Source organism: Spiroplasma apis B31, from assembly GCF_000500935.1.
In the GTDB taxonomy this organism is placed as follows: domain Bacteria; phylum Bacillota_I; class Bacilli_A; order Mycoplasmatales; family Mycoplasmataceae; genus Spiroplasma_A; species Spiroplasma_A apis.
On sequence record NC_022998.1, the window covers coordinates 173,015 to 403,700 of the forward strand.

Annotated in this window: 215 protein-coding genes, 2 tRNA genes, 1 other RNA gene, 2 pseudogenes and 3 riboswitches (2 of these 223 cut by a window edge); of the genes and pseudogenes, 186 read left to right on the forward strand and 34 right to left on the reverse strand. The window is 28.6% G+C overall.

The window, feature by feature from the left end; all coding sequences use genetic code 4:
• On the reverse strand, positions 1-900 hold the 5' portion of the coding sequence (locus tag SAPIS_RS00770; protein ID WP_023788921.1) for a PTS mannitol transporter subunit IICB. The gene continues 636 nt to the left of window position 1, outside the view; the window shows 900 of its 1,536 coding nt (coding positions 1-900); its start codon is at positions 898-900; the stop codon falls past the left edge of the window.
• A gap of 175 nt (positions 901-1,075) precedes the next feature.
• Entirely contained in the window at positions 1,076-2,434 is a 1,359-nt protein-coding gene (locus SAPIS_RS00775) for an FAD-dependent oxidoreductase (protein WP_023788922.1), read from the reverse strand.
• Positions 2,435-2,606: 172 nt separating this feature from the next.
• On the opposite strand from SAPIS_RS00775, the gene SAPIS_RS00780 reads away from it, so the two are divergent.
• The 5 genes from SAPIS_RS00780 to gpmI all read left to right on the forward strand — a co-directional run bounded on the left by SAPIS_RS00780 (position 2,607) and on the right by gpmI (position 7,343).
• Complete coding sequence (locus tag SAPIS_RS00780; protein ID WP_023788923.1) at positions 2,607-3,332, forward strand: hypothetical protein; 726 nt, start codon at positions 2,607-2,609, stop codon at positions 3,330-3,332.
• Positions 3,333-3,342: 10 nt separating this feature from the next.
• On the forward strand, positions 3,343-4,071 hold the full coding sequence (gene nagB / locus SAPIS_RS00785) for a glucosamine-6-phosphate deaminase (protein ID WP_023788924.1): 729 nt from the start codon (positions 3,343-3,345) through the stop codon (positions 4,069-4,071).
• A 120-nt stretch (positions 4,072-4,191) separates the two neighbouring features.
• Positions 4,192-4,932, forward strand: a complete 741-nt coding sequence (tpiA, locus tag SAPIS_RS00790; RefSeq protein WP_023788925.1) for a triose-phosphate isomerase — start codon at positions 4,192-4,194, stop codon at positions 4,930-4,932.
• Positions 4,933-4,935: 3 nt separating this feature from the next.
• Positions 4,936-5,754 carry an HAD-IIB family hydrolase gene (locus SAPIS_RS00795; RefSeq protein ID WP_023788926.1) on the forward strand — a complete coding sequence of 273 codons (819 nt, stop codon included), beginning with the start codon at positions 4,936-4,938 and terminating at the stop codon, positions 5,752-5,754.
• 2 nt (positions 5,755-5,756) lie between these two features.
• Positions 5,757-7,343 (forward strand): 2,3-bisphosphoglycerate-independent phosphoglycerate mutase, encoded by a 1,587-nt coding sequence (gpmI, locus tag SAPIS_RS00800; RefSeq protein WP_023788927.1) that lies wholly within the window; start codon positions 5,757-5,759, stop codon positions 7,341-7,343.
• Positions 7,344-7,547: 204 nt separating this feature from the next.
• On the opposite strand, the gene SAPIS_RS05155 is transcribed toward gpmI, so the two are convergent.
• Positions 7,548-8,534 (reverse strand): NAD(P)/FAD-dependent oxidoreductase, encoded by a 987-nt coding sequence (locus SAPIS_RS05155; RefSeq protein WP_023788928.1) that lies wholly within the window; start codon positions 8,532-8,534, stop codon positions 7,548-7,550.
• A gap of 65 nt (positions 8,535-8,599) precedes the next feature.
• Here SAPIS_RS05155 and tsaE point away from each other — a divergent pair, with 65 nt between their 5' ends.
• From tsaE to SAPIS_RS00905, 20 genes are all read left to right on the forward strand, one after another.
• Positions 8,600-9,004 (forward strand): tRNA (adenosine(37)-N6)-threonylcarbamoyltransferase complex ATPase subunit type 1 TsaE, encoded by a 405-nt coding sequence (gene tsaE, locus SAPIS_RS00810; RefSeq protein ID WP_023788929.1) that lies wholly within the window; start codon positions 8,600-8,602, stop codon positions 9,002-9,004.
• Positions 9,005-9,015: 11 nt separating this feature from the next.
• Positions 9,016-9,582 carry a tRNA (adenosine(37)-N6)-threonylcarbamoyltransferase complex dimerization subunit type 1 TsaB gene (tsaB, locus tag SAPIS_RS00815; protein WP_023788930.1) on the forward strand — a complete coding sequence of 189 codons (567 nt, stop codon included), beginning with the start codon at positions 9,016-9,018 and terminating at the stop codon, positions 9,580-9,582.
• Positions 9,583-9,638: 56 nt separating this feature from the next.
• Positions 9,639-11,180 (forward strand): glutamine-hydrolyzing GMP synthase, encoded by a 1,542-nt coding sequence (gene guaA / locus SAPIS_RS00820; RefSeq protein ID WP_023788931.1) that lies wholly within the window; start codon positions 9,639-9,641, stop codon positions 11,178-11,180.
• 9 nt (positions 11,181-11,189) lie between these two features.
• Positions 11,190-12,659 (forward strand): IMP dehydrogenase, encoded by a 1,470-nt coding sequence (guaB, locus tag SAPIS_RS00825; protein ID WP_023788932.1) that lies wholly within the window; start codon positions 11,190-11,192, stop codon positions 12,657-12,659.
• Positions 12,660-12,820: 161 nt separating this feature from the next.
• Positions 12,821-12,914, forward strand: a riboswitch (SAM riboswitch).
• 43 nt (positions 12,915-12,957) lie between these two features.
• Positions 12,958-14,106: a methionine adenosyltransferase gene (gene metK / locus SAPIS_RS00830; protein ID WP_200859584.1), complete on the forward strand. Its 1,149-nt coding sequence runs from the start codon at positions 12,958-12,960 to the stop codon at positions 14,104-14,106.
• Positions 14,107-14,766 (forward strand): copper homeostasis protein CutC, encoded by a 660-nt coding sequence (locus SAPIS_RS00835; RefSeq protein ID WP_023788934.1) that lies wholly within the window; start codon positions 14,107-14,109, stop codon positions 14,764-14,766.
• Complete coding sequence (gene trmFO / locus SAPIS_RS00840) at positions 14,766-16,079, forward strand: methylenetetrahydrofolate--tRNA-(uracil(54)-C(5))-methyltransferase (FADH(2)-oxidizing) TrmFO (protein WP_023788935.1); 1,314 nt, start codon at positions 14,766-14,768, stop codon at positions 16,077-16,079. The genes SAPIS_RS00835 and trmFO (SAPIS_RS00840) overlap by 1 nt, the downstream gene beginning before the upstream one ends.
• 358 nt (positions 16,080-16,437) lie before the next feature.
• A tRNA-Ser gene (locus SAPIS_RS00845) sits at positions 16,438-16,528 on the forward strand.
• Positions 16,529-16,662: 134 nt separating this feature from the next.
• Entirely contained in the window at positions 16,663-17,301 is a 639-nt protein-coding gene (locus SAPIS_RS00850; RefSeq protein ID WP_023788936.1) for a hypothetical protein, read from the forward strand.
• Position 17,302: 1 nt separating this feature from the next.
• A complete protein-coding gene (gene proS / locus SAPIS_RS00855) occupies positions 17,303-18,727 on the forward strand; it encodes a proline--tRNA ligase (protein WP_023788937.1) in 1,425 nt (474 codons plus the stop codon).
• 147 nt (positions 18,728-18,874) lie between these two features.
• Positions 18,875-19,582, forward strand: coding sequence for a glycerophosphodiester phosphodiesterase (locus tag SAPIS_RS00860; protein ID WP_023788938.1), 708 nt, complete (start codon positions 18,875-18,877; stop codon positions 19,580-19,582).
• A gap of 25 nt (positions 19,583-19,607) precedes the next feature.
• The gene (locus tag SAPIS_RS00865) at positions 19,608-21,014 is read left to right on the forward strand and encodes an MFS transporter (RefSeq protein ID WP_023788939.1); all 1,407 of its coding nucleotides are present in this window, start codon (positions 19,608-19,610) and stop codon (positions 21,012-21,014) included.
• A 440-nt stretch (positions 21,015-21,454) separates the two neighbouring features.
• Entirely contained in the window at positions 21,455-21,988 is a 534-nt protein-coding gene (locus tag SAPIS_RS00870; protein ID WP_023788940.1) for a DUF402 domain-containing protein, read from the forward strand.
• A gap of 1,031 nt (positions 21,989-23,019) precedes the next feature.
• Complete coding sequence (locus SAPIS_RS00875) at positions 23,020-23,427, forward strand: hypothetical protein (RefSeq protein ID WP_023788941.1); 408 nt, start codon at positions 23,020-23,022, stop codon at positions 23,425-23,427.
• A 720-nt stretch (positions 23,428-24,147) separates the two neighbouring features.
• Positions 24,148-24,885: a hypothetical protein gene (locus SAPIS_RS00880; RefSeq protein WP_023788942.1), complete on the forward strand. Its 738-nt coding sequence runs from the start codon at positions 24,148-24,150 to the stop codon at positions 24,883-24,885.
• Between the two features lie 30 nt (positions 24,886-24,915).
• The gene (locus tag SAPIS_RS00885) at positions 24,916-25,269 is read left to right on the forward strand and encodes a hypothetical protein (protein ID WP_023788943.1); all 354 of its coding nucleotides are present in this window, start codon (positions 24,916-24,918) and stop codon (positions 25,267-25,269) included.
• A gap of 497 nt (positions 25,270-25,766) precedes the next feature.
• The gene (locus tag SAPIS_RS00890) at positions 25,767-26,420 is read left to right on the forward strand and encodes a hypothetical protein (RefSeq protein WP_023788944.1); all 654 of its coding nucleotides are present in this window, start codon (positions 25,767-25,769) and stop codon (positions 26,418-26,420) included.
• 93 nt (positions 26,421-26,513) lie between these two features.
• Complete coding sequence (locus tag SAPIS_RS00895; protein ID WP_023788945.1) at positions 26,514-28,166, forward strand: ABC transporter permease; 1,653 nt, start codon at positions 26,514-26,516, stop codon at positions 28,164-28,166.
• 159 nt (positions 28,167-28,325) lie between these two features.
• Positions 28,326-29,792, forward strand: a complete 1,467-nt coding sequence (locus SAPIS_RS00900; protein WP_144083779.1) for a hypothetical protein — start codon at positions 28,326-28,328, stop codon at positions 29,790-29,792.
• A 14-nt stretch (positions 29,793-29,806) separates the two neighbouring features.
• Complete coding sequence (locus tag SAPIS_RS00905) at positions 29,807-30,544, forward strand: ABC transporter ATP-binding protein (RefSeq protein WP_023788947.1); 738 nt, start codon at positions 29,807-29,809, stop codon at positions 30,542-30,544.
• 505 nt (positions 30,545-31,049) lie between these two features.
• Here the strand turns inward: SAPIS_RS00905 and SAPIS_RS00910 are convergent.
• Positions 31,050-31,928 (reverse strand): ROK family protein, encoded by an 879-nt coding sequence (locus SAPIS_RS00910; RefSeq protein WP_023788948.1) that lies wholly within the window; start codon positions 31,926-31,928, stop codon positions 31,050-31,052.
• 147 nt (positions 31,929-32,075) lie between these two features.
• Here SAPIS_RS00910 and lepA point away from each other — a divergent pair, with 147 nt between their 5' ends.
• From lepA to SAPIS_RS00985, 15 genes are all read left to right on the forward strand, one after another.
• Positions 32,076-33,878, forward strand: a complete 1,803-nt coding sequence (gene lepA, locus SAPIS_RS00915) for a translation elongation factor 4 (RefSeq protein ID WP_023788949.1) — start codon at positions 32,076-32,078, stop codon at positions 33,876-33,878.
• 134 nt (positions 33,879-34,012) lie between these two features.
• On the forward strand, positions 34,013-34,849 hold the full coding sequence (locus SAPIS_RS00920) for a hypothetical protein (protein WP_023788950.1): 837 nt from the start codon (positions 34,013-34,015) through the stop codon (positions 34,847-34,849).
• Between the two features lie 67 nt (positions 34,850-34,916).
• Positions 34,917-35,855, forward strand: coding sequence for a hypothetical protein (locus SAPIS_RS00925; protein ID WP_023788951.1), 939 nt, complete (start codon positions 34,917-34,919; stop codon positions 35,853-35,855).
• The gene (locus SAPIS_RS00930) at positions 35,824-36,495 is read left to right on the forward strand and encodes a M48 family metallopeptidase (RefSeq protein WP_023788952.1); all 672 of its coding nucleotides are present in this window, start codon (positions 35,824-35,826) and stop codon (positions 36,493-36,495) included. Before SAPIS_RS00925 ends, SAPIS_RS00930 begins: the two co-directional genes overlap by 32 nt.
• A 34-nt stretch (positions 36,496-36,529) precedes the next feature.
• Positions 36,530-37,498 carry a DnaJ domain-containing protein gene (locus tag SAPIS_RS05500; RefSeq protein WP_023788953.1) on the forward strand — a complete coding sequence of 323 codons (969 nt, stop codon included), beginning with the start codon at positions 36,530-36,532 and terminating at the stop codon, positions 37,496-37,498.
• A gap of 355 nt (positions 37,499-37,853) precedes the next feature.
• Complete coding sequence (locus SAPIS_RS00940; protein WP_023788954.1) at positions 37,854-38,666, forward strand: hypothetical protein; 813 nt, start codon at positions 37,854-37,856, stop codon at positions 38,664-38,666.
• 17 nt (positions 38,667-38,683) lie between these two features.
• Positions 38,684-39,133: a hypothetical protein gene (locus SAPIS_RS00945; RefSeq protein WP_023788955.1), complete on the forward strand. Its 450-nt coding sequence runs from the start codon at positions 38,684-38,686 to the stop codon at positions 39,131-39,133.
• Positions 39,134-39,223: 90 nt separating this feature from the next.
• Complete coding sequence (typA, locus tag SAPIS_RS00950; protein WP_041612568.1) at positions 39,224-41,050, forward strand: translational GTPase TypA; 1,827 nt, start codon at positions 39,224-39,226, stop codon at positions 41,048-41,050.
• Positions 41,051-41,163: 113 nt separating this feature from the next.
• Positions 41,164-42,516 (forward strand): phosphopyruvate hydratase, encoded by a 1,353-nt coding sequence (gene eno, locus SAPIS_RS00955; RefSeq protein WP_023788957.1) that lies wholly within the window; start codon positions 41,164-41,166, stop codon positions 42,514-42,516.
• Between the two features lie 175 nt (positions 42,517-42,691).
• Positions 42,692-43,615: a phosphatase PAP2 family protein gene (locus SAPIS_RS00960; protein WP_041612569.1), complete on the forward strand. Its 924-nt coding sequence runs from the start codon at positions 42,692-42,694 to the stop codon at positions 43,613-43,615.
• The gene (gene ruvX, locus SAPIS_RS00965; RefSeq protein WP_023788959.1) at positions 43,608-44,030 is read left to right on the forward strand and encodes a Holliday junction resolvase RuvX; all 423 of its coding nucleotides are present in this window, start codon (positions 43,608-43,610) and stop codon (positions 44,028-44,030) included. Before SAPIS_RS00960 ends, ruvX begins: the two co-directional genes overlap by 8 nt.
• 29 nt (positions 44,031-44,059) lie before the next feature.
• Entirely contained in the window at positions 44,060-44,626 is a 567-nt protein-coding gene (gene hpt, locus SAPIS_RS00970; protein ID WP_023788960.1) for a hypoxanthine phosphoribosyltransferase, read from the forward strand.
• A gap of 84 nt (positions 44,627-44,710) precedes the next feature.
• Positions 44,711-45,682, forward strand: coding sequence for a 6-phosphofructokinase (gene pfkA / locus SAPIS_RS00975; RefSeq protein WP_023788961.1), 972 nt, complete (start codon positions 44,711-44,713; stop codon positions 45,680-45,682).
• Positions 45,683-45,703: 21 nt separating this feature from the next.
• Positions 45,704-47,161 carry a pyruvate kinase gene (gene pyk, locus SAPIS_RS00980; protein WP_023788962.1) on the forward strand — a complete coding sequence of 486 codons (1,458 nt, stop codon included), beginning with the start codon at positions 45,704-45,706 and terminating at the stop codon, positions 47,159-47,161.
• Positions 47,162-47,270: 109 nt separating this feature from the next.
• Positions 47,271-48,287, forward strand: a complete 1,017-nt coding sequence (locus SAPIS_RS00985) for an alpha/beta hydrolase (RefSeq protein WP_023788963.1) — start codon at positions 47,271-47,273, stop codon at positions 48,285-48,287.
• Positions 48,288-48,339: 52 nt separating this feature from the next.
• On the opposite strand, the gene SAPIS_RS00990 is transcribed toward SAPIS_RS00985, so the two are convergent.
• Positions 48,340-49,188: a class II fructose-bisphosphate aldolase gene (locus tag SAPIS_RS00990; protein WP_023788964.1), complete on the reverse strand. Its 849-nt coding sequence runs from the start codon at positions 49,186-49,188 to the stop codon at positions 48,340-48,342.
• Between the two features lie 130 nt (positions 49,189-49,318).
• Between SAPIS_RS00990 and SAPIS_RS00995 the strand changes: the two genes are divergently transcribed.
• The 12 genes from SAPIS_RS00995 to SAPIS_RS01045 all read left to right on the forward strand — a co-directional run bounded on the left by SAPIS_RS00995 (position 49,319) and on the right by SAPIS_RS01045 (position 62,821).
• On the forward strand, positions 49,319-50,059 hold the full coding sequence (locus tag SAPIS_RS00995; RefSeq protein WP_023788965.1) for a DeoR/GlpR family DNA-binding transcription regulator: 741 nt from the start codon (positions 49,319-49,321) through the stop codon (positions 50,057-50,059).
• Between the two features lie 167 nt (positions 50,060-50,226).
• Positions 50,227-51,165, forward strand: coding sequence for a PfkB family carbohydrate kinase (locus SAPIS_RS01000; RefSeq protein ID WP_023788966.1), 939 nt, complete (start codon positions 50,227-50,229; stop codon positions 51,163-51,165).
• Positions 51,166-51,252: 87 nt separating this feature from the next.
• A complete protein-coding gene (locus tag SAPIS_RS01005) occupies positions 51,253-52,029 on the forward strand; it encodes a DeoR/GlpR family DNA-binding transcription regulator (RefSeq protein WP_023788967.1) in 777 nt (258 codons plus the stop codon).
• Positions 52,022-53,137 (forward strand): SIS domain-containing protein, encoded by a 1,116-nt coding sequence (locus SAPIS_RS01010; protein WP_023788968.1) that lies wholly within the window; start codon positions 52,022-52,024, stop codon positions 53,135-53,137. The genes SAPIS_RS01005 and SAPIS_RS01010 overlap by 8 nt, the downstream gene beginning before the upstream one ends.
• Positions 53,138-53,383, forward strand: a complete 246-nt coding sequence (locus SAPIS_RS01015) for a hypothetical protein (protein ID WP_023788969.1) — start codon at positions 53,138-53,140, stop codon at positions 53,381-53,383.
• Between the two features lie 124 nt (positions 53,384-53,507).
• On the forward strand, positions 53,508-55,445 hold the full coding sequence (locus SAPIS_RS01020; RefSeq protein WP_023788970.1) for a PTS transporter subunit EIIC: 1,938 nt from the start codon (positions 53,508-53,510) through the stop codon (positions 55,443-55,445).
• A gap of 126 nt (positions 55,446-55,571) precedes the next feature.
• Positions 55,572-57,008, forward strand: coding sequence for a pyruvate kinase (gene pyk, locus SAPIS_RS01025; protein ID WP_023788971.1), 1,437 nt, complete (start codon positions 55,572-55,574; stop codon positions 57,006-57,008).
• Between the two features lie 158 nt (positions 57,009-57,166).
• Entirely contained in the window at positions 57,167-57,904 is a 738-nt protein-coding gene (locus tag SAPIS_RS01030; RefSeq protein WP_023788972.1) for an MIP/aquaporin family protein, read from the forward strand.
• A 25-nt stretch (positions 57,905-57,929) separates the two neighbouring features.
• Positions 57,930-59,084 carry a type 2 glycerol-3-phosphate oxidase gene (glpO, locus tag SAPIS_RS01035; protein ID WP_023788973.1) on the forward strand — a complete coding sequence of 385 codons (1,155 nt, stop codon included), beginning with the start codon at positions 57,930-57,932 and terminating at the stop codon, positions 59,082-59,084.
• A 30-nt stretch (positions 59,085-59,114) separates the two neighbouring features.
• Complete coding sequence (gene glpK / locus SAPIS_RS01040) at positions 59,115-60,620, forward strand: glycerol kinase GlpK (protein ID WP_023788974.1); 1,506 nt, start codon at positions 59,115-59,117, stop codon at positions 60,618-60,620.
• 162 nt (positions 60,621-60,782) lie between these two features.
• The gene (locus tag SAPIS_RS05395; RefSeq protein ID WP_023788975.1) at positions 60,783-60,959 is read left to right on the forward strand and encodes a hypothetical protein; all 177 of its coding nucleotides are present in this window, start codon (positions 60,783-60,785) and stop codon (positions 60,957-60,959) included.
• 1,313 nt (positions 60,960-62,272) lie between these two features.
• Complete coding sequence (locus tag SAPIS_RS01045; protein ID WP_023788976.1) at positions 62,273-62,821, forward strand: nucleoside 2-deoxyribosyltransferase; 549 nt, start codon at positions 62,273-62,275, stop codon at positions 62,819-62,821.
• 41 nt (positions 62,822-62,862) lie between these two features.
• On the opposite strand, the gene SAPIS_RS01050 is transcribed toward SAPIS_RS01045, so the two are convergent.
• From SAPIS_RS01050 to SAPIS_RS01065, 4 genes are read right to left on the reverse strand one after another with little or no spacing between them, the layout of a single operon-like run.
• Positions 62,863-63,795 carry a DHH family phosphoesterase gene (locus tag SAPIS_RS01050; protein WP_023788977.1) on the reverse strand — a complete coding sequence of 311 codons (933 nt, stop codon included), beginning with the start codon at positions 63,793-63,795 and terminating at the stop codon, positions 62,863-62,865.
• Between the two features lie 17 nt (positions 63,796-63,812).
• Entirely contained in the window at positions 63,813-66,407 is a 2,595-nt protein-coding gene (locus SAPIS_RS01055; RefSeq protein ID WP_023788978.1) for a PhnE/PtxC family ABC transporter permease, read from the reverse strand.
• A 2-nt stretch (positions 66,408-66,409) separates the two neighbouring features.
• On the reverse strand, positions 66,410-67,171 hold the full coding sequence (gene phnC, locus SAPIS_RS01060) for a phosphonate ABC transporter ATP-binding protein (protein ID WP_023788979.1): 762 nt from the start codon (positions 67,169-67,171) through the stop codon (positions 66,410-66,412).
• A 60-nt stretch (positions 67,172-67,231) separates the two neighbouring features.
• Positions 67,232-68,458 (reverse strand): PhnD/SsuA/transferrin family substrate-binding protein, encoded by a 1,227-nt coding sequence (locus tag SAPIS_RS01065; RefSeq protein ID WP_023788980.1) that lies wholly within the window; start codon positions 68,456-68,458, stop codon positions 67,232-67,234.
• A gap of 84 nt (positions 68,459-68,542) precedes the next feature.
• Positions 68,543-68,637, reverse strand: a riboswitch (purine riboswitch).
• Positions 68,638-68,849: 212 nt separating this feature from the next.
• On the opposite strand from SAPIS_RS01065, the gene thrS reads away from it, so the two are divergent.
• From thrS to SAPIS_RS01110, 9 genes are all read left to right on the forward strand, one after another.
• Entirely contained in the window at positions 68,850-70,799 is a 1,950-nt protein-coding gene (thrS, locus tag SAPIS_RS01070) for a threonine--tRNA ligase (protein WP_023788981.1), read from the forward strand.
• Positions 70,792-71,841 (forward strand): formate/nitrite transporter family protein, encoded by a 1,050-nt coding sequence (locus SAPIS_RS01075; RefSeq protein WP_084203605.1) that lies wholly within the window; start codon positions 70,792-70,794, stop codon positions 71,839-71,841. The genes thrS and SAPIS_RS01075 overlap by 8 nt, the downstream gene beginning before the upstream one ends.
• A 365-nt stretch (positions 71,842-72,206) precedes the next feature.
• On the forward strand, positions 72,207-73,778 hold the full coding sequence (locus tag SAPIS_RS01080; RefSeq protein ID WP_023788983.1) for an arginine:ornithine antiporter: 1,572 nt from the start codon (positions 72,207-72,209) through the stop codon (positions 73,776-73,778).
• A gap of 194 nt (positions 73,779-73,972) precedes the next feature.
• Positions 73,973-74,866: a hypothetical protein gene (locus SAPIS_RS01085; protein ID WP_023788984.1), complete on the forward strand. Its 894-nt coding sequence runs from the start codon at positions 73,973-73,975 to the stop codon at positions 74,864-74,866.
• Between the two features lie 24 nt (positions 74,867-74,890).
• The gene (locus SAPIS_RS01090) at positions 74,891-77,080 is read left to right on the forward strand and encodes a PTS transporter subunit EIIC (protein ID WP_023788985.1); all 2,190 of its coding nucleotides are present in this window, start codon (positions 74,891-74,893) and stop codon (positions 77,078-77,080) included.
• 37 nt (positions 77,081-77,117) lie between these two features.
• Positions 77,118-77,402, forward strand: a complete 285-nt coding sequence (locus SAPIS_RS01095; protein WP_268744271.1) for a PTS sugar transporter subunit IIB — start codon at positions 77,118-77,120, stop codon at positions 77,400-77,402.
• Positions 77,403-77,467: 65 nt separating this feature from the next.
• Complete coding sequence (locus tag SAPIS_RS01100; protein WP_023788987.1) at positions 77,468-78,574, forward strand: DUF871 domain-containing protein; 1,107 nt, start codon at positions 77,468-77,470, stop codon at positions 78,572-78,574.
• Entirely contained in the window at positions 78,574-78,843 is a 270-nt protein-coding gene (locus SAPIS_RS01105; protein ID WP_023788988.1) for a hypothetical protein, read from the forward strand. The genes SAPIS_RS01100 and SAPIS_RS01105 overlap by 1 nt, the downstream gene beginning before the upstream one ends.
• A gap of 104 nt (positions 78,844-78,947) precedes the next feature.
• On the forward strand, positions 78,948-80,750 hold the full coding sequence (locus tag SAPIS_RS01110; RefSeq protein ID WP_023788989.1) for a PTS transporter subunit EIIC: 1,803 nt from the start codon (positions 78,948-78,950) through the stop codon (positions 80,748-80,750).
• A 38-nt stretch (positions 80,751-80,788) separates the two neighbouring features.
• On the opposite strand, the gene SAPIS_RS05160 is transcribed toward SAPIS_RS01110, so the two are convergent.
• The 14 genes from SAPIS_RS05160 to SAPIS_RS01180 all read right to left on the reverse strand — a co-directional run bounded on the left by SAPIS_RS05160 (position 80,789) and on the right by SAPIS_RS01180 (position 95,468).
• On the reverse strand, positions 80,789-81,910 hold the full coding sequence (locus SAPIS_RS05160) for an IS3 family transposase (RefSeq protein ID WP_023788990.1): 1,122 nt from the start codon (positions 81,908-81,910) through the stop codon (positions 80,789-80,791).
• Positions 81,911-81,955: 45 nt separating this feature from the next.
• Positions 81,956-83,626, reverse strand: a complete 1,671-nt coding sequence (locus SAPIS_RS01120) for a hypothetical protein (RefSeq protein WP_023788991.1) — start codon at positions 83,624-83,626, stop codon at positions 81,956-81,958.
• A gap of 318 nt (positions 83,627-83,944) precedes the next feature.
• Complete coding sequence (locus SAPIS_RS01125; RefSeq protein WP_023788992.1) at positions 83,945-84,298, reverse strand: hypothetical protein; 354 nt, start codon at positions 84,296-84,298, stop codon at positions 83,945-83,947.
• Between the two features lie 19 nt (positions 84,299-84,317).
• Positions 84,318-86,324: a hypothetical protein gene (locus tag SAPIS_RS01130; protein WP_023788993.1), complete on the reverse strand. Its 2,007-nt coding sequence runs from the start codon at positions 86,322-86,324 to the stop codon at positions 84,318-84,320.
• Positions 86,317-87,669: a hypothetical protein gene (locus tag SAPIS_RS01135; RefSeq protein ID WP_023788994.1), complete on the reverse strand. Its 1,353-nt coding sequence runs from the start codon at positions 87,667-87,669 to the stop codon at positions 86,317-86,319. Before SAPIS_RS01135 ends, SAPIS_RS01130 begins: the two co-directional genes overlap by 8 nt.
• Before the next feature lie 118 nt (positions 87,670-87,787).
• Positions 87,788-88,219 carry a hypothetical protein gene (locus tag SAPIS_RS01140; protein WP_023788995.1) on the reverse strand — a complete coding sequence of 144 codons (432 nt, stop codon included), beginning with the start codon at positions 88,217-88,219 and terminating at the stop codon, positions 87,788-87,790.
• A gap of 27 nt (positions 88,220-88,246) precedes the next feature.
• Positions 88,247-88,780: a hypothetical protein gene (locus tag SAPIS_RS01145; protein ID WP_023788996.1), complete on the reverse strand. Its 534-nt coding sequence runs from the start codon at positions 88,778-88,780 to the stop codon at positions 88,247-88,249.
• The gene (locus SAPIS_RS01150) at positions 88,773-90,434 is read right to left on the reverse strand and encodes a hypothetical protein (protein ID WP_023788997.1); all 1,662 of its coding nucleotides are present in this window, start codon (positions 90,432-90,434) and stop codon (positions 88,773-88,775) included. The genes SAPIS_RS01145 and SAPIS_RS01150 overlap by 8 nt, the downstream gene beginning before the upstream one ends.
• Positions 90,427-92,064, reverse strand: coding sequence for a hypothetical protein (locus SAPIS_RS01155; RefSeq protein WP_023788998.1), 1,638 nt, complete (start codon positions 92,062-92,064; stop codon positions 90,427-90,429). Before SAPIS_RS01155 ends, SAPIS_RS01150 begins: the two co-directional genes overlap by 8 nt.
• Entirely contained in the window at positions 92,064-93,095 is a 1,032-nt protein-coding gene (locus SAPIS_RS01160) for a hypothetical protein (protein WP_023788999.1), read from the reverse strand. The genes SAPIS_RS01155 and SAPIS_RS01160 overlap by 1 nt, the downstream gene beginning before the upstream one ends.
• 1 nt (position 93,096) lies before the next feature.
• Complete coding sequence (locus SAPIS_RS01165) at positions 93,097-93,420, reverse strand: hypothetical protein (RefSeq protein WP_023789000.1); 324 nt, start codon at positions 93,418-93,420, stop codon at positions 93,097-93,099.
• Positions 93,421-93,490: 70 nt separating this feature from the next.
• On the reverse strand, positions 93,491-93,811 hold the full coding sequence (locus tag SAPIS_RS01170; RefSeq protein ID WP_166484594.1) for a hypothetical protein: 321 nt from the start codon (positions 93,809-93,811) through the stop codon (positions 93,491-93,493).
• Positions 93,801-94,289 carry a hypothetical protein gene (locus SAPIS_RS01175; protein WP_023789002.1) on the reverse strand — a complete coding sequence of 163 codons (489 nt, stop codon included), beginning with the start codon at positions 94,287-94,289 and terminating at the stop codon, positions 93,801-93,803. The genes SAPIS_RS01170 and SAPIS_RS01175 overlap by 11 nt, the downstream gene beginning before the upstream one ends.
• A gap of 384 nt (positions 94,290-94,673) precedes the next feature.
• Entirely contained in the window at positions 94,674-95,468 is a 795-nt protein-coding gene (locus tag SAPIS_RS01180; protein WP_023789003.1) for a hypothetical protein, read from the reverse strand.
• Between the two features lie 227 nt (positions 95,469-95,695).
• On the opposite strand from SAPIS_RS01180, the gene SAPIS_RS01185 reads away from it, so the two are divergent.
• From SAPIS_RS01185 to SAPIS_RS01245, 13 genes are all read left to right on the forward strand, one after another.
• Positions 95,696-95,905, forward strand: coding sequence for a hypothetical protein (locus tag SAPIS_RS01185; RefSeq protein WP_023789004.1), 210 nt, complete (start codon positions 95,696-95,698; stop codon positions 95,903-95,905).
• Positions 95,906-95,907: 2 nt separating this feature from the next.
• On the forward strand, positions 95,908-96,582 hold the full coding sequence (locus tag SAPIS_RS01190) for a phage minor capsid protein (protein ID WP_023789005.1): 675 nt from the start codon (positions 95,908-95,910) through the stop codon (positions 96,580-96,582).
• Positions 96,583-96,712: 130 nt separating this feature from the next.
• The gene (locus tag SAPIS_RS01195) at positions 96,713-97,891 is read left to right on the forward strand and encodes an arginine deiminase (protein ID WP_023789006.1); all 1,179 of its coding nucleotides are present in this window, start codon (positions 96,713-96,715) and stop codon (positions 97,889-97,891) included.
• A gap of 10 nt (positions 97,892-97,901) precedes the next feature.
• A complete protein-coding gene (gene argF, locus SAPIS_RS01200) occupies positions 97,902-98,897 on the forward strand; it encodes an ornithine carbamoyltransferase (protein WP_041612670.1) in 996 nt (331 codons plus the stop codon).
• A gap of 44 nt (positions 98,898-98,941) precedes the next feature.
• A complete protein-coding gene (locus tag SAPIS_RS01205) occupies positions 98,942-100,435 on the forward strand; it encodes a YfcC family protein (protein ID WP_023789008.1) in 1,494 nt (497 codons plus the stop codon).
• A 10-nt stretch (positions 100,436-100,445) separates the two neighbouring features.
• Positions 100,446-101,375 (forward strand): carbamate kinase, encoded by a 930-nt coding sequence (arcC, locus tag SAPIS_RS01210; protein WP_023789009.1) that lies wholly within the window; start codon positions 100,446-100,448, stop codon positions 101,373-101,375.
• A gap of 160 nt (positions 101,376-101,535) precedes the next feature.
• Positions 101,536-103,197, forward strand: a complete 1,662-nt coding sequence (argS, locus tag SAPIS_RS01215) for an arginine--tRNA ligase (RefSeq protein ID WP_023789010.1) — start codon at positions 101,536-101,538, stop codon at positions 103,195-103,197.
• 416 nt (positions 103,198-103,613) lie between these two features.
• On the forward strand, positions 103,614-104,144 hold the full coding sequence (infC, locus tag SAPIS_RS01220) for a translation initiation factor IF-3 (RefSeq protein ID WP_023789011.1): 531 nt from the start codon (positions 103,614-103,616) through the stop codon (positions 104,142-104,144).
• A gap of 19 nt (positions 104,145-104,163) precedes the next feature.
• Complete coding sequence (gene rpmI, locus SAPIS_RS01225; RefSeq protein WP_023789012.1) at positions 104,164-104,358, forward strand: 50S ribosomal protein L35; 195 nt, start codon at positions 104,164-104,166, stop codon at positions 104,356-104,358.
• A 17-nt stretch (positions 104,359-104,375) separates the two neighbouring features.
• On the forward strand, positions 104,376-104,741 hold the full coding sequence (rplT, locus tag SAPIS_RS01230) for a 50S ribosomal protein L20 (protein ID WP_023789013.1): 366 nt from the start codon (positions 104,376-104,378) through the stop codon (positions 104,739-104,741).
• A gap of 54 nt (positions 104,742-104,795) precedes the next feature.
• Positions 104,796-105,140, forward strand: a complete 345-nt coding sequence (locus SAPIS_RS01235; RefSeq protein WP_023789014.1) for a hypothetical protein — start codon at positions 104,796-104,798, stop codon at positions 105,138-105,140.
• Positions 105,141-105,187: 47 nt separating this feature from the next.
• A complete protein-coding gene (locus SAPIS_RS01240; RefSeq protein ID WP_023789015.1) occupies positions 105,188-105,442 on the forward strand; it encodes a hypothetical protein in 255 nt (84 codons plus the stop codon).
• A gap of 385 nt (positions 105,443-105,827) precedes the next feature.
• The gene (locus SAPIS_RS01245; protein WP_023789016.1) at positions 105,828-108,686 is read left to right on the forward strand and encodes a UvrD-helicase domain-containing protein; all 2,859 of its coding nucleotides are present in this window, start codon (positions 105,828-105,830) and stop codon (positions 108,684-108,686) included.
• Positions 108,687-108,790: 104 nt separating this feature from the next.
• Here SAPIS_RS01245 and trpS read toward each other — a convergent pair whose 3' ends face one another.
• Positions 108,791-109,804: a tryptophan--tRNA ligase gene (gene trpS, locus SAPIS_RS01250; protein ID WP_023789017.1), complete on the reverse strand. Its 1,014-nt coding sequence runs from the start codon at positions 109,802-109,804 to the stop codon at positions 108,791-108,793.
• A 92-nt stretch (positions 109,805-109,896) separates the two neighbouring features.
• Here trpS and SAPIS_RS01255 point away from each other — a divergent pair, with 92 nt between their 5' ends.
• Together SAPIS_RS01255 and SAPIS_RS01260 are read left to right on the forward strand one after the other, a co-directional pair.
• Positions 109,897-110,700 carry an NAD(+)/NADH kinase gene (locus SAPIS_RS01255; protein WP_023789018.1) on the forward strand — a complete coding sequence of 268 codons (804 nt, stop codon included), beginning with the start codon at positions 109,897-109,899 and terminating at the stop codon, positions 110,698-110,700.
• Positions 110,700-111,062: a hypothetical protein gene (locus SAPIS_RS01260; RefSeq protein WP_023789019.1), complete on the forward strand. Its 363-nt coding sequence runs from the start codon at positions 110,700-110,702 to the stop codon at positions 111,060-111,062. The genes SAPIS_RS01255 and SAPIS_RS01260 overlap by 1 nt, the downstream gene beginning before the upstream one ends.
• A 43-nt stretch (positions 111,063-111,105) precedes the next feature.
• Here the strand turns inward: SAPIS_RS01260 and SAPIS_RS01265 are convergent, their stop codons facing one another.
• Positions 111,106-111,405, reverse strand: coding sequence for a rhodanese-like domain-containing protein (locus SAPIS_RS01265; RefSeq protein WP_023789020.1), 300 nt, complete (start codon positions 111,403-111,405; stop codon positions 111,106-111,108).
• Between the two features lie 269 nt (positions 111,406-111,674).
• Between SAPIS_RS01265 and SAPIS_RS01270 the strand changes: the two genes are divergently transcribed.
• From SAPIS_RS01270 to SAPIS_RS01360, 19 genes and pseudogenes are all read left to right on the forward strand, one after another.
• Complete coding sequence (locus tag SAPIS_RS01270; RefSeq protein WP_023789021.1) at positions 111,675-111,953, forward strand: hypothetical protein; 279 nt, start codon at positions 111,675-111,677, stop codon at positions 111,951-111,953.
• Between the two features lie 49 nt (positions 111,954-112,002).
• Positions 112,003-112,755 (forward strand): hypothetical protein, encoded by a 753-nt coding sequence (locus tag SAPIS_RS01275; protein WP_023789022.1) that lies wholly within the window; start codon positions 112,003-112,005, stop codon positions 112,753-112,755.
• Positions 112,756-113,266: 511 nt separating this feature from the next.
• Positions 113,267-115,042, forward strand: coding sequence for a ribonuclease J (locus SAPIS_RS01280; protein WP_023789023.1), 1,776 nt, complete (start codon positions 113,267-113,269; stop codon positions 115,040-115,042).
• A gap of 88 nt (positions 115,043-115,130) precedes the next feature.
• The gene (locus SAPIS_RS01285; RefSeq protein WP_023789024.1) at positions 115,131-115,625 is read left to right on the forward strand and encodes a hypothetical protein; all 495 of its coding nucleotides are present in this window, start codon (positions 115,131-115,133) and stop codon (positions 115,623-115,625) included.
• Positions 115,626-115,794: 169 nt separating this feature from the next.
• Positions 115,795-118,752 carry a DNA translocase FtsK gene (locus SAPIS_RS01290; RefSeq protein ID WP_023789025.1) on the forward strand — a complete coding sequence of 986 codons (2,958 nt, stop codon included), beginning with the start codon at positions 115,795-115,797 and terminating at the stop codon, positions 118,750-118,752.
• Between the two features lie 63 nt (positions 118,753-118,815).
• Positions 118,816-120,594, forward strand: coding sequence for an excinuclease ABC subunit UvrC (uvrC, locus tag SAPIS_RS01295; RefSeq protein WP_023789026.1), 1,779 nt, complete (start codon positions 118,816-118,818; stop codon positions 120,592-120,594).
• Positions 120,584-122,059 carry an MATE family efflux transporter gene (locus SAPIS_RS01300; protein WP_023789027.1) on the forward strand — a complete coding sequence of 492 codons (1,476 nt, stop codon included), beginning with the start codon at positions 120,584-120,586 and terminating at the stop codon, positions 122,057-122,059. The genes uvrC and SAPIS_RS01300 overlap by 11 nt, the downstream gene beginning before the upstream one ends.
• Before the next feature lie 37 nt (positions 122,060-122,096).
• Positions 122,097-122,570 (forward strand): transcription elongation factor GreA, encoded by a 474-nt coding sequence (gene greA / locus SAPIS_RS01305; protein ID WP_023789028.1) that lies wholly within the window; start codon positions 122,097-122,099, stop codon positions 122,568-122,570.
• Between the two features lie 36 nt (positions 122,571-122,606).
• Positions 122,607-123,500, forward strand: coding sequence for a 16S rRNA (cytidine(1402)-2'-O)-methyltransferase (gene rsmI, locus SAPIS_RS01310; protein ID WP_023789029.1), 894 nt, complete (start codon positions 122,607-122,609; stop codon positions 123,498-123,500).
• Positions 123,501-123,543: 43 nt separating this feature from the next.
• Positions 123,544-123,831: a hypothetical protein gene (locus tag SAPIS_RS01315; RefSeq protein WP_023789030.1), complete on the forward strand. Its 288-nt coding sequence runs from the start codon at positions 123,544-123,546 to the stop codon at positions 123,829-123,831.
• A 69-nt stretch (positions 123,832-123,900) separates the two neighbouring features.
• A complete protein-coding gene (locus SAPIS_RS01320) occupies positions 123,901-124,173 on the forward strand; it encodes a metal-sensitive transcriptional regulator (RefSeq protein ID WP_023789031.1) in 273 nt (90 codons plus the stop codon).
• Between the two features lie 9 nt (positions 124,174-124,182).
• Entirely contained in the window at positions 124,183-124,383 is a 201-nt protein-coding gene (locus tag SAPIS_RS01325; protein WP_023789032.1) for a heavy-metal-associated domain-containing protein, read from the forward strand.
• A gap of 3 nt (positions 124,384-124,386) precedes the next feature.
• Positions 124,387-126,549 carry a heavy metal translocating P-type ATPase gene (locus tag SAPIS_RS01330; protein ID WP_023789033.1) on the forward strand — a complete coding sequence of 721 codons (2,163 nt, stop codon included), beginning with the start codon at positions 124,387-124,389 and terminating at the stop codon, positions 126,547-126,549.
• Between the two features lie 148 nt (positions 126,550-126,697).
• Positions 126,698-126,994: pseudogene (gene rplU, locus SAPIS_RS05535) on the forward strand (50S ribosomal protein L21); the annotation flags it as partial.
• 259 nt (positions 126,995-127,253) lie between these two features.
• Complete coding sequence (locus tag SAPIS_RS01340) at positions 127,254-127,565, forward strand: ribosomal-processing cysteine protease Prp (RefSeq protein ID WP_023789035.1); 312 nt, start codon at positions 127,254-127,256, stop codon at positions 127,563-127,565.
• 1 nt (position 127,566) lies between these two features.
• Positions 127,567-127,857, forward strand: a complete 291-nt coding sequence (gene rpmA / locus SAPIS_RS01345; protein WP_023789036.1) for a 50S ribosomal protein L27 — start codon at positions 127,567-127,569, stop codon at positions 127,855-127,857.
• A gap of 699 nt (positions 127,858-128,556) precedes the next feature.
• Positions 128,557-128,721, forward strand: a pseudogene (locus SAPIS_RS05590) (DnaJ domain-containing protein); the annotation flags it as partial.
• A 50-nt stretch (positions 128,722-128,771) separates the two neighbouring features.
• Positions 128,772-130,121, forward strand: coding sequence for a Sapep family Mn(2+)-dependent dipeptidase (locus SAPIS_RS01355; protein WP_023789038.1), 1,350 nt, complete (start codon positions 128,772-128,774; stop codon positions 130,119-130,121).
• A gap of 56 nt (positions 130,122-130,177) precedes the next feature.
• Positions 130,178-130,699, forward strand: coding sequence for a ferritin-like domain-containing protein (locus tag SAPIS_RS01360; protein WP_023789039.1), 522 nt, complete (start codon positions 130,178-130,180; stop codon positions 130,697-130,699).
• Between the two features lie 76 nt (positions 130,700-130,775).
• On the opposite strand, the gene SAPIS_RS01365 is transcribed toward SAPIS_RS01360, so the two are convergent.
• Entirely contained in the window at positions 130,776-132,170 is a 1,395-nt protein-coding gene (locus SAPIS_RS01365) for a uracil-xanthine permease family protein (protein ID WP_023789040.1), read from the reverse strand.
• A gap of 375 nt (positions 132,171-132,545) precedes the next feature.
• Between SAPIS_RS01365 and SAPIS_RS01370 the strand changes: the two genes are divergently transcribed.
• The 15 genes from SAPIS_RS01370 (at position 132,546) to SAPIS_RS01445 (ending at position 150,710) form a co-directional block, all read left to right on the forward strand.
• Entirely contained in the window at positions 132,546-133,253 is a 708-nt protein-coding gene (locus tag SAPIS_RS01370; protein WP_023789041.1) for a hypothetical protein, read from the forward strand.
• Positions 133,254-133,401: 148 nt separating this feature from the next.
• The gene (locus SAPIS_RS01375) at positions 133,402-137,508 is read left to right on the forward strand and encodes an ABC transporter permease (protein WP_023789042.1); all 4,107 of its coding nucleotides are present in this window, start codon (positions 133,402-133,404) and stop codon (positions 137,506-137,508) included.
• 13 nt (positions 137,509-137,521) lie between these two features.
• Complete coding sequence (locus SAPIS_RS01380; RefSeq protein WP_023789043.1) at positions 137,522-138,493, forward strand: hypothetical protein; 972 nt, start codon at positions 137,522-137,524, stop codon at positions 138,491-138,493.
• Between the two features lie 45 nt (positions 138,494-138,538).
• On the forward strand, positions 138,539-139,246 hold the full coding sequence (locus SAPIS_RS01385) for a hypothetical protein (protein WP_023789044.1): 708 nt from the start codon (positions 138,539-138,541) through the stop codon (positions 139,244-139,246).
• A gap of 43 nt (positions 139,247-139,289) precedes the next feature.
• Entirely contained in the window at positions 139,290-140,471 is a 1,182-nt protein-coding gene (locus SAPIS_RS01390; protein ID WP_023789045.1) for a lipoprotein, read from the forward strand.
• 813 nt (positions 140,472-141,284) lie between these two features.
• Positions 141,285-141,746, forward strand: coding sequence for a hypothetical protein (locus SAPIS_RS01400; RefSeq protein WP_023789047.1), 462 nt, complete (start codon positions 141,285-141,287; stop codon positions 141,744-141,746).
• A 362-nt stretch (positions 141,747-142,108) separates the two neighbouring features.
• The gene (locus SAPIS_RS01405) at positions 142,109-144,868 is read left to right on the forward strand and encodes a cation-translocating P-type ATPase (protein WP_023789048.1); all 2,760 of its coding nucleotides are present in this window, start codon (positions 142,109-142,111) and stop codon (positions 144,866-144,868) included.
• A gap of 199 nt (positions 144,869-145,067) precedes the next feature.
• On the forward strand, positions 145,068-145,913 hold the full coding sequence (rpsB, locus tag SAPIS_RS01410) for a 30S ribosomal protein S2 (protein WP_051372148.1): 846 nt from the start codon (positions 145,068-145,070) through the stop codon (positions 145,911-145,913).
• A 10-nt stretch (positions 145,914-145,923) separates the two neighbouring features.
• Complete coding sequence (tsf, locus tag SAPIS_RS01415; RefSeq protein ID WP_023789050.1) at positions 145,924-146,796, forward strand: translation elongation factor Ts; 873 nt, start codon at positions 145,924-145,926, stop codon at positions 146,794-146,796.
• 5 nt (positions 146,797-146,801) lie between these two features.
• Positions 146,802-147,569, forward strand: a complete 768-nt coding sequence (locus SAPIS_RS01420; RefSeq protein WP_023789051.1) for a hypothetical protein — start codon at positions 146,802-146,804, stop codon at positions 147,567-147,569.
• A 51-nt stretch (positions 147,570-147,620) separates the two neighbouring features.
• Positions 147,621-147,717: riboswitch (TPP riboswitch) on the forward strand.
• Between the two features lie 23 nt (positions 147,718-147,740).
• Positions 147,741-148,709, forward strand: coding sequence for an energy-coupled thiamine transporter ThiT (locus SAPIS_RS01425; RefSeq protein WP_023789052.1), 969 nt, complete (start codon positions 147,741-147,743; stop codon positions 148,707-148,709).
• A 118-nt stretch (positions 148,710-148,827) separates the two neighbouring features.
• A complete protein-coding gene (gene pyrH / locus SAPIS_RS01430; protein ID WP_023789053.1) occupies positions 148,828-149,541 on the forward strand; it encodes a UMP kinase in 714 nt (237 codons plus the stop codon).
• A gap of 12 nt (positions 149,542-149,553) precedes the next feature.
• Positions 149,554-150,102: a ribosome recycling factor gene (frr, locus tag SAPIS_RS01435; protein WP_023789054.1), complete on the forward strand. Its 549-nt coding sequence runs from the start codon at positions 149,554-149,556 to the stop codon at positions 150,100-150,102.
• A 61-nt stretch (positions 150,103-150,163) separates the two neighbouring features.
• Positions 150,164-150,430 carry a hypothetical protein gene (locus tag SAPIS_RS01440; RefSeq protein WP_023789055.1) on the forward strand — a complete coding sequence of 89 codons (267 nt, stop codon included), beginning with the start codon at positions 150,164-150,166 and terminating at the stop codon, positions 150,428-150,430.
• A 4-nt stretch (positions 150,431-150,434) separates the two neighbouring features.
• Positions 150,435-150,710 carry a hypothetical protein gene (locus SAPIS_RS01445; protein ID WP_023789056.1) on the forward strand — a complete coding sequence of 92 codons (276 nt, stop codon included), beginning with the start codon at positions 150,435-150,437 and terminating at the stop codon, positions 150,708-150,710.
• Here the strand turns inward: SAPIS_RS01445 and SAPIS_RS05170 are convergent.
• Complete coding sequence (locus SAPIS_RS05170; protein ID WP_023789057.1) at positions 150,707-151,195, reverse strand: methylated-DNA--[protein]-cysteine S-methyltransferase; 489 nt, start codon at positions 151,193-151,195, stop codon at positions 150,707-150,709. The two genes, SAPIS_RS01445 and SAPIS_RS05170, sit on opposite strands and share 4 nt — an antisense overlap.
• A gap of 121 nt (positions 151,196-151,316) precedes the next feature.
• Here SAPIS_RS05170 and SAPIS_RS01455 point away from each other — a divergent pair, with 121 nt between their 5' ends.
• Positions 151,317-153,101 (forward strand): 6TM ABC transporter family protein, encoded by a 1,785-nt coding sequence (locus SAPIS_RS01455; RefSeq protein WP_023789058.1) that lies wholly within the window; start codon positions 151,317-151,319, stop codon positions 153,099-153,101.
• Positions 153,102-153,170: 69 nt separating this feature from the next.
• Positions 153,171-153,446: a hypothetical protein gene (locus SAPIS_RS01460; RefSeq protein WP_023789059.1), complete on the forward strand. Its 276-nt coding sequence runs from the start codon at positions 153,171-153,173 to the stop codon at positions 153,444-153,446.
• 12 nt (positions 153,447-153,458) lie between these two features.
• On the opposite strand, the gene SAPIS_RS01465 is transcribed toward SAPIS_RS01460, so the two are convergent.
• Positions 153,459-153,923: a hypothetical protein gene (locus tag SAPIS_RS01465; RefSeq protein ID WP_023789060.1), complete on the reverse strand. Its 465-nt coding sequence runs from the start codon at positions 153,921-153,923 to the stop codon at positions 153,459-153,461.
• Between the two features lie 220 nt (positions 153,924-154,143).
• Here SAPIS_RS01465 and SAPIS_RS01470 point away from each other — a divergent pair, with 220 nt between their 5' ends.
• Both SAPIS_RS01470 and SAPIS_RS01475 read left to right on the forward strand, forming a co-directional pair.
• The gene (locus tag SAPIS_RS01470; RefSeq protein ID WP_023789061.1) at positions 154,144-155,643 is read left to right on the forward strand and encodes an MFS cation transporter; all 1,500 of its coding nucleotides are present in this window, start codon (positions 154,144-154,146) and stop codon (positions 155,641-155,643) included.
• 8 nt (positions 155,644-155,651) lie between these two features.
• Positions 155,652-156,500 carry an aldose epimerase family protein gene (locus SAPIS_RS01475; RefSeq protein WP_023789062.1) on the forward strand — a complete coding sequence of 283 codons (849 nt, stop codon included), beginning with the start codon at positions 155,652-155,654 and terminating at the stop codon, positions 156,498-156,500.
• Here SAPIS_RS01475 and ispG read toward each other — a convergent pair.
• Positions 156,497-157,585 (reverse strand): flavodoxin-dependent (E)-4-hydroxy-3-methylbut-2-enyl-diphosphate synthase, encoded by a 1,089-nt coding sequence (gene ispG, locus SAPIS_RS01480; RefSeq protein ID WP_023789063.1) that lies wholly within the window; start codon positions 157,583-157,585, stop codon positions 156,497-156,499. The two genes, SAPIS_RS01475 and ispG, sit on opposite strands and share 4 nt — an antisense overlap.
• Before the next feature lie 188 nt (positions 157,586-157,773).
• Here ispG and SAPIS_RS01485 point away from each other — a divergent pair, with 188 nt between their 5' ends.
• The 12 genes from SAPIS_RS01485 (at position 157,774) to SAPIS_RS01540 (ending at position 168,769) form a co-directional block, all read left to right on the forward strand.
• Complete coding sequence (locus SAPIS_RS01485; RefSeq protein ID WP_023789064.1) at positions 157,774-158,634, forward strand: hypothetical protein; 861 nt, start codon at positions 157,774-157,776, stop codon at positions 158,632-158,634.
• 2 nt (positions 158,635-158,636) lie between these two features.
• Positions 158,637-159,389, forward strand: a complete 753-nt coding sequence (locus SAPIS_RS01490; protein WP_023789065.1) for a segregation/condensation protein A — start codon at positions 158,637-158,639, stop codon at positions 159,387-159,389.
• A gap of 5 nt (positions 159,390-159,394) precedes the next feature.
• The gene (scpB, locus tag SAPIS_RS01495) at positions 159,395-159,952 is read left to right on the forward strand and encodes an SMC-Scp complex subunit ScpB (RefSeq protein WP_023789066.1); all 558 of its coding nucleotides are present in this window, start codon (positions 159,395-159,397) and stop codon (positions 159,950-159,952) included.
• A gap of 4 nt (positions 159,953-159,956) precedes the next feature.
• Entirely contained in the window at positions 159,957-160,706 is a 750-nt protein-coding gene (locus tag SAPIS_RS01500) for a pseudouridine synthase (protein WP_023789067.1), read from the forward strand.
• 3 nt (positions 160,707-160,709) lie between these two features.
• Complete coding sequence (locus tag SAPIS_RS01505; RefSeq protein ID WP_023789068.1) at positions 160,710-161,327, forward strand: deoxynucleoside kinase; 618 nt, start codon at positions 160,710-160,712, stop codon at positions 161,325-161,327.
• A 30-nt stretch (positions 161,328-161,357) separates the two neighbouring features.
• Entirely contained in the window at positions 161,358-162,074 is a 717-nt protein-coding gene (locus SAPIS_RS01510; protein WP_023789069.1) for a YebC/PmpR family DNA-binding transcriptional regulator, read from the forward strand.
• A 138-nt stretch (positions 162,075-162,212) separates the two neighbouring features.
• Positions 162,213-163,853: a hypothetical protein gene (locus tag SAPIS_RS01515; protein WP_023789070.1), complete on the forward strand. Its 1,641-nt coding sequence runs from the start codon at positions 162,213-162,215 to the stop codon at positions 163,851-163,853.
• Between the two features lie 189 nt (positions 163,854-164,042).
• Complete coding sequence (locus SAPIS_RS01520; RefSeq protein WP_023789071.1) at positions 164,043-165,062, forward strand: fructose-bisphosphatase class II family protein; 1,020 nt, start codon at positions 164,043-164,045, stop codon at positions 165,060-165,062.
• 20 nt (positions 165,063-165,082) lie between these two features.
• Positions 165,083-165,874, forward strand: a complete 792-nt coding sequence (locus SAPIS_RS01525) for a hypothetical protein (protein ID WP_023789072.1) — start codon at positions 165,083-165,085, stop codon at positions 165,872-165,874.
• Between the two features lie 126 nt (positions 165,875-166,000).
• Positions 166,001-166,429 carry a hypothetical protein gene (locus SAPIS_RS01530; RefSeq protein ID WP_023789073.1) on the forward strand — a complete coding sequence of 143 codons (429 nt, stop codon included), beginning with the start codon at positions 166,001-166,003 and terminating at the stop codon, positions 166,427-166,429.
• 196 nt (positions 166,430-166,625) lie between these two features.
• Positions 166,626-167,066, forward strand: a complete 441-nt coding sequence (locus tag SAPIS_RS01535; RefSeq protein ID WP_023789074.1) for a hypothetical protein — start codon at positions 166,626-166,628, stop codon at positions 167,064-167,066.
• A 326-nt stretch (positions 167,067-167,392) separates the two neighbouring features.
• Positions 167,393-168,769 (forward strand): BMP family ABC transporter substrate-binding protein, encoded by a 1,377-nt coding sequence (locus SAPIS_RS01540; RefSeq protein WP_023789075.1) that lies wholly within the window; start codon positions 167,393-167,395, stop codon positions 168,767-168,769.
• 82 nt (positions 168,770-168,851) lie between these two features.
• Here SAPIS_RS01540 and SAPIS_RS01545 read toward each other — a convergent pair whose 3' ends face one another.
• Positions 168,852-169,415, reverse strand: coding sequence for an inorganic diphosphatase (locus SAPIS_RS01545; protein ID WP_023789076.1), 564 nt, complete (start codon positions 169,413-169,415; stop codon positions 168,852-168,854).
• A gap of 78 nt (positions 169,416-169,493) precedes the next feature.
• Here SAPIS_RS01545 and SAPIS_RS01550 point away from each other — a divergent pair, with 78 nt between their 5' ends.
• The 3 genes from SAPIS_RS01550 to mreB (SAPIS_RS01560) all read left to right on the forward strand — a co-directional run bounded on the left by SAPIS_RS01550 (position 169,494) and on the right by mreB (SAPIS_RS01560) (position 172,663).
• Positions 169,494-170,156 carry a hypothetical protein gene (locus SAPIS_RS01550; protein ID WP_023789077.1) on the forward strand — a complete coding sequence of 221 codons (663 nt, stop codon included), beginning with the start codon at positions 169,494-169,496 and terminating at the stop codon, positions 170,154-170,156.
• Between the two features lie 83 nt (positions 170,157-170,239).
• The gene (gene mreB / locus SAPIS_RS01555; protein WP_023789078.1) at positions 170,240-171,265 is read left to right on the forward strand and encodes a rod shape-determining protein; all 1,026 of its coding nucleotides are present in this window, start codon (positions 170,240-170,242) and stop codon (positions 171,263-171,265) included.
• A gap of 372 nt (positions 171,266-171,637) precedes the next feature.
• Complete coding sequence (gene mreB, locus SAPIS_RS01560) at positions 171,638-172,663, forward strand: rod shape-determining protein (RefSeq protein WP_023789079.1); 1,026 nt, start codon at positions 171,638-171,640, stop codon at positions 172,661-172,663.
• Positions 172,664-172,691: 28 nt separating this feature from the next.
• Here the strand turns inward: mreB (SAPIS_RS01560) and SAPIS_RS05275 are convergent, their stop codons facing one another.
• Positions 172,692-172,868 (reverse strand): ferredoxin, encoded by a 177-nt coding sequence (locus SAPIS_RS05275; RefSeq protein ID WP_023789080.1) that lies wholly within the window; start codon positions 172,866-172,868, stop codon positions 172,692-172,694.
• A 97-nt stretch (positions 172,869-172,965) separates the two neighbouring features.
• On the opposite strand from SAPIS_RS05275, the gene SAPIS_RS01565 reads away from it, so the two are divergent.
• From SAPIS_RS01565 to SAPIS_RS01590, 6 genes are all read left to right on the forward strand, one after another.
• Positions 172,966-173,640: a hypothetical protein gene (locus SAPIS_RS01565; RefSeq protein ID WP_144083783.1), complete on the forward strand. Its 675-nt coding sequence runs from the start codon at positions 172,966-172,968 to the stop codon at positions 173,638-173,640.
• A 12-nt stretch (positions 173,641-173,652) separates the two neighbouring features.
• On the forward strand, positions 173,653-174,330 hold the full coding sequence (gene cmk, locus SAPIS_RS01570) for a (d)CMP kinase (RefSeq protein ID WP_023789082.1): 678 nt from the start codon (positions 173,653-173,655) through the stop codon (positions 174,328-174,330).
• A gap of 2 nt (positions 174,331-174,332) precedes the next feature.
• A complete protein-coding gene (gene der / locus SAPIS_RS01575) occupies positions 174,333-175,646 on the forward strand; it encodes a ribosome biogenesis GTPase Der (RefSeq protein ID WP_023789083.1) in 1,314 nt (437 codons plus the stop codon).
• A gap of 2 nt (positions 175,647-175,648) precedes the next feature.
• The gene (locus SAPIS_RS01580) at positions 175,649-176,653 is read left to right on the forward strand and encodes an NAD(P)H-dependent glycerol-3-phosphate dehydrogenase (protein ID WP_023789084.1); all 1,005 of its coding nucleotides are present in this window, start codon (positions 175,649-175,651) and stop codon (positions 176,651-176,653) included.
• Positions 176,654-176,677: 24 nt separating this feature from the next.
• Entirely contained in the window at positions 176,678-176,953 is a 276-nt protein-coding gene (locus tag SAPIS_RS01585; protein WP_023789085.1) for an HU family DNA-binding protein, read from the forward strand.
• A 67-nt stretch (positions 176,954-177,020) separates the two neighbouring features.
• Positions 177,021-177,572, forward strand: coding sequence for a DnaD family protein (locus SAPIS_RS01590; protein ID WP_023789086.1), 552 nt, complete (start codon positions 177,021-177,023; stop codon positions 177,570-177,572).
• On the opposite strand, the gene SAPIS_RS01595 is transcribed toward SAPIS_RS01590, so the two are convergent.
• Positions 177,547-178,035 carry a Holliday junction resolvase RecU gene (locus tag SAPIS_RS01595; RefSeq protein ID WP_023789087.1) on the reverse strand — a complete coding sequence of 163 codons (489 nt, stop codon included), beginning with the start codon at positions 178,033-178,035 and terminating at the stop codon, positions 177,547-177,549. The genes SAPIS_RS01590 and SAPIS_RS01595 overlap by 26 nt on opposite strands.
• An 84-nt stretch (positions 178,036-178,119) precedes the next feature.
• The gene (locus SAPIS_RS01600; RefSeq protein WP_023789088.1) at positions 178,120-178,446 is read right to left on the reverse strand and encodes a hypothetical protein; all 327 of its coding nucleotides are present in this window, start codon (positions 178,444-178,446) and stop codon (positions 178,120-178,122) included.
• Between the two features lie 115 nt (positions 178,447-178,561).
• Between SAPIS_RS01600 and SAPIS_RS01605 the strand changes: the two genes are divergently transcribed.
• The 11 genes from SAPIS_RS01605 to SAPIS_RS01655 all read left to right on the forward strand — a co-directional run bounded on the left by SAPIS_RS01605 (position 178,562) and on the right by SAPIS_RS01655 (position 189,125).
• Complete coding sequence (locus tag SAPIS_RS01605) at positions 178,562-178,894, forward strand: DivIVA domain-containing protein (protein WP_023789089.1); 333 nt, start codon at positions 178,562-178,564, stop codon at positions 178,892-178,894.
• Between the two features lie 22 nt (positions 178,895-178,916).
• Positions 178,917-179,262, forward strand: an RNA gene (rnpB, locus tag SAPIS_RS01610) — RNase P RNA component class B.
• A gap of 36 nt (positions 179,263-179,298) precedes the next feature.
• Positions 179,299-179,766, forward strand: coding sequence for a CinA family protein (locus SAPIS_RS01615; RefSeq protein WP_023789090.1), 468 nt, complete (start codon positions 179,299-179,301; stop codon positions 179,764-179,766).
• 90 nt (positions 179,767-179,856) lie between these two features.
• A complete protein-coding gene (recA, locus tag SAPIS_RS01620; RefSeq protein WP_051372149.1) occupies positions 179,857-180,846 on the forward strand; it encodes a recombinase RecA in 990 nt (329 codons plus the stop codon).
• A gap of 162 nt (positions 180,847-181,008) precedes the next feature.
• Positions 181,009-181,362: a helix-turn-helix domain-containing protein gene (locus tag SAPIS_RS01625; protein WP_023789092.1), complete on the forward strand. Its 354-nt coding sequence runs from the start codon at positions 181,009-181,011 to the stop codon at positions 181,360-181,362.
• Positions 181,290-182,327 (forward strand): IS3 family transposase, encoded by a 1,038-nt coding sequence (locus SAPIS_RS01630; protein ID WP_084203609.1) that lies wholly within the window; start codon positions 181,290-181,292, stop codon positions 182,325-182,327. Before SAPIS_RS01625 ends, SAPIS_RS01630 begins: the two co-directional genes overlap by 73 nt.
• A 1,144-nt stretch (positions 182,328-183,471) precedes the next feature.
• A complete protein-coding gene (locus SAPIS_RS01635; RefSeq protein WP_023789094.1) occupies positions 183,472-184,248 on the forward strand; it encodes a hypothetical protein in 777 nt (258 codons plus the stop codon).
• Between the two features lie 218 nt (positions 184,249-184,466).
• Positions 184,467-185,996 (forward strand): ribonuclease Y, encoded by a 1,530-nt coding sequence (gene rny / locus SAPIS_RS01640; protein ID WP_023789095.1) that lies wholly within the window; start codon positions 184,467-184,469, stop codon positions 185,994-185,996.
• Positions 185,997-186,096: 100 nt separating this feature from the next.
• The gene (gene ffh / locus SAPIS_RS01645) at positions 186,097-187,446 is read left to right on the forward strand and encodes a signal recognition particle protein (protein WP_023789096.1); all 1,350 of its coding nucleotides are present in this window, start codon (positions 186,097-186,099) and stop codon (positions 187,444-187,446) included.
• A 32-nt stretch (positions 187,447-187,478) separates the two neighbouring features.
• Positions 187,479-188,198 (forward strand): SDR family oxidoreductase, encoded by a 720-nt coding sequence (locus SAPIS_RS01650; protein ID WP_023789097.1) that lies wholly within the window; start codon positions 187,479-187,481, stop codon positions 188,196-188,198.
• Positions 188,199-188,324: 126 nt separating this feature from the next.
• Complete coding sequence (locus SAPIS_RS01655; protein WP_023789098.1) at positions 188,325-189,125, forward strand: lipoprotein; 801 nt, start codon at positions 188,325-188,327, stop codon at positions 189,123-189,125.
• A 111-nt stretch (positions 189,126-189,236) separates the two neighbouring features.
• On the opposite strand, the gene SAPIS_RS01660 is transcribed toward SAPIS_RS01655, so the two are convergent.
• Complete coding sequence (locus tag SAPIS_RS01660) at positions 189,237-190,145, reverse strand: hypothetical protein (RefSeq protein WP_023789099.1); 909 nt, start codon at positions 190,143-190,145, stop codon at positions 189,237-189,239.
• A 114-nt stretch (positions 190,146-190,259) separates the two neighbouring features.
• On the opposite strand from SAPIS_RS01660, the gene SAPIS_RS01665 reads away from it, so the two are divergent.
• The 40 genes from SAPIS_RS01665 to efp form a co-directional block, all read left to right on the forward strand.
• Positions 190,260-190,727: a 23S rRNA (pseudouridine(1915)-N(3))-methyltransferase RlmH gene (locus tag SAPIS_RS01665; protein ID WP_023789100.1), complete on the forward strand. Its 468-nt coding sequence runs from the start codon at positions 190,260-190,262 to the stop codon at positions 190,725-190,727.
• Positions 190,728-190,812: 85 nt separating this feature from the next.
• Positions 190,813-191,769 carry a ribosome biogenesis GTPase YlqF gene (gene ylqF / locus SAPIS_RS01670; protein WP_023789101.1) on the forward strand — a complete coding sequence of 319 codons (957 nt, stop codon included), beginning with the start codon at positions 190,813-190,815 and terminating at the stop codon, positions 191,767-191,769.
• Positions 191,763-192,404, forward strand: coding sequence for a ribonuclease HII (locus SAPIS_RS01675; RefSeq protein ID WP_023789102.1), 642 nt, complete (start codon positions 191,763-191,765; stop codon positions 192,402-192,404). Before ylqF ends, SAPIS_RS01675 begins: the two co-directional genes overlap by 7 nt.
• On the forward strand, positions 192,385-194,064 hold the full coding sequence (locus SAPIS_RS01680) for a phospho-sugar mutase (RefSeq protein WP_023789103.1): 1,680 nt from the start codon (positions 192,385-192,387) through the stop codon (positions 194,062-194,064). The genes SAPIS_RS01675 and SAPIS_RS01680 overlap by 20 nt, the downstream gene beginning before the upstream one ends.
• A gap of 86 nt (positions 194,065-194,150) precedes the next feature.
• Positions 194,151-195,482: a CoA-disulfide reductase gene (locus SAPIS_RS01685; protein ID WP_041612679.1), complete on the forward strand. Its 1,332-nt coding sequence runs from the start codon at positions 194,151-194,153 to the stop codon at positions 195,480-195,482.
• A gap of 19 nt (positions 195,483-195,501) precedes the next feature.
• A complete protein-coding gene (locus SAPIS_RS01690) occupies positions 195,502-197,217 on the forward strand; it encodes a dicarboxylate/amino acid:cation symporter (RefSeq protein ID WP_023789105.1) in 1,716 nt (571 codons plus the stop codon).
• A 143-nt stretch (positions 197,218-197,360) separates the two neighbouring features.
• Positions 197,361-197,666, forward strand: a complete 306-nt coding sequence (locus SAPIS_RS01695) for a single-stranded DNA-binding protein (protein WP_023789106.1) — start codon at positions 197,361-197,363, stop codon at positions 197,664-197,666.
• On the forward strand, positions 197,667-198,419 hold the full coding sequence (locus SAPIS_RS01700) for a DNA-processing protein DprA (RefSeq protein WP_023789107.1): 753 nt from the start codon (positions 197,667-197,669) through the stop codon (positions 198,417-198,419).
• Positions 198,420-198,652: 233 nt separating this feature from the next.
• Entirely contained in the window at positions 198,653-200,671 is a 2,019-nt protein-coding gene (locus SAPIS_RS01705; RefSeq protein WP_023789108.1) for an ABC transporter ATP-binding protein, read from the forward strand.
• Between the two features lie 39 nt (positions 200,672-200,710).
• The gene (gene trmFO, locus SAPIS_RS01710) at positions 200,711-202,036 is read left to right on the forward strand and encodes a methylenetetrahydrofolate--tRNA-(uracil(54)-C(5))-methyltransferase (FADH(2)-oxidizing) TrmFO (protein WP_023789109.1); all 1,326 of its coding nucleotides are present in this window, start codon (positions 200,711-200,713) and stop codon (positions 202,034-202,036) included.
• 97 nt (positions 202,037-202,133) lie between these two features.
• On the forward strand, positions 202,134-203,729 hold the full coding sequence (locus tag SAPIS_RS01715) for a hypothetical protein (protein WP_023789110.1): 1,596 nt from the start codon (positions 202,134-202,136) through the stop codon (positions 203,727-203,729).
• A gap of 52 nt (positions 203,730-203,781) precedes the next feature.
• A tRNA-Arg gene (locus tag SAPIS_RS01720) sits at positions 203,782-203,858 on the forward strand.
• A 130-nt stretch (positions 203,859-203,988) separates the two neighbouring features.
• Complete coding sequence (gene rpsP / locus SAPIS_RS01725; protein ID WP_023789111.1) at positions 203,989-204,333, forward strand: 30S ribosomal protein S16; 345 nt, start codon at positions 203,989-203,991, stop codon at positions 204,331-204,333.
• A complete protein-coding gene (locus tag SAPIS_RS01730; RefSeq protein WP_023789112.1) occupies positions 204,333-204,581 on the forward strand; it encodes a hypothetical protein in 249 nt (82 codons plus the stop codon). Before rpsP ends, SAPIS_RS01730 begins: the two co-directional genes overlap by 1 nt.
• Positions 204,574-205,080, forward strand: a complete 507-nt coding sequence (gene rimM / locus SAPIS_RS01735) for a ribosome maturation factor RimM (RefSeq protein WP_023789113.1) — start codon at positions 204,574-204,576, stop codon at positions 205,078-205,080. Before SAPIS_RS01730 ends, rimM begins: the two co-directional genes overlap by 8 nt.
• Positions 205,081-205,812 carry a tRNA (guanosine(37)-N1)-methyltransferase TrmD gene (gene trmD / locus SAPIS_RS01740; protein WP_023789114.1) on the forward strand — a complete coding sequence of 244 codons (732 nt, stop codon included), beginning with the start codon at positions 205,081-205,083 and terminating at the stop codon, positions 205,810-205,812.
• An 8-nt stretch (positions 205,813-205,820) separates the two neighbouring features.
• Positions 205,821-206,222, forward strand: a complete 402-nt coding sequence (gene rplS, locus SAPIS_RS01745) for a 50S ribosomal protein L19 (protein WP_051372151.1) — start codon at positions 205,821-205,823, stop codon at positions 206,220-206,222.
• Positions 206,223-206,324: 102 nt separating this feature from the next.
• Complete coding sequence (locus tag SAPIS_RS01750; RefSeq protein WP_023789116.1) at positions 206,325-207,074, forward strand: DUF3196 family protein; 750 nt, start codon at positions 206,325-206,327, stop codon at positions 207,072-207,074.
• Between the two features lie 9 nt (positions 207,075-207,083).
• Entirely contained in the window at positions 207,084-207,431 is a 348-nt protein-coding gene (locus SAPIS_RS01755) for a hypothetical protein (protein WP_023789117.1), read from the forward strand.
• Between the two features lie 3 nt (positions 207,432-207,434).
• Entirely contained in the window at positions 207,435-208,727 is a 1,293-nt protein-coding gene (obgE, locus tag SAPIS_RS01760; protein ID WP_023789118.1) for a GTPase ObgE, read from the forward strand.
• A 3-nt stretch (positions 208,728-208,730) separates the two neighbouring features.
• Entirely contained in the window at positions 208,731-209,465 is a 735-nt protein-coding gene (nadE, locus tag SAPIS_RS01765) for an NAD(+) synthase (RefSeq protein ID WP_023789119.1), read from the forward strand.
• 85 nt (positions 209,466-209,550) lie between these two features.
• Positions 209,551-210,042 (forward strand): hypothetical protein, encoded by a 492-nt coding sequence (locus SAPIS_RS01770; protein WP_023789120.1) that lies wholly within the window; start codon positions 209,551-209,553, stop codon positions 210,040-210,042.
• A 164-nt stretch (positions 210,043-210,206) separates the two neighbouring features.
• Positions 210,207-210,470, forward strand: coding sequence for a TIGR04561 family membrane protein (locus SAPIS_RS01775; RefSeq protein ID WP_023789121.1), 264 nt, complete (start codon positions 210,207-210,209; stop codon positions 210,468-210,470).
• A 30-nt stretch (positions 210,471-210,500) separates the two neighbouring features.
• On the forward strand, positions 210,501-212,093 hold the full coding sequence (locus SAPIS_RS01780; protein WP_023789122.1) for an MSC_0882 family membrane protein: 1,593 nt from the start codon (positions 210,501-210,503) through the stop codon (positions 212,091-212,093).
• Positions 212,078-213,184, forward strand: a complete 1,107-nt coding sequence (gene hemW / locus SAPIS_RS01785; protein ID WP_023789123.1) for a radical SAM family heme chaperone HemW — start codon at positions 212,078-212,080, stop codon at positions 213,182-213,184. The genes SAPIS_RS01780 and hemW overlap by 16 nt, the downstream gene beginning before the upstream one ends.
• Positions 213,184-213,687 carry an isochorismatase family protein gene (locus SAPIS_RS01790; RefSeq protein WP_023789124.1) on the forward strand — a complete coding sequence of 168 codons (504 nt, stop codon included), beginning with the start codon at positions 213,184-213,186 and terminating at the stop codon, positions 213,685-213,687. Before hemW ends, SAPIS_RS01790 begins: the two co-directional genes overlap by 1 nt.
• A 53-nt stretch (positions 213,688-213,740) precedes the next feature.
• Complete coding sequence (locus SAPIS_RS01795) at positions 213,741-214,505, forward strand: hypothetical protein (protein WP_023789125.1); 765 nt, start codon at positions 213,741-213,743, stop codon at positions 214,503-214,505.
• A gap of 97 nt (positions 214,506-214,602) precedes the next feature.
• Entirely contained in the window at positions 214,603-215,415 is an 813-nt protein-coding gene (locus tag SAPIS_RS01800; protein WP_023789126.1) for a MurR/RpiR family transcriptional regulator, read from the forward strand.
• A gap of 126 nt (positions 215,416-215,541) precedes the next feature.
• Entirely contained in the window at positions 215,542-216,900 is a 1,359-nt protein-coding gene (locus SAPIS_RS01805) for a M17 family metallopeptidase (protein WP_023789127.1), read from the forward strand.
• 224 nt (positions 216,901-217,124) lie between these two features.
• On the forward strand, positions 217,125-219,272 hold the full coding sequence (locus SAPIS_RS01810; RefSeq protein WP_023789128.1) for an ATP-dependent Clp protease ATP-binding subunit: 2,148 nt from the start codon (positions 217,125-217,127) through the stop codon (positions 219,270-219,272).
• 58 nt (positions 219,273-219,330) lie between these two features.
• Entirely contained in the window at positions 219,331-220,350 is a 1,020-nt protein-coding gene (gene hrcA / locus SAPIS_RS01815) for a heat-inducible transcriptional repressor HrcA (RefSeq protein WP_023789129.1), read from the forward strand.
• A gap of 4 nt (positions 220,351-220,354) precedes the next feature.
• Positions 220,355-220,930: a nucleotide exchange factor GrpE gene (locus SAPIS_RS01820; RefSeq protein WP_023789130.1), complete on the forward strand. Its 576-nt coding sequence runs from the start codon at positions 220,355-220,357 to the stop codon at positions 220,928-220,930.
• A 17-nt stretch (positions 220,931-220,947) separates the two neighbouring features.
• Positions 220,948-222,726 carry a molecular chaperone DnaK gene (gene dnaK, locus SAPIS_RS01825; RefSeq protein ID WP_023789131.1) on the forward strand — a complete coding sequence of 593 codons (1,779 nt, stop codon included), beginning with the start codon at positions 220,948-220,950 and terminating at the stop codon, positions 222,724-222,726.
• 56 nt (positions 222,727-222,782) lie between these two features.
• Positions 222,783-223,922, forward strand: a complete 1,140-nt coding sequence (locus SAPIS_RS01830; RefSeq protein WP_023789132.1) for a DnaJ C-terminal domain-containing protein — start codon at positions 222,783-222,785, stop codon at positions 223,920-223,922.
• Between the two features lie 194 nt (positions 223,923-224,116).
• Positions 224,117-225,526, forward strand: coding sequence for a hypothetical protein (locus tag SAPIS_RS01835; protein WP_023789133.1), 1,410 nt, complete (start codon positions 224,117-224,119; stop codon positions 225,524-225,526).
• A 1-nt stretch (position 225,527) separates the two neighbouring features.
• The gene (mnmA, locus tag SAPIS_RS01840) at positions 225,528-226,649 is read left to right on the forward strand and encodes a tRNA 2-thiouridine(34) synthase MnmA (RefSeq protein ID WP_023789134.1); all 1,122 of its coding nucleotides are present in this window, start codon (positions 225,528-225,530) and stop codon (positions 226,647-226,649) included.
• 58 nt (positions 226,650-226,707) lie between these two features.
• Positions 226,708-227,349, forward strand: a complete 642-nt coding sequence (locus tag SAPIS_RS01845; protein ID WP_023789135.1) for a hypothetical protein — start codon at positions 226,708-226,710, stop codon at positions 227,347-227,349.
• A 61-nt stretch (positions 227,350-227,410) separates the two neighbouring features.
• Positions 227,411-229,501 (forward strand): DUF2779 domain-containing protein, encoded by a 2,091-nt coding sequence (locus SAPIS_RS01850; protein WP_023789136.1) that lies wholly within the window; start codon positions 227,411-227,413, stop codon positions 229,499-229,501.
• The gene (fmt, locus tag SAPIS_RS01855) at positions 229,494-230,447 is read left to right on the forward strand and encodes a methionyl-tRNA formyltransferase (RefSeq protein WP_023789137.1); all 954 of its coding nucleotides are present in this window, start codon (positions 229,494-229,496) and stop codon (positions 230,445-230,447) included. The genes SAPIS_RS01850 and fmt overlap by 8 nt, the downstream gene beginning before the upstream one ends.
• 62 nt (positions 230,448-230,509) lie before the next feature.
• Positions 230,510-230,686, forward strand: the 5' portion of a protein-coding gene (gene efp, locus SAPIS_RS01860; RefSeq protein ID WP_023789138.1) for an elongation factor P. It continues 381 nt past the right edge of the window; 177 of the gene's 558 nt are visible here — the first part of the coding sequence; the start codon lies at positions 230,510-230,512; its stop codon lies beyond the right edge, outside the window.

Sequence of the window (230,686 nt, forward strand, 5' to 3'; positions counted from 1 at the left end):
TAGGATGAATGGGAAGTATACTTCATGCACACCACCAAAGAAATGTATTACTGAAGCTCCGGCTGCATTTCCTCTTTGTTTTTTATCAAATATAATTATTGTTAATAAGGCTCCTAGACCTGGTCCTGGATTAGCCTCCAATAAGTACAATATTGATTTTCCGTATTGTCTATATAAGTCTTGTGAAAGCGCTGTGAATACCCCATGGTTAATTGCATTGTTTAGGAAAAATATTTTAGCTGGCTCTACAATCAAAGCACTTAGAAAAATTAATTTGTTATTTATCAATAGTCTTACTAGTTCTCCAAGCGCTCATGTGATTGAATTAAATACATAAGGCATCCCATAAAAGGCTCCTATACCTAACCCGAATGCTAAAAATCCCATTACAAAGTTATTTACAAGCATTTCGAAACCTTGTTTAACTTTTCCATCTAGCAGTTTGTCTATTCCCAGAAGGATACCGGCTGAAGCAGGTCCAACAATCATTGCTGATAGGAATTGTGGTGAAGATGTTGAGTTTTCTGCAAAACCTGGATTATATTCATTCCCAAGCACTACAGCGAAAACAACAAATGCTGCTATAAAACCACCACGATCTTTGTGAACTATTCTACCCGCATTGAATCCAATTAAGACTGGTATCAAATACTTTATTACGTTGCCAACAATATATTCTTCTATTATTGCAACTGGTGTCCATCCTTTTTCTATGAAAAAGGCAGTTAATAATCCTCATGCTATCATCAACCCAATTATTGGCATGATCATCGAGCTGAGTCATCCACCAAACTTTTGTACTCTTCGCATTGCGATTCTTTTGTTAAAGTTATTCTTTAAAAAAAGCGAGAACTTATTATTGGTTTCTTTCTTATTTAAATCTTTTATAATTTCGTCCATTATATCGACTCCTTTCAAGCATATTGTCTATTTTTTTGTCGTACTATAAAAGTGTCATGTTCATTTTTTTTGTCAAAATAAAGGACAAAAAATACTTTTGTTATTTATATAGATTTATAACTAAATCGATACAAAAAAACTCCTTGAAAGGAGTTTTTAAATGACTTGATTGAACTTATTTCTTAAAATAGTTTAAGCCTAGTACTTCTAACCCTGCAAGAGTTACAAAGTTGTAAGGTTTATTGAAGTGAGGTAAGAAGAATATATCAACAAGTGGTAATTCATCAATAGTTAATCCTTTTTGTATTGCTAAAGCAAACATATACATTACCTCAGTGTGATTATTTTGCGATGCAACTTGAGCACCAACGATTTTTCTTGATTTTTTATCTCAAACTATTTTAATTATTACTTCTTTATATGAAGACATGAACTCTGGTCTATCTGAGTCTTTGAAAAGTTTTTCTTCAACATCAAATCCAAGTTTATTAGCTGCGTTTATTGATAGACCAACAGCAGCCATTTTTCATCCAAATACTTCGATACCATTAGCGCCTGTGAAACCTAGACCTGTTAATGAATCACCATTAACTATATTTACTGCTGCCATAATGCCAGTTCTAACAGCTGTTGTAGCTAATGCTATTTGACTATTCTTATTCATAGAAATATTATATACTTGCGCACAATCACCAACAGCATAAATGTCTTTTACAGAAGTTTGCATAAACTCGTTTGTAATAATTGCTCCTTTTGCATCAAGCTCTAGAGTGTTTTTTAATAGATCTGTTTGTGGTTTAACACCAACTGAAAATACAACATAATCAACTTCTATTTCACCTTTATCAGTGATCACTTTATTCACTTTACCATTTGTACCGACAAACTTTACAACCTTTTGATTTAGTGCTAAATTTACACCTTGATTTCTCATTTCACTTTCGATATTTTCAGTAAATTCGCTGTCATAATATACAGGCATAATTCTGTTTTCGATATCCACTAAACTTACTTCTTTACCAGCTGCCACAAAAGCATCCACCAACTCAACACCTATGTATCCAGCACCAATAACTGCAACCTTTTTAATCTTTGGATCATTATTTGCAGCTTTTATTGCTTGCGCATGATGGTAGTTTTTGCAAATTTGTACACCTTCCAAAGTTATCCCTTCTATTGGTGGGAAAACTGGTCAAGTTCCAGTTGCTATTACTAATTTGTCATAATTATCATCAAATTCTTCACCTGTTTTAAGATTTCTAACTCTAACTACTTTTTTATTTGTATCTAGAGAAACTCATTCATGTTCCATCTTAATGTTAATATTTTCTTCTTTTAATATCTCTGGTGATGCGTAAAATAATCCCGCGGGATCTTTGACCTCACCTTTAACTCACAAAGCAATACCACATCCTAAGAAAGATATGTTATCATTTCTGTCATAAGTTGTTATTTCCATATTTTTGTCTAATCTTCGTAATGTTCTTACTGCAGTGGTACCTGCATGATTTGTTCCAATAACGATAGTTTTCATTTATATTCCTCCAATTTACAAGGTTATAATAATACAAATATAGAAGTTTAATGAAAAAAGTTTATTTATGAATTCTTTTTTCATTAAAGAGACTATTTTTAAAAATATTTCCATTAAAAAATTCTTTAAGATTTTTTTTATTGTAAAATAGTTTTATAAGAGGAGTGTAATTATGTTTTTGCGAGCAAACATGGATGTAGATTATTTTTTTAAGCGAGTTAAATGAATAAAGTATTTAGACGAGGATAATATTTCAAGAAAATCAAAATTTTATGTTAAAAGAATTTCAAAAAAAATTAATGATAAAACTACATTTGCTCAATTCAAGTACTGAGTTTTGTGGAGGTGAGTTAATAAGAATTTCGAATTATCTGAGCATTTCGTAAATCAAGTCAAGAGAAATATCAAAAAACTAGATCTTACATTAAGTTCAAAAGAAGAACGATTTTTAGATGACTTAGATGAGCTAATCTTTAACTCATGAAGACCATTAAAATTAGTGCCTGTGAAGTTTGAATTAGAAAAAAAAGAAAAAATCAATCTACTTCAAACTAGTGTTAATGTGCACCACCTCTTTGAAGAAACTTCGGAAAAAAAACTGAAGATGATTGGCAAGTTTGATGTATATTTCTCAAATAAAAAAGTTTATTTGACATCTAATAAACAAGTTTCTGTGTTTGATATTTCATACAAAGATATCGTTGATGTTATACCTAAAAGTTATGGAACTATAATAAAAACTAAGGAGAAAAGCTATTTATTTAGAGGTAAAAATAGATTATTAACATACGTGCTATTACAAAGAATGATTCCAGATTTAGGTCTTAATATTCAAAAAATACAAAATCTATATGAGTATTTTGATTATTGGAATTCATTTCTTGCACGAATAAATTAAAGGAGAACTTATGAAACAATTAATATTAAAAACAACCGAGGAGATCGGTAAAACAGCTGGAGATATTATCATTACAAAAATTACAAAGAAACCAGATGCAATACTTGGGTTAGCTACAGGAAGTTCACCTTTGTCTACATACAAGTATCTAGTTGAAAGAACTAAAAAGAACAATATAGATTGGTCAAATATTACAACTTTTAACCTAGATGAATATAAAGGATTAAGCTCAGATCACGAACAATCATATAGATACTTCATGAATGAGAACTTATTCAAACACGTAAATATAAAAATGGAACAAACACATGTTCCGTCTGGATTAATAAATTCTAATTCAGAAGCAGCAACTTATGACCAAGAAATACAAGAAGCAGGCGGAATAGATTTACAAATTTTAGGATTAGGAATAAATGGGCATATCGGTTTTAATGAACCTGGTACAAGTTTTGATTCAATAACCTCAGTAGTTGATTTGCAAAAATCAACTATAGAAGCTAACTCAAGATTCTTTGAAAATATTGAGGAAGTTCCAACTCAAGCAATATCAATGGGTCTAAAGACTATCATGAAAGCTAAGGAAATTTTGTTAATTGCTACAGGTTCAAGTAAAGCAAATGCAGTAAAACATCTAGTTGAAGGACCTGTTACCACTGAATGACCTTGTTCAATTTTACAACAACATCCCAATGTAACCTTGTTATTGGATGAGGATTCTGCCAGTTTATTAAGTAAGTAATAATTTTCAACATTTTTAATAATTTTAAAATAATGTCTGTGGACATTATTTTTTATAGTTTTTATTATTTTTTATAATCGCAAAATGTTAAAATTTAAATTAGATAGTAGGAGTAAATATATGAGAAAACAAATTATTATAGGTAACTGAAAAATGTTTAAGACTAATTCAGAAGCGGTAAAATTTATACAAAATATAGAATCAAAATTAACAATTAAAGAAAACTTAATAGCAGGGATTGCTGCACCAGCAATAATGCTAGCGGATATTAAAAAAAGCTCAAAAAACTTAGTTATAGCAGCACAAAATTGCTATTTCGAAAAAGAAGGTGCATTTACTGGAGAAATATCAATTCCAATGTTGAAAGATATAAACGTGGACTACGTTGTTATCGGTCACTCAGAAAGAAGAGACATATTTGGAGAAACAGATGAGCTTATTAATTCAAAAGTAAAAGCCTTGTTAGATTCAAATTTGACTCCAATATTATGTTGTGGTGAAAGTCTTGAAACTTACGAAAGTGGTAAAACTATTGAGTGGGTTAAATCACAAATTGAAAAAAACTTGAAAGACGTTACAGCTGAGCAAGCTAAAAAAGTTGTAATTGCTTATGAACCAATTTGAGCAATTGGTACAGGAAAAGTTGCAACACCAGAAATTGCTCAAAACGTATGTAAAGAAATAAGACAAATTATAAAAAATATTTATAATGAAGAGGTTGCGAATGAAGTTCTAATTCAATACGGTGGAAGTGTAAAACCAGAAAATATTAAGGAAATATTAGCCCAAGAAGATATTGACGGTGCACTTGTTGGTGGTGCTTCACTTGTTGAAGACTCTTATCTAGGACTTTTGAAATAGTTTATGGGTAAATTTAAGTTAGTAGCTCTCGATATGGATGGAACAACATATGCAAACCTAGGCAATTACATTGAACCAAATGTTGATGTTATAAATAATGTTATTAGAAAAGGTGTTAAAGTAGTTTTTGTAACTGGTAGACCTGTATTAGCAAAAGTAAACAAATTTGAAATTTACGATTTTGATAAACAAGAAGCGCTTGTTGCTGGGTTTAATGGTGCTTTGATATACGATTTAAAAAATGACAAGGTAATTGATGCAAACCCAATACCTAAGGATATTGTAAAAAAAGCTTTTGATTTAATATCAAGCGGAAAGTTTGCTGATCAAGAAATATGAGCTTATTCAACAGATATGTCTAAGTGTTTTGTTTCTAAACCAATAGAGCTGTCAAAAGGATTGTTTTTTGAAACAAACTTTTTTGAAGGAAATCTCATGGTTTTTAACGAAGATATAGCTACTAATTGCTACAAATTACTTATATTCAATGTTGTACCTAGCTTTGTCGAGGAACTAAGAAACCTTGGTTTAGAAGTAGCTTGACATCCAGAATCACTTGGTGGTGAAGTTACTCTTAAGGGTATTAATAAAAAATATGCGGTGGAGTTTTTAAAAAATTACTATGCGATTGAGATTGACGAAATTTTAGCAATGGGTGACGGTGCTAATGACATACCAATGCTTGAGTACGCGGGTCTATCTATAGCTCCAGCCAATGCTAACGATGAAGTAAAAAAACATGCTAAGGTTGTTTCTAAATTTACACATTTAGAAGGTTCAGTAGCAAAAGAATTAAAAAATTATGTTTTAGGAGACAATTAATTATGAAAACAAAAAATCCTGTTATTCTTGCAATCCTAGATGGATGAGGATTAGCCGAACAAAATAAAGGTAATGCTGTTTACGAAGCAAATATGGAATTCGTAGAATCTTTAAAAAAAGAATATCCTTGAGTATCAGCTCACGCAAGTGGCGAATGAGTGGGTCTACCAGAAGGTCAAATGGGAAACTCTGAAGTTGGACACATACACTTAGGTGCAGGGAGAATTAAATATGAATCACTTTCTCTTATCAATAAGGCTATAAAAAATAATGAGTTTGAAAATAATGAGGAAATTGTAAAAGCAATAGAAAACTGTAAAAAATATAATAGCGCATTACATATTATGGGTTTATTCTCTGATGGTGGTGTTCACTCTCATATGTTACATATGTTTGCAACATTTGAAGCTGCTGCTAAGGCTGGACTTAAAGAAATATACGTTCATTTATTCACAGATGGTAGAGATACCAAACCCACAGTAGCAATTAATTATCTTAAAGATTTATTTACTTTATTTGATAAATATAAAGTTGGACAGGTCGGTTCAATATCAGGAAGATTTTATTCTATGGATAGGGATAAAAGAATGGAAAGAACCGCCGAAGCATATAGTGCTATGGTAAATAGAACTTCAAAAAATAGTTTCACAAACCCGGTAAAATATATCGAAGAACAATATTCACTTGGGAAAGATGATGAAGCAATTCTACCAGCTTATAATACTGACGCACCAAACGGTTTTATAAAAGAAAATGACTCTGTTATTTTCACAAACTTTAGACCAGATAGAGCTATTCAATTAGCAAGTGCATTTACAAATAAAAATTATGATTCTTGAAAAGATGAGAACTTTTCTAATCTTGCATTTTTAGGTGATAAAATCCATTTCGTATGTATGATGGAATATTCTGCATCAGTATTGAGCAATAATATTGCTTTTAAATCAATCGAAGTTATTAATGGCCTTGGTGAATGACTAAGTAAAAAAGGTTATCGCCAATTAAGAATAGCAGAGACTGAAAAAATCGCACACGTTACATTCTTTTTTGACGGTGGAAAAGACTACTTTAAAAATGGATTAGCTAACCAAGATGAAATCACGCTTCAAGGAGCATCAATAGATTTAATACCATCTCCAAAAGTAGCAACTTATGACCTTAAACCAGAAATGTCGGCTGTAGAAATCACTGATAAATTAATTGAAGAAATTAACAAAGATGAGTTCGATTTGATCGTTCTTAACTATGCAAACTGTGATATGGTAGGACACACTGGCGATTTAGAAGCAGCTATTAAGGGTGTTAAAACCTTGGATGAACAATTGAAAAGAGTTTATGAGGCTGCAAAATCACACAATTCCACTATGATAATAACAGCTGATCACGGAAATGCTGAGGTTATGATTGATGCAGAAGGTGGTCCTAATAAGAAACATACAAGCCAACCGGTACCAATCATCATTACTAATAAATCTTATAAATTGAGACAACAAGATCCTGCAATTGCTGATGTTGCTCCAACAATATTGGAAATTTTAGGAGAAGAAGTTCCAAAAGAAATGACTCAAAAAAGTCTTATTGTTAAATAAAAAAAACGCCATTTAAAGTGCGTTTTTTCTTTTTTGTAAAGAAACAGTAATCACCTATTTCACAAGATAAAGCCTGTTTAAAATTTCTTTGTTAGTTGTATCATTTCTCTTAAAACATTATTTACTCTCGTAAACAATTTCATAAAAAGGAATATGTATTTTAGTCTCTCAATTTAACATGTAATCATGAAATTTCAAAATAACCTATCAACCGTTATTAAGAATTTTTCTTTGATGTACCGTCTTTTCAATATTAAAAACAGAGTGCATTGCTTCATAAAAACCACTTAAAAGGTTTCTAATCTTTGTTTCATATCAACAACAATCCCCAGCAGCATAAATTCCCTTAACTGAGGTTTCCATATTATAATTTACTAAAAATTTATTTACTCTATTTATCTCGATTTCTAAATTTTTATGTATGTCTTTTTGAATAGATTGACCGAATTGAACTATTATATAGTCAAAATCTAAATGTAATGAATTTTGATCATCAACTCTTTTAACTTCTATTGATAATGCTTTGTTATTTTCTTCTTTTGTTATATTCACAAATTCATAAGACTTCAATATTTTAACGCCTGATGAGATTGCCTTTTCTAAATTACCTGGCTTCGCTCTAAATTCATCTCTTCTATGTATTATTGTAACTGAAGAAGCTATTTCTACAAGTTCGTTAGCTCAGTCCACAGCTGAGTCTCCACCACCAAAAACAATAATATTTTTATCTTTTAATAGTCTTAAGTCGTTAACATTATAAAAGATATTTTCATATTCTTTTTCACATAACGGGATTGGTTTGAATGTACCAATACCATCAGATATTAATATTCTTTTATATACTTCTTTAGACTTATCGTCAAATTCCACTTCAAACCAGTTTTCGTAAAGTTGAATTTCTTCTAAAGGTTGTATTGCTTTGATTTGCTTAACACTTTTATTAAATAATAGATCGATTTTAGAGATGTCTTTATTTACTGCATCGAACATACTATGCATAGCATCTTTTCCAATTATCTTAGGAATTGCTGGGAAATTATAGATGTATTTTTCAGGATACATTGACATTACTTGCCCACCATAAGTAGATTTGGCTTCTACGATAGTACCGGTTAGACCTAAGTCTACTGCCATTTTCCAAGCATAAAGGCCCGTTGGTCCACAACCAATTATTAAAATATCTTTAACCATAATATTGCCACTCCTACAAAAAAAATTATATCATATATATGAGATAGGAAGTTGAGATTAGATATATGAAGGTTAGCTCACTATCAGAATTACAAAAGGTTTTTGATGCATTAGACTTAAGAGAACCAAAAAACACTTGCATATTATTGAATGGACCAATGGGTGCAGGTAAAACAACATTTACGAAATTACTTTTAAAAGAAATGGGTGTTACTGATGTAGTAACCTCACCAACTTATGTGATAATGAATCAATTTATAGGTCGTAATAATTTACACATAAATCATGTTGATGCTTATAGAATGAGCAAAGGTGAGGAAATAGATATGTACACCGACTATTTTTATGACTCACTAAATGTTATTGAGTGAAGTGAAAATATGAATTATGACTTCAAAAAAAACTTCAAGATTATAATAATAAACATTAGTATCATTGATGAGACAACAAGAGAATTCATCATAGAATAAGAGAGATTTAAATGAATTTATTTATGGATACAAGTAACAATACTTTGATACTTATTTTAGAACAAGAAAATAAGATTGTCGATTCCTTATATCTACAAAACCAAAATAAAATAAGTGATATAGCTTTAGAGGAGTTACAAAAAATTTTACAAAAAAATGGACTAAACCTTAAAGATATAACCAATATATATTTAACTAAAGGTCCTGGTAGTTACACTGGAGTTAGGGTTGCAGTTACAATTGCAAAAACTTTAAAAACAATAAACAACTCTTTTAAGGTATATCTGATATCATCACTTTTTTTTCAAGCTGGTTTGGATTCAGTGGTTAGCATTTTAGATGCTAAAGGAGGAAAAGTTTATATCGGAATTTATGATAATGGAATTTGCATAATCCAAGACCAATTAATACCTTTAGAGATTCTAGAAGATTTTATAGAGAATTTTCAAAAGTTTGTTATTAAAAAAGATTATCTAGATTTGGATTATGTATCTAGTTATTTAAAACTAAAGCATTTGTTTGAGGAAGCTACTGATGTGGAACAGATAGAACCTTTATATATTAAATCTTTTATTTAACTTGTTTTTTCGTATAATGTTGAGTGCTATAATAATTAAATACAAGGAGAGATAAAATGAGCAAAACACAAATATTAATTCTAGATTACGGAAGCCAATATACGCAGTTATTAGCAAGGAGAGTTCGAGAATTAAATGTTTTTACAGAAGTTGTTGATTTTGATATCACCGCTGAACAATTGAAACAATATAGCAATCTTAAAGGTATTATTCTTTCAGGTGGTCCTTCAAGCGTTTATGCTCAGGATGCTTATACAATAGATAAAAATATTTTTGGTCTCAATTTACCGATTTTAGGAGTTTGTTATGGTATGCAACTAATAACAGAACTTTTTGAAGGTAAAGTCGAGTTAGCTGACTCACAGGAGTTTGGAAAAGCAGATTTAATTATTGACCAAACAGAAAACCCATTATTTAAAGACATAGATAAACAAACACAAGTGTGGATGAGTCACGCCGACCACTTAACAGTAATGCCAAAGGATTTCATACAATTAGCTCATACAAACTCAAGTGTAGCAGCAATAGGGAACCTAAAAAATAAGATTTTTGGAATTCAGTTTCATGCTGAGGTAACACATTCAACACAAGGTACACAGATAATCAAAAACTTCTTATATGATATTTGCAACTGTAACAAAGATTGGTCGATGAGCAGATACATAGACCAACAAGTTGATGAAATTAAAAAAATAGTAAAAGATGATCGTGTAATTTTAGGGCTTAGTGGTGGAGTGGATTCAAGTGTAGCTGCTGCTTTAATTTCAAAAGCGATTGGTAAACAGTTAACTTGTATCTTTGTTGATACTGGTTTATTAAGAAAAGACGAAGCCAAAAAAGTTATGGATACTTATACCAGTCAATTTGACATGGAAATAAAACTAGTGGATGCAAGTGAGAAGTTTTATGATGCTTTAAGAGGAATAAGTGACCCTGAAGAGAAACGAAAAATAATAGGACACACATTCGTTGAGGTATTTAATGAGGAAGCGAGTTTATTTAAAAACGCAAAATATTTAGCGCAAGGTACAATCTACCCTGATGTTATAGAATCTTCATTAAAATCTCATAGTTCTAAAACCATTAAATCACATCATAATGTTGGAGGACTTCCAGATGATCTCAAGTTTACCTTATTAGAACCGCTTAGAACTTTATTTAAAGATGAAGTTAGAAAGGTTGGAATAGAACTTGGTTTAGATCCTTTGATTGTCAACCGTCACCCATTCCCAGGACCTGGTCTTGGAGTTAGAATTATTGGCGAGGTTTCTAAGGAAAAAGCGAATATATTAAGAGAAGTTGATGATATATTTATACAAAATCTTATCGATGCTGGACTTTATAATAAAGTTAGTCAAGCATTTGCAACAATCCTTCCGGTTAAAACTGTTGGGGTTATGGGAGATAATAGAACATATGATTGAGTCGTAGCGTTAAGAAGCGTTAACACTGTAGATTTTATGACAGCTACATCAACCCACCTACCTTGAGAGTTTTTAGATAAGGTTGTTAATGAAATTATCAATAAAGTCGATGGTGTTAATAGGGTGGTTTACGATATAACTTCTAAGCCCCCAGGAACTATTGAATGGGAATAAGGAGATAAAATGGCAAATAACGATCTAAATGGAAAAATAATAGGAGATGCAGTTACCTTCGATGATGTACTCATAGTTCCTAATTACTCTGAAAGTTTACCTTCAGAAGTTAATTTAAAAACCAAGTTAACAAAAAATATTGAGTTGAACATACCTCTACTAAGTGCCGCTATGGATACAGTTACTGAGTCTGCAATGGCGATAGAGTTGGCTAGAGCGGGTGGCATAGGTATTATTCACAAAAACTTATCAATCGACGCACAAGCACTTGAAGTGCAAAAAGTTAAAAGAAATGAATCTGGTTTTATAACTGATCCAATTACTGTTTCAAAAGATACCAAAGTAAAAGAAGCTAATGAAATAATGGCCACATATAAAATATCAGGTCTACCAGTTGTTGATGATGAAAATAATTTAATAGGGATTGTAACTAATAGAGATTTAAAATATTTTGAAGACTTTGACTCTAGTGTTGATGTTGTAATGACCAAAAACAATATAATTACCGGGACAAGGAGTACTACTTTAGAGCAAGCTAAACATATTATGTTAAAACATAAAATTGAAAAACTTCCAATAGTAGATGATAACAATAAATTAGCAGGGTTAATCACTACCAAAGATATTGACAAAGCAATAGATAATCCTAGTGCTTGTAAAGATAAACAAGGTAGATTGAGAGTTGGTGCTGCAGTTGGTGTCAGTGAAGATGTTATGGAACGTGTAAAGGCTTTGGTTAAAGCTGAAACTGATGTATTGGTTGTTGATTCTGCTCATGGACACAGCAAAGGCATTTTAGAAGTTGTTAAAAAAATAAAAGAGATATATCCAAAGATAGATGTTATTGCAGGTAATATTTGTACCGCAGATGCAGCAAAGGCTTTATTTGAAGCGGGCGCAGATTGTGTAAAGGTTGGGGTAGGACCTGGTAGCATATGTACAACTAGGGTAGTTGCTGGAATTGGAGTACCTCAAATCACCGCTATTAACGATGTTTACCAATGAGCACACAAAAATAACTTACCTATAATCGCTGATGGAGGTATTAAATATTCTGGAGATATCACTAAAGCAATAGCGGCTGGTGCAAATGCTGTAATGTTAGGAAGTGTTTTTGCCGGTACTGTAGAATCTCCTGGTGAAGAAATAATAGTTAATGGAAAAAAATATAAAACTTATGTTGGCATGGGTTCAATGATAGCAATGAAACGTGGAAGTAGTGACCGCTACTTTCAAAAAGGTTCAAAAAAATTAGTTCCAGAAGGAATAGAAGCACGTGTTCCCTTTAAAGGTAAAACAAAAGACGTTATATTCCAACTTATGGGTGGTTTAAAAAGTGGTATGGGATACACAGGTAGCCCAAATATAGAACATCTAAGAGATGAAACAAAGTTTGTTAGAATATCAAATGCTAGTTTGAAAGAATCTCATCCTCACGATGTTGAGTTGACAAAAGAAGCACCAAACTACAATAACTAAATATAGAAATAGTTTAACTCCTAATTTAAGCTCGGATTGATTTGTCTGAGTTTTTCTTTTTTTATGTTTCATAATACTTACATATTTTTTAAGAAATTTTCGTACTATCTTTGAAGAAAAAATTTTATATCAACTCAAAATTTGATATTATTATTCTATAAGTCTTATTAAGAACTACTGAGAGAAAAAACTCGACGAAGTAGTAGCAACCTTTTAAGTTAGGTGCTTAAATTCAGGGGAAACCAACGATGAGAAGAAGATAACTTTAAATGTGTCCCTTCTTAGTGGGACTTTTTTAATGAGGAGAGATTATATGAAAAAATATTTTACAAGTGAATCTGTATCTGAAGGTCACCCAGATAAGTTATGTGATCAAATATCGGATGCAATCCTAGATGCTTGTTTAGAACAAGACAAAGAATCTAGAGTTGCATGTGAAACTCTAGCAACTGCGAACTTTATTATTGTTACTGGAGAGATTACAACTAAAGCAGTTGTAAATTACGAAGAAGAGGTTCGAAAGATATTAAGACGTATTAATTATAAAAGTGCAACAACTGGAATTGATGCAGAAAAATGTGAAGTTGTTATAAAGCTAAAGGAGCAATCGCCAGATATAGCTCAAGGAGTGGATGGTGATGAACAAGGTGCTGGCGATCAAGGAATTATGTTTGGTTATGCAATTAAGGAAACCGAAACTTTTATGCCTTACTCAATTCAACTAGCTCATGATTTAGTTCACATGGCTTCAAAGTTAAGAAAAGCGGGCATATTCAAATATGCACAGCCAGATATGAAATCACAAGTTACTATGGACTATACAAACCCAAATAATCCATCTATTTCAACTATTTTAATGTCAGTTCAACATGATGAAGATTATAACAAAGAGGAGTTTGAAACATTCATTAAAGAAAACATTATGAATGTGATAGCTAAGCGACATGGATTGAATACAGATTTTACAGTTTTGATAAATCCAACTGGTAAATTTGTTATTGGTGGACCTTTGGGAGATGTTGGTTTGACAGGTAGAAAAATTATTGTCGACACATACGGAGGTTTTGCTAGACACGGTGGTGGGGCTTTCTCTGGAAAGGATCCTTCAAAAGTAGATAGAAGTGCAGCTTACATGTGTAGGTACGCAGCTAAAAACTTAGTTGCTGCTGGGTTAGCTAATCAAGTTGAAATACAAGTTAGTTATGCAATTGGTAAACCAAACCCGATTTCAATCCACATAGAAGCTTTCGGAACTAATAATGTTTCAATGCCAGTGTTGTATAAAGCTTTGTTGGAAAATTTTGACTTTAAAGTAAAACACATAATAGACCACTTAGATTTAAAAAAACCTATTTATTTTAGAACATCTAAGTATGGGCATTTTGGGAAAAAAGAATTCTCTTGAGAAAAACTGGATAAAGTTAGAGAGCTTGAGGCATATTTATAAATGTTTCTAGAAGTTATTGCTCAAAACTTAGAAGATGTTATTTTAATCAATAAAACTAAAGCAAGTAGAATTGAACTTTGTGCAAATTTAGAACAAGATGGGTTCACTCCTTCGTACGAAATAATTAAAGAGGTTTGTGATTATTCTAAACTACCTGTTAATGTAATTGTGAGACATAAAAATAATAACTTTGTTTCTGAAAAAGAAGAAGTGTCCTTGATACTAAAAGATATTGAATATATTAAAAGTACTAAAGCTAACGGTATAGTAATCGGGTTGCTTAATGAAAACCTTTCTGTAGATGTAGAATTTCTCAAGAAGGTGATAGAAATAAAAGAACATTTGACAATAACTTTTCATAAAGCCTTCGATCATGTGAAAGACTTTTTAAAAGAATATAAAATTCTAAATGACCTAGGCATAGATTTCGTTTTGACTTCTGGTGGTCCAACACTAAATATAAACATCATAAAAGAAATGAAAAAATTGAATTTAAAAACTAAAATTTTAATTGGTGGAGGTGTAACTTTGAATAATGTTAAAGATTTAAAAAAAATCTCGAAATATATCCATATAGGTACTGCGGCAAGAGTAAACAATAGTTTTAATAATGATATTAGTATAGAAAATATTAACTCTATAACAGGTGTTGTTCAATAATGGGAGTCATTATTGTAGGAGCTGGACTTGCGGGGTGTGAAGCAGCATTACAACTAGCTAATAGAGGAATTAAAGTTAAACTTTATGAAAAGAAAAAAACAAAGAAAAATGAAATACAAAAAAGTGATTTTTTTGCAGAGTTAGTTTGTTCAAATACATTTAGAAGTATGTCAACTCAAAACGCGGTTGGGATTTTAAAAAAAGAGTTAGAATTATTTAACTCCTTTATTTTAGATTGTGCATACAAAACTGCAATACCTTCTGACGATGCTTTGGCAGTTGATAGAGAAGCATTCTCTTTATTAGTTGAAAAACTAATCAGAGAAAATGAAAATATTGATATCATAGAAGAAGAGTTTAAAGAGTTTGATGAAAAAATCATTACTCTAGTAACTTGCGGTCCTTTGATAACTCCTGAGTTTCAAAATAAGATAAATGAGTTAATTGGTAATCAAAAACTATTCTACTTAGATGCTTCTTCACCAATCATAGAAAAAAACTCTATCGATTTTTCAAAAGTTTATTACAAATCAAGACATGGTGATGATAAAAGTTATATTTGTATACCATTAGATGAGAAAGAGTTTGAAGCATTCCATTCAAAGTTAGTTGATGCAGATGTAGTAAAACTAAAAGACTTTGAAAAAGAGATCTATTTTACTGGTTGTCAACCAATTGAACAATTAGCAAAAGTATCAAAAAAAAATTTATTGAATGGTCCGATGTCGCCAAATAATTTAGAAAATAATAAAGGTGTTAAACCATACGCAGTAGTTCAATTAAGAAAAGATGATGCAATGGATAATCTTTATAATATGGTTGGATTTCAAACTAACATAACATGATCAGAACAACAAAGAATATTCTCATCTTTACCGGGATTAGAAAATGCTTCTTTCAAAAGATTCGGAGTCATGCATAAAAATAATTATATTAATTCACCAAAAATTTTAAATAAAAAACTACAAGTTATGAGAAGAAAAAATATATTCTTTGCAGGTCAAATAACAGGTGTTGAAGGTTATATAGAATCCTTTTCATCTGCAATTGTAGCATCGTTGGGCATTATTAGTACGATTAAAAAAACTAAGTTTTTAGAAATACCGAGCGAAACTATTTTAGGTTCATTAATAAATTATATTACTAACCCAAAGATAAAAAAGTTAAAACCAATGAAAGCAAATTTAGGAATAATAAAACAAGATTTCGGTATCTTCCCTACTAAAGAAGAAAAAATTAACTTTATTTATGACAGAAGTATAAAAGTCTTAAAACAATATTTAAAACAAGTTGAAGTAAATTTAAAAGTATAAGGTTATTTCTTTTGTTCTTAGCGAAACTTACATAAAATTCGAACACTATTTAATTTATATATAAACTATATTGTAAGTCGAAGAGATAAAATATTTGATTATTATCTAAACTATAAAATGTGCAATAAGAGTTTTGTAAACTTTTCACCCGATTATCTTAAGTCTCAATTTTGCAAAAAAATTAAACTTTCATTTTTTTTAAAATATGACTTATCTAAAAACACAAACCACCCTGTTATGACGATCGTTTTACAACTTATAAGTTAACGAAATTATTGTTATTAATGTGGCAATAAAAAATGAGCATTTTTCATAATTTTATAGCAATATAAAAAAATTTGTTATAATCTTTTTGTATGGATTGATACTCAAGTTGGTGAAGAGGGCACCCTGCTAAGGTGTTAGGTCGGGCAACCGGCGCGAGAGTTCGAGTCTCTCTCAATCCGCCATTTAGAAAATACAATTCTCCGTAGTTGCTAATTCGCAAAACGGAGTTTTTTTATGAAAACAATTAAGAAATATATATATTTTATTTAAACTATTTTTTATAAAGTAAAATATTTATAGTTAAAGGGGTAATAGTATGGCTAAAAAAGAACTTAAAGAGAATAAAAAGAAAAACACAAAAAAGAAAACTAAAGACGAGAAAGGCCCGATTATCGACTTAAAAGAAGGAGCACCTAAAAAAGGTTTATTTAAAAAAATTGTTGCTGGGAAAAATGAACAAAAAAAAGTATTACAAATAATAAAAAATAAAAAAATTGCAAATTTATACTTTTATACTGATGTTAATAATATACTTCTAATCCTAGAAAATGGAATTAGACTTGTTAAAGACCAACAACTTAAATCTAATGAGGAGTATGTTGTTTGAACTTATCTTGAAAATAATAATTCTGTAGGTATGGAGTTTGATTCTTCATCAAGAGCTCATTTTTGAAAATGGGCTAGTGAAGCAAACGTAGATGTTGAAAAAATATCTGTAGTAGGTATAAACCCACAAACCCTAGCTAAATTAACAAAAAAAGATTGAGCATATGATCAAGTAGCAAACATAGTGTACGTTTATGAAAAAATACCTGTGGAAGCAATTGATTTTATAATGATTAAAGATAAGGCTAATCTAAAGCGTATTCAAACATATGTCCAAGCTAATGAAATTGAAATTGATGTTTACTTTGGTGAAACAGGAAACATAGAAAAAAAGAATGAGGCAAGTTAAAATGACCCAAAAAATTGAAAAAATAACCCCAAGAGATGAAAACTTCTCCCAATGATATACTGATGTAGTAAGAAATGCTGGTTTGATAGACTATGGACCAGTTAAAGGAACCATGATATTCAAACCTTATGGTTACGCAATTTGAGAAAACATACAAAATATATTAGATAAAGAATTTAAAAAAGTAGGAGTAAATAATGTTTACTTCCCATTATTGATACCAGCTAGTTTATTTAACAAAGAAAAAGACCACATTGATGGTTTTGCTCCTGAGGTTGCTACCGTAACTAAAGTAGGGGACAAACAATTAGCAGAAGATTTATATATCAGACCAACAAGTGAAGTTTTAATGGCAGAACATTTTGCTAAAGAAGTAAAATCTTATCGTGATCTTCCATTGATTTATAATCAATGAGTAAATGTTATGCGCTGAGAAAAAACTACAAGACCTTTTCTAAGAACTAGTGAGTTTTTATGACAAGAAGGACATACTGTTCACTCAAGTAGTGATGAAGCAAGAGATTTCACATTAAAGATTCTTGATATATATAAAAAGTTTGCGACAGAGGTTTTGTTATTGCCAGTTATAAGTGGTAGAAAAACAGAGAAAGAAAAGTTCGCGGGTGCTAAAGAAACGTATACTATTGAATCTCTTATGCACGATGGGCAATCACTTCAGGCTGGTACTAGTCATTTTTTTGCAGATAACTTTGCAAAAGCATTTGACATTAAATTCCAAAACAAAAATCAAGAAGAAGAGTTTGCATATTCATCAAGTTGAGGAGTTTCAACAAGACTTATAGGTGCAATAATAATGACACACTCAGATGACTATGGTCTTGTTATTCCGTCAAAAATATCTCCTGTACAAGTACAAATAATAAATATAAATAACTCTGAGGAAGTTGAATCTAGATCAAACGCTATATTTGAAGAGTTATCACAAAGCTATCGTGTTTATATTGACAGGTCAGAAAAAAGTTTTGGTTACAAAATCTCTGAGGCAGAAATTAGGGGTGTGCCAATAAGAATTGAAGTTGGTCCAAGAGATTTAGCAAATGGAGTAGTGACAGTTTCAAGAAGAGATATTAAATCAAAAGTGAGTATTAAGTTTGATGACATCAAAAGTTATATTGATGAACAAATTGTGGAGTTTGACAGAAACATTTATCAAATAGCTTTAGATAATAGAATCAATAGAACATCAAAAGCAGATTCTATTACAGAGTATCAAGATATTTTAAATACAAAACAAGGTTTTGTGTTAGTTCCGTTTTGCGGTGATATCACTTGTGAAAATGATATTAAAGAAAAAACACAAACCAACTCAAGATGTATACCCGATGATGTTGAACAAGTTAAATCAAATTGCTTTAACTGTAAAAAGGAATCAAATTATATGGTTTATTTTGCGAGGTCATATTAAAAATAACTACTAAGGTTTAAAAAATTTGAAAAAAGTTTTTTTAAAAGCCTTAGTTTTTTTTTATTTTTTGGTATGAATAGAAAGGTTAGGAGTTTTATATTAAAAGTAATAACAAAAAAAGAAAAGCGAAAGAAATGAGGTAGAAAAATGTTAGTTGCACATAGAGGTTTTAGATCAATAAATGGTGAGAATCGAATGGTTGATTTCGAAAACGCATTGAAGTATTGCAAGGCTGTTGAGTTCGATATTCGCATCACAAAAGATAAAAAAATAATAATATTTCATGATCACAATTTTTCAAGAATAGGAGATTGTAAAGAAAGGGTAAAGTCGTTAACCTATGAAGAAATAAAAAATATAGACTTTTTTAAAAATAATAAAGAATTTTTACCACCATTATTTATAGAAGATTTTGTTGATAAATTAGCTTTCAAGTATTCAATGATTAATGTTGAAATAAAACCTGATAGGTATAGCATTCAAGACTTTCACATAATAAATGAAGCTCTTTTGATTTTGAGAAAAAAAACACAAGCAGAAATTATCGTATCGTCTTTTGGAGTTTCTTGTTTGGAGTTTATAAATAAACTTCCAGTCGAATTTAAAAAAGCTTATTTAGCGGTAGGCTTAGGAAATATTGATTACTCCCTTTTAAAAAATTTTGATTATCTTAATTTGTGTATAACAACATTAAAACAAAAGAAAAATATCTCAATCATAAAACAAATTAATATGCCATTGAATATATGAACTTTTAAAAATAATGAGGAAGTTAAGCTGATGATTAGTTATTATGGTTTAGATCTTATTCATAGTTTTATTAGCGATGTATCAGACTTAGATGTTGATATTTAATTTTACTTAAAAGGAGGGAGTATTTATGAAAAACAAAGTAATTAATAATACAAATAAAATTAGTAGAAAAACAGTTGGTATAATATCCATTCTAGCCCTTGCGGATGTTTTGGTTATGGCTGCACCTTTCTATTTGAAAAACGTTATGTCCTCTGTGTTGATCGCACAGTCCTTAGGGATTCAAGCTTCGGAGTTTTCACAGGCAACATCGATTTATGGTTACGTATCATTACTTAGTTATTTTGTAGGTGGTTATTTCGCGGATAAAATAAGTTTGAAAAAGTTAACCTTAATAGGTCTTTTCACGAGTGGACTTGTTGGTATTTGATACGGATTTATACCCTTTATAAGTTCTGGAAAACTAGTACAGGTATATGTTATTTTCTCCTTATGAAGTTTTATAACTTGTTTTATATTTTGAAGTGCTTTATGAAAGTTGTTATCTGAACAAGGAACACCAGAACAAAATGGAAAGCTTAATGGTGTACATGGTAGCTTAAACGGTTTAATTGGTTGTTTTGTTATTGGTTTAGCATATCTATTATTTTGACTATTTAGCTCAGTTTGAAAAGATAGCTTAGGAAGTTGAGCATTCTCGGGTTTAGTATTTGTACTTTGTGTTTTAATATTTATGAATTGTATATTATTGTACTTTTTTGTGCCTGAAATAAAAAAGGATAAGATTGCTCAAAGTAACCAATTTGATATAAAAAGTTTTTCGAGTGTTTTGAAAAATTACAAAATTTGACTAGTGACACTTCTTATTATGGGTGTCTATATGTATCAATCTGGTTTAAGTGTGTTTGTAACCTTCATTCAAGATGCACTAGGTGTGACAGCGATAATAGTAATAATTCTTGGGGTTTGTAGAACCTACTTGTTTAGATTTCTTTTCTCAACATCCGCTGGTAAAATTGCTGACAAAAGTCAAAAATACATTCTATTTATCATCATAGGATTAATAATTGCATCGATATTATGTATTACAGCAACATTACTTCCCGGTTTTACATCAGAGTCCTTTAATAATATGTCTAAAGGAATCAAAATTGCTATACAAGTAATTGTAAGTGGTCTTTATTTAATGCTTGGGATAACTTGTTGAGCATTAGTAACAAATAGATGAGCTACAATTTATGAGATAAACATAGATCATAAACATTACGCTCTTTCTGTTGGATTTATATCATTTATAGCTTTCTCACCTGATGCTTGGTTTTGACAACTAGACTCAATTATGCTTAAAAATTTAGGGACTGAGGCTGGTTACTCAACTAATAAACTAGCTAATCAGGCAAGTCTATTAATAATCACAATTATTGGTTTGATTGCCACATTAGCTGGTGTCTTACTTCTAATATGTTTGAAAAAAGAGAGAAAAAAAATCAATGATACTCAAAGACAACAATCAAATGTCAAATTAGATTTATAGAAATCCTATAAATTTGATTTCGATAATAAAAAACAGATTTTTAAAATCTGTTTTTTTATATTTAAATATAAGGTTTTATGAACACAAAACCTTTTAAATTTAATTTTGTGAATCTTATATCAGAGTATTGAAAGCATCTTACATAATATAATATATATAATCAATCTAGCCACTTCGATTCATAATTTTAGGAAATATTTATTAGATGCCTTATTTTTTATAATATTTCTACAGACTTTATAAAACAAACAAACGTAAGTCTTTAATGAATTTTCTAAAAACTAAAAAGCTAAGTATAAAATATTTAAAGTAAAAATCCGCACTTTTGTTTATTATGTAAAAATAGAATAATGTTATATAATAATTTTGTGCCTAATTTAAAGTATTGTATTTTTAAATAAATAATTATAAAGAATAAGAATGAAAGGGGGGTTTTACCTATGAATAAAGTAAAACCAGGACAATCAGTTCTTGTTCATGCATATAAGCATAATGGAAGTTTATATAGATGTTGGGAGAGTGTAAAAGTTCTCGAAGCCAATGATGACCGTATTATTTTAATTAACGAAGAAGTTTTAATTACTGAGTTAAGTGGTAGGAAATGAAAAACAAACGAACCAGCAATTTGAGTTTTCTATAAAAAAAATTGGTACAATGTAATATGTATGTTTAAAGAGCGCGGAATTAATTACTACTGTAATTTAGCATCACCGTATATTATCGAAGAAAATACAATTAAGTACATTGATTATGACTTAGATATAAAAGTTTTTAATGATGGAAGTTTTAAAATTTTAGATTTAAAGGAATTCAATAGAAATCGTTTAGCATTTAACTATTCACGTTCTATTATAGAAGTGGTTTGAGAAACAGTTGATGTTCTTAAGAAAAAAATCAAAGCTAAAAAAGATGAATTTGATCACGATTATGTCAAAGGATTGTGATCAGAGTACGAAAATAAATGAAAAAAATAAAAACCGATTTTTATTAAAAACTGTATCAAAAATAAAAGCGAAAGATGCACTCTTCATATGATATTCGTATGAAGTTTTTTTTATTCATTTAATATAATTTTTTTGATAATGTCTAAAGCGTATTTAATCAAAAAAACAAGCTATGAAAATTGATAGATATCAATAAATAGTTTTATCTAAAGGTGTTTTGCTATAATTCATATTAGTTAGACGACTTAAAACTTTTAGTAATTTTTTATCATTTAGGAGCTAAGTTTGATGATTTCATTGTAACGGGATCGCATTAATGAATAACTTAGCCTTTATGTTTATTAGTAAGTCAGTTTTCAAAAAACCCAGTTAATGGTGATTATTTAATTTCTTTCAACTGAAAGAGTATTTTTCTTTTGAGTATGATTATAACGAAAATATAAGGTCAACGCATTGGACTTATCAAAACTTTATATAATCTAGTTACCAACCTTTTATTTGATAATTTTCTAAACTGATTTTTTTAGTTATTCTAAACTCTTATATTACTAATTAGTGTATTGCAAATAAAAAGTCTTATTGTTTTATAAAAACATATTCTATACTTTAAAGGGTCACCCCAAACTACACAAAAATTATGTATATAATTTTTATAAGAGGGTTCTTTTTTTATGGCTAAAACAAAACTATTTACTGCAGATGAAAAAATGAAAATAGTAAATGAATTTTTATCATCTGATATAAGTGCAAAAAAATAGCAGAAAAATATAATATTAAACAACCATGTACTATTTATCAATGACAGAATAGGTATATAACTAGTGGGATCTCTGGTTTATTTGTCAAAAAAGAGGCAGAAAATCCAGTATTGATAAACAAAAAAACTTCGAAAACATAAAACAAGAGTTAAATTTTTTAAGAAAAGAGATGCAAAATAAAAATAAGGTAAATAGAGAGTTAATTAATAAGGTCAAAATTATGGAAAAGTTCACAGCATCTCTGGTAAAGGATTTAAAAAACAAAAAATAAACATTGAATTTTATAAAATAATAAGTAAATACTTGCAAAAAAATATAAAACTTTCATGATTATTAAATATATTAAACATTAACTTTAAAACTTATAAAAGTTGAGTTAATAATGGTTCAAAAGATTATAAAACAAAAAGAAATACTTCTTATGATTTATTCATAAAACTAGTATTTAATGATTGTGACTTAAAATATGGTACACACCGTAAATGAGGGCATAAAAAAATAGCTTTAAAATTCGGTATTGGTAGAAAAACAGTTTTAAGTTCAATGAAAAGTCAAGGACTTTTTCCTGATAATTGTGAAAAAAGTAGAAAGTGAAAATCTTATGTTAGTGACAAAAAAGAACCTGTAAATACTGCTCCAAATTTATTGAAAAATCCAATTACTGGTAAAGTAGATTTTTTTGCTTCAAGACCATTGGAAAAATATGTTTAGATATACCAGAATTTAAGTTTAGTAACTCTAAATTATATATGTTTGCATATATTGATGTTTATTCTAGATTACCTTTAAAAACTTATTTTCAAGTAATCAAACTACAAAAGAATTAATAAAATCACTATATATATATTAAAAGATAACTACAATATAAATAATTCAATTATCCATACAGATAGAGGAGCCCAGTTTAGAAGTATTAATATGATGAATTTTTGTAAAGCAAATAAAATAAAACAAAGTATGACGGATGGTTATGCTTTATGACAAAACGCAATAGTAGAAACATTCTTTAATAGTTACAAACAATAGAATAGTAAATAAATTAAAAATTACTCCTATAGAAATGTACAAGAGTAATTTGTTAAAATAATTGTAGTTTGGGGTGACCCTTTACTTGACAGAATATGCTTTTTTATCTAATGATTTTTTAATAATAGCTATTGATATTTTGATACTTCGATATGTAAAAAACATTGGAGCAATCCTAATGTCGTCATAGAAGTCATTCTTTGTTTTTTTAAAAAATTAAATTTTTGTATCATTATATATCAGAAGTAAACTTTCTTATATTTTTTAAATTATTTTTTATAATTTAAAAAATATATATATAACTATTTAGAGATTAGTTTTTTTGTTTTTTTTGATAAAATGCTAATAAGTTTTTAAAAAACAAAAGAGGAGTAAATATGTTTTCAAAAAAAATAACAAATTTAAGTGATTTGGAACAATCTTACTATTATTATCATCTGTAATTTTTTTATTTTTGCAACTAAAAATAAAATTGAATTTACCAAAAAAGTAGAATCAAATATATCAATTAAATCTAAATTGAGTGACGAGTCACAAAAATTAGATTATCTTTTTCAAAAGAATTCTAGTTCTAGATCATTAAACGTTTTTAATTCAGATGTTGCTTACAGTTATATTGTTTATGATAAAGAAAGCCGTCGTTTATTTTTTGATATTAATTCGTTAATAAAAGAAGGAGCAACAAGTGAATTTATTGATATATTCACATCGGAATCATTTTTAAAAGAATTAAATTATTCATTCAAGCAAGGAATTTTTACAGTTAATTCCGATGGAACTGTTCATAATGAATTACAAGAATATGTTTATACTCAAAATAATGCATTGTTATCCAGAAGTGTATCAAATTACAGTTGAGGTAGTATTGAGTACAGATGATATTGGTTTATTAAATATAATTTAACTTTAACTTCAGAAAGTCTAAATAAGGTTACAATATCACTAGTGTCTGCAACAAGCCTTGCTGGTGTTGTGTCATGAGTTTTAAGTGGTGTACCATATGCTGGTATAATTTTAAAAATTGTTTTAATAGTTATTTCTTACATAATTGGAAATGTAGCTACAGCTTTAGCTATTGATAAAGGTAGAGGTGTTAAATTTACTGTAATAGGAATATTTGTAGTAAATAAAGAAGCTTTATAATTACATACTAAATAATGGAAAGGAATTTTTATGAAAAATTCAAAAAGAAAGCCATCAGCTAAATTTTATTTATCTTCAATTTTATTTTTAGATATTTTCGGGTTTGGAATATTTATAGCTGGAATTTTTCAAATTATCAACGAAAATACAATTTATGGACAAAAATTGAATGTTGGACTCATATTTTTAGACTCTTTTGTGCCTTTTATTTCAACTTATGTCTTAAGTGTATACATAAGAATAAAATATAAATCCTATTTTATAAGTAGTACAGATAAATCGGAAAGAAAAAAATACATGATTTTTTCTTTTATTTTTATAATAAATTTTTTTGCAATAATTTATTTTTACATTAAAAATAAAAACAAACACGAAGTTAAATAGTGTTAGTTATCTAACATTTATAATGAATAAACAACTTTTAAAAACGTTTTTAGGAGAAAAAATGTGAAAAAAATTATTAAGTGTATTAGGAGCAGTAGGATTATTGCCTTAAACTAGGAGTGTTATTGCATGTAATACAAAAAGTGAAGATAACAATGAAAAATCTGAAACATATGACGATTTACTTAAAAAATACAAATTATTAGACTGATGAAAATATTTTGTTAAGTATAGATTATAAAAATATTCTGTCAAATATATAGTAGGATTATACTCACTTTGCTTTTAAATGTGTTTTTTATTATAAATCAAAAACAAATCTTAGAAGTTTTAATGACACAAAATATTTTATTATTTACTTTTGTTTATAGTTAACCATAAACAACTTTTATTTTAATAAAGACTTTTTATGAAGTATAGGAATATAATTAAAATATCATTATGTTTCAAAATGTTACTATATTTTTTTATATGTGTGTTGTTCTAGAGGAAAAGTTATGATTAAAAAAAGTTTATTATATTTTATAAGTTTATTTCCCTTGTTTGTAAATAATAATCTTAACAGTTTTGAAAGATATATTTGTTTAACTAATAAAGATTCCAACGAATTTTTATCATCTTATGAACAAGAAGAATTACATTTGAGTTATGCTGTCCCGATTGCTGAAGGCGATTATTCTAGAAATGGAAAAATAGCAGAGCATGATTTAACAACAAGGTCAAAGTATGCATATGCTAATAACTACTCAAGTAATAGGGAATTAATTGAAAATTTTAGACAAATTAGAATAAAATTTGATGTTAGAGTCGGAATAAATGAAAATTCGGGATCAGATTACAATTACTACGATTCATATTTATGGCTAATTGTAGACCTAAGTTCCGCAATCAATGGAGACACAAACAAACTTTCTGAATCGGGGAAGAAAACAAATAGAGAAATGTTGGTCCCTGGCTGGAAAAACAAGGAAGCTGGTTACTATACAGGTGATGATTATTATGTAACTTATGTTTTTGAGCATACAACAGGAAATTATGATAAATGAGTTTTTCTGAACACCTGCGTAGTTTTAGGAAAGTCCTTAAATTTTGAAATTAGATATAACGGTGCTTATAGATTCAGAAGTGCTAGTTTTTCTAAAAATATATAAATATATATGTAGACCCTATTATGGCATTTTTGTCTAAATAAACACAATTAAAATTTATGAATGAAATTTTAGTATTGGTACGAAAGGTTTTTTATGAATAAAATAAATTTTTATATTTTTAAAGTTAACTTCAAAAACATCATTTTCAATAAAGTGTTTATAACAATGTTTTTCATTTTTATTTCATTATCGATGGTTATGGAACTAATATCATTTGCCAATTATTTTGACCTTAGTAATAAATATATAACAGATGTTGACCATTTATTTAATTCTGTATTCTTTTTCAAAAAGATATTTGACGTAGTATTTTTATCTGTAATTTTTATTTATATAACGTCATTACTTTTTTCGAGAGATATAAAAGAAGGAAAAACCGACTTGGAGATGAAGGGTGGAATCGGGGTTTTTCAAACTTTCATTCAAAGATGTACAATAATTTTATTTTGTATTGTTATTGTTGTTGTATCTAATTTTATCTTGCAAAGTATCTTGACATTCACAATAAGTAATTTATTTATTGAGTCAAAACTAAAACTAATAAGTTTTCTAGGTTATCAGTTTTTGATTGTATTTTTAATCTCAACTTTCACATTCTTGACATTAATGATTATGGATAATAAGTTTGCACTTTGTTTGATGGGAATAATAGCATGTGTAGTTTCAGTATCACATGTTATAGGAAGTACTGTTTATACAAAAAATAGCGAGCTGTATAACTATGAAACAAATTATTTTACTCTTTATAAACGTAATGATTTTTATAAAAAAATTACACAAGATGAAAACTTTAAAGACATTTTCACTAGGTTTGAAGAAGTTTATGATTACACTAAACAAGATGAAAAAATTAAGCAATATCAGTTTGGTAATTATGAATATATTTTAAATAATGAGCGCAAATTATCAGAAAGACTTTTTGGAAAAAACTATATAGATTTCATTGATTATCTTAATCAAGTATTTTCTGAACATTATAAAGAGTTCAGAAACTATGATGATAGAGGTTTTAAAATTGATGATACCTATGTTTATAATTATAGAAGGGGTTATAACCCACTTTATATAAGAACTAGAAATCCATTATATGTAATACTAAATAAAATAATTAAATTATCTAGTGATGTTAAATATCTGAACTTTTTAAATATTCTAAAAGATTACTCGAATGATTATTTAGCTTTTATGGACTTTTATAGTAGTAATGGGTCATATGACTCTCGTAGCGACTTCGACCATTTCATAAAAACAAGATATTTCGAAAGTACATTGAAAAGCTATAAGACTCCTGATCAATTGGATCTTTATTATTTTATTTCATCTATTTTTTTCACCATAACAAATAGTAATATCAATTTTCGAAAAAACTTTGAAGAAGGTAAAATAGAAGAATTGACACCTCCAAAAGAGTCATTAGAACTATTGAAAAAGGTTGCTAAATACAACCCTTTCAATCAGTTATCACAATTACAGTTTGGTAATTATTACAGTCAAAATTATAAATACTACTATGATACATTTTCGTTTTCATCAAAACAAAAAAACTTTGAAAGTCCTATTATGCCATTGCAATATAAATATTTGAAGAAATCATCAAATACAGAGGGTCCCTATAAAATAGGAGAACTTGAGGAAGTTACAGTCGAACCAATAAACTATACATACCTATATTTTATGTATCTATTGATTCTTACAATCGTTTGAACTTTAACATACTTTAGATATAAAAGAATATTTAAAAATTAATTTAAAAAAAGGATTTAACTTATGAAAAAAAGAACTCACAAGATTGATATCAATTTATACTTGCTCAAATTTTTGTTTAAGAGAGTAGTTAAAAAATATTTATTCATGACTTTATTCTTTATGATAATTTTACTTTCATTGATTTTTGAGATAATCATTATGAAATATATCTCAAGTGAAAAATATTTTGATTATAACCCTGTCAGCATGTTTTTTAAGTTGCTATTATATAAAACAATTTTATGTTCAGTTTTTGTGATTCTGTTTTCATTTATGATAACTCAACATTTTTTATTTGACGATAGGCAAAAATCAATTTTAAGTTTAGAGATAAAATCTGGTGTTGGTTTGAATAATAGTTTGTTATTGAGGTGTATTGTAATTTTTTCTTTTATATTTTTTTTAATAATTAGTATGTTGGTCGTTGACTCTATATCATTGATATGAATACCTCACAATCTTAGATATATTCAAAAAGCAATATTAACAAAGTATAGTTTTTACATATTATTAGCAATAATGACAGTTGCTGTTACTTTCTTTTTGTTAAACTTTGTAAATGAGTATTTAGTTTATATTTTAGTCGGTGTACTTTCTTTTTTCACACCTTTGTCATCTTTCTTTAATTCTTTAATTTTAGATTCTAACTCTAATTTACAAAATATACAATCTAACTCAACTTCATTAAATAATAATTCATTAATATATAAAAAACTATATAAATTAGCTAACAACTTGAATGAAGATGAAAACTTTAATAAGCTTTTCTCAATAGATTTTGATATAAAAAATTTAAAAAACTTTTCTATCTTGCAAGGCAATCTTTTAAATGATGATTTTATGAATCTAGTTGAAAAAAAAGCGCCGGAGTTTAAAGAGTTTTTATCCTACGCACATGAATATTATTTGACAAAAGAACAGCACTTAATTAAAAATATAGATTTTAGTAACTTTATATTTAATAAAAATGATAATATTATTAATTATGATTTTTCTTATTTTTTTAACATACTAAATAGTTTTGAAAACAACATTGACAATATTAAATACAAAAAATTCATAAACTATTTTATACCGTTTTCAAAAGAGTTTTTAGTGTTAAATTCATTCTCTAAAGATATTTTTGTAGATTCAAGTGGAACAGCTAAACTTACACCCTATATTTGAAAAAGTGATATCAACAAATACGCGAACCTTGATGAGATCTCGTTATATTATTTTATATCAATGACTTTTAATTTACTTTATAATTACTCTAACAATGAAATTATAGAAACGATGTTACCTCAAAATCAAAAAGGTTTAGTTAACCAAATTAAAACTCATTTATATTTAAATCCAATGCTTTTGTATAATAACATAACATACGGTGGAATGTATAATTTAGAAAATGAGCAAATTTCAATTATCAATAATAACACTAATGAATTCTTAATATTAAGAAATTATTATGAGTTCAATCTCAAAACAAATTATGAAAACAAAACAAATTATAATATACTAAATCACAATATCAAGAACATCACAATATTTAGTTATGAAGGATTTTATTTATTTATTGTTTTAATAGCCACAGCAATTTTATATTTAAATTATTTTAGACTTAAAAGAATATTAATCGAGTAAAGGGAGAAACAGTTATGATTGAAATAAAAAACTTAAGTAAAAAATACAAATTCAATAAAAAATCAGCCTTAGAGAATATCAGCTTTAAAATCAATGAGAAAGAAGTTTGCTTATTTTGCGGACCTAACGGAGCGGGTAAAACAACCACTATAAAAGCGCTTTTTCAAGAGTTAAATTATAAAGAGGGTGAAATTAAATACAATAATGAGATAATGTCTAACAAAGACTTGAGAGATTTTGCGTTTTTCCCAGATAGCAATAATATCCCGTTATCATTAACGGTTAGACAATATATCGAGTATATTGGTAATATACATAGGATAAATAAAAGTAAGTTAGAAGAAAAATTGTCTTTCTTAGTAGATTTTTTTGGATTAGAAGAACACATCAATAAAAAGTTGAAACAACTAAGTGGTGGATGAAAAAAAAGAGCTATCTTTGCCGGTACATTGGTCAATGAACCAAAATACATCTTTATGGATGAACCAACTGCTAATTTAGATATTGGCTCAAAAGAATATTTTGTTAGAATTGTGGAGGAACTAAATAAAAAAGGAGTAACGTTTTTTATTACCACACATCAAATCGAGGATTTCTCAGAGATAACTGATCACTTGATTTTAATTAACAATGGAAAAATATTATATGATGAGTTTTTAGATTCTAATAAGGCTGACGCTAAAAAAATTTATTTAAAATATATCAAAGATGAGTCTAAGGATGTAAAGAATATTGATAATCTATATAAATAAAATGTTCTTTCTATTTCATGAATAATCTGATTTAATGAAGAACAAGTGGGTTAGTTATAATAAATAACCTAACTAAAATTTGAGATACAGATAGTAATATAGAATCTCTATGGTCAATTTAAAATCTTTGAGGCATGACTTGAAATTACTCTATTGCATTACAAGCGTTAGTTAAATATTTATTCAATTTGAAGTTTTCTAAATGTTTTTCTAAACTCGTATTCTTTGTTTTTAAATATTAGATCATAAATACTCTTTATTTTTGTTCTATCTTCTCATATAAAGTATTGTCCATTTTTTTAAGAATATAAGACATATGGTTCCACGCTTCTAGTTAAGGTTTTTTATTCATTTCCATTTTTTTTGCGTTTATGTATGACGAGATTTTTAAACACATCATGTCTTTATCTTGTTATTCATACTATATAAAAAAACACCTTACTATAAATCCGAATAAAAAATATCTTTTTTTAGTTGATTTATTTCAGATGTTTATATAGGGTTCTTATTGTGAAACACATCCTAAGAGAGTTGCGTTTGTTAAATCTTTTGAGAATTCGAACTTAGTTTGGTAATTGATGTCATATGTTACTCGTAATGTTCGTTTAAATATATTTTCAAAAAATCTTTTATTATTTTCTGCAACACTACCGCCCACAACAATCAACTCAGGATTGAAAAAATAGATAGCAGTTGCAAATAATTGTACTAATTTATTTTCTATTTCTTTAAAAAAATCATTAACAATTGGATTGCTATTTTGATCTAAAAGCTCAAAAGCTTGTTTTGCTGATGAGACATTAACTCCTCTTAAACTTAGCTGCTTAACTATATTATTTCCGCTTGCAAAATACTCAATACCAACTCTATCTGTGTCTTCTTTTGAATTATTAAGGTCAGGTATTGCGTTTGCAATCTCACAAGCCATTGATTTGTATCCGTTAAATATTGCACCCTTGTATATGAATCCAGATCCGATACCGGTAGAAATTGTGAAATATAGAAGGCTTTCGTTGTTTTTGTTACCTCTAACTACTCATTGACCTAATGCTGCAATATTTGCATCATTATTTATTGATATTTTGTTAATGTCTAAATTCAATTTTTTTGCAAGAGTAACTTTAATGTTTTTTCCATTTCAATCGGGAAGGTTTGGTGAATTTAAAATCAAACCAGTTTGTATATCTAATGGTCCCGGAGAACAAATTCCTACAAATGATATATCTTCCTCAATTTTTCAAGAAGTAATTACTTCGTAAATTTCTTGAATTGATTGGTTAAAATCATTTGGTTTTGTTTCAAATGTTTGTACAGACTCGATAACATTATTTTGAATCAACCCAACTCTTATGGTAGTACCACCAATATCTATTGCTATTTTCATATGTGACTCCTTTTAAAAAAATTTTACCAAAAATTGATAGGTGTTTAGGGTATTAAATCAAAAAAATATATTATCAAAATATCTACAAATAACAAGATATTTCTAGTAAAATGGATTAGTGTTATAAAACATTGGGGGGCAATAATAGTGGATAAAACAAAAATAAGAAACTTTAGTATAATTGCTCATATCGATCATGGTAAATCAACTTTGGCAGATAGGATTCTAGAATTAACTGGAGCTGTAGACAAACGTGATATGCAAGCGCAATTACTTGATTCCATGGATATAGAGCGTGAAAGAGGAATCACTATAAAATTGAATTCAATTCAGTTGAGGTATAAGGCAAAAGATGGTAACGAGTATATATTCCATTTAATTGATACTCCTGGACATGTTGATTTTACATACGAAGTATCTAGAAGTTTGGCTGCATGTGAAGGAGCCTTATTGGTTGTTGATGCTAGTCAAGGTATTGAAGCCCAAACACTTGCTAATGTTTATTTAGCTATAGATAATAATCTAGAAATAATACCAATTATAAATAAAGTTGATTTACCAGCTGCAGAACCAGATAGGGTAAAAGAAGAGATTGAATCAGTTATTGGTATAGATTGTTCTAATGCTCCAATGATAAGTGCAAAAACAGGACTAAATGTTAGCGATGTTTTAGAAGCTATAGTAAACTTTATTCCGTTTCCACTAGATGCAGATGACAAAAAACCTTTGAAAGCTCTAATATTTGATTCTTATTATGATAAGTACCGTGGAGTTATGGCTTCTATAAGAATAGTTGAAGGAACAGTTAAAGTAGGACAAGAAATTAAAATGATGCAAAGTGGTGCTGTATATGAAGTAACTGAGCTAGGTGTTAAAACTCCTTTTGAAATTAAAAAAACAAGTCTTGAAGCTGGTGAAGTTGGTTGATTAGCGGCTTCTATCAAGACTGTTAGAGATGTTCATGTTGGTGATACGATCACCACCAAAGAAAATGGCGCAACAGAACCATTGCCAGGCTATAAAAAAATGAACCCAATGGTTTATTGCGGTATTTACCCAATTGATACAGCGAAATATAAAGATTTAAAAGATGCTCTTGAGAAAATTTCTTTAAGTGACGCTAGCCTTGTTTATGAAGCGGAAAGTTCACAATCACTTGGCTTTGGATTTAGATGTGGATTTTTGGGATTGCTTCATATGGATGTAATTCAAGAAAGGCTCGAGAGAGAATATGATTTAACATTGATTGCAACTGCGCCATCAGTCGTTTACAAGATTACTCAAACTGACGGAAACATTATTGAGATCGATAATCCCGCACACTTACCAGATCCCCAAAAAATTAGCACTATAGAAGAACCTTATGTAAAAGTGTCAATAATGACACCAGACCAATATTTAGGTGATTTGATGGGATTATGTCAAGATAAAAGGGGTATATATGTAGATATAGATTACATTGATGACAACCGAAGAACCTTATTCTATGAAATGCCATTAAATGAAATTGTATTTGATTTTTTCAATAAGTTAAAGTCAATTTCAAAAGGATATGCATCCTTTGACTATGAACTAATCGGTTATAAAGTCTCTAAACTTGTTAAAATGGACATTCTTCTGAATAGTGAAGTCGTAGATGCATTATCTACTATTGTCCACAAGGATTTCGCTTATCACAGAGGAAAAGTTCTTACTGAAAAACTTAAAGAAATAATACCACGTCAAAATTTTGAAGTTCCAGTACAAGCGGCAATTGGAAGTAAAATTATTGCTCGTGAAACCATTAAGGCAATGAGAAAAAATGTCCTAGCAAAATGTTATGGAGGGGATATATCACGTAAGAAAAAATTATTAGAAAAACAAAAAGAAGGTAAGAAGAGAATGAAAGCAATTGGTTCAGTAGAAGTTCCTCAAGAAGCTTTTATTGCGGTTTTGAAACTCGATGACTAATATCAATGATAGATATACTTATAATTGAAAGTAACAACCTTATAATTTAAACTTCTAATTAGGTAGAATTTTATTGCTATTGCTTATTCCTTAACTAAAATATATAATTAAATCAACAAGAAAGGGTATAAAGAATGAAGAAGTTTAGTTTAGTAAAAATTGTTATAACTTTATTGTCAACAGTTTTTTGTGTAATATTATTGCCCTTTTTTAGCATAAATAGTTCTCTTCAATTAGTAGTTAATAACTCAAGTATCTCAAAGTTGACTTATTTTATATTAGCATTTGGCTCATTAAATTTTATATTGTCACTTTTAATTATTTTATTACAAAAGAAAAACACAATTATATTAAAATGATTTGGTTTTCTTAATTTATTAGCTTTAATATTAGCTTTGGCTTTTCAATTGACATTTGCACCTACATTTTTTTCTATGGTCTCAATAATTTTAATTGCTGTTGACTTTGTTGTTCTTACAAGCTCTATTTATTTAAATTTTGATAACAATGTTGTTAGTCAAAAAGTTAGCAATGAACAGTTTTTACAACAAGAAACTACCCAACCTAACCCTAACCAAGGTAATTTAAGAGTTCAAAATCAAAACGACGAGGATTTAAAAACAAAAATAAACAACTTGAAGTCTAGTTTGATAAAAAGTTATGACGAAGCTATTGAAGAAATTGAAAAAACTGGTTCATTAAATGGTATGGACCTTGGGGATGTTGAGATTAATAATCAAAATGAAGTTCCCAAAATAGAGCCTTTTGTCCTAACAGAAAGCCAAGAAGTAGAAGTCAAAAAAGACACAATCTCTAAAAGGGAAGTTTACGAAGATGACGTCATTTGAGACAGTTTTAAAAATGACGATTATGAAAGTATTAGTTCAACTTCTTTAGCTAGAAAAGATCCTTTATCAGATGGATACAAGTTTATTTCTAGAAGAGTTCGTGAAGAAAGCGACAAGCATTAAAAGAATTTGGCAAACAACCCAAATTCTTTTTTTAAAGTTGTAGAAAAAATAGATGGGAGTAATGATTATGGAAAATGCACTAAATCTGAACTTAAAAAATTCAAAGCAAGTAAAAAAAGAAAAAAAACTTGCCAAGAAAAATGAAAAAAAGGCAATTAGATATAAACCTACAAAAAGTATCACAATAACTTTTATTTATTTATTCAGGCTTTGTATGATCGCTTATTGAATTATTGTTCCAATCTTTTTCGCACTTATCTTCTATTATGACCCCGGTGTTAAACCACTATTTAAGTATGTAGTTATGGTATTATTTGCGAAAATATCTATCGTAGATGGAGAATATATAATTACAAATGATGTAGAGAAACTTGCCTCTTTGTTAATATGAATTATCACTCCGTCGATATGATTTGTTAGTTTTCTCTTAATTTATTTATTTGTTTATAAACCATTTTTCAAGAAAAAAACCTATGGTAAGAGAGCGTATTTAGCTTTTAGATTCTTTTTTTGGTCAATTTTATTAACTGCATCGATATACATAATTTGATTCTCTATCGATTTTTTACCTCACAAACCTTCCGAGGGTATTGGTAATGGTTTTATAAATCCGAGCGATAAATATTGAAGTGCCGCAAAAGAGAATTTCTCACCATGAAATGGATGGATGATATTTTTCCAATGTATACAAGCTATATTACTATTTTTTGGAATATATACAGCTATAGAAGCAGATCTGATTAGAAGAAGAAAACTAGATTTTAATGAATTATTCAAGTCTGATATTAATGATAGAAGTATTGTTAATCAAGTTTTAGAAGGTAGACTTGAGTTTGGGCAATATGATTCTGCTTCTTTGAAAAAAGATTTGAAAGAACTAAAAACCAAAATGAAAGAAGAAGAGGTTGAGCGAAAAATCAAACAATATGAAAAGGAAGATGCTTTAAAGGCAACTTATAAGCTTAATAAAAAGAATGGCAAAGCTAAAAAAAATACTAAGTTATAAAGGTGAAAAAATAGCATATTATTTGGTTTTGCGTCAACAAAAATACATTAGACTTAAAATAGAAAATGAACAAATAATAATTTCTGCCCCATTAGGTGCTCATGATTGAGAAATTGAACATTTAATATATAAAAATATCTCAAAAATCATGAAGATTATTGAGTTAAACAAAAATCATAGAAACATACAAATAGAACACCCAAGTTTTGTCAAAATATTAGGAGAAAGAAAAGAAGTAACCTTTGTGAATGATAAAAAACTTCTTGATAACAACTCATTTATGTTATATGAAACGAGTGAAGAAACCATTAAAAAGATGTATAAAAAGTTAGCTATACAGAAATATAATTATTTTTTGAGCAGACTTCATCATTGAAAAACCATAATGGGCTTAGAGTTTGAAAACTTTACCTTGAAAGAGATGAAAGGTAAGTGAGGAATTTGTTATCCTTCGCAATCTAAAATAGTTTTAAACATAAGATTGATTCACTATCCACAAATTGCGATTGATTATGTTGTAATACATGAGTTAAGTCACTTGGTACATAAGAATCACTCAAAAGACTTTTGATATTTAATTGAAAAATATCTACCAAATTATAAAAGTGTTAGTGAACTATTAAAAGTGAATGTTTTATAAAGTATAATTTAATAAAGATGGGAGATATATTTCGATGGTATGGAAGAAAAATTTCAAAAAAATAAAGAAAGAAAAGCCCAAAAAAAAGTTTGTTTATGAATTCTCGGAAGGAGAATCTAGTTTTATTGAATGAAACAGATCATTGGAAGAGGTAAATCACTGAAATGTTGAAAATCTTGTTGGTTTAATTGAGAATTATAATTTAGAGCTAAAAAATGTTCTTAGTTCTCAAACAATACCAACAGTTAAGGAAAATGGTTTCAAATGAGATTTCAAGAAATACTCAATTTCAGAAAGCTTTTTTTCATATCCAGCAACCAGTCTCTTTAAAAACGTTTTCGACTTTCTAAAACAAAAAGTTGGAGTATTTGGAGCTACTCTTGGTATAACATCTCTTTCAAAATTTAATTACTATGTTACTCTTAGATTTTGGAAGGTTTTTAATTATACATTCACCAATAATGATTTGAACGATAATAACATACTTAGGGTATTTGATGTAATGCAAAGAACCACACTTGATGCTTATGAAGGGATAATTGAAAAAATCTTAATACTTTTAGAAGGTATTGAAGTCTCTCCATATAGGCATCACTTATTGATAGAGGAAGTTTTGGAATTAGGTCAAGATTTCACATATCATTGAAGCAGAATGTTGGATCAGGTGATTGATTTGACTTTAGAAACATTTGTTTTTCAAAAAGAATACGGCAAGACGAGTTCATCTACTTATACTTACGAAGAACCAGAAGAAGAAAATTTTGAAGACTTTTTTGAAAAAACAAAAACAATGGTTTTCAATGACGAAGTTAATGATGCTTTTGCTTACTTTGATTTATCGAAAATGGACCCGCCAAACGAGTTTAAAAGAGTTTATAGAAAACTTGCAAAAAAATACCATCCAGATGTTAATCCTGACCCAAGCGCAGCTAATGAAATGAAAAAAATTAATATGTTCAAAACTATAATTGAGCAGTACTACGAAAAGTACGATATTTTTTAATGTAATTAGAAATTTAATTAAATGTATTATGGATGATAATTCAATTAATAAAAAAATATATCTAAATTTTCATTTTGATAAACTCCGCAAGAAAATTTTTTTTAACTTTATAAATACAATTTAAAACTAATAAATTGTTGGTCAAAAAATATATAATAGAGTGAGTAATTTATTATTGGTTATAAAATAGGTACTATGTTTATCAAAGCAACTATAAAAAGTTTACTAAGTAAATTTTCATAATAGTTTATTTAAAATGACCTTGCTGATAATATGATATTCAACTTATGAACCATATTAACAGTGTATATAAGTTATTGTGTTTACATAATTACTTATTGAAAGGATTAAAGTTATGAGTTATAGAGAGTGGGAATATTATAGTTTCATTCCTTATGAAACTATAAATAAAGAAGTTTTTATATTATTGTCTCTCTTCGGAGAAGATAATAAGTTTTTACAAGCCATACAAAAAAATTGATTCAAATATAAAGATGTGGCAATGTTTAGAAATTATATAGAAACAGCATTTGAACAAATAGAGGTAGAAAATAAAGCTGAAGTTGACCGTGATAGTCTTAGTTGTCTCTTGAGAATGATGTCGATATGCGATACGTTTACAGATTATGAATATATTTATGGCATAACAAGAGATTATTATATAGAAACTAAAAAAAATCAACAAAAAGAGTTGCGTCTCTATGATTACTCATTCAAACAATATTTTGATTTATTAATTAAAGGCTTCAAAGAAGAGTTAAAAGATATCAAAGTTCCATCTCGTTATGTAACAAAAACAGGCGAAATTTCTAGAACTATGGAAGGTATAAAAGGTATAAAAGATTTTAAAAAAGTTATTAAAGAAAATTACAAAATAAATGACTTAATAAGTGACTTACTTGATGACCTTGAGGATGATAGTGACGGTAACTCAGAGTTTGAAAGTGACCACGAAGTTGTCTTATATAATTTTGCAATATATTACTCAACTAAATTCTACTTTGGTTTACTTTTAAGAGAAAAAATAATTTTAGTTGAAGAAAAAAATACAAATTGTATAATCGAAGAATACAAACCACTTATCGAAGAAGATGATATGAGGCTAACCGAAACACAAATGTTGACGGATCAATCATTGGAAATATTTTATAAAACGTTGAAAAACTAAACACTAGGAGTCTTGATATGAGAAAACATCTGAAATTTCCGTTTTGTTGCAAAGAAGACTCAATTTTCTTTTCTACACTGTTTGAAAACTATATAAGCCAAAGGGAAGATAATAATGGATTTTCAATAATCAATGAAGATTATAAATTATACAGTATATTAAGTGATAGTGATCTAGAATTGCTTTTTGCAAGACAAGAAGAAAAAATATCTAAACTAAAAGCCAACATCTTAGAAGAAGTTGAAAAAAAGTTTAGAAATGTAGCAGGCTTACTATTTATTTATTACATAAAGTTACTTTTCAATAAGTTACCTTCAAAGCTAGATAAATCAGCTTTTTTAAACTTTATCGAAGGTCAAAGTATTTATTTACACACAAGTTTAATTTCAAGCGAAGCCGAAAGACTTATTGAGTTTATAAAAATATTAATTAAGGATATCAGTGTTTATGAAGCGGCAAATATATAGAATTTATTTGTAAAATAATCTAGTTTTGTATATATTAGTTGCACATAATTTGATATGATTTTTTTGTTATACGATTTTTAGGAGAACCAGATTATGAATAAAAAAATTATAAACATTGCTGTTATTGCCCATGTAGACGCAGGTAAATCAACCTTGGTTGATGCTTTCTTAAGTCAATCAGGAGTATTTAGAGCAAATGAAGAAGTTAAAGAGCAAGTTATGGACAGTAATGATCAAGAAAGAGAACGAGGAATTACTATTTATTCTAAAAACTGTGCTATTGAATATAATGAATACAAAATTAATATTGTGGATACACCAGGTCATGCCGATTTTTCTAGTGAAGTTGAAAGAATTATGAAAACTGTTGATACAGTAATTTTGTTAGTAGACTCAGCAGAAGGTCCAATGCCACAAACAAGATTTGTTTTATCAAAAGCATTAGAACTTGGTTTAAGACCAATTTTATTAATTAATAAGATAGATAAAAAAGACCAAAGAGCTATGGAAGTTGTTGATGAAGTTCTAGAGTTGTTTATGGAACTAAATGCAAATGATGAGCAAATTGAATTCCCAACTTTATTTGGAGTTGCTAGAGAAGGAAAAGTACAATATTCATTGGATGAACCTAGTGAAGATTTATCTCCATTGTTTGAAACTATTATCAAACAAGTAGGTAATTATCCCTTAGAACTTAGTCAAGAACCAGTGCAATTGCAAATTTCTTCTCTTGCTTATGACTCATTTATTGGGAGATTGGGAATTGGAAGACTTTTCAAAGGAGTACTTAAAGAAGGACAACAAGTATCAATATCAAAAAACGATGGATCAGTTATAAAAGGTAAACTATCAGGTTTATTTATATATCAAGGAATGAAAAGAGTCGCTGTTAAAGAAGCGCAAGCTGGAGAAATAGTTGTTGTTTCGGGTATAAGTGATTTGACCATTGGTGATACTATCTGTGACCCTAATAACATTGTTCCTCTTCCACCAATCATCATTGAAGAACCTACAATGAGTATGAATTTCTTAGTAAATACTTCACCTTTTGCTGGACGAGTTGGTAAATATGTTACAACTAGAAACATAAAAGAAAGATTAGATAAAGAACTTGAAGTCAACGTTGGTTTAAGGGTTGAACCACTAAGTGATTCATCTGCTGATGGGTTTAAAGTTTTGGGTAGAGGTGAACTTCACCTATCAGTCTTAATCGAAACTATGAGAAGAGAAGGTTTTGAACTAGGTATCTCAAGACCTGAAGTTGTTTTTAGAAAAGACGAAAATGGAAACAAACTTGAACCTATGGAAAAGGTAATAATTGATGTACCAACTGAATACGCTGGAACAGTAATAAATAAATTGAATATCAGAAAAGGTTTAATGTTAGACATGGACAGTGATGGAGTTAGAGATAAAGTAACTTATATAGTTCCAACAAGGGGTCTAATAGGTTTTAAATCTGAATTTACAAATGACACTAGAGGAGAAGGTGTTATGGTTAAATCTTTAATGGGGTATGAACCATATAAAGGAAAAATCGAGGGAAGAGTTAATGGTACATTAGTTTCAATGGCCAATGGTGTAACATTACCTTATGCATTGAATAACTTGGAAGAAAGAGGTATATTGTTTGTCGGACCACAAGTAGAGGTATACGATGGAATGATTGTTGGTCTTCACTCAAGAGATAATGACCTTAATGTTAATCCTACAACAGGAAAAAAACTAACAAATACAAGAGCATCAGGAAGTGATGATTCTGTTAAGTTAACTCCACCAAAAAAATTCACTCTTGAAGAAGCGCTTGAATTTATTGAGTGAGACGAATTAGTTGAAGTTACCCCAGATGACATTAGATTAAGAAAAAAATGACTATCAGAAAACGAAAGAAAACAACATAGAAACGATCCTCATTAGGGGATTTTTCTATTTTTTATAAGAATTCTGAAAAATATTCTAATGATTCTCACAAAAATCTTTTCATTTCAGTATTTTTTAGGGTTATTATAAAAAGGTAAGGAGAAAAAAATATGTCAAAAATAGTTAATATAGTTGCACGTGAAGTATTAGATTCACGTGGATTTCCAACAGTTCAAGTTGATGTAACAACAGAATTTGGTGGATTTGGATCAGCTAAGGTACCATCAGGTGCATCAACTGGTTCAAGAGAAGCATTAGAATTAAGAGATGGAGATAAAAAACGCTACAATGGAAAAGGTGTTTTAAAGGCCGTTGACAATGTAAATAAAAAAATAGCAAACGAAATTATAGGTATGGAAGTTACAGACCAAATAGCAATTGATAATGCAATGTGTAAATTAGATGGTGATGACTTTAAGAAAAACTTGGGAGCCAATGCAATTCTTGGAGTTTCTCTTGCGGTTGCAAAAGCAGCTGCTTCTGAATTAGAATTGCCTCTATACAGATACATTGGTGGAGTTAACGCAAGAAGATTACCTGTTCCAATGTTAAACGTAATAAACGGTGGTGAACACGCTGACAGTGCAATCGACTTCCAAGAATTTATGGTAATGCCTGTTGGGGCACCAACATTTAGTGAAGCATTAAGATGAGCTTCAGAAACTTTCCAAGCATTGAAATCATTACTACACGAAAAAAATGATATTACTGCAGTTGGTGATGAAGGGGGATTTGCTCCAAACTTTGCATGAGCTTATCCAGAAGAATCATTAGAAGCTTTCAAAAGTAAAACACCTGCTGAGGTTGCTTTAGATCTTTTAGTAGAAGCAATAGAAAAAGCAGGATATAAAACTGGAAAAGAAGGAATTATGATCGCAATGGATTGTGCGAACTCAGAATTATACATTGATGGTAAATACCACTTCAAAAAAATTGAAAAAGTTACAGGTAAAGAATGAGCAATGACTACTGACGAAATGATTGCTTACCTAGATAAACTTGTGGATACTTACCCAATAATTTCAATAGAAGATGGTTTAGCAGAGTCTGATTGAGAAGGATTCCAAAAACAAGTTAAAACTATGGGACATAAAATTCAAATCGTTGGTGACGACTTATTTGTAACAAATCCTAAAATAACTGCTGAAGGAATTGAAAAAAGAGCCGCTAATTCAGTTTTAATTAAACTAAATCAAATAGGTTCATTAACTGAAACAATTGAAACAATTCAAATGGCGCAAAAAGCAGGTTGAACAGCAGTTACTTCACACCGTTCTGGTGAAACTGAAGATACAACAATTGCCGATTTAGCAGTTGCATTAAATACAGGTCAAATTAAAACAGGTTCAATGTCAAGATCTGATAGAATCGCTAAATATAATAGGTTGTTAGAAATTGAAGCAGAACTTGGTGATGCTGCAATATATGATGGAATGAAATCTTTCTATAACTTAACAAAATAAAATACTTAAACAACTAGTAAAGTAGTATGTTAATTTAGCTCCGCACACAAATGTGCGGAGTTTTTTTCGCCTGAACTCTATTGGTATTTAACTATCAATGACAAAAAATTCTTTATTAAAAGATTCGGTATATAAAAGTTCCTATAAATAGGTTACAATTTAAATGGTGAGAATTTTGAAGCTAAAAAAAGAAATAAATAAAAAAGTTGTGTACTGGGTTTTGGGTGTGGGTATCTTTATACCATTTTTTATTACCTTAGGAATTTATGATTTTAAAATTGCTGAGATTATAAAGACTAATATATATTCTCAATGAAATTGATTTAAGTATTCGTTTGATGTTGTTGGGAAAACTATTATCGCAATACCGATTTACTTAACTTTGTTCGTTTCTATTTTATGTTTTTTGAATTACTATCCTATTAGCAAAAGTTGGGGTAAAACTATCTTTGTTATTTTTCATCTGATAGTGATTTTAGGATTATTATCATATAGCATTGACAAAAGTTGATTCAACAACAAGTTTGACGAAAAAATCTTAATAGAAGTAATTGCCATTTCAATTATGTACTTAATAATATTCACATTTATACTAATAATAAACATAATAGTATTTAGAAAGAAACTGCATAAAGACAATTATTTTTTGTTTAATATGTCTCGAAAAACTACACATTTAGTTGTTTTTTTATTCCTATCATTCGTTACTGTTCAATTTCTTAAATATTTCTTTGGAAGACCAAGACCTTATCAAATATTTGAAAAAGAAGATCCTTTCATTTCTTTTAAGTATGTATTCGAAGTTTATTTTGGTGCTTCAAGAGGTAATAGCTTTCCCTCAGGTCATACGCAATCAACATTATCATTAATGGGATTACTGTTTTATTTAAACAAAAAAACAAAAAAACAAAAAAATATATATAAAGTTTTTTTCGTTGGAATAATATTTGTTACCATACTTGTTGCTATTTCAAGAATTCTAATTTTAGCTCACTTCGCAACTGATACTTTATTCTCAATAGGGCTAGTCTTGATTTATTTTTATACTACCCCTTTAATAATTGAAAGTTTTAAAAAGAGGTTTAGAAAAAATGGCTAAGTTTTATGGTTTGGATGTTGGGAGTAAGACTATTGGTGTAGCATATAGTGAAGGGTATTTTGCAAATGTTCACTCTACTATAAGATTTAAAGAGGATGACTTTTCAGAAGCGGTTGAACAATTTATGAAAATTGTAAATCAAGAAAACTTTGAAAAAATAATAATAGGTTATCCTAAAAATATGAACGGAAGTTTAGGTCACAGAGTTGAAATGGTAGACTTATTCATTGATACCTTAGTAGAAGAAGGCGGTATCCAAAAAGACAAAATTGTACTGATTGATGAAAGGCTAACAACAAGGATGGCAAAAGCCTTGATGATTGAAGCTAATTTATCAAGGAAAAAGCAAAAGGTAAATAAAGATCAAATCGCCGCAAAACTTATCTTAGAGACTTTCTTGCAACAAAATAAGTAGTATAATAAATAAGTATTTTGGAGGTACAAATGAAGCATCCATTAGTAAAAAAAATAATATTTACAAATGAACAAATTGAAGCTAGGACAAAGCAATTAGGAGAAGAGATTACTAATTATTATAAAAACTCAAAAGTTAAGGAAAACACTGTTATTTTGATTGGTTTATTAAAAGGCTGTGTTCCTTTTTTATCAACATTTATGAAGTATTTCGACTTTCAATGTCAAAGTGAGTATATGGCGGTGTCATCTTATTTAGGGGGAACCAAAACCTCTGGCGAACCTAAAATTAACCTAGATTTGAACTTATCTTTAAAAGATAAACATGTCTTGATAGTAGAGGACATAGTTGATTCTGGAATCACATTAAATTATATAAAACAATATTTGTCTCTTAAAGGGGCAAAAGAAGTTAAAATAGTTTGTCTGTTAGATAAACCCGAAGGAAGAAAAATCGACATAAAACCCGATTGGTTTGGTTTTGAAGTAGAAAATCAATTTCTAATAGGATATGGACTAGACTATCAAGAAAGATTACGTAACTTGCCTTATGTAGCCGTATGTGATATTGAAAAACTTGAAGATTGAAAATGATAACTAACGTTATCATTTTTTTAAACAAAATTTTAGGCCACAAAGAACAAAAAGTTATATAATGTTAGAGAATATGGAGGCAAAATAATGATTAAAAAAATCGGAGTTTTAACTTCTGGAGGTGACGCTCCGGGAATGAATGCTGCAATTGCAGCAGTAATTAAGTCGTCAATTGCCAAAGGGATCGAGCCTTATGTAATAAAAGACGGTTATAAAGGCTTGGTTGAAAATTGGATCGAAAAAGTAGACCTTGAATTCGCAGACAATATTATCGCCAAAGGTGGTACCGTAATTGGTTCTGCCAGATTACCTGAATTTAAAGAAGAAAACGTTAGAGCTAAAGCTGTAGAAAATCTTAAAAACAAAGGTATTGAAGCTTTAGTAGTTATTGGTGGAGATGGTAGTTACCAAGGTGCAGAAAAACTTACTAAAATGGGTATAAATTGCATAGGATTGCCAGGTACCATAGATAATGATATCGTTTCTTCTGACTTTACAATTGGATTTGATACTGCTTTGAACACAGTTGTAAGGTCTATTGATGCCATTAGAGATACAATGCAATCACACAATAGATGTAGTGTTGTTGAAATAATGGGAAATGGATGTGGTGATTTAACTTTATTTGCCGCAACAGCAACGGGTGCAGAAGTTTTTTCAACAACAGAAAGTACTTTGACTGAAGAAGAAGTCATTAATCAAGTACTGGATTTAGCAAAGAAGAAAAAAAGAAGCGTAATAGTGGCTGTAGCAGAAAAAGTTTACAAAGATGTTCACATGTTGGCTGAAAAAATAGAGAAAGCAACAGGATATGTAACAAGAGCGACAGTATTAGGACATGTACAAAGAGGTGGAGTTCCATCTGCAATGGATAGATATTTAGCAACTAATGCAGGTATCTTTGCAGTAGAACAGTTAGTTGCAGGTAAAGGTGGTTTATATATCGGAATGAGTGAAAATAAATTAGTAGCTAGAAATATTGAGTCAACCTTAAATATGCCAAAAGTAGATAAAACTGAAGAATATCAAAAAATAAGACAAATAAATAAAGCATTATAAACTATAGCGAGGAAATAAATAATGAATACAAAAAATATAGAGTTTTATGAACCTAGCAAACTAAAAAGTAAAATTAAAAGAACTAAAATAGTAACAACAATAGGTCCTAGCACAGGAACAAAAGACGACATGAGAAAGTTATTTGAATGTGGTATGAACGTTGTTAGACTTAACTTCTCACACGGAAGTCAAGATGAACACATTTTAAAAATCAATGCAGCAAAAGAATTGCGCGAAGAATTAGACAAACCAATTTCAATATTACTAGACACCAAAGGTCCTGAAATTAGAGTAGGAAGAATGGTTGAAGGATCACAAAAAATAAAAGCTGGAACTGATATTCGAATTTATACTACTGAAAATGAATTCAAAACAAGAGAATGTAAAGCTGGAGAAATGACTGTTTCTTATGATATGAGTATTGATTTGAAGTCTGGTGACATTATTTTAGTAGATGATGGGAAGTTAACATTAAATGTTTTGAATGTTGAACCTGGAATCGTAAATTGTCGAGCTTTCAATTCTCATGTAATTAAGACAAATAAGCGTATAAATTTACCAGGTGTAGATTTCTCATTACCATTTTTAAGTGATAAAGATATTTCTGACATAAGATTTGGGGCAAATTTAGGAATAGACTATATTGCAGCAAGTTTTGTAAACACACCAGAAAATGTAAATGATATAAGAAAAATACTTAAAGAAGAAAATGCCGAACATATTCAAATTATTTCAAAAATAGAATCAAAAATTGGGATATTTAATATCGATGAAATCATTGATGCAAGTGACGGGATAATGGTAGCTAGGGGAGACCTTGGTTTAGAAATACCTTATTACGAAGTTCCTTATTGAGAAAAACAAATGATTAGAAAATGTCGTGAAAAAGGAAAGCTTGTGATAGTCGCTACTCAAATGTTGGAATCAATGACTGATAACCCACAACCAACAAGAGCAGAAGTTACCGATGTTTACTATGCTACTGAACTAGGTACAGATGCCACAATGTTGAGTGGAGAATCAGCTGCTGGTATCTATCCTTTTATTACAACTGAAACTATGGCAACAATTAATAAACGTGCTGAGCTTGGTTATTATGGAAAAGTTTATTACGACAGAGCTTTAGAAATTGCAAGAAGCACAACTCAAGGACCAAGAGCAAAAATCGCAGATGAATTAGCTAATATTACTCGAAATGGTAAGTATGAGTTTGCAATTGTCTTATCTAGAACTGGAGAATTATTGAAAACCATTTCTAAGTTTAGACCGAATGTTACTATTCTAGGTATTTGTGAAAATGAAAAATTATGAACAGCGTTTGGTTCATGACATTCAATTTTTATGAATAGAGTAGAAAACATTGATGAAGCAGTGGCAAACCCAAGCCTTTTAAGCGAGATTGCCAGATCATGAGGTGCCAAAAAAGGCGAAGAAATTTTAATCGTAAGATCAGAAAACATAAAAGTTCATACTGTTTAAAAAAAATTACTTCGGTAATTTTTTTTAAAATATAATACGGGTCCTGTTCGATGTAGCAATTGTACCAATTTGTAATATAATTAATTAATATATAAAAGAGGTTATTAAAATGTCTTATAAAAAAAGTTACAAAAAATTAAGAAAATATCAATACAACTGATTTGCTTTATCTTGTACTTTATTTCTTTTTCCTATTGTGATTATCTTTGTTACAATCTTTTCAATAGCCTTTGTTCCATATTTGTTCAAATATAAAAGAAGCGGAATTGGAAAAGGGGGTCAAGAGTTAAATACCCTTAGTGACTTAGAATATGATGGTCAAGTCAAAAAAATGCCAAAATATAATATTAAAGAAAACTCTTACAAAGAGTTTTTTATAGGAAATGAAGAAGAGAAAATTAGTGTTCTAACGATGGAACACGAGAACAGCGATAAATGAGTTATCGGTGTTCATGGTTTTAAACGAAATAAATATATTGGTGTAAGGAATGTATTTCATTTTTATAAAGAGGGTTATAATATATTAACTTTCGATGCCTATGCACATGGGAAAACATATGGAAAGAAATCAGATTTTGGTTTAACTAATTCAAAAATTCTTGATGTGTTAGTAGAGTGAATTAAAAAAACTAAAAAAACAAGTAAAATAGGAATTTTAGGGGTTAGTATGGGAGCGACAACATCGCTTATGTTTGCTAAGAACTATTATCTAAAAAATAAAGTTGATTGAATTATTGCTGATTGCCCATTTATGCAAGCAATTCCGCAAATTAGATTCTTTTTACAAAAATATACTAAATTACCTTGATGATTAGGTACATTATGAATTAATTTTTTATTTAGACTACATAGTAAAACTAACATAAAAGAAGTTAACTTATTTTGAGGATATGAAAAAATCAAAGATTTACCAATATTATATATTCATGGTAAAATAGATGACTTCATTATGTATGATAACTCAGTAGTTATGCATTATAAAAAAAGTCTTTTCGATAACAATAAAGAGAACTTGATTATATATGATAATGCCAAACATAGTCAGTCTATTGTTAATAATTATAAGGACTATACCACTAGAACACTAAATTTTGCATCAAAATATAATAATACAAAAACAAAGTAAAATATTATTTACTTTGTTTGTCTAAAACATTGTTTAGAATTGTAGTGTGTTTTTATTTATATCGATTGTTAGAGCCGAAGGCTCTAATTTTTTTTCTCACTTCATTTTTGACCTCATCGATTGAAGATCTACCATACTTACGAGCGTCATACTCATTAGGGTGATCTGTTAATCAATTTCTGATTCCATTACAAGCAGCAATTTTTAGATCTGTACCAATATTTATTTTAGTTATACCCAAACTGATTGCTTTTTGTAGGTCGCTCAATGAAACTTGGCTTGCCCCATGTAATACAAGAGGTGCCTTTATTTTTTCGCTTAATTCTTTTAGTAGCTGAAATTGTAGTTCGATTTTACTCTTGTTTAAACCGTGACTTGTTCCTATCGCTATCGCGAGTGCGTCTATTTGAGTCTTATTTTCAAAGGCAATTGCATCTTCTAAAGAAGTATATTTTTTATTTGATGTATCTCTATCATCTTCTTTTCCACCAACATGGCCAATTTCTGACTCAACATCCACATTTCTAGTTCTTGCATATTCAACAACTTCCTTTGTTTCCTTTACATTCTCTTCGAACGGTTTAAGTGATGCGTCTAGCATCACACTTGAAAAACCCACATCACATGCTCGTTTAATTAATTTAATATCGAAGCCATGATCTCAATGTAACACAACTGGTATTCGAGCTTCTTCTGCTGCTTTTAATGAAAGAGCAAATACATTCTCAATTCCGATATATTTAGCTGCACTTTCAGTAACCATTAATATTACAGGTGATTTTTCTTCCTCTGAAGCTTCAATAATTCCTTTCATCATCTCGAGGTTATCAAAGTTAAAGGCTGGAACTGCGTAGCCTTCTCTTTTCGCTTTTGCTAGTTCTAATTTTAATTTGGCTTTCATAATTGATACCTCCTTTTGTGATAAACTATACACATAAGTATTTTACATTGTTTTAAACTTTTTTAAACTTTTTTAAACTTTTTTAAACTTTTTTAAACTTTTTTAATAAATAACAACGAGGAGAATTTGAATGTTAAAAGAAGAGAGATGAGCTAAAATATTAGAATTAGTAGACACAAGGGGCTTTGTAAAAAATAATGAACTTGCTAGATTAACTGATTCAACTATTCAAACTATAATAAGCGACATAAATTCACTAGATAAGGAAAATAGAGTTATAAAAGTTTATGGTGGCGCTAAGTCTATATTCGAACATAAAACTAATAGAGAATCTTTTGATGAGGAAAAAATAAATTTAAATAGTTTTGAAAAAGATTTGATAGCTAAAACAGCTGCGGACTTAGTTGAAGAGAAAGATTATATTTTTTTAGATACAGGAACAAGCACAAAAAAATTAATAAAATATTTAGCAGATAAGGATATAAAAATAGTAACTAACGGGTACTCAATAGCACTGGAACTAATGGAGCAAGATATTGAAGTTTGTTTAGTTGGTGGAACAATAATCCCATCAACCCATGCTACTGCGGGTGTTTTATCTTTGAAGTTTTTAGAAAACTTTTATTTTGATAAGGCATTTATTGGTATCAATAACGTTGACAAAGAGGGAATGTACACCACTAACATAGAAGAAGCTATGATAAAAGAAAAAGTAATCAAATGTTCAAAAAAGGCTTTTATTTTGTGTGATTCTAGTAAATATGGTAAAAAAAATAGTGTCAAAGTGGTTACTCAGGAAAACACAACTATAATTAGTGAAAAAGCACCCAAGTTTGATTTAAATAATATAATAATTGCAAAAACTGAGTAAAATAGATTTTCTACTCTTTTTTATTGACAATTAACCTTTTGAAGGTAAAATATATATCTATGAAAACTAATGTTTATAAAGACTATAATTTTTAAGCAGAAATAATGAAAGGAAATGATTATTTTAATCTACCAAACTTTTTTTGGTGTTAAAATTTCACATTGAAAATGGAGAAAAAAATTTACATTACTTCCCTGAACCCTTCAATTGAATACAAACTATATTTCGATGAGTTAGTTAAACATAAAAAAAATCAATCTTATAAATCTAAAATGAAGCCATTTACTAAAGTTCTTCATATCGGAAGAATATTTAAGAAGATGGATTGAGATGTTATACCTATATTGTTCATTCCTCCTCATTTTGGATCACTTTTTAAGAACGAAATGGAAAAAGAGAATATGAACTTAAAATGATTTCAAGCGAAGGGAGATATTAGAATAAGTGTTAAGTTGGCGGATAATGATATAACTGAATGTAACACTTTTGGTGCTCCTGTATCCCAACTTGAACTCAGAAAGATGAAATCATATTTTTATGATGTTTTGCAAGAAAACGACATTGTAGTTTCTACTGGAACAGTTCCACCAAATGTAGATAATTCTATCATAAGAGATATTTGCGAAATAGCTAACATTAATAAAGCGAGATTTGTGACAGATGTTTTTGGTGAGCCCTTAAGAAAATTATTGGGAAACAAAGTTTTTTTATACAAGACAAACATTGAAGAACTTGAATTAACAATGGGAAAAAAAATAAACAATCAAAATGATTTAATTATTTCTATGTCCGTTTTACTTAATAAAGGGATAGAAAATATTTTAGTATGTAAAAATAACAACCTCATCTTAGCAAATAACCAAAATATCTTAGAAGCCTCTTTTGAAAATCTGAATTTACAAAATAAAGAAGTTATTGATCTTAATTATGGAGTTTTGGCAGGGTTCTTAGATACATTTATTAAAACTAATGATTTCGAATCAGCACTCAAGAGCTCATTATTAGTTGGCAATGCAATTATAATTTGAAAACATAGTATTACAAAAGAAAAAATTAGTACTATTTTAAAACAAACCGATCAAATAAAAATAAGAGTAGTGCGTTAGTATAAAAAATTCCAAAATTTGAATAAATTATTTCAATATTCTCCAAATTATTTCATATTGATATAAAATAGGCAATGGGAGGATATTATGCACAAAATTAAAAGAAAGGAATTGTTTCTAGAAAAACTTAAAAAATCAAAATTTATAACATCTAGAGATTTTATTAAGTTTGCTAATGAACTAGGAATTAATGAAACTACAGCGAGGAGAGACCTTAAGGAGTTAGAACTTGAAGAAGCTATTAGTTTATCTTTTGGAGGTATATCGTTAAAAATTAATGATGACTTCGAAGAAAGCAGGGTTAAAAAATTAACTATCGAGATAGATAAAAAATGCTTGATAGCAAAAACCGCTGTAAAACTATTGTGTGATCAAGACATTATTTTTTGTTCAGCAGGTACTACAATGGAAAAGTTTGTCTCTAAGATAAAAAAAACTATTAAGATGGTAGTTACTAACTCATTAACTGTTTTTAATGAGTCCAGAAAAAATCGCTTTATTAAAGATGTAGTTTTATTAGGTGGACTTTTTAGAGAGAAAAGTCAAGTCTTTTCCTCGAAAAATCAAGCAAATCATTTTAATGAGATGCGCCTTTCAAAGACGTTTTTTAGTGCCTTAAGTATTGATGATAAAGGAAATGTATATGATGATTTTGACCCTGAAATCGATGTGATTTTAAAAGCCATGAATAATTGTCAAAGTTCTTATTTACTAATAGATTCTTCAAAGTTCATAAATATTGGTGCTAATAAAATAACTAATATCAATAGTATTAAATATATAATTACAGACAATTGTAGCGAACAAATGAAAGAATTGCTAAAAGATAAACTTATTTTAGCGAAGAGGGAGAATAATGATTAGTTTTGAAAATATAGAAACAATAAAAGAAATACGCCAACAACCCATCATATTTAAAAAAATTTACGAAACGTTCGTAAATAATATTAATCACTATAAAGAATTTGCCCAAAAATATAAGAATTACAAAATCCTATTGGTAGGGGCAGGAACCAGTGAATTCATAGGAAATGCAATCCAACCTTATTGATATAGTAAAGGTTTGAATATAATATCTGTTTCATCAACAGAGTTAATTTTAAACCCAAAATATTACGTACGTAAAAATGAAAAAGTGGTTTTAGTTTCGTTTGCTAGAAGCGGTAATTCTCCAGAATCGGTTGCTTCACTTGATGTAATGAACAAATATATGAAAAGTTATTTTAATTTAATTATAACTTGTAACAAAAACGGAGAGTTAGCAAAGCAAGTGAACTTTTTAGAAAATATAGAATTAATACTATTACCCGATGAGTCGAATGACAAAGGTTTTGCAATGACATCAAGTTACTCTGGAATGATGATGGCTGCCAATTTGATATTTTCTTTAATGACTGACAGCTTATTTTTTTTAAACTTTGAAGATAATTTGAGCAAATATTCAGATGCTGTGCATCATATCGAACAAAATATACATATGTTAGAAGAACTTTCATTCAAAAGAATAATTTATTTAGGAAGTGGTGTTATGAAAGGTATTGCCCAAGAGTCTAGTTTAAAATTCCTCGAACTAACACAGGGGATAATCCCTACATTTTTTAATGATATTTTAGGTTTTAGACATGGCCCGAAATCAATTTTAAATAAAGAAAGCGCCGTTTTAGTTTTGAGATCATCGAACTCACACTCTAGAAAATATGAACAAGATCTTATAGAAGAGCTAAAAAATGAAAATAGAATAAAATTAATTTTAGAGTTAGATTATAAAGGTATCAATAAAAATCAAAATCTTAAATTGTTTATAAATACTAACTTGAATGACGAAATTTGAATTGGGGTTTATTACATCTATTTTGCTCAATTATTTGCAATTATGAAATCTTTATCTTTAAATATTGATCCTGATAACCCTTGTCCTTCTGGTGAGGTTAATAGAGTTGTCAAGGGTGTACGTATTCACGAGTATAAGTAAATGACTGCAACACAAATAGGCTTATTAGTTGGATTATTTGCGGGTATTTTAGGAACAATTCTCACCATTATCTATATATTAAGAGTGAAACAAAAAAATAAACATAAAGCTAAATCATTCGATTCAGATAATCATAAAAAAGGGAGCGTTTACTCATTCTTTTACAAGTGACTAATCGTCTTTTTCTTATTTACATCAATTGTTGTTACTCTGTTTTGCATTTTTATGTTAGTTTCGTATATATAAAAATTCAAAAACAACCAATTTCTGCCATAATATTTCAGAAAAAGGTTGCTTTTTTTTATCTCTTAATAAAATTTCCAAGAAAGGAGAATTAAATAAATAAATTTCCAAGAAAGGAGAGACACTGATGAATACGGTATCTAAAAAACTACAAAAGGTTCCTAGGCAAAAAAAAGAGAAAGACAGTAAGAATCTTAATAAGGCCGGGAATACATTTTGAAATAATTTATTAACAAAACTACAGGGGTTAGGTAAATCCCTAATGTATCCAATTGCATTGCTTCCATTTGCTGCCTTACTTAATAGATTTGGGTCTTTGGGTATGGAACTAAATGCAAATAGTCAAGGGAATGTGGGTTGATGATTTGGTTTCATAATACAAAAACCAGGTGTAACAATTTTTGATCAACTTCCATTAATTTTTGCTATTGGAACTGCTTTTGGTTTATCAAAAGACCAAAGGGGGGAAGCGGCATTAGTTGGTGCAGCATTTTATCTAATTATTGTTGCATTTTTGATAGAAGGAGGGTTGCCTTCACTATTTTACAAAAACACTTTAACTTTCGATGTTCATAGTCTTGATAAGGAGGGTCATCTACAAGTAACAAAAAGTTTATCTGAATTATTTTATGTACCAAATTGAGGTAGGTTAGAAGGTTATGACGGCCTTTACCGAACAGGTGGAACTTATATATTAAATATAGGTGTACTTGGGGGGATTGTTGCTGGTTGTCTTTCTGCATACTCATACAATAAATTTAGAAATATCAAATTACCCCATTCACTAGCATTTTTTGGAGGTCGTAGATTTGTACCTATGATTGTGATGGTTGCCTCTATTCCTGTAGCATTCTCATTTGCTATTATTTGACCTTGATTCCAATATGGGTTAGTTTCATTTGGTAAAGCTATTTCAAATGATGCATTCGCTATACCGGGAGCATTTTTCTACGCATTTATAAATAGATTAGTTCAACCAACTGGGCTACATCACATTATCAACACATTTCTATGATTCCAAATGCCAATAGATGGTCATTTAGTTGATTTTAGTGGTAAGTTCATAGTTTATAATGATATATTTTTAGAAAATCATGAAATAAATAGCGAGTATTTATTTAAATTAGGAGCATTAATAAATAAAACTATTACAACCGAGAATTATCAAGAATTCATATCTGTAAGAGATCAAGCTCTCCCATCAGGTATGTTAAGTAATAGTAATGGATCTTACACAATTTTTGGAGATATTAATGCTTTCCAAAAATCAATGGTTTCAGGTAACTTCCAAACAGGTTACTTCCCTATGTTCTGAGGTGGATTACCTGGTGCTGCCTTAGCGATGATATATTGTGCTAAGAAAGAGAAACGTAAAGAGACTGCAACCTTTTTAATTGGTGTAGCCACTGTTGCTGCTCTAACTGGTATTGACGAACCGTTGATATTTGCGTTCATATTTGTAGGACCAATTCTATGAGTTGTTAATGCACTATTTACTTCAATATTTGCTGCAATAGCAATAGCAATGCATATGCACATCGGATTTGGTTTCTCTGGTGGATTTATCGATTATGTAATCTCCTTTGCAAACTCATGAGGAATGAGTAAATACGAAGGAAATGTAAACGGGGCATTTTATGGTGTTATCTCTAACCCGTTATGGATGTTTGCGTTAGCTGGATTGGCTTTCCCAACATACTTCTTTACTTTCTCATTTATAATCAAAAAAATGAACATTATGACACCTGGTCGTGAAAACAGTTCAAATAATGGAGAAGTTATTAATCAAAAACCAGTTAGCAAAGAAACTAAGTCGGATAAATACAGTAATATGGCTAAAAAAATAGTTGATATTATAGGTATAGATAACATAAAAAAAGTGGATAATTGTGCAACAAGACTTCGATTTGAAGTTATTGATAATAAGACCAACATTGACGATAAGCTTTTTAAAGAAGCTGGATGTTATGGTGTTAAAAGGCTCGGTAATTCTAATCTACAAGTGATAATTGGCACCGATGTTGAACATGTAGCAGATATTATTCACGATTTAACAGGAAAATAAAAAGGACTTTAAACACAACATATGTTGTGTTTTTTTATAAGCTAACAAAATAATCAATAACAAACTACTACTATATAACACTAAGTGATATAATGGTTTTGTTAGACAAAAGGAGAATAATAATATATGAAAATTTATAACTTAAAAGACAAAATGAAGCGCACAAAAGTTATTACTACAGTTGGACCATCAGTTCATACTAAAGAGGCAATTAAAGAACTTTACGATAAAGGTATGACTACAATACGTTTAAACTTCTCACATGCTGATTTTTCAGAACATGGTGAAAGATTTGAATGAGTCAAGGAGTTAAGAAAAGAACATAAACTTCCAATCTCAATTCTATTAGATACAAAAGGACCTGAAATCCGTGTAGGTAAAATGAAAGATGGAAAACAAGAAATTAAAGCAGGAACAGAAGTAACTGTTTATACAAACCCAGAAGACTTTAAAACAAGGGAATGTGGACCTACTGAGTTACAAATGTCTTATGATATGTCACAAGATGTTAAAGTGGGAGATGTTGTTTTAGTAGACGACGGGAAACTTACTATGCACGTTACAGATGTAAAACCTGGATTAGTGATGTGTAAAGCATTTAATAATCACGTTGTAAAAACAAACAAACGTGTTAACCTTCCGGGTGTTGATTTCACTCTTCCTTTTTTGGCTGAAAAAGACTATAACGATATCAAATTCGGTATTGAAAATAATATAGATTATATTGCAGCCTCATTCGTTAATACTGCTGATAATGTAAAAGAAATCAGAAATATTTTAAAAGAAAATAACGCAGAGCATATTCAAATTATTTCAAAAATAGAATCACAAATTGGAATTGATAATATTGATTCAATTATTGATGCAAGTGATGGAATAATGATCGCTCGTGGTGATCTAGGTTTAGAAATTCCTTATTATGAAGTTCCATTCCAAGAAAAAAGAATAATCAGAAAATGTCGTGAAAAAGGTAAACTAGTAATAGTTGCAACACAAATGTTAGAATCTATGACTGATAATCCTCAACCAACAAGAGCAGAAGTAACAGATGTTTATTATGCAACCGAATTAGGTTCAGATGCAACAATGTTAAGTGGTGAATCAGCTAATGGTGATTATCCATTCATAACAACTGAAACTATGTCCACTATTAATAAACGTGCAGAAATTGAATTTTATACAAAATTATATTATGAAAAACAATTAGAAAATGCTAGAAATACTACAAGTGGTAAACGTGCCGATATTGCAAACCAATTAGCTAATACTACTATGGATGGTAAATATGAGTACGCAGTTGTAGCATCAAGAACAGGTGAGTTACTAAAAACTATCTCTAAATTCAGACCAAATGTTACAATTTTGGGTGTAACAGATGATGAAAAATTATGAACATCATTCGGAGTATGACACTCAATATTTATGAGTAAAGTAGAAAACTTCGATGATTTCCTAAATGATGAAAAAGCAGTGTCTGAGATTGCAAAATCTTGAGGTGCAAAATCTGGGGAAAAAATTCTTTTCGTTAGAAATGAAAACATCAAAGAAATCTCAGTTTTATAATATAAAAACCTATCAAAAACTCTTTTTAAAAAAAAGAGTTTTTTTTATTATTCTTGGAAAATCTTTTTTACCAATATTTGTCTATTAGATTGCTATTTTAGTATTATTTGATACTTTAAATTTGCTTGGCACTTTGGCAAGTATGGAAAGGAATTTTTATGGAGAATTGATTTACACATTTTGGAACAGAATTATTAGGAACTTGTTTCTTAATTTTGTTGGGCAATGGAGTAGTAGCCAATGTTATTTTAAGGGATACTAAGGGTAACAAAGGTGGATTTATAGCTATAACAACGGGTTGAGCATTAGCTGTTGCATTAGCTGCAACAATTTCATCAGCTCTTGGTGGAGCAGCACATTTAAATCCAGCTGTAACGATTGCTGTTTTGACTAATGGATGAAAGGAAAATGTTGGTGATTTTTGTTTACTACCAATATTTCTAATTGGTCAATTAATTGGAGCAATATTAGGGCAAGTAATTATTGATATATTTTATATTAAACATATTTTACACACAGCAGCAAGTGGGGAAGGTGCTAATGTACTAGGAATGCACTGTACAGCACCAACTTATCGCAACGTAGCACTTAACTTTTTTGCAGAGTTTGTAGGAACCGTTGTTCTTATTGTTGCAATATTATCCATTAAAAAATTTTATTCTAATGCTGGATGAATGGGTCCATTGTTTGTTGGATTAACTGTGTTTGGTATTGGATTATCTTTAGGGGGAACAACTGGGTATGCCATAAACCCTGTAAGAGACATAGTACCAAGAATAGTTCACCAATTATTACCTATTAAAAACAAAGCGAGCTCAGATTGAAGTTATTCTTGAATACCTGTAATAGCACCGTTGGCAAGTGGGTTAGTAGTTGGAGCAGCATTTTTGATTTAAAAAATCACGTTAGATTGGATTACATATGGAAAAGTTCGAATATGATATTTGTATCATAGGCGCTGGAATAATAGGTGCCTCAGTAGCAAGAGAATTATCGAAATATAAATTAAATATTATTGTCCTTGAGTCAAATCCCAGTTATGCAATGGAGACATCAGAAGGAAATTCTGGTTTAATACATGGTGGTTTCGATGCTAAAACAGGAAAACTAAATGCATCTTTGAATATACTCGGTAAGGAAAGGTATAATGACTGATTTAGAGAGTTGGATTTTAGTCACAAGAATATAAATTCTTTAGTATTAGCTTTCAATGATAATGAGGTAGAACATTTGAATATTTTGTATAACAGAGGGATAGATAATGGTTTAAACTCAAAAGAAATGCAAATCATTAATCAAAATAAAATCTTAGAAATGGAGCCAAATATCAATAAAGATGTGAAAAAAGCTTTATTATGTAATAGTTCAGTGGTAATTGATCCAGTTGAACTAACAGGAGTTTTATTAAAAAACGCCATTAGAAATGGAGTTAAAGTTAAATTTAACAGTAAAGTTACTCATATTTCTAAAAGTGAAGATCGTTTTGAAGTTTCATTTAATGAGGAGACTGTTTCTGCAAAAAGAGTCATTAATTGTGCTGGACACTATGCGGATGTAATCTCTAAGATGGCAGGATTTGATGATTTTACTTTAAATACAAGAAGGGGCGAATATTTGGTTTTAGAGAAGTCTGTGAATAATAATGTGAATAATGTTTTATTTATGGTTCCAACAATTCACGGTAAAGGGGTTCTCGTAGCCCCTACATTGAAGGGAAAAATACTAGTTGGACCAACAGCTGAAGAAAATGTTCCAAAAGAGGAGACAAGAGTGATAACACCAGAGAAGGAACAAGAAATAATAAAAATCGGTAAACAAATATTACCTAATTTAGATATTAAGTTAACTAGTCTTCGCTTTTCTGGATCACGACCTATCTATTTAAAGACAGATGATTTTTATATCAATTACGCATCAAAGGATAAAAACTTTATTAATATCGCAGGTATTAAGAGCCCTGGAATATCTTGTGCTCCGTCAATTGCTGACTATGTAATAAATCTCTTGAAACCATTTCTAAAAATGGAAATAAACCCAAATTATCAACCAAATGAGAAAAACATATTTTATAAATAAAGATAAAATAATTAGGAAGGAATGCACGAAATGGAAGAATATATTGTAACACTAGACGAGGGGACAACAAGTGCAAGAACACTTGTTGTCAATAAAAAAGGGGAAATTGTTTCCTCAAATCAGAAAGAATTGTCTCAGTTTTATCCAAATGAGGGATGAGTTGAACAAGACCCTGTTGAGATTTGAAATACTCAACGTACAACACTTATAGGAGCCTTAAATGCAAGCGATATAAGTCCAGAACAAATAAAAGCGATTGGAATTACTAACCAAAGAGAAACAGTTATAGTATGAGACAAAGAGACTGGGAATCCTATCTATAATGCAATTGTTTGACAGGATCGAAGAACCGATGCCTTTTGTATTGATTTAGAAAAAACACATAAAGAATTTATTAAGGAAAAAACAGGTTTAGTGGTGGATGCTTATTTCTCAGCTAGTAAAGTGAAATGAATTTTAGATAATGTTAAGGGAGCAAAAGAGAAAGCAAAAAACGGAAAACTTTATTTTGGTAACGTTAATACATGATTGATATGGAGATTAACTGGAGGAGAAGCATTTGTAACAGACCACACTAATGCGTCAAGAACAATGTTATATAACATCAATACTCATGATTGAGACGATGATTTATTAAAATTATTTCAAATTCCAAAATCAATGTTACCCACAATTAAAAGCAATAGTGAAATTTATGGATATACATTTTTTGGCCTACTTTCAAAAATGTCTGATTGTAAAATACCAATTAGCTCTTCTATTGGAGATCAACAATCTGCACTATTTGGGCAAATTTGTTTAGAACCAGGTGAGATAAAAGCTACATATGGAACCGGTGCTTTCATTTTAATGAATACTGGTACTAGTAAAGTTGAGTCAAAAAACGGTCTTTTAACAACTATCGCATATAATATCGGGAAAAACTTTGTTTATGGACTTGAGGGGTCTGTAATGATGGCTGGAGCAACACTACAATGATTAAGAGATGAACTAAGAATTATTTATAAGACACAATTGAGCGAATGATACGCAGAGCAAGTGAATGACGATAGACAAGTTTATTTTGTACCAAGTTTCTCAGGTCTAGGTTCTCCATATTGAGATCCATATTCAAGGGGTGCTATTTTTGGACTTGATAGAGGTGTAACTAAAGAACATATTATAAAAGCAGGTTTAGAATCAATTGCTTTTCAAACCAACGATGTTTTTGATGCTATGGCTGAAGACTCTGGGTTAGAAATCAAAAATGTAAAAGTTGATGGTGGGGCCGCTAAAAATAATTATTTAATAAAATTTCAATCAAATATTAGTGAAACAACCATAATTAGACCTAAAAACATAGAGACAACAGCCATGGGTGCGGCTTTCTTATCTGGATTAGCTGTTGGTTTTTGAACTAGTATTGAGGAAATAAAAAGTATTTGAGCAACAGATACCAAGATTAATGCTGATACTAACTTCAACAAGGAGAAATATCTAAGGGGATGGAAAGAGGCGATTTCAAGAACAAGAAACTGACTTAAGGATACAAAATAATTCTTAGTCCATTTTTGGGATAAATAAAAAATAAAAAAAACTATAACTTTATCTATTTTCCTATATACTTATAAAGTATTTAAATAAATACCTTTTTAAGTTGAGAATGTTACGTAGATATTACCGTTTAAAAAGATGTATAAATGGCAGGAGGTAATATGTATGGGATTTGATCGTGATAATAGAAGAAGCAATGACCGTCCAAGATTTAACAATAATGGTAGATCTGGTGGCGGAAGTAACGGTCCAAGTAATGGTAGAATTGAAAATTTTGAAAAACCATTAATGGAACTATTGAAGTCAATAGATGAAAAATTAGAAGCAATTCTAAACAAATAGTTTACTAAAAAAATGTTGATAATCAACATTTTTTTATTTTTTAAAAATATTTTAAGGTTTTAAAAAAATCTCTAAATTCACACTTTTTGTGTTATAAATAAATTGAAATAAAAAGTACTATATGAGTTGAGTTACCAATGTTTATCTCTCTAATTCAGTAGGTGTATTTTTATTAATAAATTATCAAGTTACAAAGGCTGGTTAAATAAACGTTTAATTATGCTCTCAAGACTTTTTATTTCACAATTAATAAAATAAACATATCAATTAAATTGTTTTTCGCTTATTTGTTCTTATTTAAAACAAGTTTAAAAAAACAAAATATTAATTGATAGTTTTCGTAAAATATTCTTGCACCAAGAAACCTATTTGATAGCTTTCTATAAGTTTTGAACATATTTTAATGAATTGTGAACAAAATAAACTTGTAACTGAATTATAGTTACATTAAGTTTCTATCATGTTATTTCGTTAACTAAGAAACTCTTCAAATAATTGCTATATTATCATAATCGATTGATTTAGCTTAAATGTTATTTGCATTAACTTCAATATTTCATAATTTAATTATCTAAAGTATTTCTAAAATACTATGGTGCTGGTGATTATCAATTACTAATATTAATAAATTAAAAAACTATTATTTTTTATAAATAAACAAACAACATATTTTTAGATAATGTTTAGATACTATTAATCAACTTTTCTTGTTAAACATGAATATTTATTTGATGAAATTTTATACTTTCTATAATTATCGATAATTGTTCAAATTTTCTCTTCTTTTAAATAGTCATATAATTAACGGAATATCTCCTTCTGATAATTGCTCCAATAAATTTCATAATAGATCGTATATCTTTACATAAAACATCTAAATTTATTAAATTTCCGTGTTTAACAGAAATATAATTTAAAAAACAAGTTTTTTCTAATATTAGAAAAAATGTTGAGTATAAGCAATAAGAATAGAACATATTGATGCTATGTACTTTATTCATCATTATTGCTTTCGTAATACTTGAAAACCTATCATAATAAAAAAAATATAATGAGTAAACATAATTGCTAACTTCATCAAAAAAGTAAAATATATTTTATAAATTTAAATACAATGTTTAAGTAGTTCTGTGACCTATAAGTTCTACTTTCATCAATATAAAATATAAATTTAATCAAAGACACATAAATTAAATAATACTTTTTTGCTATAGTATAACTATAATCAATAATTTTAAAATAAAAAAATTTCTTATATAAGGAATTTTTTTATTTTATTAGTATTATTTATATATAGAGAAATGGAGATAAAAATGAAAGATAATGTAATATACAATGCTGGCAGTATGTTTACTGAAGCTCAATGAAATCAAAGAAAGATGGAGGGGAAGAAATTAAGAGAAATGTTTCCTAGTTTTGAAATTCATAATCCTGTTGATTTCGATTCAAATCAAGTAGAAAGACCAACTAATACATTTATTTTTGAACAAGATTATAATGGTCTTACTGATTCTAAATTTGTAATCTTTGAAATAGATGGTTGGGATTCTGGTACTCATATGGAATTTGGTTTAATGGTAGAACAAGCAATAAACAACCCAAATAAGTACCTTTTACCAATAGTTTCTGATTTTAGAGTGAAACAAGGAATACTGGAGGGTGAATTTCCAGGATTTGGCATAAATGAAATGTTTAGTGGTGCATTTCATTATGAAAAACTTAATAAGGGAGATGTACCTCAAATGATAGTTTGCGAGTCTCATGAAAAGGCTAGGGAAGCAATTAAAGCTATATGTGATAATGACACTAAAAACTTTAGGGATAGATTTGATATAAAAGATATTTACAAAAAAAATAACTAATAAAAAAACCTACATAATCTTTTGATTAAATGTAGGTTTTTTTATTTTATAAATTTTTCACAAAAATTTACAACTTTTTCATAATCAGCTATTGTATCGAGTTTTGCACCTGATGCAGTTTCGTGACCGCCACCACCAAAATGGTTTGCGATTTCTCTAACTGAGATCTTGTTAGAGCGAAATTCTACTCTACAATTATCTATATTTTCTACAAAAAATATTCAAATCTTTACGTTTTTAACTTCACCTAGTAAGTTAACTCATAATGAAACCAAATGCGGTTCACTCACTTCAAATTTCTTTAGTATATCGCTAGTAATCACAGAGTAAGCTATACCGCTTTTTGTTAAACAAAAGTTTGATAATATATATCCTTTTAATTTCATGTAATTAACTGGTAGACTATAAATATTTTCATATACCTTTTTGAAGTTTATTCCTTTTGACAGTAGAATAGAAGCCATATCAAATGTTCTTGAACTTACACTTCTATACATAAATCGATCTGTGTCTGTAACAAGCCCGTGAAACAAATAATATGCTGTTGACTCTGAAAATAACAAAGATGAACTATCGAATAGTTTTGTTAATAGTTCACAAGTTGCCGGATAGGTATCATCAACTATTTCAAATGTCCCATATTTGTCGACATTCACATGATGATCAATTTTGAATACCACGCTGGCAGAATGTAGAAAATCGAGGTTTGGAATATCAATTCTATTTAATGTAGCAGTGTCAGTTATTATTACTAGTGCTTTATCAAAATCTTGCTCTTGTAATTTATCGACTCTACCGATTGTTCGGTACTCATTTGGTAAGTTACCACCAAGAAGAACTTTTTTATCCTTGAAATTATCTTTAATAAAGCTGTAGAGAGCCATTTGTGAACCTATTGCATCATAATCTGGAAAAATATGCCTTAATAATATTATTTTATTATGTGATTCAATTTCTTTAATCAGTGTATCCAATATTTTATTCCTTCCAATTAAGCCAAGCTACTTCTTTTGTATTTTAAAATATCCTTGGCATTTTTCTTACTTTTTTTATACTCAATTTTAAAATATTTTGTATTAGTGTCGATTTTTTTATCTAGGTTTTCTTTTAATGTTGTTTTATATTGTTTTATATTCTCTTTGTAATCTAATTTGATGGAGTTCAAATAGTCTATTCTATCCTTAGTCAATTTGTATGTGATTAGTCGGTATCTTGAAGATAGCTCTTCATAAGATTCAAAGGTCGTATTTGCTAATCTAGAGAAAGCTTTAAGATAAGCTTCTTTATGACTAATACCATTTTCCTTGCGAATTTGTTTTTCTAACTCGAAAAGTTTTTTATTTATGTATGAATAAAAAGCTCTTGATTCATCATAACTATAAATTGCTTTTTTATTTATTAAATACTCGTTTGCTTTATATTTGATATACATTTTATTTTTTATTTCAATAATTAAATAATCAATAAATTTTGGGTTAACTCCTTGATTAAGTTTTGTTCTAAGTATTGTAGCTATGTACTCGATTAAAAGTGTGAATAAAGCAATACCGAATAAAAGTGCCCCAAACTCGTTGAATAATTGATCATTAAAGTAAGTTGATAACAAATAACCTAAATTACCAGCACCAACTATACCTAAAGATGAAACCTCTTTGAAATTGATGTCAAATCGGTAAATTATATATGAAATTATGCTACTTGTTGTTTGCGGAATTATTCCATATCTAAATCTCTGCAAACTATTTAAGCCTGTGGCTTGTAACTGTGATGATATCTTCAAATTAACATCTTCAAAAATTTCTCTATTATATTTTGTAAGCATTCCAGTTGTCCCCATAGCCAAAGCAATAGCACCATTGAATGGACCTAGTCCCACTAATGAAATAAAAATAATGGCATATATATATGTTGGAACTGCCCTAATAATTGAAGTTATTATTACAAATACTTTTGCTACATATATATTTACAATTGTCTCAGCACTTAATAGCCCAAGAATATAGGCCATTATTACACCAAGAACTGTTCCGACTATTGCAATAGACAAGGTTTCGAATAAAAGATATATGACAGAATAGGGTGCTACATCTGTTTTAGAAAATAATGAGTTTCAACTTATATTTAATATACTTTTTATATTAGAGTTAGTTTGCTTGATTGTTGCTTCTGACTCTAGGTGAAAATTAATTTTTGAGAATGAATATATAAATAAAGCAATGAGAACCGTATAAAGAATCGCTCTTTTAATTCATTTTTTCGGTGCACTCTTAAGAGCCTTTTCGGTTGTTAATTCCTTTAAATACTCCTCATGTTTTTTAGCGATTTCAAGTTTAGATTCTTGATATAACTTTGATTTCATTGACTCTACTTCGATGTTGAATTTGGTCAAGTAAGTTTTATCTAATCTAACATTTTGTTTCAAAATATCGTTATAAACAAATCATTTTTTACTATTTACCTCTGTTTGTTTTACAGTCTCAAAGTGAAGTACGTCTTTTTTGATATTGTTTTTATGTTGATATTTGAAATACTTGACTTCTTCTTTTTGTTTATTCTTTAGATTTTTCTTTTCTGCTTTTGACAAATGTGTAGTTTCTTTTATTTTTTTGTATTTTTGAATGATTACTTCTGAAATATAAAACTTTAAGTTTGTCTTTTTCAATCTCTTCTTAGTATTAGATAACATAGATTCTCGTTCTTTAAAATCCAATATAAAATCTTTATCCTTTAAAATGAAGTTTTTCACAAAATATATTATTATTTCCAGTATTAATACTACCATTATCAATAAGAACAGTAAGAATCCTGCACGATCTCACTGTTGAAAATCGATATTATTCTGTATTAGCTCACCAATCCCAACGGAAGACATACCACCAATAATGGCAATATATCTTATGTTTGTTTCTAATGAATAGAATGTAATTGAAAGAATATTATGCGATATTTGAGGTACAATTGCACTTCTGAATGACCTCATTTTTGAAGCACCCGTTGCTTGCATTGCACTATAAATTTTAAAGTTGACGTGTTCTATTCTCTCTAAAAACAATTTACCTGTTATTGAAAAGGTGAATATGGCGATTGCAATCGTAACAGACAAAGTAGTTTGACCAAAATAACCTATCAATATAAGCGCAAAAGTAAATGCAGGAATTGTTCTTAACAATGCCATGATTGTTTTGCATAAGTTATTTATAAACTTATTATGAATTATGTTAAACGAAGAACACATCGCTACTGGTATTGCAATTGCAACACCTATAATTGTTCCTGAGAAAGACATAATTAAAGTAGAACCCAGTGAAGTAAAGGCCTTTCCTAAAAATGTGTCTCCAAAACTATTTGGCGTTGAGAATTTTTTAAAGTCTCACTTCAACATTTCCTTAATAGTGTCTCCTAATTGGGAAAAACTACTAAAAAATTCTTCTCAACTATTCTTTAAAAACATAAATCCAAATATTGTTAATATGATTGCAATTATAATCATTAATCATGTAAACAATTTTGTTGGTGGTTGAGCATACCTATTGTTTATTTTAAAAGTTTCCCTCGTTGTTAAACTATTTAACTTTCTTTTTAACATAGTTATTCTTTACCGTAATTTTTTCCATATATTATTTCCAATTTGTTCTGAGTTAATTCCGAGGGTTTGCCATCAAAAACAATTTGTCCATTATTCAAGCCAATTATTCTAGAAGCAAACTTAATTGCTAAGTCAATATGATGTATGTTTATTATAATAGTGATATTGTCCTCCTCATTTATTTTTTTAAAGTCATTCATTACTTGATTTGCAAGTACTGGGTCTAGTGCGGAAACGGGTTCATCTGCAATTATAAGTTTTGGCTCTTGTGACAGTGTTCTGGCTAGGGCTATTCTTTGTTGTTGTCCACCACTTAGGTTTTCAACTCTAACATAAGAATAGTCTAGAAGGTTTAATTTCTCTAAATTTCTTAGAGCTATTATTTTGTCCTTTTTATTAAAAAAACCCACACAAGATCTAAGGAAGCTCATTTTAGAGACTCTTGCATTTAGAACGTTTCTTATGACTATTTGTTTTTCGATATTATTATATTCTTGTGACATTAAACCAATTTTTTTTCTAAGTTCCTTTAATTCTTTTCCCTTAATATTGTTGACCTCGTAATTTTTGTCTTCAAAATTTATTAAGATTTCTCCCGAGTTTATAGAACTAAATTTATTGATTGTTTTTAAAAGGGTAGTTTTTCCGGCTCCAGATAAGCCAACAACCGCAACAAATTCTCCTTCTTTGATTTGTAGATTAATATTATTTAAGGCATGTTTACCATTAGGTCACACCTTGTTAACATTGTTAAAATATATCATTGTACCTCCAATAAAAAAATATGTAATTTATATTACATATTTTAAACTTTTCTAAGATGTTTATGAAGTTATTTCCTTCAAAAGGTCTTGTATGATGCTTATACTTTTTAAGTTATCTGTTATTATTTGATCTTGTTCTTTCTCATATTCGATAGAAGTTTTGCTTCCAACACCAACATAACCTTTATGACTATAAATATCAAATATTTCTGAGTTTGCTTTATCAGCAACTAACTCTAAGAATGATTCTCTTAAGTTATTAGCCAAAGTTTCATCAACTGTTTCTCTAGAATACATAATTCCATCATTTGGTATTCCTCGTGAAGCACCAATTGTTTGTGTGTTCTTATATGCATCCTTCATTTTTGTTGGATCGTTAATATCGTATCTTATATCTGCATAACCTACTGCAAGTTCAACAGTACCGTTACTTACTTTTTCAGCGGCATCTGTATAACTTGCTTGTTTATATTTGTTTTCATATATATTCTTAAGTTCGTTATTGTCTAAACCAAGGTGTTCTTTCATTCATAATAATGGATATAAAACAGAAGCACTAGAAGTTGGGCTTCCTCCTAATGATAATTTTTTATCTTCGGAAGCTTTTTTAATCAATTTTTTAGCATTTTCTTTGCTTCTGAAATCTTCTTCACCCAAAGTGTCTTTTATAAATTTCTTGTTAGCATAAATGTAAGATCTATAATAACTCACTTTTTCATCTTTGTTATATAATTTCTCAGTTAATTTTTCTTTATTAAAAGAATCTTCGTCCTTTAATATATTTTCAATTATTTGATCATAATTTTTTGATAGTTTTGCTAAGTTGTCTCCATTTGATTCTGCTTTTGCCTTTGCATCATCAAATTTCCCGTTTGTTTTGAATTCTTCGAAGTTACTTTCTGCTGCAAGAGACTCTCTAGAAGAAACTAATAAGATACCAGCTTTTGAGTAGGTACCATCTTCCTTTATATCACCACGATAGCTTTCATAAGTGTTTATTGGTAAAAATGCCAAGTCTGATTTACCTTTTTTCATTGAATCCCCGGCTGCTTCGTAATTTGTTGCTGCAGTTATTTCAACATTTTTATTAAATGATGAATCTTTTTCTTTTAACTTATTTTTAAGTTTTTCCTCCAAAGGTTTAACGGTTTTTAAAATATCTGTAGCATTTCTTGATGGAACAAAAGCGATTCTAAGTGTGTTGCTTTTTCCACCACAAGATACTATTGTTGATACTGGAGTAGTAAGTATTGAGAAACTTCCTACTAAAAATAATAATTTTTTCATTTACCCTCCATATGCTTAGACTTATTATTTTATCTAAAACATTGTAATTTTGATATTGTAATTAATAGAGACACTTAATTTTAAATTGTCAATAATAGTTATATTAGTATCGGATTGGTCCGATGTAGAAACGTCCACCCAATATGTGAACTTATAAGAGTAACTATTAACTACACTATTATTATCATTGAAAATTTTAAAAAATCTTTTTTATTATTAAGTTTTTTTTGAATATTATTAACCTTTCAGAAAGTTAAATTTTAACTAATATCGGGCGGAGATAACTTAATTCCTTAATAAAGTATTTTTGATGTATAATTCTTGTGTAGAGATTTTATTTAGGTTTCTTAAGTCCTAAATAAAAAAACATATTTTTAAAAAGGAGTAACTAATGAAAATTACATTATTGGACGGACAAGTAAAGAGTTACAGTGAACCAAAAACAGTTTTAGAAATTGCTAATGACATAGCTATTAGTTTAGGAAAAAAATGTCTAGGAGCACTAATTAATGACAAAGAAGTTGTTCCAGCACAAGCGAAAATAAAAAGAGATTGTAAGCTAGAAATAATAACTGAGAGACACGAACTATTTGAACAAGTGGTAAACTACACAGCAAAACTAGCTACAAGTCTAGCTCTGAAGTTTTGCTTCCCAAAAGGTAGTGCAGTTCCACAAGATGAAAAGTCTTCTGAGTATGAGTTTTATGCATTCTTTGATTACCAAGAAGGACTTAAATTAGAAGACCTGAAAAGAGTAGAAGACAAAGTAAATGAAATAATAAAAGATTCACCTGAAATAATATTTGGAAAATATACTAAAGATGAATACATTAATATTTTGAGAAACATGGGTGTGAAGGAAGACTACATTCAAGCTACAATCGAAGAAGACAAAAAGAAATATATCGATTTTGCAATTGGTGAACTTTACAATGTTCCATTTTTATCAAGATTTGCAACTCTTACAAACGTAGGTCAATTATTTAAAGTAAGTTTGACTAATTTAACTGGTTCTTACTTTCAAGGTAATTCTAATAATCAAATGATATATAAAATTCACGGAGTTACTGCCGTTAATGAAACAGAATTTAATAGAAAAATCAATGCTTTGGAAGAAATCAAAACCAGAGACCACAAATATATTGCTAAAAATTTGGAAATATACAATTTGGATCCTATAATCGGACAAGGACTGCCGATTTGACTTCCAAATGGAACAGTTTTAAAACAAGAGATTAAAAAATTCTTAATGGAAAAAGAATTTGAATATGATTTTATTCAAATTGAAACACCTGTGATTGGTACTAGTGATTTGTATAAAAAATCAGGTCATTGAGATCATTATCGAAATGATATGTTTGCTCCAATGCAGTTACCTAAAGAAGAAATGGTTTTGAAACCAATGAGTTGTCCACATCATATTAGTGTCTACAATTATAAACAAAGAAGTTATCGTGACTTACCTTTAAGATTTGCCGAACATGCTTTACAACATCGATATGAATCATCTGGAAGTTTAACTGGATTGGAAAGAGTAAGAGCAATGGAATTAACTGATTCACACATATTTGCTCGTCCAGATCAAGTTAAAGATGAGTTCGTAAGATGTTTTAATTTGATTCAAGAAGTGTTGGCAACTTTTGATATAAAAGTTGATTACTTATCTTTATCTTTAAGAGATCCAAAAGATAAAGAAAAGTATTTTAATGATGACAAAATGTGAAATGAAGCTGAATCTCAATTAGAAGATGTTCTAAAGGAATTAAAATTAGATTATAAAAAGATGATAGGTGAAGCGGCCTTTTATGGTCCTAAACTTGATATTCAAGCTAGAACGGCTCTTGGTCATGAAATAACTGTATCAACTATTCAATTAGACTTTTTATTACCTCAAAAGTTTGACTTGTCTTATGTTGGGTTTAAGGGTGACTTATTAAGACCTATAATGATTCATAGGGGTTTAATAGGAACTTATGAAAGATTTATTTCGGTATTATTAGAGCAAACAATGGGAGTATTACCATTGTGATGTTCACCTGTTCAAGTAGAAATAATACCTGTATTGGCAACAAAAAATTCAAATTATGCAGAAAAGGTTAGAGATAAACTGAAGAACAATTTGATTAGAACGCACATAGACAACAGAGATGAAAGATTAAGTTATAAAATAAGAGATGCACAAATTAAAAAAATACCATACCAATTAGTGTTAGGTGATAATGAAGAAAAAGATAATACAGTTACATACCGTGAATATAGTAGTAGTGAACAAATAACTATACAATTAGAAGAGTTCATTAATTTATTAAATTCAAAAATCAAAGATAAGACATATGGTTAGTAAGGAAAGTATGGATACAAAAGAAAAAAAGATAAGAGCTGAAATAGAAGAGTTGAAAAAACTCGATTATAGTCTTTTAGATGAAACAGAGAGTTTTATGCTTAATGGATTATTAAACGGCTTTATATCTTCGATTAATAAAATCCGTGTAACGTTTTACAAACAAGTCTTGTTGGGAATCTTGAGCGGTATTATTCTTGGTTGTGGTTATACAGCATGTATTATTGCAAGTAATTCTTTACCTCAATTTTTAAAAGAGTCTGGTCTAGGAAATATATTAATGGGACTTATTTTTCCAGGGTGCATAATATTGATAACATTCTTGGGCGGTGGTTTATTTACTTCACACGTTGTAGCTACAATACCATGACTAAAGAAGGCGGTAACAACAAAAGAATATTTAAATGGTATTTTTGGAGTACTAATAGGAAACCTACTAGGTACATTGATTTTCGTTATTGTTTTCTTAGTTGGTGGAGGTCTGCTCCTAAAAATCGGGTCGAATAGTAGTTCTGTATCCTTTATGGATGCTGCTTATGAAAGTGGTATAAAAAAGTTATACGAATTGAGCTCATTTGTAAAATCAAACTCAAATAACTACACAAGTAAGATGATTTTCTTAAGTGTCCTTTACTCATTTGGTGGAGCAATCCTTTGTAACATAATGGTTTCTTCAACATTACAATTAACTAACTCAACTAAAAATCACGCTGCAGTATTCTTACTTATGATATTTCCAATTTTCTTTTTTGTTATTTCTGGATATCAACATGGTCCGGCCAACACTTTTTTCTTTTGGATAATAATTGCACGCAATATTTTCAATCCAGAAAACTCTCATGGAACAGAAATAATTTTATTTCTTTTTGTAAGTTTGATCCCCACATTATTTGGAAATTGGGTTGGGGGTTCATTTGTAATACCGGGTATTCTAAGTTTAGTTAATAAAAAATATACAAACTTATTGTTTAAAAAAGAAAGAATCACATTATTGAAAAATAAATTATCAAATAACAAAAACAACAAGCATTCAATCAACTAGTTTTAACTAGTTTTTTTATTAATAAATTATGATTGATATTTCAAAATACTTTAATAGAGGTGAAAGGAATAAAGTTTCTATATTCTTTTGTAATATTTTTTTAAGATATTTTGTGAATATATTTAATTCGATGATTTATCAATTCTCATTACTACTACTTAATTTTAAGAAAGTAATTATTCAAAATATATTTAATATATAATAAAAAAAGAATTAATGCATTTGGGTTCAAAATGATAAGTTTATATAAACACGAGAGTTTTATATAGGAGTACAGTTAACAAATTTACTTATATGTGTTAAATTAAAATAATATTAAATTAATATATCAATATTCAATAATTATAGAATGCGAGAGCCAAAATATGTCTAATAAAAAAGACTCTTTACCATTTACGGAGAAAAGAAAACAAAAAAAGAAAATTAAAATGCCTACATCATTCACTATAATTTTTATGGTTTTAGTAGCACTTATGCTCATATCTTGAATATTACATTATAGTGGGGTTACAACAACAGTAGAAAACTCTAGTGAACCTAGCCAAAAGGTAAGAATAGCTGCAATTGGTATTGTAGATCTTTTTGTTTCTATATTCGAAGGTTTCAAAGATAAAATCAGTATCATTGTTTTTATATTTTCAATTGGAGCTTTTATCTATGTCGTTATGAAGTCTAAATCATTAGATGCATTAACACAAACTATAGCTTGAAAATTTAAGAATAAAATAATATGAGCTATACCTATTATTGTTACTTTTTTAAGTTTCTTGGGTTCAACTTATGGATTAGCAGAGGAAGCGATTGGGTTTCACATGGTAATTATTCCTTTGATGCTTGCTGCGGGATTTGATAAATTTACAGCTATAAATACAGTATTACTTGGTGGAGGGATTGGACCGATGCTTGCAACATTTGATCCATTCCTGATTTTTGCAGCTGTTGATGCTTCTAACGGAAATGGACCAGAAATAGTTTCGCAAACGGATGGTTTAATTTTTAGATTATTAGCTTTTGTTATTGTTACAGCCTTTACTTGCTCATATATTATGATTTATGCTAACAAAGTTCATAAGGACCCAACCAAGTCATATACATTTTCAACTTTGGAAGAAGACAAAGTATTCTATTTGAGCGAGCAAACCGAACCAGTGAAATTAACAAAAAAAAGAATATGAATAAATATCATATTTTTACTAACTTTTTTCATAATGATATCTTATTTATTTGCTTGGGATAAAATTCTAGGTTATCCAAAAGATACCGGACCTTTAAAAGACTTTGGAGATTGAATAAATAATAACATGCCATTTTTAGCTAGTTTTGTACCCGGTCTTGGAGTTGGAGATATGGAACATGTAGCAGCTTTTTTCTTAATATCATCTTTAATTATCTCTTTTCTAATATGAGAAGATGAAGAAACAATGGTAAAAGATTTATTGAATGGTGTAAAGGATATGGTTGGTGTAGCATTTATTATTGGAGTAGCAGGAGCTATAACAGTTTTACTTAAAAAATCTTATATGAGTAATTTGTTGAGCGATGGTATTAATTTAGTAGGTGTGAATATTAATCCCTTTGTATTTATAATCATAACATTCTTATTATTTCTGCCTATATCATTGGCAATACCTTCCACAACGGCATTCGCAACAGCTATTTTCCCAAATTGGGGGAAATTAGCTTCTAAAGTTACTACAGGAACAGGTGTTTCTATGGTGAGTGGTAGCATAACTGCATTTGCGTTCGCAAATGGATTTTGTAATATGATTTCTCCTGCTTCAGGAATCGTTGTTGGTGCAGCACAAGTGGGTAGAATGGACTATGCATCTCTTGTCAAAGGTAATCTTAAATTCTATGCAATTTTATTTATTCTATTATTTATCTTGCTTTTGATAGGAACATCATTCAATTATATTAACGAAACCGTATTTTTTTAAAACTTGTAAAAGTTTTTTTTATTTTCCAAAAACTGATAAATAATTAATAAATTGATATATAAAAATTGATAATAATTATAAATTAAGCAACAATGAGTGGTTTTAGAAATTAATCTAACATTGATTCTTACTATACAACTTGTTTCTTGAATAATTCATATTATTTGTTATATTATTATAAAAAGAGGTTAATTATGAAGAAGTTATATATTATATTTTCAACATTATTTTTATCAACCCCAATTATCATTTCTTCTGCGAACTCAGTTTCTTGCGCAGAGACTTATTCTTCCAAAATTAAAGAAATTTTGGAGTTGGATAGAGAAAATATAACTAAAAAAAACGAATACAAGATAGAATATGATTTTGAAAATAAATTTGATCTATCTAAGGATACCAATTTTACTTCAAATGAAATTGTAGATATTGTTCGTAAATCCTTAATTTTATTCAAAGAATACAAAGTATTCTGAAATACTTTTATAAGCAAAACAGATGATGATGGAAATAATAGGTTTTCTAAATGAATCACTTATTTGTTAATGGATTATTCCTCATATGGTGTATCTAAAGTTATGAACTATGAATCAGAAGTTAATTTTTTAACTTATTTAGAAGATTTTATTTTAGAACCATCATTTCAACTTTTAACCACTGCATTTGCGGTCCTTAGAAAAAATTTAAATATCATTTCAAGTTGTTATGAAAGCGTAATGAATAAAAATAAAGAGGATTTACAATCCTATGATTTTACAAATTCAGAACTATATGAAATTGATAGTTTGATAAAAACAATAAAAGTAGGACAATTTGTGCCGTTTTTTAAAGTTATTTATTTAAAAGTAGTCAAATCTATGGGTGCAAGCAATACACAAATCAAGTTCGACGAAAACCTTTATAACTATATAAATGTAGGTAATTTCGATATGAATGATTTATTAAAAAAATACGATATTGATCGTAGTTGTCTTGATTGCATTAAATGTAATAAAAGTATCAAGTACTTAGAAAGATTTAATGTATCTTCAACTAATTCTCTTTATTTTTATGATATCGAGGCAATTAAAAAAGACTGATACCATGATTAATTAATAGAAGGGAGATATTAAATAATGGATCGATATGTCAAATATCCCAAAGTTAGCTATGTTTATGGAACGATAAACAAACTTGAAAAGAATATTAAAAAAAACAAAGTCGAACTTAGAGAGACTAACGACCTCATTTTAGATAAAAAACATGACTTAAGAAGTATCAAAAGCAGATTCACAAAAATAAAAAAAGATAAACTGAAAGAGATACAAGATGAGTTTAATGTTCAATTATTAAATGCAAAATATCAAAAACAAAATATCAAAAAAATGTTTTTAGATTACGAGATAAAAAAAGCCAAATTAATCAAAGAGTACCAAGAGAAAATTATAAATCGTTCAAACACATTAACAAATGAAATAAACTCTATTACATCCGCAAATAAGTCTTTAAAAGATAAAAATAAAGAGATGAAATTGAAACTCAAAGCGAGTAAACGTTTATTGAAAGAATGCTGAAACGAAACCAAAGGTGAACGAGAGGTTAACGAAAAACAATTGTTAGAATCTCTTCGTGAAAGCAAGAAAAGCTCAAAAGAGAATATTTTAAAGTTCAAACTTGAGTTTAAAGAACAGTATAAAAACTTAATAGATGAGTTCAAAGCAAATAATCCGGAATTAAAATTAAGTTGATGAAAGATCCGTAAGTTCGCTTCAAAAAGAGTCTCAAATTTTAAAAGTGAGGCCGAAGAAAGTCTATATGACCTAACCGTAAAAATTAATACTCTTAAAATAGTTCTTCGAAATAAAACTTTATTCCAAAAATCGAAAATTAACAATATCAAATTAGAATTGAGATACAACAAAGGAAAAACTGGGGCTATTACATTTAAAACTTTTGTTGATAAGACTACATTATTTTCTGGAAAAATCTCAAATTGAAAGATACTTGTAGCACTTAGAAATGGTTTTTTTTCTTTAATGCCCTTAGTTATAATAGGTGCTTTATTTATATTGATTAATAACATTTTGCTAAGCGCATCTAATGGTGGTTTATTTAGTCTATTTTCATTATCGATAGACCAACTTCAAGTTTTGAAAAATTTACAAGATATTGGTAACAATATTTGAAATGGTACCTATGCATTCTTTGCGTTTATGTTAGCAGGTTCAATTGCCTATCATCTTGCACCATTTTATAAGGTTAATCAATGATCTAGTGCTGTTGTTGGTATGGGATCATTTCTAGCAATGAATCCATTATTTGTTAAAGATTTATCTAGTTTCGGTACTACTGGTATGTTCACTTCTATCGTGGTTTCTATTTTATCAACTATCATTTTTGGAAAGATATCAAAGAATAAGAAACTAAAAATAAAAATGCCAAAATCTGTTCCTGAGGGTGTTTCTAAGTCATTTAACGTATTGATTCCGTATGCTTTTACAATGATGACATTTGGTTTTACAGCATTTGTAATTACTCAAGTGGGTATCTTTGTTGGACCTGTTTATGTAATTCAAGGCAAACCCCCAATATCATTTTCGACAATAAATGAATTGATTGTAATTTTGATACAAAAACCATTAGTTCATGCAGTATCTGGTCTTGGAGGCATGATAGTTATCGTTCTTTTATGACAAGTGTTATGATTCTTAGGGATACATGCTGGTGGAGTTTTATCACCAATAATTGAGCCAATCCAATTAGCAGGTATAAGTGAAAATCAGAATGCTGTTGCCTCTGGAGGTATTCCTTCTTATGTTTTTACAAACCCATTCATGAATAATTTTATTCATATTGGTGGAACTGGTGGAACTTTCGGTCTTATATTAGCAATTTTTATTTTTTCAAAAAGAGTGGATTATCGTTTTATGGCTAAAGTAACGCTTGTGCCATCAATATTTTGTGTGAACGAACCTCTGTTATTTGGTTTACCAGTTGTTTTAAATCCTGTTTTATTTATACCATTCATTTTGGCGCCATTATTAGCTGGTTTAATTGCATATATATCTACTGTGACAGGTATTATGAATTATTCTTCGGTAATTGTTCCGTGAACGACACCACCAGTTTTAGGTGGCTTGTTAGCAACCAAAGACTTATGAGGTGCTGTTGTAGCTTTTGTTAATATAGGAGTATTGTTTGGAGTATACTCTCCATTTGTTATCTTAGCTAACCTTGTTGAAAAAAAATCAGTTTTAAATAAATTTGGTTCACTTGAATCTCAAAAAGTAGTAATACCAGATAGAAAAAATATTGAATATTCATAAATAGGAAATAGGAGTACATAATATTAAAAAAGTTTTATTAGCTTGCACAGCTGGAATGAGTACTTCGATTCTTTTAAAAAAGGTCGAAGATGCTGCTTATGATAGTGATTATAAAATTGATATTAAAGCAACTTCGGTTGATGAAGCTAAAATTATTGGAGAAAATTATGATTTGATACTATTAGGTCCACAGGTTAGTTATGAAAAAGAAGCTTTACAAAAAATATTAACAATACCAGTTTTGGTTATAGATGCAGAAACTTACTCTATTGGAAGTGGAGAAAAAATAATAAACTTAATTATAAATACAATTGGAAAATAATTATAAAATCTCTTGAATAAAGAGATTTTTTTCTTGTTAAAATTAGTTTATGAAAGAGGTTACATATGAAAAGAAGGTTAGGTATATCAATTTATCCTGAACAATCATCTTTTGAAGAAGATAAACAATATTTAGAAAGGGCAAAAGAGTATGGTTTTGAAGTATTATTTACAAGTGTCCTTCACTTTGCTAATGACGAGGAATTTAATAATAAAGCCCAAAAAGTTTTGAGAAGTTTAAAATATGCTAAGTCACTTGGCTTTTATACAATATTAGATGTTGAATATAAATCAATGAGACTTCTCAATTTACAAATGGATAATTTAGGAAAGTGCAAACAATATGGAATTGACTGTTTGAGATTAGATTCTCCTAGTCTACCGTTTGAAATTGCAACAGTAACACATAACAATGAACATATCGATATACAACTAAATATGTCAAATAACGATCATTTGATAGATAATGTTTTAGATTTTCAACCAGTTAAAAGTAGGATAAGTGGTTGCCATAATTTTTATCCTATGAGATTTACAGGACTTCCTTTTGAGTTCTTTAAAAAAGCGAATAAGAAATTTTTAAAACATGGTTTAGAAACAGCTGCTTTTGTTGGTAGCCATTTTGGTAAGATGACAACTGCTTTTGATTGTAAAGAATTACCAACCTTAGAAGAACAAAGAGACCTAAGTATAAAGGAACAAGCCAAAATTTTATTTTATAGCAATCAGATTGATACTGTATTGATTGGTAATGCTTATGCATCTGAAGAAGAACTAAAAGAATTAAGTTCACTTGAACGTTACGAAATTACTTTTGATTTAAAAATACTAACAAATATATCGGAAGTTGAAAAAGGAGTTCTAAACTTTGAACACTTTCGAAGAGGAGATATTAATGAATACTTTATAAGATCAACTTTTAGCAGAGTAAAATATAAAGACTCGTCAATTGAACCAAATAATCTCAATAAGCTGTACACATACGGTGATGTTGTAATTGTAAACAACAATGATAAAAAATATAAAGGTGAACTTCACATAATACTCAAGGATAACTTAGAAGACACTGAAAATAAATATAATTATATAGGAAGGATCAAAGAATCGGAATTTAGGTTATTTGACTTTATCAAACCTTGAAGCCATTTTAGATTTTCGAGTGAGGAATTATAATGATAATATTAGCAAAATTAACTACTAATCAAGCATGAATTGTTTTAGCTATTGGAATTGGTTTGCTAGTACTTGGATTACTAGCAACTTTTTTCTTTGTCTGATTCAAAAGAAGAAAAAAAGAAGAAAAGGATACATTTAAAACCTTAACTAGTAAACAATCCTTTTTTAGGTTTTGACAATATTATGGAATAGTTATTGTTATGTTAGTTGGATATGTTGGTTCCTTAGTTACATTGGGGATAGCAATTGGAGAATTTATAGGATAATAGTATAGAAAATATTCCAAAAAAAGCAAGAAAAAAACGAGAAATATTCAAAAAAATATATTATTATAATATAGACAATAATAGTCATAGAAAAGGAGAGCTATATGGCTGAACAACAAATATTTGCGAGCAAAAAAGAAAAAAGACTTGCAAAGAAAACAAAAAGTTCGTCAGGTGGTTCGGGGTCGTGGAACAACTTTTTAACAATGTTGCAAGAACTCGGTAAAGCATTGCAATTCCCAATTGCAGTTCTACCATTTGCGGCAATATTAAATCGTTTTGGTGCATTGGGTTTACAATACACATCTGAGATATTAGATAATGGTAGTGTATTAATCACAAATAAAGTGGGATATTGAATATCAACACTAATACAAAAACCAGGTGCGGTACCATTTGAGAATTTGCCTCTTCTATTTGCAATCGGAACTGCATTTGGATTAGCTAAAGATCATCGTGGAGAAGTTGCTCTAGTGGCATTAATCTTTTATATGTCACTGGCTGCATTAACAGCTGAGCATACTTTGCCTGAGATGTTTTATAAAGGCGTATTTACTTTCGAGGACAATAAAGGAGACATGTGGTCAAGATTATTTTATGTTCCTTTGTACAAAGAAGGTACTGAGGCATCGGTTGAAAATATAAGTGGGGGTAAATACATTCTTGATATAGGTGTATTAGGAGGTATTGTTTCTGGTTGTATGTCTGCATTTTTCTACAACAAGTTTAAAGATATTAAACTACCCACAGCTTTATCATTTTTTGGAGGTCGTAGATTTGTACCGATGGTTGCATTAGTTGCTGCTATACCAGTTGCATTATTATTTTCAATCATTTGACCTTGAATACAATATGGTTTAGTGTCATTTGGTGGGTTGGTAGCTAATCCTAATAATCCAATTGTTGCTGTACCTGGAACTGCAATTTATGGAGTATTAAATCGTTTATTACTACCTTTTGGTTTACACCAAATACTAAATACTTTCTTCTGGTTCCAACTACCTGTTGGTGACTTTAAAGTAGGTCCAATCAATGGAAATGTGATAGGAGATCCTACTTTTGTAAACGGAGATATTAATGCATTTGCCAACGGAATGTCAAATTCAGGATTATTCCAGTCTGGTTTCTTCCCAATTATGATGGGTGGAATGCCTTGTGCTGCTTTAGCCATGATAATGTCTTCAAGAAAAGAAAATAGAAAAGAAGTGGCAGGATTTCTTGGTGGGGTAGCAGCAGTTTCCTTTTTATCAGGAATAACTGAACCACTTGAGTTCTCATTCGTATTTATATCACCATTATTATTGTTATTACATGCTTTAATGACAGGTGTGTTTGTTGCAATAACTACTGGAATGCATATACAAATAGGATTCGGATTTAGTGCTGGTTTCATAGATTATTTGATCTCTTTTGCACAATCTTGAGGTATTGCAAAATATCACGATAGTCTAGTGTTGAGCAATCCCTTATGAATCTTGGTATTATCAGTTGGTGCTGGTTTAGCATATTATTTAGTTTTCTATATAACAATAACTAAAATGAATTTGGCAACACCTGGACGAGAAATAAAAGATGATGCCTCAATCAATTCTAACGACTTACTTGACAAAGAATTATCTAATAATTCTAATATTACTAACAAATATGATTTGATGGCAGCAAAAATTATAAAAGCTGTTGGTGAAGATAACTTTGTAAGTATCGATAATTGTGCAACAAGACTAAGACTTATTTTGAAAGATAATTCATTAATAGATGATAAAATGGTCAAATTAGCAGGAGCCTTTGGAACAAAAAGATTGGGTGCAGAGGGTGCTCAAATTGTAATTGGTCCAGATGTTGAACATGTTGCTAATTCTATTAAAAAACAACTTGGTATAGAGTGAACCCATAAATTTGACAGTTAAATAAAAACTCCAGTAATTTAATATTATTATATAAAAAATTATCAATTTTTGTAACTTAATTTAAATTGTGAATTTTTATACCAATTGTATCAAGCATTTCAATCTTTTAAATCTTCTATATATTCATTCAAATTGGAGTAACTATTATTATGAATAGTTCCTTTTTTAAGGAGGGAGTGAAATGATTCAATTACAATATTGTCTGCACATGTATATGCACGACCTTGTGATATAATTAAATTATCAGCTTCACAAACTTCTTTAAATTCATAGCTTGTGTACTGGTGACCGTGGTCCGAGTGGATTATAATTCCACTCGGACTTTTTATTTTCTTAATTTTAGCGATTGCGTCTCGTAGATTACTCATTACTAATTTGTTATTATTTGCAAAGCTAATTTTATAATCAATAATTTCTTTTGTGGCAGCATCAATTATTGTTGACTGGTATGCTTTTGATTTTCCATGAACCAAATATGTAACATCAGTATATAAAACTGTTAAAGGCTTATCAATTTGTTTAAAACGACGTTTAATCAAATCTGGGTATGGTGATAGTTTGCCTACTTTTCTTACTCTTTTATTGAAAGCATTTCTAACTCATTTGGCGCGTAAATTATACTTTTTCATTAAGCGTTGTATACGTTTGTGATTAAATCTAATTCCCATCTTTTTGAGTTCTGTTTCTATTCGACGATATCCAAATTGTGATCTATGCTTTTCAAAAATTTTTTTAATTTCTTTGAATGCTACTTGATCTAATTTTTCTCTTTTTGATTTTTTTATTTGATACAAAAATGTAGTTCTTTTTAATCCAAGAACCTCCAATGCTAAAGATTGTGTTGTACCTTTTTCGATTAGTGTCATTGCTATTAATGCTTTTTTAGCATTTGAGTATCTGGTAAAATTACCGTAATTTTCTAGTGTGTATTTGGTTAATTCTGCAATGTTTTTTCAGTCAATTATTTGTATTCTTCTGCCTCTCTTTTTTGAGTTCGCAGAACCTTCAAGTTTCAACTTTCTTCTTCATGTCTTTATTGTGTTTGTTGAAACCCCAAAGTTTTTAGCTGTGTTTTCTATACCAATTTCAAAAGAATTTTTTATAATTTTGTCACGATATTCATTAGAGTATTTCAAAAATTTTTGACCTAGTTTCGCCATTTTCATATCTCCTCAATAAGTCTTTCGTTAATACAATATTAACATTTATTTAAAGAGCCTGTATCGATAGAACGATAGTGCATGTTCAAATGCATTTATTACATCTAAATTATTGGCCTTTGGTCTTTCATCGCGTATTTTTTTATCAGGGTGATTGATACATTTTTCAAGTTCATTATATAAATGCCCGTACTTTTTAAAGATGATAGTTTCGCCTCTAATTTCTTTAGTAACTGTTAATTTATTGCTAAAAAATAATTTGTTTTCTGAAAGTAGACGTTTGATAACATAATGCCTATCAACAATTGGTCATCCATAATGACCTGTTGACTTAAAAATTCTCATTCCGTTACTTAAAACTACTGGATCATAATTATATTCTTCTTCTAAAAATTTAGAAATAAAATCTCTAGTTGTTCTTGAGTCTTGTCCTATTTTAAATTTTATTGATTTCTCGAATGGTTCTTTTAAATTATGCATATATTTTTTGCATCAAAAATCTATTGTTTTGGCAATATATTTAACTTTATCGACATTGCTTTTTTTAAAGCGTCTTGAATTAATTGATTCTTCTTCAAGTATATATATTGCTTTTACACTCTCATCTTTATTTAGTTCAAATCCTAACATAACAAGTGCAGTATCATCACTTATTTGACCACCATCAGCATAATCACATCCAATGGTAATTCTGTCAAATCAAAAACGTTTCTCATTCTCAAAATAAAATTCTTGTAGATCAAAAGTTTGAGTATTAGCATATAAGTCTTTTCGATATGAATAATGATCTATTTGCATTTCATTTTCATTGCCGTTGAACAATGTTTCATATTGCTCAGGGTTTGTTTTTTTTAATCCTTCGGCAAAAACTAGTAAATCATTATTTAAATTTGCTTGATTTAATTTAGTAGTACCTCGAATAACGGTTGCTCCTACACCATAAAAATCTTTATAGATTCCTGTAGAGTAACCATTAACTTTAAGTTCCTTCTTCCTTTCATCTGTTAGGGGCAACACTGCTTGCACATATAGTTGATAAATTGGGTGATCTGTTTGATGGTTGTTAAAACCAAATATAACCATTCTTTTTTTGAAAACTTGAAAATCCTCATATCTTAGCTCTTCGATATTATCAAAAGAGGTAGTCAAATCTTGGCCCCTTATTATCTGAATTAAAATATTATTTAATTGATAGATATAATCTTCTTCATCCAGTATTTTTTCTTTTAAGGGTATTACCTCATCAAGAGCGAACATTCCTCATTCACCGATTGCAGCTGCAACACCTTCCCATTTTGAAGTATTGTCAAAGCCAATTACTCAAACCTTACGTTTATTTGGAAATACAAATTCACAACGATTATCTGAATTATAAAATTTGATCTCCTTTGATTCTATTTTGTCCATAATTGTTACACCGTATTTTTGTAAAAACGTAGCTACACGAATCATCATTGCTGAATAAGTTGTTTTTGCGGATGTGAATGTATAACGCGCTAATTGCACGTTATAGTCAGTAAAATTACATATATTAAATCATGCAACCAAGCAAATAAAAAATGTTTTTCCAAATCCTTTCGCTCCCGAAAGAGCAAGGAAAAATGTAGTGTTTGTGACGTATGTTCCATACACCTCCAACATTACCTTTTTATATATGTCTACAGAAAAATTGCAGTTATCTGTGTCAAATTTTAAGTCTATATTTTCTTTTTTCATACCTTAATTGTTAGCATAAAATGGGAGAAAAAAAAAGACTTAAAATAGTCTTTGTTTTAAAAATTTCGGGCCGCTCACGTTACTCAAAATGAGTTTGGAAAAAAAATCATTGCGGCACATTCTAAAAATACGAGAGTACTCTATAATTACAAGGATACTCCCGTACCACGATGACACGCGGTACTAAAGGTATCATTTACATTCTCTCACTATTTTAAATGGGAGTCAAGGATTCTTTTTTTCAAACGAATTTCTCATAACTATTCGCGGCCCGCCGGCATTTTTTTTAAGAATAATCAAAAAAAAGAACAGCCAAAGCTATTCTTCGATATAATCTAAATTTAATAAATTTTTAAAATAACTAATATATTGATATTTATAACCTTCTCATCATTTGTTTTGTGTGTTGTCAAATGATCCATCATCAAAGTAAAAAGTTATCTTACACAATCCCTCTGCGCGTAATTCTTGCAAAGTGTATTTTTTCACCTTAGTTTTGTCTAAAGTTGTAATACCTGCTCTTTCATAATTTGTTCAAGGTTTACCAGTTCTATTATCTAAACAAAAAACTTGTACCATATTTTTATCCTTTCCACATGAAATGACATTTGTTGATATTAATATTGTTGGTATTGTTGATAATAATCCAAACGTTAATTTAAGACCTTTCATAATTTGACCCCCGTTAGAGTTATAATATCAAATTTGTAAAGTTATTTAAAGAGTCATTTTTGTCAAAAAGATTTAATTCTAAAACATGTTCTTTATCACTGATATCAATTAAGGATAATTGCCAAATTCCTGCACCATAAAAACTTGATAAAATGATTTCATTTATTTTTTGTGGTTTGTTAAATTCAAATTCTCCGTTATTTTCAATATAAGATAAATTCAACGGATTATAATTTAAGTTTGAAGATCCATAATCATTTTTAATCATATTAATTTTTGAAATTTCTTTATTAAATTGTTTAACTTGATATTTTGAATATTCTCCATTTGCTAATTGTTGGTCAATAGGCATAGAAGAAGGTATAGAAGCTGTTTCGGTATTTTTTGTCATTTCAGGAAAAACATAATGATTTATATCAAGTTTATAAATTTTATTATTCGAAACACTTTCTACAAAAGGTTCAAAATCATCATCAGTAAATTTGAAATAATTCGATTTTAATTTAACTCTCAAATCTGTGTAAGAAACAAAACCTTTTGGGTTATCAATACTGTTTTGTAGTTCAAAGTAATAAGGAAGTAAAATTTTATAATCATCGTTATCACCTTTATTTATACAAAAGTTTGATTTAAAGGCTCCTGACAACATCGCCATAGCAGATTCAATTCTTTTAATTATATGTTGATTTTTTAACACATACTTAGAATTATTAATACGTTTTCAAGCAAGTCAATTATTGGTAGTAACCGCATATCTATCTTGCTGAGCATATTTCTCCATAAGTTGGTAAATTTGCTTATCATCAATTTTTAACTCACCTGTATCTTTATCTATTATAGTTGCTCCTTGAAATTCGTAATCTTTTCAAAAGCTTTCAGTTACCATTTTACACAAAACTTCAAATCCTGTTGTTTTTAAATTTGAACTTGAATCATATATATTTACATCGTAGATTTGTTGGACGTTTCGATGCAAAATAACTGTACCACTATTATTTGTTCCTACACCATATCTGAAGTAACCATAAATTTGATTCTCATTTGGTTTTATAGTAATCAAATCATCCATATCAACTATTTCAACACGACCTGTTCCATCTTTTTTTTCTATCTCCTTAGTTCCTTTTGCTTTATAAGTAATTTTTTCAACATTATCAAATCTTATAGTTGTTGTACCTGTGTTTTCTCCTAACTTTAAGAAATCTCCAAGACTAAATTCTTGATTATATTTAAGTCCTTTAGACTTTAAAAAATTAAAAATATCATTAATTGGAATTATTTGATTACTAGCTCAATAATTAATTAAATTTAAAGTCGGTTGTACTTGGAACGGAAACATAAGTTTTGGGTATACCTCAGTACCTTCTTTGGGTAAAAGGTCAGGAAATTTACCATCATCATTAATAGGTTTAATATTTCCAATTAAAGCACCAGCAGGACTTATAACATTTATTCCTTTAATTTTGTCCTTAATCGGCTCATGAACAAAAACTTTTATTCCTACAGATTTATAACTATTTGTAAATTCTATTTTTGAATCAAATGTACATTCTGCTCCACCATCAATTGAGGGTGTAATTGTTTTGGAAATGTAAAATTTTTCTTTTTCTAAATTCATATCATCTTCAATTTCAAAAAATGTTAACATATATAATTCATCAAAATTTATATCTGGGAAATCTTTAGTTTTAAATATTAAACTATCTTGATTTTTTAACAATTTAGCACTTGGTGAATTTGGGTCGATTACCTCTATTAAGTCAAAGTCCATTTCCTCAGACAAGTATATTTTAATTTTTTTGCCCTTTTTTGGGGTCGTACACATTAAAGTAATCTTCTCGCTTGATATATTTAATCCAGAACTTATTTTTTGTCCTGTCAGGGTTGTGAGTGGGTATATCCAAGCTGTTTTAACTTGATCTTCACTATAAAATAAATCATCATTATAATCTAAATTATCTCGTTTTTGTCGTTTTACAGTATATGATTCTATAAAGTCGTTTTCGTCATTATATTTATTAATCATTTTTCACTTCTCCTTCTTTATCAGTACTATTTGAAGTCCCGTTACTTAAAGCATTTGCTAGTAAATTATTATAATTTTTTTCTGTATTAACATCAATTTCAACATCAATTTCATAATCGTCCAAATTTAACTTTGGAAATACTTCTTTTATATTACATGTTTCTAAAATTCTTAAAAATTTATGTGCCAAATCTACTAAAAATTCTCTCATAAATATTTTTTCGCGCTCAATTATTGGGCTTGTTAAAAATTGACGTACCATTAATTCAGCTTGAGTCTTCTGTGCTGATTTAATTTCATCAATATTAGGAATACCAATATCTGATTTAATTTCAGAAAAAATATCATTTCTTGTGTTTCTTATAGTTTGCATAGTTGAAGTAGGATTGAAAGTAGTGATTTGATCAGTTATCGATTGAGGGATTCCGTCAAAATCAATTCCTGATGATTCCACTAATCCATTAAATAAAAGATTTTTCATAAATTTATAATTTTCAATCTCAGCATCAGGTCCTTTTGATTGACTATTTTTTAAAACAGCACCTTTCTCTCACAGAGGTAAGGTTGCGGTTACTTCGTCATAAGTATTTAGCATCGCTAATCTTTCTTTCACCTTATTCATTCTTGGTATTTCATCAAAATCGTTTTTTAAAACAGATACAGGTACAAAGTTAAAAGTAAGGTTTTTTTCATTATTTTCCTCCAAATGCCTTTGAATATTAGCATCCATTAATGAAGTATCAATATTTTTATTTTTATTAAAATCTAATAAACTAGTATCTACTGAAACTTGATTTTCATTTAACTTATATTTTTTCTTGAGGATGAAAGACTCTTTTCCTACTGTTAAGGGATAATCATCATAAAGTACCTCAATCTCAAAAATATTGTTATTTATTGTATTTTTATAAGATACTCTGGCAGGTATCAAAATAGGTCTAGTTTCAGCCATATTATTAAATATTTTTCTTGTAACTTGTTTTACAACTACAAGTGCATATCTTCCATGAATACCTGATCTAAATTTTGTCACTCATCCTAAACCAGGCAAATTTGCCTCACGTAAGTATTTTTTAAATATATCTTCAAGTAACTTATTTCCTTTATTTGTAGGTCCTCTAATAATTCATTTTATATTTGTTAAATCGAAAAGATCAGCAAAGAATTCATTAAAAACTCTTGTTTTTTCTATAGCTACATTTGAGTGTTGTCTTCCATAAATCATTTCAAACAGTCCATTAACATTTTCTTGTTTATTTTTATTTAAAGAAGCTTTAATATTCTCATTCGAATATATTGCATTATTATAACGTTCAAGCAATTCTTCTTGTATATTTTTTGGCATTTTTTTCTCCTATCTAAATGTTTTTGTAACTTTTACATACAAATTTTTAGTTTCTTTAGAGTTTTAAACTTGTTATTAAAATCTAAAAAAAACCAGTTTTTTTATACTGGTCATTTTATTAAAACTTCTTAGCTAGTTTTAAATTTTTATCACGCTCTTGCGCATGATATAGTTCAATTTGTAAGTCAACTAATTCTTTTTTGATTGATTTAGTGTCTCTCACAGTGTTTAGTGTATCAGTGTTAATTATTCCGTTTGCTTTAGCAATCTTAGAAGTATCTAATGAGTTAACTTCATTTTGATATCGCCTTCTTAACTCAGCATCACGTCTATTAGCAAATGCAGATAATATTGCAACTACTAGAAATGTTAAGGTCAGCGAACCAGAACCAGTCACAATAACAGTTATATACAATGGTATGGATACTAATTTTTCTCTTAAAAAATAAGCGACTAAACCAAAAGCAGCGAGTACTAATAAATAACCTAAAAATACAATTAATAAATTTCTAGTTATTCTTTTGGGATTTTTTAGCAAAAATTTTAACATATTTTTTTTCCTTTCTGGAACAAGGCACTATGTAGTATCTTGTCCTATTATTTTTTTTAATAAATTTTGTCTTTCTATATATTTGAATTGTTTATAATTTTTTTCTGTTATTATTAAATAACCACAAAGGATTAATATCATTACTGGCAATATTTTTAACAATACATCAATTATAATCTTTACTTTTTTACTTGGCATTAATTTTGGCAATTTGTGAATAAAAGTTGAAATAGTTGCCGGAACAAGAGTTAAAGCAATTTGATTACCTCAATTAGATCATCCAAATGAAGTCATTCCTAAATTCATTCAAGATAATCAACTTGGAAGGGTTATTAAAGGGGGTAGCAAGGTTCATAAAGTTGTTAAAATAAAATAAATAAATGTGTCAGTATCATAAATAGTTTTTGCTTGTTTATGCCTTATTTTTTCGGATTCTTTCATATTAGATAAATCATAAAGTTCTCTATCTTTATAATAATCTTTAGCACCTTTATTTCAAACTTTTGAAAAAGGTAATCCAAAATACCATTTAAACTCAGGTTTTTGAATTGAATTACTCATCTTTATCACCATCTTTCCAATATTTATTATTTGGATCAATCCCTAAGGTTTTAATTCTATGTTGTTCTTTTGCATGAAGTTCTTCAACAGTTGGCTTAATAATTTGTAAATCTTTTTTTATAGGTTCTAATTCTGCTTTAGTTACTAGTGAAGTAAGTTTTGCTTCACGAGCGATTCTTTGCTGTTTTTCCTGATTTTGTTTTTCAAAAAAAGGCATAGAGAAGTTAATTGAATACTTATTAGTATTACCGTTCTCATCAATTCCAACATATTCTCATACAGAAAAAGGTACTTCAAAAAAGGTTTCGTTATCTTTATTACCGTCTATAAAAATATTATTTTTGAATCTTTTATATTTAGTCTTTTTAATATCTTCAATAGTTAATCCAAATTTAGCAGCACCCATTATTCATTCAAACAAATATCCATTGTATCCACTAATATAATTAGTATCAAAAAATCCATCTCAATTTTCAACTTTTTTTCAAATTCCCGCTGTTTTGAAACCAATAGTATGCTGATTTGTAAGGATCGAAAGGTTTTCTGTTAAAAGGTCTTCTCTAAGAAAACGTAGATTGTTTATTTTATTTGTTCCATATTCTTGAGAAAAAAGATTTGTGTCGTGAGAATATTCTTGATTTTTAATTCACCCTTGTTTCAGTTCTTTTCTTAACATCTGAACACTTTTTATCAACTCACCTTTTACAAAAAGTTTATTTATCCGTTCATTTATTTCTTTGTCTTTGTCTTTTAATTTATTAATAGTATTCTCTTGTCCATAAGCCCAAATTCTACCGATTGCATTTTTATGGTCTGTCTCACTTGGTGTTTGAAAAATTTGAGCACCTGTAATTTCTCCAAGAGATTCATTTAAATTTACTATGGCTCGTTTTTTATTATTTTGAGTATCAACTATTATAGAATCGGACTTATGACTAAGAATAAGAATTTCATCAAAGTAACCAAGTTCTTTGGGAGAATCAATAGGATTAGCATTTTCATCTAGTTCTTGTACTAATAATTTATGATCTTTTCGATTTGCTTTATTATTACTTAAGTTATCTAATTCAAGTTTAAGACTTGTAGTTTTAAAATTAGTGTATTCATGTTCATATTCAATTTTTTTATCGATTTCAGTAAAGAACTCATTTATTTGGTCTTTATTAAAAAACATATTAGGGTCAAGTAAATAATCTGGGTCAGCATCTTTAACGTAACTTATATATATTTTTTCAATTTTAGAGTTATTTCAAGCCCTTCATGCAGGAGCGCCAAGTACACTTTCTATATTCGAATATCCGGGTAACTGAGTAGAATCGGTTCTTCCATTATTATAGCTAGTTGATGATTGTCTATCTGTTTGACTCACGTGTGTATCATTTAGGCGTAAGTGATCCATTGCTCGATAAGTAAAATTTTTTAATTCTAGTTGAACTTTTGGGGGTAAATCTTTTGTTAAAAATAATCTTCCAATAGCAGACCCAATTCTATCATTAGCAAGCGATTGCGCCTGAAAGGCATTCTTATCAAAAAAATCTTTTGGTGATATATAACCCAAGCTTTTTTGATAATTTGTTAAATAAGTAAATTTGTTTGCTACAGAAGGTCAAGTTAAATAATCTTCATAGCTTGTAATTTCTCATAAATTAAACATAAAATATACGAACCCTTCTAATGCGCTTTACAACTTTTTTATTAATTGGATGATAAATATCTTGATTATTAACTTTTTTGCCTTTGATTCATTTGATTATTGATGATGTAAAAATCTTTGCACCTGGAATAACTCCTATTGTTTTTGAAATAGATCTATCAATATTTTTTCTAATCGCTTGGTCATATTTTGTTTTAAAAAGGTTTGGAGAACTTTTCAAAGTACTTATTGAAACTAGTTTTGTCAATGCTAGAGTCTTGTTATAATTTTTTTTAACTTTATCTATACTTTTTGCAAGACTTGGTGATATTAGTTTTAAAATACTGATTTTTTTTTGACTAAAACCATAGCCAAGAGCTCAATTTTCGTTATATCAAATTGATTGTTCGTCGCCAGTAGATAAAGTTGCAAATTGTTCAATTTCAAATAGATTAGTTCAAACTCTAACAAAGTTGTAATTGCTTATTTTACCAGTTTTGACCGAAATATAAGGTTTTTTGTATATAGTACAAAAACCTTCTCCCGAAATTGATGATGGTTCAAATTTAAAACCTAATAAGAATGAATCTATATGGCAAGGAATCAGATTTAATTTTTTGATCAAGTTTTGTCCTAGTTTATTTCACTTAACGAAAATATTTGAGGTATGTTTTTTTATTGTGGCAATAGTTTGATTAATAGGTTCAAAAATTTTTTTTACAATTTTGTTAATTAATTTTAAAGGATTAATTTTATCAATTTTAACTTTAATTATTTTTTTATAACTTTTAAATATGTTAAAGAATGTTTCTTGAAATTTAGACTGAATTCTAGCATTATTCATTTTTAAAATTTTTTGATAACCAAAGGAAGTTTGAGCTAAATCAACTACAAACTTAGAAGCCTCAAGATCATTCATTTTAAAAAAATCATTAATAGAAATGTTCTTGTATTTCTTTAACATAAAATCAAAATTTGTAATTTCTTTTTTAGAAACATAATTTACTAATTTGGGATTAATTCTGTGTAAAGTTTTTTGCATGTCAAGATACAAATTCATTTCTTTCAAACTTAAGTTTTTTAAGGCTTTTTTAGTTTGAGGTTGAACCAAATTTGATATCAAATTTAATATTTCAATATCAGTTACTTCTTTTTTGAAAGCAAACTTAGTTTTACCAACAAGAATGTCTTTATACATGACACTCTGTTTTAATTGATAAAAGTTCTTGAGTCTTGAGTTAATACCAATTTTTTCATAAATTTTAGCTTGATTGGTTAACTTTAATAATTTGTCATATTTTAAAGCACGACCAAATTGTCCAATATCAGAAACTGAAAATAATAAATTAAGCAAAGTGCTTTCAGTAGTTACATTTCCATACATTATATCGAATGCCTCGGTTATTCCAAAGTTGATGGTTGATTGAATTAAAAATGATGAAGTTGCTATTCCTAATTGACTAAATCCAAGAGGGGCAATTATTGCAGTTCCTATACCAGCAGTTAGTGTCCCAAGAATTGCTGCAAAAACTTGAATTGAAAGAGTTTTAAAAAATTCTTCTCAAAAACTATTCTTTGTATTTTCAGGTTTTCTTAAGGTTATCTTTTTTTTGTAAGTAACAACTTGGTTGGGTTGTATTATATTAGGCATTATTCTTTTTGCATTATTTTTTCAAAATTTTTTGCAATTTCAATTACTTCCTCAGTTGTTTTTGCGTTAGCAATAAGGTTACTAGTTTTTTTGAATTCAGGTTCAAATTTAGAATTTTGTATTCATTTTTCACGTAAATCTTCAATAGTTTTTTGTTTGAATTGATCTAAGGTTGGTGATACATATTCACCACTTGTAGATGTTTTTGTTGGTAACTTAGGTTCTTCATAACCTATAATATGTTGAGGCATAATAACTTTTGCTCCATAGAATTTATTTACAGCTGTGAATATTTGTCCTAAATATGGCCCTTGTACATATTGACCTGCCTGAAGAGGTGTTTCAACTCCGCTTGCTCAAGCGAAGGCAGAAGGCAACAAAGCCACAATTTGGTATCCCATGTCGTCAATATCAGCTTCCACTGTTGTATATTTATTAAATAATTTTCTAATAGTGATATTTGTATTTTCAATAGTACTGACTGAAGTAGAAATATTACTATTTACAATTGTTGCAACCACAGATGGAGAGATAAGAATTATACAATTTTTCAACTTAAATTTTAATTTTTTAGCTTCTTTTTCAAGTTTTTTAAATTCTATAACCAAATTATCTTTTGTGATTTTCACTGGAGATGAATATTTATTCACTATTCCATTACAAATTTTATTTAATACAAATTCATCGTAAGTTTCTGCCTCAATTGCTTCTAAAACAGTTATTTTATTTTCCGCCCAAGCTTCTGCAGCAGAATTAATTTTTGCTATCTTTGTATAAGAAGTAAATGCTTCTGTTAGCTCAACCTCAGCCTCTTTTTCTGTAGCATCATTTTCGACAAAACCGTTTTCTTGCGATCATCCTGTTTGTAGTTTTGGGGAAGTCATAATAGGGAATGAGACTTTACTTTTAAAGCCAACTTCATCTTGTGTTAATTCATTTGGAAATAAAATAGCTAGTTCAGAACCTCCCAATGCGTTTTCGTGTCTTCAATTATTTTTATATATTTGTTGTATAACTTTTAATGCTTCCATTTTATTTTCCTCCAATTATTAATTTTCCTGTTTTTAGATTTAAACCTAAATTAAGTTTCTTTTTATTTGTATCTTGTAAAGTTTCATTTTTTTGAATTGGTTTTGATACATTTGTTAGTTTTTTAATCACTTCTGATTGCTCTTCAATTTGTGATTCTAACAATTCCAATTTCTTAATGAGTTCTTCTTCTAGTTCTTTATTAGAAATTTTTATAGGTTGTTCATCCTTAATATCTGTTTTTTCTTCCATTTCTTCATAAATAAAAGAACCGTCTTCATTTTTTAAAGGTTCACCAGATTCGTCAGTCATAATATATTTTTTCATAATACCTCCTATAATAAGTGATAGTATAATTGCTAGCATAAAAAAAAAGATTGTCAATACAATTCTTTTTTTATTTTAAAACACCTAATTTTTCATATTTTAGACTCTCTGCAATTACCGATATAGAAGATTTTTGTCCCTTAAATCATTTTGCTTCAAATATGCCAGTAATTTTAACTACATCATTTATTTTTAAGTTTTTCATTTTTTTAATTAATAGGGGATTTTTTTCGTACACAAAGATTGAGTTGTTTGATCAAGTTAATCGCATATATATCATATCTGATGAATAACCGTTTTTGTCCATGCTTCTAAGTTCAATTTGTGACACTTTTGCAGTAACAGTTAAAACTGCACCAAGTAATGATTTATCTATATTTTTAGCAGGCATTTGTTTCAACTCACTTTCAATTTTCACACTTAAATTTGAGGGTTTTTTCATTAAAATGTGCTTCCAAAATAGCTCTTGCATGGATTCAATGCTCATTTTTTTTACCAAACTTGTTAATTAAATTTGTTGTTAATTCTTTATTTTTATGTGAAGGAATATGACCTTTAAATTTAGATTTAAAGTGATTTCTTAGTAATCCTACAAATTCTCTGGTCATCTTAATTTCTTTAAATAATTCTTTCCCCTTATGAGGTATTTCTACGACCACAACATCTATATCAATATTTATTTCAAAATTTTTTTTAATTTCATTAATAAAACTTAAAGTTTTATCAAATGCCTCAGAAGGGAAATTTGCTATTAATTGGGTTTTTCAAACTCTAGGGTAATTTAAAAATTTTGATTTAATATAAATACCTGTAGTTCCGCATCCGCTAGGGTCAATACCGATGCTTAACAAAGATTTTTTATGCGTCATAAATTAATCCAATCTACGACCTTTCGTTAGACTGATTTTAACATTATATAAAAGAAATGTATAAATAATAGGTATTTTTTGGTCAAATAATTAGTTAATTCGAGTAAATATTTGTAAAATTTGAGCAAATTTCATATTATTTTTAAGCATCACTTTATAAAAAACCATGTTTTTGCTGTTCAATAAGTTAATTAGTGTTATATATTGTTAAGTAATGTTTTATTTGTTAACGAATTTAAAGGATTGTCCTAATCATATGGGGAAACTATTTGCAAAGCAAAAAAAACTTTTTTAAAAGTTAACTTATTATAATTTTGCGACTTTTGGATCCTACCCATTTTTTTGTCGCATGTATCTCCTAATTTATATATTTCTAATTACAGACTAAGAACCATCTTCATAATCTTCAAGTCAGTTAAATTTTGTTAAAGATGTTAATTTTGGAGTTTCAGTAACTTCTGGCTCATGTATTCCAGCTTCACCATTTTTAATATCTTTTTCTTGTTTAATTTTTACCAAATTTAAAACTACAGATAAAATTTTTTTCTCTCTGTCATTATATGTTTTTTTATAAAGTTTGTTAGCTTCTTCAAAAAGATCGATAAAGTCTTCGAATGTAGTTCTAAATTTTTCTTCTAAAATTGGTCGTTTTTCAAAGTCAAATGGTATTCATCTAAAATGACCATATCAACTTAAATTCACACCACATGTCAAAAAATCGTTCATTTTGATTTCCTTTTTTTGAATTTTAGTGGGTCTAGGAGTAAATGTTAAGGGACCAGTTTTCTTTTGTGTCCCGTATTCATTGTCTAGTAATCTACCACCTTTGGGGAATTTTAATTCAAGTCAACGCTTGTTTCTATAATCAGGAATTAAGACAAGAATAGAATTACCATTTTTTTCTGAACGATAGTGCATGTCAATAATTCACTCTTTTTTTATTGTTATATTACTTAAAGTTTTTCAAGAAAGTTTTTGATTGATCACTCTACATTTTGTTTTATGTAAATTACCCCTTAATTTATTAATAATTTCTTTAGCTTGTTTTGTATTTAAAAAGTTTAAAGTTGAAAAAGTTGGTAGTTCAAAATCAAGTTTTATTTTAGTTTTTTTGACTTCTTCTAACATTAAATTAATGTATTTTAATTGTTTTTCAGTTATTAACTTTAAATTTTCCATAATATTTTCCTCTCGTTTCACCATTTTTTTAATCTAAATAGTACTTAATCTGGCGAAACGAAAGGCCTTATTTACATAGATAATGATTAAGTACTATTTAGATTAAAAAAACGACAGTCTTTTAAATTACTGTCGTTTTTTAAATGTGTCAAATTTATGGGTTCGCTCTAGTAAATAAAGTTTTAAATAAAATGATTTAATCATTTTATTTTTTATAAGGAGTATTTATGGCATTTATATTTGATGATGATATTAATTATATTTTTACATTTTGTAAAAGCTGTTGAGATTTTTCGAAGTTTATTTTTGAAATACCTTTAGATTTTGATAAGGAAGAACAACGTGAGGGATTATGTGCAATTTGTAATAATAAACAAAGAATCTCGCTGATAGATCCCAAGGAGTATTATGAAAAACTTAATGAGGATAATGTTTAAATATGTTTAATTTATCTAGTCTGAAATGATGAGTGATCCTCATTATAATATTATGTGTTGTAATACTATATTTTGTTATTCCATGAAAGAAACTAAGTAAAAAGAATAAACAAAAAAATAATTTAATAAATAAACCAAAGAATAAAAAAATAAAGTATAAAAATGATAACTATAAACCTATGTTTGGAATTTATAATTGGTTTGGAAAAAAAGAAGCGCTTAGACTGAAATCCTTGATATATGTTGCAGAAGTAAAGGATTGTTGTAAACTTTGTCAACCATTCGAAAATCAAGTACTTTCTCTTGAAAAGTATGATAAAAAATATATTACTATGAGTGAAGCAATCTCTAAGGGCTATCATCATGTTGGATGTAAACACAAAGATATCAATTATTTTCAAGGAGATACTATTATTCCTAAGAAAAAGTACACTACAGAAGAACAAAATAATTATCATAAGATAATTTTACATATGTATAAATTAGAAAACGAAATTAGAAATATAAAATATAAAATAGATAATGATAAAAATACAAAAAAAAGAGAATCTCAACTTTTAGAAGCGGAAAATAATTATCTTAAGTATTGCAAGGAAAACAGTTTGGTAGTTAACAAAAAAAGATTAAATCCCTCTATCAAGGACATAGAAAAATTCACAAATAACTTACAAGAGTAAGTTATTTTTTTTATGCTTAGAATAATTTCTAATTAAAATACAAATATTAGTATTTTTTTTATATTTTAGGTTTATTATGTTTATGGGAAGGGAGATAGTTAACCATATCAATGACAGGAGTTGAAGGAATATGAGTAAAATTCAAGTATTTTCCGAAATAAAAAAACTTAACACAGTCTTAGTACATAGACCAGGTAAGGAGTTAGAAAACTTAACACCGAACACCTTAGAAAGATTATTGTTTGATGACACACCATTCTTAAAAGTTGCTCAAAAAGAGCATGACGAGTTTGTTGCTAAAATGAAAGCAAATAAGATTCAAGTTTTATATATTGAAAACTTAGTAGCTGAAGCTTTAGACCAAAATCCCAAACTTAAGGACGAGTTCATCGACACTTTCATAAAAGAAGCTAAGATTGAGGGTAAATGAATTGATAAATATAAAAACTATATATGCCAAATGAGCAATATAGATATGGTTAACGAGATGATTGCAGGTACTCTAAAAATTGATTTAGAACCAACAGATAAAAGCGATTATCCATTTATTTCCGACCCACTACCAAACGTACTATTTCAAAGGGACCCATTTGCATCTGTTGGTAATGGTGTTGTTTTGAACAGAATGTGAAGCGAAACAAGGAATAGAGAAACAATATTTCCGCAATTTGTGTTTAAAAATCACAAAGATTATGCCGATAAAGTTCCTTTATTTTACGAAAGACAAAATGAGTTTAGTATAGAAGGTGGAGACGTCCTTGTTTTAAATGAAGAATCATTGATCATTGGTGTTTCCCAAAGAACTTCAATGGAAGCAATTGAATTACTTTCTAAAAAATTATTTAAAGAAGGATCATATAAAAAAATATTAGTTTTAGAACTACCAAAATCAAGAAGTTTTATGCATCTTGACACTGTTTTTACAAATGTTGATTATGACAAATTTATTGTTCACCCAATCATTTTTGATGACCCAGGAGCTTTCAAAATTTATGAAGTTACTGAATGCGGAACAAAAACTGTCTCAAAATCTCTTATTGAGGTTCTTGAGGAACTTATCGGTAAACCACCAATTTTAATTAAATGTGGTGGTGATAACCCGGTTGCAGCTGATAGAGAACAATGAAACGATGGTACAAATGTTCTAACAATTGCACCAGGAAAGGTAATTGCTTATGACAGAAACTGGGTAACAATAAATCTACTCGAAAAAGCAGGAGTAGAAGTTATTTTAATACCAAGTAGCGAACTTTCTCGTGGTAGAGGTGGGCCAAGATGTATGACAATGCCACTTCATAGAGATAAATAAGGAAGGATATATAATGCTTAATTTAAAAGGAAAGAGTTTAATAACACTTTTAGATTTTTCTCCAAGAGAGATTGAATACCTTTTGGATCTTGCAAGAGATTTAAAAAGAGCGAAATACGCTGGGAATGAAATACCTAAGTTAACAGGAAAAAATGTGGTCTTACTATTTCAAAAAGATAGTACGAGAACTAGGTGTGCATTCGAAGTTGCTGCATTGGACCAAGGAGCTCATGTAACTTATTTAGGTAGTGCTGGTTCACAAATGGGTAAAAAGGAGTCAATTCAAGATACAGCTAGAGTGTTAGGAAGAATGTATGATGCCATTGAATTTAGAGGGTTTAAAAACAGTGATGTAGAAGCACTGAGAGATTATTCTGGTGTACCTGTTTTCAATGGTTTAACAGATAAGTATCATCCAACACAAATTTTAGCTGATTTTATGACTATCATTGAAAAATTTGGTACCCTAAAAGGTAAAAAACTTGTTTTTTGCGGGGATGCAAGAAATAACGTAGCTAACTCACTAATGATTGGTTGCGCTAAAATGGGTATGCACTTTGTTGCAGCGGCACCTAAGGAATTGTGACCAGACAAAGAGCTTGTTAAACGCTGTCAAGAGATATGTGTAGAGACAGGTGCTAAAATCGAGTTTGAAGCTGACCCAATGAAAGCTGTCGATAAAGCAGATGTTTTTTATACTGATGTGTGAGTCTCTATGGGTGAACCCGATGAGGTTTGAGAAGAGAGAATTAAATTGTTGAGCCCATATCAAGTTAAAAGCGAGATGTTTAAAAATACAAATAAAGATGCTATATTCTTACATTGTCTTCCTGCATTTCACGATCTGAACACAGAAATTGGTCAAAAAGTTTTTGATAAGTTTGGTCTTACCGAGATGGAAGTAACAAATGAAGTATTTGAATCAAAAAGATCATTAGTTTTCGAAGAGGCAGAGAATAGAATTCATTCTATTAAAGCCATAATGGTAGCTATGATTGGCTTATAGATAATAAACCTTCAAAAAATTAAGGGTTTATTAAGAGGTTAAATATGGACGAAATTAATACCAAAAAAAGAAAACGAAAGTTCAGGATGCCCACTGCATTTACTATATTATTTTTTATAATATTGTTTATAGTAGTTCTTTCTTGAATATTAGGGGGTGCCGGACTTTCATATGATAAGGTACTTGAAAATGGAGATGTTGAAAAAACTAAACTGGTAGCAGTTGGGGTTTTAGATGTCTTTTATTCAGTGATGAAAGGTTTTGTAAACAAAGCCGAAGTAATAATATTCATATTAGCATTAGGTGGTTTTATTCTTGTCTTAATGGAATCAAAAGCATTAGATGCATTCACACAAAGTTTAGCTAAAAAGTTTAGTAAAAACTCAATTTGGTTGATTCCAATACTAATGACTTTCTTTAGTTTTTGTGGGTCTACTTATGGAATGGCAGAAGAGTCTTTAGGATTTTATATGATACTAATACCTTTAATGTTATCAACTGGATTTGATAAATTTACGGGATTAATGATAGTACTTTTTGGAGCTGGAACAGGAGTTTTAGCTTCTACAGTTAACCCGTTTGTTATTGCATTGGCAGAATCATCAGGTAATTTAAAATCAGGAGATGGTATGGCATTTCGTTGAATCTCTTGAATAGTATTTACAGCTGTTGGTGTTGGTTATGTAATGTGATATGCTAGCAGAGTTAAAAAAAATCCACAAAAGTCAGTGACTTTTTCAACTTATGAAGGGGACAAAGTTTTTTTCCTAGGAGAAAAACAAGAAGAAGTTCCATTTAACTGAAAAAGAATCCTTTCCCTGGTTGTATTTGCTATAACATTTATACTTATGGTTCTTTATCTTGTAGGATGGGACAGTCTTATAAAAGGTGCTGATGCTAAAGGTGCGGGGGATTGAATGAATAAACATATTCCTTGATTAACCGCATTAATACCTGGATTTGGTTCGGGTTATTTAGTTGAGGTTGCAACTTTCTTCTTAATTGCGGCATTATTTATAGGATTTCTAAATTGAAGAGGTGAAAAAGACTTTGTAGAAAGATACATTGACGGAACAAAAGACCTTTTAGGTGTTTGTTTGATCATAGCAACTGCTGCTGGTGTTGGTGTAATTTTAGAAGCTACTCAAATGAATGGTTTCATAATTAAAACTTTAAGTGATGGTATGGGTGGAATGAATAAATCAGGATTTGTTATTGTTTCCTTCTTAATTTTCCTGCCACTTTCATTCTTAATTCCGTCAACTTCCGGATTTGCAGCAGCAATCTTTCCAATATGAGGTCCTTTAGCAACAAGTGTTGGAGCAGGTTCTGGATCAATTCTAGCATTTTCATTTGCTAGTGGGGTTCTTAATCTATTTACTCCGACTTCCGGAGTTGTTATGGGGTCTCTTGGTATAGCTAGAATAGATTATGGTAAGTTCATAAAAGGTTCTTGAATATATATTGCACTAACAGCTGGTTTATCAATAATAATGTTAGGTTTGGGGTCATTGCTTCCTGCCGGAACAATATTCTAAAGGGGTAATTATGCAAAAAATAGTTGTAGCAGTTGGTGGTAATGCCTTAGGCAATAGCCCACAAGAACAAAAAGAAATAGTGAAACTTACAGCAAAAAATATAGTAAATATGTATGAAAAAGGAAATAAAATAGTGATAGTTCATGGTAATGGTCCACAGGTTGGAATGATAAATTTAGCCTTTGATTCTGCTCATAAAGTTTTGGATTCATCTCCTATGGTTGATTTTCCAGAATGTGGTAGTATGAGTCAAGGTTATATTGGTTATCATCTACAGAACGCAATCGTAAATGAATTGAAAATTAGAAAGTTAAAAGGAGAAGTTGCAACAATAATAACCCAGACAGTAGTCGATAAAAAAGATGTTGCATTTGACTACCCAAGTAAACCAATAGGAAATTTTTACTCAGAAAGCGAAGCCGCACATTTACAAGTTGAAAACAAATGAACAATGAAAGAAGATGCTGGTAGAGGATGACGTAGGGTTGTACCGTCACCAAAACCAATTGACATATTGGAAAAAACTTGTATATCCAATTTTTTAGATAATAATATTATTACCATTGCTGCTGGAGGTGGTGGGATACCTGTAATTGAGCAAGATGATCGATATCTTGGTATTCCTGCTGTTATTGATAAAGACTTTGCGGCTGCCAAAATAGCTGAAATAATAGATGCTGATAAGTTAATTATTCTAACAGCTGTTGATAATGTGATGATTAATTTCGGAAAAGAAGACCAAGAAGTATTATTCAAGACACCGTTGGCAATAGCAAAAGACTTAGTTGAACAAAAACACTTCGCTGCTGGTAGTATGCTACCAAAAGTTGAGGCAGCATTATCTTTTGTTGAAAGAACAAAAAAAGATGCTATTATTGGGTCACTTGAAAAGGCGAACCAAGTTATCGAAGGAACTAGTGGAACAACATTCACTATATAAAAAAATAGACACAAGCGTGTCTATTTTTATTACTATTTAAGATTAAAGATAAATTATATTTAATTAAGTCAATAAAACAGGCAATTTAATAAGGTATAATTTACTGTGTATCCAAAGTGAATTTAGTGTAAAAATATATACTGAGAAGGGAAGATAAACTATGAGCATTATTGTAAAAGAAATTGAAAGTATTTTCAAAGATATCATAAGTAATAATAATCTTGAGGGAGAAGTTTTAATTGAAAGACCAAGAGAAGGAAGTAACGGAGATTTTTCATCTAATTTTGCAATGATTAACTCAAAGTTAAACAACTCAAACCCAATAGAATTAGCTAATAAAATTACCACTGAATTATCTAAAAATAAAATATTTGATAAAGTTGAAGTCGCTGGCCCAGGATTTATCAATATGACTATTAATGAAAAAATTACATTTAAGGTTTTAAATGCCATAAATAAAGAAAAAGAAGCTTTTGGTTCTTCTGAAAGAAAAAATTTCAAGTACAACTTAGAATTAGTTTCTGCAAACCCGACAGGATATTTACATGTTGGTCATGCAAGAAATGGTGCAATAGGAGACTCAGTTGCACGAATATTAAGATTTGCTGGTTATGATGTTGAAACAGAATACTATACAAATGATGCGGGGAATCAAATAAATGTGTCTGCAGTAACATTGTTTTACCACTATAAATTGTTGTTAGGACAAAATATTGAAAAACCAGAAGAGATGTATGGTGGGGATATGTATATCGAAGTAGCAAAAGCTTTTTTAGAAAAGCACGGAGATAAATTTAAAGATTTAACTTTCAAGGATAATAAGATTTCTGATCCTGAAACACATGAGTTATTTAAAAAAGAATCGATCGAAATTTTTATGCGTGAAATTAAAAAACAACTTATTCAGTTTGGTGTAGAAATTCAATTGTATACGAGTGAAGCTGAAATGTACTCAAGTAATGGAATTGAACATGTTCTAAGTATATACAAAGAAAAAGGAAAGACTTATGAACTTGACGGAGCTTTATGATTAAAAACCACTGAGTATGGCGATGATAAAGATAGAGTTTTAGTCAAATCTAATGGTGACTACACATATATAACACCTGATCTTGCATGTCATCAAGTAAGAATAGAAAGATCGGGTGCTGATAAGTACGTTAACTTTTGGGGTGGTGACCATCATGGTTATATTTCAAGAATGAATGCTGGTCTATCACTTTTAGGAAACAAAAAAGACATATTAAGCATCGATATGATCCAAATGGTTAGATTGATGAAAGATGGTCAGGAATACAAAATGTCTAAAAGAAAAGGGACAGCGGTTTGGCTAATAGATCTGATTGAAATGGTTGGTAAAGATGCAGTAAGATATATGTTGCTTTCTAAAACACCTTCAAGTCATATGGATTTTGACCTAGATGTTGCTGTTCAAAAAAATGCTACTAACCCTGTATATTATGCACAGTATGCAACAGCAAGATGTAACAAAATAATTACTAAGGCAGCTGATATGGGTCTGGATATCAATGAATTAGACACTGAACTTGAAATAAATGATAAAGAAAAACAGTTGATAATTTTAATGGATTCTTTCAATAGAATTGTCGAATACTCTGCTTCTTCAAGATTACCCAATATAATATGTGAGTTTATTCAAAATTTATCAAAAAAATTCCACTCATATTATGGAGATACTAAGATTTTTGATGAGAATAATCTTGCTCTATCTAAGCAAAAAGTATTTTTAATAAAATGTATTTTACAAGTCTTGAGCAATGCATTTAATTTAATTGGTATAGAAGTTATCAAAGAAATGTAGTTTAAAAAAACCTGTAATAACTATTTAAAATAAAAAATACAAGATTTAATTGTCAATCTTGTATTTTTTATTGTTCTATTGTTTAAATTAGCACAGTAAATTTTATATGACTAATTAATATACTATTTCTTACACTTTATTCACTAAAAAAATGATTTATTGCTGTATTTCAACTTAAAGATAATCTATAAAGATTTGTAACTTTTTTATAATCTACAAAATTTTTTAAATTTAATATAAATATTTTAATAATATATCTAAAAATGTATTATAATTATTTTGGTTTAAAAGAAGAAGCACGCAGCTCACCGTCACTTTCAGGAAGCGGTAAAACTTATTTATTATTTTAAGTGAAGAAATAAATAATTTATAGTGTGCTCCTAATCTTTTAAGGCACACTTTTTTTTGGAGGAAGAATGGCAGACAATAGAAATGTGAAAACAGAATTTGTAAATCGTGAAATTAGAGCGAAACAAATTCTTATTATAAATGAAGATGGTTCAAGGGTTGGACCTATTAATAAGTTTGAGGCTTTGAAAATCGCTGAAGAAAAAGGACTTGATCTACTTCAAGTTGGTAATCAAGATAATGTAACAGCAATTGCTAAAATATTAGATTACGGTAAATTCAAATATGAACAAAAAAGAAAAACTAGAGAAAATAAAAAAAATCAAGTTAAAGTCGAAAATAAAGAAATTAGATTAACAGTTGGTATAGGTGATCATGATATTGACACCAAGGCCAGAAAAGCAAGAGAATTTTTACTAGCTGGTGACAGAGTAAAAATCTCACTCAAATTTAAGGGAAGAGAAATCGCATACCAAGATTTTGGTAAAGAAACCCTAAAGAAATTTTTTTCAAAAATAGAAGACATCGCAAAAATCGAAAGAGAGCCGAAACTAAATATTCGTTTCTTAGATATGTATGTAGTGCCTAAAAAAGGTTAAATATAGGAGGGAAATAGTTATGCCTAAAATGAAAACAAAAAGCTCTTTGGCTAAAAGAGTAAAGAAAACAGCAAGTGGAAAGCTTAAAAGAGGTCAAGCTTATAGATCTCACTTAGCACAAAATAAAACAACAAAACAAAAAAGACATCTTAAAAAAGCTCAATTTGTTTCAGCAGGAGACATGAAACGTCTAAAAGGACTATTACAAAACTAAAAGGTAGGTAAGAAAATATGGCAAGAATTAAATTTGGAAAAGTAACTAGAGCTAGAAGAAAACGTTGAATCAAAAGAGCTAAAGGTTACTATGGTACAAAAAAAGCAAATTATAAGAAAGCACACGAACAAGTAGTTCGTTCAATGCATTATGCGTTCGTTGGACGTAAACTAAGAAAACGTGATTTCAGAAAATTATGAATTATACGTATTAATGCTGCTGTTAGACCATTAGGATTAAGTTACTCAAAATTCATTAATGGACTAAAATTGGCAGGTATCGACATGAATAGAAAAATGTTATCAGAATTAGCTATTCACGAACCAAAACAGTTTGAACTTATTGTTGACGCTTCAAAAAAAGCTTTAAACGAAAAAAAATAGTTGTTTTAAAAGCCTTTTTACAAGGCTTTTTATTTTATAGAAAAGAGGTAAATTATGGCCACCTTAAAGGAAGATCACACAATTGAATTCACTAAAGAAGATATTGAGAGTGCTTGAAATAACGCACCGAAATTAATAAATAAAGATGAAAACGAAATGAGATTATGTTTTATATGTAAATTTCATATGATTAAAGAGAACTTCAACAATACTGAATACGGATACTTCGGATGAATCATTGAACTTGTTGACCTTAAAAAGATGTCGCTAGAACAAAAAAACTTTATTGCAATTCATCCATTTTGTAGAGATTATCGTCCTAAACAAAATTGTTCGAAAATATTAAAGAAAGTTAATTATTTGTTATGAAAGTTCAACGAAGAAGAATATGAGAGTTAATCATTTTCAACTATTTTATAATATTATAGTTAAGAGGAGAGTAAGTTATGGCTAAAGATTTAAATAATGTAGTTAAAATCACATCAGTTGATAAAGGAGATTTTTCACCTATTTTAAATGCCCTTGATAGTGGTAAAACTATTTTATTAGCGGTAAAAAAAGGTGAACTAACTTCAAGCTCATTAGAAAATGGACGTATAGAACTTTTAAACGCTTATTGCGAATTTAAAGAAACATCAGAAATTTGCGGAATCTGTGGATGTGGTGAGACAGCAGATACGTTGATATATATTTGAAGATAAAAAATCCGCAAGTGTTTATATAAGCAAGAAAACCTCGATAAAGTTTCGCTCATACTAATTAAATTTTAATTTATGTGCTTTGATATGTGTACAATTATTTCATTGTACAAGAACAAAAGTATAGAGCATCTTATAAATGATAATAGCTTTTACAAAGTATTTTTGTATCATAAATATAATTCGTGAAATACATAGATAAGTTTCTTGTTATTTATTGTATTTGTTTTTGCATTATACTTTTTAAGTTTATTTTAAAATACTTTGTTTTTTTGACCTTATTCATTTTAGAAAAAATCATTTGAACTTATTCAAATGATTTTTTTAAACTTATTGTTATCATTTTTATTATAAAATAATTTTAGAGAACTTAGAATGGAATCTACTTATGAATCATAATCCTAGCGAAGAACAAAAAGCCATAATAGAAAATCTCAAAAATCACTATAACATTACCGTTGAAGCTGTTGCAGGAAGCGGAAAAACAACTACTTGTTTGTTGATTGCCAAATCTTTCAAAGAGAAAGAAGTCTTGATCTTAACGTATAATAAACGATTAGCTGATGAAACAAAGGAAAAAATAAACTTATGAAATCTAAAAAATGTTAAGGTAAGAACATTTCACTCTTTTATGGGTTATTGATTTAACACTCTTTGTGATGATGACTTAAAATTGGCTAAAATTAAATCTGATAGTAAACCTATTCGAACTGATGGTGAAAAAAGCGATATTATAATCTTGGATGAAGTTCAGGATATGACACCATTAATTTATGAACCTTTGATGAAAATTTTGAAAACAAAATTTTCTCATTCATTAATTTGTGTTTTAGGAGACTCAAAGCAATCAATTTATGGGTTTAAAAACTCAAACCCTAATTTTTTGATTAATGCCGAATATGCATTCAAAGAAATAAATGATTATGAATGGAAAGAAATGAGTTTAAGTGAAAGCTTTAGAATCACTAAAGAGTGTGCAAATTTTATAAACGAAGTGTATTACAATGAGAAAATAATAAACTCAAATAAAAAAATCGATGGAAGTTTCAATTATCTTGTAACAAATGCTTTTGACACTAACTCTCTTTATAATTATTTAAAACCTATCTTTGATAAATACAACGATGAAGATATTTTTATTTTGTCTAACTCGGTTAAATCATCTAGGAATCCTTTGGGAAACTTTGCAACCTTCCTATCGAATAAAGGGCATTTGATTTATAAACCTTTTAGTGATGAAGAAAATATAGTAGATAATGAATTGATGAACAAAATTGTTTTTTCATCAATTCATCAAGCAAAAGGAAGGGAAAGAAAAGTAGCGATAATATTTGATTTTGATAATAGCTATTTTTCTCATTATGATAAATATTCAGATCACAAGAAACCAACTAATTTACATTATGTAGCTCTAACTCGGAGTTCAGAAAAAACGATAGTCATCAATCACTTTTCAAATCAAGCTTTCAAGTTCCTAAATTTTAATAATTTGAAAGAATATATACAATATAACATTTCTGAACAAGACAAAGAAACTTGAAACAAAAATAATAACCTAGAATTTGAACCATCATTCAAGAATGATGTTACGGAAAAAAGTGTGTCTACTCTTCTTAGTTTTTTACCAATTGAACATTTCAATAAGGAGTTAGAAAAATTTGATATTAAAAAAATTAAATATAATACTAGATACTCTTTAGAACATATTCCGAACTCAAAAAAATTTGTACAAAATAATAAAGAATATTACGAAAACTTAACCGTATTTAACGGGGTATATTTTCCTTTGTATTATGTATATAAAGTTAAAAAGTTAGACAATATAATCAATAATATCAAATCAATAGTAAACTCCGCTCACTCGGAATTGCCAAAATTTGACTTTTTAAAAGAGAAAAAAGAGTGGATAATGCAAGTAATCGAAGAATATGAAAAAAAGAAAATTAATATTTTAAAACTAGTATTGCTGATGTTTGCAATAGATAACCAAGATTTCTCTAGACTAAATCAAATTCAAGAAATTGATTGAATCTCGAAAAAAGATAATCAAACTGCTATGAAAATCTTTAAAGGGTTATTGAGTAATAAATGTGAGTTTGAATATAATATAAGTCTAAAACATAAAGATGGTATTACTTATTCAGGTCGAATAGATTGTGTTGATTACCAAAATAAAACTATATGAGAGTTTAAATTCATTGAAGAAATTTTACCAATTCATAGGTTGCAACTAATTTTATATAAAACAATCATTTATTTAGATGAGCAGTTAAGAGAAAAATTCAAAGATTTTAAATATTGTTTATTTAACTTGAAAAAAAGCGAAATTGAATATATTAACTACATTGAACCCAAGTTAGTAAGTTTATTTAACAAGATAATAAAAATACAAAAAAATAAAAATAGTTTAAACAATAAGCAGGATGATTTTGAAATTTATATAAATGAAGTAATCTCAAGATTACAAACAAAAGTTTTTCATAAACTAGTTAATAAAAAAACTCGTTTTGATATAAACCTCTCTTTCAGTAAACAATTTAAAAATCATAAAGAACTTATGAAAGAAATGATAAAAACGAGTGAAGATAAATATGTAATTATAGATTTTGAAACAGTCAATAATATGTACGGTGTTATACAATTTGCAATGATAGTCGTTGAAAACGGTAAAATAGTAAAAAGTTTTAACGAATGGTTGAAACCCAGTCCTTGATGGTTTGATGAGTTTATTATAAACTCAGTTAGAGATGAAGAAAACCAGTTATCTATTGAGGAAATTCAAGAATGGTCGCTACAGTTTAAAGATAAGTTAACTTTAAAACAATATTTTAAAAATATTAAGGATTATTTTAATGGAGACTATGTGGTATATGCACATAATGCAGCTTTTGATGTCTCATCAGTTATAAAAAACCAACTTCGTATCAATAAAGATTTCATATTTGTTTGCACAGTACAATTATTTAAGAAACTATTGCCAAACTTAGAAAATCATAAACTGAATACAATTGCAAATCATTTTAATATTAAATTCAATCATCATGATGCCTATGCTGACGTGATGGTTATTTATGATATATTACAAGCAAATTCAGTAAGTATGAAAGAGTGAACTATGTTAGCAATTGAAAGAGGTATGAAACTAAGGGTTTACTTGAAAGAAACGGTTTTTTTAAATGTAAACGGTCATTTAAAATACTTTCAAGATAAGTGTATTAAAAATAAAAAAAGAATAACAAAAACATAATTTTAATTATTATTTTAAACTTTCAAACAAAAAACTATCGAAATCTCGATAGTTTTTTTATTATGCTCATTATCATAAAATTATTATATTTAAAGAAATACTAATTATTTTCTTTTGTAACTTAACCCAACAAGGTTTAACACCTTATTCATTTTTCTACTTGCAATTGAAGTTGCTTTTTGAGCACCTTGTTCCAGTCATTCTTCCACTTCTTTAGAGTTAAGCAATTGTTTGTACCTGTCTTGTATATTTTTAAGTAAATCAACAACAACAGAAGTAACTTCGTTTTTCAATACACCATAATCTTTGCCTTTAAAATAGTTTTCTGTTTCTTCAATATCTTTATTTGTTAAAGATGAATATATTGTCAAAAGATTACTTACTCCGGGTTTATTTTCTGGGTCATAACGGATGATATTCTCAGAGTCAGTCACAGCTGATTTAATCTTGTTTTTAACAACTTCCAAATCATCTAACAAAGCAATATAACTTTTAGGGTTTGTGCTTGATTTAGACATTTTTTTAGTTGGATCCTGTAAATCCATTATTTTGGAACCTATTTTTGGCGTATATTCACCAGGTAATGTAAACATTTCTCCAAACTTGTTATTCATTCTTTCGGCAATGTTTCTTGTTAACTCAATATGCTGTTTTTGATCTTTACCAACTGGAACTAGTTCTGCATCATAAAGCAATATATCAGCAGCCATCAATGTTGGATATGTCAACAAACCTGTTGGAACAAACTCTGTACCATTATCTGATTTGACCTTAGAAGCTTTATCCTTGAATTGTGTCATTCTTTGTAGTTCTCCTAATGTTGTATTACAAGTCAATATTCAACCTAATTGAGTGTGTTCAAGGACATCACTTTGCAAAAATATTGTTGATTTTTCAGGATCCATACCGCAAGCAAAATAAAGCGCCACCATACTTTTAATATTATTTCTTAATGTCGCTTTGTCAATCGGTGTAGTAATACCGTGTAAATTAGCAACAAATACAAACATTTCAAACTCTTCTTGAAGATCTACAAAATTCTTCATAGCACCTATATAATTTCCTAATGTCATTTGACCGGTTGTGGTTATACCAGATATCATTCTTTTTTTATTCATTTTAATACTCCTTAAAGTTTTACATAACTAATTATACAATTTATTTATTTTTATAAAATAAATAAGTAAAATTAATGGAAAGGGCGGTATTTATGTTCAAATTCAATGTTGTTAAAAATGATTATGATTCTACTATAAAACTAAGTAAGGAACTTATCGAAAAGTTATACCTTAAAGGTTGAGTCTTAGAAGAATCAAACCCTAATTTCGTTTTTGTAATCGGGGGTGATGGTACCTTTTTGAAAGCTGTTGCCAAATATCAAAATCAATTACAGAAAACAAAGTTTATACCCTTTAAATTAGGGGGTATTGGTTTTTATACCAACAAAAATAGAGTTGATGACTTTGAACAAATACTGGAAATGATTGAGGAAGAAACTTATAGTATTTATGAATATGAAGTTTTAGAAATCAAAAACGGTCAGAATCGTTTCTATGCAACGAATGAGATAAAAATATTAAATGAGCGAACAGCACTTTATATAGATATTTTTATCAATAACGATTATTTAGAAACCTTTCATGGAACAGGTCTTGTAATATCTACTTCAAATGGAAGTACAGGGTATATAAAATCAACGGGTGGAGCTGTAATTTTACCTAAAAATCAAATGTTATATCAATTACAAGAACTTGTCCCTATAAGCACCAATAAATTCAGAACACTCAATTCTCCAATAATATTAAACAACAGTTATAAGCTTAATTTGAAATTAGAGAGTATCAATGAACTTTTGATATGCGATACTCAAGTCATAAAGTTAATCGACAAACAAATCTCGATTAAAGTAAGTGATATTAAAGTAAGTGTAATCAGCCACCAATGTGAAAAAGAACAAAGTGAAATCAAAGTTCTAAGAGATATATTTATTAAAGATAAGGAAAAAGTGATTTAATGGATCTTACAACAATTCTGATAACATTTACTTTTATAATATTAGCCTTAATGCTATTTACTTATTTATCAATTGCTAAAAGAATCAACATCAAATTTAAAAAAAATAAATTAATAAATATCGAAACAGCATTCACTTATCCAAACATAATAAAATATCTGGGTGGAATAGAAAATATTGAAGAAATTGATGATAATAACAAAATAAAACTGGTAAGTACTTCCCTAGTTAATCTTAAGAGTCTTAAAAAGCTAGGATTAAAAGTTAGCATTGAAGATGATAAAGTATCCTTATTTATAAAAGGCTTCGATCTTAGTAATTTTTATAGAAGATTAAAAAAGGATTTGGCAAATCAAATTTAATATATAACTTCATTATTAGATTACTATCTAATGATGAAGTTTTTTATTTTTTAAAAATTTTCATATACCTATAGATACCACCATCAAGGTAATCGGCGTCATACCCTTTTTCTCTTAAAAATTGTGCTGCCTGAGAGCTTCTGTTACCAGCATTACAAACAGTTATAATTTTCTTATTCTCGTGATTTTTTAAGATTTCTTCATAATTACTATGTAAATAATTCATCTCATAATTAACGGCTCAATCTAATTTAGCGAGTGTTTTCACTTCTAAAACCGTTCTTACATCTATTGTTAGAACTTGGTCCTTTATTTCATTGTAATCAGTTACATTTATTCCCATACTTAACTCCTTAGTTACTACTTATTATTATAATTCAATAAATGAACAATATGTATAGTCTCGCTGCTTAATGTTTATATACTCAAAATTAAATTAAAAATGAAGATTTTCTCTACTAAAATTTGTTTTAATTGAACAAATAAAAGCTAATATGAATATCAATTGATTCTTCCACTTATTTCTTTTAGCATATCTAAAAAACTTATAGTACTATTATTCATAAATTGATATAATAAATAAGTTGATTAACATATAAAAGGAGATATAAAATGAATAAAGAAAGTAAATTAGCAAAAATTGCCTACATATTGATGATTGTGAGTACAGTATTATCATCATTTTTCATTATACCTTTGGCATGAATGATTCCAATGACATTAGCTGTTAAAAAAAGGGTAAACGAATATTCAGATTCACTTGTTTTAGGAATTTGTTGTTTACTATTTACTGGAACATTTGGGTTCGTATCTGGTATACTGCTACTTGTTAACAAACAAGAAAGTTATGACGAAATTGATAATACAAGTGTTGAGCAAAATGTTAACTAGGTTTGAATTAAGCTATAAAATATTAGAATCTAGTTGAGATGAGAAATAAATGAAAAAATATTATTGAAGTTTTGGCATAAGTGCATCTGTTCTTAGTATTGCTATGAGTATAGTAAGCTTTTCGATGGCCTTATTATTCACAATTGAATTATTAAATGAAGGTTTTATTTTAATACCGTTAATTTATATTCTGTGTTCATTCTTCATGATATTTTTTTCTATTTCATGTCTTGTTTTGATCAGTTTTGTAAATAAACAAAATAACATATTAATTGGGTCTAAATTACTTATTGCTATTAATATTATTTGATTCTTTCTATATTTATATTTAATTATATTTAATTCTATTTTTAAAGCCGCGTTTATGATCAACTTGTTTCTATTAATCGTAGTTTTTATTATGGTTACTTTTTCAATTTTGTTTATTATTAAAACAATAAAACATAAAGGGTATGTGATCTTTACCAATAAATATAAAGAAAAATATAATACATACAATGAGAAAATTAACACCGCATACAAATTAATGTTAGCGGGAACAATCATTAACTCGTTTTTAATATTACCCTTAGCATGATTGATACCTATGACATTGAAGACTAAGAAACTTATCTATGTATATGATGAAAGTACCGCTTTAGGGTTATGCAGTATGATTTTTGGAAATATATTTAATTTCATAGCAGGACTTTTTATATTAAATAATAAACCATCTGATTACAAATTGTTGAATAACAAATCATCGCAAGCAATAAAAAATAAGAATGGGTTGGTCTATATAAATGTATTTGAAAAACAATAAAAATATTGTAGTATTTAGCAACCAAATACTAAATAAATTCGGACATATGAAAAATCCACATAGTTTTTTTGGTTTTAATAGTATTTATGATGCAACTTACATTTACCACTTTTTTGAAGTGATCTAGAAAGTGTTATAAAATTATTTTTTTTAAATACTTATTAGTGAGTTTGAATAAATTTTACCGAATTTGTAAAGATTCAATATCATACATCTTAAATAAAGATGTTTTTTTTATTTCTTATGAATGCACTTTTCTTGACTAAGAAATGTGCAAAATATGCAGGATTTTTCTTTAAAATATTATAAAATTAAATTAACGATTTAAAATATTATTTGCTTAAAGAAATACTAATAATAGAGAAATTTTAAAAATATTCACAAAAAAGTAAATATAACCTATAATTAGAGAGTTGAATTATCTGTTTGTAATCATGAACTTTTATAGAATGATTACATTATCTATAATAAAAAAATCAAATTTTATAATTTGCAAGTAAGGAGAAAATTTATGGCAGAAATAAAATTCTTGGCACTTGGTGGTCAAGACGAAAGAGGAAAAAATATTTTCATAGTTAGTGTTGATGATGATTTATTCGTTTTCGATGCAGGTATCAAATTCCCAGAAAGAAGTATATTAGGTATTGATGTTGTAATACCAAGTTTTGATTATCTAAAAGCTAACTCAAAAAGAATCAAGGGGATATTTTTATCAAACCCAAGCAGTAATAATGCAGGATCAATAAGTTATATTTTAAGAGATATTGATGTTCCTGTTTATTGCAATGAGCTAACAACAACAATATTAAAATATCGTAATCTTAAATACAGAATTAAAAATAGAGAAAATAACTTCAAAATAATCAAAGATAAAGAAATAATAAAGTTTGGTAAGAACAGTATCGAAGTTTTTAGAGCCACTGCAAGCTTCCCTGAGTCTTTTTGTTTCGCATTACATACAGAGGATGGAACAATTGTTTATGCAGGGGATTACATAATGGATGGTAATGAACAATCTTGATTCTCTACTGATATGAACCACTTATCTAAGATTTCAGAAAAAGGAGTCCTAGCTTTCATAAGTGATTCAGAATTTGCTTCAAGAATTGGATATACTGTTCCTAATCATAGAATTGAAAAATACATTACAACTCCGATGAAGGATATGAAACACAGAATAGTTTTAGGGATATTTGAAGAGGATGTATTTAAACTTTTTGAAATTATAAGACAGGCAAAAGAGCAAGGAAGAAAAATGGCCATATATGGCAAAACTTTAGTGAAAGTTGTTGAATCAAAAATCATTCAAGATTCATTGGGAATTTCTAAAAATGACATTATTTCTTTAGAAGAATATGCTAAATCTGAAGATGGTATCCTTATTTTAACAGGAGCCGGTGACTTATTATATTCAAGAATGGCGAAAATAGCTGCAGGAAACGACGACATTATAGAGTTTTCTGAAAAAGATGTAATAATATTAGCAACTCCACCAGCAGCTGGTGTTGAAAAAAGACATGCAGAGATATTAGATGAATTAGCAAGAACTAATGCAAAATTGATTGCCTTAAGTGATAAAAATATTTGATCTATGAGAGCAAGTTACGAGGATATCAAACTTATGACAAGGATAATGAACCCAAAAAGTTTTATTCCTATAAAAGGTTTGTACAAAGACTTTTTATGTGCTGAAAAAGCGGCACAAGAAGCAGGTATTAAACCTGAAAATATCCAACTAATAAACAATGGACAAGTACTTAAAATTAACAAAAATGGAAAATTAATAGTTAGTTCAGAAGTAGTTAAAACTAGCGATGTTTACGTTGATGGTATTGGAGTCGGGGATATTGGTGCTGTTGTTTTAAACGAAAGAAAACAATTAGCAACTGATGGAGCAGTTATCATCGGGGCTAATTTGGATGACAAAACTAAAGAATTAGTCTCTTTAATAGATATTCAAATGAGGGGTGTTATTTATATACAAGATGACAACCCTATATTCAAACTTCTACAAAAACAAATTATTGATATATTTGATAAACACCGAGAGGCTATGAAAATAAACCCAAACTCATACGATATGTCCTTAATTAAAAAGGAAATAATATCTCGTACCCGCTCAACTTTAAAACAAGACACAGGGAAGCAACCAATTGTTTTAGTAATAGTAAACGAAATCAATACAGGTTCTTTCTATGAACCAAGAAGAAGAGCAACCAGTTTTAACACAAGGGTTGTTAATACAAATAAAACAGTCGCTGGTAACTCAAATGATAGTACTGACTAATGATTTCACTCTAATATTTTTTTAGTGTTTTAAAAAGAATTTTACTTTAATTAAACTTATAATATAAGTGTTAAAGGGGAATAAAATAATGAAAAAATTAAGAATAGTGTTAGGTGTGTTCGGAGCCTCAGTAACAAGTTCATCTCTTGTGGTATCTTGTAGTAAAAAAACTGATGAATTTTGGAAAGAAGATTACAGTAAGCTCACTGAAAAAGAAAAAACGGATTTGATTATTTCTTTAAATAAAGAAATTGAGACTTTCAAGGAATGATTGGATGACGAAAGTTCTAAGAATAATCCACCAAAAGAAGGTAATCCGTTGATCAATTCAGATAATGTCTACAAAACTTTAGTATTTCTGGATGCTATGTATAAAATATCGCTAATTCCAGGAGCAAAAGATATTTGTACGGAGAATAAAATAGAAAATTGAAGGCCACAAGACTCCGATGATGACGAGGTCGAGACAATAAAGATTATTGTAGAGAGAGTAAGCCAAGAAAGCATTATTATAAGCAAAGAAGCTGCTTTTGAGGTTCGAGAACACACTAAAAACTGAGTTTATAAAAAAAACGTATATTAAATAAAGTTATCTTTTGATAACTTTATTCTTTTTTTACTTGAAAACTTATAACTTATCCTTTAATTATGTTAGAATTTTTTAAATATATTCTATTTTCATTTATATTAAAAATAGAGACTAAATTATATTAAAATGATAAATATAAGGGCAAATAAACAAAGGAGTTTTTATGAATAATTATAATGGTTTTCCGGGCGTACCAAATGATAATGATAGAACTAAAGCATTCACTGTTCATAAAAAACAAAGAAGGTCTGACTCTATTGGGTGGATTCTAACAGCTTTAATCTTATTTTTCTTGAATATAATGTCACTAGGTAGGATAACAATAGTTGGTCAATTATTAGATGATATAATTTTTACTTTGCCATTTGGTTGGTTTAAGTATTTTTTATACTTGCTATTTTTCATAGTGGTTTTTGCCGTGTATTTTGGTATAAAGTTTAAACCAAAAAAAAGATTTTTGGCAATGATATTCCTTACTTGAATAATGTTTTGTTGAATATTTACCTCAGTTTTATTTATATGCGCTTATCACATAAATAATCCTGGCCTAGTTATTGAACATTATTGAAGCAAAAGTATTCTTCAAGACTCTATCAAATCATATTTAGCAACTTGAAAGCTACACTCATTTTTTGGTAATGCAGAAGGTAGTTTACTTTGGTCAAGTCCAACAAGTTATTTTACCACTTGAGCTGGGGGTGGATTAATAGGGGCAACTTTGGCAGGAATTTTTTCATATACAACAATATATGGTTCTTTAATAGTGGCAACTTTCTTCTTCTTTCTTAATATGATGTGAATTTTTACAGGAAATCCTTTTTATTTCTTTAAACCTAAGCATAAAAGAGTGTTTAAAAGGTTAAGAATTCTTTCATTAAGGGGAAAGAATAATAATTCAAAGGCAAAAGTTAAAACTAAAAAAGGTATTTTTAATATTATAAGTATTGATGAAGAAATCAATCTGAATGATGTTGATATAATTTCTTCTATTAAGGACTCTGATATAACGATTGAATTACCAAGTTTTAGAAAAGAAATGACATCAGAAATTTATCAACAACCAGACGAAAAGTTTTACAGTTCAAATCTGGATATAGAAGTGCCTAAAATTAATAATCCTATCAACTTTGATGATCACAAGTATATGAAAAGAGATGAACCAATTTATGCACGCGGGGTTAAAGGGTATAGAAAAGTTGTCACTGAAAATCATGATAACGTTGAGAGTGATATAAATAGTCAAAAGGCTCCAACTCAAGTTACTAATGAGTTTGATTTTGAGAAGCAATTTTTACCAAGACGTAAACCAAAAGAAAATTTTGATTACACAATACCATTAGAGTCAAAATATGGTAACGTGTCAACTGAGGAAGCTAGACAAAAGTTTAGCAAAGAGACTTCAATTACCCCACACGGTGCTAACGGTCATACAAAAGAAATAATAAAAGAATTAGTTAAAAAACCAGTTAATAAAGAAGGACCTAGTCAAATTTCACTAGAAGACTTTATAAATAGTAGTATCGAAGAAAAAGAGAAAAAAAATAACTCTCTATACAGTATTGATGACTATACTTCTCCTATGGAAGATATTTTTACTAAGTCAATCATTAACCCTGGTAATAGTTTTGTTAACAGATCAAATAATAATCAAACAATTGAAATAAATTCAAACAAAGCGGTTGATAAAGAAATATTTGTAAATGCTGGTTATAGTTTACCAAAAACAGAATTATTAAATCCAGATACAAACACTCAAAATGAGTTGCTTGAGATTAGAGAGAAAGCTAAACTAAAAGCCAAGGCTATTAATGATACGTTCGCACAGTTTGGTGTAAAAGCAACTGTTAACAATATGAATATTGGTCCAAGTGTTACGAAGTTTGAGGTTTTACCAGGAGTAGGTACAAAAGTAAACAGTATTACAAGTTTAGAAAATGACCTAAAATTAGCATTAGCTAATCAAAATGTTAGAATTGAAGCTCCAATTCAAGGTAAGGCAGCAGTTGGTATCGAGGTACCGAACGATAAAGCAGCCATTGTCCCATTTAGAAGCGTAATTGAAAATGTTCCTTTGAAAAATATGAACTCAAAGTTACTTTTTGCAATTGGAAAAAACGTAAGTGGAGAAATGTTATTTGGAGAGCTTGATAAAATGCCCCACTTATTAGTTGCTGGTTCAACAGGTAGTGGTAAATCAGTTATGATAAATGGTATTATTTCTTCTATATTAATGAGATCTAAACCACACGAAGTAAGGTTTCTAATGATAGACCCTAAAAAAGTAGAATTATCAATTTATTCTTCAATACCTCATTTATTGGCACCAGTTATAAGTGATATGAATCTCGCAAATAGTGCCTTAAAAAAAGTAATAAATGAAATGGAAAGAAGATATGCTCTATTCACAAGTAACAGTGTCAAGAACATTGAAGGTTATAATTCTAAAATGTCAGCACCTTCAAGAAGATTACCGTACTATGTAATAATTATCGATGAGTTGGCTGATTTAATGATGACAGCTAACAAAAAAGATGTTGAGGACTCTATCATGAGACTTACTCAAATGGCAAGAGCAGCAGGTATACATTTAATTGTAGCTACTCAAAGACCATCAACAGATGTCTTGACAGGGGTAATAAAATCAAATATCCCAGCAAGAATTGCTTTCTCTGTTGCTAGTTCAATCGACTCTAGAACAATACTAGATTCTGGTGGAGCAGAAAAACTGATTGGGAGAGGTGATTTACTTTATGTGCCACCAGGAAGTTCATCTTTAATAAGGGCACAAGGTTCATTTATTAGCGATGAAGAAATAGAGAAATTAGTTTATCATTGTTCAAATCAACAACCTCAAATATTTGATGAAGAGTTTATGATTGAAGAAAACGAATATAACGAATATGGTGGTGGTTCCTCTTCTCAAAGAGATCCAATGTTTGATGAAATAAGGTCTTATGTTGTTAGAGAACAAAAAGCTTCAACCAGTTTGTTGCAAAGGAAATTCTCTATAGGATATAATAGAGCTGCCAAAATAATTGATGAACTTGAAGAATATGGTGTAATTGGCCCTCAAAACGGTTCAAAATCACGAGAAGTTTATGTAAAAAATGAAGAATTATAAAAAAACACATTAGCAATGTGTTTTTTTAATGGTATAAAATATAATATTGAAAGAGGTAACAATATGAAACTTGCATCACAATTAAAGACAATTCCAGAAAAACCAGGTTGTTATCTATACTTCAATAAAGACGATAAAGTCATTTATGTCGGAAAAGCTAAAAACTTAAAAAAAAGAGTGAACTCCTATTTTAATAAGGCACATAATTTTAAGACAACTAAGCTAGTTCGTGAGATTTTTAAACTTGAAACTATAATAACAGATAATGAGAAGGAGTCTCTTCTTTTAGAACAAAATTTAATAAAAAAATATAAACCAAGATTTAATATCGTATTAAATGATGATAAAAGTTATCCTTATATTGCAATAACAAATGAAAAAGACCCGATGTATTTGTATACACGTAATTATGATAGAAAAAACAAGATCTCTTTTGGTCCATTACCAGATGGGACAAGTGCTAGAAATATCATGAGAACATTAGAAAGAATTTATCCATTGCGTAGATGTAAAGGTAATTTAAATAAACCTTGTATACATTATCATATAAACCAATGCAGTGGTGCTTGCTTTAAAGAAGTAGATAAAGACTACTATGATAAACAAATTAAACTAGTTCAAGATTTCTTTGACGGAAAGTCAACTGATGTCAAAGAGAAATTACAACAAAAAATGTTTTTAGCTTCAGAAAACCTTCAGTTTGAAGAGGCTCAGAGAATCAAAGAAATAATAAGACATATGGAATTTACACTTATACAACAAAGTGTTGATTTAAATGACAATCTTAATAGAGATGTATTCAATTATTTTGAGTATGATAATTATATTTGCTTTACAGTTTTATTTTATCGCGGTGGAAAATTAGCCCTTAAGGATCAAGATATATTCAAATACGAAGGCCAAAACATTTTCGAAATGATGAAAAGTTTTGTGATGCAAATTTATGCAAAAAATATATTATCAGACTACATTATCCTACCTTCTGAAATAGAGTTGGATGATCTTAAACAATTATTTGGAAACAAGGTACTTGATGAAAATGACACTATATCTAAAAAACTTTTAGATCTAGCTAAAAAGAATGCTCAAGAATTTTTATATCAAAAAATTAATTATAGTGATCAAAATGTTTTAACAAAAGATGAATTGTTAACAGAATTGCAAAACACTTTAAACCTACCCAAATTCCCATCTCATATAGAAATGTACGACGTAGCAAATATTCTAGATGAGTTCGTAACTGGTGCAATGGTTGTTTTCAAACAAGGTGTTCCAAGTAAGAATGATTTTAGAAAATACAATATTGATATTGAACACCCTGACGATTATCACAGAATGCAAAATATGATAGAACGTAGATACTCTAAGGATAAAGATGATCATGGTAAGTGAGCAGACTTAATAATTATGGATGGGGGTATTATTCAAGTAAACGCAGCAAGAGAAACACTTAATAAACTTGGTATCAACATACCTATAATTGGTCTTGTTAAAAATGACCACCATAAAACAGAATATATTTTCAACCACGATAATCAGAAAATTTATCTTGAAAAAAATACACAATTATTTAAAATGTTAGAAAGTTTTCAAATGAGAGTGCATAATTTTGCAATCTCTGGATTTAGAAAAAGACAATCCAATAACCTATTGAAGGATGATTTGGTTGCTAATGTAAAAGGTCTAGGTCCAACAACTGCTAAAAAGCTTTATGAAAGTTTTCTGACTTTGAAAAATATTAAGGCTGCTAGTTTTGATGAATTATTAGCGATTATAAAAAATAAACAAACAACAAAAAACTTATTTGAATATTTAGGTAAGGAAGAAGCAAATGAAAAATAATAAAGACAAATCAAAACTTAAGACATCTAAGAATGATGTTATTGTTTTTGAAAAAATAAAAGTACCTTTTTGAAAAGTTGAAGACTTAAAAGATATAACAAAGATGGCAATTCCTATCTTTGTGCAATTATTATTCAATATAATCATTGCCCAAATAAATTTAATAGCTATAAATTGATATGATGGTGGTGTTTACTCTGAAGCTGTTTCAAAAGCAGTGTTAAGTTATAATACGTTACAGTTCATTCCAAGTTTAATCTCGACAGGAACAATCGTAGTAGCAGGTAATTTGATTGGTCAAGGCAGAAAAGACGAAGTTTCTAGAGTAGTGGTATCTGGACTAATAGTAAATTTAATGATAACTTCAATAATTTTTGTTTTTATTGAATCATTTGCAGAGCAAATTGTGAAATTAATGGAAGCAAAAGACACTCCTATAATAGGTGCTAACACATATGAAAAAAGTGAATTACACTTTGTATCAAAATATTATCGCTTTTTGAACATAAATTTAGTGTTGTTATCAGTAACCCAAGTATTTGTAGCTGGCCTTCAATCTATGAAGAAAAGCTTACACGTTACTATTGGTGCGATACTAGCAAATGTGATTGATTTGATAGTAGTAATGGTGATTCTATATGCTACTAATGTCAACCCCGTTTATAGTGCGCTTTCATTAACTGTAACTGGGATTTTTCAATCTATATATATGATGTTTATGAATTTTAAGTTTATAGATTTTAAAATTAATAAGAAAAAACAATTAAGCTGAAAATACTCAGTTGAAACTATTAAAACTGGTTTACCAATAACAATCGAAATGGGTGTTTGAAATTTATGTAACTTTGCGACAGGAATCGCAATAGCTAAACTATCAACAAATGCACCAATCAGTAATGAATTTTCATGATTAGTGTTGCATCGTGACGCGAATAATATCGGACAATATTCTGCCGCTTTTATACAAGCTATGGGAACGGTTACATCAGTGTTTGTAGCCAGAAAAATTGGTGCAAATGATCGACAAGGAGCTTATGAAACTGGTATAAATTGTTGAAAGGCAGCTATTTATGCCACAATAATATCTAATATTGTGATGATTTGTCTATCGTGGCCGATGTTAAAACTACTAAATACACCAACCGAATATATTTGACCTTGAGGAATTACATTACTTTTAATATTCTCTGTAAAACTTTTAGTTGATACTGTAAATATGACTTTATTAAGAGCTTTGTGAAGTGCTGGTGATTTATGATATCCAATAATAATATCATTTATAACTATGGGTATTGGTATGGTTGCTATACCATTTACCATTGTCTATGCTTTTAATGCTGTTGGTGGATTTGGATTAATATTTGTTTATTTAGGAATAATTGTAGACCCTCTAACAAGGTCTATAATTTACATAATAAGATGATTAAAAGGAAAATGACAAAATTATATACATATTATTGATTAAAAAATGTATAATATCATAGTTAACAAAGGGGACTAATATGACAGATAAAGATATTATATTAACTGAGGAAGGTCTTAAGGAACTTAAAGAAGAATTAACTCATTTGATTAATGTAGTAAGACCACAAGTAATCGAAGAACTAGTTGAAGCACGTGCTCAAGGAGATCTTTCTGAAAATGCAGATTATGATGCGGCAAGAAATAGACAAGCAGAAGTTGAAGCTCGTATTAAAGAAGTTGAAGCTATGCTTTCAAAGGCTAAAATCATTGAAAGTTCAGATAAAAAAACATTTGAAGTTAAAATTGGAAGCAAAGTAACTTTTATGAATACAAAAACGAAAAAAATATCAACTGTTAAAATCGTAGGTGCGATTGAGGCAGATCCTTTTGAACATAAAATTTCAAATGAATCTCCATTAGCTAAAGCAATGATTGGTAGATCAGTTGGAGATACAATGGAAATCCGTGAATTAAAAGAACCATACAAAATAACAATTGAAGAAATTTCTTAAACCTATACATTAGGTTTTTTTAAATGGGAGAATAATATGTTAAGTATTCAAAAAACATATAAGAATAGTTGACCAACGTTATTTATGGTAGGTACCCCAATAGGAAATTTAAGTGACATTTCTCACAGGGCGATAGAAGTACTTAAAAAAGTAGACATCATTTATTGTGAGGACACACGAGATAGTCAAAAATTACTAAAAAGTTTAAAGATAACCAAACCTTTAAAAGCACTTCATAAATTTAACGAACATGAAAAACTAGAAGAAATTAAAAATGACTTAATTTTGCAAAAAAATATTGCGATTATAAGTGATGCAGGGGTACCAGGTATTTCTGATCCTGGAACCCAAATAATTAATGCTCTTAAAATTGATGAAACTTTAAACTTTAATGTCACAGCTGTTAATGTAGGTCCTGCTTATATTCATGCAGCGATAATGTCAAGTTTTAACTTTTACGAAAATATTTTTTTAGGTTTTTTAGATAAAAAAAGTAAGGCGCAAGAAAGTAAAATAGTTGACTTAATAACGTTTTTAAACGACAAGAATTATAAAGCGGTGATTACAATATATGAGTCTGTACACCGTATAATTTCAACAATTAATTTTTTGAACCAAATACTGAACGGTGACACTAAAATCGCTGTCGTAAGAGAAATAACTAAGCTTAATGAAGAAGTTATTTTAGGTACCATTGATGAAGTATCCAACTATATGAACTCAAATGATTTCATATGTAAAGGAGAATTTGTAATTGTCATTGACAAAAATGCCTCATTAAGTTCAATTACTTCAAAAGAAACTGACTTTCGAGGTGAAATAATAAAATTAGTTGAACAAGGAATATCAAAAAAAGAAGCTATTAAGTCAGTATCAAAAAAATATAAACTAAATAAAACAGATTTGTATAATGATTTTCATAAAAAATAGTAATTATTCTTATATCTTTACGAAAATATATTTGGAGGTAAATATGAGAGAATTAACTATTCATGAAAAACATCAAATTAGAGGTGGTGCTGGCGTATCTGGATCTTTATTTGGAGGAATCGCTTCAATAATCAGTTCAGTAACCTCGTTCGTTGAAGATATGTATTCCGATATTGTTTCAACAGTATTTTTATTTAATCATGCTAATGACTATGATAAGTTAGATATGAAAATTGGAAAAAATACAATAAAATTGGATAATACATCTTCGAATAAGCTGAGTTTGGAACACAAAAATCAAGTTGTCGACCACACCCTTCCACTATTTTAAAAAAAGGTCTTGGACCTTTTTTTAAAATATGTTAATATAATTACACCCCTAGGGGTATAGGAGAGAGATATGGCAAAAACTAATAGAGAAGAAAAATTAAAGTTAGATTTAATTAAACAATTAAAAATTATTAACGGACAAGTAACAGGTCTTATTAATCAAATTGAAAATGATAAGTACTGCATTGATATAATCAACCAAGTTAATGCGGTTAGAGCCTCTTTACACTCTGTTTCAAAAAAATTAATCACAGATCACATTGATGGTTGTGTAAAAAGTGATAAAAATAATGAAAAATATATTGAGGAAATAAAAAATTTAATTGATAAGATTTCAAGATAAGAGGAATATATGAAAGAAATTCAAGTTACATTAACAAATATAAAATGTGAGGGTTGTGTAAAGAAAATAAAAAAATTAGTAAAAAAAGAGAAAGACTTTGTTATTACCCATGTCGATCCAGAAACAAAAGTAGCTACCATTAATTATGATGAGTCTAAAATAAGCTTAAGTGATATAAAACTAATTTTAAAGAAGATAGGTTATATGTAATTTATGAAAAGAGAATTCTCCCTCGAAGGTATGAGTTGTACTAATTGTGCAAAAACAATCAATAACTCTCTTTCTAAAAGTCAAGGCATTAAAAAAGTAAGAGTATCATTACCACTCAAATCTTTAATCGTTGAGTGTGATGAGGAAATCAATAGCGAGCACATAATAGATTTAGTTAGAAAACTAGGTTATAAAGCTGAAGAAAAAACTGGAAGTTTTGAAACAAAACTATGAGATAGGGAAGCAAAGTCCTATTTGATAAGATTCATTTTGGCTGCCACTTTAACCTTTCCTTTATTATTAGGAATGTTTTTAGGTTTATTTAAGTATGAGAGTACTTTAACTGCTATGTTAAATAATCCAATTTATCAGCTTATTACAATTATAATAATAGAGTTTTTTATTGGTTATACATTCTTTATTTCATCATATTATTCGATCATCAATAAAAAACTAAATATGAATATTTTAGTAGTATTAAGCACAACTTTAGCGATTGCATTGAGCATATATAAATCAATTAAAAATAATTGAACATATATTCATGGAGATCATTTATTCTTCGAAACTGCTGGAACAATAATTACATTAATTTTATTGGGGAAATTATTAGAAAGTCTTGCTAAGAATAAAGCAAAAAGCTCTATGGATTTGATTTCAAAGTTGGTCCCACAAAAAGTTTTGAAAAAAAAGAATAATGAAATAATTGAATGTTCTTTAAATGATTTAATATTAAATGATATAGTTATTGTTAAAAATGGTATGTTAGTTCCAATTGATGGAAAAGTAATCAATGGCGAAGGGTGAGCCGATAATTCTATTATAACTGGTGAATCTAAACCCATTCATATAGCAAATAATTATAATATTTTTGCTGGCACCACTTTGGTAGAGGGCTATATTGAAATACTATTTGAAAAAAAACAAGAAGATTTTATGATAAATAGAATAGTAGATTTATTAAAGAATGCTCAATCTAATGACATTGCCATCCAAAAGCTTGTTGATAAAATTACGGCATATTTCGTACCTTTCTTGATAATGTTAGCCATTGTAACGTTTCTTGGCTGAGTTCTATATGATAAATATGTTTCAGAGAGAGCCATTTTAAATGCAATTACCACTTTGATTATTGCTTGTCCTTGTGCACTTGGACTTGCATCGCCAATAGCTATTATAGTCGGATCTAGTAAAGCAGCACAAAATAATATTTTGTTCAAAAACGGCGATGTTATTGAAAAATTGGCAAAAGCAAATGTTTTTGTATTTGACAAAACAGGTACTTTAACTCATGGAAATATTAAAATCAACTCAATTAATATCAAAAATGACACTTTTGATAAAGACTATATTTTGAGCTTATTAAAATCCCTAGAAATGAAATCTTCACATCCTATTGCTAAAGCATTAATAAATGAGCTACCTAATTACAAGACTTTTCCTGTAGAAAATTTTACAACCCATACATCAAAGGGTTTAAGTGGGATAGTCAATGAACATAAAATAAAAGTAGGATCAAACAATTGACTATTAGATAAAGAAAAACCTTATAATAAGTCAGATAATAAATACTTCTCGATATTAAATTTAGTTATTGATGAAGTATATTGTGGATATTTAGAATTAAGTGATACTCTAAGAGAAAACTCAAGTACGTTAATTGAAAAACTTAACAAATTTAAAATAAAAACAATTTTATTATCAGGAGATGATGCAAAACCGGTTGAATATATTGCAAATATGACTAATATTAAAGAATATCACAGTAAAAAAACAGTTCTTGAAAAAGAAAAGATTATAGAGAGTTTAAAACAAGAAAAAAACACTGTAGTAATGGTTGGAGATGGAGTGAATGATGCTTTAGCATTAAAAAAGGCTGATATAGGTATTACTCTATCTAGTTCGCTAGACATTGCTTTAGAAGTTAGTGATATCATAATAACAAGTGAAGACATTTTACTAATAATTAAGGCTATCAAAATAGCTAAAAAAACACACTTTAAAATAAAAACCAACTTATTTTGAGCTTTTATTTATAATATTTTAAGTCTACCTCTTGCTGCTTTTGGTCTTTTATTGCCTCAAATAGCAGCTGCTACTATGATGTTATCGTCTTTGTCGGTGGTTATAAATTCACTTTACTTTAATACAAAAAAACTCTCGTAAAAATAGTTGTTATTAAATTTAAAGAAAAGTTAGTAATTCATTTAAAAAAAGTATAAAATAATTTAGGTTGCTAGTTTCAACCGCTCTTTTGTATGTTATAAGAAGGTAAAACTCACATACAAGGCGAGTCTAGACTGGAGGAATATATATGTTCGCAATTATTAAAACAGGTGGTAAACAAATAAAGGTTCAACCCGGTGACGAAATCTACATTGAAAAGGTTTCGGTAGAGGAAGGACAAAAAATTACTTTTAACGAAGTGTTGGCTACAGATACTGCAATAGGAACACCATTAGTAAAAGATGTTGTTGTAATGGGTACTATAGTTAAACAAGGAAAAGGTAAAAAACTTAGAGTTGTAAGATATCACCCAAAGAAAAATGTTAACAAAGTTTATGGTCATAGACAACCATTTACAAAAGTTAAAATCGATGATATATCTGTTGGGGGTAAAGTTTCAAAATCTATTGAAGCAAAACCAAGTACTAATACAACTGAAAAAGCATCATCAACTAAGGCCGTAGCTTCAACAGCTAAAACAGCTGCAACAACAAAAACATCAACAACTAAAGCGGCAGCTTCAACAACAAAAACATCAACAACTAAAGCAGCAGCTTCAACATCAAAAACATCAACACCTAAAGCAGCAGCTTCAACAACAAAAACAAAATCTGCTGAAACAAAAACTAAAAACGAGGAATAGTATGGTAGTTGCTGAGTTTTATAAAGAAAATAATAGTTTCTTTAAAATAATCATTAGTGGTCATGCTAACTCAGATAAATACGGAAAAGATTTAGTTTGTGCTGGTATAACAGCAATAGTTAATGGAAGTTTGAATGCGTTTGATAAAAAATGTGGTAAAAATGTCGAGATAATAGTAGAAGAAAATAAAATTTCTATCATCATCCTAGAGAGCGATAAATTATTACAAGAGTTTGTAGATTTTTTAAAAATACAATTAGAAACGATTCAAATTCAATATCCAAAAAATATAAAGATAAAGGAGGTGCTTTAAAATGCGTTTTTTATTAGGTTTACAATATTTTGCTTCTAAAAAGGGAGTAGGATCAACAAGAAACGGAAGAGATTCAGAATCAAAACGTTTAGGAGCTAAAAAAGCTGATGGGCAATTTGCAAATGCTGGCTCAATTATATTTAGACAAAGAGGAACTAAGATCCATCCAGGAAATAACGTTGGTAGAGGCGGGGATGATACTTTATTCGCTCTAGTCTCAGGTATAGTTAAATATCAAAGATTTGGGAAAAACAAAACACGTGCTGTAGTAGTTCCACAAGAAATAAAATAAAAAAGACTCTACAAAAGAGTCTTTTTTTTAAAAGAGGTTAAAATGAACACATTGATTGCAATTTCTATCACACTATTATTAGCCTTCTGTGCTTTAGGTTTATTTGTTTTTATTTATTTAATCAAGAATAATAACTTAAAAAAGGTCGAAAAGGAACTTGCAAATTTCAAAATGAAGTTTTCAAACGACACAGATAAAAAAATCTTTTTAAAAAACCACAACTTTTATGAGAATTTTAATATTTTCCCTTTTAAAAGTGACTTTTTAGAAACTAGAAAGAACATAAATGATAATAACTTAGTTGAGTTTTTATCAAAAACTCAAAACAGTTTTTATATTTTTTGAGCTTCAAAAGAAAGAGAATTGTTCGAATATTTAGAACAAATTTCAAAAGAAACTAAAAATAAAAATTTACCGGTGATAAAGTTATATCGTAAATTTAGTGAACAAAGCTTTCAAATTTTCAATAATACATTTATAAAAAGAATAATGGATACAACTCACTTAAACTCAGTCAAACTTATTGATGATTTTTTCAAAAATATAGTTGATAAAAGTTTTCAAACCTTCTCTAATGAATTGGATAAATTAACAAAAATAATCATTGATGAAGTACCAATAATAGAAAAATTTAACCATCAAAGTGATAGTTGAAATGAGACTGATGATAATAAAAATAGAGTAGATGAAGAAAATCTTTTAAGGTGTTACAAATTATTGGGTGTAACGAAAGAAACATCAAACGAATCTATAAAAAAGGCATATCGTAGCTTGGCAAGAAAGTATCACCCAGATAAAAATAAAACGATCGAAGCCAAAGAACTTATGGCTCAAATCAATAATGCATACGACATAATCAAAAAACACCGCAATATTTAAATAACAAGCATATAATAAAAAAGGAGGTAACAAAAATGAAAGTGGATAAAAAAGACTTATTAGATAATTATTTCCCCAAAGCATTGGATGAAATAAAAAAAGTGGTTGCTATGCCATCTTATCGTAAAAATTTAGAAAAAGGAAGCCCAGTAGACCAAGATATACGTAACGTTCTGGATCATTGTATAAATTTATGTAAAGAATTTGGATTTAAAACATTTATAGCTCCCGATTATAGATATGGTTATGCAGATTATGGAGACTCTGACAAATTATTCGGTATTATTTGTCATTTGGACGTAGTCCCAGCTGGTAATATTTCAGAATGAAATACTCCTCCATTTGAACCAATTGAAAAAGATGGTAAATTGTATGGTAGAGGTTCATTTGATGACAAAGGACCAACAATGGTAAATATTTTTGCCTTTAAGTATTTAATCGATAACGGATTTAAACCTGACTACACCGTACGATTTATATTTGGTACAAGTGAAGAAACTAATTGAGAATGTATGGAAGCATATGTAAAAAATGAAAAACTTTGTGATTTAGGTTATGTTCCTGATGGACATTTTCCAGTGGTTTATGCGGAAAAATGGATAAGCGATGTGGATTTATTAGGAAATTTTAGTTCAGACTTTGAGATAAGTGGTGGAGAAGTTTATAATGCGATAAATGACTTAGTAACATATAAAGGACCTAAATTAGAGGAAATTAACAATTACTTAAAACAAAATAGCATCGAAACTTATATAGATGAAAATAAGCTTTTTGTAAAAGGAGTATCATCACATGGTAGTCTACCGCATAAAGGAGTGGCAGCTTCATCTTGACTTTTAAAAGCAATTAATGAAGTAGGATTGAAGCATCCATTAGCACAATTTGTAAGTGAATATTTTCATTTAGACTATAATATGGAAAAACTATTTGGAGATATCTCAGATGAAACAGGTTCACTTACTGTATGTAATGGAATCATAGAAGTTACAAAAGAAGATTTTAGATTTACAATTAACTTTAGGGTGCCGTGTACACGTAATCCGCATAGAGATGTAAATGAAAAATTAAGAGATTTTTTAAAACCACTAAATATAGACTTAAAAGTGGTTGCTGTTGAAAACAGTGTTTATTTTTCTAAGGAAAGTGACGTAGTTCAAAAAATCATGTCAGTTTATCAAGAAGTTACTGGTGATTTAGAATCAGAACCAATAGCTATTGGGGGAGGAACTTTTGCAAAGTCAATGCCAAATATGATAGCTTTTGGAGCAGAGTTTGATTTAGAGGAATCAACAATGCACGCTTACAATGAATATGTTAAGATAGATGACTTAAAAAAAATGATGGAAATATATGCAAAATCAATTGCTAAATTAACAAAATTTTAAAGGAATAGATTTTCATTTTTTTTGTTATATCATTAACACAAAGGAGGAAAAAAAATATGAATAAATCAATTACTGAAAATTTACAAAATTATATAAATGAACATGCGAAAATGCAATTGACTTGTTATAACTTGAGTAATTCTTGTGATAAATTGGGTTACCCTGGATTTACACATTTCTTTCAAGTTCAAGCGCAAGATGAATTTCTTCACCAAAGAAGAATTATGAATTACCTACTAGATAGAGGAGAAAAGTTCAAAGTTTCTTCGATAAATGTTGAGGTTAAGGAATTCGATAATATAATCGATATTTTAAATTATTATAAGTCAATGCGAGAAATGTTCTCACACATGACTGATGATTACACAGAAAATGCTAAATCAGAAAAAGATTACACATCTGTGAAATTTTACGAGTGATTCTCAATTGATTTCTGTGAAGAGATTTCTGAAATTTCAGATATAATCGACTGATTGAAAATGTCTAATGGTAATCATTATTCTGTTGATAAACAAATGAAAAAAAGAGAAAACCCAGATACATTGTCTGTTGTCGATCCTTTTGCGCCGCATAATTAAAAAACTGCAAGTATCAAAATACTTACAGTATAGTTATAATAATCAAATAACATAACTTTTTTTCGAAAGTTTCATGTTATTTTTTTATTTTTGTCTTTTTTATTTTTTCTTTTCTTTTGAACAAACTTTTGAAACCTAAGTTATCTTGGTCTGGTAGGAAAAGGTTTAACATTAATCCTAAAAATGTTGCCAAGAATAAGCCTGTTATTTCAAAAGAACTTGCAATTTTTATGGTAGAACCAGTAATACTCATTCCGATACCTGTAGCAAGAACTACTGATGAAATGATTATATTTTTGGCGTTTTTGAAATCTACTTTTTCATCTATCATAATTTTTATACCGTTTGAACTTATCATTCCAAAGAGCATTAAGCTTATCCCCCCAAGCACTGGCTTTGGAATCATAATTATTATTTGATTTATTGGTGCTATGAAACTCATGATTATTGCCATACAAGCTGCAAGACCTGTAACCCATACACTAGCGACCCTTGTTATACCAACAACACTCGTATTCTCAGCATACGTTGCATTCGGTGGTCCACCAATCAATCCAGATAATCCCATTGCTACTCCATCAGCCATCAATGTTTTACTAATACCAGGATTTTCAATGTAGTTTTTATTTGTCATATTACCAATGTTTATATGATCACCAAGGTGTTCTACCATAGTTACTAATGAGATAGGTACAATAGCAACTAATGCAGGTCCTATCTTCGAACCGTCCACATTTCAAATACCTTTAAAGCTTGGATACCATTCTCAAGAAGACACATTAGTTATTAAATCAGTATCTAATAATTTATAACCATAACCTGATAATGAATAGTGTAATATCACTGTAAATACATAACCTATGACTAAAGCAATCAATATAGGTATAACTCTTAAAAATGATTTTGCTTTTAACATGAACATCGCTGCTGTTAAAAATACTATAATTCCTATCAAAATTGATAATCATTGTGGATATTGCTTAGTTGAATCTCATATAAAACCAATATCACTTAATGCACTTTTGACTGCACTAAGCCCAATTATACAAATAATAGGACCAATAACCACTGGTGAGAAGGCTTTCTTAATTCATTTAATGCCCGTTCAATGAATGATGAAACCAACTAATATATATACTAGTCCAACTGCAAATACAGCGATAAAAACTGCATTATGCCAATCCTTTCATCCTAATCCGATAACCGTCATATATGCTAAACTACTCCCTAAATAAATAGGTACTTTAGCCATCGTTAATGCAATATAAATTAATGTACCAAACCCTGAACAAAAAAGGGCCATAGATATATTGATAACTGTTTCATTTGCTAACCCGTTTATAATAATTGGTACTAATACTGTAGCGCCAAACATTGCGAATACATGTTGTAAACTTAATACTAACCATTGTCCAATATTTTTTGGTTTTTGATGGGGTTGAAGTATTAAATCATCTGTTTTATTTTCCATTTTTTCCTCCTACATCTATTTATTCATAAAAAAACCAGTCATATATAAATGACTGGTAATATTTAAAAATAAAATACAATTTGAAAAGATCTCTTTGATTTATTAGATTTGATTCCTTTATAAACTACAAATTTCTTTAAAAACATAATAACCTCGAAACTTTTCTTAAAAGTTATTATACACAATAGTAAAAGAATTTCACTTTTTTTTCAAAAAAATAAACTAATAAACTAATAAACTTTTATGACTTCTAAAAGATAACTTTCTTGATATATATAACGATTATGTTATAAAATTAGAATAACTTAGAGTAAAAGTTTACCTATTTTATATAAATATATTTAATAAATAAAATACAAGGAAGTGATTAACACTATGAACAATTTAAAAAAGAAAAATGTACTTTTTAGAGTATTTATTAGTCTAGTAATATTGCATTTAGTTTTAATTACTACTGGGGACTCTAGCGGATTAGTTTATTTAAAATATCTAAATAGAAATGTGAGCTTGTTACTACAAACACTGTTTTTAGTTATAATTTTGTTTTTAATTATATTCGAATTTATAAAGCTATTATCAAAGATAGAGTTAAAGATTTATGAGCCATCTCAATGAAAAGAATTAAAGTTTAAAAAAGAGTTAATATTAGATTTGATACAATTAACATTTTTAATTGCTCCTTTTATAATTATTTCACTATATGATAATTTCGCAAATATTATTGTTACTACTGAAATAAGATTTTTATACTTTTATATTTCATTACTATCACTTATTATAATTATGAACATAATAGTTTTTTGTCTTTTTGTATCTTATATAAATATAATAAAAAGATTACAAATTCTAAATCATAATATAGAAATTGTATATAACTTTTCAACATTGAACATTGAAACAATGTTTTTTTCGGTGCTTTATTTTAATTGATCAGTTTACGAAAAAGACTTTGACCATATAATTTCTACATATATGGTTAACAAAAATAAGGACATAATGATCAAAATAAAAGAAATGAAGTCATCGTTTTTAAATAAATATAAAAAGAATATAGATCCACCAAGAAATACACACCAAATATAATTTAAGTAGTTTAATGAAAAACTGCTATTTTTCTAAACTCAACTAGAAAAAAACAAATATACACTGCACGAACCTAAAAAACAAGTGAGAGCTTTCTTTAGGTAATAGCATCTTTTGTGTATATTTTAATTATAGATAAGAGGTATGTATGAAAAGACAAAAACTTTTTTTCAAAAACACATTCAAAAATCTAATAAAAAATCAATTGCAACTAATAATGGTTATTTTATTAATATTTTTATCTGTTTTTGTTTTCACTTCAACTAATTCAACTGTAAATAGATTGAAAAACAGTAACGCTCAGTTTTCGTTAAAGAGTAATTTACATGATGCAATTGTGGATTTAGATAATATTGGATACAAGTATACAGAAGATGATGCTTTTAGAGAAATTTCAAATGAAGAAGTAAGAAATGAAGCTATTTTTTCATACTTGAAAAATAGCTTAGAGAAAAGAGGATTAAGTTTTGATTTTGATAGAGTGGAATCTAGAAAAATTACTCTTAATAACGAAAAAACTTTAAAAATAATAGGATTAGATACAGCTAGAAGTGTTGATAAATTTGTAGTAACAGAAGGTATGAAATTAGATACTTGAAAAAGTTATGAAAAATCTTTATATGACCTTACTACTAGATGAGTATATTTATCTGAATCTTTTGCTCAATCTAACAACATAAAAATAAATGATATAGTTAGATTCGACGAGGACTCATTTGGTTCATCAATTTTAGTTAAAGATAGTAAAACTAAAAAAGTCAATATTGATGACTACAAAAATCAAGATATTAACGAATGAATTAAAAACTCTGACTATTTTAATATGAATTGATTTCAAGTAGTGGGATTTGGTTCAAGTGCAGACTTTGCAACACCAATAATTGATAACACATCTCCACTACCAAATGCTAAAAATGAAGGGTTAGCATACGTTAATCCAAAAGCCTTTGGATGAAACAAAAGTTATGCTGTTAATATTTTTAACGAGAGGGTAATCAAAAAGTTAAGTGAAGTAATCCCTGATATTAACAATTTCAAAATAAATTACTCAAGTACTGAATTGCAATCAAAAGAAACAATTAAGGTAGTCTCAAAACAAGATAAAGAAACTTATTACTCAATTAAATTTAATAATCAGGAAACCAGTGTTAATGATTTATCTAAAATTTTGAACTCTTATTTAACAGATCGAGTAGAATCTAAATCCGTTGGACTAGACTCATATTTTAGTAGTTCTTTACAAAACTCAAATAAAATCGTTTACAGTTTAAACGATAAAGATTACTCTATGCATTGAAGAACATCTATGTTCGGAGAGATTTTAAAGTATTTTAGTTTAGTAATGTACACAACAGCTGCAGCTATAATCTTAATTGGTATTGTAATTTTAGTAATTATGTTAAAAAATGAGATTGAAAAATCATTTAGTCAAAATGGAGTTTTAATTTCACTAGGTTACACACCAAGAAGTTTAATTATATCAAACTGTTTATATCCTTTCTTCATATCTCTAATTGGTGGAATTTTAGGATATTTTATTGGTCTACCATTTCAAGTACTAGTAAAAAATATTTTTTCTAATTACTTTACCATACAGTTTGCTGGTATTGACCCCTCAATAGTGGGTCTTGCGGCCTTGGTATTTGGATTATTTTTCTTACTATTGTCAATTACGTTGTTAACTTACTGAATAATATTGAGTAAATACTCAACTTTGCAAATGATTAATTATGAAAATATATCTACAACTAATAAATTTAAAATTAAATTGAAGAAATTCTTAACAAAATCTAAAAAGTTTGACTCAAGATTTAAAGGTGCTATTCTTTCTTCATCTATTTCAAAATTTGTTTCAATTATTTCAGTAATGCTTATTGCTTCGTTTTTAGTAACTATTGGTGTGGTTTCTCCAAGCATACTTAATAATTATTTAAAATCTTCATATATTGATAATAAATACGACAATAAGGTTGAGTACTATTCACCAAGCTATAATATACCAACATCATTTTACAAAACTTATAATCCCGGTAGTGAAAGTGTTTTACCAACCGATGATTCTGAAAAGTTATACAATATGTACTTAAATAATACAATTAGTGCAGATGTCTATAGTCCAAAAGAAGATGTTGGAACTCTAACAGATTTACTTTATAAAAACTTAAATAAAAAGTTTTTAACAAATCAAGATTTAAAATTAGAGGTTCCAGATGGAGTCGATAAAAACACAGCTTATACAAGTGTTATATCAGGTGTTTGAAATGATTACTCTTATTTTGGATTAAACAATTTTATAGAAAAGAAACAATTATTTGAGTTTATTAAAAATTCAGTTAGTTTAAAAGAACATCTTGATGAGTTAGAAAAATTAAGACTATTTTATATTAATTATCGTAAAACAATTGGTTTAAATTATATCAAGGACATGTATTACGACAAAGATAGTGGTGTTATACGTCCTAACGGTGAGCAAGCTAAAAAAGATTTGATAACAGAAGATGATTTAAACGATGACTTACAAGAACTAAAAAATGCAAACCCAGATTTCACACCAATCTTATCTAAGGGAAAAATTCAAGGAGATAAAGATCTTGAATTAAGTTTTTATAATGTTCTGGAAAAAGAAGGGTATTCAGTAGTAGGTAAAAGAGTCATTACTATTTATAACTGAATAAAAGCATTCTTTATAAATAACCTTCAACAAGGATTCTTGCAAGGTATCTATGTAAGTTCACCACAACAAGTAAGAAAAATAATGAATGATAGTTTATCTGATGACTCTAAAGAGTTTAATGTTGGTTTCAATGTTATACCTTATAATGATAAAACTGATGATTTAGGTGTATATTTGAATGCTGCTATAAATAATACTAATTTCAAGATTTATGGAATCGAGCAAAGCAATAAAACACAAAATTTAATTAATGAAAGCAAAAAAAATCTTAGCTCTTCATTTGAAAATTTAAATGATATTGTAATAAATGAAACCCTAGCCAAGCAATTAAATATCAAAGTTGGAGATAATATCGATGTTGATCATATTATTGAATCTTTAAACAACTCAAAAGGTCCTATCAAATTAGATTCATGAGATACTACGCAAATGAACGCTCAGAATAGTGGCTACACAAATCAGCAGGAATTATATTCAAGGTCACTAATAGACCAAAAAGAAAAAGGATGGAAAAATAAATCGATTAGTGAAGAAACAAACGAATTTATTTACAATACCAACCTTGACCCTTCACAACAGTCTTTAATCAAGCCAACTGTTATGTCACAAAAAGTTTCTGAAGGTAAAGTTTTCAAAAGTAATGAAACTATAAATACTACTTATAAGGTTGTTGGGATCTCTAGACAATACGGAAATCCAAAAGCTTGAATACAGAATGAACAAGCTAAAAAAATAGCTAAATTTGATGAAACTAAGGCTGTTTTATTTCAAATATTTTTAGAAGAATGAAGAGAACCTAAAAATACTCCAAAAGAAATGGAAGACTTTAAAAAAAATATAAATAAATGGAAACTTACTACTAATAACGAAGGAAATACTCTTAAAAATTATCAAGACAAGTTTAAGGACTTTTTGGAATCAGATATTGCTAATTTAGACAAAATTTTGAAGCTATTTGAAAATGAGTACCCTTTATTTAATTACAAAACTTCTCAGGATACATCGTTCTCAGATATTTCTAAGGGGTTAACTTCATCACAAAAATTTGGAGACTTCTCAAGTTATGGATTAAATGGTGGTGAAACAAGTAATGGTTCAATGAATGCATACAAAACAGGAGCTATCAATGATGCTCTAAAAATAGACTTAGCAGAAAATATAGCAAATAGAATAGCACAAAATATTAAGTTTGTTATATATGTGATAATAGCTATTGCACTTATTCTTTGTTTGATAATAATTATGTTGATTGTTAACTTAGTTATTGTTAAAAACCAAAGAATAATAGCTGTTATGAAAGTTTTAGGATACAAAAATAGATATTTATTGAAGTTATTTATAGGTATGTATATTCCTTTGGTTATAATTACTTCAATTATTGGGTATGGAATTGGAATTGCAGTTTGTGCAGCCATAATATCTAATTTATACCAATCTTCAATTGTTTTACCATTCTTTGCATTTACATGGTGATATCCAATTTTAACATTAACAATCGTAGGTGTAATATACACTTTATCTTCAACAATTAGTTGAAATATACTTAAAAGAATTAGATTACTTTTAGCAATTCAAGAGTAAAAAAGGAGGAACTATGAAAAAACTACTTAATTTATTTACAGGTATTTTGATGCTTTCTTCATCAACAAACATGTTGGTCTCTTGTAGTGCGGGATCTGGTTCGTATGATGAAATAAAACGTCCAAACCCAGTCTATCCATTTCAAAAAAAAGGTTTTGAAAAATTTCAAGAAGACAAATTAGATATTAGTAAGTATGTCTATACTTATGATTTGATAAAGGATGTCAACAACGCTTTTGAGATAGCTGGTTATAATTTGGATAATTTAAACTATACTGTTTATAGAAATGCTTCTTTATTAGAAAAAAGTTTAGATGATAACTTACTAAGAAATGGGACTTACAAGTTTATAGTAACTAACAAGTTAGCTCCAGAAGATGAATTGATTTTTCAAATGAATGTTACAAGTTCAAGATATTTACCTGATATAGTAAGAACCCTTAAACTTGGTGATATTAATGACAATCGCAAAAAAACAGTATTAATGAAAATGATGTTTATGAATTTAACATTAATCAAATTTATCGATGAAATAGCAGAAGAGATGTTAAAGGAAGATGCAAATATAACAATAGAAGAGAATAAAGCTATAATTAATTTTGGTGATTTTGATAAAGAAAAAAGAAAAAGCTTTTATGGAGAAATTATATTAGAATTCAACATTAAGAAATCAGAAGAACCTTGACCTGGTGAAAAGGATATCAATGAATTAGCTGGTGAAGATGCAAAGAATGAACTTGGCGTTTTGTCATCTAAAAAACCTTTTTCCATAATTATGCAATATATTACATTAAACTTTGCATCTCGCTTAGACCTTTTGGGTATTCTTATAAACGATCTTAATATTGAAGGCGCAAAAATTGATTTGAAAGGTTCAAACAAGTTCACGGCAACAATTAAAACACGTGAAAAAGTAGGTAATGATGAATATCCTACAAAGTTAAAGGGAACATTAGAGTTAACCTTTACTTATTTTGAAACATAATTTTTATAATATAGTAAACTAATTCAAAGAAAGAGTGGTGAAATAATGAACATTCAAAAGAAAAAACTTTTATATTCCTCAATTGGTGTTTTGTTATTTTTACACATTATTTCAAGCACTCTTATTGAACTAAATGTAATAGAAAAACCTTTAATGTTTGACTTTGCTTTTAGTACTTTAACAAACCTTATATTTTTAATATCACTATTATTTGCTATCATAATTGAATTGATTAAACTTTATTATCAGTTGATAAGTAGTTTTTATAAAATCATTAACATTAAAAAACTCCACTCCACTCATGAAATAATTAAGAACTTAACTCAATTTACATTGATTGTTCTTCCAATTTTATTTTTAAATTATTATGATTTTTTAAGCCTTGAGTTTATTGATATAAATACAAAAGTTCTATACTCCATAATTGGATTAGATTTTATATTAGTGGCATGTGCTATCATATTATTATTTTTGATGCTAGCAGTGGATATATCCAGAAAAAAAATTACCTTTTTGAAGTTAGATGACAATTTTTCAAACTTCTTAATAGTAAACAACATTGAAAACTCATTTTTCAGTATTGATGTTTTTTCATTTGAGTTGGGCCAAGAAAATATAGAACTTGAGATTTACATTTTCATGGTTCAAAAAAACGAAGAAATTACTTGTTTAATAAGTAATAGAAAAACCGATTTCTTAAACACGCTAAAAAAAGGTTTTTGCCCTCCAAGTAGTATGTCTTTTAATAAATAACTATTTAAATAACAAAAGATTAAATTCTAAAGGAGAAAATAAAATGAAAAAATTAATAAGTTTAATAGCAGCATTCGGAATGGTAACATCAACCGGTGCAACAGTAGTTTCTTGTGCGCAAAAAACTACAGAAGTCAAACCAGAAGAAAATAAAATAGTAGATCTTGAAAATGATACTAATTTAGTTAAATCTATATTGGCTGGTAATATGGATGAAAATGGGATTATTAATGCAGAAAAAGGGATTAAAGAGACCGCAATAACTGAAAAATCTATATTAACATCATTTAACTGAATGAATACATCAAATCTTTCAAATGAAGATGTTCAAATTAAACAAGTAGCTAATACAAAAAAATATAAGATTGAAGCAAAAGCTGATTCAAAAAGAGCAATAGGAGCTACTACTATTGATGTAAATCAAAATATAGACTCAGCAACTGTATTAAAAAATACAAATATTGGAAATATGTATGTTGCAAAGGGTATTTTTGATCAACAACGAAAATTCTTTGATGGTGATTATATAAAACAAAATGGTGGTTCTGAAAATAACTCAAACTCAGAATTTATAAAAACAAACGAAAATACCAAAATCGATGGTAATCCAGGTTACATACCATATACATTTGCAATGCAAAATGCAGGTGTAGCCAACCCACTAATAGAATACCTAAAATCAGATTTATTCATTGGTGCAATGGAAATTATCGGAAAAGCAAATGATATTGGAATAGAAAAAAATGTTTTTTTAGATAAAATTAATGTAAATCTAGCATGAGTAACTTCGTTGTCTGGAGTTTTTGCAAATACTAGTAAAACAACAACTTTTGATTTTGAATTAAAAGAAGAGAACAGAATAGTATTTGGAGAACACATAAAAGATTCAAAAGAAAACAAAATAAAGTTGAATAAAACTATTTATAATAGTAAAAATAAAAAAAATATTGTTGAAAACATATATTCTCAAATGGATGAACAATTCAAAAAGACTGTTAGTATAGAAGAATTAGTGAATTTCTCAAAAATTCATTATTCAAATGATGACGCTATTCCATCTTTTGAAATTATTCCTGGTGGACAAAATCTATATGGTATGGATGCTTTAGCACCATTTGCAATGCAAATTGGTGGATATAAGGGAACGGAATATACTGTAGGAAAATATAAACCAGCTCAAACAGAAAGTGGTAACCTTGGATACGAGATTACATTAGTTGATTAATATACAAAAAATTGTTCTTAGGAACAGTTTTTTTATTCTTGAAACTAAAAGTTGACTGTAAAACCTTTCTTACTTTTGCTAAAATTAATAAATAAAACGAGGTATGTATGAAGAATTTAAAACATAATATTTTTTTTAAAAAGACTTTAAGCATAACTTTTGGTATTTCCTTTTTGTATAATCTTTTACCTTATTTAAGTAATCAGCTTCCTTTTTATTTAAATTTGATTTTTAATTGTTCATTATATATTTATAGTTTTTTTATAATCTTAAAAATAAATAAACATTTAGCGGAGAATTATCAAGTAAGTTTAAAAAAAGATGATTATAAATTATCATTTATTAACCAAAATCTTGAAAAAATAATATTTTTGATCATTCCTTTGTTGTTATTTGAACAAGGTTTGAATGTTGCTTTTTTTGATTTAAATATAACAAGTTCGTTACAACCTCAAGGAATTTTAGTGGGATTTCTAATTGTTTTTCTAATTATTTTATATCTATTTTTTATTTTAATGAAGTCTTTGTATAAATTGATACAAACCTATGTGTTTAAAAGAGTTTTATGCATTGTAAAAAGAACCAAAAACATTTTTTTAAGATTTAATCTAAACGAAAGTATGTTGAATAAGTTTTTATTCTTTTTAAATGAATGATTATTAAATTTAAAAGTTTTCTTGTCTTTTTTGGAAAGAAAAAGAATATTTTTTGAAATTAAACGAACCCAAAAATTAATAAAACAAAAAAAATCATTATGATGAGTAAATATTTAATTCTTCCTTTTAAAAATAAAAGAAAAAAAAGGAGTTTACTATGGAAAATGATAAATGTTTTAATAAAAAAGCAACTTATTTTATAGCAGGGGCTCTTGTAATAACTATTTTTGATTCATTGATATTATTATCAATTTCAGTGAGAATGATTATTTATATCACCAAAGGAGAATGACTTGCTCCTATAATTCAAGTCATACCTATGGTTGGTCTTATAATTTTACTAACTTTTGAGTATATATTTATATTAAGTTTTTTTAAACGTAAGAGAAAGTTAAAAATCCCTATGGACAACCAAATGACCATTTTATACGAAATTGAAACTGCAAATCCAAAAAAATTTAAGATAGAGTTAATTTTATTTTACTTTTCTTATGTTTTTCTTATATTGATGGGCGGATTAGGGATTATACCACTAGTATTCATGATAAAAGGACATAAGGCATATCAAAACTGAAAATCAATTAATCAAAAAGTTATAAAGAAGAATGTTATAGAATAAAATTTTGCCCAATTCATAAATTGGGTTTTTTTAACCTTTTTCGAACAAAATTGAAGTTCTTTTATGAACCTATTTAGTTTCTATCGTATTTATTATTGATACAAGAACATTACTTTATTTAAAAGTCTTTATTTAGTAAAAAAGTCATTACCACTTTTTTAGTATTTATTGGTTTTTACAATCAGTTTTTATTTTTTTTATGTAAGATTTTGTACTGATAGAGTCTGAATAAACTAATTAATAAGGGTGTTTTTTAAGGATTTTTTCTATCCTTATAGAGTTTGAAGGCTCTCCGCATCATTTTTGTTTGCATTTATAAATTAAAAGAGTAGTATTATTTCTAGTTTCAAGGAGTGAAAAGCATGAATGAAGATCAAAAAGTTCAAGATAATAATCTTGAATGGTATCAGTTATCAAATGAATCTATATATGAAAAATTAGAGGTAGATCCTAATAAAGGACTCTCAAAAGAGGAGGTTTTAAAACGACAAGAAATTTTTGGAAAAAATATACTTCCCTCATCAAAAAAACCTAGCATTCTAATTATATTTTTAAAGACCTTTTTAGATCCTTTAAGTATGATAATGATGCTTGCAGGATTTTTATCATTAATTATTTCCTTAGTATCTGGAGGTTTGACAGCACCAGATATAGTTGGTTTGATCATAATTGCTCTAATAGTTTTTATAAATTCTATAATTGCAACAGTTCAAGAAGTAAAATCACAAAATTATATTTCTTCATTAGACTCAAAAGGAAAACAAAAAATTCTTGCACTACGTGGTTGGACTAAACAAGAAGTTTATGTGGAAGATTTAGTTCCAGGAGATATTGTTTATGTAAATGCAGGTGATTTTGTTCCTGCTGACATTAGAATTATTGATAATCAAATGGCTTTGATAGATGAATCTGCATTAACCGGTGAAAATGAACCAGTTTTGAAATTTAGTGAAATCATTGATTCAAATAACTTAGTTTTAGGAGATCAAAAAAATATTGCTTTCATGTCCACATTAGTAATGGAAGGAAAGTTGCTTGGTGTGGTCTTTGGTACAGGGAGTGAATCACAAATAGGAAAAATAGCTACTAAAATTACTGCCCACAAAAAGGAAAAAACACCATTAGAGAATAAAGTTATAAAATTAACTACTATAATCGGATTGGTTTCAATAATATTAGGAGTTATATTGTTTGTAATGTCATGGTTTATGAGAGATGAATTATCATTAAATATGAGACCATGAAATAAACTTATGTTAATCGCTGTTTCAGCTGCAATTTCAATCATCCCAGAATCTTTAACAATTATAGTTAAAATTTGCTTGATGATTGCCACTAAAAAGATGGTAAGAAAGAACGTTATTATCAAAAATCCGAAGTCAATTGAAACTTTGGGTAACATTAACGTTATTTGTACAGATAAAACCGGTACATTGACTCAAAATAAAATGACCGTAGATAAGGTTTTTTGCAACTTTAGGGAGTATGAGATCAATAAAATAAAATACACAGATAATAAAGAACTTTTTAATTGTATTTCGCTTTGTAGTGATGCAATCGTAACTAAAACTAAAATCGGAAGCCCAACTGAGTTAGCGACAATCGATTTAGCTTTGAAAGCAGAAGTAAATTATTTAAAAATTAGAAAAACCAATAAACGCTTAGATGAAATTCCTTTTGACTCTAAACGAAAAATGATGACTACTTTAAATTTGGTTGAAGGCCAAAAAACAGTTTATTCAAAAGGAGCTTTGGACTATCTGTTAAAAAATTGTACACACAAGTTGATCGATGGAGAAGTGACATTATTAACAGAAAACGACAGAGAAATCGTAGCAACAACACTAAATAAATATGCAAGTCAAGGTATGAGAGTTTTAGGATTAGCTACAAAAACGATTTCCAAACCAAAAGAAAGATACGAAAACAGTTTGATATTTTTAGGTGTTGTTGCAATAATTGATCCACCAAGACCAGAAGTTAAAGAAGCCGTTCAAATCGCAAGAGATGGTGGTATTAGAGTAATGATGATTACTGGTGACCATAAAATAACTGCGTATGAGATAGCCAATAGACTTGGTATAGTTGATGATGAACATAATGATGTAATAACTGGTCAAGAAATTGAGGAATTATCTCCAGAAGACTTAAAAGAGAAATTAAAAACTACTAATGTTTTTGCAAGAGTTAATCCAGATCATAAGGCGGTCATTGTTAAATATTTGCAAGAGCAAAAAAATATAGTTGCAATGACTGGTGATGGAGTTAACGATACTCCTAGTTTAGTTAAAGCTGATGTAGGTATTTCAATGGGATTAAGTGGAACAGAGGTTGCTAAGGAAGTAAGTGATGTTATTTTAGCGGATGATAACTTCAAAAGTATTATCTCAGGTGTTAATTCAGGAAGAAACGTTTACGAAAAAATTAAGTACTCAATTTCTTTCTTAGTTGCTGCAAATATTAGTCAGATGATAACAATACTACTAATATTAGCAATCAATAAAAATCTAGCTCTCGGTTCAGTCAATATCTTATTCCATATTTTTATTGTTGAAACAATAATAGCAATACCAATAGGAATGGAAAGAGAAAGAAAAGGGGTAATGAAAAATAAGCCACCACTTAATAAAAAAGAGAGTATTTTAAAAGGCATCATTTTGCAGATTACCTTAACAACTCTTTTCAACTCATTCTTTGCAATCTTGAACTATCAATTAGCACTTATAATGGTTCATGAAACACCTGAAATCGCTGCAGAATTTGCGAAAACTGGTGTGTATATTGCAATAATTTTTGGACCAATATTTTATGCATTAATATATAACAATACATTTTTACCTATTAAGTATAAGAAAAGATCTGAGAAAGTCGATAAATATAAATTCAATTACTACTTGTTAGCATTTATGATTTTAGCAATATTAGTTACCGCAATAACATTGCTACCAATTCAAAGTTTAAATAGTTTTTTTGAATTTAGAACTGTTGGTATGCCACTATATATGTTATTTGCCTTCTTTGCTAGTGCATTAATTCAGCCTTTCTTTATTTATAGTAGTTATCTATTCATAAAATGAGCAGTCAGCTGCTATGAAGCAAAAAGAAAAAGTAAAGAAATATAAAAAACCCTATGGGTTTTTTATTGATATTTATTAGTAAAAACTTTATACTTAAAGTGTTGTGTATTTTATTTAATGGGTATGCAATCACATATGGGAATTCATCAACCTAGTGCTTGTTTATTTTAATAAAACAAGTGGTTGTTGTTCGAACCATTATGGAAGACTAACGAATAAAACCATGAAAGGTAGAACAAAAAATATGGCAAAAGATTTAACAAGAGAACAGTTATGGGATGCTGGAGCGCAATTTGGACACCAAACAAAACGCTGAAATCCAAAAATGAAACCATATATATATGGAGCAAAAAATAAAAATCATATCATTGATTTACAACAAACAATTTGAAGGTTAGAAGACGTGAAAAAATTCGTTACTAACATTGGAATGAAAAAAGAAAAAATCATCTTTGTTGGAACTAAAAGATCAGCAAAAAGTGCTGTTAAAGAAGCTGCATTAAGAAGTGGAAACTTTTATATAAACTCAAGATGATTAGGTGGTACTTTAACAAATATGAAAACCATCTCTTTACGTATTAAAGCTTTATGAAACATAGAAAACGAAGAAAAAACAGGAAAAATTAATTTAAGACCTAAAAAAGAGCAAATTTTAATAAAAAAAGAAAAAATGAAATTAGAAAAAACTTTGGGTGGTATTAAACAAATGCATAAATTACCAGCAGCAATGTTTGTGGTAGACCCAAAAACTGATGAAATAGCAGTTAAAGAAGCAAGAAAACTAAGAATTCCAGTTATCGCTATTTGTGATACAAACGTCGACCCAGATATGGTAGATTTTGTAATTCCTGCAAATGATGATATTCAAGAATCTGTTAACATAATAACAAACTACATTGTAGATGTTTATGCAGACGCTGCTGGGTTCAAAATGCAACCAAGCACACTAAAAGTAGTGGCACAAAAACGCGAAGAAAGACCTCAAGGTCAAAGACCATCAGGACCTGGAAGAAGTTATAACACTAATTCATCAAGAACTGATAATAACGAAGAAAACTCAACAGCTACAAATGTTTCTGTTGATCAATAAGGAGAAATATATGGCAGTTACACCACAATTAATTAAAGAATTACGTCAAATCACATCAGCTGGTATGATGGATTGTAAGAAAGCTTTGGAAGCAACAAACGGAGTTATTGATGATGCAATAGTTTGACTAAGAGAAAATGGTCTTGCTAAGGCAGCTAAAAAAGCTGATAGAATAGCAGCCGAAGGTGTTGCTTTTGCTAAAACCAACGGTTCAAGAGCAATTATTTTCGAAGTTAATTCAGAAACTGACTTCGTTTCAAAAAACGAAAAGTTTATGAGTTTAATCAACCAAATCGGAGATGCGCTTCTAAACTCTAATGTTACAACTCATGAAGAAGCATTAGAAGTTAAATTAGTTTCTGGACAAACAATAAAAGAAGCTTGCATTGAAGCTACTGCAACTATTGGAGAAAAAATCGAGTTAAGAAGATTATCTGTTGCTGAAGGTGGTACTTTATCAATCTATAACCACGCAAATAACAGAATATCAGTTTTACTACAATTTGAAGGTGATATTTCTGCTGATGATGCGTATAATATATGTATGCATACAGCAGCTATGGCACCAAGATATTTGGCAAAAGAGGATGTTCCTCAAGAGTTTAAAGACTCAGAAATGCACATTATTAAAGAAACCACAGATCTTACTGGTAAGCCAGAAAATATAGCAGAAGGAATTCTGAACGGTAAATTGAGCAAAAAACTTGCCGAAGTTACTCTTCTTGAACAAAGTTTCGTAATGGATGAGAAACAATCAGTAGGTAAATTTATAAGTTCAAAAGGAGCAACTTTAAAACAAATGTTTAGATTTGAAGTTGGTGAAGGAATTGAAAAGGTGACAACAGACTTTGCTGCTGAAGTTGCTGCTCAGTTGAAAGGATAGTTTTTATGATATTAGCGTCAGCCACATGAGGAACAGATGGTTCTCTTAAAGAAAATAATTTATTAATACTTCTTGTAGTATTATTATTATCAATTATTATACCCGCTGCTTGTTCATATATTTATATGTATAAGTTCACAAAAAATCAAAACAAAAAATTAATAAATAAAATAAGTTTATTTACGATATTAGGAATGCAGGCTTTAAGTTTTGTAGCAGTGATTTTAGGGATGTTGTTTTATTTCGGGCAATTCTTTTTAGAAGAAAACCCAGATTTAGCACGAGTTCTAACTATTACTTTTATAGCAATTGCATTTGTAATGTGCGGCGTTTGATATTTTTTATTAGGGTTTATGCCGCAAAATATATGAATAATATTTGAAGAAGATCAAATTATGTTCATGGGAGAAAGTATCAAATATTCTAAGATCAATAACATTATTAGTGATACAAAAAGTAGCAAATTCTTTATAAATTATTTAGAAGGAACAAAAAGCTTAAAAAAAGTAAAACTTTCTAAAAATAGTGTATTGGGTCAATTCTTCGCTCAAAATGTTGAATTAACAGGTCATAAAGTTGAAGAGATGAGCCAACAGGAATACTTTGCTAAGAGATTAAAAGAAATCAAACTTGTAGCTACAGATATAAGCACACCATCAAAAGCTACGAAAAAAGAGACACCTAGTAATGATGTTAAGGAAAACGGAATAAAAAATGATAACATCTCTTCTAATGAGGCAGAAGTTAAAGAAACTACTAAAAATAATGAATAAAAAAATATCTCAAATAACGAGATATTTTTTTATTTTGTTATAGAATTAATTTGTAAAAGGCAGAGGTAGCTTCTAAATAGAAGTTTGAGAAATACTCTTAGAACCTGATCTAGTTAATACTAGCGTAGGAAGACCTAAACATAAAAAATCTGCTTTTTCGTGAGGATTTTTATGAAGAAATATTTTAAAGATAAACTATTATTTACATCAATTTTATTAACTGTAGTACGTTGTATACTTGTATTATCGCTATCAATCATTGGAACAATAAAATTATTATCCGTTAATATCTTTGACAGTGACGGAGGCACAAGGGCACCTAATGTTGGTGAAACAATTTTAATATGTTTTATGTTTATAGCAATTTTTATTATGTATTTAATTCTTTCATTATCAAGTCTAATGAAATATATATTACAACCAATAAGAGATAAACAATCATTGTGATTAGCTATTTTTTCTATAAACATTGAACTTGTTATTTTTAACCTTATGCAAATCAAAAAGATCAAACTAATCAAAAAACCAAAAAAATGAAATATATTCGACATTTGTTCAATGGGTGTTCTTTTAGGGGTTTACCTAATTTTGTCTTATGTTAGTGGATTTATACCACCAATGCCATTTTGAATTACTTTATCAATTAAATATATACCTTTATTTTTTGGAACTTTTTTACTAACTTTTACACAATCTATTACTTTATGTTTGATTGCCGGTATTGTTCCTTTGATTATGCCTGGAACTGCTATTTATACTGCTTATCAATATATATTGGACTACTTTATACCAATTAGTAGCATAGCATTAGCATCATTGTTTGTTCCTACAAACTTAACAAAAAGCAAATTTAAAAATTATATATTCTGAAGTGGATTTATAACATTACCCATCATAATTATATTTTTATCAAGAGTACTTGCTGGAGTTGTGTTTTGGTTAAATCCTAATGCAATTGGTTCTGATCCATCATATGCGTTCGAGTGAAAAAATACACTAGTTTACTCATTAATTTATAATTCATTTAATACGATGTTTGATTATGTAATTTATATGATTACTGTTCCAATAATTTGCGAAAACTTAAAGTTCTTGAAAACACGTTTTCAAAACCAAGTTAATAATATGGAAATGGAATAATTGAGCAACTCATATTTTATGTATACTAAACTCTTTCGAATTTTATCCATTAACACTTTATTTTTGATTTAGCAAAATGTAGTTTATTTTTTGCTATAATCAATAAAGCGAGGTAAATATGGCATTAAAATTTAAAAGAGTTTTATTGAAAATCTCGGGCGAGGCTTTAAAAGGGTCTGAAGAAATTTATGATAAGGATAAACTTGGTGATGTTGCCCGACAGGTTATAGAATTAACCAACCAAGGTCTACAAGTAGGAATAGTTATTGGTGGAGGAAATATTTGAAGGGGTAAATTAGCAGGTACCCTTGAGTTGCATAGAATTGAAGCTGACTATATGGGTATGTTAGCTACTATTATGAATGCTTTAGCATTTGAAGCAACCTTAAGAAAAATTGGATTTGATAAAGTTAAAGTTTACTCTTCACTTGAAATCAAAACAGTTACAAATGCTTACAATTATAGAAATGCTAGAGAGAAATTAGACGAAGGCTACGTTGTTATTTTTGCTGGTGGAACAGGGTTCAGTTACTTTACAACTGATACTGGAGCTTGTATTAGAGCAATCGAAATAAAAGCCGATGCTTTACTAATGGCTAAAAATGGTACTAAGGGAGTTTATGATTCTGATCCTAACACTAACAAAGAAGCAGTTTTTTATGACTCATTAAGTCATAGCGATTTAGTAGTAAACAATTTAAAGGTTATGGACTCAACTGCTGCAACTTTATCAAGAGATGGACATCTTGAAATTGTAGTTTTCGATATGAATGGACATGATAATATCATCAAAGTTGCTCATGGAGAATTAGAAGCCACTATTATTAAATAAGGAGATTTAAACATGATAAATAGTTTAATTGATACAACAGAAATGAATATGTTAGAAACTATCGAAAGTTTCAAAAATTATTTAGCAAAAGTTAGAACAGGAAGAGCAAATGCTTTGATGTTAAAAGGTGTTATGGTTGATTTTTATGGAACTATGACTCCAATTGAACAAACATCACAAATATCAACACCAGAACCACAACAAATAGTTGTTAAACCATATGATAGAAGTCAAATTGGTAACATTATTAGTGGAATAAACAAGGCTGACCTTGGACTAAACCCAATGTCAGAAGCTGATTTAATTAGAATTAAAATTCCACCTTTAACTGAGGATGTTAGAAAAGATTTAGTAAAAAAAGTTTTTAAAGAATTAGAAACTTTCAAAATACGAGTTAGAAATGAACGTCGAGATGCTAATGATAAGATAAAAAAAGATTCTTCTGTTCCTGAAGATGTAAAAAAGGATTCAGAAAATAGCATTCAAAAGTTAACTGATAAATATATAGGACTTTTAGATGACTTGGCAAAAGAAAAAGAAAAAGACTTGATGACAATATAAAATACAAAAAATAAGTATTTAACATACATTATTTTTTGTATTTTTCTTTTAAGGAGGATGTATGAATTGTTCAGTTTGTAAAATAATAATAACGGCAGAAGATAAATTTCTTGTAGATAATATAGAGGGTGAAATTGCTAATTATCACACTCAATGTTATATCGAAAAATTTGGTGATATTAAGCAGATTGAAATGTTAGAGTATAAAAAAAATATAAAAAAAGATAAATTAAATAGGTTTTCTGCGTTCAATGTCTTATTTTTGTTTATGTTGGTTATTTCTATTATTGTAATGGCAGCATATATAATTTATTCTTTAGTGAGGTAGTACAATGGAAGTTTGTTTTTATTGCAAAGAAATAATTCAAGAAAACTCTGCTTTTATAACTGATTTATTTGGTGAAAACGATTGTTTGAAAAAATATCACGTAGATTGCCACCAAGAAAGAACTAATATTTATAAATATAATGAAAAACTAAACGAAGTAGAAGTTAAAAATGTAACAAAAAAAGCCAAGTTAGTAAATATAATCTACATCTCTTTGGCAATTATCTTTTTTATCGAAATAATATCAATTGTAATAATTTTAGTTTTAAAGCATTCCTAAGATTCTAATTCTAAAAGCATTTGTTTACATTCTTCACCAGCCCTATAAGCGTATTCCTCATTTTCATAAGGTATAACACGGTGGCAAGGAATCAATAATAATATTGGGTTTTTTTGTACAGCTCTAGTAACAGCTCTAATTGAATCCAATCTTTTTAATTTTCCAGCTAATTGTTTGCAAAAAATTGTCGAACCTGGAAGAATTGTCATTAATTCTTTTCATACTTCTTTTTGGAATTCGGTACCGACTACATATAAATCATCAAAGTCTAGATCCAAGATTTCTTTATTAAAGAAACTATTAAGCAAATTTGAATGTTTGTTATCTAAAATTTCATTAGTTTCAACTATGTCAAACTCATCAGTTTTAAATCAATTTAGTAGATCTTCATTTTCAAAACCGATATATGCAATTTTTTCTTCTATTAATCCAACTTTAAGTTTAAAGTTATCATATTGATAATTGTATACTCGTATTTCTTTCATTGTTTACCCTCTTTTACTATATGTATATTTTATCGCACTTAAAGGTAAAAACGAAATTTTAAAATTAAAATCATTTTACATTTAATATACATTAATATATACTAAAAACAAGGGGTGTAATATGGGCTTTAAAATAGGGGCGTTAGTAGTCTATAATAATCAAAATTGAGTTATTTTAGATATACAAACAAAACAAATATCAAATGGAGAGTTAAGTTTTCTGAAAATCAAAAATATATTAACACAAGAGGTTTTAAATATTGATTCAAGATATGTTAGAGAGTTTGAAATAAAACAGAAAACACAAAGTGAAAATATCGGGGACGTAAATATACATAATCAAAGTTTGGGTGATACCGCCTACATTAAATCATTATTTGATGAAGTTGGTGAGGTAAATACAAACGAGTTTTTTGATTTTGACGAACATTCTAGTTTGGAAACTAATAATCAGAATGTATCAAATTTCGATAGATATATACCCAAAAAAGACATAACCTTTTCTGAAATAACTGATTCTAGTGAAACTACTCGTTTAATTGAAAATTTTCAAACACCTAACTCTCAAAAACACTTTACTCCAAGAAGAAGTTTTAATACATATGAAAATTTGAATAATACGCCAGTAAATGAAACATTAACTGATATGAAAAATAGTGGTATTTGAGAAGAGAAAATGGCTTCACATAACTCAAATTATTTTTCTAACCCAGGTCAAAACATCCATGTTCCAAGAAGAACTTTGAATAATTCAAATACACAAGAAACTTTCCATAATAATGTAGAAAATAATCGTGAACTAGAACGGGCACGTGAAAACTTGTTCAACTCAGGTGATCATAATTTAAAAGAACAAGTTTCATTAGAAAATATATCAAATGAACTTCTAAATAAAAATCTAGATAAATCACAAAATATGTATGACAATGTGAAAAGTGAAAACATAGTTGACATGAAATCAAGTGAGCAAAACTTAAGTCAACAGAAGCAACATTTCATAGTAAGAGAACAACAAAATAATAATCATTCAGATAAGACTGCCAATATTAGTGAGAATTACAGAGAAAAACGAATGGCCGATAGTAATTTCATAAATAAAATGAATGAAAATAACTATGAGACAAAATTTGAAGAAAAATTAACAGTTAATAATAGTTCAACTTCTGACAACACCGTAATAAAAAGTTTGAATAAGAAAGCTAATTTATACAAAGAAAAACATTTTGAAGCACTTGAAACTGGACCACTTAATACAAAAAAACTCCTAGATAATTTTAATAAACAAAAAAATATAAAAGATGCTTTGGACGAGAAGTATATCCAAGATAGTAACGAAAAGAGTAATACTTTATTTTGAAATAACTCAAACTTTGATAAAACGGAGTTAAATAACTCTAAAATATACAGAAAATTTAAAAATATGTCCGGCTGATTGATTACAGTGTTTGTTATCTTCTTAATAACCCCGATAGTTGGTTTATTTATGAAGATTGCTAACTTCTATATTAATTCACCAGAGCATACTATTTCGTTTGAAATATTGAAGCAAATTTTTCTTTTTCAATCAAACTATAATGATGGTAATCTTGTATATTTTATTGCAGATGTACTTATAATTATCGCTACTCCAGCTCTATTTTTAGTCTTTATTACTTTTTCTCTAATTTATTGAGTTTCAGTTGGTAATAAGCAATATAAGAAATTAGCATTCTATAACTTTCAGTTACAATCTAAGATTGAAGTAATTGATTCTATCCAAGAGTTCAATAATGAATCGAGTTTATACTTAATTAAAGTTCATAATGATATGAAAAAAATTAAAAAAGAAATTAAGAACTTGAAAGCAGAAAAAAAATTAACAAAACACGTTAATAACATAGAAAAACCGTATAATATGACACATTAAACAAAATAAATTTTTTCCTATAACTTTAATAATCTGTAGCAAAACTATAAAGAAAGGCAGAATCAAATAATGAAAAGTTACAGTATTTTGGAATTAAAATTAGACTCAAGAATGATTACGGAGATAAAAGTAAGATATAGTTTTTTAGATCAACAAAAATGCTTTGATTATACATTTAAATCTTTAACACAAGATTCAAAGAGACCAATTGAAATAACAACTTTAGAATTAAGAGAAACTATTGATACTGACCATAATTTTATTCTTTCTAATGTAGAAAAGATTTTCCAAAATTATCAAGGAACAAATATTTGAATTATTTTTCAACAAAGAATAGTTAAATAAAAAGGTTATTCATTATTGAATAACCTTTTTATTTTTTTTAGAAAGTTGAATTTTTTTATAATATAAAAATCCACTAGGTATTAATATTAATAAACCAATTGGTAAATATATCAATATGCCATAATATTCTGAGACAAATGCTCTAATAGTTGATGCAATACCCAAGAAGATAGCTAAGTATAATGCTGGCAAGTATAAGTTTATCTTTTTAAGATTAATAAAAAGAATAACTAATGTAGATATGATAATTGATGATATTAAAAACCCAAATATAAATCATTTTGCTGATGGAGCAAATTTCCTTAAGAATATCTCTGTTGAGTTGAATGTGATTTTATTATTTATTAAGATAATGATTCATATTAAAAATATTAAGTTAATTGCTACTATAATACTAGCGCTAATTGTTACTAGCAATTTGCAAATAGTTTCGCTTTTATTTAAGTTAATTTCGTTTGTTTTTCGTTCTTTTTCCATATGTGTACCTCTTTTTCGTTTTAATATCGTTCTAACTAAATGTTAATGTTTTAATTTTGAAAGTATTTACCATATTAAACGTTAATTTAGCTAGTTATCTAGTAAAAGATAGTTATTCTTTAATTTTAAAACAATAATACAAATATAACAATATAAATCTTACTCATTAAAATAGAAAATTTGTAATAAAATAATAGTTGATTAAGTATCGAGGTATGAAATGAAATATTGAGACATTACAGTTTTAACACCAATCATCATTAGCATTTGCTTTACAATTGTAATACTTATGTTACGAAAAGAGAAGTTATCAAAAAATGCTTTACTTTTTTGCTTGGAAGTGGCAATATTTTGATTATGTTCAAGTTTATTAGGCTACGAGTTAGTGTACCTTAAAGACTCATTGGCAAGAAGTTTAGAAAACAGAACATATCTAATAATTTTGTTGATAATATCTTTATTATTTATCATAATACTTAAACCATTTGCTACATTCATTACAGGTATAATAAAAAGTAGAAAATTATGAATGTATTTATCTTATGCTAGTGTTATCTTATTAACACTTCTGATGAACTTTCTAAAAGTTAGCAATATATACGTCTTCATTCTATATTCAATTTTATATGCTTTTATTCTTTCTACATCCACAATACATTACTTGTTTTTAAATGAACAATATTTTTATCGTATAAACACACTACCGGTTACTTGAGTCATTTATACAATTATTGGTTTTTCTGGTTTGTTAGGTACATTTATAGGGCAACTTCAAACAATAGTGTTATCTTCTGAAAATTTTACTTATACCAATTTATTTGTTCTACTTTTTATACCTATATGTTTATATTTAAATTTTACGCAAAAGGAGAATAAAAATTTAGCTAGCTCTTTTGATGAAAGTATTCGATCACAATTACCCAGAAAGAATAATTGAAATTTTTTCACTATTTATATAATTACATTTTTAGTTTCTTGTGCAGGTACTTTAAGTATGTCCTTAACAACAAAAATGTTTATTGCCTTCCAAGGCATTTATAATGGTTACTCAAATGACCTTGTAGAAACACTATTAAGATTATATGACTTCAATTTCATTATTCCTTCAGTGCTGATTTCTTATCTTATCTTCAAATTTGCAACTCCACATTTCAATCAGAAGTATCTATTATTTACAAGTTTTTTTACATTATTCTTATTGTACGTAGTGTTAGCCTTCAATAAAAATCCTTTCACATTTATGATTTTAAATATCCTAATAGGGGTATGCTACACACAAATAATTTACTCTTTATTTAGCTTTTGTATGTTTTGGAATTATCGTGCACCAAAAAACCCTGTAACAGGCTTTTTTGGATCGGCTTTATTTGGTGGTATGTTTTTGAATCAAGTTATTGAAGAAACCTTATTAAATTCTAAGGTAGGTGTGTTTAAGTATTTTAAATCAGTAGATGAAATTTTAAAAACCAAGCAACTATTAACAAACGATAGTATAATCTACGAGAGTTTTATTGATTCTATCACTGTTATTATGACTCTCTCTTCGCTGTTAGTTCTGCTTGCTATGTTTATATTCTATTTTACTCATAAGTATATTTTTGCAGACTACATTAACCCAAGGTTAGCAGTGCAAAATTTAAAAATAATTCTTAAAAAAAGAGTTATTGAAAAAACCAAAACTCAAATAAAAGTCGATGAGTTAGATAATAATGAAATGTAGGTTTAAATATGTATACAATAAAGAATGAATACTTAGATATTACTTTTAAAGCCGATAGTTGCAATTTTGAAATAACTAGTTTGAAGTTCAAAGATAATGAGGTTTGCTATCAACAGAATTCGTCTTGAAAAAAAACATGACCCTTGCTATTTCCAAATTGTGGAGCTATTAACGGTTATATTAAATATAATGGCGTTAAATATCCTTTACCAAGACACGGTTTTATGAAAAATATAAATAATTGGACAATAAAAAGCATTTATAACGACTGCGCAGTATTATCGTTTTCATCTAATTGTCAATTCTCAAAAATTTATCCTTTTGAGTTTGAACTAGATTTAATTTTGAAAGTCGCTAAAAATGTTTTTTCCATTGATTTCGTTGTAAAAAATGTTGAGGATGTTGATATGTATTATTCATTCGGACATCATCCAGCATTTAAAGTTGATGATTCCTCAAAAATAGTTTTAGAATCAGAAGAAACCTTCTTTGATTCATTCACTCCAGAAGGACTTTACTTAGAAGATGAACAAAATAAAAAAAAGTGAAAGGAAATTATTATCAAGGATGTCGATTTTTCTGAATCAAAGTCTTATTTTTGTGACACCCTAAGATCAAGTTATTTACTATATAAAAATGATTCATTTGAATTTAAACTACCCCTGAATGATTATTCAACATTGGGTCTTTGAAGAGATAATAATGATAGTGGATTTATTTGTATAGAACCGTGGTGTGGTATGCCTGACAAGAGTGGAAATAGTGATCATGATTTAAAAAATAAGTACAAGATCTTAAAATTAAATCCTAAAGAGTCAAAAAAAATATCATTTGAAATGATATTCAATACTAATTAGTCCATACTATTCTGGTTTTTGCTTTTTCATTCTTCATAATAATCCAATATTAACAATTTTAATTCGGGAACAAGTTTTTCTTGGGAAACGGTTTTAAATATTTTTCCTTTTTTAAATATGATTCCTCCGTTTTTCCCTCCAGCTATTCCAATATCTGCGTGCGAAGCCTCACCTGGACCATTAACAACGCATCCTAAAATAGCAATTTTTAATGGAAAATGTAAATTTTCAACAAATGATTCTATCTCCGCTACTACTTCTCGTAACTGAAATTCTAATCTTCCACAAGTTGGACAAGCTATAACTTCAACCATATTATCAAATAAACCAATAGAATTCAGCAATCTTTTTGCTACTTTTATTTCCATAACAGGGTCTTCGCTTAAACTAATTCTAATGGTATTTCCAATACCTCTGAATAATAAGTAACCGATTCCAAAACTAGATTTAATAGCCCCATTCAACAGACTGCCTGCTTCTGTAATTCCTATATGGACTGGATAATTTCATATTTCTGAAGCAAGACTGTATGCTTCAATTGCCATTAATGGATCTGTAGCTTTTAAAGAATAAATTATGTCATAAAATTCATACTTTTCTAAAATCTCTATATGTTCTCTAAGTGCCTCAACCATGCATTTGGGAGTTCATCCGTATTTTTCAACTAATTTCTTTGGTAAACTTCCTGAGTTTACTCCAATCCTAATAGGTATGTTCTTTTCTTTACATTTTTGTACGACTGCAATTGTGTTTTCCTCGATACCAATATTTCCAGGGTTAATTCTAATTTTTGCACATCCAGAATCAGCAGCTATCAATGCAAACTTATAATTAAAATGAATATCTGCAACTATTGGTATTGGTGATTTTTCGACTATTTCTTGAAGTGCATTTGCATCATCAATCCCAAGCACAGCAACTCTAGCAATTTGACAACCTTCTTTGTATAAGTTATTTATTTCTTCAAGCGTTGCATCCACATCGTGAGTTTTTGAGGTAGTCATTGATTGAATTACAACTTTATTATTACCACCAATTTGAATTTTCCCAACATAGACGGGCCTGGTTTCAGTTCTTTTATACATTATTAACCCCCTACAAATTATATTTTAGTTTTATCATTATCTTTAATTGCAATCTTGCTTTTAAAGTTTCATATTAATTATACACATATTAATTAAATACAAATTTTAGTTATTTTAATTTATATAGTTCAAAAAACCTTAACTACAAGGATTTTTTAGTATAATTAAAGTTATAGGAGTTGAAATAAGTGGCAGAAAGAATTACATTGCGGGACATAGTTGCAATTAATGATGCGCTAACTCATAAAAGCTATGAATCTCGTAATGAGTTTTTGACTTATGTTGATGTAATAGGTGAATATTTAGATGAAACATTTTTCAAACAAGATGCCATAATTGAGAGACTAGTACATTATTGTGAAAAGAGTGCACGTTATTTAAATATACAAATCACTAAAAACGAAAATATAAAATTAACCATAAAACATATTGCGGACTACATAAAAATTTGTAAAAAAGCATTAGAAAAAGCATTATATAGTGATCGAGATATATTCGATTTCAAAATCTTTGTTGAAATTAAAAGTATTGTTCGCTACTTCCTAGAAAAAACCTATGAATACAGCTCATTGTCTGATTATAAGACTTTGTTTGGCATAAATACAGTTGAGTTTCACCAACAAAACGAGACATTCAAATATTTGTATACTGTTTTTGATAAATTTACATATATTGCTAGGCACCTAAATGATAAATATTACAAAAATATAAAAAGTGATTATAATGAAAATGGTTTGAAATTTTTTGTAGATTTCCCAAAAGATATCGGATTTCTAACTAATAGTTTAATCGATCATGAAAAATTAACTATTTGTATCGAAACAATAACTATATCAAAAGCTTGACATTATATTAGAAGGTTAAGAAATGTATTGGAACATGATTTCGCAGACCCTAGTTTTAAGTACAATATTTCTTTTTCGATAGACTTACTATTTATAATTGTCGGTAGAATAATGATAGCGCTGAATAAATACTTAAAGCCCGAAAGACAACTAATTGAGACTTTGGAAAAACTTAAAGAAAAAGGCGAAACAGTTAAGGAATAAATATGGAACGATGACAATCTTTAAATTTAAATAATTTCAACGGACCCTTAGATCTATTGCTTCATATGATCAAGGAAAAACAATTGAATATTATGGATATCAATTTATTGGAATTATCAAATCAATATATAAAATATATTCAAAAGTGTGAAGAGCTAGATATTGAAGTTGCAAGCGAATACCTTGTGATGGCTGCATATCTTATTGAACTGAAGTCTAAATTATTAATCCCAAAGGAAGTTGTTGAGGTTGATTCAGATTATGAAGAAAATCAAAGACAAGAATTATTATCACGCTTAATGGAATATCATAAGATCAAGGAAGTAACAAGCTTTTTCAAAGAACAACAAGAGGATTCTTTAAAGGTATATAGTAAACCAAAATCTGTTTTCAAGATAACTAAAATTGATGATGATAATTTACCATTAGCGCCGAATAATATTGATATCGATAAGTTTGCAAAAATATTTTTAAAAGCTATTGAAAAAAAACAATCAACTGTAATGGAAACTAACACATTGACAAACGTAGATGTATCACCAGAAGAAATTGCTGTTGAAATAAGAAATTTTTTAGAAAAAAATAGAATAAAAAAAATAAAACTGAGTGATTTGATAGAAGAAAAACATTTCACTTTAAGAATGCTAGTTGCTACATTTCTAGCTGTTTTAGATTTAGCGTCTAAAAAAATTATTTATATTTATCAAGAAGTTGATGATGTAATAATTGATTATTTAGTTAGTGAAAGGGAATAATACCTATGGAGTTTAATAAAAAATTAGCAATTACAGAGGGGCTTCTTTTTGTTAATGGAGATGATGGTGTCTCAATAGATGATTTGAAGTTTATTTTAAACACAGAAGAAGACACTATAATCGAAAAAATACTTGACTCTTTAAAAGATAAATATAGAGGTGACGAATCCAGTGGTTTAGATATTCAAAAGTTTGCAAGAAATAAATTCAGGATGATAACCAAAAAAGAAAATGCCGAGCATTATGCTAAGTTATCTAATATTAAAACAGAAGCGAAGTTATCAACTGCAAGCATCGAAACTTTGTCTATTATTGCCTACAAAGGCCCAATATCAAAAGCTAAAGTCGAGGACATTAGAGGCGTTAATTGCGAGACAATATTTTATAAATTAAAGTTAAGAAACTTAATTGAAGAAGCGGGTAAATCATCAGACTTAGGGAAACCAATGTTGTATAAAGTTACCGATGATTTCTTAAAGTACTTTAATTTAAATAGCCTTGATGATTTACCAAAGTTAAAAGAAACAATAGAAGAAGAAAAAGATATTTTCAAAAGAGATTAGTTATATGGAACGTTTACAAAAAATTATAGCAACAAGAGGTTATTGTTCAAGAAGACAAGCCGAAACTTTAATCACAAGCGGTAAAGTTAAAGTTAATGGGATCGTAGTTACAGAACTTGGTTCGAAATTTAATTGTGATGTAGAGATTAAAATTAATAATAAAAAACTAGAAATTGTTAAAGAAAAAGTTTATTATTTATTTAATAAACCAAGATTGGTTGTTACTACTATGTATGACCCTAAAGAGAGAAAAACTGTTGCTGACTTTTTTAAAGATAGCAAAATTAGGGTATATCCAGTAGGTAGGTTGGATTATGATGTTAGTGGTGCATTAATAATGACAAACGATGGAGAATTTGCTAACTTTGTTATGCACCCAAAGTATGAATTTAGAAAAACATATCAAGCGCTTTGTGATAGTAAAGTAACTAAACAACAAATCAAAAACTTATTAAACGGTGTTATCATTGATGAAGATTATAAAACAAAAGCAATACATGCTGCATTACTGAAATATGATGATCAATATAATGAGTCAATAGTTGAAATAACTATAGCCGAAGGTAGAAAACATCATATTAAAAAAATGTTAATAGCTGCTGATATAAATTTGAAAAAGTTAAAAAGAACGCAAATAGAGTTTTTAACAATCAATGATATTGAAGTTGGTAAGTTTAGAAGTTTAAAACCACACGAAATTAAACAATTCTACGGTATTTATAATTCAATATCTAAAAAGAATAATAAGGAGTAATTTATGAGAATAGCATTATTTGGAACTGTAGGAGCTGGCAAATCAACAATTTCTGAGTTAATTTCAAAGCAACTTGGTTATGAAATATTTCCTGAACCAATTGATAATAACCCTTATTTTGATGATTATTACAAAGACATGAAAGCAAATGTTTTTAAAATGCAAATCTATATGTTAACAGCAAGAAGTCGACAATTATTAGAAGCAAAATCATTAAAAAATGTAATTTTTGATAGAACAATTCTTGAAGATCCAATTTTTGTTACAGTTAATCATGATTTAAAAACCATGAACGATATTGATTACAAAACTTACACCGATTTTTACGAACAAGTTATAATACCAAGTCTTGGATATAAGTCAGAGTTTGATTTAGTTATTTATTTGAAGTTATCAACAGATAAGGCTATCGAAAGAATTAAAGATAGAGGAAGAATTCAAGAACTAGAAACGCCTTATGAGTATTGGGAGTTACTAAATAAAAGGTACGATGACTTTTTCGAAAGAAGAAAACATATGTTCAATTTCTTAGTTGTCGATGCTGAAAGTGACGATTTAGAAGAAAAAATGGAAATTATTATGAATAAAATATACGAAATTGAACCCAATTTGGTAAAATAAATTAGTTTAAATTATGTGAAAGGAATATTTATGGGAAGAGCTCACGAAGTAAGAAAACAAAGTATGGAAAAAACAGCAGCTATGAAATCTGCTATTTATGGAAGGGCTTCTAAAGAAATTTATATGGCTGCAAAAAATGGTAGCTCTGATCCTGAGGCAAACTTGGCATTAAGAAGTGCAATTGATAAAGCAAAATCAAAACAAGTTCCTACAGATGTAATTAATAGGGCTATAAAAAAAGCAGAGGGTGGCGAAGCTGAAAATTACGTTTCTAATCGTTATGAAGGGTATGGACCCGGAAATTCAATGATAATTGTTGACTCTTTAACTAGTAATGTTAATAGAGCAATAGCAGAAATAAGGGATGCATTTAATAAAAATGGGGGAAAGATTGCCAACTCAGGTTCGGTTTCTCATTCTTTCCAACCTACTAGTTTGTTTGCGTTTGAAGAAAAGTCCGTTGAAGAAGTTCTAGAATTATTGATGGACACAGATGCAGAAGTTAATGATGTTATTGAAGAAGATGGATTAACAATGGTATATGCATCATTTCAATCTTTTAATGCAGTTAAAACAGCTTTAGACAAAGCGGGTTTAAAGAATTATAAATTGGCAGAAACTACTATGTTGGCTGATGATTTCATTAAAATTAATGATGAAGAAACAAAATTACAGTTTAATAAGCTTATAAATAAATTAAATGAACTTGAAGATGTACAAGAAGTTTATCACAACGTTGAAATTTAAGTAAATATATTATAAAAACCACCATTAAGGTGGTTTTTATAATTAGTTAAGTTTATGAAATTTGTTTTCAATTTATCAGGTTAATCTAAAATTAAGAAACACTTATATATTGATATACTATCTAAAAGGAGATAAGTAATGAAAAAAGTTTTAATATTAATCAGCAGTAACTTTTTATTTTTAATCGGTACAGTCCAAACATTAAGTTGTAGTATTCAAATAAAAAACGATGATCAAAATTTAAAGGACCTTAGAACAATAAATACTAGTTTAGGAGAATTTGAAGGTTATGAGGAACTTCCTTCATTACCATTATTAATTGCTAGAGTAAATAAGGTTAATACCGGCTTAGATTTGAATTCAAGTGATATATCGTTGGTTGAAGAAACTCTAACTGTTTTTAATGCTAGAATAAAAGGTAATGGAAAAAATGTGATTGGAGAATGCTTGTTAACATTTAAATACATCCATAAAAAAGGGAACTTAACAGATTTAATAACTAAAACTAATTTAGGAAACATAAAAGATAATACAAATATGCCTAGTAATAGCATTTTATTAAATAAAATTAATGATATTAATAATACTAAGTTTACCTTTGATGATATTTCTATATCAGAAGTGAATGAATCAAGTGCAAGGATAAGTGCAAACCCTCAGTCAACTAAGTATGAAGGAGAAGTTTCTATCAGTTATAATTACAAAAAAGTGGAAAGTATTGAAGTCAAGAATTTAATAAACAAGACTTATTTAGGTAAAATTTACTCACAAAAGAGTGTTTTTACAAGTGAAGAGATACTTGAAGCTGCATCATTTCACAATGATAATTTTGATAAATCCATCTCAGATGCCTTAATAGTTACAAACATAACCTCAACATCAGCTATTATTAAATCAAATAGTAATTATTCTACATTCCGAGGAGAAGTTTTGGTAAATTATGAAGGCAAAGAGAAGGTATCGTTAACAAACTCAATCAAAAATAAAGAGTTCGGTTTAATAAGAGGTGCCAAAAACGACAACGGGCAGGTCAAAATTGATGTTGACGCTTTTTTAAAACAACTTATGCTAGAAAATCCTCATTTTAACACTGAATATATACGAAATGGTATAAGTGACGAACCTTATTATAGTCCAGATAAAAAGAAATATTTTTTGGTTTTAAGTGTGGCGAATAGTCATCCAATAATCCCATATAAACATAATACTGGATGTAGTATATATTTTGAAATTGATAATGATAAAACTGTATTCAATAAAAAAGATTTGAAGGATGAAATCAAAATGGTAAACATCGGAGAAATCGATGGATATATTGATAGTTTTAATAGGGATGTTAATGTTGTTTTTGAGAAAATAAATGAATTGAATAATATATCTTTGGATTATCAATTTATGTACTATTTATTAAGTTGGGTCGGAAATAACAAAGTAAAAATCATAGCAAAAAATGATAATCCTACATATAAAGGTGAAGTTGAAATAACATACAATTATAACAAGTTAGATAAATTAGGAAACCTTGAAGAAATCATAAAAGATAGAAATTTAGGTGAAATATTTACCTATCGTTCTTCAGATTACAAAGTTTATCGTCATACAATCAAAGTCTTGTTAAATGCAAAGTATCCTAAAGCTAACTTAATATTAGATTATGACATAAATATTGTTGATATTACAGATACTAACTTCAAAGTGGAAATCTTAGATACTGGAAAATACTTTGGTTCAAGTTTCTTGATGAGCTATTATAAAATAAAAAAAGATACTTGGATTTAATGGTATTTATAATTACTTTAATAGGACTAAGATTTAACAAATATCATTAAAGTGATATTGCCAAAACATTTTCTAAAAAAATTATATTTTTTAATCTTATCTATTAAGATTTTTTTATATTCCTTTAACTTATTAAAAAAATACTTGGTTTTTTCTTTGTTATAATAGTAATTGATTAGGAGAGTTTAAATGAATAAAGATGTTGTTTTATTGCGCACTGTTGAGTTAGCAGCAATTGCTTCTTATAAATATATTGGTTTGAAAGATAAAAATAAGATTGATCAAGCAGCTGTCGAAGCTTTTGAAGTAATGCTTAAGAATGAGCAGGGTTTCAAATTAAAAATAGTTAATGGTGAAGGAGAGTTGGATGAAGCACCAATGTTGTTTGTGGGCCAAATATTAGGTAGTCCAAGCAGTTATGATGCACCAATATTTGATGCATCAGTCGACCCAATTGAGGGTACAAATCCCGCTGCTTATAACTTTGCAGGTAGTATTTCCACAATTGCAATTTCCAGGGAAAATACAATGTTACAACTCCCAGAAATGTATATGGAGAAGGTATTTGTTAGCAATGAGTTCAATGAAATATTAGATTTAAACTCAGGAATAATAGAAATAATTAAAAAAATGCAACTAAAGGTCAATAGAAAAGACATTAAATGTATTGTTTTAGATAAACCCAGACACCAAAAGATCATTAAAGAATTAAATGATCTTGGTGTAATTATTAGACTAATAAAAGATGGTGATGTTTTAGCTGCTATTGATGTTGTAAATGGTGAAGCTGATATTGTTTATGGTATTGGAGGTGCTCCTGAAGGATGTTTGATGGCTTCTTTGGCAATTGCTTCTGGTTGTAGGATGCAATGTCGTTTAGTTTCTTATGGAGATATTTGACCAAATGAAGAAGAGACTAAAAATAGAATATTAAAAGAATCAGCATGGTTATCAAAACATAATATCGATTTCACAACTATATTGTCAGATATAGATTTAGTAGCGGATAATAGAACAAGTTTTTTTGCCTCCGGTTTAACAGCTGGTGGAACTTTAAAACCAATAAACTATAAGGATGGGAAGTTTTTTGTGAATGCTTTCATGGCTAGTCATGGTATTGTAAGGAATATAAAATCGGTTTATGATGTGAAAAAAGTTAATACTTTAAAGCCTGAAATTAAATATTTATTTGATAAGTATAAGCGTTAAAAAAAGGAGCAATAAAATTAATGGAAAATATACATAAAATATTATTGATAGGTGTTTTATTAACACTTTTGACCTTGTTTTCTTTGAAACTGTACAATACTTTAGTTTATTCCAGAATTAAAGTAAGAGAAATAAACTCTGCAGATATAAATATATCTACTACAAAAATTGAAGAACTCATAAAGAACTTTCAGAAGTATTTAAAGTGTCCGGATCTGACTATCGAATATGGAGTAGTAGATAACTATTCAAGAATTTTCAACATGTTAAACAAAAAAAATAAAAAAATCACGATACCTAGATGGGTGATGCCTAGTGTTGGATACGAAATTGATTATCTACTAGCAAGTATTTGATATAATACAAAACGTTATCAAAATGATAAAGAGTTGAAAAAATTTAATTTGTTTTGGTCGGTAATACCTAAACTAGCTTATTTTATTTACTCATTAACAACAGTTATCTCTATGATGCTTTTCATAATGTATTTCTTTTTCTCAGAAGATAGAATAATGATTGAAGGAATATTTATGTGATTAATAAGGATTCCAATTTTCCAAGCACTTTCATTTTTAACTTTTTTTATAATAATTTCTTGTTTATACTTTTCTACAAAAGGTAAAAATTGATTAGAAACAAAATATGAAAGGGAAATTGTCTCATTTGTTGATAGTGAGTGTATTGGTTATAAAACTGATATCATAGCAGCTAGAGTGTATTCACTTGAGTTTAACAAACTCAATTTTGAAATTTTTAGATTTAATCAAAAAACAGAGAACACAAAATTCTTAGGACCCTTTGTTTGCATTTAGTAACTAAATACATTTTAAATTTTAAAAGAAATTTTTAATACCGTGAAAAACGAAGTGTTGAAACTTTAAAGGTGTATAATTTTTTTCATAAGAAGCCTTTGGTTTCTTATAAGAAAGGAACGTTTTATGAAAAAATCTTGAATAGCAATGTGTGCAAGTTTTGGTGTACTGACAATCATCTCAATCTTATTTTTTGCATTAAAGGATAGTTCAATTTTTCTATATGATTATTTAAAAGGAAGTAAGTTCCCATCAAATCAAATGCAAATTTGAGCAATCTTGGTAATGGCAGTATCAATACTAGGATTGATTGTTAGTGGAGTGATTTTATTTTTAAACTTTAAAGATAATGATTCATTAAATAAATATGCAAACTATGCTCATATTTTTGTTGCGGTATTAGTTTTATTCTCTGCTATTATGATCTTAGTATCAGGAATAACTGTTAAACCTGTATCAAATATGTCAACAGCTATATTTGCTCTTGTGGTGGTTTTCTCTGCTGCAGTAGTTGGAACAACAGCATGAGTAGCAAAAGATGAATTTACCGCTTAAAAATGGTAAATAATAAAACAATTTAAATAATGTTTCAAACCTCAATTACTGAGGTTTTTTGTTATTCTTATTTAATAATTTGGTCTTGAAAAACAAAATCAAAAAAAACATTAAATTACCCTCATTACTAAAATAACAAGAGTGTATAATTTATCTATAAGTAAATTTATGTTTATTTAATAGGAGGAAAAATTTTATGAAAAAATCATGAATAGCAATGCTTGCAAGCTTTTCTTGTCTACTGATTACTACTGTAGTATTTTATGCAGCAAAAGACCAGTATGGAGACCCATTTTACTCATTCTTAGATGATCAAAAAGGAAGTTTCCTAGAAAAAAATATGATAATTTGAACATTATTATTACTTTCGCTTTCAGCAATAGGACTTTTTGTTAGTCTTATAATTATCATCATGAATGCTAATGGAAATAATAGTTTCAATAAAATAGCAAATTATGCCCATCTTTTAGTAGGAGTTGTTATATTTATTGACCTAATTATGATATTGATAGTAGGTATTGGTTTGAAGTCATCTGATAAAGAAGTTATTTTATTTTTAACATTTATTTCATTGTTCTCACTAGCGGTTGTGGGTACAACAGCGTGAGTAGCTAAGGATGAATTCACAGAGGTTTAAATCCTCTATTAATAAGTGTTTGTTCTTAATGTAATAAATATCTTTCAAATATTTAAACATTTAATTAAGCAAATTTATTTAAATAATATTAAAAATGAGTATGGTTCTCATTTTTTTTGTGAAAAATCAATAATTATTTTTAAATTATTTAATATTTTGTGAATTTCTAATTTTTGAAAGTATAATTAGGTCGTAAGTTAAATGAAGTCTCTTTACATTTATCAACATATAATTAGATTGGAAAGGAACCTTAAATTAGTAAAATAATTTAAGGTTTTTTGTGAAGTAAACAGATTTTGTTTCTATACGAAAAGGGGGATTGAAATATGAAAAAACTATTAACAAGTCTTATGGCAACTACAGTATTGGTATCAAGTGCGTCTTCAGCCATCTCTTGTGGAAAAAAATATAAGGGTTGAATGGATGTTTACTTGGTAACCGATGCAGGTAAAATCAATGATAAATCTTTTAATGAGAGTGGTTATAATGCAGGTAATGAAATAATGAACTTACTTGGTATTAATGATAATTTAGATAAAAAATATGATGGTATAGGATATAGTGAACCAAAAGATGAACAAGAATTTGATAATCGTTATAAAATAGCAAAATCAGCTGGAGCGAAAACCTTGATATTGCCGGGTTATAAGCATGGTGGTGAACGCCTTAAAAAAGCTTCTGAATTGATAGATGATGTAGTTATTATAGATAATAGTAATGAAAACCATAATAATGTAACTGGTTTATTGTTTAGAGCAGATATTTCAGCGTTTTACTCAGGGTTTGCATCAATAATTTACTCATTGGCAACCGAAAATTATAATAAAGATGGTAATGGTAAGTTAGTGTTGGCTACATTTGGTGGTAGCCCTAATGGTTTTGCAGTTGATAACTTTATGCATGGTTTCTTGGCTTCAATAAATTTCTATAATGAATTTAAAAAAGATGAAGAAAATAAAAAATATATAGAAGAAATGATTAAAGCAATAAATCCTAATTTGAAAGACGGAAGTCTTGAAAAATTATTGAATGTAGAAGTATCGAGAGCAAATTCTCAAAATGAAGGTATTGCAATTGATCAATCTAATTATTTTTCTGGTAGTTTTTTAGCAGGATCTGGACAAGGTATATCTGATAAATTGGTAAACACTGATAAGGCAAATGTTGTTTTACCAGTTGCTGGTCCACAAACAGGGGATTTACTAAATGTTATTAAGAAACGTAAAGCTAGCACAAAAGTTATAGGTGTAGATACTGATCAAATTAAAGTATACCCACAGTTTAATGATCAGTTCATAACATCAGCTGAAAAAGATATTGTGTCTTCAACAGTATTAGCAATCTCACACCTAGAAAAATACAATAAAAACGAGAATTTCTTCAACAAGGTTTTAGAAAAGTATAAAGATATTGGAGTGACAGAAGAAAAAGACGGAAAATTTGTTGATGTTAATCTAGCTGATAAAAAAACTTGATCTGGAACTACAAAATGACTTGGTGGTAAAATTTCATATGATAATGGTAATAAAGTAAATAAAAATTTATATGACCTTATTATGAAATTATTTAAAAATGGAGAAAAAGTAATAGGCTCATCTAAATATTATTTCTCAGAACTTGCTAACAAAGGTATAGATGTTACTTTAAGCGCTGATAAAATTAAAGGTTATGCAAGTAAAATACTAGAAGAACTTAAAAAATAAATATTAAAAACATTAGATAATTATTGGTAATAAAAAATAAACATCAAAAAACTTTGGATTATTTCCAAAGTTTTTTGATTATTTAAGCTTGACCTAAACCTTTAGATTTCCACTCTGCTAATATTTCCTCTTTTCCTCCATCTTTAAGATATCTGTCTTTATATTCCAAAAATCTTTCTTTACATTCTTTGATTTCATTAATTGCGTGATCAAGGTCTCCTCATCCTTCAATTCGCACTTCTTTTTTTTGTAAAGCTTTATATTGTAAGAAAAAGTTTTCAATCTCATTTTTTAAATGTTGTGGAACGTCTTCTAATTTTTGGTAACTTTCAAATCTTGGGTCATCATTAAAAACACCGAAAAGTTTAGTGTCAATTTCACCAGCATCTATCATTTTTATTGTACCTAAGATTCTTACTTTCACCTTCACACCAGGCATTGTTGGGTAAGTTACCAAACTTATAACATCTAAAGGATCTCCATCTCAATCTAGAGTGTCATCTATAAAACCATATTCACCTGGGTAAAAATTAGCCCCATATAAAACTCTATCAAGACTTATGCTTTTTGTTTTCAAATCATATTCATATTTATTAGAACTTCCTTTTGGAATTTCTACTATCATTTCAATAACATTATTTTTCATAATTTATTTCTCCTTATACAAATAAATTTTATAGTAAAATTACTATGTTAATTGCGAAATTATTGAAAAAGGGGAATTATGAAAAACTTTAAAAGTTTACCAACAGACAAGGAAAATATAATTTTAAAAGATAAGAATTTAAAAAAAGATAGGTGGAAAAGTTATTTTCGACTTAATACTCAAAGAATAACAATTATGGCAATGTTACTGGCTTTTAATCTATTTTTGTCATGGCTTAGTGTTATTTTGTTTAGTTTGATACCGATTTATAATTTTTTAAGAATTGAAATAAGTTTTTTCTCATTCCTTATCTGTTGAAAACTTATAAATGGTTTTTATGCGATGTTACTTGTGTTTCCTGCCACTTGAATGAGATTTATCGGTATTGACCCATTAGCTGAGCCAATAGGAGTATTGGCTATGAATTTAAGCGATAGTTTCTCTTTGGGGATGTTTATTCTCTTTGCATGAATTTTCAGAACTAAAGTTGTACTAAAAGTTAAGTATGGAGTTTATATAAAACTATTGATTGTATCTTTAATTGTAATTAGTCTAACTAGTTTATGAAATACTTTTTTAAATTTCTCTTTTTTACTTAAATTATATGGAGCTGAGGGTTTGAAAACTTTACCTTTTGCATTAATTTTGATTGGTTTTAATTATTTAAAATTTACTTTAAACTATGGAATATTTATATCAATTTATAAAACAATTGATAAAATTGCACCACGAGATTTTTAATTAAAACTCATTAATTAAGGGTTTTTTGGTACAATCTATTGGTAGTTAAAAATTATTTAATTATATTGAAAAGAGGAAGAAATATGGCAGGAAAAAAACCGATTTTTGTATCAATGGACTTAGGTACAGCGTCAACATTGGTATATATAAGTGGGCAAGGTATTGTGTATAATGAACCATCAATAGTTGCTTACAAAATTAAAGAAAATAAAATTGTGGCTGTTGGAGACGAAGCTTATAAACTAATTGGTAAAGGTAACAAAAATTTAAGAATTGTTAGACCAATGGTTGATGGTGTTATCACCGATATAAGAGCAACGCAAGCACAATTAAAATACATCTTCTCAAGATTGAGATTGGATAAGATTTTAAAAGGTTCTGTTATGTTGCTAGCATGTCCATCAGTTATTACTGATTTGGAAAAAAGTGCTCTAATAAAAATAGCAACTTCTTTCGGAGCTCAAACAGTATTTGTAGAAGAAGAAGTTAAAATGGCAGCTCTTGGTGGTGGTATTAATATTGAAGCACCAATGGGTCAATTAGTAGTAGATATGGGTGGAGGAACAACTGACGTAGCTGTAATCGCTTCTGGAGATATAGTTATCTCTAAATCTATCAAGGTTGCTGGAAACGTTTTAAACGAAGAAATCTTGAAGTTCATAAGATCACAATATGGTATGGAAGTTGGAATAAAATCAGCAGAAACTGTGAAAATTAAAATGGGTTCTTTGGCAAAGTATCCAGATGAAAAAACTATGAAAGTTTATGGTCGTGATATAGTTTCTGGTTTACCTAGAGAAATCGAAATCAAACCCGAAGAAATTAGAGAAGTTTTAAAAATACCTTTATCAAAAGTTATCGACTTGATTGTTAGAGTTCTTGAAGAAACACCTGCAGAACTAGCTGGTGACATATTCAGAAATGGTATGACACTTTGTGGAGGAACTGCATTGATTAAAGGGATAGATAAATACTTTGGTGACACTTTACAATTGCCTGCAAAAATAGGACAATCTCCTTTATTGGCAGTTATCAACGGAACCAAAAGACATGAAAGTTACATCTATGAACAATTAAAAAAGCATAATCAAAACTCTAATTTAAAATAAATAACGATACAACTAATATAATAACTTGATGTCTTACATCAAGTTTTTTTTATATTATTTTTAGCTTTTTATATACGACTATATAAACAATTTTATGCGAAATTTAGATTTTTTGTTTTTTAAGTTTGCAATTTTCAAATGATAGTTTGAATAATAAAGCCTATAGAAAAAAGTTAAAGAATGAAAAACATGAGCGTATTGAAATTCATACAATAAATTAACTATAAAACAATAACCAACTGAAGGCTGAACTTTATGTATTTATGATTGAAATTATTTCCATACATAGCCTATTTAACGGAATTATTTTTTATTAATGTTATAATCTACTTGGAAGTTATTGATTTATTCATTTCTTCGCTGGAGGTAAATATGATAAATAGTAAAAAACACATTTTTGTGGGAATGGATTTAGGAACAACTTTTACACTGGTTTATATTAGTAACCAAGGTATTGTTTATAATGAACCTTCTATCGTTGCCTATAAAATTAAAGAGAACAAAATTGTAGCAGTTGGTGAAGAAGCTTATAAGATGATTGGAAAGGGTAATAAAAATTTAAGAATAGTAAGACCTATGGTCGACGGAGTAATTACAGATATAAAAGCTACACAAGCACAATTAAAATTTATATTTTCAAGATTAAGATTAGAAAAAATCTTAAAAGAATGCGTTATGCTTTTAGCTTGTCCATCAATAGTAACTACTTTAGAAAGAGACGCACTTAAAAAAATAGGTCAAAGTTTTGGTGCGAAGTATGTATTTATCGAAGAAGAAGTCAAAATGGCAGCTCTTGGTGGTGGTGTAAATATTTATGCTCCAACTGGCAGATTAATAGTCGATAGTGGTGGGGGTACAACAGATATTGCAGTAATGTGTTCTGGTGATATTGTATTATCAAAATCTATCAAAGTTGCTGGTAACTACCTAAATGACGAAGTTTGTAAGTTTGTGCGTTCACAATATGGTTTGGATATTGGAGCTAAAACATCAGAAAGTATTAAAATTAACATTGGTTCATTAGCTAAATATCCTGATGAAAGAAGAATGAATGTTTATGGAAGAGATGTTGTCTCTGGACTTCCAAGAACAGTAGAACTCAACCCAGAAGAAATTAGAGAAGTATTAAAAGTAAGTGTGGCTAAAATCTTGGATTTAATCGTACAAGTTCTTGAAGAAACTCCACCTGAATTGGCTGGTGATATATTTAAAAATGGTATAACCTTATGTGGCGGTACTTCTTTAATTAAGGGTATTGACAAGTATTTTGCAGACACTCTTCAACTTCCTACTAAAATATGTGAAGCACCTTTATTAGCTGTAATAAATGGTACTAAAAAGTTTGAATCTGAAATATGAGAGATGTTAAAAAAACATAAAAAAGAGTTATATTATTAAAAAAATCTAGACATTGTCTAGATTTTTTTTATCCTATTTTTACAGCACCAGTAGGACACACCATTTGGGCCTCTACCAGTTCAAGATCATTATCTTTTGCTTCGGCTAAACCATCTTCATCCATAAAGAGAGTTTCTGTTTCATCAATTTCAACACAAGCCATACAACCAATACATAAAGGTTTGTCAATTCAAGTTTTTTTCATAAAAATTTCTCCTTAACCTAACATTATCATAACAAAATTTTAAAAAGTGGCATAATTAATTTATAATATATAAGTTGATTAGAGGTGAAGTATGGATATGATTTCAAGAATGGAAAGAAATAAACAAATTCATGACCAAGTTAATAAAGAAATAGCATATAACATACAAATTCATAATGAAAAATCAATAATAAGTGCAACTTTTGAAAAGTTAAAACAAATAGATGTAAATTATTTTAAAGAAAAATTGGATATATTTGATAAAAAACATCAAATCGAAAAACCGTATTTAGATAAAGATAGGTCCACTAGTTTAATATCTGAGGACTTAAAATACGAAATTAGAAAAGATATGCACGACCTTAAACAAATAAAATCTAAAGAAACACCCGCTAATAATATGCCAAATAGTGATATAGAGGAACAAATTGAACTTAGAAATGAGAAGTTTATTCGTTATTTCAACAGTTTGAAAAAAAATGAAGAAATTTTTACTATAAATATTGATAAGTTGAAACAAAAGCAACAATTAAATAAAAGGGTGGAACAAGAGATATCTATGGCTACTGTGCAAAAAGTTAGAAGTCAAGACACAAGAAGTACTATGCAAATGTTATCAGAAGTGAGTGATAAAACAGAAAAAGCTCAAGCACTACTAATGAAAGATTGAAAAATGTATGAGAAAAAATATAGATTTAAAGGTGTTTTGATATTCATAATAATGGCAATAATAATAATGATAGTTTCTATTATCACACCATATTTTTTATAAGGAGTTCTTATTATGCAAACTAATTTTAATATAGCAGTTGATGGAACTGCTGGTAGTGGTAAAAGTTCAGTTATGTCATTAGTGGCTGAAAAAATAGGATTTAAATTTATAGATACTGGTCTAATGTACCGTGCATTTACAAAATGATGTTTACAAAACAATGTTAATTTTTCTAAAAAAGATCAAATTATTGAATTATTGAAAAAACTTAATTCAGTAGATATAGATGGTTCATCTATAAAAATTAATGAAAATGATTATTCGCAATATATAAACGATTATGATGTTGTTGAAAATATCAAATATATCGCAACTATAAGTGAAGTTCGTGAGAAAATGGTGTTTTTACAAAAACAAATGGTAGAAAATGGAAGGAATATAATGGTTGGACGTGATATCACGACTGTAGTTCTACCAAAGGCTGACTTAAAGATTTACTTTGATTGCTCGCCTGAGGCTCGTGCCCAAAGAAGAATGGAACAAAATAAAAAAAATAATTTATCAGGTGTGGATTACAATATACTCCTTAACCAAATTAAAGCAAGAGATGAATCTGATATGAATAGAGAAGTTGGAGCGCTAAAAATTGCAAAGGATGCATGAGTAATTGATACTAGTGATTTAGCCTTTAATGAAGTTGTCGATAAAGTCTTAAAACACATTCATTCGATAAAACAAGAAAGAGGTTAAGCATGTCAAGAAAAGGTGTTGTAGCAATTGTTGGTAGACCAAATGTAGGTAAATCTACATTATTTAATCGTATTATCAAAGAAAAAAAAGCCATAGTAGAAGATAAACCAGGTGTTACAAGGGATAGAATGTATGGAAATGCAGAGTGATTGACCTTGCCTTTTATAATTGTTGATACTGGTGGTATCACCCTTCAAGATACAGCATTCGCAAAAGAAATCAAAATGCAAGCTGAAATCGCCATCAAGGAAGCGGATGTAATAGTTTTTGTAATTAATTTTAGAGAAGGTATAACACTAGAAGATGAAGTGGTTGCAAAAATATTATATAAAACTAAAAAACCAGTAATTTTAGCAGTTAATAAGTACGATAAAAAACAAACATATGATGAGTCATATTCTTTTATGACTCTTGGCTTTGGAGAACCTTGTCTAATATCTTCAACACATGGTATTGGGGTTGGTGATTTATTAGAGTCAATAACAGCAAAAATGCCGAAGTTTGCTATGAATGAGAACTCAGATGATATAAAAATCTCTATCGTTGGTAAACCAAATGTGGGTAAATCAAGCCTAGTAAACTCTATTGTTGGTGAGGAAAGAATGATTGTATCTGAAGTTGCTGGAACCACTATTGATAGTGTTGACACCAAAATAAAAGTAGAAGGTAAAAACTATACTATTATTGACACAGCAGGAATGAGAAAAAAAGGGAAAATATACGAAAATTTAGAAAAATATAGTTATTTAAGGTCCTTAACAAGCATCAATAAAGCAGACGTTGTTATATTAATGTTGGATGCGAGTCAACCTGTAACAGATCACGATACAAATATTGGTGGTTTTGCTTACGAAGAAAATAAGCCAATAATCATTATCGGAAACAAATGAGATTTAGTTAAGAATAAGGAATCTAATACGATGAAAAAGAAAGAAGAGGAGATTAAAGCCTACTTCAAGTATTTGAATTATGCTAAAGTCATTTTTATATCAGCCAAAGAAAATAAAAGAGTTCATAAAATATTTGAAATAGTTGAATTAGTGAGAGATAATATCAAGAAGAGAATTAGAACAAGTTTATTAAACGAAATTTTCAACAAAGCTCAACTAATAAATCCAGCACCAAATCATAATGGTGGTCGTTTGAAAATTTATTATGCTTCACAAGTGGAGGCCTATTTACCAACATTTGTGTTGTTCGTCAATAATCCTTCTTTTGTTCATTTTTCTTATAAACGTTTTCTAGAAAATCAAATAAGATCACAGTTTGATTTTTCAGGAGTACCAATCAACATAATTTTTAGGGAGAGAAAATAAGAATGAAAAATATGAAAATAGCAATAGTTGGCACTGGTGCTTATGGAACTGTCCTTGCTAATGTTTTATCGGATAATGGACACTCAGTTATTATGTTTGGAATTGATAATACCGAAATTAACGATATCAATGAAAAACACTTGAACTCAAAATTCTTTGGAGACCTTATAATTAATGATAATATTATCGCTACCAACGATTTTGCACAAGCTATGGAAAAGGCTGAAATAGTAATATTATCAACACCAACATTTGCTTTAGATAATGCCTTAGATAATGTTCTTAAGTATGGAAAAAGAGAAATGCACATTATAAATGTATCAAAAGGGTTAGACAGTGAAAACTTAGATGTACTTAGTAAAAAAATAAAAACCAAGTTATCAAACAAAGGTGTAATGAAGTCTTATGGTGCAATTTATGGCCCATCAGTTGCAATTGAAGTGATAATGCGAAAACCTACTTGCGTTATGAGTTGTAATGAAGATAAAGAAGTTGCGCAATTAATGGCTGATATTTTCTCAAATGAATACTTTTTTGTTAAAACTTCAACAGATATTATAGGTTGTGAAATAGCAGCCGCCTTGAAAAATACTGTAGCCATCGCAAATGGAATTTTAACTGGTTTTGCCGGATCTGATAACTCAAAAGCATCACTTATTACAATAGGTAATGCCGAAATATACAATATTGCTAAACATTTTGGGGCTAAAATAGAAACTTTTATGAATTTTGCCACATTAGGAGATTTAATATTAACCGCAACTTCTCCTAAATCAAGAAACTTTTCATTAGGTTTACAAATTGCGGAAAAAGACAATGCTAAAAATGTATTAAAAACTCACAAAAATACAGTGGAGGGTGTTGCTGCTTGTGAATTAGCTTATAAAATCATCAAAAAGCACAAAATTTCCTCACCTTTTTTTGAAATAATGTATAAAATACTATATAATAATGGCAAGCCTAGTGTATTAATACACGATTTTTTCAAATACGCTAAGGTAGTATAGGTATAGATAGAAGGGGTAATAACCATGACTAAAAAAGAATTATCAGAAAAACTATCAGCAAATTTTAACTCAACTAAAGCAGAGGCAGAAAAAATGGTAAGTTTCATTTTTGACGAAATTGTTTCATGTTTAGTGAAAAAAGAAGAAGTTTCAATTTCTGGATTTGGAAAGTTTGTTACTACTGAAAGAGCTGCACGTGAAGGTGTTAATCCATCAACAGGATCAAAAATCCAAATTCCTGCAACTACAGTAGCGAAATTTAAAGTTTCAAAACAACTTAAAGAAGCTGTGGCTAAATAATTTATTTAATCACTAATAAAAAAAGTTGCTTATGCAACTTTTATTTTTTTTGAAAGGTGGAATCCCTGTGTTTGATTTTTTTAGAAAAGGATTAATCAATAAAAAAACTTTACTAATTCTCAATTACTCAAAACTATCTATAACTGAAAACCAACTTGCAATAATATTAATAATTATGGAGTTATCTAATGAAGAACAAAAAAACTTCACTCCATCTCAATTGTCTAAATATATGTCTATTGAAAAATCTATTATCGAAAAAGAAATTAACAACTTATTGGTAAATAATTTAATAAAATTAGAACAAAAAGGTAAGAAAACTTCTTTAGACTTCACTCCATTGTTTAATAAAATAATAGTTAAACTTGAAGAAGAAAATTCAAATTTAACCAATGACACTAATTATTTGTTTATTGAAGAATTAATTGGTAGAAAACTAGAAGCAAAAGAAATTGAACTTATAATTTCGTATATCGAAAAAGGAATCTCAAAACCAAAGTTACTATCAATAATAATCAACAATAATATAACAACTTTTGAAGATTTATTAAAAACAATTAATGATTATATTAAAAAAAATAATTTAAAGTTGACTAGATACAATTGATTAAATGATTAATAAAATCAATCAAACCTAGTGAACGACCATCAAAAAAAATCTCGAAACCATTTCTTTCAAATCAGTCAAAACTGATTTTTTTTGTGTTGAAATTTAGCAAACTACTTCATGATAATCCATAATACTTATCGTACTTATGGAAATAAACAACTATAAATGAAACCCCTGAGTTTTTAGAAACAATCTCTAACTTTTCAAATTGACTTTTTTTTATGTTAGATAAATTAAAATAGTCTAACTCGGTTTCTTTTGCTTCGAATTCTATATAGGCTCCTTTATATATACCTATATAATCACAAAAAACGTTTTTGGTAAGCTTTGACTTTAGGATATTGTTATCAACAGAAATTAACGTAGAATTCAAAGGTATTTTATAAAAGTAGGCTAAACTATCATTAGAATATTTTTCAAGTGTATAGTTTATGACACTTTCTAAGTAAAGTCCTTTATTTTTTAGTATCAAATTATCACCTCATAATTAATATCGCCGATTTCTTTTATCAAATTACATTTTTTATAAAAAAAATGAGTTATTTAAGAACTCATTTTAATCTTTTGCTACTGCTACTAATCCAATTATCCCACCAATACAACAAACTATACCTGGTGATAAATATAAAAGGTTTTTAAAGTTTGTAAATAATAATATGATATAAACAACACCAAATAATAAGACAAGTGTGAACCACAACAATGATAATTTTCGATTAGTTTTTATTATCAAAATAACAATCAAAAAGATTGAAAATATGATTACAAAAATATCTTCTGCTAAACTTCATCGTTTTGAATGATCATTTATTAATGTGACAATTGCTGAAATAAAAAATATTATTGATCCTATTATTGATATTAATCTCGCACTATTTTTCATATAGAAACCTCCATAAAGATTATAGCAATGTTGATTGCTATTATTGTAAATTAATAAATAGATTGAAAACTAAATTTCGTTATATAATATTTCAAAGTGAAGAAAAGGGGTAATTATGGCTAACATTATAAAATTGACAAGGACAGATATTTTACAAAAAGATTTTGAAGTTGAATATAAGGGTTATAAAGTAGAAGAAGTTGATGCATTCTTGGATATAATAGCAGAAGATTATAAGTTATTTGCTGATAGGGAACAAAAACAAGAAAAGAAAATTAAAGACCTTACTGATAAAATTGCTAGACTAAAGTCAGATCTTAGTTCAACAATGGCACATTTAAAATTAAATGAACAACAAAAAGAGGAACTTGCAAGACAAGGGTTGGGAAGTAGTGCATTAATTGAAAGAATTTCTAATTTAGAAAAAGGGAAGTTTAATAAAGAATAGTGTAAAATATATGGTGAGATTGGTTTGAAATCAACTGCTATATTTGAAAAAGAATATAGAGGAAACTCCACGCTTGCACATCCTGAGATGGATGTAGTGTTTGTGCTAGGGGAAAAAATAACCCTAGGCATCTTTTATGATGACGACAAGACTAACCTAAGTGATTTTTCATATGGTGATGTCTTTAAAGTGCCACAGAGACGAGTAACTAGAAATAGTGAAATGGAACGGGTAAACTCCACAAGCAAGAAACTCAAATTTTGGTAGAGGAGCTAGTTTTTCGGGAATTGAACTGAAAAATTGGATCGCTGATTTAGCGATAGATAGATAGTTGATGCACAATTGTGTACAGAACGTGGGTTATGACAGATTAGTCTCATTATATTTTTTAAGGATTTGTGGAAATGAAAAAATTATTTAATTTTTTAAAAGCAAATAATTATACAATTTCTTCTTGTGAATCATTCACTGGCGGATTATTTGGTAGTGATTTATCAAATATTCCAGGAGCAAGCACGGTATATAAAGGTGGTTTTATATGCTATAGTGATGAATTTAAAATTAACCAGCTTGGGATTGAACCAGAAATAATTAAAAAATATTCTTCAGTATCAATAGAAGCATTGAAAGAAATGCTACACAAAACCAAAAACATTTTAAACACAGATGTGGTTGTTGGTTTTACAGGTTATGCTACTCCAATTGATTTACATAATCAAAGAAGTGGTTTATCATATGTTGGATTCCTGCTTAAGGACGAAGTATTTCTCTTCGAATTGAATATTTACAAAAATATTTCAAGGAAAAAATATAAGAAAAAAGCTTTAAATTTATTATTAACTAAAATTAAAAATAAATTAGGGATTACGTAAAAAAATATGTTCTTCTCTCGATATATGTATTGGGAGGAAGATATGATAAAAGAAATTTTTGAGAAAACAAAAAACGAGGCTATTTTAAATATGGAAAATAATATATATGATGATCCTGAATTTAAAGCTGTATTAAAAGATATTGAAAAAACTTTTGGTAAAGGTTCGATAATGAGATTGGGAGACAAAGCAAACTCTCTAATTGAAGCAACTCCAACTGGAAGTTTCTTATTAGATAAAGCTATTGGAATTGGTGGTTATCCAAAAGGAAGAGTTGTTGAAATTTATGGACCTGAATCAAGTGGTAAAACGACTTTATCTTTGCATGCCATTGCTGAGGCGCAAAAACTAGGTGGAAGAGCAGCTTTTATTGATGCAGAACATGCTCTTGATCCAAGATATGCTAAAAATCTTGGAGTGGATATCAATAATCTTATAGTTGCACAACCAGACTCTGGTGAACAAGCACTCGATATTTTAGAAATGTTGGTGAAGTCTAACACAATAAACATTGTTGTTGTTGACTCTGTTGCTGCTTTAGTGCCAAAAATTGAATTAGATGGTGAAATGTCCGACCAACAAATCGGTCTACAAGCCCGTTTGATGTCAAAAGCCTTAAGAAAACTAAACGGGATTATTTCAAGAACTAATACAACCGTTCTTTTTATTAATCAATTAAGAGAAAAAGTTGGTGTTATTTTTGGAAATCCTGAAGTTACACCTGGTGGTAGAGCACTTAGATTTTATTCTTCAGTAAGATTAGAAGTTCGAAAAGGGGAAACTATTATGAATAATGGTGAACCAAGCGCTAACAAAGTTAAAATAAAAGTGGTAAAAAATAAAGTTTCACCACCATTTAAAACTTGTCAAATAACAATCAACTACAATAAAGGTATCGATAGAGAATTAGAAGTTATTGAGCTTGCAACTGTTTATAATGTTTTGACAAAAGCTGGTGTGTGATATTCTTACAACGAAGAGAAAATAGGGCAAGGAAAAGAATCTGTTCGAGATTGATTGATTAAAAATCCTGACAAGTTACTAGAAATTCAAAATAAGATCAACGAAGTTATGAAATAATAAATCAATGTAATGAATACCAATTGATTTTGAAATTTGTTGATTCAAAGAAACTTATTGTTATTAAAAAATAAATTTATTTCACACTTTTGAATGAATATAATTCTCTAAGTATACATTATGTTAAAAAAAACATAAAATTATACAAGGAGAATTTTTTAAATGGCTAATTTAAAAGGAAACAAATCAAACATCCTAAATTTTGAGACTAAAAAAGAGTTGATTATCAAGCATTTTGATCAAAATTTATCTTATAAAGACCTATCAAAAATGTACAATATTTCATATTCAACAGTTAGAAGAATGTGTGTAGATTGAGAAGTTTTTGGTGATGAATCGCTTATTTCAAAAACTGGAAAACACAATAAGCACAACGGAAAGATTAGAATCAATTCAAAAGATCCAAAAGATAAGAAAATTGCAGAACTTAATAAAAAATTGAAATGATTAGAAATGGAGAATGAGGTTTTAAAAAAGTTCAATGAACTGATGGAGAATTCAGAAAAAAAATTATAAAGTATTACAAAACTATAGATAAATATAATAACAAATACACGGTTCTTTCTTTATGTAAATTATTTAATGTCACAAGAGCGAGTTATTATCGCTGATGTGGTAAAAATAAACCGGATTATGAAATAAAAATAGATATGGACTTAGCATATAAAATAAAAAATATATTCATGATAAACAATGGCATTTATGGTGCACCCAGAATAAAAATAATTTTAAATAATCAAGGCATAGTAGTAAGTCAATCTAAAGTTGCAAGAATAATGAAATTATTTAATTTATATTCAGTTATAAGAATAAAAAAGATGTATAGAAAACCGAAAGAAGTCAAAAAAATAACTTATGGTCCTAATCATGTTAATAGAAATTGATCTTTGTATTCAAAAAATGAGCTTTGAGTTACAGATATTACATATATACCTTTCAATAAAAAATTTGCATATTTAAGTGTTTTGAAAGACGCAAACACTGGATTCATAGTAGGTCATGAGGTATCTTTAAAAAATGACATAGATATTTACAGAAAAACACTTGAGAAAGCTTCGCTTCATAGACAAGATCTATCTAAGAAACTTATTATCCATTCTGATAACGGAAATCAATATACATCTATATTTGCAAAGCGTTATGCTAAAAAAAATAATATTATAATATCATTATCTAGACCAGGTAATTCTATTGATAATGGGATGTGTGAAACCTTTTTTTCATCATTAAAAGAAGAGTGAAAAATAAAACTAAAGCAGGATGAGTTTCTCAAGTTGAAATTAGCAATCGACAATTATATAGAATTTTACAATTATGAAAGAATAATGATTAAACACAAGAGCCCTCCAGCATATGCTTATTTAGATTTCAAATTATGAAAAAAAATACTTCAAACTTGGTTGAAGTATTCTTATAAAAAACATTTTGTATACTTGACAAAATATATTTATCACACTTTTGAAGTGTGATTTTTTTTTTAAGCTTTTAGAAATTTGTAAATAGAATTTAAAATATATCTTTATCATTCTCAAATCCTAGTTTACAAAATCTTTTGTTTATATATTTTGAGTTTCTTATGTTAATCAACTTACTAAAGGATATCTTCAATAAGTCGCTGTCTATAAAATTTCAACATTTTCTTGTATTTTTAATTATTCATATTTACAAAATAACTTTTTTACTTTTATAATTCTAAATAAATTTTACATATTGAAGATTATTAATTTATAGGTAAATATTATTAAGTACATCTAAATGTTATAAAAACTATAACAAAAAAATTAATACTTAAATTTAGTAATTAAATACTATCTATTCTACTATTTTTTTTATTCAAGTATAATGAATTCATAATTACTCTGCAATAGTAATTAAATATAGAGTAATTTCTAATCGATAGGAGGAAATAATAAAGTTGTCAACTGTATTAACTTGATTATTTTTTAGAAGATTTATAATTATAAATCAACAAAGTTGTAAGAGACGTTAATATTGATTATATTCAAGAGAAAACATTTCAATAACTTGAAGCTTAAAATAATTGAATATATGTAATACAAAGATTTTACATAATAATCAACTAATAAAGTAAGCCTTTAGAAATAATTCTTTGAGTCATAATATTTTACTAAATTTAGATGCTAATAAGTTCAAATATAATGAAAATAAATATATGAAAGCTTAAGTCATAAAATAAAAAAAATTATTCTGTCAAATTATTAACAAAATATCATTCAATCAAGAATAATATCCTAGTTATTAATTTAAATAAGTGAAAAAAAATCAAAACTTAAACTATTAATTTTGATTTCACTTTAAATCTAATTGTATTATGTCATCTATAAAAAATTAATTTAACTTTTCTTATTAATTGTTTATATTATGTTTTTGAATAAATTTGTTTTATATATTTAGATAAGCCAACCAAACTATTAAGGGCATCTTATAAAATTTAATAAGTCTAATCACATTATTATACATTTCAATAAGTAAACTACTTACTATAGTACTACTATACAAAAAAAATATTCGTTCGGGTGGTGAATACGATATTGAATGTCTTTGTTCTAAGTTAAGTAAGATGACGGAACTAATTTATCAATACAACTATAAAGGAGGAATAATATGATAAAAAAAACACCGAATTATAAAAAATGTTTAGTAGGTTTAATAATCATGCTAGGTGTAGCAGTTCTTGTAAATGTTTTCTTTGGTTACATGGTTAATATCCCCGTTTATCTTGATCATAAATATAAGAATGATAATGTGGATAGGTTTATTTCTTTAATCACAGCGACTTCCATTAATTTAGTTTTATTAATTGCAACCTTCATATATGGTTTGATTTTAATAATTAATAAAAAAAATAAATCCTTAATTCCTTTCTTGATTTTAAATTTTCTAAGTGCTACATTTTGTATTGCAATAGATAACTTTGTAAATGCTGATGTTAATGTTATAAAAACACTAATAGCAGTTGGGTTACTAATTTTAGGTCTAATAACATTTATTTATTATTACGAAGGTTTTGATTATAATCGAGAACAAAAAAATAAGTTTTACTTTAAAGTTACACAGGTCATAATAATATTGTCGTCTATCTTATGTATCATTAAACAAATAATCAATATATTCATTTTAGATTTGAATGCGAAAAATATCTCTTTTATATCAATTTATATATCATTATCATTGGTTTCAATAATCTTATCTAGCATTTATTTCAAAAACTCTAAAATAGTTCTTTGCATTATTTCGTGAGTATTTACACTTTTCATAATTTTGGTATCTCCAGTAGTATTTGTGTTAACTATATTATCTACTACTTTAACAATCTTTGGATTAGTTTTGTTAAAAAACAAATCTAAAAATAATGTTCTTGATACAAATAAAATACAATAAAAAGATTTCATATAAGCATTTTATATTATTTAAACTCTAATGCTTTTACAAGCTTTTGGAATAAAAGAGACCTATAACTAGGTCTTTTTGTTAATTAGCCTTATATAAGTTTCATATAAATAGTTTTTTGCTTTGATATATGCTTTTTCGATATTCAAAGGTATATAATTAAAGTGTTGAATTACAACACCGCTTTTCATCAGTTAGGAGTAACATAGATGAAATTTACATGAGAAAACGATACATTCATTGTCATAATAACAGTATTTGTTGTGCTATCAGTATTACTTACAACCGCACTAATATATATACTGTTTAGTCGCAAGTACAAGAATGTCTTAAAAAAAGCACAGAGCGACGCAAAAAAGCTAAAAATGACTGCAATGGCAGATACAAAAGTTGAAATTGCTGCAATGAAGGCTAAAGCTGAAGAAGAAATCGATTTGAAAAAAGAGGAGTTAGAATCCCTAGAAAAAGATTATATTAAAAAGAAAAAACTTCTTTTCGAACAACTAGAAGAAGTTGCTGACAAAGAAGAAAAACTTGTTCAATCCCAAATAGAAGTAAAAAAAATGAAAAGCAAGTTATCAACAGAGATTGATCAAGTAGTTTCTATTTTAGAAATAACATCTGAAATGAATGTCGAAGAAGCTAAAGAGAAGTTAATTTTATATACAGAGAAAACCTACATTGAAGATTTAGCAAAGGAACTAAAAATTAAAGAAGAAAAACTTTTAATAAATTCTAAACAAAGAGCGAATGAAATATTGATTGATGCAATGCAAAAATGTTCTGTTCAGGTTGCAACAGAAAAAAACACCACAATTTTTAAAATTGAAGACGATAATTTAAAAGGAAAAATTATAGGTAGGGAAGGTAGAAATGTTAAAACTTTCCAACAATATGGTGGTGTTGACATTGTCATTGATGAGGTTCCTAACAGAATTCTCATATCTTCTTTCAATCCAATAAGAAGAGAAATCGCCTACAAAGCATTAGAGGCATTGATGAAATCAGGAAAAATTCAACCTGTAGCTATTGAGGAACAGTTGATATTACAAGAACAAAAGTTGGAAGAAACTTTCGAACAAACTGGTTATGAAATTATGGAGCTATTCAAAATCAATAATTTGGATATTGAGGTTATCAAATCCTTAGGTAAGTTGAAGTTTAGATATAGTTATGGTCAAAATGTTTTGCAACATTCAATCGAAGTAGCAACTTTCTCTAAATTAATAGCAGCCGAACTTGAACTTGATGAAGATATAGCATTATTGGCAGGATTATTACATGATATTGGAAAAGCAATAGACTTCGAAAAAGAAGGTTCCCATATCTCATTGGGAGCCCAATTATTGCGCAAAGTAAAAATGGATGAAATAATTGTTAACGCAGTTGAAGCTCATCATGGTGATGTTGAAAAAAAATCATTTTATGCAGAAATTGTAGCAATTGCAGACACTTTAAGTGCCGCTAGAACCGGAGCTCGTAATAATAACTCAGAGGAATATATGCACAGAATGAGAGAGATCGAAGAAACTTGTTTAAGTTTTGAAGGTGTTTCAAAAGCATATGTGTTACAAGCAGGGCGCCAAATAAGAGTGATTGTTAATCCTAATTTAGTAGATGACTATGAATTGAAAAAATTAGTCTACAAAATCAAGGACAAAATATCATCTATTAACAGAACACCAGGAGAGATAGTTATCACTTTGATTAGAGAAATCAGACAATCTTTAAAAGTATAAAACCGTTTAAACGGTTTTTTTATTTTATTAACAAACTAAAAGCCGATTTTAGTCATTTTTTTATATGCTATAATTAATTAGATGATTGGAGTTGATTAAAATGGGATTTGGAGATTTTTTAGCTAATAGAATGAAAAAGTCTATTGAAAAAAATTTAAAAAAGACAACTTTAAATGAAGATAATATAAAAGAAGTCTTGAGAGAGATTAGATTATCTCTTCTTGAAGCGGACGTAAACGTTGATGTAGTCAAAAAATTCATAAAAAAAATAGAAGATAAAAGTCAAGGAGAATTCATTCAAGATGGTTTAAGAGCCGATCAACAAATGATAAAAATAGTTCATGAAGAACTTGTTGAAATTTTGGGTAAGGTGAATACTCCACTTGAAATCAATAAAAAACCCTCAATAATCATGATGGCTGGTTTACAAGGGGCAGGTAAAACAACAACTGTAGGTAAGTTGAGTAATTTAATATCAAAAAAGTATAAAAAGAAAGTATTAATGGTAGGTCTAGATATTTACCGTCCAGGTGCTATTGATCAATTGGTTGAATTGGGTAATAAAAATAATCTAGACACCTTTGAAAAAGGAAAACAAAGTCCAGTAAAAACAGCTAAAGAAGCAGTTGATTTTGCTCAAAAAAATAACTATGATGTTATTATTTTGGATACTGCTGGGCGACTACAAATTGATAAAACATTAATGAAAGAATTAAATGATATTAGAAAAGCTGTTTCACCACAAGAAATTATTTTAACAGTTGATGGGATGACAGGTCAAGATATTATAAATGTTAGTCAGGAATTTAACAAAACTCTTAAACTTAGTGGTGTAATTGTAACCAAGCTAGATGGTGATGCGCGTGGGGGTGCTACATTATCTATTACGGATATAACTAAGTTACCAATTAAATTTATCGGTGAGGGTGAGGGTATAAATGCGTTAGCAGAGTTCCATCCAAAACGTATGGCCGACCGAATTTTAGGATTGGGTGATGTTGATACTTTATTCGAAAAAGCAGCGGCTGTTGTAGACCAAAGAACTATGGAAAAAACAATGAAGCGTATGTTTGCTGGTCAATTTGATTTAGAAGATTTGAGAAACCAATTAGCTCAACTTGCTAAAATGGGTAACATTAGTGGCTTAATGAAAATGATGCCCGGGATGAATGGGAAGATCAATGAAACACAAATTGAACAAGCGCAAAAACGATTATTTGTTGCTAATGTTTTAATGGACTCAATGACAGTAAAAGAGAGACGTGACCCTAGAATTTTGAAAGCAATCACAAGAAAACAAAGAATTTTAAAAGGTTCAGGAAGAACAGAAAAAGAGTACAATGACTTACTTAATCAATTTGACAAAGGAAAAAAACAAGTTCTTGAGATGGCGAAACAAATGAAGTCTGGAAAAATGCCAAACTTGGGTGGCTTAGGTAGAATGAGATAATATTTGAATAATTAAATATTTAGAGGTTTTAAATGAAAAAATTAGTAGTAATAACTGGAGCATCCTCTGGTATAGGTAAAGAATTAGCGTTATGTTTTTCAAAAAAAGGTTATCCTTTATTGTTATTGGCTAGAAGATTGGAACCACTGACAGAGTTGAATTTACCTAATACCATTTGTAAAAGTGTCGATGTTCAAGATTTAAAAGCGTTTGAAAGTGCTGTTCGATTTGCAGAAAATACTTATGGTAAAACAGATCTTTTGATTAACAATGCAGGAATTATGCCTTTAGGAAAAATATTTGACATGAATATTGAACAACAATATCAAATGGTAGATATTAATGTAAAAGGTGTTTTAAATGGAATGCATATTGTGATTAATGATATGAAAGAAAGATTAACAGGTACTATCATAAATATTAGTAGTGTAGCTGGTAGATGAACCTCTGAAAACAGGGCAATTTATAATGGTACAAAGTTTGCAGTTCATGCTATTAGTGAACAAGCAAGAAAAGAGCTAGCACCATATAATGTAAGAGTCACAACAATAGCACCAGCTCTTGTTGATACTAATCTTATTTCAAACACAGTAAATAAAGATTCTATCGAAACATATAATAAATGAAAATCTAAGTTGGACGGTGGATTAAAGCCGTCAGTAGTTGCGGATATGATACTTTATACATACGAGTTACCTCAATCTGTTGCTGTTAGAGAATTAGTTATTTCATCAACAAAGCAACCAGTTTAAAACTAAAAATAATTATTACTAACTAAAAAACATATTTTCTTATAAATATATGTTTTTTTTTTTTTTTTGTTAATATCACAAACGGGTTTTAACCTAAACAAATTTACTGGGAGGTAGTTGAAAAATATGAAAAAACTATTAAGTATATTAGGGTCAATAACACTTATAGGAGCAGGTCCAGCTTCATTGGTTGCTTGTTCAAAAGAAAAAGCAACCCTTAAAGATTTATCATCAGTACTAACTAATACCAAATTAGGTGATTTAGCAAATAAAGAGGAAAAAACAATAAAGAATGCAATCAAAGAAAAAAATAAAAATATTATAATTGATGAGTTAGTTTTATCTTCAATAACAGAGAAAAGTGCAAAAGTTTCAGTTAAAAAAGAATCAAAAGTATATAACCAAATTACTGCTGGTTCTGAAATAAACATCGAGTTCTCTGTCAAAGCAACCCTTAAAGATTTATCAACAGACTTAACTGTTACAAAATTAGGCGAGTTGGCAAATAAAGATGAAAAAACAATCATAAAAGGGATAAAAGATAATAATAAAAATATCATAATTGATGAGTTAGTTTTATCTTCAATAACAGAGAAAAGTGCAAAAGTTTCAGTTAAAAAAGAATCAAAAGTATATAACCAAATCGCTGCTGGTTCTGAAATAAACATCGAGTTCTCTGTCAAAGCAATCCTTAAAGATTTATCAACAGACTTAACTGTTACCGATTTAGGAACTATTAAAAATAAAGAAAAAGAAACTATTATAGCTGCTATCAAAAATAAGAATAAAAATGTAGATATTGATGAAATAGAAGTTGGTTTCATAAAAGATAAAAGTGCTGAGATATTTGTAAAAGAAAATTCAAATGTGTATAAGGTATTTAAAAACAAAGAAAGTATTGTAGTTAGTTTTAAAATAGGGAAGTAATAACAACAAAATATTAATATTCTATTCTTTGCTTAAATTTCAAATATAAGCAAAGTTTTTTTATGAAAATAAAAAAAGTTATACTTAAAATGCATAACTTTTAGAGAATATTTACTTTTTAATTGAACCTATTCTTTTCACATCCGAAGCCTCTTGTTCTTTAATAGCTTGTAGTCTTCGATTTGCTTCCTCAATAGTTCTTCTAGTTCTATCAAGTTCTTTTTTTCGTTTTTCTTCTGCACTTATCTTAGATCAAACTCCAGCTCTCATAGAATCACTCATTAGTAATACTAATAATACTGAAATATTGAATAAATCATCAACAACCTTAGCAATGTGTTTCTTTTGCTTTTCGGTTAAACTATCAGATTTATATTTATCCAATATTGCAACTTGGCTATAAAAATCATCAGCAAATTTATTTCCAAATTTTTGGTACATTATAGGCTTACCAACCTCAATAAATAATGCAATATTTTTAAATAAAGCTAACTTTAGTTCAATTTCGTGTTCTGTAGCCGATCTAAATTGGTGAATTATATTGTTAATCCTATCATCTTGATACTCTTCTATTACTTTCTCTGAAATGATTCTTTCTTTTTGACTTACTAATTTAAAAACCACTTTATTATTTTCAATTTCTGTTTCAATAAATTTGTAATTCATTGCATTTACATATTTTTGTATACGTAGTGGTAATATGTACATATCATAAGCAATATACTCTGAGTATCTTCATTTTCTAGAAACGATTTGCAAAACTATGTTATATACCATTTCTAATATTGTTAAATTTAGTGTTCTTTCATTTAACTTAAACTCTAGTTTATTTAATCTCAATAATTGATAAAATTCGTAACCGTAATATTCTAATGAGATCATATTAAAATATGTTTGTATAGTTGAATTGTTCAAAATTGCTGAGTATGAAAATTGAATATCAGGAACTAATGCATCTATTATATTTTCAAATTGAGGTCTTAGATCCAATACAGATTGAAAGTGTTTTCTTTCAGACATATAAATTTCCTCCAAAATCTAATTTAATATATTTTACCATAAACTTGTTTTATTTTAGTCGTTAGTTACGAAATGTTATATGATTAGTGTATATTTAAAATCTTGGAGAAATGTATGATAAATATCAAAATTATTTGTTTTAATAAAATGAGCAAGGAATATCTGGAAATCTACAATTTATATTTAAATAAATTGAAAAAGTTTGTCGATATAAATATAGTGGAGATCACAGAGAGTAGTACAAATGATATTAAAACTAACATGGTAAGAAATGAAGAAGCGATAAAAACTAAGATTAAAAATATCAATGACTCTAATATATTTTTATTGGAAATAGATGCTGTTCAACAAACATCCGAGGCACTCGCTAAAACAATTTGTGATATTAAGGACTTCAAGGGTGGCAATGTCACTTTTATAATTGGGCCTAGCGACGGTTTTAGTGATAATTTCAAAATACTGATCAAAAATAAAATAAGTTTCGGTAAACTAACATTACCATATAATTTGGTGAGAGTAGTTTTATTAGAACAAGTCTACCGCTCAATTAAAATAATTAGAAAAGAACCGTATCATAAGTAAAACTTATTATAAGTTGTCAATTTAAAAAAGAGTACTAATTATTATTTTTTATCGTTACAATTAAAGATATGTGGAGGTGTTCTCTATGAATGAAAAATCAAGTTTCAATTGATTTCCAGGACATATGAATAAGAGTATAAAAGAAATAGAAGCTAAAATCTCAATTGTTGATTTAGTGATTGAGATTGTTGATGCTAGAGCACCATTTTCAACTCAAAATCCTTTATTTAGAAAGTTACTTAACAATAGACCTAGATTGATTTTAATGTCTAAGGGTGACTTGGCTGATGATGAAGTAACTAAACAATGAAAAGACTATTTTTTTAACTGTGGCAATGTTGTTTATGTAATTAAAGATAAACAGCAACCTATTTATAACGATATATTAAAACTTATCGAAAAAATGACAATTGAAAAGCAAAAAAAAGACAAGGCAAGGGGAATAGAAAATCCACAAATAAATGTTTTAGTGGTAGGTATTCCAAACGTTGGTAAATCTACTGTAATTTCTAAACTCTCAAAAGGTAAGCGACTTAAAATAGGAAATAAACCGGGTGTAACTCGCGGTATGCAAAGAATTATTATGACTAACAAAATAACGCTTATCGATACACCAGGAATACTACCTTCAAAATTTGAAAATGAAACAATTGCTTGTAACTGTGCAGCAACTAATTCAATAAGAATTGAAGTAGTTCCAAAAGAAAGGTTTGCCACTAAACTTATGCGTTATATTTATAATTCATATCCAAAATTGATTGAGGATGTGTATAAAATAAATAAAGTTATATCTAGACCAATTAATTACGATGATACTTTTAAAATTTTTGAAGAAATTGCTAAAAGAAATAAATTTATCATTTTAGATTCAATAGCTGATGTAGAGAGAGCTATCGAACTATTCGTCCATGATTTATTGAACCTTAATTTAGGAAAAATCTCTTTTGAAAAACCAATTGAGGTAAACTACGAAAGTTTAACTTTGGTTGATGAAGTTGATGTAGATTCAACAATTGAAAGTGATTTAACTGTTGAATGATAAAAAATGAACGATATTTATTTGACCAACAAATAAGGAACAATGAAAATGTGGAATTTATATCAGGAAGTGATGAAGTTGGAAGAGGTGCGATGGCAGGTCCAATTGTTGTAGCGAGTTTAATATTAAAACCTTCTTATAATAACGTTCTAATAAGAGACTCTAAACTATTATCAAGTAAACAAAGAGAAAGTCTTTACAACGAAATTCTAGAAAATTCTATAGATTGCTCTATTAAAGAATATGATGCTAAAATTGTTGATAAATTGAATCCTAAAGCAACAAGTGTTTTAGGAATGCTAGAAAGCATAAAAGATTTAAAAATAAAGCCAGATGTTTGTTTAATTGATGGAGAAGATATACAATTAAGTGGGTATAAAACGTATAAAGTTATTAAGGGTGATAATCTTAGTCAAACAATCGCTGCTGCAAGCATCATTGCAAAAGTGTATAGAGATCGTTTGATGGACGGTTTTGATACAATATATCCTATGTATAATTTTAAAAAACATAAAGGTTACTGCACAAAAGAACACATTCAAAGACTTGAAGAATATGGAATTTTAGATATTCATCGGGTATCTTACAAACCAGTGGCTAATATAAAGGAGAAAAAAAATGAAGTTCGACAAAAATAGTCAATTATATTCACAATGAATAAATGCTAAAAATATGGATCCTGAGTTAAAAGAACAACTGTTAGCAGCTGATGATTATGAATTAGAAAATGCTTTTAATTTACAATTAGAATTTGGTACTGCTGGAATTAGAGGAATATTGGGGCCAGGACCAGGAAGATTTAATTCATATACTATAAAATTAGTAACAATAAGTTATGCTAAATTATTAATAAAAAAATACCCTGATTCTCTATCAAGAGGGGTTGTAATTGGTCATGATAATAGAAAAAACTCAAAAGAATTTTCTCAATTAGCAGCTGAAATATTAACTAGTTTTGGTATAAGAGCTTATTTATTTAAAAACAATGATATGAAACCAACACCAGTTGTATCGTTCGCTACAAAGGATTTGAATGCTATTGGTGGAATTGTGATAACTGCCAGTCATAATCCAGCAAATTATAACGGCTACAAAATATATGATGAGTTTGGTTGTCAATTAATAGATGAAGAAACAAAAGTAATCGCAGATAAGATGTCAACAATAAAGGACATACTTAATTGAAACTATAAGTGCGATGAATCATTGATGACAATTGTCGATGAAAAAGTAATTGTCAACTACAAAAAAATGATTGAGAATTTACAATTTTACAAGAATGAAGATAGAAACAAATTCAAAGTTATTTACTCAGCTGTTAATGGTACAGGAACTGAGTTTACTCCACCTTTATTACGAGAGTTTGGATATGATGTGATCGAAGTTGCAGAACATTCTTTTGAAGACCCAACTTTTAAAAACGTTGGTAACCCCAATCCTGAATTTGAACCAGCTTGAACTATTCCATTAGAATATGGAAAAAAACATAATGATGCATCGATAATGATTATTCAAGATCCAGATGCAGATAGAATTGGTTGTGCAATTAACCATAATGGGGAATGAATAAGAATTGATGGTAATCAAACAGGACCATTATTAATTGAGTGAAAACTGAGCCAACTTAAAAAACATAATAAACTACCAAAAAATCCTGCAATGTATTCAAGTTTTGTTACTAGTGACCTAGGTGATAGAATTGCTAGTGAAACTTATGGAGTCAGTGTAATTAAAACTTTAACTGGCTTCAAGTGAATGGGTTCAGAAATTTTAAAAGAAGAAAAAAGGAACTTAAATTTTGTCTTTGCATACGAAGAAAGTTACGGTTATGTATTGGACTCCTCAACTAGAGATAAAGATGGCATCCAAGCAACTACTATGTTGGTTGAGGCTGCTTGATACTATAAAAAACAAAATAAAACTTTAATTGATGTTCTTTTTGAACTATATGAAAAATACGGATATTTTTACACTTATACAGAAAACTTGAACTTCAAACCAGAAGAAATTAAATCAAAAGTTGAGCCAATTATGGAAAAACTAAGAAGCGAGTATTTTGAAAAACTTGGAGATTTAGAATTAAAATATGCCGAAGATTATATCAATGGTTTATATAATATGCCAGGTCAAAATCTTATGAAATTTTATTTTGAAGATGGCAGTTGATTTGCCATTAGACCTAGCGGTACTGAGCCAAAAATAAAGATTTATTTTGTTACGATTGATAAAACTTTAGAGAATGCTAAGGAAAAATGCAAGAACCTTATTGAAAACTTAAAAATGTTTTTAGAAATATAAAATTTAAAATTTTATATTTTTTTTTCGTTTTTTTTACCTATGTAGATATAATAATAATTGTTAGAGAGACCATAGGGGGTATGGATATGAAAGTTATAATTATTGGCGGTAGTGCTACAGGAATGGGAGTCGCTGCAAGATTGAGACGTAATGATCCAAAAATAGATATTACTGTTTATCAAGATAAAAGTTATGTTTCACTTGGAGCTTGCGGACTACCTTATTATGTGGCCGACGAGTTTGAAAATGAAAACTTGATGTTGGCAAGAACTATCAATGACTTCGAAAAAATGAACATACAAGTTCATTCAAATAAAAAAGTAAAAAAAATTGACTTCGAAAGCAAAAAAGTAATATTAGAAGATGGCGCAGATTCTTATGATTACTTAACTATCGCTGTTGGCGCAAAACCTATAGTTCCTAACATTGTAGGTATAAACACAAACAATGTATTTACTTTAACAACCTTAGAAGATGGTAAAAACCTTAAAAATGCACTTTTAAATAACGATAGCATAGAAAAGATTACCATAGTTGGTGGAGGATTTATAGGCCTTGAAATGTGCGAAACATTATCTAAAATAGGTAAAAAAGTAAATCTTATAGAAATGGAAGAAGAATTATCTTCAAAAAGTTTTGATTCTGAGATAACAACATTAATAAAAGACAAACTAATAGAGAAAGAAATTGAAGTTTTTCTAGGCGCACAGGTCACAGAAATATTAAATGAGAATGGAAATGTCTCTGGTGTAGTCTTGAAAAACGGCGAAGTTATAAAAACACAAGCAGTTCTTTTATGTGTAGGGTTTAAACCTAACACAGAGTTTCTAAAAGACACCAATCTTAAATTAATTAATAATGGAGCTATATTGGTGAATAAACTGGGAGAAACTAATATAAAAGATGTTTATGCTGGTGGAGATTGTGCCACTTCTAAAAATTTTATAACAGGTGAAGATATCTATTCCCCATTAGCAACCGTAGCTTCCAAATTTTCAAGGGTTATAGCTGATAATATAGTTGGTAAAAATATTAGTTTTGAAGGATCAATTCAAAGTTCTATTATTAGAATTTTTGATCTAGAGGTGGCAAGAACTGGTTTAACAGAAAAATATGCCAAAGAAAAAAATATGGATGTAAAATCAATTTTTATAAAAGATAAAGACTTCACTCATTATGTTAATGGGCAAAGCGATCTTTATCTTAAATTGATTATGAATAATAAAGATAAAACTATTATTGGCGCACAAATGTGTGGTAGCAATAAAGCTGTTTTGAGAATTAATGCATTAGCAGCTATGATTTGGAATAAAACCATTATCGATAAACATTTGGAACAAGTTGATTTAGTTTATTCGCCGCCGTTCTCAAAAACAACTGACATAATACATATAGCAATATCTAATATATTAAAATAAAATGAAAGAAAGGGATAATATGTTTTTAGCAGAAAAGACTGATATATTAAAGGATTTTTTAGCAATTAGTAGATGAGAATCGGCTGTTACAATATTAATCTTTATAACGTTACAAATCTCATTATGAATCTTCTTGAAAAAAATAAAATTAAAATTTATGTACCGTGTATTGATAGGACTTGGAATTGGGCTTGTTTATGGTTTAAGTTTACAAGCAATTATTGGATTCCCTGATCAAAATGCATATAAGGATTACGAAAATAGTAGTGATAACTTATATTGAGTATATGAACTAAAAGTTTGAGCTGAATTCTTCAGTAAAATATTTATAAACGGGGTAAAACTGTTAACTATACCAATCGTATTTATAGCAATGTTTAAAATTACAGCAAAACCTTCATCTAAAAATGTCGGTATAATTACAATCAAGGGTATAGGACTTCTTCTATTGAATGTAGCCTTTGCTTTTGTTGTAACATTTGCGCTTGGAATGTTAACAAATGTCGGTAAAGTAGAAGGGTTATCTGTTTTTGATAATAATACTAATTCTGAAAAAGGAAAAAGCCTAGTTCCTTTACCATCAATAATTTGAGGATACTTACCAGATAACTTTTTCTCAACAATGGCTGCAAGTTCAATAATTCCAGTTATGGTTGTTGGTGCACTTGCTGGTTTATCTGTAAAAATACTATCTAAAAGAAAAAGTGTTGAGATGGAAGCTGTTAGAAAAGCTATGGACACTGGATGAGATATAATCATATCAATTCTGATGACATTTATGAAATTTATGCCATTAGCAGTTATGTCTATGATTACTGTTTCGATTGTAACTAGACCAATAGGTATGCTTGCTGTAATTGGTAAAGTAATCGGTGTTGGTTATCTAGGGATATTAATCTCTATTGGTTGATTGACATTATTAATTTTCTTATCTGGTATGAAGGTTTCTGGGTGATGAAAAAGTGCTTGAAGACCGCTTATACAAGGTTTTGCAACTCAATCATCAAACGCAACATTACCAGTTACAATTGATACTATTAAAAATGACTTAAAAGTTGGTGAAGTTGCCGCAAATACTATCGGACCAATTTCTACAACAATGGGTCTAATAGCTTGTGCAGGTGTCCAAGCTGGCCTAGCAACAAGTATTTTATGAACAGGTACGGATTCAAGTTCAGTAGTTCATGAAATGGGATTCATCGGATTTTTCCTAATATCTCTTTTAGTAACTATTATTGCTTCTCTTGGTATTGCTGGAGTCCCTGGTACTGCTACAGTAGTTACAGTTGGTGTAATTGGTGGTATTGGTTTTCCTGGGTTTACTGATTCTGTTTTAGCCTTCATAGCACCGTTAGATGGTTTGTTTGACATGGGAAGAACTGGGGCTAATGTTCTTGGTGCTGTTGCTGTTGCACCAATTGTAGCGAAGTCCGAAGGTCTCATAGAACAAGACTCGCCATTACTCGGATATAAAGGTATACTAAAACAAAATTTGATCTTGTCTAAGAAAAAAACGAAAGAAGCATATATCGAAAACTTGCAAAATATAAAGAAAACTTATGCAACTAAAGTATCAGACAAAGAAATTACAAAAGATCTTAAAGAACAATATAATTTAGAAAAACTAGAGGCATTAAAAGAACTTGAAAACTCTTATAATGTTGATAGAGCAAACTTGAAAGAAGCATTTATCGATCAAATTGCTTCCTACAAAAAAGGTGAAAATATAGAATAGGTGAACAGATAAACGCTTATTTTAAATATCAGTATTTTAAAAGTCATTTAGATTTGAGTTATTACCAAGTCCAAATGATTTTTTTTATTTTCCTGCTATATTTCAAAGCTTACAGACGATATATTCATTGGGAGGAAATTATTATGAATAATGTAAATATAATCGGACAAATAGAGGGGACTCCGCAGCTAGTTTTCAACTCAAAAAATGGAGAGAAAAAGCTGTTTAAATTTATTTTAAGAGTTCCAAGAAATTATAAAAATAAAGATGGAATAATAACAGACGATTTTATAAATGTTAAAGTATGAAGTAATGTTTTGGGTGATGAGTATGAATATTATGATCAGTCTTTTGTTGGAATTGAAGGAAGGATAATATCTTTTGGTTCAACTGATAGCGTTACCTATGGTAATGAAATAGTTGCCAACAAGATTATACATATAGCTTAAATGGAAAATGTATTGCTATACTTTTCACTAAAATATAGTGGAAACTGAGATAAGATTTACAAAGCTTTAGATACAAAAGAACGCATTTCAAAAGAAGAAATAACAAATGTATTGCAAAAAATAAATTGTAATTTTATAACCATTCTTAGCCCATTTTATCCAAACTCATTAAAATATATACATAAGCCACCATTTGTACTGTTCTATAAAGGAGATATAAATTTGATAAGTAATTATGCAAAAAATGTTGGTATAGTTGGTGGAAAAGAGATAGATGACTATGGAAAAACAAGAATAGCGACATTATTGCCTGATTTGAAAAAAGAAAATAAATTAATAATTACTAACGAGAATGAGGGTGTAAATGAAGAGGTTCTTGATATATGCAAAGAGAAGTCACTTGAAACTATATTCATTTTAAAATCTGGAATCAAGGATTATTTAGATAAAACATTAGATATAGAACATAAAAACATACTATTCATTTGTGAGTGTTATGAGGTTAGTGAGGATAAAACAGATGATTATATTGAATATTCAAACCGATTATTATGTGGACTTTCGAAGGGTATTGTTTTCGTTCAATTTAAAGAAGCTGATAATTTTAATAATCTTATCAACTGTGCTCTCAATGAAGGGAAAGATATTTTTGCTATACCATCTGTGTCTGGTGAGCTAAATGGAACCAATAAATTGATCAAAATGGGTGGAAAGTTGATAGAAACTGCAAAAGATATAGTAAACGACATTTAAAGTGGTATAATAATTTCGTGGTAGAAATATCACACTTGTAAGGTTTATACCTAATAATTTTTAAATTAACTAATCATTTTATTCCCGACACACAAATGATAGATTTATTTAATAATTGAAAAAAGAGATTTAAAATCTCTTTTTTTTATTTTTAATAAAAATTAATATTCAATTGTATTTTCTACAAATAGGTTCATAATAATTATTAAATATGAAAGAAAGCGGAGGTTCTTATGAATAATAATGATAACAATAGCTCGAACTCTCAATCTTTAGTTACTCAAAACCCTGATAAAACATCCTCAAACCCAACTTTTAAAACCAAAAGAAATAAAGGAAGTGGTAAAACATTTTTTGGAATAGTTTTTAATTATTTGAAAAGACACCCTTTAATTGCCTTTAGTTTGTTTATAATCACTGGATTGTCTGCTGTAACTACCGTTGTAGGACCAAAAATAATACAAAACATGATGGCTTGCCTTATGATTCCTGCTATCGTTGCTAGTCGCATTGGTAGTGGAAGTATTGATGAAAATGGTTTAAATTCTATTTTAGAAAAAAATAGTGAAAACTCATTAAGTGTATACTATAGAGGTAATGGATACGAAAATTCTCAATTATTAGATTCAAAGAATTATTACACAGACTTTTTTGGATTACAACTTGGTTGACAAGAATGAATTTACTTTCAGTTAGCACTTTTTGTAGCATTAGGACTATTTACTTTTATTTCCAATTTTATTGCTGGTATTATGGGTAAAAATATAGAAATAGAACTAAGAAATAAAGCACTTGAAAAACTTGTTAAACAAGATATGAGTTATTATTCTGATAAAAAAATAGGAGAAATTCTTACAAAAATAGTCTCAGATACACAAATTATTGGTGACCAAGCGCAACAAGTTCCTGTTACATTGTTATCAGCTATATTTACATTTTTTGGTTCTCTTGGAATGTTATTAACAATAGATTTAAAATTAACAGGAATTTTAGTAGCATTGATGTTAATAATATTAATAACAATGTTTTCAACTTTTGGAATAGTAAAAAAACTTATGTTTAAAGTTCGAGACTCTATAACAAATATAAACGGTGATGTTACAGATAGAATTGCAACTATTAGACTAATAAAAGCTTCTGGTACTGAAGTTTATGAAACTGAAAGATTTAAGCGAATTCACAATGATTATTATAAAAAATCTTTTAGTCTTATCTCTATGCAGTCGACTATTATTACTGTTATGATTGCTGGTATTTCTTCAATCCAAATGGTTGTTGTAATCTCGGCGGCACTATTATACAATGACCAAACTCAATTACTTTCGATTATACTTTCATCATTTATAAGTGGTGTTGGTACAATGGTTGGTCCTATTATGCAACTAGCTAGAGTTACTGCTGGGGTTGTGCAAGCATCGACAGCTTCGTTCAGAATTGATGAAATTATTAGATCTAAATCTATATTAGATCCACATTATGAACCAGAAGAAGGTATGCAAATAGATAAAATTAGTGGAGACATTATTTTACAAGATGTTGAATTTAGATATCCAGAAAAACCAGATAAAATCATATTACCAAAGTTCACATTCAAATTTGAACATGGAAAGAGTTATGCTTTTGTTGGGGAAACAGGAAGTGGTAAATCCACAATATCTAAACTATTGTTAAGATTTTACGACCCTAGTGAAGGTAAGGTTTTAATAAACAATAATATAGATTTAAAAGAAGTTAAACTTTCTACTTACTTAGATAAAGTTGGTTATGTTGAACAAGAACCACAAATATTATTTGGAACTGTTCTAGACAATATCAAATATGGAAATTTCAATGCAACTGAAGAGGAAGCTATTGAAGCATCTAAAAAGGCTGAGTTACATGAGTTAGTAATGACTTGACCAGACGGTTATAACACTATTTTAGGTGAACGAGGGTTTATGTTATCTGGTGGTCAAAAACAACGTTTAGTAATTGCTAGAATGATTTTAAAAGATCCAGAGTTATTAATTTTAGATGAGGCAACAAGTGCCCTAGATAATATTGTTGAAAAAGAAATACAAAATGAACTAGATAAACTTATGAAAAATAGAACAACCGTATCAATCGCTCATAGGTTAAGTACTATAAAAAATTGCGACCAAATAATTGTTTTAGCCAGAGATGTAGGAGTTGTACAAATAGGTACATTCAACGAGCTAAAAACTAAAGAAGGACACTTCAAAAAACTTTACGAAGCTGGATTAATGGAATAAAAATGGCTATGCCATTTTTTTATTTGCTATAATTAAGTAATGAAAAAGAGAATTAATATTATTGGTGCTGGTCTTGCGGGCTGTGAAGCTGCTTGACAACTAGCAAAAAGAAAAATTGACGTAAGATTATTTGAAATAAAAAGAGTGCAAAAAAATCCAGTGCAAAAACTCGATTCTTTTGCAGAGCTTGTTTGTTCGAATACACTTAGATCATTAGATAATAAGAATGCTGTTGGTACTTTAAAAGAAGAAATGAAACTATTGGACTCATTGATTTTAGAAGCGGCTTATTATGCTCAAATACCAGCTGGAGGAAGTCTTGCTGTTGACAGAGAAAAGTTTTCAAACTACATAACAAATAAACTTGAAACAAATAAATATATCGAAATACTGGATGAGGAAAAAGTCACTTGGGATGATGATGAGATAACATTAATTGCATCCGGACCACTAACTACCGATAATCTCCAGAATGAAATTATAAAGTTACTTGGTAAAGAGTATTTTTATTTTTATGATGCAGTTGCTCCGATAATAAAAAAAGATACTATAAATATGGACATTTGTTTTAGAAAAAATCGTTATGATAAAGGAGAAACGGAAGATTATATAAACTGTCCGATGTCTGAAGAAGAATATAAAAAATTTTATGATGAGTTGGTAAATGCTCAGTTGGCTGAAAAGCACTTAGATAAAGAAAAGAATTTAAAGTTTTTTGAAGGGTGTATGCCAGTCGAAGTTATGGCAAAAAGAGGTTTCAACACTCTTAGATTTGGTCCTCTAAAGCCAGCGGGATTGAGTAATATCGATGGGAGCAAAAATTTTGCAGTTGTGCAATTAAGACAGGATAATGCAAAAGATGATTTGTATAATATGGTCGGATTTCAAACTAATTTAACTTGAAAAGAACAGAAAAGAGTTTTTCAACTAATTCCAGGCTTGGAAAAAGCTGAATTTGTTCGTTATGGAGTTATGCATTTAAATAATTTTATTAACTCTCCTGCATTATTGAATAACTACAATCAATTGAAAACTAATAAAAATATATTCTTTGCAGGACAAATTACAGGGGTTGAGGGATATGTAGAGTCTTGTAGTAGTGGCATTATAGCTGCAATTAATATTTATAAAATGATTAATGATGAACCGCTTTGTTCTTTCCCGAAAGATACAGTTATGGGTGCTCTACAAAACTATATAATAACAACTAGTGAAAAAAACTTTCAACCTATGAAAGCAAACTGAAGTTTAGTCGAAAATATGGTGATTGATAATAAACTTAAAAAAGAGGAAAAGAGAGAATTATACTCACAAAGAGCAATTTCTAGTATGAAAGAATTTATAAAGAAAAATAATATTTTGTAAATTTGGGTAATAATTTCATTTATTAGTTTATTTATACAAAATAATTGTATTGAACACAACTTTGGTCTAAAATTATCAAGTCTATTTAGAGGTGAAAATGAAAAATTTTGAAAAGGAAAGTTTGTTTTGATATGGTTTGCATATCATTGCAAAGAATAACGCAGAATTAAAATATTATATTGTTACACAAAAAGACTTAATATCTAGTTTATATCCTTTAACATATTTTGGAGTCATACAATATACCCTTTATAGAGGTATAAAAATCAGTGAAATTCCATTAGAAGAAACTAAGGAATATGCTGAATATATTATTGAAAATATTGAAAAATTACATAAAGTAAGATATAGATTTGTTAAAGAAAAACCGAAAAAATTAGTAATTAAAGATGAAGAAACTGAAAATTTAGTTTATGAACTGATTTCAGGCCTACTTTTACCTTATATCAATAACTATTGTTTTAGAAAACCAAAAGATTTGATTAAAATATCAAAAGCCTATGTAAGAGAAGCTTTGTTTAATTATGAATACGACATTAATCATGAATCTGATGATGGAAAACTTAAGACTAGTGCATTATATCCATTTTTGTTTACATTGAATCTAATAAAAAATGGTGAAAAACAAGGATTATTTCAAAGAGTCCATAAATATTACCAAAGAGATAATTTGATTAGAAAATATAAATCTGGCAGAGACTGAAAACCAAAAGAAGTTGAATATCTTCAAGAAACAATTGAATTGATTGAAAATGATGAAGAGTGAAGTTTATTTTTAAGTAATTTTACAGCATCTAAATGAGATGATTTTGACATGAAAGAGCGTTTCAAAGCACTTTTTCAGTTAACTAAGGTTACAACAATTTTAATGAAAGATGAAATAACAGCTGTTACAATGCTTTCGGATGGTGGAGAGGTATTTGAGATGCTAGAAAATTATTTACCCTATTTTTTATACTTAGACAAAATTCAAGCAAACAACAAAATATTGGATGACTATACATCAGAATCTAAAGCTGTATTATCACCGTTTTCTCATCAACATATGAACTACAAAATTTTGAAAACATACATTAGATCAAAGGGAACAAGACATATACAAGTAGATTTCAATAAATTAGTTACAATTCACGAAATTGTTTGATATGTTTTTTCTGAAATTAGAACAATGCTTTTGGTTCATGAGTATTTACCTAAAGTTATTGATAATCATGTTCAACAGAAACGAAAGCTTTATGTCGAAATCTTAGAATTATTTACAGAGGTTAAGGAAAATAAATTTAAAGAAAGAATAAACTTTGAAAATATGAATGAAGGGACATTCTTTATGAGTGAGGATGAATTGATCGAAGCCTCACAAATTGAATTTGATAACTCTAAACAATTACAAGAAAATGTTCTTTTGCATAAACTTGGAAAAGTATTAACATTTTTATTATCAATCGAACCAGAAACTGCAAGATCTTTTGATTACAATTTGGAAGAATTGATAAAGTATGTCATTATACTTTTTGGACCACATCCATTAGGACACACCGTACAAACAACTACTCTAATTGAAAATATCTTTGCAAATTTCAAAAAACTATGTTTAAATTATGAAGGTGAAAAATTAAAGAGTGATGAATTAACTTTGAAGTTTCAATCATCACTTGAATTACCACTAAAATTATTAAATTGAAAAAAAGACTAAAAAAGATAGCAAAAATAACTTTCTTTTGTTATTATATTTTTGTCTTGTTGATGCCCACGTAGCTCAGTAGGATAGAGCATGCGCCTTCTAAGCGTAGGGTCAGAAGTTCGAATCTTCTCGTGGGCGCCATTATGAATTCAAAACACCTTTGGTGTTTTTTTTGTTTTAAAATAAAATACTTTGTTAAGTAAAAATACTTGACAACCTAATTTATTAATATATTATTATTAATGTATTTATATAGAGTAAGGAGGAACTTATGGTAAAACTAAGATTAAAAAGAGCTGGTAAAAAAAGAGCTGCTTTTTACAGAATTGTAGCCTCAGATTCACGTGTTAAACGTGATGGTGAATACATCGAGTTAATAGGAACATACAACCCAATAAATGGTGTTGTAGATCTTAAAAAAGAAGTAGCACTAAAATGAATGCAACAAGGAGCACAACCAACCGATACTGTTAGAAACATTCTTTCAAAAGAAGGTGTAATGACAGACTTGCACAATGCAAAATTGGAACAAAAGAAAGCTGCACCAAAAAAAGAAAAAGTTGCTAAAAAAACAGTGGCTAAAACTAAAGTAGCTAAAAAAGACGAGAGTAAATAATGAAAATTGTATATGAGATCTTGAATGATTTTATTTCGGATCTTTTACCCACAGATATTATCTATATTCTAAAAGAGAAAATTGAAACTAAGAAAACCTACGAATTCATTTTAGTTATCGAAGATAAAATTGAAATGAATTTAAGAGAAACTATTTTGGGAATAATTAAATCTTTACAAGATTCGATGAATCTGAATCTCTCGATTCAAGAGAAAAAAGTTGAAATTGAGGTCGAGTTTTATGAGTAACCTTGAAGAAAAACTAATTAGTGTTGGAAAAATTATTTCAACACATGGTATTAAAGGTGAACTTAAGATATGAATTAATAGTGACTTATCAATAAAGAAGGATTTACTCAATAAAAAGATTTTCTTGAAAGATAAGTCAAATAGTATTGAAGTTTATTGTGTTGAAAAGTTTTATATTTCAAATAACAAGCATATTTTAAAATTAAAAGACATCAACAATATCAATACGGCATTAACTTATAAAGACTGAGAAGTTTACTTTTTAAAAGAAGATGATTTATTTGAACTATATACATCATTGATAGATTTTCATGTGCTATTTGAAAATATTAGTTATGGAAAAGTTATTGATGTTATGTATAATGGAGCACAGGATTTGGTTAAAGTTTTGAATAATGATAATCAATCTATATGAGTTCCTTGTGTAGACAGGTTTGTCGAAAAAGTTGATTACGAGTCAAAAACAATTACTTTAAAGAATATAACGGAGCTTATCTAAATGAAGTTTTCAATAATAACCTTATTTCCCAATTTGATTAAATCTTATATATCTGAATCTATTATAAAAAGAGCTTTAGATAAAACAAAGATAGAGATTGAAGTAGTTGATTTAAGAAATTACACAAACTATAATCACAATCAAGTAGATGACTATCAATTTGGTGGTGGAAAAGGTATGGTTTTAATGGTGGAACCAGTTGTAAATGCGATTGAAGCTTGTAAAACTGAGGATTCATTAGTAATTTTAACAAGCCCTCAAGGTAAAACTTGGAAACAAGAATTTGCTAGAAACTATGTAGAAAAGCATAAACATCTAATAATAGTTTGTGGGCATTACGAAGGTTTTGATGAACGAGTTCTTGACTACGTTGATATAGAAGTTTCTATAGGAGATTATGTATTAACTGGTGGAGAACTAGCTAGTCTTGTATTGATTGATTCAATATCTCGAGTGGTTTCGGGTGTTATTTCTGAAGAGTCACACATTAATGATAGTTTTGAAAATAATCTATTAGATCATCCAGTTTATACTAAACCCGTGGATTTTAGGGGCAAAAAAGTCCCAGATGTACTGCTTAGCGGCCATCATGCAAACATTCAAAAGTTTCGTCAAGAAGGCAGATTAAGAAATACTTATATTAAACGACCAGACCTATTAAAGGATGAAAATTTATCAAAAACAGATATCGAATTTATCGATAATCTAAAAAATACGAAAGGAGAAAATTAGTTATGAACATGTTATCAAAAAACACAAAATCTTTAATTGATGAACAATTAAACTCTAATTTACCAGAATTCACATCTGGTGACACAATAAGAGTTAATGTAAAAATTAAAGAAGGTGAAAAGTATCGTATTCAAGCATTTGAAGGTGTTGTAATTAAAACTCAAGGAAGTGGAATATCTTTCTCAGTTTGTGTAAGAAAAAACTCTAACGGTGTTTTTGTGGAAAGAACTTTTCCAGTTCATTCACCAATTATTGATTCTATAGACGTTTTAAAACGTGGACGTGTGAGAAGAGCAAGAATTTACTATATAAGAAAATTATCAGGAAAAGCTGCTCGTATTAAAGAAGTTGTTACTTCTAAAACAAAAGATGCTGCATTAAAAAACTCTATGAAAAAAGCAGTTAAGTAATTAACTATAAAAACCATGATAAATGGTTTTTTTCTTTTTTAAGTATGTTATTTCTTAATCGATATTAGTATTGTATAATATGTTGTGTTAGTAGGTGGTTTGATGAGTGCAAATTTTTACGATAATCTAATTTTAATGATTGAACAGAATATCAAGAACAGAGATTTTGAGAAAGCACTGGAATTAATAAAAGAAGAACTAAGTGTACCCTACATACCTAGCGATATAGAAAGTAAATTGCAAAACTATTTGAAAGATCTTGAGAGCGAACTATCTTCAAAACTAAATAACGATGGTTCTATTTGAACATTAAATAAAATATCTTCTGTAATGAAGCAAGTATTAGACCAAGAAATTCAATTACTAGCTTTCGACGCTTTGCGTAGTTTTAATGCAAGAATGATACTGCCTGATATTAAAGATTATTTAGTTTCTGACCTTGTTAAGGATGAGTTCAAAACTTTTCTAATTTTGGTTTTATTAGAACAAAAACTAGATGTAGATTTAGTTGTAAAAAAAGGTGCTAAGTCATTTAATATAAACCCCGCTACTTTTGATGTTTCAAAATTTAATCAGGTTATCAACGAGGTCGATATAAAATTAAATAATTTGGTTTATGATAAAAATCCAACATTATTTAATATTTGTAAACATATTGCAGAATCATATCTTTACAGTATATTTCCCAACTTTGAGTTTGAAGGTTATGGAATCAATGAAATTTTGGTGTGCGTAATTATGACTGCAAAAAATTCATTAGGAATAAATAACGAATTAAAAGATTTCGAAAATATTGATTACAATTATGAAAAAGCAATGATATTATTAAACGAGTTTGATAATTTATTTTAGGAGAAAAACATGAAAAAAACAACATTTAACGAAGAAGACTTCATAAAGTTTCACGACACAAAAAATATAATGATGCAATTATTTGGAATAACTTGTTCAGTTTGTGGAATCGATGAAATAGGATATGTGGCATCAAATTCACCAAAATCATTGGGGGATTTGGCTTTTGACGCTTTAGAAAATAATCCAAGCATTTCTGATGAAGAACTAGATAAACTGATGGAAGATCCAATAGAAGCATGACAAGAAGTTGATGATTACAATGCATCTATTGGGATGCCAACTTTTGCTTGCGATAATTGTTATCAACAATTAATAGATGGAGAGATACAAATTTCTTCAATTGAAGAGGAATAAAGAATGAAGTTTGTAGATTTAGCTTATTTTAATATCAAATCTGGAAAAGGTGGCGATGGTGCCGTCTCTTTTCGTCATGAATTATATGTTGCAAACGGGGGACCAAACGGTGGTGATGGTGGAAAAGGTGGCGATGTGATTTTTGTTGCAGATGAAGGAAAGTCTTCACTATTAGATTTGAAATTGCAAAAGTATTATATTGCTGAAGATGGTTACAAGGGTGATATTAAAAATATGCATGGGAAAAATGGTAAAGATATAGTAGTTAGAGTTCCGGTTGGAACTGTTTTGTTCAATGCAGATACAAACGAAATAATAGCAGACTTCGACCATAATGAGCAAAGACAAGTATTAGCTTTAGGTGGAAAGGGTGGCCGTGGAAATGCAAGATTTGCTAACTCACGTAATAAGGCACCAACAATTTTTGAAGCCGGTGACCCAGGAGTTAATATAAATATCAAAGCAGAATTAAAAGTCTTAGCAGATGTTGGTTTTGTTGGCTTACCAAATGCTGGTAAATCAACGTTGCTTAGAGCAATTTCAAACTCCCGACCACAAGTAGCTGATTATCCATTTACAACATTGAACCCACAGCTAGGGGTTACAAGAGATAAAAAAGGTAGAACCTTCACAGTGGCTGATTTACCAGGTCTTATTGAAGGCGCTAGTCTTGGTAAAGGGTTAGGTCATGAATTTTTGAGACATATTGAAAGATGTAAAATTATTTGTCATGTGATTGATATGTCTGGTAATTATGCTTCTGAAGATGTCATAAAAAATTACGAATTGATAAAAAAGGAGCTTCTAAATTACAACCTAAATCTTGAAAAGAGACCTGAGATCATAGTTGCAAACAAAATGGATATTGAAGAAGCTGAAATCAATCTGCTTTATTTTAAAGAAAAGTATAAAGACAAAACTATAATTGAAGTTTCGGGTTTGAATAAGTATAATATCGATAAATTATTAATGGAAATCGGTTCTTTGTTAGAAGTTGTTAAAGATGAACCCTTGTGGTTAATTCCCGATGAAAAAAAAGCTGACTTTAAACTTTATACCTTTGAAGGAGATACCAAAGACGTTAAGGTTAAAAACTTAGGTAATGGAAAATGAATGATTGAAGGTGAAGATGTTTATAAAATATACCAAAAAACTCCTATCTCCACTCACGATAATTTATTATTATTCAATGAAAAGTTAAAGCGTATCGGGGCCTATGATTTACTCAGAGAAAAAGGCGCTAAAAAGGGTGACTTGGTTAAAATTTATGATATTGAATTAGAATGGATGGATTAAATTATGTATTTAGAAAAGTATTTAAATGAAGTAGTTGATTGACTTAGAATGACCGTTAAAAATACAGGAGTTTCTGGTTTAGTTGTTGGAATTAGTGGTGGTATAGATAGTGCAGTTGTTGCAGCATTAGCTAAAAAAGCTTTTCCAGATAACTATTTGACAGTGTGAATGCCATGTAATTCATCGGTGTTGGATGAAAATTGTAAAAATGAGTTGATAGAAAAACTCGACCTAAATTGTATAGACGTAAATTTGACAAATACTTTTGAGACTATCAAATTAGCTCTTAATGCTAGTGGGGTTGAACAAAGTAATTTAGCATTAGCAAATTCAAAAGCAAGACTAAGAATGACAACACTTTATTCAATAGCACAAACCAAAAATTATTTGGTTTTGGGTACTGATAATGCCGATGAATGACATATAGGTTACTTCACTAAATTCGGAGATGGTGGGGTTGATTTGTTACCAATAATTCATCTTTTGAAGAGGGAAGTTAAGGAAGCTGCTAAAATATTAGGAGTTCCAGAAAGTATCATAAATAGAGCTCCAACAGCTAGTTTATGAGAAAATCAAACAGATGAAGAAGAAATAGGCTTTGGTTATGATTTAATAGACGATTATTTACTTGGCAAACCTGTTCCAATGGATGTTGAGGAACGAATAAAATATCTACATAAAATATCTAGTCATAAGAGAACTAGTGCACCCGTTCCTCCAACTTTAAAACGACCTTAATTGTGCGTAACAAAATATATTTTGGTAAATTGATAGACTAAGTTATAATTTTATTAGATAATAAAACATATGAGGAGAATTATATATGACAGAAACCCAAGCAAATGAAATTAGCAAGTATATCGACAGTTTACCTGACGAAACAGCTGATAAAATGTTTGAAGAATTAATTGCTGGAATGAGTTTGTACTTTGCAGTCGTTTTATTCGGAGAAGAAATAGAAAATGTTTATGAAAAACTAAAAGAAAGCGGTAGCTCTTTAGAAGATATCGCAAAAGAAGTTAAAGCTAATGAAGTTGGCGAAGATGAAATTTATGCAGCATTAATGGGAGCATTAGAGGATGAAAATAATGCAGAGGACTTCGCAGAAGATTGCGTTGAATCAATCGCATTTAATCCTGAATATCCAGAAGAAATAATTAATAAATTAAAAGAGTTAGAAATAGAAGCATCAGACTTTTCAGCTAACTTAATCGTTACTTTTAAAGATCAATTCATTGATTTCTTTGTTAATGACCTAGACGTTATTGAATGAAAAAACGATATTATTGATGCATTAGTAGCTAGTTGAGAATAAAAAATTTCCATATTTATGGAATTTTTTTATTTAATGTTGATAACTTTGAAAACTATTTTTTTTGATAGAATTTATAGAAATATGAACTTCAATTATGTTAATATTTTATTGATTGTAGATAGGGTAGTTTGCAATTATGGGCTTTAATATAAAGGTGATCGTATATGTGATTAGCTAGCAGTACTGTTTTTAAAGTATTAAATTTCGAAGTTCAATTATGGGTTATTTTGTTAATTTTCGCTATAATTGGTTTAACTTCTTTAATTTTATATATTTTCGTTTTATTGAAAAAAAATAGAAAGTATTTATACGAAAAAACTGAAGTAACCGCTAAGGATTTTAAAAGATTAGAAAAGTTTGAACAACTAAGAAATGACTTTGAAATTGAGTTGGCTAAAATAAAAAAATATATGAAATCTCAAAAATAATTTATTACAGCTCATAAAAGGGGGTTTTTTATGAGTTTATTCAATGTTTTTAAATCTACTGTAGACAAAGAAAGTAAGAACCAACATAATAATGTTGGTGCTTTTGACGTTAATTCAAATAATGGATATGGATTTAATCAAAACATTCAACAATTTAATAACTCAACGCCTCAGTTTAATAGTACTTTTAATAATGAACTTGCTAATTACCAAAATGGCCTTGTAAATCAAAAAAATATGACCGATGGTTATTATTTACCAAGAAATAACACTTCGAGAGAAAAAGAAGTTGACACATATAATAAACAGTTCAATGCATCGCAACAATATGCAAATGTCAACCAAATGACACCTCCAAGCAACTACCAAAATGCTAATATACAGAATCTAAATTACGAACCTTATAACTACTACCAACCAAGACAAGATGTTTATGGAGGTCAAATACCACCAAGACCAGTTGAAGAAAACTATAACTTTTATAATAATGAAGCAAGCATTTTACAAAAAAATGATTACAATCCAAATAATTATGCTCAAAATGTACCTTATCAAAATAGATATGTTCAAGATGATATCTACCATAATCAATTACAACCTAATTTAATTTATGGTGCTCAACCCCAATTTCAACCTAATTTTCCTGAACAAATAAGATACGATAGTCAACATTATGCAGCCAATAATATGAATTATGGTTATAAAGAATTCACAAATAATAGACAATTTTATAACCAAAATAATCAATACGTATATAATCAAAATTATAACAATAACATGCAACCCTCAAATAACTATAATCAGTACAATGATTTAAGTTATAAAGCAAGAATGAAAAAAGCTAACATCATACCAGCGGCAATTGGCCGTGAAATAAGAAGTGAGAAGCTACGAATCTTTGCTTTATTTTTATTAGGAACTATTGGCATAATTGTCACATCATTTATGTTAGCTATTTATTACAAAACAATTGGTGTAAAAGACTCAAAATGACTTGGATTTAACTATGAAAAAGTTATGTATCCGTTCTTTTCGATTTTTTTTCTTATCATATCGATATGTTTCTTTGGTATAAGTACATCTGATTACACTCTGCTTCATTCTAATGTCAAGAAATATGAACAGGGATTACTTTATGGAATCGAAAAAGTGCCTTATTTTATAACTAGAAATTATCGTTCTTTATTATCAAGAAGTATTTATATTAATTGAATTGCATTCTCAACTTATATTTGTGGTTCAATAAGTTTGGGTATTTTATACGGTTTCCAAGCTATGCATGATAGTGATAAACCATTACATTTCTTTTTCTGGGAAATCGGTAAAGTTACAAAATCATTTTCATCAGATATCACTGTTAATATAATTGTTTTATTGGTAATGCTATCTGCACATATTTTGAATATAATCACATCAAGATCTAGAAAGAATAATATTATTTCATATTATGGATATGAAATAATTCCACAACAAGAAATAACTAAAATCAAAAAAAGAGCTAATAGAAGATGCTTAATTATATTTTGTGTTACAATGGCCTTAATATTATTTGTAATCGTTATTCCTTGATTGATATTTAGAAAGAAAAAAGGGTTATCACTTAAACCATGAGCAGCAAAATAGAAAATAGACAAATTGAAAGCTTATATGTTCATATACCATTTTGTGAACATATTTGCTTTTTTTGTGATTTTGTAAAGGTTATTAAACCAAAAGAGGAAAAAGCGATTTTTAATTACTTAGAGAATTTAGAATCTGAAATAAATAGTTATGGCGAGAAACTAAAATTTATTAAAACCATCTATATTGGTGGTGGAACACCAAGTTGCTTAAACGAGGAGCAAACAATTAAGTTATGTGAGATATTAAAACCACTTGTCAAAGAGACTGAATTTGAATATACTATTGAGATTAACCCTGAATCCCTAACAGAATCGAAACTAGAGATTTATAAGAACTATCATATAAATCGTCTAAGTATAGGAGTTCAAACATTTGACAATAAGTTATTAAAAAAAATAGGTAGAATCCACGATAATAAAATGGCGATAGAAAAGTTTAAGTTAGCAAGAAGTTTTGGCTTTAGCAATATTAGTATTGATTTGATGTACAACTTATTTGATCAAACGAAAGAACATATTGAAAATGATTTAAACTATATTGAATCTTTAAGACCAGAACATATATCTTGGTATTCATTGATAATGAAAGAAGATTCAGCATGAGGAAAAAAACAACTTAAATTACCAGACAATGATGAATTATTTGACGATATTGTTAATGAAGGTTTAGTTAAATTAGGTTATAAAAGATATGAGATTTCTAATTACGCATTAAATGGAGCATATTCTAAACACAATACAAGCTATTGAAATAACTCCCTTTTTGTTGGTGTTGGAGTAGGTGCTACGGGTTTTGAACAAATTGATGGCGATTATTATTTAACTTCCAACAAGGGGAAAGTAGATAAGTATTCCAAAAACTATGAAAAACTTACTACCGATGATTATTATTTTCAAATCCTAATGATGGGTTTAAGAATGATTGACGGCATTGATATTACTGTTAACAAAAACATTGATGCTTATAATCATTTTTATGATTTAATACAAAAGAAAGTAAAAGAAAATCTTTTAGAAATTGTAGATAACAAATTAAGATGCACAACGAAAGGATTTAATATTTTAAACGAGATATTAATAGATTTTTTATAATGAAAAAAGTATTGCTTGTAGTAGATTATCAATTTGATTTCGCTGATCCTAACGGAAAATTATATGTTGATGGTGGTGAAACTTTAAAAAAAGGAATTTTAGAAAGAATAGCATATTACAAATCTTCCAACGATTACATTGTTTTTTCAGGTGACTTCCATCCAAATAATCATGTATCTTTTGATTTATGAGGTAAGCATTGTTTGGCTGACCAAAATGGTTCAAACTTTTATGTTGATGCTAGTGATGCAGACTTGATAATTAAAAAAGGGACTGATCGCTTCTCGGATAGTTATTCCGCTTTTTATGTTTCTGAAAATGTTGAATCAACTTTGAATGATTGACTTATTGAAAGAAATGTAAACTTCATCGAAATTTGTGGTTTGGCGCTCGATGTTTGTGTTAAAGAAACATATTTAGATGCGAAAAAGTTCGGATATAATTCAATAGTTAATGAGAACTTATGTAAACCCTTAGATAAAAACTTCAAATTTATTCCATAAAAATATTGTTAACATATCTGTAAAGTCACGATAGTAATTATAGGGGGCTTATTATGGAGAAAAATATAAATACGTATGAAAATTTATCAAGTAGTTATATATTTTTACATTTATTAACAACAAATAATAAGACAAATCCAATACCACTAACACTTGATTTTTTAAACGAACCGCAAACTAGGATAGAAAAAAAATATGATTTATTATTGTTAGATGCTATCAAGAATGTCTGTTTTAAAAAGGTGAGTAAAGCAATTAACGAAGATTTTGAAAATAGTTTCATATTAAAAGGTTTACTTTATATAATTAAAAAACAAACGGTTAACATATTTGAAAAGCATTTTGAAGGTTTGGACCTTATAGCAGAGTTCGTGAGATTAAAAGCAGCTTGTAAACTGTTCACTAATCAAATACGCTATGACCCTAATCTTTGATTAACAATTGATAAAAAAGAAAGGCATAATTTGCATAACAAAAAAAATAAAGATAATTTTGATTGAAACATGGCACTATTATTACTTGATTTTGATATATTGAAAGATATGGGAATTGTTTTCATTGAAAAAGAAAAACAAGTATTAAAGGATCTTCTAGAAATTAAAATGATTGATTCGTTTGAAGATACGAATGAGCGGTTGATGAACAATCAAGGTTCTTATTTACCAATAAAAATGTTTCTCTTGGAAAAAGAGTTATTAACGAAAGAAAAAAATTTAACAAGAAAAAGAAAAAAAATGGACAAGATTATTTTTTCTACTTTTATGCAAATGATTTGTTTATTCATTAGAAAAAATATAAAAAAAGCATATTTGAACTAAATTTACAAATACTTACTATTGAAAAAACTCTAAGTTTTAAAAAAAAGTAGGTATTTTTTTATATTTAGTTAATATATGTTTGCAAGGAAGTGGTTTGATGGAGTTAAGAAGTGTATTTAAACTTATTAAAATTAGCATGCCTGATATGAATCAACATAATAAAACGATAGCTAAATATTTATTAGAAAATTTAGATAACAGTGAAAAAATAAACTTAAAAGAAATATCTGAAGGTACTGGTCAAAGCAAAGCTACTATCTTTAGGTTTTGCAGAAACCTTGGCTTTCAAGGATTTGCAGAGTTTAGAAAAGTGGTTAACGACTTAAATAATAACTATATATATTCCAATCATGAAATAGTAATCCGTAATTTATACAGAAAAGATTTAGATGAATTTTATGATTTTTATTTCTCAATTTTAAAATTTCAAAGACAATCTATCAAGTCGCTGATTTATGAAAACAAAATTGAAGCTTCGTCTATTCTTATTAAAAATGCGAAAAAAATAATCATAGCAGCTTCTAATATTAATTACAACCAAGCTATTGATTTTAAAAATAAATTGGTTGCTCTTGGATTAAATTGTTTTTTAGAACAAGATTACAGAACTTTAATTTCCTTAGGGAATATTTCTAATGAAGATGACCTGTTTATTACTATTTCTCTATCAAACTTGAATAAATCCGTTCTTTCTATTGGTAAGTTGGCCAAAAGTAACAATGCAAAATGACTTCATATAGGTACAAAGAAAAACTCACTCGAAGATCCAAATATAGATATGATGTTAACTTTTGAATCTAATGAAAGTCAGCTTTGAAATTTATATAGTTTGAGAGGTGAGGGATTATTTCAAATCTTGAATCTTGTATTTGCCTCATTGTTAAACCACTTACCTGAGAAGCACGATTAAATATATTATTTAAAACAATTATTAATAAAGGAACTAAATTTTACAGGTTTGATTAAGCAACCTTTATTTTTTTAAAAGAACTAATCAATCCTCATTTTGCTCAACTTTTGAGTCAAGGAGAAAATTATGAAAATATTTATTGTTAAAGATTTGCCATCAGATATAGAAAAAGTTATTCTTCAAAAAGATGCGGATTCAAAGGAATTTGTTTTTTATAAAAAGAATAATCTTAATTATTTCAATTTGAGTTATTTAAAAAATAAAACATTATCTGAAAAATATAATGTTATTAATGATCTAGTAATGGATATTAGTTCTAATGTTGTGCTGGATTTTAATTTGATAGCAGACAAAGATTTAAATTCTACTTTTGCGGTACTATTTAATTTGGTTTATTCAAATTATGGGAAAAGATATTCAAAGAAAACCATAAACAAGAATAAACCTAAAAACTTTTGATTTTATAAAAGCAACTTTACTGAAGAGAACTTTGTTTATTTTAATTTTTTAAAAGTCTGCTATGAAGCTCAAAATTTAGCCTGTAATTTAGCAGACAGTGTTTTAAATTTAGAAGGAGATACAGATATTTTTTACAAAACCCTCCAAAAACTTTGTATTTTAAATAAAAATCTTTCATTAAGGACCTATAATGAAAAACAGTTATTAGATTATGGAATGGCTAGTTTGTTAGCCATAAACAAAGAATCTAGGGTTCTTGTAATTGAATACAATGGTGACACTTGTTCTAAGGAAAAGATTGTTATAATCGGCAAAGGAATTACTTCGAGTGACGAATCTATAAACATATATAATATTGACGAATTTATATTAAGGTTAGATAAAAGTGGTGCTACTAATGCATTTGCTGTAATCGATGCTTGTAGTAAATTATCTTTGAAACTAAATATTGTTTGTTTAATTCCAATAATGCAGAAAATTAATAACATAAACTCTATACAGTCGGGTGATATTGTTATTGCACACAATAAAAAAACTATTCAAATTGAAGATAATAATTTAAAAGGAAGAATAGTGCTAGCTGATCTAATTTCGTTTGCATGCACCGAATACAAGCCAAGGGAAATAATTACAATCGCCACTTTAGGAAGCTCTATGAAAACCGTTTTAGGAAAGCATATAACAGGGTGTTTCACTAATAATATTAAAAGAGCAAGAATTTATGAGAAGTATTTTAACTTAGTTGGTGAGGATTTATGGATTTTACCAATTCATTGAAGTACTAAAAACTCAATTAAAAATTCTGTTCTAGCAGACTATACAAGTAGTCCAAAAGATATAGATAGTAATAATCCATCTATTATAGCGGCTTTTTTAAATGAGTTTGTTCCAAAGAATGTTATCTTTATACATTTAGATATTTCAGGAACTCATTCTATAGAAAATAGAGCAACCGGAAGCTCAGTTAGAGGATTAATTAATACCTTTTACAATGATTCTTTGAATAATAACCCTAATTTCGATTAATATATAATATCATCTATAAGTTATTGAATAAAACAAGAAGGCATAAGCCTTTTTTTTGTGATTTTATGCAAGAATATTTGGCTGGTTTTCTTATTGTTTTAGCTAGATTGGTGAAAAAAAAAAAAAAAAATTAGCACTTAATTGTTGACAATGCTAAAACAAAATGTCAATATATTAATGATTAGCAATATCACTATAAGAGTGCTAATCAGGAGGAATAGATTATGGATTTTACACAAAGACCAGACCCTTTAAATGATCCTGAAATACTAAGTAAATATACTAGGGATTTGACAAAGGACGCGAAAGAAGGAAAAATTGACCCTATTATAGGTAGAGATGATGAAATAATGAGAGTCATCAGAATATTAAGTAGAAAAACAAAAAATAACCCAGTTTTAATAGGTGAGCCTGGTGTAGGTAAAACAGCTATTGCAGAGGGGCTTGCTCAAAGAATTAATAAAGGAGATGTTCCAAGTGTACTTAAAAATAAACGTATCCTAGAATTAGATATGGGTAGTGTTATGGCTGGTGCAAGCTTCCTTGGTGACTATGAAGCAAGAATTAAAGGAATTGTGAATGCCATTCAAAAAGAAAATGGTGAAATCATACTATTTATTGATGAATTACATCTTATAGTTGGTGCAGGTAAAACTGGTGGAGGCGGTGGAATGGATGTCTCTAACCTTCTTAAACCATCACTTGCCAGAGGTGGATTAAAAGCCATTGGAGCAACAACGCTTAAAGAATACCGAGAATATATAGAAAAAGATGCAGCTCTTGAGAGAAGGTTTCAAAAAGTGTATGTTTCAGAACCTACAGTGGAGGAAACAATTTCAATATTAAGAGGATTAAAAGAGAAGTTTGAAACTTATCATGGTGTACGTATTCACGATAACGCCTTAGTAGCAGCTGCTCAATTGAGTAATAGATATATCTCAGATAGATTTTTACCAGACAAAGCAATCGATTTAGTCGATGAAGCTAGCGCAACAATCAAAACAGAACTTGCGTCTGTTCCAACTGAACTTTATCAAATAAATAGACGAGTAGTTCAATTAGAAATAGAAAGAGCTGCATTATCTAAAGAGACTGATGAAAAGTCTCTTGAAAGAGCAGCTATTAACGAAAAAGAATTATTCGCTTTAAAAGAAAAACAAAAATTATTAAATGATAAATGAGAAGAAGAAAAGAAAGCTCATGAAAAAATTAATCAGCTACGCTCAACAATGGGTCAACTAAAATTAGAACTTGAACAAGCTCAATCAGAAGGTAAGTACCAAAGAGCTGGTGAAATTCAATATTCACTTTTACCTGTGATTGAGAAACAATTGAAACAAGCTATTGTTGAAGATGAAAGCAAGTTACTTTCTGAGGAAGTAACAGAAAAAGAAATAGCATCTATTATTGCTAAGTGAACTGGAATAGCTACTGAAAATCTAATGGAATCTGAAAAAGAAAAACTATTAGGCTTGCCTACAAGTTTAAGAAAAATGGTAAAAGGACAAAATCAAGCAATAGAAGCTGTTGCAGATGCAATATTAAGAAGTAGAAGTGGAATTAAAGATCCAAGTAAGCCTATAGGAAGTTTCTTGTTTTTAGGACCTACTGGTGTTGGAAAAACCGAAGTGGCTAGAAGCTTAGCTAAGTTGTTATTTGGTAGTGAGAAAAAAATGATAAGACTTGATATGAGTGAATATATGGAAAAACAATCTGTTTCTAAATTGATTGGTTCTCCACCAGGATATGTTGGGTACGAAGAGGGTGGTAGATTAACAGAAGCTGTTAGAAGAACACCTTATTCAATAGTATTATTTGATGAAGTTGAAAAGGCACACCCTGATGTATTTAATGTATTACTACAAGTTTTAGATGATGGGCGTATAACTGACTCACTAGGTAAAACTATTGATTTTAAAAATACAATAATAATTATGACTTCAAATATTGGTTCAGAATATCTTATGTCAACAGAAAACGAACTAGTAGACGAAAAGGTCATTGAAGGAGAATTAAGAAAATTCTTTAGACCAGAATTTTTAAATAGAATTGATAATGTAATAAGATTTAATCCATTATCAAAAGACATCATTAGAGAAATTATAGAAAAAACTTTAAGTGAACTCAAAGATAGAGTTTATGAAAATAATGAATATATTATAAACTTCACTGAGGAATCTATCAAAAAAATCGCTGATGAAGGTTATATTAGAGAATATGGTGCTAGACCACTTAAGAGATACATAGAAAAGAATATCGAGACAGTAATAGCAAGAGCAATTGTATCAAATGACATACAACCAAAAAGAAACTATGTTATAGATGTACAAGATGGTAGATTTGTTATCTCTACATCAAATAAATTAAATTAGCACTTGAATATTTAGAGTGCTATTGATAAACTTAAAGAGAATTGTTAAGGAGGTTAATATGTTAACTGAAAGACAAGAACAAATTCTACAATCCATTATCGAAGAATATATTAAATCAGCTTCTCCTGTTGGATCAAAAAGAATTCAAGAAGTACTATCAATTAACATATCTTCTGCAACAATTAGAAATGAATCGGCATTTCTGGAAGAACAAGGTTACTTAGAAAAAGCACACACTTCTTCTGGTAGAGTTCCTTCTACAAAGGGTTATAGATATTATGTTGATCACCTCATGAAGTCGAATGATATGGAAGAAGTAAAACTTCAAATAGAAAATATTTTTAAAACAAGAGGTTCTACTATTGATCAAGTTCTAGAAAAAACTTCATTGATATTAAGTGAAATGACAAAGTTAGCAACTGTTGTAGCAACATCTAGAAACACAACAGAAGTTGTATTATCTAAAGTAGAATTAGTACCATTGTCTGGTTCTAGTTCAATAGTAGTCTTCGTTTTGTCTAATGGTCAAATCGAAAATAAGATTGTTAACTTAGATAAAGTAACTTTGAAAGAGTTAAAAATATCAATTGATCTTTTTAATGAAAGACTTGTTAACTCAAAAATCTCAGAGATAGAATTTAAATCAAAAGCTATCATTCCAGTTTTAAAACAACAGGTTAAAAAGTATGAATTCATTCTCCAAACTTTTATCAATGCACTTTTACATACAGGTACTTCACAATCTAAAACAAGTGGTGTTAAGTATCTACTTGAGAATCCTGAATTCAATGACCCAATAAAAATAAAAAAAATTATAGAGTTTATAGAGAGTACTTCGCCATTTGCATGGTTTAATTCTCAAAATAAAAACGCCAACAAGGCATCAGTAGCAATTGGTTTTGAGACGGGTCTAGGAAACGATGATATAGCAGTTGTTGGTACTAACTTCCCCACAGAAGGTGGGGGAAAAGGTACTCTGGCTTTAATTGGACCTAAAAGGATTCAATATGATAAAGTTTCTGATCTTTTAGAATGGATTAGCAAAAAAATAGAAGACAAATTCAAAGAAGGAGAATAATACGATGGACAAAAACGAACAAAAGAACGTTTTGGATTTATTTAAAAAAATAAAAAAAGAATTTAAAGTTGAGCCTGTCAAGGAAAAAGATGAAAAGGAAAAAGAACTTTCTAACTTAGATAAACTTGAGTTAGAGTTTGCAAACTTAATTGATAAAGTTGAAAAGCTAGAGGAATCTAGATTAATGGCAATTGCAGACAATCAAAATACGGTTAAAAGATTTCAAAACGAAAGCATACTAGTAAGAAAATATGGTGGTGAAAAAATAGCCACAGAAATTATTCCTGCTATCGATATGTTTAGAAGTGTTTTGAAATCAACTCCTGATAATCCTGAAATTAAAAATTACTTGATGGGATTTGAAATGATTATAAATCAAATGGATCAAGCATTAGCGAATGCAGGTGTATCAATGATTACAGTAAACGTTGGTGACGATTTAAATCCTGAAATTCACTCTGCAATAGAACAGGTTGAAACAGACAAGGTTGAAAGCGGAAAAATAGCAATAGTGGTATCAAATGGATACAAATTACATGATAGAGTTATCAAACATGCTGCTGTTAAAGTAGCAAAATAGAAGGAAGGTATAAAAATATGGCAAAAGAAAAAATTATAGGAATCGATTTAGGAACAACAAACTCTGTTGTTGCAATTATGGAGGGGGGACAACCAATAGTATTGGAAAACCCTGAAGGACAAAGAACTACTGCTTCAGTTGTTGCATTTAAAAATAGTGACATTATAGTTGGTGGAGCAGCTAAAAGACAAGCGGTTACAAACCCAAATACAGCGATATCAATTAAACGTGACATGGGAACTTCTAAAAAAGTTAAATTAGAAGGTAAAGAATATACACCTGAACAAATATCAGCTGAAATATTAAGATACATAAAAAAATATGCAGAAGATAAACTAGGGACAAAGGTTAATAAAGCAGTTATTACAGTACCAGCATACTTTAATGATGCACAACGTAAAGCTACTAAAGATGCAGGTAAAATTGCAGGTTTAGAAGTTGAAAGAATTATAAATGAACCAACAGCAGCAGCACTTGCTTATGGTATCGACAAAAAAGATAAAGAAATGAAAGTTTTAGTTTATGACTTAGGAGGAGGAACATTTGACGTTTCAATTCTAGAGTTAGCAGATGGAACTTATGATGTACTATCAACATCAGGAGATAATGATCTTGGTGGAGATGATTTTGATAAAAAAATCATGGACTGAATTGGTCAAGGAATAAAAAAAGAATCAGGAATTGATCTTTCTAATGACAAAATGGCATTACAAAGATTTAAAGACGAAGCTGAAAAAGCAAAAATTAACTTATCAAGTCAGTTAGAAACAGAAATTAACTTGCCATTTATAGCAATGAATGAAAATGGACCAGTTAACTTTAGTACAAAACTTTCACGTAGTGAATTTGAAAAAATGACTAAAGATTTAGTTGAAAGAACTAGAAAACCTGTTGAAGATGCTTTAAAAGAAGCAAAACTAAAATCAATTGATATTGATCAAGTTTTATTGGTTGGTGGTTCAACCAGAATACCAGCTGTTCAAACTTTGGTTAAATCATTATTAGGAAAAGAACCAAACAGAACAATTAACCCAGATGAAGTTGTTGCTATGGGAGCTGCAATCCAAGGTGGAGTATTGGCTGGAGACGTAACTGATGTTTTACTATTAGACGTAACCCCTTTAACTTTAGGAATTGAAACTATGGGTGGTGTAATGACTCCTTTGATTCAAAGAAACACAACTATCCCAACAGAAAAATCACAAGTTTTCTCAACAGCAGCTGATAATCAACCAGCAGTAGACATTAACGTTTTACAAGGTGAAAGACCTATGGCTGCAGATAATAAATCTCTTGGACAGTTCCAATTAACTGGAATTAAACCTGCTCCAAAGGGTGTACCTCAAATAGAAGTAACATTTAAAATTGACGTTAACGGAATTGTTTCGGTAACTGCAAAAGATAAAGATACAAATGAAGAAAAAACAATTACAATTTCAAACTCTGGAAGTCTAAGTGAGGCTGAAATTGAAAGAATGGTTAAAGAAGCTGAAGAAAATGCTGAATCAGATAGCAAAAAACGTAAAAATATCGAGTTAAAAAACAAAGCAGAAAGTTATTTAAACATAATCGAAGATTCAACAAAAGATATGCCAGAAGATCAGAAAAAACAATCTGAAGAACTTTCTAAATCAATTAGAGAACTTATTGCAAAAGAAGATTACGATGGCTTAGAGAAAAAAATGAATGAATTAGAGCAAGCTATGAAAATGGCTTCTGAAATGGCAGCCGCTCAAGCTCAACAAACAACTGAAGAAACAAAGTCAGTAGATGAAAATAAAGAAGATAAAAAATAGTTTTAAAAAACAACTTCGCAAAAGTTGTTTTTTAAAGATAGGAAGTGAGGCCCAATATGCCTAAAAAAAGAGATTACTATGAAATTCTAGGGGTTTCTAAAACAGCTACTGAAGATGAAATTAAAAAAGCTTACCGAAAGTTAGCTAAAAAATATCATCCAGATGTAAGTAAAGAAGAAAATGCCGAAGAGTTATTTAAAGAAGCTACAGAAGCAGCAGAAGTGCTTCTTGATGAGCAAAAAAGAAAAACATATGATCAGTTTGGTCACGATGGAGTTCAAGGAATGGGTGCCGGATTTGGCGGTGGTTTCTCAGGATTTAGTGACTTCTTCTCAAATATGGGTGGTGGCAACGACTTCTTTTCAGATATTTTCTCTAATATTTTTGGTAGAGGCTCACGCAGTTCAGGATTTAGCTCACGCAATTCTAAAAAAGCCCGTGGTCAAGATGTAGTTGTTGATTTGACTTTAACATTAAACGAGTTGTTATTTGGTGTAGACAAAGAAGTAGAATTACAACTTGTATGTAAATGTGATGAATGTAATGGTGTTGGGGCCCAATCATCAAGCGATATTATCACTTGTGAGGTATGTAATGGTCACGGAGTGGTCACAATCCTGCAAGACATGGGTATAGCTAAATTTCAAACACAACAAACTTGTCCTAAGTGTAAAGGAAAAGGGAAATCAATTAAAAACCCATGTAAGAGTTGTAAGGGAGAGGGAGCTCGCTTAAAACGCGAAAAAATCAAGTTACCTATACCTAAAGGTTTAACTCCGGGTCAACAAATTGTTTTAAGAAATGTTGGAAATTACAGTGTTGAGGGTGGAGAAAAAGGTCATCTTTACGCTAATATAGATTTATCTGTAACAGGTGATATAAAAATAGTTAATAACTATGATATTAAAGCAAAACTAAACGTTTCATATTTGGATGCTTTACTTGGCAATACTATAAAAGTTGATAGTTTAGATGGTCAATTGGATGTGAAAATAGCAAAAGGATCAAAAAACTTTGATACACTAATTTTGAAAAATCACGGGTTATTCAAAGGTGTTAAATCATCAAGTCGTGGTAATTTGATTTTAGAAATCAACATTGTTATACCAAAAGAAGTTTCTAAAGAAGAAAAAGAACTTTTAGAAGATATCCAAAAAATATCTCAGTTCAAGTCTTCCAATAATATCAAAAATTAAAAATATATCCGTTATGGATATATTTTTTTAACTCTCTTAACAAACATTTATTTGGCACTATTAATTTATTTTATTTATAGAGTGGTTTTTTAAATCATTCAAAATTTTTGAGTAAATTTACTAAAGTTTATCCTATTTACTAATGGACTAAAATATAAATATGTATTGTATAATAATAAAAGGAGACAAAAACTATGGCAGATAAAATAAAAGTATTACAAATCAAACGTAATGAAATCAATGACGATAACGCAAATAAAAAAAGTTTTAATCCAGTCGAAGATGTTTGATACGATAACTCTGACAGTATTTCTATCTCCTTAGATTTTGATAAAACAATTGCTTTAAAGAAAAAAAAGGCAGAGCCTAAAATATCATTAGTGCAAAATGCAAACTCACATTTTTTGAAGAAAAATAAATCTAATAGCATTTATTTCAATAAAGATGATATTGAAGACAGAACATTTGAGTCACTTAATATTTTAGATCGAAGTATCAATAGTAGACCATCTAACCTACCTAATGAAATATTAAAATTAAGAGAACTAAGTTACCAAAAAGAACAGTTGCAAAAAGAAGAGTTACTTGAAAAATTAAATGTTAACTTAAATCAAGAAAGTATTGATAAAAATTATAATCTTACTTCTAGAGAATATGATAAATATGAAAACAAAGAGTTAAATAAAAACCATAGTCTGGAAAATCATCTCAATAATGAAAAATTATATTTACCTCGCTCAAAAAGTAATGATAGTACATTTGCCAACAAACATATACATAGAAATAAAAATGAAACAAAAGGTTTCTCCAGAATAGAAGATAAAGAAACACTTGAAAGAGAAGCAATGGGTGTTTTTGAAGAGGCACGTAAACTCAAAGAAGCTGAAGTTCAAATGATTGAAGCAATTAGGCATCAACAAGAAATAATAAATAAACAAAAAGAGTTACTTAATAAAAATCAGGAGTTGCTACAAAGACAAGAAAAAAAAGAACAAATACAGAGACAAAAAGAAGCATTATTAAGAAAAAAAGAAGAACTTTTAGAACAACAACGTTTGAGGGACTTCGAAGAAAAACGTCGTAAACAAGCTATGTTAGAACAAAAGCATAACCAAGATATAGAATTAAAAAAACAAAGAGTTTTGGAAAAACAATTAAGAAAAGAAAGCTTCAAAAAAGCTTTAAGAGATAAAGCAACAACAACTGAAATCGATCAATTTTTTGATATAGTAAATGATAAAAAGAAATCAATGACAATGGATTTAGTCAATAGTTTTTTAGCGCTCAAAAAAGGTCTACCTAAACCAGTAGTTAATAATCTAGATTACGATAATTCATTTAGCACAGATGATTTCAATAAAGCTGTTGAATCTCAAGACACTAACCCTAATAAAGAAAAACAAAAACAAGAGTTTTTTGACCAAACTGGGGAAACTACTCAATTAGTTAATAAGCTAGTTGTTGATGCTCAAAATATAAATAAAGCAACTCTTGACAAACCAAGTTTTGATGACTTTGAAGAATGGTTTGAAAGTGTTAAAAACAATAATAAATTATCAAGAAAAGAAAGAAAAAAATTAGCTAAAGGAATTAAAGGTAAATAAAATGAAGAAAAAAAAGGTCATAGTTGGTCTTAGTGGCGGAGTTGACTCGAGTGTCACAGCCGCTCTTTTGTTGGAACAAGGATATGATGTTGAAGGTTTGTTTATGCGTAACTGAGATAGTACCTTAAATAACGATGTTCTAGGAAATAAATTTGAGGGCGATATATGTCCCCAAGAACAAGATTATAATGATGCTAAGGCAGTTGCTGATAAATTGAAAATCAAAATTCACAGAGTTGATTTTATTAAAGAATATTGAGATTATGTTTTTGAGTATTTCGTCGATGAATATAAAAAAGGACGAACTCCAAATCCTGATATACTGTGTAATAAATATATTAAATTTGATAAGTTTCTCAATTATGCTCAAGTAGAATTAGAAGCAGATTATATTGCAATGGGTCATTATGCAGGTGTTAGAAAAAATAGTCACGGTCAATTTGAATTACTCCGCGGAAAAGACAATAATAAAGACCAGTCATATTTTTTGTGTCAACTAACACAAAAACAGTTAGAATCAACATTATTTCCTTTGTATAATTATAAAAAATCAGAAATTAGAGAGTTGGCATCGAAATACAATTTACCCACTGCTGAAAAAAGGGACTCAACAGGTATTTGTTTCATTGGAGAGCGAAATTTTACAAGTTTTTTACAAAACTATATTCCAAACCAACCTGGAGACATTGTTGATATAAAAGATAAAAAAGTTTTAGGTAAGCATATTGGTGTAATGTACTATACGATTGGTCAAAGAAAAGGATTAAACTTAGGTGGTCAAAAAGAACCGTATTACGTTGCAGGTAAGGATATAGATAATAAAATACTTTACGTTTCAAAATTGTCTGATGATGGATATTTAAAGTCGAAACAGTGTATTATAACTGATATGAATTTTATTGTTGATTACAAAAATTATTTTGAAGAAAAAACTTTCAACTGCACTGCTAAATTTAGGTATCGTCAACCAGATATATCAGTTACTGTTACTATTTTGGATGACAAAAAAATTAAACTGGATTATGAAGATGACGTTCGCGCTGTAACTGAAGGGCAAGAAGCAGTCTTATATTATGGCGATGTTTGTATTGGCGGCGGTGTTATTGATAAAGTTATAAGTTAAACAATAAAAATGATTTAAAGTAAGATAAAATTACTTTGTAGAATAAAGGGGTAAACACATGAATTATTCACCAAATTTATTTTCTTCAAGCATGATGACTTCAATCATTATTGGGGTAGTAGCTGTTATTATAATAGTTTTTGTTATTGTTTCATCGATAACAAGTAAAAAAGCGCAAAAAAAAGAGCAAGCAAATAGAAAAAGAGTAGTAAAAGATGAAATAAAATTCTATTTAGCAAAAACACAAAGTTTGAAAAATATCAAATTAGAATATGAAAAAGTATACGCAAGAAAAGGACCAGAGTATAAATATCGTGATGTATTTGATGTTGTTGTTCAAATGTATGAGCCAAAAACAAATAAATTAATGTATACAAGAGCATATGAAGTTGAGGGAATTACTACTAAAGCTAGTAAAAAATCATACACAACTTCATGACAAGTTAATACAGAATTGGATCTAGAAGATACAAAAAGACGTATTGCAATTGCTGAGAAAAAAATAAAACTTTCTAAAGAAGAAAGAAAATTAATGAAAATTGAAGACTCTAAAAAAGCAAAAGAACAAAAACTAAAAGAAAAAGAAGAAATGCAAGCTTTACGCGAAGAAAAAGCTAAACAACGTAAAGATAATACAAACAAAATTGATGATGTTGTGAAAGCAACTACAGTTAAGTTTGTGCCTAAAAGAAACAAATAACATATTTTCGTAATGAAAGTATGTTATTTTTCATTATCATTAACTATAGGAGGAAATTTTAATGCAATTAAAGGGCCTAGTAACAAAAGAAGATTTTAAAAGATATCTCACAACTTGTAATAAAGTTGCTTGAATTTATCATAGTTTGGAAAACTTTAATAGCTTTTTAAAACTTAAAAAAAATAAAGTTTATGAATGCTATTTGAATGATGAAATAAACAATGAAGATGATTTTGAGAATTCTAGTGGGTTTGATCCATTAAGTCTATATGAACACTTATTAAAAGGTGATAATCTGTCTGATGAAGAAATAGAACAAAGAGATTTGATTTTGAAAGAGATGGAAAGCATTAACGGACTAGAGTTATTGCCGATGGATGCTGAAACTATCATTGATGGTAATCAAATTGGTCAAGCTGCAAGAGAGTATTTCATTGAAAAACTATATAAAGAAAATATTGCAGAAAATACTTCTTATTCATACTTTGATTTTCAATCATTAGGATACAAAGATACAATCCAAAAAACAAGAGATTTATTAAATGACTCAAATTGTAAAATGCTTTTCGAACCTTCATTCGAGGCATGTGATGGCAATTTACGAGTAAGATGTGACATTTTGATCAACAAGGGAAACAATCGAGTCGAAATTATAGAGGTTAAAGCATCCTCAAAATGTAAAACAGAACATATTTTCGATTTATTTTATCAATATTATGTATTAACTCAAGCTGGTTATTTTGTTGACAAAGTAAGTTTATGTTTGATAAACAAAGACTATTATAGAGGTGTAGGATTAGTTGATAAAGAAGAGATTGATAAGAGTGTTGAAGAAGAAATTATTAGTTATGATGATAATATAAAGCCGATACTCGATAATATAGTTATGGATGAAAAATATGAGGAAGTAAGTGACATAGATTATGATTTACTTTTTAACATTGTGGACAGATTCTATGATAAGAAATATAAATCATCTTTTATAGAATTTTTTTGGAATTTTATTGATGAGACAGACGTTGAAGATTTGTTTTCTGAAATCTCAAACTCTTTTGAAAATGAGAAGATATTAGCAAATATCAAGTGTGGTAAATACAGTATAGACTACAAAAACGCTAACTTCAAAGAAAAAGAGGTCTATTGTCACCATGTTATTCGTTGAATTGACAAAAATAAAACAACTTTATTTGATATAACGCGCTTTAAACAAAAAGCTGCTGAAATCTTTTTCACCAAAAATGTAGTGTATATGGAAGATATTGAAGATCCATGAGACAAAAAATGGGTTGATTCAAAAGGAAAAAAATATTTTAATAACGTCATTTGCAGAATCATTAAAATGACAAATAAGTATGCTAAGACCAAAACAATAAATTCATTTGATATTATAGACCTAACAAGGTATGAGATACTTTTAGATTTATTAAGTCATTATTATGAATATCCGATTTATATGTATGACTTTGAAACCTCAAAATGAGCAATGCCTAATTTTAATGAATCAAAAACTTACCAACAAATTCCTTTTCAATATTCTATACATGTAATTTTGGATGATAAATTTGATTTTAAAAAACCTAATAAAACAATGAAACACTTTAATCATATTGAAGATTTTCAGAGAGACCCACGACCTAATTTTGTAAAAAAATTCATCAAAGACTCTTTTTCTTATGGTCCCGGTAAGTATGTAGCGTATAATAAACACTTTGAAAGAATGGTTTTAAAATCATTGATTTTCCAATATCCTAAATATTCTAAACCCTTAAAATATATTAGACAAAACACTATTGATTTATTAGACTTTTTTAATTTAAGGCAAGACAATTGACTAATTTATCATCCAGATTTCAAGGGAAGTTCTTCTATAAAAAGAACCCAACCAGTGCTAGATGATAAATTAAGTTATAAAGATTTGAGAATAAATAAAGGAGACAAAGCTAGCCAGGTTTTTAGACAATTTATCGATGGCTCTTTTAGTCAAGAAAAATGAGACAAACTTTTTAAACCAGATATGCTTGCTTATTGTGATAGAGACACATTAGCTATGGTAGTTGTTTTACAAAAAATTATAGAATATGTTAAAGACTACGATAAGGATTACCTATTAGAAATTGAAAAAATATTAGAGAAGAGGAGATTAAGTGAATAAATATCGAGTAATATTTTGTGGAACTCCAGAAATAGCTGTCAGTATTTTGAAAGGGCTAGAGACATTAAATATAGAAATTGTTGGTGTAATTACACAACCAGATAAACTTATTGGAAGAAAAAAAGAGTTATCTTTTTCTCCGGTTAAATCATATTCAATTGAAAAGGGTTATAAACTTCTACAGCCAGCAAAAGTAATAGATGTTTATGATGAAATAGTTGCCTTGAATGCGGATTATTTAATAACTTGCGCTTTTGGGCAATTTATTCCTTCAAAAGTTTTAGAATTATTTAAAAACTCCATTAACGTACATGCCTCATTATTGCCAAAATATAGAGGCGGAAGTCCAATTCAATATGCTATTATGAAAGGCGAAAAGAAAACCGGTATTTCCTTAATGAAAATGATAAAAAAAATGGATGCTGGTGAAGTCTATGTTCAAGAAGAAATTGAGATTGACTCAAATGATGATTCAGGAATACTATTCAACAAAATGGCTATATTAGGTAAAAAAATGATCGAAGAACATTTATTTAACATTTTAGAAGGCAAAATCAAAGGAATGGAACAAGATGAGAAAAAAGTTACATTTGCCTATAACTTAACAAATGAACAAGAGAAAATCAATTGAGATGATACATCCGAAAATATCTGCAATTTTATAAGAGCTTTAAGCCCTAAACCGATAGCATTTACATTCCTAGGTAATGAAAGGTTAAGAATTAAATCCGCGCGATTGTTAGATGAAAATGATATATTTCCAATGCCATTAAAAATTTTTCAACCAGGTGAAATAGCTTCAGTAAATAATAAGGGTATTGTAGTAGCTTCGAATAATGGATTTATCATAATTCTTGAACTACAAATAGCTGGTAAAAAAATGGTTGTGGCAAGTAGCTACAACCAACCTAATTCACCATTCAAAATGGGTTTAATTTTAGGTTAATATTTTAAAGTTTAATCTTTTTAGATATAATTAATGTAGATTTTGATATATGAGGAGATACTATGCAAGTAAATGATTTAAGACCAGGAAGCACGTTTTTATATGAAGGTAATATTTTTGTTGTTTTAGAAAATTCATTTTCTAAAACAGGAAGACAACAAGGTAAAGTAACTGTCAAGGTTAAAAACCTAAGATCAGGGGCTAGAGTTGAACTAACATTCACCGGTGGTGATAAAGTC